This window comes from Paenibacillus albidus (genome assembly GCF_014644435.1).
GTDB lineage: Bacteria > Bacillota > Bacilli > Paenibacillales > Paenibacillaceae > Paenibacillus_AQ > Paenibacillus_AQ albidus.
Genome location: NZ_BMKR01000009.1, coordinates 1 through 230,686 on the forward strand (window position 1 = coordinate 1; position 230,686 = coordinate 230,686).

The 230,686-nt window shown below is 49.7% G+C and carries 215 protein-coding genes and 1 tRNA gene (1 of these 216 cut by a window edge); 27 read left to right on the forward strand and 189 right to left on the reverse strand.

The annotated features are described in order from the left end of the window. Positions 1-645 precede the first annotated feature (645 nt). The 4 genes from rhaD to IEY53_RS12350 all read right to left on the reverse strand — a co-directional run bounded on the left by rhaD (position 646) and on the right by IEY53_RS12350 (position 5,507). On the reverse strand, positions 646-1,488 hold the full coding sequence (gene rhaD, locus IEY53_RS12335; RefSeq protein WP_189025300.1) for a rhamnulose-1-phosphate aldolase: 843 nt from the start codon (positions 1,486-1,488) through the stop codon (positions 646-648). Positions 1,489-1,537: 49 nt separating this feature from the next. Continuing rightward, positions 1,538-2,794 (reverse strand): L-rhamnose isomerase, encoded by a 1,257-nt coding sequence (gene rhaA, locus IEY53_RS12340; protein WP_189025302.1) that lies wholly within the window; start codon positions 2,792-2,794, stop codon positions 1,538-1,540. Between the two features lie 65 nt (positions 2,795-2,859). Further along, positions 2,860-4,335, reverse strand: a complete 1,476-nt coding sequence (rhaB, locus tag IEY53_RS12345) for a rhamnulokinase (protein ID WP_189025304.1) — start codon at positions 4,333-4,335, stop codon at positions 2,860-2,862. Positions 4,336-4,355: 20 nt separating this feature from the next. After that, a complete protein-coding gene (locus IEY53_RS12350) occupies positions 4,356-5,507 on the reverse strand; it encodes an iron-containing alcohol dehydrogenase (RefSeq protein WP_189025305.1) in 1,152 nt (383 codons plus the stop codon). A gap of 325 nt (positions 5,508-5,832) precedes the next feature. Between IEY53_RS12350 and IEY53_RS12355 the strand changes: the two genes are divergently transcribed. Then, positions 5,833-6,588 carry a DeoR/GlpR family DNA-binding transcription regulator gene (locus IEY53_RS12355; RefSeq protein ID WP_189025306.1) on the forward strand — a complete coding sequence of 252 codons (756 nt, stop codon included), beginning with the start codon at positions 5,833-5,835 and terminating at the stop codon, positions 6,586-6,588. Positions 6,589-6,639: 51 nt separating this feature from the next. Here the strand turns inward: IEY53_RS12355 and IEY53_RS12360 are convergent, their stop codons facing one another. The 6 genes from IEY53_RS12360 to zwf form a co-directional block, all read right to left on the reverse strand. Beyond that, entirely contained in the window at positions 6,640-7,299 is a 660-nt protein-coding gene (locus IEY53_RS12360) for a class I SAM-dependent methyltransferase (RefSeq protein WP_189025307.1), read from the reverse strand. A 39-nt stretch (positions 7,300-7,338) separates the two neighbouring features. After that, positions 7,339-10,473, reverse strand: coding sequence for an efflux RND transporter permease subunit (locus tag IEY53_RS12365; RefSeq protein WP_189025308.1), 3,135 nt, complete (start codon positions 10,471-10,473; stop codon positions 7,339-7,341). Positions 10,474-10,539: 66 nt separating this feature from the next. After that, positions 10,540-11,916: a sensor histidine kinase gene (locus IEY53_RS12370; protein ID WP_189025309.1), complete on the reverse strand. Its 1,377-nt coding sequence runs from the start codon at positions 11,914-11,916 to the stop codon at positions 10,540-10,542. Further along, positions 11,909-12,592: a response regulator transcription factor gene (locus IEY53_RS12375; protein WP_189025310.1), complete on the reverse strand. Its 684-nt coding sequence runs from the start codon at positions 12,590-12,592 to the stop codon at positions 11,909-11,911. The genes IEY53_RS12370 and IEY53_RS12375 overlap by 8 nt, the downstream gene beginning before the upstream one ends. A gap of 139 nt (positions 12,593-12,731) precedes the next feature. Next, entirely contained in the window at positions 12,732-13,625 is an 894-nt protein-coding gene (gnd, locus tag IEY53_RS12380) for a phosphogluconate dehydrogenase (NAD(+)-dependent, decarboxylating) (RefSeq protein ID WP_189025311.1), read from the reverse strand. Positions 13,626-13,705: 80 nt separating this feature from the next. Continuing rightward, complete coding sequence (gene zwf, locus IEY53_RS12385) at positions 13,706-15,235, reverse strand: glucose-6-phosphate dehydrogenase (protein ID WP_189025312.1); 1,530 nt, start codon at positions 15,233-15,235, stop codon at positions 13,706-13,708. Positions 15,236-15,829: 594 nt separating this feature from the next. Here zwf and IEY53_RS12390 point away from each other — a divergent pair. Further along, a complete protein-coding gene (locus tag IEY53_RS12390; RefSeq protein WP_189025314.1) occupies positions 15,830-16,687 on the forward strand; it encodes an AraC family transcriptional regulator in 858 nt (285 codons plus the stop codon). Positions 16,688-16,764: 77 nt separating this feature from the next. Here the strand turns inward: IEY53_RS12390 and IEY53_RS12395 are convergent, their stop codons facing one another. From IEY53_RS12395 to IEY53_RS12405, 3 genes are read right to left on the reverse strand one after another with little or no spacing between them, the layout of a single operon-like run. Continuing rightward, positions 16,765-17,406: an acetyltransferase gene (locus IEY53_RS12395; protein WP_189025316.1), complete on the reverse strand. Its 642-nt coding sequence runs from the start codon at positions 17,404-17,406 to the stop codon at positions 16,765-16,767. After that, positions 17,403-18,542: a DegT/DnrJ/EryC1/StrS family aminotransferase gene (locus tag IEY53_RS12400; protein WP_189025317.1), complete on the reverse strand. Its 1,140-nt coding sequence runs from the start codon at positions 18,540-18,542 to the stop codon at positions 17,403-17,405. The genes IEY53_RS12395 and IEY53_RS12400 overlap by 4 nt, the downstream gene beginning before the upstream one ends. A gap of 33 nt (positions 18,543-18,575) precedes the next feature. Continuing rightward, positions 18,576-19,439, reverse strand: coding sequence for a glycosyltransferase family 2 protein (locus IEY53_RS12405; RefSeq protein WP_189025651.1), 864 nt, complete (start codon positions 19,437-19,439; stop codon positions 18,576-18,578). Between the two features lie 289 nt (positions 19,440-19,728). Here IEY53_RS12405 and IEY53_RS12410 point away from each other — a divergent pair, with 289 nt between their 5' ends. Next, positions 19,729-21,258: a glycosyltransferase gene (locus IEY53_RS12410; protein ID WP_189025319.1), complete on the forward strand. Its 1,530-nt coding sequence runs from the start codon at positions 19,729-19,731 to the stop codon at positions 21,256-21,258. Positions 21,259-21,685: 427 nt separating this feature from the next. Here IEY53_RS12410 and IEY53_RS35075 read toward each other — a convergent pair whose 3' ends face one another. The 7 genes from IEY53_RS35075 to IEY53_RS12435 form a co-directional block, all read right to left on the reverse strand. Continuing rightward, entirely contained in the window at positions 21,686-22,828 is a 1,143-nt protein-coding gene (locus IEY53_RS35075) for a hypothetical protein (protein WP_229696114.1), read from the reverse strand. A gap of 9 nt (positions 22,829-22,837) precedes the next feature. After that, positions 22,838-23,548 (reverse strand): hypothetical protein, encoded by a 711-nt coding sequence (locus IEY53_RS35080; RefSeq protein ID WP_229696115.1) that lies wholly within the window; start codon positions 23,546-23,548, stop codon positions 22,838-22,840. Between the two features lie 45 nt (positions 23,549-23,593). Then, complete coding sequence (locus tag IEY53_RS35085; RefSeq protein WP_229696116.1) at positions 23,594-24,133, reverse strand: hypothetical protein; 540 nt, start codon at positions 24,131-24,133, stop codon at positions 23,594-23,596. 18 nt (positions 24,134-24,151) lie between these two features. Further along, on the reverse strand, positions 24,152-25,186 hold the full coding sequence (locus IEY53_RS12420; protein WP_189025321.1) for a hypothetical protein: 1,035 nt from the start codon (positions 25,184-25,186) through the stop codon (positions 24,152-24,154). A gap of 39 nt (positions 25,187-25,225) precedes the next feature. After that, on the reverse strand, positions 25,226-28,774 hold the full coding sequence (locus IEY53_RS12425; RefSeq protein ID WP_229696117.1) for a hypothetical protein: 3,549 nt from the start codon (positions 28,772-28,774) through the stop codon (positions 25,226-25,228). Positions 28,775-29,226: 452 nt separating this feature from the next. Further along, a complete protein-coding gene (locus IEY53_RS12430; RefSeq protein WP_189025323.1) occupies positions 29,227-29,580 on the reverse strand; it encodes a hypothetical protein in 354 nt (117 codons plus the stop codon). A gap of 319 nt (positions 29,581-29,899) precedes the next feature. Beyond that, a complete protein-coding gene (locus tag IEY53_RS12435; protein ID WP_189025325.1) occupies positions 29,900-30,628 on the reverse strand; it encodes a glycosyltransferase family 2 protein in 729 nt (242 codons plus the stop codon). Positions 30,629-30,826: 198 nt separating this feature from the next. Here IEY53_RS12435 and IEY53_RS12440 point away from each other — a divergent pair, with 198 nt between their 5' ends. Both IEY53_RS12440 and IEY53_RS12445 read left to right on the forward strand, forming a co-directional pair. Further along, entirely contained in the window at positions 30,827-31,939 is a 1,113-nt protein-coding gene (locus IEY53_RS12440) for a glycoside hydrolase family 88 protein (protein ID WP_189025327.1), read from the forward strand. Positions 31,940-32,335: 396 nt separating this feature from the next. Further along, complete coding sequence (locus IEY53_RS12445) at positions 32,336-32,929, forward strand: TetR/AcrR family transcriptional regulator (RefSeq protein WP_229696118.1); 594 nt, start codon at positions 32,336-32,338, stop codon at positions 32,927-32,929. 71 nt (positions 32,930-33,000) lie between these two features. On the opposite strand, the gene IEY53_RS12450 is transcribed toward IEY53_RS12445, so the two are convergent. The 5 genes from IEY53_RS12450 to IEY53_RS12470 form a co-directional block, all read right to left on the reverse strand. Continuing rightward, positions 33,001-33,885, reverse strand: coding sequence for a carbohydrate ABC transporter permease (locus IEY53_RS12450; RefSeq protein WP_189025330.1), 885 nt, complete (start codon positions 33,883-33,885; stop codon positions 33,001-33,003). Between the two features lie 20 nt (positions 33,886-33,905). Next, entirely contained in the window at positions 33,906-34,796 is an 891-nt protein-coding gene (locus IEY53_RS12455) for an ABC transporter permease (RefSeq protein ID WP_189025655.1), read from the reverse strand. Between the two features lie 80 nt (positions 34,797-34,876). Next, on the reverse strand, positions 34,877-36,559 hold the full coding sequence (locus tag IEY53_RS12460) for an extracellular solute-binding protein (protein ID WP_189025332.1): 1,683 nt from the start codon (positions 36,557-36,559) through the stop codon (positions 34,877-34,879). Positions 36,560-36,709: 150 nt separating this feature from the next. Beyond that, positions 36,710-38,152 carry a response regulator transcription factor gene (locus tag IEY53_RS12465; RefSeq protein ID WP_189025334.1) on the reverse strand — a complete coding sequence of 481 codons (1,443 nt, stop codon included), beginning with the start codon at positions 38,150-38,152 and terminating at the stop codon, positions 36,710-36,712. Then, positions 38,145-39,890, reverse strand: coding sequence for a sensor histidine kinase (locus tag IEY53_RS12470; RefSeq protein WP_229696119.1), 1,746 nt, complete (start codon positions 39,888-39,890; stop codon positions 38,145-38,147). The genes IEY53_RS12465 and IEY53_RS12470 overlap by 8 nt, the downstream gene beginning before the upstream one ends. Before the next feature lie 186 nt (positions 39,891-40,076). On the opposite strand from IEY53_RS12470, the gene IEY53_RS12475 reads away from it, so the two are divergent. Next, a complete protein-coding gene (locus tag IEY53_RS12475) occupies positions 40,077-40,898 on the forward strand; it encodes a MerR family transcriptional regulator (protein ID WP_189025336.1) in 822 nt (273 codons plus the stop codon). Between the two features lie 530 nt (positions 40,899-41,428). Here IEY53_RS12475 and IEY53_RS12480 read toward each other — a convergent pair. Then, complete coding sequence (locus IEY53_RS12480) at positions 41,429-42,568, reverse strand: serine hydrolase domain-containing protein (protein WP_229696120.1); 1,140 nt, start codon at positions 42,566-42,568, stop codon at positions 41,429-41,431. Positions 42,569-42,738: 170 nt separating this feature from the next. Here IEY53_RS12480 and IEY53_RS12485 point away from each other — a divergent pair, with 170 nt between their 5' ends. Further along, entirely contained in the window at positions 42,739-43,200 is a 462-nt protein-coding gene (locus IEY53_RS12485) for an Lrp/AsnC family transcriptional regulator (protein ID WP_189025340.1), read from the forward strand. A gap of 13 nt (positions 43,201-43,213) precedes the next feature. Here the strand turns inward: IEY53_RS12485 and IEY53_RS12490 are convergent, their stop codons facing one another. From IEY53_RS12490 to IEY53_RS12525, 8 genes are all read right to left on the reverse strand, one after another. Continuing rightward, entirely contained in the window at positions 43,214-44,425 is a 1,212-nt protein-coding gene (locus IEY53_RS12490) for an MFS transporter (protein ID WP_229696121.1), read from the reverse strand. Between the two features lie 298 nt (positions 44,426-44,723). Further along, on the reverse strand, positions 44,724-46,718 hold the full coding sequence (locus IEY53_RS12495) for an FAD-binding protein (RefSeq protein WP_189025342.1): 1,995 nt from the start codon (positions 46,716-46,718) through the stop codon (positions 44,724-44,726). Between the two features lie 113 nt (positions 46,719-46,831). Beyond that, a complete protein-coding gene (locus IEY53_RS12500) occupies positions 46,832-47,647 on the reverse strand; it encodes a MerR family transcriptional regulator (RefSeq protein WP_189025343.1) in 816 nt (271 codons plus the stop codon). A gap of 99 nt (positions 47,648-47,746) precedes the next feature. Continuing rightward, positions 47,747-49,822 (reverse strand): HelD family protein, encoded by a 2,076-nt coding sequence (locus IEY53_RS12505; RefSeq protein ID WP_189025344.1) that lies wholly within the window; start codon positions 49,820-49,822, stop codon positions 47,747-47,749. A 193-nt stretch (positions 49,823-50,015) separates the two neighbouring features. Continuing rightward, entirely contained in the window at positions 50,016-50,765 is a 750-nt protein-coding gene (locus IEY53_RS12510; RefSeq protein WP_189025345.1) for a MerR family transcriptional regulator, read from the reverse strand. A 58-nt stretch (positions 50,766-50,823) separates the two neighbouring features. Then, complete coding sequence (locus tag IEY53_RS12515) at positions 50,824-51,684, reverse strand: sigma-70 family RNA polymerase sigma factor (RefSeq protein ID WP_189025346.1); 861 nt, start codon at positions 51,682-51,684, stop codon at positions 50,824-50,826. A 35-nt stretch (positions 51,685-51,719) separates the two neighbouring features. Continuing rightward, positions 51,720-52,907, reverse strand: a complete 1,188-nt coding sequence (locus IEY53_RS12520) for an NAD(P)/FAD-dependent oxidoreductase (protein WP_189025347.1) — start codon at positions 52,905-52,907, stop codon at positions 51,720-51,722. Positions 52,908-53,112: 205 nt separating this feature from the next. After that, positions 53,113-55,218, reverse strand: a complete 2,106-nt coding sequence (locus IEY53_RS12525) for a glycoside hydrolase family 52 protein (protein ID WP_189025348.1) — start codon at positions 55,216-55,218, stop codon at positions 53,113-53,115. Between the two features lie 173 nt (positions 55,219-55,391). On the opposite strand from IEY53_RS12525, the gene IEY53_RS12530 reads away from it, so the two are divergent. Together IEY53_RS12530 and IEY53_RS12535 are read left to right on the forward strand one after the other, a co-directional pair. Next, on the forward strand, positions 55,392-56,327 hold the full coding sequence (locus IEY53_RS12530) for an AraC family transcriptional regulator (protein WP_189025349.1): 936 nt from the start codon (positions 55,392-55,394) through the stop codon (positions 56,325-56,327). Between the two features lie 15 nt (positions 56,328-56,342). After that, positions 56,343-57,089 carry a YdcF family protein gene (locus IEY53_RS12535; RefSeq protein WP_194468914.1) on the forward strand — a complete coding sequence of 249 codons (747 nt, stop codon included), beginning with the start codon at positions 56,343-56,345 and terminating at the stop codon, positions 57,087-57,089. A gap of 56 nt (positions 57,090-57,145) precedes the next feature. Here IEY53_RS12535 and ybaK read toward each other — a convergent pair whose 3' ends face one another. From ybaK to IEY53_RS12555, 4 genes are all read right to left on the reverse strand, one after another. Continuing rightward, a complete protein-coding gene (ybaK, locus tag IEY53_RS12540; RefSeq protein WP_189025350.1) occupies positions 57,146-57,619 on the reverse strand; it encodes a Cys-tRNA(Pro) deacylase in 474 nt (157 codons plus the stop codon). Positions 57,620-57,713: 94 nt separating this feature from the next. Then, positions 57,714-57,965, reverse strand: a complete 252-nt coding sequence (locus tag IEY53_RS12545) for a YolD-like family protein (protein ID WP_189025352.1) — start codon at positions 57,963-57,965, stop codon at positions 57,714-57,716. Positions 57,966-58,068: 103 nt separating this feature from the next. Next, positions 58,069-59,445, reverse strand: a complete 1,377-nt coding sequence (gene fumC, locus IEY53_RS12550; RefSeq protein WP_189025354.1) for a class II fumarate hydratase — start codon at positions 59,443-59,445, stop codon at positions 58,069-58,071. 125 nt (positions 59,446-59,570) lie between these two features. Then, a complete protein-coding gene (locus IEY53_RS12555) occupies positions 59,571-60,095 on the reverse strand; it encodes a DUF1036 domain-containing protein (RefSeq protein WP_229696122.1) in 525 nt (174 codons plus the stop codon). A gap of 166 nt (positions 60,096-60,261) precedes the next feature. On the opposite strand from IEY53_RS12555, the gene IEY53_RS12560 reads away from it, so the two are divergent. Continuing rightward, complete coding sequence (locus tag IEY53_RS12560; RefSeq protein WP_189025355.1) at positions 60,262-61,320, forward strand: chymotrypsin family serine protease; 1,059 nt, start codon at positions 60,262-60,264, stop codon at positions 61,318-61,320. Positions 61,321-61,342: 22 nt separating this feature from the next. Here the strand turns inward: IEY53_RS12560 and IEY53_RS12565 are convergent, their stop codons facing one another. From IEY53_RS12565 to IEY53_RS12590, 6 genes are all read right to left on the reverse strand, one after another. After that, on the reverse strand, positions 61,343-62,959 hold the full coding sequence (locus IEY53_RS12565) for a response regulator (protein ID WP_189025357.1): 1,617 nt from the start codon (positions 62,957-62,959) through the stop codon (positions 61,343-61,345). Between the two features lie 32 nt (positions 62,960-62,991). After that, the gene (locus tag IEY53_RS12570) at positions 62,992-64,284 is read right to left on the reverse strand and encodes an ABC transporter substrate-binding protein (RefSeq protein WP_189025359.1); all 1,293 of its coding nucleotides are present in this window, start codon (positions 64,282-64,284) and stop codon (positions 62,992-62,994) included. 110 nt (positions 64,285-64,394) lie between these two features. Then, positions 64,395-66,167: a cache domain-containing sensor histidine kinase gene (locus tag IEY53_RS12575; protein ID WP_189025361.1), complete on the reverse strand. Its 1,773-nt coding sequence runs from the start codon at positions 66,165-66,167 to the stop codon at positions 64,395-64,397. Between the two features lie 80 nt (positions 66,168-66,247). Beyond that, positions 66,248-67,087, reverse strand: coding sequence for a carbohydrate ABC transporter permease (locus tag IEY53_RS12580; RefSeq protein WP_189025363.1), 840 nt, complete (start codon positions 67,085-67,087; stop codon positions 66,248-66,250). Further along, positions 67,084-68,019, reverse strand: a complete 936-nt coding sequence (locus IEY53_RS12585; protein WP_189025664.1) for a carbohydrate ABC transporter permease — start codon at positions 68,017-68,019, stop codon at positions 67,084-67,086. The genes IEY53_RS12580 and IEY53_RS12585 overlap by 4 nt, the downstream gene beginning before the upstream one ends. Before the next feature lie 222 nt (positions 68,020-68,241). Continuing rightward, the gene (locus IEY53_RS12590) at positions 68,242-69,918 is read right to left on the reverse strand and encodes a hypothetical protein (protein ID WP_189025365.1); all 1,677 of its coding nucleotides are present in this window, start codon (positions 69,916-69,918) and stop codon (positions 68,242-68,244) included. Positions 69,919-70,150: 232 nt separating this feature from the next. Here IEY53_RS12590 and kduI point away from each other — a divergent pair, with 232 nt between their 5' ends. Genes kduI through kduD form a run of 3 tightly spaced genes read left to right on the forward strand, consistent with a single transcriptional unit; the run spans position 70,151 to position 72,588 of the window. Beyond that, positions 70,151-70,984: a 5-dehydro-4-deoxy-D-glucuronate isomerase gene (gene kduI / locus IEY53_RS12595; RefSeq protein ID WP_189025367.1), complete on the forward strand. Its 834-nt coding sequence runs from the start codon at positions 70,151-70,153 to the stop codon at positions 70,982-70,984. A 33-nt stretch (positions 70,985-71,017) separates the two neighbouring features. Further along, positions 71,018-71,776 (forward strand): DeoR/GlpR family DNA-binding transcription regulator, encoded by a 759-nt coding sequence (locus IEY53_RS12600; protein ID WP_189025369.1) that lies wholly within the window; start codon positions 71,018-71,020, stop codon positions 71,774-71,776. A 53-nt stretch (positions 71,777-71,829) separates the two neighbouring features. Beyond that, positions 71,830-72,588, forward strand: coding sequence for a 2-dehydro-3-deoxy-D-gluconate 5-dehydrogenase KduD (gene kduD / locus IEY53_RS12605; RefSeq protein WP_189025371.1), 759 nt, complete (start codon positions 71,830-71,832; stop codon positions 72,586-72,588). 199 nt (positions 72,589-72,787) lie between these two features. Here kduD and IEY53_RS35735 read toward each other — a convergent pair whose 3' ends face one another. Further along, entirely contained in the window at positions 72,788-72,913 is a 126-nt protein-coding gene (locus IEY53_RS35735) for a hypothetical protein (RefSeq protein ID WP_268240771.1), read from the reverse strand. Between the two features lie 203 nt (positions 72,914-73,116). Beyond that, positions 73,117-73,662: a hypothetical protein gene (locus tag IEY53_RS12610; protein ID WP_189025373.1), complete on the reverse strand. Its 546-nt coding sequence runs from the start codon at positions 73,660-73,662 to the stop codon at positions 73,117-73,119. A 172-nt stretch (positions 73,663-73,834) separates the two neighbouring features. On the opposite strand from IEY53_RS12610, the gene IEY53_RS12615 reads away from it, so the two are divergent. After that, the gene (locus IEY53_RS12615; RefSeq protein WP_189025374.1) at positions 73,835-74,461 is read left to right on the forward strand and encodes an NUDIX hydrolase; all 627 of its coding nucleotides are present in this window, start codon (positions 73,835-73,837) and stop codon (positions 74,459-74,461) included. A gap of 82 nt (positions 74,462-74,543) precedes the next feature. Here the strand turns inward: IEY53_RS12615 and IEY53_RS12620 are convergent, their stop codons facing one another. Continuing rightward, positions 74,544-76,613, reverse strand: coding sequence for a beta-galactosidase (locus tag IEY53_RS12620; protein WP_189025376.1), 2,070 nt, complete (start codon positions 76,611-76,613; stop codon positions 74,544-74,546). 255 nt (positions 76,614-76,868) lie between these two features. On the opposite strand from IEY53_RS12620, the gene IEY53_RS12625 reads away from it, so the two are divergent. Then, a complete protein-coding gene (locus IEY53_RS12625; RefSeq protein ID WP_229696123.1) occupies positions 76,869-77,699 on the forward strand; it encodes a helix-turn-helix transcriptional regulator in 831 nt (276 codons plus the stop codon). 13 nt (positions 77,700-77,712) lie between these two features. Then, positions 77,713-78,585: a glycoside hydrolase family 43 protein gene (locus IEY53_RS12630; RefSeq protein ID WP_189025378.1), complete on the forward strand. Its 873-nt coding sequence runs from the start codon at positions 77,713-77,715 to the stop codon at positions 78,583-78,585. A gap of 24 nt (positions 78,586-78,609) precedes the next feature. On the opposite strand, the gene IEY53_RS12635 is transcribed toward IEY53_RS12630, so the two are convergent. Next, positions 78,610-80,349 carry an ABC transporter ATP-binding protein gene (locus IEY53_RS12635; protein WP_189025380.1) on the reverse strand — a complete coding sequence of 580 codons (1,740 nt, stop codon included), beginning with the start codon at positions 80,347-80,349 and terminating at the stop codon, positions 78,610-78,612. Next, on the reverse strand, positions 80,346-82,085 hold the full coding sequence (locus IEY53_RS12640) for an ABC transporter ATP-binding protein (RefSeq protein ID WP_189025382.1): 1,740 nt from the start codon (positions 82,083-82,085) through the stop codon (positions 80,346-80,348). The genes IEY53_RS12635 and IEY53_RS12640 overlap by 4 nt, the downstream gene beginning before the upstream one ends. A gap of 151 nt (positions 82,086-82,236) precedes the next feature. On the opposite strand from IEY53_RS12640, the gene IEY53_RS12645 reads away from it, so the two are divergent. After that, positions 82,237-83,106 carry a LysR family transcriptional regulator gene (locus IEY53_RS12645; RefSeq protein WP_189025384.1) on the forward strand — a complete coding sequence of 290 codons (870 nt, stop codon included), beginning with the start codon at positions 82,237-82,239 and terminating at the stop codon, positions 83,104-83,106. 155 nt (positions 83,107-83,261) lie between these two features. On the opposite strand, the gene htpG is transcribed toward IEY53_RS12645, so the two are convergent. Together htpG and IEY53_RS12655 are read right to left on the reverse strand one after the other, a co-directional pair. Beyond that, positions 83,262-85,142 (reverse strand): molecular chaperone HtpG, encoded by a 1,881-nt coding sequence (gene htpG, locus IEY53_RS12650; protein WP_189025386.1) that lies wholly within the window; start codon positions 85,140-85,142, stop codon positions 83,262-83,264. 204 nt (positions 85,143-85,346) lie between these two features. Continuing rightward, the gene (locus IEY53_RS12655; protein WP_189025388.1) at positions 85,347-86,240 is read right to left on the reverse strand and encodes a LysR family transcriptional regulator; all 894 of its coding nucleotides are present in this window, start codon (positions 86,238-86,240) and stop codon (positions 85,347-85,349) included. A 122-nt stretch (positions 86,241-86,362) separates the two neighbouring features. Between IEY53_RS12655 and dapA (IEY53_RS12660) the strand changes: the two genes are divergently transcribed. Next, positions 86,363-87,247, forward strand: coding sequence for a 4-hydroxy-tetrahydrodipicolinate synthase (dapA, locus tag IEY53_RS12660; protein WP_189025389.1), 885 nt, complete (start codon positions 86,363-86,365; stop codon positions 87,245-87,247). A 169-nt stretch (positions 87,248-87,416) separates the two neighbouring features. On the opposite strand, the gene IEY53_RS12665 is transcribed toward dapA (IEY53_RS12660), so the two are convergent. The 3 genes from IEY53_RS12665 to pduL form a co-directional block, all read right to left on the reverse strand. Further along, positions 87,417-88,754, reverse strand: a complete 1,338-nt coding sequence (locus tag IEY53_RS12665; protein ID WP_189025390.1) for a DEAD/DEAH box helicase — start codon at positions 88,752-88,754, stop codon at positions 87,417-87,419. Positions 88,755-88,938: 184 nt separating this feature from the next. Continuing rightward, positions 88,939-89,484, reverse strand: coding sequence for a GNAT family N-acetyltransferase (locus IEY53_RS12670; protein ID WP_189025391.1), 546 nt, complete (start codon positions 89,482-89,484; stop codon positions 88,939-88,941). 77 nt (positions 89,485-89,561) lie between these two features. After that, positions 89,562-90,134 carry a phosphate propanoyltransferase gene (pduL, locus tag IEY53_RS12675; RefSeq protein WP_189025392.1) on the reverse strand — a complete coding sequence of 191 codons (573 nt, stop codon included), beginning with the start codon at positions 90,132-90,134 and terminating at the stop codon, positions 89,562-89,564. A gap of 149 nt (positions 90,135-90,283) precedes the next feature. Here pduL and IEY53_RS36060 point away from each other — a divergent pair, with 149 nt between their 5' ends. After that, a complete protein-coding gene (locus IEY53_RS36060; protein ID WP_373293850.1) occupies positions 90,284-90,439 on the forward strand; it encodes a stalk domain-containing protein in 156 nt (51 codons plus the stop codon). A 25-nt stretch (positions 90,440-90,464) separates the two neighbouring features. Here the strand turns inward: IEY53_RS36060 and IEY53_RS12685 are convergent, their stop codons facing one another. The 17 genes from IEY53_RS12685 to sleB all read right to left on the reverse strand — a co-directional run bounded on the left by IEY53_RS12685 (position 90,465) and on the right by sleB (position 106,648). Further along, positions 90,465-91,430: a dipeptidase gene (locus IEY53_RS12685; RefSeq protein ID WP_189025394.1), complete on the reverse strand. Its 966-nt coding sequence runs from the start codon at positions 91,428-91,430 to the stop codon at positions 90,465-90,467. A gap of 228 nt (positions 91,431-91,658) precedes the next feature. Beyond that, entirely contained in the window at positions 91,659-91,919 is a 261-nt protein-coding gene (locus IEY53_RS12690; protein ID WP_019910496.1) for a stage V sporulation protein S, read from the reverse strand. 199 nt (positions 91,920-92,118) lie between these two features. Beyond that, positions 92,119-92,913, reverse strand: coding sequence for a TIGR00282 family metallophosphoesterase (locus IEY53_RS12695; RefSeq protein ID WP_189025667.1), 795 nt, complete (start codon positions 92,911-92,913; stop codon positions 92,119-92,121). 102 nt (positions 92,914-93,015) lie between these two features. Further along, the gene (gene rny / locus IEY53_RS12700) at positions 93,016-94,557 is read right to left on the reverse strand and encodes a ribonuclease Y (RefSeq protein ID WP_189025395.1); all 1,542 of its coding nucleotides are present in this window, start codon (positions 94,555-94,557) and stop codon (positions 93,016-93,018) included. Positions 94,558-94,865: 308 nt separating this feature from the next. Next, the gene (locus tag IEY53_RS12705) at positions 94,866-95,600 is read right to left on the reverse strand and encodes a regulatory protein RecX (protein ID WP_189025396.1); all 735 of its coding nucleotides are present in this window, start codon (positions 95,598-95,600) and stop codon (positions 94,866-94,868) included. 108 nt (positions 95,601-95,708) lie between these two features. Then, a complete protein-coding gene (recA, locus tag IEY53_RS12710; protein ID WP_189025397.1) occupies positions 95,709-96,773 on the reverse strand; it encodes a recombinase RecA in 1,065 nt (354 codons plus the stop codon). A 266-nt stretch (positions 96,774-97,039) separates the two neighbouring features. Then, positions 97,040-98,326, reverse strand: a complete 1,287-nt coding sequence (locus IEY53_RS12715) for a competence/damage-inducible protein A (RefSeq protein WP_189025399.1) — start codon at positions 98,324-98,326, stop codon at positions 97,040-97,042. 38 nt (positions 98,327-98,364) lie between these two features. After that, positions 98,365-98,952, reverse strand: a complete 588-nt coding sequence (gene pgsA / locus IEY53_RS12720; RefSeq protein WP_189025401.1) for a CDP-diacylglycerol--glycerol-3-phosphate 3-phosphatidyltransferase — start codon at positions 98,950-98,952, stop codon at positions 98,365-98,367. Between the two features lie 137 nt (positions 98,953-99,089). Continuing rightward, a complete protein-coding gene (locus tag IEY53_RS12725) occupies positions 99,090-99,581 on the reverse strand; it encodes a YajQ family cyclic di-GMP-binding protein (protein WP_189025402.1) in 492 nt (163 codons plus the stop codon). Between the two features lie 142 nt (positions 99,582-99,723). Next, positions 99,724-99,885 (reverse strand): hypothetical protein, encoded by a 162-nt coding sequence (locus IEY53_RS12730; protein ID WP_189025404.1) that lies wholly within the window; start codon positions 99,883-99,885, stop codon positions 99,724-99,726. Between the two features lie 80 nt (positions 99,886-99,965). After that, entirely contained in the window at positions 99,966-100,949 is a 984-nt protein-coding gene (locus tag IEY53_RS12735) for a RodZ domain-containing protein (protein WP_229696124.1), read from the reverse strand. A 3-nt stretch (positions 100,950-100,952) separates the two neighbouring features. Then, on the reverse strand, positions 100,953-101,720 hold the full coding sequence (locus IEY53_RS12740) for a DUF3388 domain-containing protein (RefSeq protein WP_189025406.1): 768 nt from the start codon (positions 101,718-101,720) through the stop codon (positions 100,953-100,955). A gap of 181 nt (positions 101,721-101,901) precedes the next feature. Continuing rightward, entirely contained in the window at positions 101,902-102,165 is a 264-nt protein-coding gene (locus tag IEY53_RS12745; RefSeq protein ID WP_189025408.1) for a DUF3243 domain-containing protein, read from the reverse strand. Positions 102,166-102,302: 137 nt separating this feature from the next. After that, positions 102,303-103,070 (reverse strand): elongation factor P 5-aminopentanone reductase, encoded by a 768-nt coding sequence (ymfI, locus tag IEY53_RS12750; protein WP_189025410.1) that lies wholly within the window; start codon positions 103,068-103,070, stop codon positions 102,303-102,305. Further along, positions 103,070-104,350 (reverse strand): EF-P 5-aminopentanol modification-associated protein YfmH, encoded by a 1,281-nt coding sequence (gene yfmH / locus IEY53_RS12755; RefSeq protein WP_189025411.1) that lies wholly within the window; start codon positions 104,348-104,350, stop codon positions 103,070-103,072. Before yfmH ends, ymfI begins: the two co-directional genes overlap by 1 nt. A 2-nt stretch (positions 104,351-104,352) precedes the next feature. Further along, positions 104,353-105,594 (reverse strand): EF-P 5-aminopentanol modification-associated protein YfmF, encoded by a 1,242-nt coding sequence (yfmF, locus tag IEY53_RS12760; protein WP_189025671.1) that lies wholly within the window; start codon positions 105,592-105,594, stop codon positions 104,353-104,355. Between the two features lie 190 nt (positions 105,595-105,784). Then, positions 105,785-106,648 (reverse strand): spore cortex-lytic enzyme, encoded by an 864-nt coding sequence (gene sleB / locus IEY53_RS12765; protein WP_189025413.1) that lies wholly within the window; start codon positions 106,646-106,648, stop codon positions 105,785-105,787. A gap of 172 nt (positions 106,649-106,820) precedes the next feature. Between sleB and IEY53_RS12770 the strand changes: the two genes are divergently transcribed. Further along, the gene (locus tag IEY53_RS12770; RefSeq protein WP_189025415.1) at positions 106,821-108,791 is read left to right on the forward strand and encodes an AraC family transcriptional regulator; all 1,971 of its coding nucleotides are present in this window, start codon (positions 106,821-106,823) and stop codon (positions 108,789-108,791) included. 81 nt (positions 108,792-108,872) lie between these two features. Here IEY53_RS12770 and IEY53_RS12775 read toward each other — a convergent pair whose 3' ends face one another. The 77 genes from IEY53_RS12775 to IEY53_RS13155 form a co-directional block, all read right to left on the reverse strand. Next, positions 108,873-111,512, reverse strand: coding sequence for an FtsK/SpoIIIE family DNA translocase (locus IEY53_RS12775; RefSeq protein WP_189025417.1), 2,640 nt, complete (start codon positions 111,510-111,512; stop codon positions 108,873-108,875). Positions 111,513-111,590: 78 nt separating this feature from the next. Further along, positions 111,591-111,803 (reverse strand): YlzJ-like family protein, encoded by a 213-nt coding sequence (locus tag IEY53_RS12780; RefSeq protein WP_189025419.1) that lies wholly within the window; start codon positions 111,801-111,803, stop codon positions 111,591-111,593. Further along, positions 111,800-112,582, reverse strand: a complete 783-nt coding sequence (locus IEY53_RS12785) for a ClpP family protease (protein WP_189025421.1) — start codon at positions 112,580-112,582, stop codon at positions 111,800-111,802. Before IEY53_RS12785 ends, IEY53_RS12780 begins: the two co-directional genes overlap by 4 nt. A gap of 213 nt (positions 112,583-112,795) precedes the next feature. Continuing rightward, positions 112,796-114,475 carry a ribonuclease J gene (locus IEY53_RS12790; protein WP_189025423.1) on the reverse strand — a complete coding sequence of 560 codons (1,680 nt, stop codon included), beginning with the start codon at positions 114,473-114,475 and terminating at the stop codon, positions 112,796-112,798. A gap of 680 nt (positions 114,476-115,155) precedes the next feature. Next, on the reverse strand, positions 115,156-116,040 hold the full coding sequence (gene dapA, locus IEY53_RS12795; RefSeq protein ID WP_189025425.1) for a 4-hydroxy-tetrahydrodipicolinate synthase: 885 nt from the start codon (positions 116,038-116,040) through the stop codon (positions 115,156-115,158). Between the two features lie 15 nt (positions 116,041-116,055). Then, positions 116,056-117,276, reverse strand: coding sequence for an aspartate kinase (gene dapG / locus IEY53_RS12800; RefSeq protein ID WP_189025427.1), 1,221 nt, complete (start codon positions 117,274-117,276; stop codon positions 116,056-116,058). Positions 117,277-117,476: 200 nt separating this feature from the next. Continuing rightward, positions 117,477-118,073: a dipicolinate synthase subunit B gene (locus IEY53_RS12805; protein WP_189025429.1), complete on the reverse strand. Its 597-nt coding sequence runs from the start codon at positions 118,071-118,073 to the stop codon at positions 117,477-117,479. Position 118,074: 1 nt separating this feature from the next. Then, complete coding sequence (gene dpsA, locus IEY53_RS12810) at positions 118,075-118,971, reverse strand: dipicolinate synthase subunit DpsA (protein WP_189025431.1); 897 nt, start codon at positions 118,969-118,971, stop codon at positions 118,075-118,077. A 175-nt stretch (positions 118,972-119,146) separates the two neighbouring features. Next, positions 119,147-119,593: a dUTP diphosphatase gene (gene dut, locus IEY53_RS12815; protein ID WP_189025433.1), complete on the reverse strand. Its 447-nt coding sequence runs from the start codon at positions 119,591-119,593 to the stop codon at positions 119,147-119,149. Then, complete coding sequence (locus tag IEY53_RS12820; protein WP_189025435.1) at positions 119,568-120,836, reverse strand: M16 family metallopeptidase; 1,269 nt, start codon at positions 120,834-120,836, stop codon at positions 119,568-119,570. The genes dut and IEY53_RS12820 overlap by 26 nt, the downstream gene beginning before the upstream one ends. Before the next feature lie 79 nt (positions 120,837-120,915). Beyond that, the gene (locus tag IEY53_RS12825; RefSeq protein ID WP_189025437.1) at positions 120,916-121,902 is read right to left on the reverse strand and encodes a polysaccharide deacetylase family protein; all 987 of its coding nucleotides are present in this window, start codon (positions 121,900-121,902) and stop codon (positions 120,916-120,918) included. A gap of 242 nt (positions 121,903-122,144) precedes the next feature. Next, positions 122,145-124,247: a polyribonucleotide nucleotidyltransferase gene (pnp, locus tag IEY53_RS12830; RefSeq protein WP_189025439.1), complete on the reverse strand. Its 2,103-nt coding sequence runs from the start codon at positions 124,245-124,247 to the stop codon at positions 122,145-122,147. Between the two features lie 267 nt (positions 124,248-124,514). Next, the gene (gene rpsO / locus IEY53_RS12835; protein WP_036656390.1) at positions 124,515-124,784 is read right to left on the reverse strand and encodes a 30S ribosomal protein S15; all 270 of its coding nucleotides are present in this window, start codon (positions 124,782-124,784) and stop codon (positions 124,515-124,517) included. A 151-nt stretch (positions 124,785-124,935) separates the two neighbouring features. Further along, positions 124,936-125,883, reverse strand: a complete 948-nt coding sequence (locus tag IEY53_RS12840; RefSeq protein WP_189025441.1) for a bifunctional riboflavin kinase/FAD synthetase — start codon at positions 125,881-125,883, stop codon at positions 124,936-124,938. Positions 125,884-125,922: 39 nt separating this feature from the next. Then, positions 125,923-126,837: a tRNA pseudouridine(55) synthase TruB gene (gene truB, locus IEY53_RS12845; RefSeq protein WP_189025443.1), complete on the reverse strand. Its 915-nt coding sequence runs from the start codon at positions 126,835-126,837 to the stop codon at positions 125,923-125,925. After that, positions 126,834-127,811 carry a DHH family phosphoesterase gene (locus tag IEY53_RS12850; RefSeq protein ID WP_189025445.1) on the reverse strand — a complete coding sequence of 326 codons (978 nt, stop codon included), beginning with the start codon at positions 127,809-127,811 and terminating at the stop codon, positions 126,834-126,836. Before IEY53_RS12850 ends, truB begins: the two co-directional genes overlap by 4 nt. Positions 127,812-127,843: 32 nt before the next feature. Next, a complete protein-coding gene (gene rbfA, locus IEY53_RS12855) occupies positions 127,844-128,191 on the reverse strand; it encodes a 30S ribosome-binding factor RbfA (RefSeq protein WP_189025447.1) in 348 nt (115 codons plus the stop codon). A gap of 18 nt (positions 128,192-128,209) precedes the next feature. Next, complete coding sequence (gene infB / locus IEY53_RS12860) at positions 128,210-130,885, reverse strand: translation initiation factor IF-2 (protein ID WP_189025449.1); 2,676 nt, start codon at positions 130,883-130,885, stop codon at positions 128,210-128,212. After that, positions 130,878-131,201, reverse strand: coding sequence for a YlxQ family RNA-binding protein (locus IEY53_RS12865; protein WP_189025450.1), 324 nt, complete (start codon positions 131,199-131,201; stop codon positions 130,878-130,880). The genes infB and IEY53_RS12865 overlap by 8 nt, the downstream gene beginning before the upstream one ends. After that, a complete protein-coding gene (rnpM, locus tag IEY53_RS12870; RefSeq protein WP_019910454.1) occupies positions 131,194-131,502 on the reverse strand; it encodes an RNase P modulator RnpM in 309 nt (102 codons plus the stop codon). The genes IEY53_RS12865 and rnpM overlap by 8 nt, the downstream gene beginning before the upstream one ends. Positions 131,503-131,529: 27 nt before the next feature. Continuing rightward, on the reverse strand, positions 131,530-132,627 hold the full coding sequence (gene nusA / locus IEY53_RS12875) for a transcription termination factor NusA (RefSeq protein WP_189025452.1): 1,098 nt from the start codon (positions 132,625-132,627) through the stop codon (positions 131,530-131,532). Positions 132,628-132,653: 26 nt separating this feature from the next. Then, positions 132,654-133,121 carry a ribosome maturation factor RimP gene (gene rimP / locus IEY53_RS12880; protein WP_020434082.1) on the reverse strand — a complete coding sequence of 156 codons (468 nt, stop codon included), beginning with the start codon at positions 133,119-133,121 and terminating at the stop codon, positions 132,654-132,656. A 185-nt stretch (positions 133,122-133,306) separates the two neighbouring features. Then, the gene (locus IEY53_RS12885; RefSeq protein WP_189025454.1) at positions 133,307-137,632 is read right to left on the reverse strand and encodes a PolC-type DNA polymerase III; all 4,326 of its coding nucleotides are present in this window, start codon (positions 137,630-137,632) and stop codon (positions 133,307-133,309) included. A gap of 208 nt (positions 137,633-137,840) precedes the next feature. Further along, positions 137,841-139,289 carry a proline--tRNA ligase gene (gene proS / locus IEY53_RS12890; protein WP_189025456.1) on the reverse strand — a complete coding sequence of 483 codons (1,449 nt, stop codon included), beginning with the start codon at positions 139,287-139,289 and terminating at the stop codon, positions 137,841-137,843. Positions 139,290-139,323: 34 nt separating this feature from the next. Then, positions 139,324-140,598 carry an RIP metalloprotease RseP gene (gene rseP, locus IEY53_RS12895; protein ID WP_189025458.1) on the reverse strand — a complete coding sequence of 425 codons (1,275 nt, stop codon included), beginning with the start codon at positions 140,596-140,598 and terminating at the stop codon, positions 139,324-139,326. Between the two features lie 146 nt (positions 140,599-140,744). After that, a complete protein-coding gene (locus IEY53_RS12900; RefSeq protein ID WP_189025460.1) occupies positions 140,745-141,884 on the reverse strand; it encodes a 1-deoxy-D-xylulose-5-phosphate reductoisomerase in 1,140 nt (379 codons plus the stop codon). A gap of 19 nt (positions 141,885-141,903) precedes the next feature. Continuing rightward, positions 141,904-142,707, reverse strand: a complete 804-nt coding sequence (locus tag IEY53_RS12905) for a phosphatidate cytidylyltransferase (RefSeq protein WP_189025462.1) — start codon at positions 142,705-142,707, stop codon at positions 141,904-141,906. A gap of 21 nt (positions 142,708-142,728) precedes the next feature. Further along, positions 142,729-143,496, reverse strand: a complete 768-nt coding sequence (uppS, locus tag IEY53_RS12910; RefSeq protein ID WP_189025464.1) for an undecaprenyl pyrophosphate synthase — start codon at positions 143,494-143,496, stop codon at positions 142,729-142,731. A gap of 87 nt (positions 143,497-143,583) precedes the next feature. Then, entirely contained in the window at positions 143,584-144,138 is a 555-nt protein-coding gene (gene frr / locus IEY53_RS12915) for a ribosome recycling factor (protein ID WP_189025466.1), read from the reverse strand. Continuing rightward, complete coding sequence (pyrH, locus tag IEY53_RS12920) at positions 144,139-144,867, reverse strand: UMP kinase (protein ID WP_025705355.1); 729 nt, start codon at positions 144,865-144,867, stop codon at positions 144,139-144,141. Between the two features lie 112 nt (positions 144,868-144,979). Then, positions 144,980-145,630 carry a translation elongation factor Ts gene (gene tsf, locus IEY53_RS12925; protein ID WP_189025468.1) on the reverse strand — a complete coding sequence of 217 codons (651 nt, stop codon included), beginning with the start codon at positions 145,628-145,630 and terminating at the stop codon, positions 144,980-144,982. A 127-nt stretch (positions 145,631-145,757) separates the two neighbouring features. After that, on the reverse strand, positions 145,758-146,459 hold the full coding sequence (gene rpsB / locus IEY53_RS12930) for a 30S ribosomal protein S2 (protein WP_036692565.1): 702 nt from the start codon (positions 146,457-146,459) through the stop codon (positions 145,758-145,760). Between the two features lie 196 nt (positions 146,460-146,655). Continuing rightward, the gene (locus IEY53_RS12935; protein ID WP_189025470.1) at positions 146,656-147,312 is read right to left on the reverse strand and encodes an endolytic transglycosylase MltG; all 657 of its coding nucleotides are present in this window, start codon (positions 147,310-147,312) and stop codon (positions 146,656-146,658) included. Further along, positions 147,309-147,887, reverse strand: a complete 579-nt coding sequence (locus IEY53_RS12940; protein WP_189025472.1) for a hypothetical protein — start codon at positions 147,885-147,887, stop codon at positions 147,309-147,311. Before IEY53_RS12940 ends, IEY53_RS12935 begins: the two co-directional genes overlap by 4 nt. Before the next feature lie 39 nt (positions 147,888-147,926). After that, positions 147,927-148,238: a hypothetical protein gene (locus IEY53_RS12945; RefSeq protein WP_189025474.1), complete on the reverse strand. Its 312-nt coding sequence runs from the start codon at positions 148,236-148,238 to the stop codon at positions 147,927-147,929. A 56-nt stretch (positions 148,239-148,294) separates the two neighbouring features. After that, a complete protein-coding gene (locus IEY53_RS12950) occupies positions 148,295-149,698 on the reverse strand; it encodes a flagellar assembly protein A (RefSeq protein WP_189025476.1) in 1,404 nt (467 codons plus the stop codon). Positions 149,699-149,722: 24 nt separating this feature from the next. Further along, positions 149,723-150,511: a FliA/WhiG family RNA polymerase sigma factor gene (locus IEY53_RS12955; RefSeq protein ID WP_189025478.1), complete on the reverse strand. Its 789-nt coding sequence runs from the start codon at positions 150,509-150,511 to the stop codon at positions 149,723-149,725. Between the two features lie 94 nt (positions 150,512-150,605). Next, positions 150,606-151,007 (reverse strand): hypothetical protein, encoded by a 402-nt coding sequence (locus IEY53_RS12960; protein ID WP_229696125.1) that lies wholly within the window; start codon positions 151,005-151,007, stop codon positions 150,606-150,608. A 17-nt stretch (positions 151,008-151,024) separates the two neighbouring features. Further along, a complete protein-coding gene (locus tag IEY53_RS12965; protein ID WP_189025673.1) occupies positions 151,025-151,522 on the reverse strand; it encodes a chemotaxis protein CheD in 498 nt (165 codons plus the stop codon). Next, on the reverse strand, positions 151,515-152,108 hold the full coding sequence (locus IEY53_RS12970) for a chemotaxis protein CheC (RefSeq protein WP_373293853.1): 594 nt from the start codon (positions 152,106-152,108) through the stop codon (positions 151,515-151,517). The genes IEY53_RS12965 and IEY53_RS12970 overlap by 8 nt, the downstream gene beginning before the upstream one ends. A 36-nt stretch (positions 152,109-152,144) precedes the next feature. Beyond that, complete coding sequence (locus IEY53_RS12975; protein ID WP_189025482.1) at positions 152,145-152,606, reverse strand: chemotaxis protein CheW; 462 nt, start codon at positions 152,604-152,606, stop codon at positions 152,145-152,147. Positions 152,607-152,633: 27 nt separating this feature from the next. Further along, positions 152,634-154,703: a chemotaxis protein CheA gene (locus tag IEY53_RS12980; RefSeq protein ID WP_189025484.1), complete on the reverse strand. Its 2,070-nt coding sequence runs from the start codon at positions 154,701-154,703 to the stop codon at positions 152,634-152,636. Positions 154,704-154,737: 34 nt separating this feature from the next. After that, positions 154,738-156,132 carry a protein-glutamate methylesterase/protein-glutamine glutaminase gene (locus IEY53_RS12985; protein WP_189025486.1) on the reverse strand — a complete coding sequence of 465 codons (1,395 nt, stop codon included), beginning with the start codon at positions 156,130-156,132 and terminating at the stop codon, positions 154,738-154,740. Between the two features lie 36 nt (positions 156,133-156,168). Further along, a complete protein-coding gene (locus tag IEY53_RS12990) occupies positions 156,169-157,050 on the reverse strand; it encodes a MinD/ParA family protein (RefSeq protein ID WP_189025674.1) in 882 nt (293 codons plus the stop codon). Then, the gene (flhF, locus tag IEY53_RS12995) at positions 157,047-158,417 is read right to left on the reverse strand and encodes a flagellar biosynthesis GTPase FlhF (protein ID WP_189025488.1); all 1,371 of its coding nucleotides are present in this window, start codon (positions 158,415-158,417) and stop codon (positions 157,047-157,049) included. The genes IEY53_RS12990 and flhF overlap by 4 nt, the downstream gene beginning before the upstream one ends. Next, entirely contained in the window at positions 158,414-160,447 is a 2,034-nt protein-coding gene (gene flhA / locus IEY53_RS13000; RefSeq protein WP_189025490.1) for a flagellar biosynthesis protein FlhA, read from the reverse strand. The genes flhF and flhA overlap by 4 nt, the downstream gene beginning before the upstream one ends. Positions 160,448-160,467: 20 nt before the next feature. Then, complete coding sequence (gene flhB / locus IEY53_RS13005) at positions 160,468-161,562, reverse strand: flagellar biosynthesis protein FlhB (RefSeq protein ID WP_189025492.1); 1,095 nt, start codon at positions 161,560-161,562, stop codon at positions 160,468-160,470. 24 nt (positions 161,563-161,586) lie between these two features. Next, positions 161,587-162,372 carry a flagellar biosynthetic protein FliR gene (gene fliR / locus IEY53_RS13010; RefSeq protein WP_189025494.1) on the reverse strand — a complete coding sequence of 262 codons (786 nt, stop codon included), beginning with the start codon at positions 162,370-162,372 and terminating at the stop codon, positions 161,587-161,589. Between the two features lie 6 nt (positions 162,373-162,378). Beyond that, positions 162,379-162,648 (reverse strand): flagellar biosynthesis protein FliQ, encoded by a 270-nt coding sequence (fliQ, locus tag IEY53_RS13015; protein ID WP_189025496.1) that lies wholly within the window; start codon positions 162,646-162,648, stop codon positions 162,379-162,381. A 23-nt stretch (positions 162,649-162,671) separates the two neighbouring features. Next, positions 162,672-163,433: a flagellar type III secretion system pore protein FliP gene (fliP, locus tag IEY53_RS13020; protein ID WP_189025498.1), complete on the reverse strand. Its 762-nt coding sequence runs from the start codon at positions 163,431-163,433 to the stop codon at positions 162,672-162,674. Beyond that, complete coding sequence (locus IEY53_RS13025; RefSeq protein ID WP_189025500.1) at positions 163,430-163,957, reverse strand: flagellar biosynthetic protein FliO; 528 nt, start codon at positions 163,955-163,957, stop codon at positions 163,430-163,432. The genes fliP and IEY53_RS13025 overlap by 4 nt, the downstream gene beginning before the upstream one ends. A gap of 9 nt (positions 163,958-163,966) precedes the next feature. Further along, positions 163,967-164,332 (reverse strand): response regulator, encoded by a 366-nt coding sequence (locus IEY53_RS13030; protein WP_039874260.1) that lies wholly within the window; start codon positions 164,330-164,332, stop codon positions 163,967-163,969. Positions 164,333-164,358: 26 nt separating this feature from the next. Further along, positions 164,359-165,660, reverse strand: coding sequence for a flagellar motor switch phosphatase FliY (gene fliY / locus IEY53_RS13035; protein ID WP_189025502.1), 1,302 nt, complete (start codon positions 165,658-165,660; stop codon positions 164,359-164,361). After that, complete coding sequence (fliM, locus tag IEY53_RS13040) at positions 165,650-166,648, reverse strand: flagellar motor switch protein FliM (protein WP_189025504.1); 999 nt, start codon at positions 166,646-166,648, stop codon at positions 165,650-165,652. The genes fliY and fliM overlap by 11 nt, the downstream gene beginning before the upstream one ends. A gap of 39 nt (positions 166,649-166,687) precedes the next feature. Beyond that, complete coding sequence (locus IEY53_RS13045) at positions 166,688-167,155, reverse strand: flagellar basal body-associated FliL family protein (RefSeq protein ID WP_189025506.1); 468 nt, start codon at positions 167,153-167,155, stop codon at positions 166,688-166,690. After that, complete coding sequence (locus tag IEY53_RS13050) at positions 167,152-167,376, reverse strand: flagellar FlbD family protein (RefSeq protein WP_189025508.1); 225 nt, start codon at positions 167,374-167,376, stop codon at positions 167,152-167,154. Before IEY53_RS13050 ends, IEY53_RS13045 begins: the two co-directional genes overlap by 4 nt. A 122-nt stretch (positions 167,377-167,498) precedes the next feature. Beyond that, complete coding sequence (flgG, locus tag IEY53_RS13055; RefSeq protein WP_189025509.1) at positions 167,499-168,317, reverse strand: flagellar basal body rod protein FlgG; 819 nt, start codon at positions 168,315-168,317, stop codon at positions 167,499-167,501. A 118-nt stretch (positions 168,318-168,435) separates the two neighbouring features. Then, positions 168,436-168,819: a TIGR02530 family flagellar biosynthesis protein gene (locus IEY53_RS13060; RefSeq protein ID WP_189025511.1), complete on the reverse strand. Its 384-nt coding sequence runs from the start codon at positions 168,817-168,819 to the stop codon at positions 168,436-168,438. Then, complete coding sequence (flgD, locus tag IEY53_RS13065) at positions 168,816-169,310, reverse strand: flagellar hook assembly protein FlgD (protein ID WP_189025513.1); 495 nt, start codon at positions 169,308-169,310, stop codon at positions 168,816-168,818. Before flgD ends, IEY53_RS13060 begins: the two co-directional genes overlap by 4 nt. Positions 169,311-169,330: 20 nt before the next feature. Next, positions 169,331-170,773, reverse strand: coding sequence for a flagellar hook-length control protein FliK (locus IEY53_RS13070; RefSeq protein ID WP_189025515.1), 1,443 nt, complete (start codon positions 170,771-170,773; stop codon positions 169,331-169,333). Positions 170,774-170,797: 24 nt separating this feature from the next. Next, positions 170,798-171,742 carry a MotE family protein gene (locus IEY53_RS13075; RefSeq protein WP_189025517.1) on the reverse strand — a complete coding sequence of 315 codons (945 nt, stop codon included), beginning with the start codon at positions 171,740-171,742 and terminating at the stop codon, positions 170,798-170,800. Between the two features lie 18 nt (positions 171,743-171,760). Further along, on the reverse strand, positions 171,761-172,204 hold the full coding sequence (gene fliJ / locus IEY53_RS13080) for a flagellar export protein FliJ (RefSeq protein ID WP_189025519.1): 444 nt from the start codon (positions 172,202-172,204) through the stop codon (positions 171,761-171,763). Between the two features lie 9 nt (positions 172,205-172,213). Further along, the gene (gene fliI, locus IEY53_RS13085; RefSeq protein ID WP_189025521.1) at positions 172,214-173,539 is read right to left on the reverse strand and encodes a flagellar protein export ATPase FliI; all 1,326 of its coding nucleotides are present in this window, start codon (positions 173,537-173,539) and stop codon (positions 172,214-172,216) included. Continuing rightward, positions 173,520-174,368: a FliH/SctL family protein gene (locus tag IEY53_RS13090; RefSeq protein WP_189025523.1), complete on the reverse strand. Its 849-nt coding sequence runs from the start codon at positions 174,366-174,368 to the stop codon at positions 173,520-173,522. Before IEY53_RS13090 ends, fliI begins: the two co-directional genes overlap by 20 nt. After that, positions 174,361-175,377: a flagellar motor switch protein FliG gene (gene fliG, locus IEY53_RS13095; RefSeq protein ID WP_189025525.1), complete on the reverse strand. Its 1,017-nt coding sequence runs from the start codon at positions 175,375-175,377 to the stop codon at positions 174,361-174,363. Before fliG ends, IEY53_RS13090 begins: the two co-directional genes overlap by 8 nt. 4 nt (positions 175,378-175,381) lie before the next feature. Next, positions 175,382-176,971 carry a flagellar basal-body MS-ring/collar protein FliF gene (fliF, locus tag IEY53_RS13100; RefSeq protein WP_189025527.1) on the reverse strand — a complete coding sequence of 530 codons (1,590 nt, stop codon included), beginning with the start codon at positions 176,969-176,971 and terminating at the stop codon, positions 175,382-175,384. 34 nt (positions 176,972-177,005) lie between these two features. Then, positions 177,006-177,317, reverse strand: coding sequence for a flagellar hook-basal body complex protein FliE (gene fliE, locus IEY53_RS13105; RefSeq protein ID WP_189025529.1), 312 nt, complete (start codon positions 177,315-177,317; stop codon positions 177,006-177,008). A 32-nt stretch (positions 177,318-177,349) separates the two neighbouring features. Then, the gene (flgC, locus tag IEY53_RS13110) at positions 177,350-177,796 is read right to left on the reverse strand and encodes a flagellar basal body rod protein FlgC (RefSeq protein WP_189025532.1); all 447 of its coding nucleotides are present in this window, start codon (positions 177,794-177,796) and stop codon (positions 177,350-177,352) included. Between the two features lie 6 nt (positions 177,797-177,802). Next, positions 177,803-178,210, reverse strand: a complete 408-nt coding sequence (gene flgB, locus IEY53_RS13115) for a flagellar basal body rod protein FlgB (RefSeq protein WP_189025534.1) — start codon at positions 178,208-178,210, stop codon at positions 177,803-177,805. Positions 178,211-178,586: 376 nt separating this feature from the next. Next, complete coding sequence (gene hslU / locus IEY53_RS13120; protein WP_189025536.1) at positions 178,587-179,990, reverse strand: ATP-dependent protease ATPase subunit HslU; 1,404 nt, start codon at positions 179,988-179,990, stop codon at positions 178,587-178,589. A gap of 37 nt (positions 179,991-180,027) precedes the next feature. After that, positions 180,028-180,570, reverse strand: coding sequence for an ATP-dependent protease subunit HslV (gene hslV, locus IEY53_RS13125; RefSeq protein ID WP_189025538.1), 543 nt, complete (start codon positions 180,568-180,570; stop codon positions 180,028-180,030). Between the two features lie 35 nt (positions 180,571-180,605). Beyond that, on the reverse strand, positions 180,606-181,976 hold the full coding sequence (gene trmFO, locus IEY53_RS13130) for an FADH(2)-oxidizing methylenetetrahydrofolate--tRNA-(uracil(54)-C(5))-methyltransferase TrmFO (protein WP_189025540.1): 1,371 nt from the start codon (positions 181,974-181,976) through the stop codon (positions 180,606-180,608). Positions 181,977-182,003: 27 nt separating this feature from the next. Next, a complete protein-coding gene (topA, locus tag IEY53_RS13135; RefSeq protein ID WP_189025542.1) occupies positions 182,004-184,103 on the reverse strand; it encodes a type I DNA topoisomerase in 2,100 nt (699 codons plus the stop codon). Positions 184,104-184,204: 101 nt separating this feature from the next. Continuing rightward, positions 184,205-185,323 (reverse strand): DNA-processing protein DprA, encoded by a 1,119-nt coding sequence (gene dprA, locus IEY53_RS13140; RefSeq protein ID WP_189025544.1) that lies wholly within the window; start codon positions 185,321-185,323, stop codon positions 184,205-184,207. A 236-nt stretch (positions 185,324-185,559) separates the two neighbouring features. Further along, a complete protein-coding gene (sucD, locus tag IEY53_RS13145; protein WP_189025546.1) occupies positions 185,560-186,489 on the reverse strand; it encodes a succinate--CoA ligase subunit alpha in 930 nt (309 codons plus the stop codon). Positions 186,490-186,549: 60 nt separating this feature from the next. Continuing rightward, positions 186,550-187,710 carry an ADP-forming succinate--CoA ligase subunit beta gene (sucC, locus tag IEY53_RS13150; RefSeq protein WP_189025548.1) on the reverse strand — a complete coding sequence of 387 codons (1,161 nt, stop codon included), beginning with the start codon at positions 187,708-187,710 and terminating at the stop codon, positions 186,550-186,552. A gap of 351 nt (positions 187,711-188,061) precedes the next feature. Next, on the reverse strand, positions 188,062-188,541 hold the full coding sequence (locus tag IEY53_RS13155) for a MarR family winged helix-turn-helix transcriptional regulator (protein WP_189025550.1): 480 nt from the start codon (positions 188,539-188,541) through the stop codon (positions 188,062-188,064). A gap of 147 nt (positions 188,542-188,688) precedes the next feature. Here IEY53_RS13155 and IEY53_RS13160 point away from each other — a divergent pair, with 147 nt between their 5' ends. Further along, positions 188,689-189,117 (forward strand): organic hydroperoxide resistance protein, encoded by a 429-nt coding sequence (locus tag IEY53_RS13160; protein ID WP_189025552.1) that lies wholly within the window; start codon positions 188,689-188,691, stop codon positions 189,115-189,117. Between the two features lie 68 nt (positions 189,118-189,185). Here IEY53_RS13160 and IEY53_RS13165 read toward each other — a convergent pair whose 3' ends face one another. The 11 genes from IEY53_RS13165 to IEY53_RS13215 all read right to left on the reverse strand — a co-directional run bounded on the left by IEY53_RS13165 (position 189,186) and on the right by IEY53_RS13215 (position 198,569). Next, a complete protein-coding gene (locus tag IEY53_RS13165) occupies positions 189,186-190,892 on the reverse strand; it encodes a YifB family Mg chelatase-like AAA ATPase (RefSeq protein WP_189025554.1) in 1,707 nt (568 codons plus the stop codon). 191 nt (positions 190,893-191,083) lie between these two features. Next, positions 191,084-191,593, reverse strand: coding sequence for a metallophosphoesterase (locus IEY53_RS13170; protein WP_189025556.1), 510 nt, complete (start codon positions 191,591-191,593; stop codon positions 191,084-191,086). A 66-nt stretch (positions 191,594-191,659) separates the two neighbouring features. Beyond that, positions 191,660-192,073: a hypothetical protein gene (locus IEY53_RS13175; protein ID WP_229696126.1), complete on the reverse strand. Its 414-nt coding sequence runs from the start codon at positions 192,071-192,073 to the stop codon at positions 191,660-191,662. Between the two features lie 186 nt (positions 192,074-192,259). Beyond that, positions 192,260-192,646 (reverse strand): YraN family protein, encoded by a 387-nt coding sequence (locus IEY53_RS13180; RefSeq protein WP_189025558.1) that lies wholly within the window; start codon positions 192,644-192,646, stop codon positions 192,260-192,262. Further along, positions 192,643-192,945, reverse strand: a complete 303-nt coding sequence (locus tag IEY53_RS13185; RefSeq protein WP_189025559.1) for an EscU/YscU/HrcU family type III secretion system export apparatus switch protein — start codon at positions 192,943-192,945, stop codon at positions 192,643-192,645. Before IEY53_RS13185 ends, IEY53_RS13180 begins: the two co-directional genes overlap by 4 nt. Next, a complete protein-coding gene (locus IEY53_RS13190; protein WP_189025560.1) occupies positions 192,942-195,122 on the reverse strand; it encodes a TP0910 N-terminal domain-containing protein in 2,181 nt (726 codons plus the stop codon). Before IEY53_RS13190 ends, IEY53_RS13185 begins: the two co-directional genes overlap by 4 nt. Positions 195,123-195,231: 109 nt before the next feature. After that, the gene (rnhB, locus tag IEY53_RS13195) at positions 195,232-195,858 is read right to left on the reverse strand and encodes a ribonuclease HII (protein WP_229696127.1); all 627 of its coding nucleotides are present in this window, start codon (positions 195,856-195,858) and stop codon (positions 195,232-195,234) included. A 206-nt stretch (positions 195,859-196,064) separates the two neighbouring features. After that, positions 196,065-196,925 carry a ribosome biogenesis GTPase YlqF gene (gene ylqF / locus IEY53_RS13200; protein WP_189025561.1) on the reverse strand — a complete coding sequence of 287 codons (861 nt, stop codon included), beginning with the start codon at positions 196,923-196,925 and terminating at the stop codon, positions 196,065-196,067. Between the two features lie 29 nt (positions 196,926-196,954). Then, positions 196,955-197,575, reverse strand: a complete 621-nt coding sequence (gene lepB / locus IEY53_RS13205; RefSeq protein ID WP_189025562.1) for a signal peptidase I — start codon at positions 197,573-197,575, stop codon at positions 196,955-196,957. Between the two features lie 216 nt (positions 197,576-197,791). After that, on the reverse strand, positions 197,792-198,136 hold the full coding sequence (gene rplS / locus IEY53_RS13210; protein ID WP_036688590.1) for a 50S ribosomal protein L19: 345 nt from the start codon (positions 198,134-198,136) through the stop codon (positions 197,792-197,794). A 148-nt stretch (positions 198,137-198,284) separates the two neighbouring features. Beyond that, positions 198,285-198,569, reverse strand: coding sequence for a hypothetical protein (locus tag IEY53_RS13215; RefSeq protein ID WP_189025563.1), 285 nt, complete (start codon positions 198,567-198,569; stop codon positions 198,285-198,287). 220 nt (positions 198,570-198,789) lie between these two features. Between IEY53_RS13215 and IEY53_RS13220 the strand changes: the two genes are divergently transcribed. Continuing rightward, positions 198,790-199,740 (forward strand): hypothetical protein, encoded by a 951-nt coding sequence (locus IEY53_RS13220; RefSeq protein ID WP_189025564.1) that lies wholly within the window; start codon positions 198,790-198,792, stop codon positions 199,738-199,740. A gap of 65 nt (positions 199,741-199,805) precedes the next feature. Here IEY53_RS13220 and IEY53_RS13225 read toward each other — a convergent pair whose 3' ends face one another. Continuing rightward, positions 199,806-200,039, reverse strand: coding sequence for a hypothetical protein (locus IEY53_RS13225; RefSeq protein WP_189025565.1), 234 nt, complete (start codon positions 200,037-200,039; stop codon positions 199,806-199,808). A 608-nt stretch (positions 200,040-200,647) separates the two neighbouring features. Here IEY53_RS13225 and IEY53_RS36065 point away from each other — a divergent pair. After that, positions 200,648-200,731: a putative holin-like toxin gene (locus IEY53_RS36065; protein ID WP_353953970.1), complete on the forward strand. Its 84-nt coding sequence runs from the start codon at positions 200,648-200,650 to the stop codon at positions 200,729-200,731. A 308-nt stretch (positions 200,732-201,039) separates the two neighbouring features. On the opposite strand, the gene IEY53_RS13230 is transcribed toward IEY53_RS36065, so the two are convergent. From IEY53_RS13230 to IEY53_RS13275, 10 genes are all read right to left on the reverse strand, one after another. Then, positions 201,040-201,113: transfer RNA gene (locus IEY53_RS13230), tRNA-Pro, on the reverse strand. Positions 201,114-201,515: 402 nt separating this feature from the next. After that, a complete protein-coding gene (locus tag IEY53_RS13235) occupies positions 201,516-201,656 on the reverse strand; it encodes a hypothetical protein (RefSeq protein ID WP_189025567.1) in 141 nt (46 codons plus the stop codon). Between the two features lie 252 nt (positions 201,657-201,908). Further along, on the reverse strand, positions 201,909-202,700 hold the full coding sequence (gene trmD, locus IEY53_RS13240; protein WP_189025677.1) for a tRNA (guanosine(37)-N1)-methyltransferase TrmD: 792 nt from the start codon (positions 202,698-202,700) through the stop codon (positions 201,909-201,911). Beyond that, the gene (gene rimM / locus IEY53_RS13245; RefSeq protein WP_308424219.1) at positions 202,700-203,224 is read right to left on the reverse strand and encodes a ribosome maturation factor RimM; all 525 of its coding nucleotides are present in this window, start codon (positions 203,222-203,224) and stop codon (positions 202,700-202,702) included. The genes trmD and rimM overlap by 1 nt, the downstream gene beginning before the upstream one ends. Positions 203,225-203,312: 88 nt before the next feature. Continuing rightward, the gene (locus tag IEY53_RS13250; RefSeq protein ID WP_189025571.1) at positions 203,313-203,543 is read right to left on the reverse strand and encodes a KH domain-containing protein; all 231 of its coding nucleotides are present in this window, start codon (positions 203,541-203,543) and stop codon (positions 203,313-203,315) included. A gap of 22 nt (positions 203,544-203,565) precedes the next feature. Continuing rightward, positions 203,566-203,838 (reverse strand): 30S ribosomal protein S16, encoded by a 273-nt coding sequence (rpsP, locus tag IEY53_RS13255; RefSeq protein WP_189025573.1) that lies wholly within the window; start codon positions 203,836-203,838, stop codon positions 203,566-203,568. A gap of 414 nt (positions 203,839-204,252) precedes the next feature. Then, complete coding sequence (ffh, locus tag IEY53_RS13260) at positions 204,253-205,638, reverse strand: signal recognition particle protein (RefSeq protein ID WP_189025575.1); 1,386 nt, start codon at positions 205,636-205,638, stop codon at positions 204,253-204,255. A 21-nt stretch (positions 205,639-205,659) separates the two neighbouring features. Beyond that, positions 205,660-206,016 carry a putative DNA-binding protein gene (locus tag IEY53_RS13265; RefSeq protein ID WP_189025577.1) on the reverse strand — a complete coding sequence of 119 codons (357 nt, stop codon included), beginning with the start codon at positions 206,014-206,016 and terminating at the stop codon, positions 205,660-205,662. A 117-nt stretch (positions 206,017-206,133) separates the two neighbouring features. After that, complete coding sequence (trhA, locus tag IEY53_RS13270) at positions 206,134-206,781, reverse strand: PAQR family membrane homeostasis protein TrhA (protein ID WP_189025579.1); 648 nt, start codon at positions 206,779-206,781, stop codon at positions 206,134-206,136. Positions 206,782-206,872: 91 nt separating this feature from the next. Further along, positions 206,873-208,390 (reverse strand): carboxypeptidase M32, encoded by a 1,518-nt coding sequence (locus IEY53_RS13275; protein ID WP_189025581.1) that lies wholly within the window; start codon positions 208,388-208,390, stop codon positions 206,873-206,875. A 126-nt stretch (positions 208,391-208,516) separates the two neighbouring features. Here IEY53_RS13275 and IEY53_RS13280 point away from each other — a divergent pair, with 126 nt between their 5' ends. The 4 genes from IEY53_RS13280 to IEY53_RS13295 all read left to right on the forward strand — a co-directional run bounded on the left by IEY53_RS13280 (position 208,517) and on the right by IEY53_RS13295 (position 210,302). Continuing rightward, on the forward strand, positions 208,517-208,882 hold the full coding sequence (locus IEY53_RS13280; RefSeq protein WP_189025583.1) for an iron-sulfur cluster biosynthesis family protein: 366 nt from the start codon (positions 208,517-208,519) through the stop codon (positions 208,880-208,882). 28 nt (positions 208,883-208,910) lie between these two features. After that, positions 208,911-209,477 (forward strand): beta-class carbonic anhydrase, encoded by a 567-nt coding sequence (locus IEY53_RS13285; protein WP_189025585.1) that lies wholly within the window; start codon positions 208,911-208,913, stop codon positions 209,475-209,477. A gap of 97 nt (positions 209,478-209,574) precedes the next feature. Further along, positions 209,575-210,015: a hypothetical protein gene (locus IEY53_RS13290; protein ID WP_189025587.1), complete on the forward strand. Its 441-nt coding sequence runs from the start codon at positions 209,575-209,577 to the stop codon at positions 210,013-210,015. Next, entirely contained in the window at positions 210,015-210,302 is a 288-nt protein-coding gene (locus IEY53_RS13295; protein WP_189025589.1) for a YxcD family protein, read from the forward strand. The genes IEY53_RS13290 and IEY53_RS13295 overlap by 1 nt, the downstream gene beginning before the upstream one ends. A gap of 76 nt (positions 210,303-210,378) precedes the next feature. Here IEY53_RS13295 and IEY53_RS13300 read toward each other — a convergent pair whose 3' ends face one another. The 19 genes from IEY53_RS13300 to IEY53_RS13390 form a co-directional block, all read right to left on the reverse strand. Beyond that, positions 210,379-210,540, reverse strand: a complete 162-nt coding sequence (locus IEY53_RS13300) for a hypothetical protein (protein ID WP_189025591.1) — start codon at positions 210,538-210,540, stop codon at positions 210,379-210,381. Next, on the reverse strand, positions 210,527-213,445 hold the full coding sequence (locus IEY53_RS13305) for a glycosyl hydrolase (protein WP_189025593.1): 2,919 nt from the start codon (positions 213,443-213,445) through the stop codon (positions 210,527-210,529). Before IEY53_RS13305 ends, IEY53_RS13300 begins: the two co-directional genes overlap by 14 nt. Then, positions 213,372-214,661: an S-layer homology domain-containing protein gene (locus IEY53_RS13310; protein ID WP_189025595.1), complete on the reverse strand. Its 1,290-nt coding sequence runs from the start codon at positions 214,659-214,661 to the stop codon at positions 213,372-213,374. Before IEY53_RS13310 ends, IEY53_RS13305 begins: the two co-directional genes overlap by 74 nt. A 363-nt stretch (positions 214,662-215,024) precedes the next feature. Further along, positions 215,025-215,372 (reverse strand): hypothetical protein, encoded by a 348-nt coding sequence (locus IEY53_RS13315; protein ID WP_189025597.1) that lies wholly within the window; start codon positions 215,370-215,372, stop codon positions 215,025-215,027. 72 nt (positions 215,373-215,444) lie between these two features. Next, positions 215,445-215,792 carry an Asp23/Gls24 family envelope stress response protein gene (locus tag IEY53_RS13320; RefSeq protein ID WP_189025599.1) on the reverse strand — a complete coding sequence of 116 codons (348 nt, stop codon included), beginning with the start codon at positions 215,790-215,792 and terminating at the stop codon, positions 215,445-215,447. A 45-nt stretch (positions 215,793-215,837) separates the two neighbouring features. Beyond that, a complete protein-coding gene (locus tag IEY53_RS13325; protein ID WP_189025601.1) occupies positions 215,838-216,923 on the reverse strand; it encodes an AI-2E family transporter in 1,086 nt (361 codons plus the stop codon). A 24-nt stretch (positions 216,924-216,947) separates the two neighbouring features. Further along, positions 216,948-218,288 carry a sensor histidine kinase gene (locus IEY53_RS13330; RefSeq protein ID WP_229696134.1) on the reverse strand — a complete coding sequence of 447 codons (1,341 nt, stop codon included), beginning with the start codon at positions 218,286-218,288 and terminating at the stop codon, positions 216,948-216,950. 55 nt (positions 218,289-218,343) lie between these two features. Further along, on the reverse strand, positions 218,344-219,045 hold the full coding sequence (locus tag IEY53_RS13335; RefSeq protein WP_189025605.1) for a response regulator transcription factor: 702 nt from the start codon (positions 219,043-219,045) through the stop codon (positions 218,344-218,346). A gap of 206 nt (positions 219,046-219,251) precedes the next feature. Then, positions 219,252-220,091 carry a DegV family protein gene (locus IEY53_RS13340; protein WP_189025607.1) on the reverse strand — a complete coding sequence of 280 codons (840 nt, stop codon included), beginning with the start codon at positions 220,089-220,091 and terminating at the stop codon, positions 219,252-219,254. Positions 220,092-220,481: 390 nt separating this feature from the next. After that, complete coding sequence (locus IEY53_RS13345) at positions 220,482-221,222, reverse strand: CPBP family intramembrane glutamic endopeptidase (protein WP_189025609.1); 741 nt, start codon at positions 221,220-221,222, stop codon at positions 220,482-220,484. 78 nt (positions 221,223-221,300) lie between these two features. Beyond that, the gene (locus IEY53_RS13350) at positions 221,301-222,068 is read right to left on the reverse strand and encodes an ABC transporter permease subunit (RefSeq protein WP_189025611.1); all 768 of its coding nucleotides are present in this window, start codon (positions 222,066-222,068) and stop codon (positions 221,301-221,303) included. Next, positions 222,065-222,850 carry an ABC transporter permease gene (locus tag IEY53_RS13355; RefSeq protein ID WP_189025613.1) on the reverse strand — a complete coding sequence of 262 codons (786 nt, stop codon included), beginning with the start codon at positions 222,848-222,850 and terminating at the stop codon, positions 222,065-222,067. Before IEY53_RS13355 ends, IEY53_RS13350 begins: the two co-directional genes overlap by 4 nt. Beyond that, positions 222,847-223,560: an ABC transporter ATP-binding protein gene (locus IEY53_RS13360; RefSeq protein WP_189025615.1), complete on the reverse strand. Its 714-nt coding sequence runs from the start codon at positions 223,558-223,560 to the stop codon at positions 222,847-222,849. Before IEY53_RS13360 ends, IEY53_RS13355 begins: the two co-directional genes overlap by 4 nt. 92 nt (positions 223,561-223,652) lie before the next feature. Beyond that, complete coding sequence (locus IEY53_RS13365; protein ID WP_189025617.1) at positions 223,653-224,660, reverse strand: sensor histidine kinase; 1,008 nt, start codon at positions 224,658-224,660, stop codon at positions 223,653-223,655. Then, entirely contained in the window at positions 224,657-225,334 is a 678-nt protein-coding gene (locus tag IEY53_RS13370; RefSeq protein ID WP_189025619.1) for a response regulator transcription factor, read from the reverse strand. The genes IEY53_RS13365 and IEY53_RS13370 overlap by 4 nt, the downstream gene beginning before the upstream one ends. Before the next feature lie 720 nt (positions 225,335-226,054). Further along, positions 226,055-228,049: a chemotaxis protein CheA gene (locus IEY53_RS13375; RefSeq protein WP_229696128.1), complete on the reverse strand. Its 1,995-nt coding sequence runs from the start codon at positions 228,047-228,049 to the stop codon at positions 226,055-226,057. Between the two features lie 17 nt (positions 228,050-228,066). Further along, on the reverse strand, positions 228,067-228,492 hold the full coding sequence (locus tag IEY53_RS13380) for a chemotaxis protein CheW (protein WP_189025621.1): 426 nt from the start codon (positions 228,490-228,492) through the stop codon (positions 228,067-228,069). Positions 228,493-228,515: 23 nt separating this feature from the next. Continuing rightward, entirely contained in the window at positions 228,516-230,105 is a 1,590-nt protein-coding gene (locus IEY53_RS13385; RefSeq protein WP_189025623.1) for a methyl-accepting chemotaxis protein, read from the reverse strand. Between the two features lie 326 nt (positions 230,106-230,431). Then, positions 230,432-230,686, reverse strand: partial view of an SDR family oxidoreductase gene (locus IEY53_RS13390; RefSeq protein ID WP_189025625.1) — the 3' portion only. Its footprint extends 612 nt past the window's final position; 255 of the gene's 867 nt are visible here — the last part of the coding sequence; its start codon lies beyond the right edge, outside the window; it ends in the stop codon at positions 230,432-230,434.

The window sequence follows — 230,686 nt, forward strand, 5'->3', positions numbered from 1 at the left end:
AGTGTATCTGAAGTGGGTTAAAGTGTCCAAGTGGATAAGGGGGCTAAATAGTTTTTGCCTCTCTTTGCGCCCAAAACCGCGCCGGGGCGCTCTATGAGAGGCATTTTTGCCTCTCTTTGCGCCCAAGCCGCGCTGGGGCGCTCTACAGGGGTATCCAAGAAGCCATGAAGTGGCTGCTTGGGACACCTCTCGTTCGTATTATTAGGTCAACCAGCGATTCCTGGTTGGCCTGTTCTCGTTAGTGTTCTACGATGGAAGCAGCCGTGACAGGACATCAGGAAGTAGTCGGCAGCCTGGAACGGTTAAAGTACCTGATTCAGGCCCTTGATCTGTTGAACGCCTTGGCTCTCTCCGGATGACGGGCCCCAAAAAGGCTTCCAGCGGTTTTGCCAATATAGCATGGAGCAAGTGACGCTTGAGGTAGGCTGACTTTCCCTTGCCCATAAGGTACTGAACAAAACGTCAAGCAGCGATTCTCCCATTACCCGGAGAATCGCTGCTTGGCTGATTTATTGTGTTTTTTAGACTGCCAAAGGACTACCTCAGACGTCGAAGATCTACTTTTGGGACACTCTGGGTTTTTTTATCTGATCAGAGCATCCCTGCGAGCGCCAGCATATATCCTACTCCCAAACAAATCCTCTGCTATACGTTCAGAATGCCCGCTTTAGGCGTTACCTTAAATGCATTGGCCAAGTCGGCCAGCTGCTGGTCGGTGATCTTTTGCTTGATTTCTTTGCCGGCCACCAGGTTATAGACCGTTGCGGCTTTTTCCACGGTTTCGATCAGGCCAAAGGTAGCGTCCATCGTGGAACCTGTGCCAAAGATACCATGATGCGGCCAGACCACAATCCGGTGATCCCTCATTTTCTTCGCCGTTTCGCGGCCGATCTCGCTGCTGCCCGGGACGATCCATGGAATGACACTGACGCCGTCAGGGAAGACCACAATGCACTCGGTGCACATTTCCCACAATGTTTTGGTAAATTTCAGTTCATCCAGATCATGGGTGAAGGTCATGGCAATGACATTAGTGGCATGCGTATGCAGAACGATCCGGTGCGACGGATCCACCTTCAGCCGTTCAATGTGGCTCATAAAGTGGGAGGCCAGCTCGCTTGTCGGAACGGCTCCATCCCGGAGTCCCCACAGTACCTCTACGCTGTCCCCGTCCGCACTGACCCGCAGAACACCCAGGTTGGCTTCGGGATCCTTAATCACATTGCGGAAAAATTTACCGGAACCGGTCACGATGAAATATTTGCCGGCTAATTCTTTGACCGGGAAAGTGAGATTGATGGTGCGCAGCGGCTCCAGCACGTTGATATATTTGGCCACCTCATCTTCTTCCAGCAGATAGCTGATATTGCCCCCGTTCAACTCATCCCAGCCTTGCATCCACATATGGTGGGTAATTTCCGACATTTCTTTGATAAAAGGAGCCTCCGTGCCCGCAATGTATCCTTTGGATGCCAATACTGTACTCATAGTCGTATCTCTCCTTTTGTGTATGTTGCTCCATATCCCTCGAATCCAGCTATCTTACAGCCAGTACTTCCTGTTCATAACGTTTCACGTCAGCCAGCCATTGCTCACGTACCGGCGTGTTCTGTGAAGCGCAGTAGTAATCCCATACGGCACCGAACGGATACGATTTGAATTCTTCCACCAGTGCCAGGCGGGATGTGTAATCTCCGGCCAGCTCAATACGTTTCAGTTCCTCTACCGGCTCCAGCATGGCCCGCAGCAACGCCTTGATCGTATTGCGTGTGCCAATCACCCAAGCTGCGATATGATTAATGCTGCCATCGAAGAAATCCAGGCCAATATTCGTGCGGGAGAGCAAATCTCCACGCACCAGTTCACGGGCGATCTCCAGGAGTTCATCGTCCATGGTGACAACATGGTCACTGTCCCAGCGAACCGGTCTGCTGACATGCAGCAACAGTTGCTCGCTGAACATCAGGATCGAGGACAATTTATTGGAAATGACTTCGGTCGGGTGAAAATGTCCGGCATCCAGGCAGATGGCCTTGCCCCGCGTTAAACCGTAGCCCATGTAGAACTCATGGGAACCTACAACATAACTCTCCGAGCCAATCCCGAACAATTTGCTCTCTACCGCATCAATGTTGTACTGCGGATCAATTTCCTCTTCAAAAATCTCATCCAGCGACTCCTTGAGCCGTGTTCTCGGGGCCAGACGATCCACAGGTGTGTCCTTGTATCCATCCGGCACCCAAAAGTTGGTTACACAAGTCTGGCCCAGCTCCCGGCCGAAATGCTCGGCGATCTTGCGGGATGCCTTGCAGTGCCTGATCCAGAACTTGCGGATGTCAGCGTCGGCATGACTCAAGGTGAAACCGTCAGCCGCTTTGGGATGGGAGAAGCAGGTGGGGTTGAAATCTAGCCCCAGCCCTTGTTCCTTGGCCCAATTCACCCAGGACTCGAAGTGGCGCGGCTGCAGTTCATCCAGATCGACCGCTTCATCGGTATCGGCGTAGATGGCATGCAGGTTCACCTTGTGCTTGCCGGGGATCAGAGCAAGCGCCTGCTCAAGGTCCTTGCGCAGCTCATCCGGCGTGCCGGCACGTCCGGGATAGCTGCCGGTCACCGCAATGCCTCCGCTTAATTCCTTGTCTTTGAACAAGAATCCTTTGACATCGTCGCCCTGCCAGCAATGCAGCGAAATTTTGATCTGGGCCAGTCGTTCCAGCACTTCATCTACATTGATGCCATGAACGGCATATAATTTTTGCGCTTCGTTATAGCTGTTAATGATAGATTGATCCATGTTACTTCCTCCTGGCATTCCGTGAGCATAGAGCACACTCTGAGATTTATATAGCAATTGGCATTTTATTTAGAGGTTCTCCCGGCTGCCGCCGAATGAAGCCCATTCCAGCGGTTCAGAATCTCATCCATCTGCGGATTGGGGCGCGGGGCATACGATTCGATCCCAAAAGACCGCTGGATCATGGCTCTGGCTTCCTCGATGTCCGCGATATTCCCTACACTTATCATCTGCACCACCAGATTGCCGAGGGCCGTCGACTCCGTAGGACCGGCCAGAACTTCCCTGCCGATCATATCGGCGGTCAATTGGCATAACAGTGCGTTATTGACACCGCCACCTACGATTTGCAGCACTTCTATTGGGCCAGCGGTCAACTCTTCAAGCTCAGCCAGATAGGTTCGATAGGATAAAGCCAGACTGTCAAAAATACAGCGGGCCAGCTCGCCCGGCGTTTCCGGCACCGGCTGTCCGGTCTCCGCGCAGGAGGTGCGGATCTCCTCAATCATGTGCTCCGGATTCAGGAAACGCGGATCATTGCAGGGAATCAGGCTGCGGAAACTCTCCGCCTGTCCGGCGAGTTCAGCCAGCTCCGCGAAGCTGTACCTTTCTCCATCCAGTCTGCGGACCTCCTGGATCAGCCAGAGTCCCATGATATTTTTGAGGAAACGGTAAGTGCCGTAAGCACCCCATTCATTGGTGTAATTAACGTGCATAGCCTTCGCGTCATGGATCGGCTGCCGAAGCTCCACGCCAAGCAATGACCACGTGCCGCTGCTGAGATAAGCCGATGAACGGCCGCTCTGTGCAGGAACGCCAAGTACGGCTGAAGCCGTATCATGGGTAGCTGCAACGATCAGCCTGCATTGCGGGAGATCATACTGCTCCATCAGCGTATCACTGATGAACCCAAGGTCTTCCCCTGGCTCAGCCAGCGCCGGGAACTGCTCCCTTGTCAGATGGAGCAAGTCGAGCAAATCCTCATCATAATCACGGGTCTGCAAATTCAGCAGCTGTGTAGTGGACGCATTGGTTATTTCGTTGAGCTTGCGTCCGGTCAGCCTATAGTACAAGTAATCGGGCACCAGAAGAATTTGATCGGCCTGTGCCAATTCTGCTGTATCGTGGGCGAATAACTGGTACAACGTATTGAAGGTTAGCTGCTGAATGCCCGTCTTCTCGTATACGGCGGCCGGAGAGATGAGTTTGCCAACCTCATCAATGACATGATCTGTCCGACGATCGCGGTAAGCGTACACCTCCTGCAGACGATTCCCCTGTTTATCGAGGAGTACATAATCCACTGCCCAAGTGTCAATGCCGAGCGTGCACATGGTAATTCCGTTTGCTTTGGCCTGTTGCAGGCCCGATATAATCTGATCAAACAAATAATCAATATCCCAAAAGCAGGAGCCGTCCCGCTCCGCAAATCCGTTGCTGAACCGGTGAATTTCCCTAAGAGAGATGATCCCGTCCTTGAAGGTTCCGAGCACAAGCCGTCCGCTGGAGGCGCCGATATCGACGGCGATATGATTGTTCATAGGGCATCTCCTTGAGTGATTTACAATATTTTGTGGAACAGGGCAATGACTTCTTCTTTGGTTGGAATAAACGGATTGCCCGGTGCGCAGGCATCCTTCATGGAGTTCTCGGCGAGAAGATCGAGATCCACCTCGTCTACACCCAATTCGGATAACTTTGCCGGTATACCAACTTCCTTGGATAATGCCTTAATGGATTGAATCACGAAATCCGCACATTCCTTGTCGCTTTTGCCTTCAACCTGAAAGCCGATCGCTTTGGCAATGGCTCTGAATTTCTCCGGCACGTGTTTGGCATTCTCTTCTTCCACAAAAGGCAGCAGCATCGCATTACATACACCATGCGGCAGATCATACACACCGCCGAGCTGGTGCGCCATCGCATGAACATATCCGAGTCCGGCATTATTAAACGCCAGTCCGCCGAGGAAGATCGCATACACCATTTGCTCGCGGGCCTCAATGTCGTGGCCATTCTTTACGGTACGTGCCAGGTTGTTAAAAATCAGCTCGACCGCCGCCAGTGCTGTAGCATCCGTAACCGGATAAGCACCCGGTGTGACCAAAGCTTCGATGGCATGTGTCAGCGCGTCCATGCCGGTTGCGGCGGTAAGATCGGCCGGTTTATCCACCATCAGTTCAGGATCATTCACAGAAATGGCAGCAAGGCTATTCTTGTCAACCATAACCATCTTGACTTTGCGTTCTTCATCGGTAATCACGTAGTTGATCGTGACTTCGGCTGAAGTTCCGGCAGTCGTATTTACGGCTACGATCGGCAGTGATTTATGCTTCGATTTGTGTACACCCTCATATTCCTTGATATGGCCTCCGTTGGTGGCAATGATGCCGATAGCCTTGGCCGTATCCTGCGGCGAACCGCCACCCATGGAGATTAAATAATCACAGCCATTCGCTTGAAGAAATCCCACGCCGTCATGGACATTTTTGCAGGTCGGATTCGGTTTGACTTCATCGTAGACGACATAGTCAATCCCCGCATTGTCCAGAACGGCCAGCAGCTTGCCGGCGAGTCCGCTCTTCATCAGAAATTTGTCTGTGACGACAAGTGCCTTCTTCAGCTTCAGCTCTTGAACATACGGCCCGATTTCCTGCAAACAGCCCTTGCCCATAATGTTGATTGACGGAACGTAATATACATGTGTACTCATGGATTGACCAGCCTCCCGATAATGGTTAATGGTATTCCTTGCAGCATCCCGGATGCAGCACCTCAGTCTGGCCCCTGAGTCAATCGCAACAGCCGGCTCTGGTGCCCTATATAGTACATGATCTTCGGAATGTATTCTTACACTCTCATCGTAGTCTCCGCAATCTTTGTTGTCAACAAATAAAAGTTTAATAATGTTGTTTTTATTTGTTTACTGTCTGTTTTGTGAAGATTATAATAAAATCAATGGATTATTTTCTTTGTTTATTGCCAAACACAGAACTCCCGGACTATATTTAGTAAATACAATCGGAAAGGTGATACCCATGCTGGCAGCCGAAAGACGCAAGAAAATAATTGATTTGGTGCATCAGGACAAGCGGGTTCTGGTCTCCGACCTCAGTCGGATGTTTGAGGTCACGGAAGAAACAATCCGCAGGGATTTGGAGAAGCTGGAGAAAGACGGCATACTAAGCCGCACTTACGGCGGGGCAATGCTAAACCGCCATACCAATGAGGACCTGCCTTTTGTGACACGCAATGCTCTGAATACAGATATCAAACGCAATATCGCCTTGAAAGCACTCGATCTCATCAATGACGGCGATACACTTATGGTTGACCCCAGCTCGACCGCCTTTGAATTTCTAAAGCTGCTGGGCAACAAAAACAACCTGACAATCATTACGAATTCCATCAATGCGCTGCATGAATTCGCCAACTCCGGGATGAACATTATCTCTTCAGGCGGATCGCTGCGTTACCGTTCTCTCTCACTGGTCGGTCCTGTGGCTCATGATACAGTCCAGCGTTATAATGTGGACACGGCTGTCATCAGCTGCAAGGGGATCGACATGGAGCGCGGGATCACGGATTCCAATGAGCCGGAATGCGAACTTAAGAAATACATGCTGCGCCAAGCGGACAAGGTTATTTTGCTTGCAGACCACACCAAATTCGACAAGACTGCATTCACGAAGCTGGTTGATCTGGACAGCATTGATTATCTGATTACGGACAAGAAGCCGTCTGAAGACTGGCAGAAACGTCTGGCCGAACGCAATATTGAAGTGCTGTATTAACACGAAGAAGGCCGTCTCCCCGGTAAATGCGGGAAACGGCCTTCTTTATGTTCAATACGTTCTACCTTTCAATAAATCTCCAGACGGCCCGGTTTCTAAGGACAATAGTCTGCCGGTTGGGCGAATTATCCTGGCCGGTTTCTTTCTGCAGATATAAACTACGGCAGGGGGAATATTCAGCGGTACGAACGCCAGGCTCAGGATATCAAAATGCCGCTTCAACTCGCGTTTCATAGCTTTCCCCATCCCGGGGAAATATTCGAAGGTAGCAAACCAGCCTTCCTCCTTCAAGGAGCTGGTGACCTGTTCCATAAACCGAACCCGTTCCACCATCGATAACTTATTCAGCGGCAATCCGTTAACAATACCGTCCAGCTTTTCCTGTCTGTCATTATGCAACGCAAGCCGCAGACGCATAAAATTGCTGTAACAACGATAACCGGGAAAACGCTGCTTCAACTGATGGCGAAAATCTGCATCCTTCTCAAACAGCATCACTTTCAGTTTTCCCGTTTTCTTAAGCTGGATATGACTTGTAATGGCCCCCGTACCTGCACCCAGCTCGGCAATGTTGTGCAGCTCGTCCCAAGGCAGCGGGTCAGTCAGCGCTTTGGCCAGCCGGCGGGAGCTGGGAGTTATACTTCCGAACTGCCGGGGCTCACGCAGAAATTTATACAGAAACAGCAACCTGTTCCAAACTCCATTAGGCATAGGCTCCTCCTCTATTTTGCAGTAGTTATGGAGGATAGCTTAGAACTGCTCAACCTCTTTTACTTTGCGGTTCTTCCAGACCATCTCATAGATGACCGGGACCACGATCAGGGTCAACAGTGTTGAGGTGAATAAACCGCCAATAACTGTAATTGCCAGACCACCGGAGATCAGGCTCGTTGAGGAACCGGACAAAGCCAGCGGCAGCAAGGCCAGCATGGTAGCCAGAGCAGTCATCAGAATCGGACGGAGACGGGTAGTGCTCGCTTCCACAACCGCTGTACGGATCTCCATGCCGGATTTGCGGTTTCTCTCGACCCGGTCCAGCAGTACAACCGCATTGGTTACCACGATACCGACCAGCATCAGCATGCCGATCATCGCGCTCATGGACAAGGCCTGGCCCGTGACCAGGAGTGCGCCCAGCGCCCCTACCGGGATAAAGATCAGAGAGGATAATATAATTAGCGGTGTGACCACACCCCCGAAGGTAAAAGTCATGACCAGAAACACGAGTCCTACCGCAACCGCCATCGCTATGCCGAGATTGGTAAAACCTTCCGAGATCATTGACAATCCCCCGTCAAAACTAAGTTCGACACCCTCAGGCAAGGCCAGACTCTGGATATCTTTAGTGACGGTTTGGGTAACAGCAGCCGTATCTCCGCTCTTAATGGTTCCGCTAACCTGGGCAAAGGTCTTACCGTCATTATGGTTAACGGTAATCAGTGCATCCCGCACGGTGATGTCGGCGACGTCGCTCAGGTTCCGCATGCCCCCACCCGCAGGCAACTGAATATTCTTCAGTTCCTCCAGAGTTGTGATCTGCTGGGCGTAGGAGAGAATCACCGAACTATCCTGCTCGTCCAGGGTGTAGGTACCTGCATTGACAGGCTTCAACTGTTCGGCTACCGCCTGCATAATGACAAAAGGGCTGACCTGCGTGTCAATTCCTGTTTGATTGAGCGTCAGCTCCCATTTCGGTGTGACTTCGTTCATATTATTGGTTATATCCTTGAGATCGGCACTTTGCTGCATCAGGGCCTCCACCTGCTTAGCCGCTTTAGACAGCTCTTCCACATTGCTTGAATATAGACTTACATCTATATTGTTGCCGGTAGGCAAGCCTTGCTGCTGACCCTCCGTGATATTGACTGTAGTGCCGGGAATTTCCGCGGAGACGAGATCCGAAAGGGCAGCTTGAGCCTTGTCAATAACTGCGGTCATGTCTGTACCATCTGCAAATTGAACGGCCACAGTTGCCTTGTTGGCAGAACCTCCCGAGCCCATTAGCGGGTTCCCCGATGCACCGCCGATCGAAACTTGGTAATTGTTCACGCCATCCAGTTCTTTCACATAACTCTCTATCTGCCGGCTGATCTTGTCGCTCTGCTCTATATCACTCCCTGCGGGAAGCTCCGCTGTGATCGAAGCAGTAGGCACGGAATCAGCCGGGAGAAAAGCAACCCCAAGCAGCGGAATGGTGCCCAGTGAGCCAGCCAGAAGCACTAACGAAAGTCCCAACACCAGCCATTTCCGCTTCAGTGCCACCAATATTGTTTTTTCGTAAAAGCCCGTTAATCTGCTCTGCTTCGTGTGCGGCTTCACATTCTTGAAGAAAGCAGCGCCAAGCACCGGAATGAGCATCACCGCCACCAGCAAGCTGGTAACAATTGAGATCACAACAGCCAAGGAGAACGGGCGGAAGAATTCGCCGATAATCCCGCTGACAAAAGCCAGGGGGGCAAATACAACCACCGTGGCGAGTGTCGAGGAGAACACCGGGCTGATCACTTCTTTAGTGGCTCTGTAGGCCAGTTCCTTGCCTCTAAGGGCATGGCCTTTTTCCTGCCTCCATCTGTAGATATTCTCGATCACAACGATACTGTCATCCACGATCCGTCCAATGGAAACGGCAATTCCCCCTAGCGTCATAATGTTCAGGGTATACCCCATTTGATTCATCACTGCCACCGTAGCGAAGATGGAAATAGGCAACGAAAGGATCGATATCACGGTCGCTCTTACATTGCGCAAGAAGAGGAAAATGATCAGGATACAAAACAGCGCTCCGTATAGTCCTTCCCGTACCAGTGAAGAGACTGACTCCTTGATCTCTTCCCCCTGGTTCATAATGACATGAAGTTCAACGTTGTCGTCTTTATACGAATCCAGCAGGCTCTGCACGGCATCCGCAACATCGGCTGTGTTGGCCTCCTGGTTCTTGACAACTTCCAGTACGAAGCTGGGTTCACCGTTGAACCGGGTGATCTCTTTCGCCTCGCTTACCTGCGTTATCGTAGCCAGATCCGAGAGTTTGGTGATGCTCCCTGCTCCCGGGACAGCGCTCTGTGCAGATGCCCCGGGCGTTCCGGGAGTGGATGAAACCGTTGGTATACCACCCGCTTTTCCCGCAGCGGCTCCCATAGCTCCCGCTGGACTGCCGAGCGTCAAATCCTTAATTTGCTGCAGCGTAGACGCAGATCCTGAAAGACGGATGGGTACAGCATCAGCAGCATTGTTGACCGTTCCAAGCGGAAGCGCATAGTTCAGGCTCTGCAAAGCACTTTGAATCGTGCTTAGCGAAATACCCAGACGGGCTGCCTTCTCCTTGTCGACAACGATGTGAAGCTCACTCTCGGCAGTTCCCTTCAATGCAACGGAGCTGACCCCCTCAAGCTTCTGCATAGCAGGAACAATTTCCTCCGTAAGCTTCCGGGTCAATGCCTTGGAATCATTATTTGCGGAGAAAACCGCCGCCTGGTAAATCGGAGTTGCCCCGGCTGACAAGCGCCGGAGGGAGATGTCCGCATTCTCAGGCAGCTTCACCTTCGCCAGCAGAGCTTCAATATCTGCGGACTCTTTATCCATGTCGGCGCCAAACGGAAATACGATGGATATACTCGCCATGTTCTCTGAAGTCGAACTGGTAAAGGACTCATAGCCATTGAAGCCTTTCAGGCTGTCTTCAATCGGCTTCGTAATCTCTGTCTCTATTTCCTCCGTGGAAGCTCCGGGGTTTACAGCCTGGATAAATACTGCCGGGAACTCAATATCCGGAAAGGTCTGTTGTTTAATCGCTGTAGCGGAGAATGCCCCATACCCCAGGATAAGTGTGAATAAAATAACAACGGCCACCGAATTCTTTAAACTAATTTTGCTTAAGAAACTCATTTCTTGCTCCCTCCTCTATCTGAACACAGTATAAAGCCCGAATTTGTCCCCAGTGTGAACTGAGGATTACAATTCGGGCTTCGATAAGACTAGAGGGAGCCAGACCGAGAGTGTCGTTCCCCTTCCAGGCAAACTGCTCACTTCGATATGGCCGTAATGCAGGTCAACAATACGTTTGACGATGGACAGGCCGATTCCGTTGCCGCCTATCTTATGGTCTCTAGACCGGTCTGCTTTATAGAATGGTTTGAAAATGTGCAGTAGCTCTTCTTCCTCAACTCCGACCCCAGTATCGGCAATGGTAACCACTACCTGATTGCCTTGTTCAGTCGCAGTTATGGCAATATGGCCGCCGCTGCCGGTGAATTTGATGCTGTTGATGATCAGGTTACTCCAGACTTGGCTAAGTCTGTCCTCATCAGCCACAATCTTTATAGGCAGCAGGTCAAGGTCAAGCTGCACGTTTTTGGCTGCCCATTGCGGCTCATGGGCAATTACAACCCGCCGCAGCTGCTCATCCAGCGAATAGCGGCTGGGATCCAGCCTGAAATGCTCATATTCCAGCGTGGACAGCTGCAGCAAATCTCCGCTCAGGCGGGACAGCCGGTCGCTTTCCTCTTCAATAATATCCAGCAGCCGCATTCTGGATTCCTCATCCATTTGCTTGTGCTTCAAAGCCTGTGTGAAGCCTTTGATCGACGTCAGCGGTGACTGGATTTCATGGGACACATCTGAGACGAACTGCTTGCGGATCGCCTCAAGTGCCCCTAATTCACGCGCCATCTCATTAAAGCTGCGGGTCAATTGCCCGATCTCATCCGTTCGTTTGGTCTGCAGGCTGACGGTGAAATCGCCTTTGGCCATCCTTCGGGTCGCCCGGTTTAGCCGGTGCAGTGGCCGCACTATAAAGGTCGCGGCGATAATAATCAGAATACTGCCGAAGCCAAGGATGAACAGCAGCTGGGACTTCAGGAATCCGGCAACCATGCCAAGCGATCCCTTGAGATCCGGGGTCATGAACATTGCTTTTGGCGATCCGTCCCCGGAAAAAGGCAAACCGATGCTGACCCCCCGTTCACGATCATGAAAGTCACTTCGGTATACGGCACCTTCCAGCACAGCCTCCAGATGGGCTGCATCCTTTTCGATCTGCCCGCTGGTTACCTCATTGCTCATGTAGAGCAGATTACCTCCGTTGTCATAAATGCGGATCGTGTAAAAAGGCAGGGATGATATCCCGTTCATCAATGCGTCCAGATGGTCACCGTCCGCCTGTTCGTACACCTGGATGATTTTTTTGCCGCTGGTAATCATACTGTCCTGCATCGCCGACTGAAGCTGCCCGACATACATCCGGTTGATCAGCAGCGAAGCGGCAATGATACTAAGAAGAACAGCGCTCAGGAAGATCACTACCACTTTGACATAAAGCGATTTAATCATGGAGGGTCTCCAGCCGGTAACCCATGCCACGAAGCGTCACAATCCTGAAATCGCCGCTATACTTCTGAAACCGCTCACGCAGGCGTTTGATATGCGTATCCACAGTTCGCTCATCTCCGTCGTATTCGTAACCCCAGATTTGACGGATTAGCATCTCCCTGGTAAAAATCAGGCCGGGGTTGCTCGCCAGCTTCCAGAGCAGCTCGAACTCCTTCAGCGGAAGGGTGGTTGAATCGCCGGAGTCGGAGTAGTGGACCAGATAGCTTTTTTTATCCAGAGCAATCCTGCCCAGTTGAATCGTATGGGAAGTTGAAATACCGTATCGTTTCAGCAGGGCCTTCACCCTCATCGTAAGTTCCATAGGATCAAACGGCTTAACCAGATAATCGTCGGTTCCCAGCCGGAAGCCTTTGATTTTGTCCTCGGTCTCACCTTTGGCCGTAATCATCAGCACCGGTTTATCACCGGCCTCACGCAGCCGACTGCATAGCTCCCAGCCATCCATTCCAGGCATCATAATATCGATAATCACCAGATCTACCGGATGATTCTCATAGTAGGACCAGGCGTCCAGGCCATTGCTTTTCTCAATAATATCCATACCCTCATCTTCCAGAAACAACCTTACTAGCTCACGGATATGCGCCTCATCATCCACCACCATAATCGCCGTCATTGCAGCTCACCTCTAGCCTTCCATAATCGCCCGTTCCGGCTCTTCATTGTATCCTGCTATTTTGAACGCCAAGTGAACGGAATATTACAATTGTACCATCGATACGGCTGCCGTATATGACATACTGCGAAAAGGCTGGTCAATTGGTCTCTACAGCATGTCCTCCGAATTCATTACGCAGGGCAGCAACCACTTTGCCGGTAAACGTGTCCGTCTCAAGCGAGCGGTAGCGCATCAACAACGCCATGGCGATGACCGGGGTGGCCGCCTGCAGATCAAAGGCGGTCTCCAGCGTCCATCTGCCCTCGCCGGAAGAATGCATCACGCCTTTGATCTCGTCCAGCTTGGCGTCCTTGGAGAAGGCATGCTCGATGAGTTCCATCAGCCAGGAGCGGATCACGGAACCGTTGTTCCAGACTCGCGCCACCTCTTCAAAGTTGAAGTCAAACTCGCTTTTCTCGAGGACCTCGAAGCCTTCCCCTATAGCCGCCATCATTCCGTATTCAATTCCGTTATGGACCATCTTTAAGAAATGTCCGCTGCCTGCTTTACCGGCATATAAATATCCCTTCTCCACAGCCGAAGCCAGGAACAAAGGCTCTACCACCGCCCAGGCTTCCGCATCGCCGCCAACCATATAACAGGCTCCATGGCGCGCGCCTTCCATCCCGCCTGAGGTTCCGGCATCCAGAAAATAGATGCCCTGCTGCTGCAGCTGTCCATGCCGGCGGATGGACTCTTTATAATGGGAGTTTCCGGCGTCGATGACGATATCTCCTTTGGAGAGCAGCGGCGTAATCTCGGAGAGGACGGAATCCACGACCTGATGCGGAACCATAATCCAAAGAATCCGCGGCGTTTCCAGCCTATTGATAAGCTCCGGCAGGCTGGCCGCTCCTTGCGCACCTTTGGCCTCCAGTTCCTCTGTCACTGCGGTATTAAGGTCAAAGGCAGCCACTTCATGGCCGTTCTCCAGCAGATTAAGCCCCAAGTTGAAGCCCATTTTACCCAGTCCGATTAATCCCACTTTCATATTGAACCCTCCTAAATTGATGTTGTTAATCCTGTTCAGATGAAGTCCCGGTTCATGGGACAAAAAACGGACAGGGGCCCTTAGGCTCCTGTCCGGATAATGGCTGGGGCGTCCGGTACAGATGGAGCCGCCTCATTTGTCTTGTCTTCCGAGTCCAGCCACCACTCAGTCCCACCCAGCAGTGCAGCGGACCCATCCGGTCCATGTGATCCGGATCGATATGCCTGCAGCGGCAGCAGACCTTCCTCACTGGCCTCCAGAATCGGTTGAACCCATTGCCAGGACAATTCAACTTCATCCCAATGTGCGAAGAAAGTGGCATCGCCGCGCAGGGCATCAAAAATCAGATTTTCATAAGCTTCCGGCACATCGCTGCTGCTGCCGGATTGGTAATTGGCGTGGACGGATGTAAGCTCGCCATGCTGCTGCGGATCTTTTGTGTTGAGCTGCAGCGTGATCGCTTCATCCGGGCTGATCTCGATAATCAGCAGATTCGGGGTATGATCCCCTTTATTTTTATTATGACTATCATTAAACGGTTCTTTGAATTCAATAACGATACGTGTGGATTTCTGCTTCATTCTTTTCCCGGTGCGGATGTAGATCGGAACTTCATTCCACAAAGGATCGTCGATCCACAGGCGGGCGGCGATGAAGGTCTCAGTCTGCGAAGACCGGTCTATCCCCGGTTCGGACGTATATCCGGCTACAGCCCTGCCTTCAACCTCACCCGGGGTATATTGTCCGCGAACCACGTTCAAGGCAACATCTTCCTTAATCAGGGGACGCAAGGATTTGACGACATGTTTCTTTTTGCTCCGCACCTCTTCGGGCGTGCTTCCTTTGGGGAGCTGCATAGCCGTCATCATGAGCAGCTGCAGCATATGATTCTGGAACATGTCCCGCAAGGCCCCGGACTTATCATAATAACCTGCACGCTCCTCTACCCCCACTGTCTCGCTGGCCGTAATCTGCACATTGGCAATATAACGGTTCTGCCAAAGGGCCCTCAGCACCGGGTTGGAGTATTTGAGCACCTCCAGATTCTGCACCATCGGTTTGCCGAGATAATGATCAATCCGAAAGATCTCTTCTTCTTTAAAAGCTTCCGTCAGGCTTGTATTCAGCGCCCTCGCCGACTTCAGATCCCGGCCAAACGGCTTCTCAATAATCAGACGTTTCCAGCCCAACGTATCCCCCAGTCCGCTTGCCTGAATATTCGCAGCAATCGGCTCAAAAAATTCGGGGCCAACGGATAAATAGAACATCCGGTTCTCCGGCAGGCCAAGCAACGCCTCCCGCTCCCGGACATGCTTCAGAAGCTTCGTATAGTCTTCAGGATGTCCTACGTCCAGCACACTGTATTCAAATCCCTGAAGAAAAGCCTGCAGCTGTAACGAATCCAGTGCTGCACGTCTCGAAAAGCTGTGTAATGATTGCAGGACCTGGGCACGAAAAGTCTCATTCGACAGCTCCCGGCGGCCTAAGCCAATGACGGAGAACGGAGTGGAAAACTTCCCATCCACATACAAATTATATAATGCCGGGTATATTTTTCGTTTCGCCAAATCCCCGGTTGCACCAAACAATACAAAGGTAGAAGCTTCCACTTTCATTCCTCCTGTTATTATCATTTATTTACAAGGTTACTTATAATCAGTGACCAACTTTATTAGACACATCATACGCCGTTAACATCAAATCGTCAATATCACTTCGACATTTACAAAAAGTTATTATTTTCACAAAGCAGACGTACTGAATCTTGCGTAACGATAATAGAGGTTCCCCTCAGCCGTTTATGGCTTTTGGAGAACCCCACCCGCACAGCCTCGAACGAACCTTGGGAACTGCTGTGGATACATGTGAATGGCAACTGATCTGCTCCTGACCGAACCGGAGAAAGCTCTCATCCATGCCTAAAAGCCCCGGTATATTACCGAGGCCGGAGGACTCCATGGGTCTGTGATATCGGTCGCTGTAATCAGGTAATTATGTAAATCCTTATAGACACTTTTACGGGACTTCATATCCGTAAACAGCAGGTAATACAGTCCATCGCAGTAAAACAATGCCAGGGGCCCAAATGGAGCCGGGGCTCCGTTCTTCCGTAAATCTTTTTTATAAAATTGTATCGCTTACATTCTGAATATAGTTATAATAAATAGAAGAAAATGTTTATATTTTGTCATGTTGGAGGGACTATGAAGCAATTGTTTGAACCTGTAAGATTCGCAGATCAGAAGACATTCATTTGGGATTACCAAATATACACCGATACTTATTACAAAGGTTATTACCACTGGCATCAATGCTGTGAGATCATGTTTGTGCATGGCGGCCAGGGAAACGTGGTCGTCAATCAGCAAATGTACGATATTCGCCGGGGGATGCTGTTTTTTTTCCAGCCCTATCAGCTGCACCGGATCTATTCGGAGGTTTCGCCGGCTTGTCCGTTTCAGCGCACGATCTTCTACATCGATCCGCAGGTTGCAGAGAATCTGCTGCAGGGTTTCGCCAAGCGCAAGGCTATGTTCACGGCTTTGTGGCAAGGCAAGGATACGCAATATGCCTTTGACCTGGGTGAGCGCTCCGGTATCCTGGAGTGGGCACTTATGAATTACGAACAATCCACTCAGGGGAATACGGAGGAAGACGCCGAGAGCCTTACCATGCTGCTGTTGCAGTTGCTGAACTGCATTGGCACCGGTGACCCGCTCCTGCTCCACACCGGCGAACACCGGAAGCTTCGCTATTCCGAGAAGATCATGGGCTGGATTGAAGAGCATTATCATGAAGAGGTGAATCTGGAACAGCTCGCGGAAGAGATCCATCTGTCCAAATCGTATGTATCCCGAATATTCCACCAGGAAACGGGAGGAAGACTGGTCGATTATCTGACGGCCCGGAGGATCAAGCAGGCCTGCCGCCTGCTCGGCACCACGGATATGTCAGTGGAGCAGATCGGCATAGCCGTCGGTTTTCCAAATGCCTCTTATTTCAATCAGCTTTTCAAACGTGTACTTGGCACCACGCCGCTTAAATACAGAAAGAGCAATTAACGACAGAGCGTCTGATGGGATCCTCACTCCCGGACTCGAGGAATAGAGAACACGGTACAATCAGGCCAACCCTCTGCTCAGCGAAGATCAAATCTTTTTTTTACAACTGCCGGGACACCGGCAGCCATGGTAAAGTCAGGGATATCTTCTTTGACAAAGGCTCCCCCACCGATCATAGACCAACAACCGATGTGACGTTTCTCACGCACCGAAGCTCCAATACCAATATAAGCTCCGTCATCGATAGTTACATTCCCCGCCAGATTCACACCAGGGGCTAGGGTCACATAATTACCGATAACCGCATCATGGCTGATGCTGACACTCCGATTGATAATTACGTGATCTCCGATCCTAATATTGTCAGACAGGACGGCTCCCTCAAAGATCATACTCCCCGCTCCAATGACATTTCTTCGGGACAAGCGAACTTGGGGGTGTATTAGCGGGGCAGCGACACGAAATCCTGATCGGATGGTATCATAAGCGAATCGCTTCTTTAACGTCGGGTCACCCACTCCCGCGCATAGGAGCTCTACCTCATGTTTTAACGCTTCAATATCAACCAGCGTTCCCAGGACAGGAACACCATCTACAGACTGGCCTTTCATCTCAGGCCGTTCGTCTAAAAATCCTACCACTTGAACTTCCAACTCTTCGCATAACCAGTTAATCTCTCTCGCATGTCCGCCCGCTCCCCAAATGACGATTTTTTTCATTCGGTGTTCTCTTTTCCCAAGCTCCCTAGAACTTTTACAATTCTTTGCACGATACGCTCATCCAATTCTTCCCACAAGGGTAAGCTGACAATATGGTTTGCAATATATTCGGTAACATGAAGAGTGGAATGGGGATGACCTTGAAACTGCTTCTGCTGATGGCAAGCCGGAGAAAAATAGGTTCTGGCTTCAATGGAATTAGAGGCTAATAATTCAATGACTTCCCGGTTACTATGGGAGCCCGGACTAAGGATGGATATAAATTGATGAACAACCGTCCCTTGCAGTTTTTGTATAGACCATCCTTGTTCTAATAAGCCTGCTTGGAGCAGTTCATGAAGATAAAATTCGTAGATAGTCTTTCTATTCTCCTGAACAGCCTTGAATTGATCGAGAGTGGCTAAGGCGATAGCGGCAGTATACTCGGGAATCTTACTGTTCAGGCCTTGCGTAACTGACTCCCTGCTGCTGGAGAAACCAAAATTCCCCGCCCGGCGAATTCGCTTAATGAGATCCTGATCCATACTATAGATTAGCCCACCCTCTCCAATACCGAAAGATTTGGTGGCATGAAAGCTGAAGACTACGGCACCTCCGAAGCCTTTACCAAAATGCGTGGCTTCCACCGGAGTTATAGTTCCAAAACTGGCCGCACCATCGATAACTACCGGAATTCCTTGCTGTATAAGCTCATTATAAAAGGATAAATCAATGGCTGTTCCAAACGTGGCATAAGGTACGATAACCGCGATTTGATCCCCCAGCAGCCTGACGGTATGTTCTAGCTGCTCTCTATTCATTTGCCAATTCTCCGGCTCTATGTCCAGGAAGTAGGGCTCAAGTCCGCACCACTCAGCAGCAAGTGGGGTGGCAGCAAAAGTAAAGCTTGGCATAACCGCATATTTGCCTTGGGGTCGCTTGCTTTGAGAAATCGCCAGCATCAACCCGATGGTAGCATTATGAACGGTGACTGCTGCACCGGTTCCATCAAACATTTGATTAATGACCCGCTTTTCAAACAGGTTATTCAGGGGACCATAATTGGAGTAAATCCGGGTCGCTTCTATTTTTTCAAGATAGGAAAGGAATTTTTCCTTTTTTACTAAATTAGGTCGTAAGAAGGGTATGTCAAACATGATCCAGCCTCCTTCGCACGTGTGTTGATTTTTTTAGTCTAATGTATTTAGGATCGTTTCAATTCGCTGGAGATCTGCCATAAAATATTGGCGGCCTTTTATCCGTTGTTGATAAGAATGGAGTGCCGTTTTAAACAAATCGTTAGTATCAAGGAATCCATCATCTCTGGAGGCAATCATAATATCTAACCATTCCGTGAACGCTGTTATACCAAGTGTTTGATTATTTTGATTAGGATGTATTCGGAAATAACTTAGTTCTTCCGGAATATAAACGGCTTTTCCCTTGGATAGCAAGTTCAGCCAAGCAGCTAAATCATTTAGAAGAGAATACTGCTTCCCTTTATATACTCCAAAGGGTTCGATAAGATCTGCTTTTTTAAATAACACGGTCGTTGGTTCACCAATCAAATTTAAACACCGGGTTAATGCAACATTTGCCAACATTTTTCCGTCCATGATCCTTGTTTCTTCGTATAGCTTTTTCGTCGCATAAAGCGATGGGGCAAAAGCACCTGATTCATTTATGGTTTGTCGATAAGAGGTAACCAGTTTGATGTTTTCGAAATTTTGAAAAAAATAGATCATTTTTACTATTTTCTCTTTATGGAAAACGTCATCATCCATCAAGTAATTTATATATTCCCCTGATGCCAAGTCGAAACATTTGTGCCAATTCCCAAGAAAAAGATTCTTCTCATTTTTGTGATATTGGATTTGGGGAAACGAATCTAAATAAAGATCAAGCATTTCTTGTACTTCATTAGTTGTGCTGTCATCACAGATAATGATTTCGATATTCGGGTAAGTTTGCTCCAATACACTGTCGATGGCGATTTTTAGTGTATGAGGCCGGTTATATGCAGGTATAACTATACTTACTAATGGGCATTCCAAGTTACTCCACCTTTCTTTTGTAGTCATCCTTGAAGTACTGACGAAGGTGCCTCAAAATATACAATAGAGGTCATGTTGAGGCCTTTAGCCAATCAAGCGTACCAAATACGCCAGGGCAGATGTTAAATCCGTTCTTTTTCTCACATACACATGCAAATACACATACATATATATATATTACTGGAACATAAAATGTTGATAAGAAAACGGAAAAATTTAATCCAAACATTAATGCACGAATGGGCACCTCTCTCTTGCCTGGTTTGAAACTAGTAAAAGGAGAATGATCATGTCATTGAATTTCACTCCACTATTGACAGCTTATCTATTTGTATCGAGCAACATTATAAAGGAAGATTTAAAGGAATTGATAGACAGGTTAGAAGAAATCCACATCACAGTGAACTTGTATGAACCCAATAATCCAATATTAGACAACAGCCTCCCGAAACCTCGAGTCTACGTTTCTTTGGGAGAGAAGTGGGGAGACTTCCCAACACTAATATCGTTGCCCAGTCACGAAAAAAAACGCTGGTTACACTTCCAATCCCCAAATGATATCCAACCCATTCATTTATTTTTCTGCTGGCTCAAAGCAACGGACCCGCTCCCAGAGAATAGGACTGTTCCTCCAACTCATTTTTCTTCCAAAACTCCGCTAGTCTCTGTGTTTACAGCCAGTTATAGGTCAAAAGAAAAAATACAACGGCCTTACCAATCCTTATTGAAGCAGACCTACAAAAATTGGGAATGGGTCATTGTTGATGACTCCGGTGATGAAGATGAGACATACAAGCAGGATTTACTTCCGCTAAATGACCACCGTGTACGGAGGTATCGCCAAGATTCCCGCAATGGGTATATAGGAGCCGTCAAGAGGTATGCAGCTGGTTTATGTACGGGGGAAATTTTAGTGGAAGTCGATCATGATGATGAGCTCACTCCTGAATGTTTAGAGAAAATCGTTAAGGCGTTCCAGCAAAACCCTGAATGCGGGTTTGTTTATGGGGATTGTGCAGAGGTTTATGTAGGGAGCAATAATGCGCATTGGTATGGTTGGGATTGTGGTTTTGGTTACAGTGTTTTTTATCGAGTCTGGCTGCATGAAATGAACAGATGGCAAAATGCACAAAAACATACAACCATTAATGGGAAAACCATTCGTCATTTGGTCGGTTTACCCAATCACCCCCGTGCGTGGACGAGGGACTGTTACCATCTAATTGGGGGCCATCGTGATGAACTATTGGTGGCGGATGATTACGATATGCTAGTCCGGACGTTTCTTTGTACTAAATTTGCCTATGTCCCTGATTTATTATATATCCAATATCGCAATGCAAATGGAGACAACACCACATTCCTGAGAAATAAGCAGATTCAGGTTCTTGTAAGAGAACTAAATAGAGGCTATTTTCAAAGAATTTCTATGAGGTTGAAGGAACTCGGTTTACCAGAACAACTTCCGTATAATCGGATATGGGAGACTCCTGCAAATGATCCTGCCCGGAAGTCTGCTAATGTTATTCAAGAAGATACTTCCCGATCCTCGATATTATTCCCTATCTCCTATTCCTGTCCTGAAAAAGAGAATACTCAATTATTACTGACTCTCCAAAAGGGCGTTGAAAACAACTATAGGGACATAGAGATTGTGGTTGTGGGTCGTGTTCCACAGGAAGTCGAAACCTATGCGTCCAAAGCTCCTATGGGAGCGATAAGATGGTGGCCCATGCAGCGGGATGATTCATTGGAAACTTGTATTCAATACGCAAAATTTATTGCTTCCTGTAAAGAGAAAGTGGTTGTATTGCCTTAAATCTCAACGAATAGCCAGAACACCAGCCTACCATTATTTGATAATACCTCTGTCAAAGTCTCTCCGAGTATTCCAAGAGGACTTCGACAAAGGTTTTTTTTATGCGGTTTGGTGGAACTCTAACTGCCTGAGACGTGTATTTGAAACCCTGGCTCGAATGAGCAGGGCTTCTGATACGTCTCTTTTTTCGTGTCCTTTCTTTAATCAATAATTAAACGTATGTTATTCAAGATATACGTATTGTTGGTGAAGAACTTCTCCTCCGTAACGGTTAATAAATGATATTGAGTCATTTTTACTCCGAGGCGACAAAAAAAGACCCAAAAGTTATAAATAACCTTTGGGTCATCTATATATCCCTTAACCTTCGGTCCTTAAAGTCCTAACTCGACTTAAGGACCTTGAACACTTTGTTCACCTTAAGGTCCTACGTCACCCTGAGGACCTTGGTCACCTTGAGGTCCTTGTACGCCTTGGTCACCTTGGTCGCCCTGAGGTCCTTGAATGCCTTGGTCACCCTGTGGTCCTTGAACACCTTGGTCACCCTGGTCGCCTTGAGGCCCTTGAACGCCTTGGTCACCTTGGTCTCCTTGAGGTCCTTGAACGCCTTGATCACCTTGAGGCCCTTGAACTCCTTGGTCACCCTGATCGCCTTGAGGTCCTTGTTCACCTTGATCGCCCTGAGGCCCTTGTTCACCCTGGTCACCTTGAGGTCCTTGAACTCCCTGGTCGCCCTGAGGTCCTTGAATGCCTTGGTCGCCTTGGTCGCCTTGATCGCCTTGAGGTCCTTGAACGCCCTGATCCCCTTGAGGTCCTTGGATACCCTGGTCTCCCTGAGGTCCTTGAACGCCTTGATCCCCTTGAGGTCCTTGAACACCCTGGTCTCCCTGAGGTCCTTGAACACCCTGGTCTCCCTGAGGTCCTTGAACTCCTTGGTCTCCCTGAGGTCCTTGAATGCCCTGGTCACCCTGTGGTCCTTGAACACCTTGGTCCCCTTGAGGTCCTTGAACTCCTTGGTCGCCTTGAGGTCCTTGAACGCCCTGATCTCCTTGAGGTCCTTGTTCACCTTGGTCGCCCTGAGGCCCTTGAACTCCTTGGTCGCCTTGAGGTCCTTGAACGCCTTGGTCACCCTGGTCGCCTTGAGGTCCTTGAACTCCTTGTTCCCCTTGAGGTCCTTGAACGCCCTGATCCCCTTGAGGCCCTTGAACGCCTTGGTCTCCCTGAGGCCCTTGAACACCCTGATCCCCTTGAGGCCCTTGAACGCCTTGGTCTCCCTGAGGCCCTTGAACACCCTGATCCCCTTGAGGCCCTTGAACGCCTTGGTCTCCCTGGTCACCTTGTGGTCCTTGAACTCCTTGGTCACCTTGAGGTCCTTGAATACCTTGATCACCCTGAGGTCCTTGAACGCCCTGATCCCCTTGAGGTCCTTGAACACCCTGATCACCTTGAGGTCCTTGAACACCTTGGTCACCTTGAGGTCCTTGAATGCCTTGGTCCCCTTGTGGTCCTTGAATACCTTGATCACCCTGAGGTCCTTGAACTCCCTGGTCACCTTGAGGTCCTTGAACACCCTGGTCTCCTAGAGGCCCTTGAACACCTTGGTCCCCTTGAGGTCCTTGAATACCTTGGTCACCCTGAGGTCCCTGATCGCCTTGAGGTCCTTGAACTCCTTGGTCCCCTTGAGGGCCTTGAACGCCTTGGTCACCCTGTGGTCCTTGAACCCCTTGGTCACCTTGAGGCCCTTGAACGCCTTGGTCGCCCTGAGGTCCTTGAACTCCTTGAACGCCCTGAGGTCCTTGATCACCTTGGTCGCCCTGAGGCCCTTGAACACCTTGGTCACCTTGAGGTCCTTGAATACCTTGGTCGCCCTGGTCACCCTGGTCGCCTTGAGGTCCTTGTTCACCTTGATCGCCCTGTGGTCCTTGAACCCCTTGGTCTCCCTGTGGTCCTTGAACCCCTTGGTCACCCTGTGGTCCTTGAATACCTTGGTCGCCTTGTGGTCCTTGAATACCTTGGTCGCCCTGGTCGCCTTGAGGTCCTTGTTCACCTTGATCGCCCTGTGGTCCTTGAACCCCTTGGTCACCCTGTGGTCCTTGAATACCTTGGTCACCCTGTGGTCCTTGAACTCCCTGGTCTCCCTGAGGTCCTTGAACTCCCTGGTCTCCCTGAGGTCCTTGAACTCCTTGGTCGCCCTGAGGCCCTTGAACACCCTGATCCCCTTGAGGTCCTTGAACACCCTGGTCTCCCTGAGGTCCTTGAATACCTTGATCACCTTGAGGCCCTTGTTCACCTTGATCGCCCTGTGGTCCTTGAACTCCTTGGTCGCCTTGAGGTCCTAGATCACCTTGGTCGCCTTGAGGCCCTTGAACACCCTGATCCCCTTGAGGTCCTTGAACTCCTTGGTCTCCTTGAGGTCCTTGATCACCCTGGTCGCCTTGAGGCCCTTGAACTCCTTGGTCTCCCTGAGGTCCTTGAACTCCTTGGTCTCCCTGAGGTCCTTGAACTCCTTGATCCCCTTGAGGTCCTTGAACTCCCTGGTCTCCCTGAGGTCCTTGAACTCCTTGGTCGCCTTGAGGTCCTTGAATGCCTTGGTCGCCCTGAGGTCCTTGGTCACCTTGAGGTCCTTGAACGCCTTGATCACCTTGAGGTCCTTGAACACCTTGGTCGCCTTGAGGCCCTTGAACACCTTGGTCTCCCTGAGGTCCTTGAACGCCTTGGTCTCCCTGATCTCCTTGGTCGCCTTGAGGCCCTTGAATGCCTTGGTCACCTTGTGGTCCTTGAACTCCTTGGTCGCCTTGAGGCCCTTGTTCACCTTGGTCGCCCTGAGGTCCTTGAACTCCTTGATTGCCCTGAGGTCCTTGAACGCCCTGATCACCTTGAGGCCCTTGAACGCCTAGGTCACCTTGTGGTCCTTGTTCACCTTGGTCGCCCTGAGGTCCTTGTTCACCTTGATCGCCCTGTGGTCCTTGAACTCCTTGGTCGCCTTGAGGTCCTTGAACTCCTTGGTCGCCTTGAGGTCCTTGAACTCCTTGGTCTCCTTGAGGTCCTTGATCACCCTGGTCACCCTGTGGTCCTTGAACTCCTTGGTCACCCTGATCGCCTTGAGGTCCTTGTTCACCTTGATCGCCCTGAGGCCCTTGTTCACCCTGGTCACCTTGAGGTCCTTGAATGCCTTGGTCGCCCTGTGGTCCTTGAATGCCCTGGTCTCCCTGTGGTCCTTGAATGCCTTGGTCGCCCTGAGGTCCTTGAACGCCCTGATCCCCTTGAGGTCCTTGAACACCTTGATCGCCTTGAGGTCCTTGAACGCCCTGGTCGCCCTGAGGTCCTTGAATACCTTGGTCGCCTTGAGGTCCTTGAACGCCTTGGTCCCCTTGAGGCCCTTGAACTCCTTGGTCTCCCTGAGGTCCTTGAACTCCTTGGTCTCCCTGAGGTCCTTGAACTCCTTGGTCTCCCTGATCTCCTTGGTCGCCTTGAGGCCCTTGAATGCCTTGGTCACCTTGAGGTCCTTGAACTCCTTGATCCCCTTGAGGTCCTTGAACACCCTGGTCTCCCTGAGGTCCTTGAACTCCTTGGTCGCCCTGAGGTCCTTGAACGCCCTGATCTCCTTGAGGTCCTTGAACTCCTTGGTCACCCTGAGGTCCTTGAACACCTTGAGGTCCTTGGACACCTTGGTCTCCCTGGTCACCCTGAGGCCCTTGAACGCCTTGGTCACCCTGAGGTCCTTGAACTCCTTGGTCGCCCTGTGGTCCTTGAATGCCTTGGTCACCTTGAGGTCCTTGAACTCCTTGATCGCCCTGTGGTCCTTGAACACCCTGGTCACCCTGTGGTCCTTGAATGCCTTGGTCACCTTGAGGTCCTTGAACGCCTTGATCCCCTTGAGGTCCTTGAACGCCTTGATCCCCTTGAGGTCCTTGGATACCCTGGTCACCCTGAGGACCTTGAACTCCTTGGTCGCCCTGAGGTCCTTCTACTCCCTGGTCACCCTGTGGTCCTTGAACACCCTGGTCACCCTGTGGTCCTTGAACACCCTGGTCACCTTGAGGCCCTTGAACGCCTTGGTCACCTTGAGGCCCTTGAACTCCTTGGTCACCCTGTGATCCTTCAACTCCCTGGTCACCCTGTGGTCCTTGAACACCCTGGTCACCTTGAGGCCCTTGAACTCCTTGGTCCCCTTGAGGTCCTTGAACGCCCTGATCTCCTTGAGGTCCTTGAATACCCTGGTCGCCTTGAGGTCCTTGAATACCCTGGTCGCCTTGAGGTCCTTGAATGCCTTGAGCACCCTGAGGTCCTTGAATGCCTTGGTCGCCTTGAGGTCCTTGAACACCCTGATCCCCTTGAGGTCCTTGAATACCTTGGTCACCTTGAGGCCCTTGAACTCCTTGGTCGCCCTGTGATCCTTGAACTCCTTGGTCGCCCTGTGATCCTTGAACACCTTGGTCACCCTGTGGTCCTTGAACACCTTGGTCTCCCTGTGGTCCTTGGACACCTTGGTCGCCCTGGTCGCCTTGAGGCCCTTGAACACCCTGGTCGCCTTGAGGTCCTTGAATGCCTTGATCCCCTTGAGGCCCTTGAACGCCCTGGTCACCTTGAGGTCCTTGAACGCCCTGGTCACCTTGAGGTCCTTGAACGCCTTGATCCCCTTGAGGTCCTTGAATACCTTGGTCACCTTGAGGCCCTTGAACTCCTTGGTCGCCCTGAGGTCCTTCAACACCCTGGTCACCCTGTGGTCCTTGAACACCCTGGTCACCCTGTGGTCCTTGAACACCCTGGTCACCTTGAGGCCCTTGAACTCCTTGGTCCCCTTGAGGTCCTTGAACGCCCTGATCTCCTTGAGGTCCTTGAATACCCTGGTCACCCTGTGGTCCTTGAATACCTTGATCCCCTTGAGGTCCTTGAACGCCTTGGTCGCCCTGAGGTCCTTGAACTCCCTGGTCACCTTGAGGTCCTTGAACTCCCTGGTCTCCCTGGTCACCTTGAGGTCCTTGAACGCCTTGGTCACCCTGGTCACCCTGGTCACCCTGGTCACCCTGGTCACCCTGGTCACCCTGGTCACCCTGGTCACCCTGGTCGCCTTGAGGTCCTTGAACACCTTGAACGCCCTGAGGTCCTTGATCACCTTGATCACCTTGGTCACCCTGAGGACCTTGAACACCTTGTTCGCCCTGATCACCTTGGTCGCCTTGAGGTCCTTGAATACCTTGATCCCCTTGAGGTCCTTGAATACCTTGATCCCCTTGAGGTCCTTGAACACCCTGATCCCCTTGAGGGCCTTGGATACCCTGATCCCCTTGAGGCCCTTGAATACCTTGATCACCCTGAGGTCCTTGAATACCTTGATCACCCTGAGGCCCTTGAATACCTTGATCACCCTGAGGTCCTTGAATACCTTGATCACCCTGAGGCCCTTGAATACCTTGATCACTCTGAGGCCCTTGAATACCTTGATCACCCTGAGGCCCTTGTTCACCCTGGTCACCTTGAGGTCCTTGAACTCCTTGATCGCCCTGAGGTCCTTGAATACCTTGATCACCTTGAGGCCCTTGAACGCCTTCGTCGCCTTGAGGTCCTTGAACACCCTGGTCGCCTTGAGGTCCTTGAACGCCTTGGTCCCCTTGAGGTCCTTGAACGCCTTGGTCACCCTGGTCGCCCTGTGGTCCTTGAACACCTTGGTCTCCCTGTGGTCCTTGAATACCTTGGTCGCCTTGAGGCCCTTGAACACCCTGATCGCCTTGAGGTCCTTGAACACCCTGGTCGCCTTGAGGTCCTTGAACACCCTGGTCACCTTGAGGTCCTTGAACACCCTGGTCTCCCTGAGGTCCTTGAACTCCTTGGTCGCCCTGAGGCCCTTGAACGCCTTGGTCACCCTGGTCGCCTTGAGGTCCTTGAACTCCTTGTTCCCCTTGAGGTCCTTGAACACCTTGGTCTCCCTGCGGTCCTTGAACGCCCTGATCCCCTTGAGGCCCTTGAACGCCTTGGTCTCCCTGAGGTCCTCGAACTCCTTGGTCTCCCTGAGGTCCTTGAACTCCTTGATCCCCTTGAGGTCCTTGAACACCCTGGTCTCCCTGAGGTCCTTGAACTCCTTGGTCGCCCTGTGGTCCTTGAACGCCCTGATCACCTTGAGGTCCTTGAACACCTTGGTCTCCCTGAGGTCCTTGGACACCTTGGTCTCCCTGGTCACCCTGGTCGCCTTGAGGCCCTTGAACACCCTGATCACCTTGAGGTCCTTGAACGCCCTGATCTCCTTGGTCACCCTGGTCGCCTTGAGGTCCTTGAATGCCCTGGTCACCCTGAGGTCCTTGAACGCCTTGAACGCCTTGGTCTCCCTGATCACCTTGGTCGCCTTGAGGTCCTTGAACGCCTTGATCACCTTGAGGTCCTTGTTCACCCTGGTCACCCTGTGGTCCTTGAATACCTTGATCACCTTGAGGTCCTTGAACGCCTTGGTCGCCCTGAGGTCCTTGAACTCCCTGGTCACCTTGAGGTCCTTGAACTCCCTGGTCTCCCTGGTCACCCTGAGGTCCTTGAACACCCTGATCCCCTTGAGGTCCTTGAACACCCTGATCCCCTTGAGGTCCTTGAACACCCTGATCCCCTTGAGGCCCTTGAACGCCTTGGTCTTGAGGCCCTTGAACGCCTTGGTCTCCCTGAGGTCCTTGAATACCTTGATCCCCCTGAGGTCCTTGAACGCCCTGATCACCTTGAGGTCCTTGAACTCCCTGGTCACCCTGAGGACCTTGAACACCCTGATCCCCTTGAGGCCCTTGAACGCCTTGGTCTCCCTGATCACCCTGGTCGCCTTGAGGGCCTTGAATACCCTGGTCACCCTGAGGTCCTTGAACTCCTTGGTCGCCCTGTGGTCCTTGAATGCCTTGGTCACCCTGAACTCCTTGAACACCCTGGTCACCTTGAGGCCCTTGAACGCCCTGATCACCTTGAGGTCCTTGGATACCCTGGTCTCCCTGAGGTCCTTGAACGCCTTGATCCCCTTGTGGTCCTTGTTCACCTTGGTTACCCTGAGGTCCTTGAACACCCTGGTCGCCTTGAGGCCCTTGAACTCCCTGATCACCTTGAGGTCCTTGGATACCCTGGTCTCCCTGAGGTCCTTGAACTCCTTGAACGCCCTGAGGTCCTTGATCACCTTGGTCACCTTGTGGTCCTTGAACTCCTTGAACGCCCTGAGGTCCTTGATCACCTTGGTCACCTTGTGGTCCTTGAATTCCCTGATCTCCCTGAGGCCCTTGGTCACCTTGAGGCCCTTGAACGCCTTGATCTCCCTGAGGTCCTTGGATACCCTGGTCACCTTGAGGCCCTTGAACGCCCTGATCACCTTGAGGTCCTTGGATACCCTGGTCTCCCTGAGGTCCTTGAACTCCTTCGTCGCCCTGAGGTCCTTGAATGCCCTGTGGTCCTTGAATACCTTGAACGCCTTGAGGTCCTTGTACGCCCTGATCACCTTCGTCGCCTTGAGGTCCTTGAGCACCTTGAGGCCCAGCTGCCTCTGTTCCCAAAAGTTCATCCGATACTAATCGATGGGCAGGTACCAATTGCCCCAATGCATCTTTGCCCCACACAGAAACTTGGATTTCATTTTCTGCTGCTCCGCTTGTGGTGAAGACAAATTCAAATGCAGTTAGATTTCCATAATAGTTCCTGGCTACATCCGCATTTGGCCCAACTTCAACCAATTCCTGTACGTATAATGTTCTGCTGCCATTTAAATTGTAACCCTCGACTAAAACGGTAGAAGAATTTACAGGATCTCTATTATCTATCAATACCGTGATCAGTTGTGTGGGTCTGACGCCATTCACAGGATCATTTGCAATAGGTCCAGTTGACAATACTGCCATGTAAGATACTCCCTCCTTTTTGAAGTGGTAGGGTTTTCTTCCTCAAGATTCCGTCCCTCTAGCTTATGACTCAACGATGTTAGATGATCACTGTATGTCTCTGCAGCTAAGTTGAGCTTTATGACCTTAGTTGCTCGTCAGCAACAATACGCTGAACGCCAATGATGGCCCCGCTTCCGCTTTTTCCCCACACCGAGATGTCAATACTTGCTTCAGCCTGAGCGCTTGTGGTAAAGACGAATTCATAGGCATCGAGGTTTGCTCCATAATTTTTCGTAACAACTGTATTGGGGGCTAAAAACACTTCTTCTAGTACATACAACGTTCTTAATCCGTTTAAAAAGAATCCCTGAATTAAATTAGTTGCAAAGTTGGCTGGATCTCGATTCAGCATTTTCACCGTGATCTGTTGGATCGATCTGACCCCGCCAACAGGACTATTTTCAATAGGTCCAGTTGATAATACCGCCATTAAGTGGATACCTCCTTTACTGGTTATTGACTGAAGCCATGAATCCAATGAAAATGATAGAACTAGAATAGGAGCCGGATTTTTCAAAGTTCCATGTATAATATTGCTAATTTGTTATATCTGATTGTTTGTTTGGCTATTAAAATTAAGATGCGTGGCCAATCGTTCACAAGACTGCTGCAAAATAAAAATGTGCTTGGTTGAAATGGATAACTGTGGCAGCCAAAAACCATAAAAAAAGACACCCAATGTAGCAGGGTGCCTCACTTATATGTTTTTAAATAAGCTTCCATCTTGATCGTAGGGTTAACGGTTCATGCTACAACACTCTTACAGATTTATTCTTTAAAGCCTCAAACTGTTCCGATTTTTGCTTCTCTTTCCATAAATAGTGAAATCCCCATCGATTATCGATATCCCCTTCGCGCAGCCCTTGTTGCAATGCTGAAAAACGCGAATTAACATAGTCAAATCCCAAATACTTATAATGTAATAGTAGAACTTCACTATGGGAGGGCTTAATTACATTCCCTACAGGTGAAGCAGTATGCCTGCCTGGGCTGAAATTTATTTCCTGAATCTCGGTGGGATTAAATATTTGTGGTTTGTCGTACGTAGGACTTCTTACACCATTCCTTATCGTTTCATGTAAAGATTGATGGCTATCCGGAAAAAAATCAGAAACCATTTCATATCCATTAGGGACAACCAATGTTATCCCTTTGGAAGTACATTCTTGTAAGTATATTCTAAGATTAGGGTGATAAAAATGTTCATCTACGTCACAGACAATAATCCAGTCTGCCTTTTCTCTGCTCTCTTTCCAAAATTGGTTAAATTTCTCTTGTGCTGATCTCACAAGGGAATTCCCTTCTATTACAAATCTATTCAAATTAACTTTGGGATGCGCCCTTAACATGGATACAGAATGATCAGTTGAGTCATTATCAAAAATATAGTATTGGTCGACTATATTATCATAATGCTTAAAAAAAAACGGAAGCATTTTTGCCTCATTCCAGCATAATGCATATAGATGTATGATCACGTGTTTGTCCCCTTTCAAACTGCAGCGCGCATGAATGGCTTGCTAGATAATATATGCAATTCATATTGATGAGGTGCCCCTTTTCGAGGAATTGAAAGCATGACAAAATATGAACATTTTCGCATATCATATTACAACTTTCCAGACTGGATTTCGCGCTATACTCAGGACACATTCAACAAATGGAGGTCATAGGGAATGAGTCTAGACACAGCTTACTGGCAGGAGATCCTGAACAGACTGGATGCAAAAGCAGAACAAATGGTGGCACAGATTGGAGACAAATGCCCCCACTTCGCCGGTGAAGACGGGAAGTTTGACGATATCGGCTCGGACTGGTGGACCACCGGCTTCTGGCCTGGACTGCTCTGGATCATGCATGAGATGACCGGTAAAGATCTCTATAAAAAAGCGGCCTGGCACTGGGATGGCACTCTGGAAGAATGGTTCGTCAAGCCCACAGTGGAGCTGCATCATGATGTAGGTTTTCAATTTCTGCCGACTGCCGTAATCAAACATACCTTAACCGGAGATGAGGATGGGCTTCGCCGGGGTATTGAAGCAGCTAATTTCCTGGCAGCCCGCTATAATCCGGTCGGCAAATTCATCCGGGCCTGGAATGAGGATAAATACGGCTGGGTTATCATCGACTGCATGCTTAATATCTCCCTGCTGTTCTGGGCCAGTAAGGTTACAGGTGATCCCCGCTACAAACATATTGCAGTCAGCCACGCGGAGACAACTATGCAGTACGGTATTCGCGAAGACGGTTCTACGAAGCACATTATTTCCTTCGATGCAGAGACGGGGGCTTATCTTGAGAATTTTGGGGGACAAGGCTATTCACCCGAATCCTGCTGGAGCCGGGGAGCAGCCTGGGGATTGTATGGCTTTGTGAATACTTACCGCCATACGGGTGACGAACGTTTCCTGAATACGGCCAAGCGGATTGCCCATTACTTCATTTCCGCCCTGCCGGAGGATCAGATTCCATATTGGGATTTCCGTCTGGAAGACGACAAACGTTTGTACAGAGACAGCTCGGCGGCCGCCATCGCCGCTTCCGGCCTGCTTGAATTGGCCGACATCGTTCCACTGGGCGAAAAAAACCTGTACGCACGCGCCGCCGAACGCATTTTGCGTTCCTTGACGGAGAATTACACCACCTGGGCTCAGCCGGAACATGAAGCAATTCTGTTGCATGGAACTGGCAGCGGAGATTCCTTTATAGATGTCTCGCTGATCTATGGAGATTACTATTATGTAGAAGCGGTTGCCAAATTAAACGGGTGGAAACACCGGATATTCTAAATGGATAGAACGCCCTTTCGGTTACCAAATGGGTAAACGGAAGGGCTTTTTCGTAATCAAATGAAATTATGGTTTGCGCGGGCGTGTCTTTTTGGCTAACAGAGGCTTCTTCTATGCCTATCACATGAAAGAAGTCCGTATCGGTGGAGCTAGGGCAAAGAGCGAAAAATTGGACTCCACGGCTGCGGTTCTCCCAACCAAAGCGCCTCCGTAAAGAACACCTTGATAATTGAATTTGACAAGCGCCCTGCTAATGGTTAGAATGCCTGATATAAGTCCAGCAACCTCGTTTCCTGTTGGCAACACTACAACCGAATGAAGGTGATTCCTATAAGCAACGAAAATAATCATAACCATCCGAAGCCCCCACTCTTAAAAACATACCAGGAAGCCCGCTTGCAAAATACGGAAAATCTCCGCAGGCTTGTGGTTGATGCTGCCGCTGCCATTTTGCAGGAAGAGGGTCCTGAAGCCGTAACCGTTCGCAAAGTATCACAGAAAATGGATTGTTCCACCAAAATCATTTACAGCTTGTTTGTCAATAAAGAAGGCTTGGCCCAGCAGTTGTATCTGGAGGGCTGCAAAATTCTTGCCGAAGCCTTTGAAAACGTACCGCAATCCGCCGATCCGCTGCAGCATTTGCTGCATTTGGGCGATGCCTTCTGGCAATTCGGACAGCAGCATGCCAGTTATTATAAGCTGATGTTCGGGGGCGCTTTTGCCGAATTCAAACCGGATGCCGAGAGCATGCAAGGGACAATGACCGCCATGCGTCAATTGCAGATCCTAATCAGCAGCGCACAGCACCAAGGCCTGATCTCTGAACAGGAAGATATTCAAACTATAGTGGGTACCATCTGGGCTTCGCTACATGGTGTCATTCACCTGTATATGGGCGGATTCCTCGGAGATGAGAAGTCAGCCAACGCCGTCTACAAGCAGACGATGGCTATGTTAGCCCGTTCGTTGTTTACGAAACATCACTCTTAACCATCGCTAACAAGCCTCCAGCCTTCATCTGGCTGAAGGCTTGTTAGTGCGTCGCCACGGCATGTTCTGCTTCACTCCTTCACCGACCCCAGCGTAATTCCGGTTATAAAAAACCGCTGCAAAAAGGGATAGACGATCAGCACCGGGATCATTGCAATAAAGATTTTGGCGGAGTTCAAAGTCCGGTTCGACAGCTCGCTCATCCGCTGAATCTGCTCGGCTGTCATGGTATTGGCATCCACCACCACAACCATTTGCTGAATATAGGTCTGCAGCGGATAATGATCCGCAGCGGACATCAGCACAAGTCCATTAAAAAATTCATTCCAGTGGTACACGATGCTGAATAAGGTCACTGTGGCAATGACCGGCCCCGCAAGCGGAACAAATATCTGCATCATCATCCGCCAAGGACCGGCACCGTCCACCAGAGCCGCCTCTTCCAGCTCTTTGGGCAAATTACGGAAGAAATTCACAACCAGAATTACACTGAATACCGGAACACTGCCGCCGAGCACAAGTGCCCAGATATTATTAATGAGCCCCAGCGATTTAACCGTCATATACCACGGGACCAGGCCCCCGTTAAACAACATCGTGAACACCAGAACCCACATGAGCACATTGCGGAAGGGGAGCTCCTTCGAACTTTTGGACAAAGGATAAGCCATCAACAGAATGATGACAAAGTTCAGCCCTGCTCCCAGGAATACCCGCTGGATAGAAATCCAGAACGAATTCAAGAACTTGCGGTCACCCATAATCTCCTTATAGGAGCTTAGATTAAAACCTACAGGCCACAGTCCCACCCTCCCCGAACCGGCAGCTGCATTATCGCTGAGCGAGACGGCCAGCGTATACCAGATGGGAAGTATGCAAAGAATTGCAATGCCGGCCAGAAGGACAATCAGGAACACATCAAATATTCTAGAGCCTGTTGTGTTGTCTTTAACCATGGCCCAAGCGCTCCCTTCTCTTAAAAGATGCGGTAATTGGCAAATTTCGAAGCCAAATAGTAGGAAACCGTGATCATGATAAAGCTGACCACAGACTTGAGCAGTCCCATGGCCGTAGCCAGGCTGAACTGCAAATCCACAAGGCCCGTACGGTAAACCCAGGTGTCAATAATATCACCGCTCGAATAGACAAGCGGGTTGTACAGATTAAAGATCTGTTCAAAGCCGGCATTCAGTACATTGCCGAGGCTAAGTACAGACAGCAGGACAATGGCCGATTGGATACCGGGAAGGGTAATATGGCGTATCCGCTGCATCCGCGAAGCACCGTCGATAGCGGCCGCCTCGTACAGCGCCGGGTTAATGCCGGTCAAAGCAGCCAGATAGATAATGGTATTGAAGCCGAATTCCTTCCAGATATCGCTGCCCACAACGAGTGCAGGAAATAAATCCGCCCGTCCAAAGAATAATATGGGCTTGATCTCAAAGACGGAGAGGATCTGGTTTACCGGTCCGGTATAACCAAACACATCAAGCAGAATCCCCGACAGAATCACCCATGAGATAAAATGAGGCAGATAGACGATGGTCTGAATCCATCTTTTCAGAAAGATAACCCTCAACTCATTCAGCAGTAAGGCGAAGACCAGCGGAATCAACAGGTTCCCGAGAATCTTCAAGACCGCAATAAACAGGGTGTTGAACAGAATGGTGCCACTGTCATTCAGCGAGAACATATATTTGAAGTTGTCCAGTCCAATCCATTCGGAATGCAAAATGCCTAAACCCGGATTATAGTCCTGAAACGCCATGACAATTCCGAACATTGGCACAATACTGAACAGAATCAACCAGATAAAACCAGGCAGAAGCATAAGATAATAGTGTTTGGCAAACCCCTTGTTGACCATAAGCCACTTCACTTCCTTTCTCAGCTATGGACAGAAAGCCGCTGATGATGCTCTGCGGCCCTCCCCCACGGCTGTGCTTTTTACTCCGCCAATTCTGCTACCTCGGCTAGAATCTCATCACCGCCTTGCCTTTTCCAATCCTCCACAAAGGTATCAAAAGACTCCAGCGGCGCGGCACCCATAATAATCTTGAGGAAGGTCTCCTTTTCCAGCTTGTCGAGCGTCGCCCATTTGCTCTCCATGGTTTTGGTCTGCGAATACGTTAAGCTGTACGTCTTCTTATAGGGCTCCATCAGCGGTGCAATGCCGACCAGCGTAGAATACATCCGTTTCCACGCGCCGATGTCGGCATCCGGGTCCCAATATTGGATATCCACTTTGTCATAGGGCTCCAGCTTCACCTTCTTAATGTTCTCGGCATCCGACTTGAGCAGCTTGTAGCCTGGCAGATCCATATCCTCTGCTGTTTTGGTACCGGCCAGTACCTCTTTCATCATGTTGTAGGTCACATACATCTCATCCATTGGTGCAAAAACTATACGCAGCGGGTAGTTGCCGATCCCTACACTGACATCAAATGACGATTCATCCCGCAGCAGCAAATTCTCCATCTTGATCGCAGCTTCAGGATATTTATAATCCTTGCGCACCACCAGATATTGGTTGGATGGCGTTCCCATATGCGCGGTGAATTCCCCGCTCTTGTCCAGCAGAGTGTACGCTTGCCAATTCGCCTCGGGATTGTTCTTGATCGCATCCGCCAAAGGACCGTATCCACCGGCCCACCACAATCCGAAGTAGATTCCTGAAGTGCCGTTTTTGATTAATTCCTGGGCATCCTTGCGGATACTCATCTCCTGATCGATCAGGCCTTTTGCGTACAGGTCCCGAAGCTTGCCTAACGCTTCTTTGGTCTCCGGCTCAATGGAGCCGTAGGTAGGCTTGCCGTCTTTGCCTTCCAGCCAGAAGCCCGGATAGGAATGATAAGCGCCAAATACCGGATCAAAGCCATAATTGTTATTGTTCGGCCGGATGAAATCAGCATTAAGCAGACCACCGGACTGCGGGCCGGTAATCCCGATCGTATCCGCTTTGCCGTTGCCATCCGGGTCCTGCTCCACAAAAGCTTTGGCCACCTTCTCCAGGTCCTCGACCGTTCTCGGCACTTCAAGCTTTAGCTTGTCGAGCCAGTCTTTGCGAATCCACATGATATGCTGCATATCCGATTCGGCGGTTACATTCGGCAAGGCATACATTTTGCCGTCAAAGGTCACGGCTTTCATCGCCAGTCCATCCGTAGAGTCGATGATGCTTTTCAGTGTAGGCGAAGCATATTGATTGTAAGCCTCCGTCAGATCGGCGAGCTGGTTGCTTTTTACCATTTGTCTTAATTGGGTATCGTTGACGACCAGCGCATCCGGCAGGTCATTCCCGGCAATGGACAGGTTTACTTTCTGGATATAATCCTTGCCAACACCCGCCTGCCAGACAATCTTCGTTTCAATATTCAGCTTTTCTTTAATATATCTGGTGTACGTATTGTTCTCGGGCGTGTCTCCGGAAGGTAAACTTTTGTCCGCAGCATCCACTTCCTTGCCGATCGTAATCGTGATGGTGTCGCTATACTTTCCGAACGGATCGTTTGGATCTTGGGATACAGCATTGCCTGAACCGGAGTTGGTACTGTTGCCGCTTCCGCATGCGGAGAGCAGCAGCATTGTACTTGCAAGTGCCATGCCTGCAGCTTGTCTCGCTTTCTTCATCTTCGCCCCTTCTTTCATCCGCTTAGATTATGGTGCCTCTATAAGGTAACACAGGACCTGAAGTTTACCGGATAGAAAGCGGTTTCAACAATAGGTAGAAAACTGACCTGGGATGGGGTCTACCCGTAACCTATAGCGGACCCGGACCGCTCATTTCTCCCCCTGTTTGGAAGACATTGTTCTACCCTCATGGGCCATGGCACGGAATTCGCTGGGCAGCATCCCGATATATTCCCGGAACGAACGGCTGAAATATTTCTCATCCTCGTAGCCTACATGCTCCGCAATCCACAGAATGGTCTTATTGGTGTACTGCAGGTAGTGCTGGGCTTGTGTCAGGCGTACCAGGCGCAGATACAAATTGAAATTCGTTCCGACAATCTCTTTGAAGCACTGGCTGAAATAACTGCGGCTCATATTCACTCTGCGTGCTAAATCTGTAGCCGTAATCTGCTGATCCAGTTCCTTATGGAGCATTACAATTGCCTTCATCACAGATTGTAGAACCTCCGGTGAGAAGCCGCTGCTCCCAAGGGTATTCCGGATTTGTCCACGGATCTGCCTAAACCACTCTTCTACTTCCAGCCAGGAGTCCAGTGGATCTTGAAGCTGCACAGCAATGGGACTGATCTTAAGAAACAGCTGATTCCACCGGTCCGCCAGCACATACAGCACCCCCATCAGCTTGCCTTGCGGCAGCCGGAGTTCCTTCAGCTCCTGGAGAAGCTTGTTCATCAGCGTATCCTGGTAAATCCAGTCGAGTGAAAGCCAGTCTGAGGTAAGGTCGCGGGCAGGAGGTTCGGGGGAATGCTGCTGGCTGTTACCCGCTTCCTCCAGCGTCTTCTCCAACATTTGGCGGCTGGGATCATAGTCGTAGAAAAGCTCCCCCTCCCTATATCTGCGAATCCGCTCATACGCTTCCTGAGGTGTCAGATGGATCATACCCTTCACCCGGATCAGCATCCAGTCCGTACGGGCCTCGATAAATTGCAGTAGCTTGTCCGGCCAAAGAGTAGAGTCCGAATAACGAACAGAATGGAAAAAGAACAAATTAATGCCCAGCTCTGTGAGAACAACTTCCTTCTCCGGCCATTCATTCCGAATCTCTTTTCCTGCGGATACCCGGTTTGTGGATACCAGCACATACCCGTGGTCCAGCTCAAAATTCTCATCCCGCCGCATGCCCGCCAGTTTCCCGGGGCTGTTCTCCTCCTGCTCCAGAATCCGCTTATGAATCCGTCCCAGCACCTCTTCAAACCGTTCCTTCTCCAGCTGCACCTTGGCAATATAATCAATAGCCCCAAGCCTCATGGCCTCCTGGATATATTCAAAATCCTGATGCAGCGTAAGCACCACGATATGCATATGGGGATACTGCCTCCGGACAATCCGCATCAGCTCATTTCCCGACATGACCGGCATGGACAAATCCGTAAGCAGGAGATCCACTTCATGCCGGGCGAGAAATTCCAGCGCTTTTTCCCCGTTGCTTGCTTCTCCAATGACTTCCATGTCAAAATCCTGCCAGGGCATGGCAGAGATCAGCCCTTTCCGGACCAGCTTATCGTCATCCACCACCACTACTTTAATCATGCTGATTTCCACCTCCAAAGGGTAAGCTGAGTCGAATCGTGGTGCCTTCGCCCTTGACACTCGTCACACTAAGCATGGCCTGCCCGCTATAATAGTTCTCAATCATCCGGTTCACATAATTCATCCCAATTCCCATTCCCACCTTGCCGCCGGCAGACTCAGGCGAATGCAGCAAACTGTGAATTTTCTCCGCTGACATCCCAGCACCATTATCCCTGATGTAAATATCAATCTTGTCGGTCAATCGAACGTCCACTTCGATGTAACCTTCATCATCCAGCCCGTGATACAGTGAATTCTCCACAAGCGGCTGTAAAATAAAACGCGGCACAGGAACCCGCAGTACCTCAGCATCCACATGAATATGAACGTCGAACATAAAATCATATCGGATCTGCTGAAGCAGCAAATACTGCTGCACCGCTTCAATCTCTTCCTGAATGGTCGAAGTCTGACCCAGCTTGCCCAGATTATAATGCAGCAGCTTGTTCAGGGACAACACCAGCCGGTCGATTTCATCCTGCCCATTCATGACGGCAAGCCAATGCACCGTATCAAGCGTATTCATCAGAAAATGCGGATTGATCTGATACAGCAGCTTTTCGACTTCCAGATCAGCCCGGCGTTTCTCCTTCAGCTCAACCTCCGCGAACAGCTCCCAGATCTGTGTCTTCATTTGCTTAAACTGAGCGACAAGGAAATCAAATTCCGGGATGTTCGTCTCTATAGCTGTGGTCTGCACTTTATTCTGAGCCATCCGTTTGATTTCTTTGCTGAACCCGTTCAAGGGGCGGTACACCATCTTCCACAGCAGCCAGGCCAGGAACAGGCTCATGCCCAGAAACAGCAGGGAGAACAGGCCGATCTGGACGAACCAGCGGTTCATTTCCTTGTTGTAGTCCGATTTCGCGGTCAGGGAAATAATGCTCCAGCCTTGATTGCTTACCTCACGGAACCAGTAATATCCATTCTGGGTGCCCGACATCTGTTTTTTGTCAAAATGGGGGAACAAGGTATCCACCTGAAAATCGGCTGCGTCACTATAGGCCACCCTCCCGTGGTTATCCAAAAATACATGTGAGGTGGTGCCGCCGATCTGATCATTATGAAGAATATTCTGGGTCAGCTTAAATCCCGTCTCAATATAAATGTAGACTTCCTCCTGATGGGGCAAATCCACCTTCCGCATAGCTGACAGCACAAATCCGTTATCAAAACGGTTATTGCTGACATGAGGTCCGTAATAGGAAATTTTGCTGTATTCGGCCAGAAGAGGCAGGGCTTGCGGAGAGAATGGGTCCTTGACACCAAAATTAGCCAGATCATAGCTATGATCGTCCTTGAAATAGTAGAGGGTGAGTCCAATGCTGGGGTTCGTAAACGTAATAAGGCCCAGTTCTTCCTTCAAATCACTGAGCAGCTTGGAGCGGTCAAAAGGCTTCTTGGCAGACAGCAGCTCATCCAGTCGGTTGCCGACAATCCCGCCGAAGGCAAGCTGCTGCGAGACATGATTGAGGTTATTGATCGAGCTCTCCAAAGAAAGCTCCACCTGCCTGAGATTGTTCTGAATGCCGGTCTGAATTTTATTCGTCAATATGGAGTAAATGGTAAAATAAGAAATAAGAATGATCGTAATGAACGGAATCAGAGTGCTGACCAAAAAAATGAATATGATCCTCCTTTTTAATGTCAGATAGTCATATAGATGCTGGCGCAATCGACTTTTTGTTGCCGTCATGATGTCACTCCCTTGTATACATCTTGTTATTCCTAGCCATTTTCTCTTAAGACACAAAGAATTCCTCCTTTTGCAGACAGAAAGTGCTGTGATTTAAAACGCTTGACTCTATCACAGTGTGAGGATTTATGATGACAGCAAGTTAAGATTTTTGCGCAAAAACTTAATGAAGGAGTGCACGTTACCATGTTCAAAATCGGAGATTTCTCCAAGCTGTCCGCGGTCAGTGTGCGAATGCTGCGTCATTATGACAAGCTGAAATTGCTGATACCAGAACATGTGGATGACCTTTCCGGTTATCGTTATTATTCTGCGGCCCAGCTCAGAACGATCAACAAGATTCAGAAGCTTAAGGAGATGGGCTTCTCACTCGGGATCATCAAGGAGATGCTGGAATCTGCTGCGGATGCCGAACGGCTCAGGGCTTACTTCACCCTGCGGGAAATCGAGGTCACCGAAGAGCTACACTTGCTTCAGAAGCAAAGCAGGCTGCTGGAAAGCTCGCTAGAACTATTAAGAGAGGATGTTATTTCTATGAATTATCATGTATCTGTCAAGGAAATCCCGGCACATCAGGTTGCCAGTGTACGTAAAGTTATTCCTGCCTATACCGAGGAGGGGAAGCTCTGGGGCTTGCTAGGGGCGGAAATTGCAGCACAGCAGATCAAAGTCGCAGATCCTGCCTACGTCACGGCAATATTTCATGATCCGGAGTATAAAGAAACCGCAGTGGATATTGAAGTGCAAACAGCGGTGACAGGGAATTACAGCAATACGGACGATGTCCTATTCAAAGGTTTCGATAAAGTGACGGTCGCCTCTGTAATGGTTAACGGGAACTACGATCAGATGCAGTCAGTTAAGGAAGCAGCAGCGCAGTGGGTGGAAGACAATCGTTATGAGTTAAGCGGACCGATGTTTATCATCTATCATGTCTCACCGGCTAAAGACCCGAACCCGGAGAATTGGGTGACAGAAGCCTGTTATCCGATTACCCGCAGAGCTTAAACCGGAAGGTTAACCCTTAGAACACAAATCAAGCCCGGCTTAGGCCGGGCTTGTCTGCGGATTACACCCTATTCACTTAAACGTTAAATCAGCTTCGCCAGTTGCACAACTCTCGCCCTTATAGCGTGTTTAGGACATGCATTGTTGACCGTGCGATTTGGCGTGGGTCCCTCTGCGGACATGATGCGATCCCTTCACGATCTATCCTCGGCTGATGCGGACAGGAAATCCGTTAATGGGGAGGATTTGTCTATTCAGCAGGATAAACGGACAGAGATTCCGCTAATTGTCCTATCTCCCCTCATTCCAGGCTCAATCGAACGATATAACGGCTCCTGAGTCCGAATCCCCCAGAAAAGCAGGCTTTTTCGCAAAATAGGGTCTTCTCTGTCCGCTTCACTCCGTTGATGGAGCCCGACCCTCCTGCACCGCCTATTTCATTTGAAGCTTCCAAGATATCCACTGGGCATTGCATCATTTCCTAAACAACAAATAAAGCGGCATCTCTGCCGCTTTATGATATATAAGCTTTATTCCTTCAGACCTTCATACACAGCTTCACACAGGTCAACCGTAAACTGGCCCGACATTCCTTCAAGTGCAGTATTGGTAAAGGCCACAACGCTTAATTTTTGAAGTGGATCAACGAACCACGAATGGCCATAAGTCCCGCCCATCCGCCAGGTTCCCGGGGACTCGCTGGTTCCGGCAGCTGCCGGATCTTTAAGTACGGTGAAGCCGAGGCCAAATCCCCGTCCCGGCCAATAAGCCATCGGAAGACTGCCAATCTGATTGGCGGCCATTTCGCGTACCATACTCTCCGGCAAAAGTGGTGTTCCACCCTTCCGCAAGATTTCTAGCAGCCGCATAAAGTCTCCCGCACTGCCTACCATGCCTGCCCCTCCAGAGGTATATTCCTTGTCGTCAAGGGCACGGATGGGAGCCAGCCTGAAGCCTGCGGTACCTTCCAAAAATGGAATATAATCAATATCCAGCAGCCGGCGGGGTTCAGGCTCATCATTTGCATAGGCAACCGCAAGACGCGAAGCGTCCACCGCCTTAAACCCGGTATCGTTCATGCCGAGCGGCTCGGTGACCAATGTACGCACCGCTTCGTTCAGCGGAACAGCCGCAGCTTTCTCAATGACTGCACCGAGCACATCCGTTGCAATGGAATATTTCCACTCTGTTCCAGGTGTGTATAAAAGCGGTGCAGAGGCCAATCGGCGCAGATTCTCTTCCAAGCTGATGCCGCTCATATCCATTCCGTCTGAAACTCCGGCCCGCTCATAGGAGTCATTCTCCTTCTGAAAAAAGCGATAGGTCAGTCCTGCCGTATGCGTCAACAATTGGCGGACGGTTATCTCCGCAGGAGCGCCATTGGATAGACGGGGGCTGAACTCAGGCAGCCAGCGGTCCACCCGGTCATCCAGCCCAAGGCGGCCTTGGGCTACCAGCACCAGTGCAGCGGTAGACACGATAGGTTTGGACACGGAGGCCAGCCGGAATATAGCATTCTCCTGCATAAGTTTTTGCTGTTCGCGGTCAGCATAACCGGCGGCACGGCTATACACCTGCTCTCCATTAAGGGACACCTGGACCACCGTTCCAACAATCCTTTTTTCAGAAAGTGTACGTTCTATAACTTGATCTATATGGGTTTTCAGCATTACTATCATCCTCTCCAGACTATATAAGTATTGTTAATTTACCGAGATAAGTGTATGATTTGAATCAATATATTGATTTCACATGGCATATTATATCTATAATGGCCCAAATGCTTATAAATGTACTTCATTTTACCCTAAGCACCTTACAATCAAAGGAGGATATATAATTGGATCATGTTGATAAGCAAATCCTGTTCCACCTTCAAAGCCAGGCAAGGCTCTCCATGACCGAACTGGGCAAAAGCGTAGGCCTCTCGCAGCCTGCCGTAACGGAAAGAGTCCGGCGGATGGAGGAGAACGGTGTGATTGAGGAATACCGTGCCATTATTGCTCCCGAAAAAGTCGGCAAGCAAGCGACAGCCTACATTCTGTTCTCCACGAGAGAATGCACAGCTTTTCTCGATTTCGTTCGTTCATCGCCACATGTTGCCGAATGCCACCGCATTAGCGGAGAGCATAATTATTTATTGAAAGTGATGACGGACTCTACACACTCGCTGGAAGAGTTCGGCAATCAGTGTGACAAATATGGAAACTATACGATTCTGATTGTCATGTCCTCCCCGATCGATCATAAATATCTCATTCCTTCCCTGGAGGAAGCACTCAGGTTTGGAGAAGTGGGATAAGCTGCGAGGCAGCTCATTGCCTGCGGGAAACAAATCCATGCTCCCGCGACCGCCATACTACGAGCAGCGCAAGGATTAGCAGCAGGAACACCGTCCAGGGAAATGAACGAACACCCAGCGTTTCGAGTAAAATAGCGCCTAGGAAGCCGCCACCGCCGATCGCCAGATTCCATGCCGTCACCAGCATCGATTGGGCCACATCAGCACTTTCACCGGCGGCTTGGGCCACTGCCGTCTGCAGCAAGGTAGCGGCTCCCCCGAACGTCAACCCCCATACCATAACCGCCAGATAGATGATCACCGGTTGACTCCCGGCTATTCCCAGGAAGACGGACGCCAAGGCGAACCCAAAGAGGCTGATTAACACCAGGGGACGCTGCATGCGGTCAATCCATACTCCGATGATCCATATCCCCACAACTGATGAGAGCCCAAAGATAAGCAGTACCAGATCGATCCGCCTTGCAAGCCCGGCTGTGACCAGAAATGGGGCAAGATAAGTATAGAGAACGTTATGGGCCAGCACCCAGGCCAGGACGACCAATAATACGGGCCTTACCCCCGGGATGCCCATCACTTGCTTAAGGGAGAGGCGTTTACCCTCTGGCTGACCGGGATAGTCCGGCATTTTCCAAAGAATCCAGACCAGCAGCAGCACGGCAAGCAGCGACATGATTGCAAAAACAGCACGCCAGCCCACAAGGACACCCAGAAATGTTCCGGCAGGGACACCAAATGCAAGAGCAAGCGGAGTGCCCACCATCGCGACCGCCATCGCCTGCCCTTTGCGATCATCCGGCACCATGCGCCGGGCATAGCCTGCAGTCATTCCCCACAGCACACCGGCAGAAACGCCTGCCAGGAACCGGACAATCAGTGTCAGCGTGTAGCTGGAAGACAGCGCAGTTGCGGTGTTGAACACAAGAAATCCGCTTATACATAACACCAGCAGCGGCCGTCTCCGCCACCCCCTGGTCGCTGTGGTCAAAGGAATCGCAGCGAGCAAGGAGCCCAGGGCATAAAGCGTGACAAGCTGCCCGGCAAAAGCCTCCGAGATTCCAAGCTCTCCGCTGATCTGGGGCAATAAGCCCGCGGGAATCGTCTCGGTGAGAATACAGATAAAACCTGCAACTGCCAGGGCTAAGAGTCCTGCCCATGGGAGACGGTTAGTAGCTGGAATGCGATCAGCCGCACTAGGTGTGGCAGAATCCAGATGCTTGTTCAAAGTAGCGCAGCCCCCTTTCATTTTCTTAAATCCCTTAAAGTGATCTACTAAGCGGGCGCCCGCTTGGTGAATATAAGTGTACAAAATAGAGCCCTCTTTTTACATAGAATATTCAAGGTAAATTCCATTCTTTTCAAACTGTATTACATTTAAAAATAACCGTTCACCTTTAATTTAAAAGTCAAACCATAAGAAGCCCTAAAATGCACCCGTTATCCCGCAGCTCCGGTTCATAAATAGGAGCTGCAGGACAGCGATGTGAAGATTAAGGCTTCTGCTTATCATGTAATAAATAATGTTATTTCTGCAACGCACCGCTTGCCGCCGCTTCGCCGCCAAGACGGCCGGAGGTGAAGGAGTAGCCGATGCCTACGCCATTTCCGACATAGGTATCATTGAACAATACGCCTTCGGATTCGAGTCCCACCGCATACAGACCCTGAATGGGCACGCGTTTCTCGTTCAGCACCTGGAACTTGGTATTCACAAGCAACCCGCCGACCGAACCCAAATTGTTAATCTCGGCGATAATGGCATAATAAGGACCGCTTTCACCCATAGGGACTAAATAATCCTTGGCTTTGCCGAACTCGGTATCGATGCCTGTTCTAGTTGCTTCCTGATATTTCCCGAAAGCATCGGCGAACACGGCGGCATCCATGCCGGCATTGTTCGCCAGCTCTTCAAGGGTGCTGCCTTTATAGCCATCCCCGTTCTTTACCATAGAATCAAGTACTTTGTCCGCGTTCTTCCAAGGGTTGTCCAGCTTGAACTGTTCAGCGAACGAAGCATAGAATTCCGGCGGCATTCCCGGCAGACCCGGAGCTTGTATCCCACTCATCCCTTTGGCCTTCAAAGCATCGATTTGCGATTGCGAAACGATCACCAAATGATAGGCTCCGTTGAACGCGCTGGTATTCGCGGCCGCTACGGCGGTAAGTGTAGCTGCCTCGTCTCTGAATCTGGCTCCGGAAGAACCGACATTCATCAAGGTGGGCAGATAGGTGAGCATAAGCGGGTAGCTGGCTTCAAAAGGCTGATACTCCGCTTTCAACTTGTCCGTTGCTCTTGCCAGGGTTTGGTGCAGCATTTGTCCGCCGAAATTATCGGGGACCTTAGCCCCGGCATCCCAGGACATCTTCAGACCTTCGCCAATATTCTGGCCAAGTCCGCCGTTGACTCCCTCAAAACCAAAAGCTTCTTTGACCATTTCCTTATTGGCGGCATAACCGCCAGTGGCCATGATAATACTTTTGCCGGAGATCTCCAGAGTAGTGCCGTCAGCTTTTTCGGCAACCACACCGGTAACCGCTCCGCTTGAGTCTGTCATCAGCTTTTTAGCGGTAGTTTCTGTAATGACCTGTCCCCCGCCTTTCTCCACCGATTCAGCCAGCATCGCCTTTAGTGCCGTTTGGCGGGTGTCATAGGCCGGAAGCATGTGCAGTTGTTCTCCGGCGAAGTTAATGAAGGTGGTTTTGTAGCCTTTTTGATTCAGCCAATCATAAGTAGCTCCCGACTTTGTCACGTACTGGCGGATCGCCGCTGCGTCCACTCTCCAGTGATTATTCACAATCCAGTCGGAAATCTCTTTCTCCACATTGACTTTGAGTCCACTGCTGACGGCGGCGGATGAATTATAGAACTTGCCCGCCCAGGACAAATTGCTCGCCCCGCCAATTGTGGCCGTTTTCTCGATAATAATAACCTTCGCCCCTTTGTCCGCTGCCGAAACGGCCGACGAGACACCGGATGCCCCCGCACCCACGACTATAACATCGGCGGACAGCTGCTCTGTTTTACCTTCACCGGCTTTGGCAACCTCCCTTGATTTGAAACCCGCGACATCGCCACCCGATTGCTTGACAGCATCCTCAACGGCGCTCAGGATAGCTGCGCTCGATTCCGAGGCACCGCTGACGGCATCAATGGCCAGGGTCTGTCCGGCAATGATTTGCTCTTTGATAGTTTGAATAGCCGCATCACCGATGCCTGCGGTTTCCGTCTGGCTGACAACCTGGATATCGGTGATTTTTTGCTTTTCATCCAGTGTGACTTCTACCTGGATTGTGCCGTCTTTGCCTTCGGCTTCCGCCTGATAGGTTCCCGCTTTAAAAGAAGCCGGTACCCCGCTCGAATCCGTTGCCGCTTGCTGCGTAGCTTCCGGCGGCGCAGATGGCTGCTCTGATGCGGCCGGTCCGGCCGAATCCTTGCCGCTGCATCCGCTGAGGAGTGAGAGAACCATGATCAGACACACCGCTAATATGGATATTTTATTCTGTGTTTGCTTGCGCATTGCTTTTCCCCCTGTTGTTTAGTCGATACGAACAGAGTGTAAACCTTGGTGCCGCACCAAGGTCAATGAATTATATGTGAATTATTTCTCAAGGCCCTCAGGAGAGCCCGCCTTTATCTTGGTTCAGCCGGGATGTTAATCTCCAGAAACGTTTGGTTCTCCCCATTCATCCTCTCCGTGAAAAGTATCTTGCCGTGGATATCGCCGACGATGGCGTAATCCTGTTGCTCCGCGTAATCCAGCATAAATTGAAAAGACTCTCTTTCGATATCCTCTTCATAGCTGCTGGCAATGACCGAGGATATACAGGTCGATGGCTGAAGGTATTCCATGCAGTCGTTAATGCAAACCCCAAGCTTTTGCTGATCCTCTTCAAGCAAGGCCAGTCCCCAGCTGTAATCAAGCCCTGCACATCCAAAGATATCCCTCGTATTCTCTATTCGGAACGAGTAGAACGTAAACGGCAGCAGCTCCATCCAGACCCCGGCCGTTTTTTTCAAACTATCCTTTTGCAGTAAATGATTTTTGTGTGTCTGCTGGATCCGGTACACCCCCGGCATCTGCCTGATTCGGCATTGGTAATACGATTCGCCGATCTCGGCCAGCTCTGTATGGATTTCATTCATCTTATTCAACAGTAAGGTGCTGCGTTTAATTTCCGCTTCCAGCTGCATCCGTGCGGCGGCGATGGACTCCACTACCCGTTCGGCCGGCGCGCCGTTGATCAGACCCGCAACGTCCTGAAGCGGAATTTGCATACTCCGGTACCATCTGCTCGACAGCAAATTTCTGGCGTCCAAATCATTAAAATAACGGTACTTATTATGATCGTCCTTCCTCGGCCGCACAATATCATGTTTTTCATATAACCGCAATGTATCTGCCGTCACACCCACAAGCGCTGCAAATTCGCCGATCGTATATTTCATGGAAAAGCCCCCCAGCTTCATCATCTATCCTTCTTATGCACAATGATAGAGGGTTTCCGCGGAAGGCTTTGTGGTGTTTATCACATCTAAGCGGTCTGACTACACTTCCTCATATCCTGGAGGCAGCAACGGAGAAACCTCTCCAAAGTAAGTGATCGTAAGTACATGCATGGCTCTTGTGCAGGCGATATATAACAAACTTCTATCCATTTCTGTCTTATAGTTCGAAGCATCGGTAAAAGGAATGAGAACCCGGTCGAATTCCAGGCCTTTGGCCATAGGAGCGGAAGTGACAATGATTCCTTCATGAAACTTATCGCTGCTATAATCAAGCAAAAAGAAGTCCTTATATCCCCCGCAAAGCTCGTGATACATCCTTTCCGCCTGATCTTGCGTCTTACAGACAATCCCTAAAGTCCGGTGCTCTGATTCCAGAAATCCCCTGATTAATGCGTTGATTTGATTAAGTTCGCTATCCGCTTCTTCAGCTCTAAAGATTTTGGGGGACGGACCGCTCCGTTCAAGCGGAATCAGCTTGCTGTTGCGATTTATTTTCTGGGCAAAATCGATAATTTCCATTGTCGAACGGTAACTCCGCAGTAATTCAACGGTGTGCGCGCTCGGGAATACTTTTCGGATCACCTGAAGGGACGATGAGGAGTACGGATTAACGGATTGGTTGCTGTCCCCGAGAATCGTCTTTTTGCACTTGAACAGGCGGGATAAAACTGCATACTGAATAGGGGTATAGTCCTGCATTTCATCCACCAATAGATGTTTCACAGCCTCATAACTTTTTGAGCCTTCGAGACGAATTTTTAAGTATACCATTGGAAAAACATCGGCAAACTCCAGGGTTTTCGTTTTTTTCAATTTAAACCATTCGGGTTTCCCGATATAATTGTAGAAATCCGTGTATAACAACAGCAGGTTTTGAGTTTTGAACATTTTTTTGATCAATGTTCTAATTTTAGTTGCAGTCTTGGCCGTTAATTTATCGCCGTGTATATCTTTCGTATTCCCCGTGATCTTCAAGGCTGTTTTCTCCAGCCTGAGTTTAATGGGGAGGTTGCCGGAAACCCGATAGGCGTTCCAGATCTCTGCTTGGTCTATTTTTACCTCATCGAGGACGATATCGACTGGCTGGAAATAGTTCTCCTGTATATATTCTATAAAATGATCCAATTCATATATAAAATCTACACTGGCTTTATATTCAATCCGTTCAATCAGACAGACATCTGTGGATGTCCCGAGCTCCGAGACCTGCTGATAAAAGGTTTGGCCATGGCATAGGCCAGCAAGTTCGCCGGCAGCAATGTCGTCGAAGCTGATTTCCGCTATATTTTCTTCCCCCAGTTCGGGCAAGACATTCGATATATAATCGGAAAACACTTTGTTCGGAGAGATAATCAGGATATTTTGCGAGGTTAAGGTTTCTTTATATCTGTACAATAAAAAAGCGACCCGGTGCAATGCGACGGAGGTTTTACCGGAACCGGCAACACCTTGAATGATCATTTCATGCGAGTGTTCATCCCTGATGATTACGTTTTGTTCCTTCTGTATGGTGGCTACGATATTCTTCATCTTCTCGTCGGAGGTAAGGCTAAGTTCCTTTTGCAGCACATCATCATTAATATTCATAGAGCTTTCAATCATATACTCCATGATGCTTTGTTTAATTCGGTACTGTCTTTTTAAACCAATCTCACCTTCAACTACTCCTTGGGGAGACGAATAGCGGGCCTTCCCTGTCTGATAGTCATAAAACATACTGGCCACAGGAGAACGCCAATCATAAATAACATTCTTTTGACTCCCCTCCATAGTGAAAGGATGCACCCCGATATAATAGGTCTCCGCTTCTGTTTGTTCATCCGCCACAAAATCTACTCTGCCGAAATAAGGGGCTGCAATCAGTTTTTGAATTCTGTTTAATTTCAGCACAGCTTTTTCACCGTGATCAATGGTCAATGAAATCTCCATCCGGTTCGCCGCCCGCTCCACAGGATCGAGCTCCGCCGTATTTGTCCAGACATATCGCTTGGATTCAATAATTTCATCCCTCGTTGAACTAATCTTGCTTTCCAGGTTCTGCAAGGACTGATGAAGTTTGGACACAACCTCCTCCAAATAGCGTTTTTCTTCCGCTTCACTACGATTAACGGTCACTCTATCCCTCTTTTCCCTATCTGTAATACTCTTAAGTATAGAAGGGATCCAAAAAAAATATAGACTTATACTTTCATTTGATTTATTATGTAATTATCGTGGGTCCAAAAATACCGTTACATAGTTAAAGAACGTCCCCTCCATTGTTCAACCTTGGAGACAGGACGTTCTTTTTTAGATTAACAAACTGCAGTTAAGTTTCTAATGCATACGCCTCTGCCGCAGCAGATAAATAATAGGCCAAACCGGTCTGCTGGCCCTCAAGCATTTGACGATGAAAATCGTCTCCAAGGAAAAAGCGGTTCTGCGCGGCGAACTCCGCAGCCGATATCGAATGTCCCTGTTTGTTCAGGAATACAAGGTGGCTGCGCAATAAACCGGTAACTTTCCCGTCATTATGCTTTACACCCGCCTGTAAAGCGGTGGCCATAGCCCTCATGAACGATGCCGCCTCTGCCGCCATATCATTCATATTCTGAAGATCCAGTTGCGCTGAATCCAGCAGATCGAACTGATACGTTTCTTTCAGATATTCGTTTTGCTCTTGCAGCGCCTCTTGCCACGCTTCCTCGCTTTCCAGTCCTTTGAACAGCTCCTGATCGTCCATGGTTTCCCCTTTCTCCGCACAGTCTATCGATTTACGCAAGGTTTCCAGAATCGTCTCCAGCCTTTGCTTGCGGAGCAGAATTAATTCCTGCTGCTGTGCCAGAATGGATGAACGCTCCGGCTCCTCTTCAAGCAGCTGCTTAATCTGCTCGAGCGTGAAGTCCAATTCCCTGTACAGCAGAATCTGCTGCAAGCGTTCCAGCTCCTTTGTACCGTACAGCCGGTAACCGGCCTCACTGACTTCACTTGGCGGCAGCAAGCCGATTTTGTGGTAGTGGTGCAGTGTTTTGACGGTTACTTTAGCTAAGGATGCTACCTCTTTTACTGTATATAACATTGCGCTCTCTCCTTTCTTAGCCAAGTGTAGAGGCTCCCCTTGGAGGAGAGTCAATACCCTAAAAAAGTCTGAGCTTATCCGGGTTGCGGACAAGATAGATGTTGCGGAGGGTATCGCCTTCGGTTTGAACCAGTGCAACAACTTCGATTCCGGCATCAGAACGAACCACTAAACCTTTTTGTCCATTGATATTCAGGATATCGAACAACATCGCTTTATCCTCCCGAAGCCCTTGTTGCATAATCCCGAGAAGAAAGCGGGAAACAAGCTCCCTTGACGCAACAGGATGGACGGCAGCGAACGCTTTTCCGCCTCCATCGGAGATCAGCAGCACATCTTTGGCCAGCAGCTCGACAACGGAATCTACCTTATTTTGTCTAAGGGCTTCCATGAATTGACGCACCCACTCTTCGCTGGCAGTTTGCAGTTGGACAGGCTGATCTTCCTCCAGGCCCATCTTCCCTTTAGCCCGGCTGAACAACTTGCGGCAATTCACCTCGCTTTTGCGGGTGATTCCGGCAATGTCGGCATATTCGAAACCTATTGCCTCACGGAGCACAAACACCGCTCTTTCGAGGGGGGACAACCTTTCCAGCAGCACCAGCATGCCGTAATACAATGACTCTTCACGTACAAGGGAGTCAAAAGGCGTATCCTGAGCCGTCGGGACCGGCTCCGGCAGCCATTCGCCAAAGTATAACTCCCGCTGTTTGCGGGCCGACTGGTGCAGGTCCCGATACCGGTTGACCACCATTTTGCACAAGTAGGCCTTTGGCACCTCGGACAACCCGTGCGGCTTGACGTCGCACACCTTCAGGAATACATCCTGTACAATGTCCTCTGCATCCGCAGCCGATCCGGTTAACTGGTAAGCGATGGTAAACAGTAATTTTTTATACTGAATAAACAACTCCTGCATCACGGCACTCCCATCTTTGCTAATCCCAGATTTCGTTATTTGATTATTAAACTGGCCATTTCCCAGCTGTATTGTCTGATCCTCCAGCCGAGTTTGCCCGTCATTATAATATCAAGCCCCCATTTATGCGTCCAGACCATCCCCTGTTTTGGACCCAGTCCAAAGCAAAAAAAGTCAATATACCCTTTATGCTCCGGTGCGCGGCGGCCTTGAAAATCTGCCCATAGGATTTTGCCCAATCTTGCCGCCTGGGCGATGGCTTCCTTGCAGGTTTTGCCGTCCACCCGGCCGCTGGACGGATCCACAATCCGGGCACAGTCCCCAATGCTGTATACCCCTTGCATCCCTTGAACCCGGTAGCAGGCATCCGTAATTACATAACCTTGCGGATCGACCGGCAGGCCGATGTCATGCAGCCGTGGATTGGGCAGCAGACCAAGCGTCCAGATGCATAAGCCTGCAGGCCGTTTCTCCCCGCTGGAGAGAGTGAGAGTCCCCGACTTCTCCTGTACGACACGGCTTCCATGCACGACCTTTACTCCTTTGTCCTCTAGAGAACTTTCAAGCTTCTCCCCCACTTTGGACGGCCCATCCGGGAACAGCCTGTGATTCGAGTTGTACAACATAATCCGGACTGTTTGCGGATCCAGCCCAAACTGCCGGGCATCTTCACGAACATAATGGGCCAGTTCCGCAGCAGTTTCTATGCCGCTGATTCCGGCTCCGGCAATGGCAATGGTCATGAGCCGATCCCGCTCCTCCGCACCTGTCTCCAGAACGGCCAGCTTCAGATTCCTCTGCCAGGCCTCCCGTATGGCCATTGCCCCCTCCGGTGTTGCCAGTGGCATCCCCCCCTGATTCGCTTCGGGTTGTCTGACCACACTGCCTGCCGCTACAACTAGCCGGTCATAACTCAACACACCCTTTTTCCCCGTGGAATCCAGATACAGCAATTGCTTTGTTCCGGCTTCAATTTGGGTTGCATTGGCCTGGAGCAGCTCCACGCCTTCGGGATACAGTTGGGTCAGAGGGATCATGATATTCTCGCCCGTTGCTGCTGGCCTGAACAGTAATACTTTGCGCAAGTGATACGTGTTTCTGTCCACCAACACGATCCGGGGAGGCGGCCCCTCCGCTTCTGCCTTAAACGTGCTGAGAATCTCCTTTACCGCATGAATACCTGCATAACCGGCACCCAAGACCACATAAGTCATTGCTTTCATCTTCTTCACTCCTTGGTCGTTTGCACATAAAACGATTAACCGGCTTTTTTGTGACAGGTAAACGTCCGGAGGGATAAGAAATAATTCATTATTGTCCTCAGAATCGGTAGAATCATTTAACGCAAAGCAGCGGCGCTCCAATTAACGGGAGCGCCGCTGCTAATGCAGAACTATTCTGATTTCCAAGATAAAGCTTAAGGATCGCCTACTCCTCCAGCCACAGGATTGCCGTGACACCGCGCGGATAATATTTGCTGCCGGCAATCTCGCCGGAGATGATCTGGTCGCTCCAGCTCCAGATGGAGAGCTCGGGATGCGTGAGCCAGTCCACGTGAGTCCGGTCGGCTTCGCGCCCGCGTTTATCCCATTCATGGCCCAGAATGTGCCTGGAAATGAACTGGCAGAGGTAGATTTTGCTCAGCCAGCTGTTATTGCTTGTGGAGGAAATCTTCCAGCCGCCGTCTTCAAACAGACAGACGCCTTTACGCAGCACGGCATGCAAATGTTTGTCAAGCACAGCGAGATAGGCAGAGAAGCGGCCGTTCGGGTCCAGCGCGTCCTTGCAGCCGGTATAATACGGAAAGACAAGTCCCTCTATCGCCGGAATAATCTTGGAATCATTGCCTTCGCCGATCACTGCGGGAATGTAGCCATCTTCGGTTACGCTGGACACGATGGTGGCTGCGCAGCGGTCTGCCTGCTCTCCGGCAACTGCGGCAAGCTCTGCGCGGCCGTACGCCCCGAAGATTTTTTCCATCGCCAGATAGGAAGCCCAGCATTTACCCGCCAAATAAATATTGTTCCGCGCCTGGCCAAGAGAGACATCCAGACTGTCGTAGGTAGTGATTTCTGCACCGCCCATCGTACGCGAGCTGTCCAGTCCCATTACTCCGTTCCGCAGGTTCGGGTCCGGGTGATCCCGGTTCAGCATACTCTGCAGGCAGCTCTCCAGAACCTCCAGGTTCCGTTCCATCCAGGTCCGGTCGCCGGTATGCTCTACATAAACGGCCGCACACAGCACCCAGTTCACCAGCTGCTCATGGGTCATATGCGAGAAGCAGCCGTCCAGACCGTACAGCTCATAGGAAGAATAACCGGGCCGGGATACCGCATTTGCTACTCCCATATCATGTGTGAAGCTGATACCGCCGGGGTATTCGGTCCGATCACCCGGAAAACGCACGGTGTCCTCATAGCTGAATCTCGACACAAACATATCCAGCTCATTGCGGACGGTCCAGGGATTCAGGCGCAGCTCATAAAACAGCTGGTCTACGGTCAGATCAAAGGTATTCATCATCCGGTATTCGCCTTCGTTGACAACCCAGAACGGTTTATTCCGGTAATCAAGCAGCTGTGTAGACCCGTAATAGCTGCGGATGGCATGAGCCAGCATAAAGGACTGGTCCTCGGAGAGCGTTTGACCGGCAAACCGCTCACTTGCCCGTTCCGCTTCTTGTTTGAGCACATCAAATCTGGAAAAAGCATATTCCGCCACCGATTCCACATTGTTGAAATAACGCGTGTAGTAGTAAGCGGCATCAATCCCGGTAGTGACCGGTCCACTGCGATGGAAACATACGGCTAACCGGAAGGTCTTGCGGACACCCGGCGGCACTTCCATTACCAAAGCTCCCACACGTCCCAGTCCAAAACACCAGTTCTCTTCCAGCTCCGCCTGCAGAATATCCTCCATGGTGAAATGCAGCGCCGCCTTTGCCGTTCCCTCTTCTGCGGCAATCGCCAGAAAGCGGCCTTGCCCAATACCGGTCAGCTCTGCCGGTTCGTCCAGTCTTCTCATCGCACTGTAGGGGTCCGTTCCCTGAAATCCGAAGAAGGCGCGCCGTACACCCGCCGCTGCGGTATTATCCACTTCGATTTCCACCAGCAAAGCCGGCAGCAGCACATCCTTTAATTCCTGCTCATCCGCAGTGTCCGGGTCAGGAACCGAACGTACCGGCGACAGGATACGGAACGAAAGATCTCCAGCACTCCAGCAGTCGGTGGACACGCCGAAATCTCTCGTGACCTCCTCCTTCGGAAAAGGAAACAGCAGCGCTGGCTTGTCCGGATTCGGGTCTGGATTCTCCATGTCGTAACGTTTGCTTTCATCGTCTCCGACCGACTCATGAAAGGGCAACGTATCAAAGCCCTGTCCATCTTTCCGCTCCAGTCCAATAAAGATATTTTGTCTGGGCGGTCTCCCCATCTCCAGATCAAAACCTCCGCTTGCACCCGGAAATCCCAAGGTGAAGCTGGCAAAAGCGCCAATCGGTGAATGATGCGCATTAAACCATTGATTACGAGGCATAAAAATGCACTCCCTCCAGCAGTTATCCCGGACATCCCCGGGTCTCCTCTATATGTTAACTCCGCATGCAGCGGCCACAACAGGGTGGAAGCCCTCTATTATTTGGGCAAATCGAACATGGACAGGAGCCTATGCTATAATGAAGCCATATTCTATGAAAAAAGGGGATGCCCGTGAAGCCGCTTGATCCTGCAATCCATAATTCCATCGACGGCCGGATGTCACCGGACCTCCAGGCTGCTTTTCATATCTTTGCCGCCCATTGGCGCAAAGTAAATGCGGCTTGGCGGTATCCGCTCCATAAGCATCCCATGTTCGAGATTAATGTGGTGCTGCAAGGGGAGCAGCATATGACCGTCGGCGGCCGGCCTTATGTGCAGCGGAGCGGTGATATCCTGTTCATCCGGCCCGGCGTCCAGCATGATAGTTTGGGATCAGCCGCCGGGCAAGAGATGACGTATTTTTGCCTGCATTTTGATATCGATGATTTGACCCTGCGGCGCGCGCTGCTGGCTGCGGATTCGGTGAGTCTCAGCGGCAACACGCCTGAACTTCGCGCTATCCGCAGTGCGCTGGACGGCATCATCAGCTCCACGATTTTGTCCTTGCCGGAGGATTCTCACCGGAACCGGCTGATCACTCTGCATGCCTCCCTTCAGCTGCTCGCTGCACTTAGCGGATGGGTGCTGGCGGAAATGACGGAATCCCCGCTGAAGTCGAAACCGGATGTTACGGAGAACGCCGTGGCACTGGCCCATGCCATTGAAGAGCTGCTGCAGCAATCCGTCTCCACCGCCGCTGCGACAGGTGACAGAGGCGGCGGCATTGAAGACATCGCCGCACAGCTTGGATACAGTTCAACGCATTGCAACCGTATCTTCCGCCAAATTTACGAAATGTCACCGCGGCAGTATCTTTCCGGTCTGATTATCCGCCGCGCCAAGCTGCTTCTTATGGATAACAGCCTGTCAGTGGACAGCATTGCCCACCAGCTCGGCTATCGCGACGTTTCGCATTTCAGCAAACAATTCAAGCGCTGGACCGGCCTGCCGCCGATGGGCTACCGGCGTTTGAGCCATGAAAGTAAGCCTTCCACTGAATCTATGTAAAGGCGGTAGATTGTATTGATCTATATAATTAAATTCCTGTACAGCTTCGTGCTTCCTCCGGGACTTTTCCTGCTGCTGCTAGCCGGGATGGTCATCTGGCTCTGGAACAAAAGCCGCAGACCGGCCCAGATTTTGCTGGGGATTACACTGCTGCTCTATCTCTCGATGACCCCGCTGGTCAGCGATGCATTAATCGGCAGCCTGGAACGGAAATATGCACAGCCGGAAGCTGTGCAGGGGGATATTATTGTTGTGCTGGGCGGCGGGGCTTCCTCCGGCACGCCGGATCTGGACGGCGAAGGTAACCTGTTCGGCTCGGCCGCCAACCGGCTGCTTACGGCTGCCCGGCTGCATCGTGAAACCGGGCTGCCCATTCTCTTCTCCGGCGGACAGGTTTTTACCGACAGCGGCAATGAAGCCGATATTGCCAAGCGGCAGCTGACCGGACTTGGCATTCCGGCAAACGACATCCTGGCGGAGAACAAATCACTGAATACCGAGCAGAATGCTGTCTATACGGCAGCTCTCCTGGAGGAGCACGGATATACCCGCCCGGTGCTGGTCACCTCCGGTTTTCACATGGCGCGGGCCCTGACACAATTTGACAAGGCCGGGCTCAGCCCCCAGCCATACCCTACAGATTATATAGCCAGCCGCCCATCAAGGCTGTATGCCGGCAAGCTTACCCCATCCGCCGGAGCCCTTTCTAACACCAGTCTGGCGCTCAAAGAATATTTAGGACTGCTGGCGGCCCGATTCTGAGCCTCAAGCGCCGCAGGCGGATGCGCCCTTATGGCCTGCCGATGCTCAGAATGCTTTTATTTGACCAGCTCCGTGAACTTCGCAGCTGTGACATCGGCGAGCTGCCCGGGTTCGAGCTCCATTTGCAGGCCAATCTTCCCGGCGCTGACGGCCATGAGCGCCAGTCCTTCTGCGCTGCTGTCAATGAACGTCGGGAACAGCTTTTTCATCCCGACCGGCGAGCACCCTCCGCGGATATAACCGGTCCAGCGCTGCAGCTCCTTTACAGGCAGCATTTCGATCTTCTTCTCTCCGGCGGCTTTGGCTGCCTTCTTCAGATCCAGCTCCTCCGCAACCGGAATAACAAATACGTAAAGATTGCTGCCGCTGTGGGAGACCAGTGTTTTGAACACACTTGCTGCATCGCGGCCGATCTTCTCTGCAACGGCAACACCGTGAATTTGGCCATCCTCGTTGTCATAGGCTACTATTTCATATTTTATTTTTTTGGCGTCCAGCATCCGCATAGCATTGGTTTTGGTTATCTGCATCTCTCTTCGACCTTTCTCATTCAGTAACTTGTATAGCTATACAGAGATAAAACCCCCAATTTCCGAATGAAATTGAGGGTCTGCCCGCTTCAGATTAATCTCTGGGATAATTCACCTGCATAATGTCCATAAAAGGGACCTTGGTAATTTCTCCATTATAGCTCATATGCACTTTCCCGGTACGTGAATCCATTTCCACAATCTGCCCGCGAACCTGCGCTTCTTTTCCCCAGACCGTAAGTAAAATTTCGGAATCCTCCTGCTTCGCTTCAACCAGTTGGTTACCCAGCTCTTCCAGAACAAATTCATCTCTTGTGGGGCGTTTGGCCACCTTTGCTTTTGCCACGTGAATCCTCCATAAGCCTATTCGGCGTAAGGTACAACTATTAATAGATGCTCTATTCTATTATACCATGCCATAGACTGGCTGCTCCACATAAAGCGCAGGTTTAGACCATATTCTCCGGGCGGACCATGCTGTCAAACTGCTCTTCCGTCAACAGATTGAGGCGGACTGCCGCTTCCTTCAGCGTAATTCCCTCCTTGTGGGCCAGCTTGGCGATTTGGGCCGCTTGTTCATAGCCGATATGCGGATTCAGGGCAGTTACCAGCATCAGTGAATGTTGGAGATTGCGCTCGATCACAGTTATGTTCGCTTCAATTCCTCTGGCACAATGCTCTTCGAAGGAAAGCAGACTATCGGCGAGCAACCGGCAGGATTGCAGGAAGCTGTAGATAATGACCGGTTTGAATACATTCAGCTGAAAATTGCCCTGACTGGCCGCCATGCTGATCGTCACATCATTGCCGAAGACCTGGCAGACCACCATCGTCATCGCTTCGCTTTGGGTCGGATTCACTTTGCCCGGCATGATCGAGCTGCCCGGTTCATTCGCCGGTATCGTAATTTCGCCGATTCCAGAGCGCGGACCGCTGGCCAGCCAGCGAACATCATTGGCGATCTTCATCAGATCTCCCGCCAAGGCCTTGAGTGCGCCGTGTACATGAACCAGCTGATCATGGCTGGTCAGGGCATGAAAGGCATTGGCCGCAGAAGTGAAGCTGCCGGAAAGCTCCCGTCCGATGGCTTCAGCAGTTAAGGTACCAAAATCCGGATGCGCATTGATGCCTGTCCCAACTGCGGTTCCGCCGATTGCCAGCTCCAGCAGCGATGCGGAGCTGACCGTAATAAAGCGTTCACATTTTACCAGCATGGCCTCCCAGGCACTGATCTCCTGACCCAAAGTGATCGGTGTAGCATCCTGCAGGTGGGTTCGTCCAATCTTGATCAACCCGGCATATTCTTTCGATTTGCCGCCCAGCGTTGCCGCCAGCTGCGATAGCGCGGGAATCACCTGCCCATGCACCGCCAGATAAGCCGCAATATGCATCGCTGTAGGGAAGGTGTCATTGGAGCTTTGGCTTTTATTCACATCGTCATTGGGATGAATCATGTCCTCACTGCCTTTGGAGCGCAGAATTTCATTCCCCCGTCTGGCAATGACTTCATTGACGTTCATGTTGGTCTGCGTTCCGCTTCCCGTCTGCCAGACGGAGAGTGGGAAATGTTCATCCCAGCGTCCGGCGCGAATCTCATCAGCCGCCTGCATAATTGCTTCTTTCTTCAGCCCGTCCAGCAAACCGAGCCCGGCATTGACCTGGGCCGCGGATTTCTTGATCAGCGCCAGGGCATAAATCAGCTCATGCGGCATTTTCTCGCTGCCGATCTTGAAGTTATGCAGACTGCGCTGGGTTTGCGCACCCCAATATTTATCCTCCGGCACTTGCACACTGCCCAAGGTATCCTTTTCTGTCCTGAAGTTCATGCTTTCACCTCTTTTTAGATCATTATAATGAAAAGTTACTGATAAACTCAACAAAGGGCTGTCCCTCGGGCCATTTTCATGGCCCTGCGGAACAGCCCTTCAAGCACATATTAGCTTCTTCTGATTTAGCTTCTTCTGATTTTTCTCGGCAGACTGACGCGTCTTTGCGATACCGCTCTTCCTTTTGCCATCTTGCCGGCTCTTTTCGGAACTCTGCGCAGGAGAGGTCTTCCCGCTTTGCGGCTGGTAGGCAATTCCGTACGGAGATGGCTCAATCCGGATTGTCTTTGGCTGCTGCTTGTGATTAATACGACGGTGTAGTTGGCGATAGTGGACCCGACTTGAATTCTACGCATTCCGAGATTTCTGCAGGTGGTACAGCCAGTGTTCCAGCACCAATGGAAGGCCTGAGTAGGGAGCTGGGTGAAGTATGCACCCGGCCAGGTGCGTCCGAAGCTGCTCTCTGCATAATAAAAGAAGGTATTGCCTCCTGCAAATCCGCTCCATACTTCCCTGGTCTGTCCAGGTTCAATGCGGTACCAGCCGATTTTAGCGTAATTGACAGGACTGCAATTGAAATTGGGGTATGCATAGGCTACAAACACTGTCGCATTAGTGCTATTGCGAAAATTAAGACCCATTGTCGTCATTCCCTTCCTCACATATTTTTCTTACGGTGTATATTATGTGAAGAAGGAAAGAGAGGTTTGGACCATTGCGGCTTATGAAACAATAGGGCATTTTTGCTTTCAGAAGTTCCTCTTTTGCATATAGGTAATATACTATTGTAATTCAAATGAGGATAGGTGATGGAAGATGGCAACATTTGCCGAGGCCCTTGCGGTGAAGAAACGCATCGCTGATGAGATGCTCAAGAACCCCAAGGTTCAAGGAATTGGGGTCGGGTATCATGATCCCAAAAAGCGTAAAAAAGGAGCAGCCGTAGTTCTATATGCGAATGCAGTTAGCACGAAAGCACTGGGCCTCACCCCGAAATTCGCCTCAACATCAAAGGGCAAGACACTGGAAGTACCGATCCGTGTGGTGCAGACCAAAAAAATCCGCTGCAATGCCAATTACCGCGGCCGGATTCGTCCGGTCATTGCCGGCTACAGTATCGGTACACAAAGACTGTCGGGAACTGCAGGACTCATCGTCGCCAGTGCCCCTTCCGGCAATCAAAGATACATCTTAAGCAATAATCATGTGCTCACGAGTCCGATTAACACGGCGAACCGTGCAGAAACCCTGCAGCCTGGCGGTGCAGACGGAGGACAGCCGGGAACCGACCGGGTCGGGCATTTATCGCGGTTCGTCCGTTTAAGAAGGAATGGCTCCAACCTTGTGGATGCGGCTTTGTCACGCCCTGTCCGCAACAGCATCCTGAGTCCAAGGTATGCAACCGTAGGCCGTGTTCCCGGTCATGTCACTTCCTACCGGGTAGGCGAGCGGTTTAAAAAAGTGGGTCGGACAACGGGGTTGACGTTCGGAAGGGTGGATTCGGTCAATACGGATGTTCAGGTTAATTATGGGAGTTTAGGCGTGCTCACCTTCCGCAATCAAACCGTTATTCTGGGGGACACTCCGGTTTCACTTCCGGGCGATTCCGGCTCGGTATGGTTAAGACGTGCGGATAATTTTGCGGCTGCCGTAAATTTTGCCGGTACCCAGGATGGCCGGACTTCCATTTCCTTTCCGGTTGATTGGGCGCTAAGCGCACTTAGGGTTAGAGTAGCGCAACCGGCGTCACAGCGGACAAAGCAGGCCACAGACGTCAAATCCAGTCCCCGCAGTTCAGCATATACCCGCAGACTGACAGCAAAGGAGCTTGCCGGAATTAAGGTAATCCGTTCATCCGGAAAACCCAAAAAATAACCCGCCACTTGATTCAGGACCATTACCGGATTAATTCGGTTGGATTCATACCCGTATATTTTTTGAACAGCGTACTGAAGTAAGGAACATTCTTATAGCCGACTTGCTCTGCCACCTCATAGACCAGCATATGCCGTTCTATCAGCAGCTCCTTTGATTTCTCAATACGCACCCGGGTCAAATAGGTATTGAAGGTATCCCCTGTCATCTTCTTGAAGATGATCGCCAAATGATTGCGGGAAAGATAGACCTTGTCCGCCAATTCTCCGAGTGTAATTTCATTCATATAATTCTCATGAATATATTGAGTGATGAAGTCAACAGCCTGCCGGTGTTTGCTGCTTCCCAGCCACTGGCGGCTGCTGCAGATCATTTCAATCTTGGCCGTCAACCATTCAGCCAACTGCTGCGGTGTGATAAGACCCGCCATTTCTTGCGCCAATTGTCCATTTTCTATAGTGTTATCAAGTAACATCCCCACCTCGTAGAGACTATAAGCGAAGATTCCCCATAACTCGCCCGCCAGCAGCTGCAAATAATCCGGTGCCACACCTTCAAGTCTCTCCAGCTTCTCTTTGAATTCAGCAATAATCTGCCTGGCCTGTGCTTCCTGGGAGGTTTTGAGGGCAGAAGCCAGCTCGTGGTAAAACTTAACCGGACGCATAACAGCACTGTTACTACGGTGCTTTTTTCCGTCTCTAAATACATACAAGGAGTACCCGCCGACAATATGGTTCTGCTTCAGCTCAATCGCCTGAAATGCTTCTTCCATGGAGTCCGGTATGTTCTGCCATTGTTCTTTGCTTGCACCGATGCCAACCCGTATTACCAGCCTTATATAGCGGCGGACACAGTCGATCAGCTGCATACCCAGCATCTCGAGCTGCTTGTTCAGAGTATCAGAGTCAAGCGGCAGCGACGGATGGAGGACAAGCGCCGAACGTCCGCCGTGCAGCTCGGAATACTCACAATATGGGAAAATCGACCCGGCAACCTCGCAGACAATATTGCCCAGCGCAAACTTGAACAGATGCCAGTCCGACACATTCAGCTCACAGGCCCTAATTTCGCGAACCAGTTCCAGACCGACCACAATATGGCCGGTCTCCGCCCAGAACAGGTAAGGCTCTGGCAGCTCCGTACTGAGATAAGCATTTTTTAACGTACCTGTAATCGCAGCTTTGATCCACTCTTTCTCGACGAACGGCTGGTAAAGCTCCAACTTCTGCTGCAGCTCTTCATTCCGATTTCTTTGCAGTACCTCCTCCGAAAGCTCATGCAGGGCTTTTCCCAGGATGGCCTTTAGGGTAGGCATACTGACCGGCTTGGAAATATAATCGCAGACATTTAAACGTAAAGCCTGCCGCGCGTATTCAAAATCCGCATATCCGCTCAAAATAATGATTTTCCCGCAAAAGCCTGTATCCCGGAGACGTTCTATCATGTCAAGACCGTTCATTACCGGCATATATATATCCGTAATGACAATATCAGGTTGAGTGCTGCGGATCATCTCCAGCCCGTCCATTCCATTCATGGCTTCACCGACCCATCCGGCATCAAGCTCTTCCCAGGGAATAGCGCGCTTCATTCCTTGCAGCACCTGCCGGTCGTCGTCAATGATAGCAATTGTCCACATCAGCATGCCCTCCACTTTCTTTTGCCTATACCTTATTTCTCGTATTCTTGAGCCGCTGTCTTCAAATGCTCATAGGCCTCTTCCGGCGTAGCTTCACCGAAGCTGAGTTCATCGCGTGCCAGCAACCAGTCCTTGTCAATGTAATTGGTCCAACCCGGAGCACCTGGACTAAAGGTTTGGCCGTCTTTTTGCGTGGCTGTCAGCAGCTCCATTCCGATTTTATCATTGGCTGACAGCTCTGGCTCGATCGCCGCCGCAATTTCGGTGTTGACCGGCATCCCGCGTTTGGTGCCCAGAATCTTGGCGGCTTCGGGATCATTAACGAACCAGTCCACGAATTTGGCTGCTTCCTCCGCATGTTTGGAAGACTTGGCGACGCTGAAGTACATCGATGGTTTCAGCCAGCCTCCGGCCTCCACACCCCGGGGCATCGTAACGAGTGCATATGCGTTCTCCTTTAGACTGTCCCAGGCTCCGTAGTTATTGGAAAAGGCCAGCCGGAATATAATTTTACCTGTCACCATCAGATCCATGGACGGATCAAATTCCTTGTCCGAAGTATTGACATCGGCCGGGGGAACAAGTCCTTCCGCTCGAAGCTCAGCAAATTGATGGCCCCATTCCAGGAAAGTGGCCTGGTCAATGTTAAATTTACCTTCATTTGATACAACCTGGCCTTTGCCTTTGCTGTATTGGAATGCACTGTATGCAAAATAATCCCCGGCATAATCCTTTGTAAAGTATTGCCCTTCCGGAAGCTTGCCCTTCACCTCTTTGGCGAGCGCGAAGAACTCATCCCAGGTCCAGCCGTTCGCAGGCGATGGGGCCCCAAGCTTCTCAAGCGCTGTCTTGTCATAGATCATTCCATAGGCTACCGAGCCCAGAGGAACCGCATATTGGGTATCTCCGTTTTGGCCGGCGGCAAGCAGTTTCCCATCGATTTTGCTGACATCCACAGCAGACAGTTCCGCAAGCTGGCCGCGGCCGATCCAGTCTGATACCCAGCCCGGGTCCAGTTGTACCACATCCGGTGCATTATCGGCCGCTGCTTGGGTAGACAGCTTATCGAGGTACCCGTCCATGCCTGAATATTCCGGTTCAAAAGTCACCTGCGGATTCTGCTTCGTATACAAATCGAGTGCGGCAAGGGTAGCTTCGTGGCGTTCCTGGGCCCCCCACCACATAATGCGCAGTTTAATCTTACCTTCTGCACCCGAGCTGCTGTCCTCCTTTGCCCCACTGTTGTTCTCCGCATTACCGCATGCCGACAGCAGCAGCATGGAAACGGCCAGCACCATCATCAGAAAGCGTTTGCAATTCATCATTATCTTCTCCCCCTCTGGAATGCTCACTTATTGATTACCTTTCCATCATAACAACACGCCTCCTTGGCTTGTAGAAGAGAGATGCACGATTTGTTTTGATATCGTCCGATTTAAGGCTGTTGGCCGGAATTTCCGCTGGAATCCGCAGGGTTATAGGGTTGATCAAGACAAGGCAGCGTAATCTCCACAGTGGTCCCGCCTTCCGGCCGTTCCTGAAGCACAAAATCGTAAGGAGAGCCAAAGTAAGCTTCCAACCGATCCCGTACATTACGTAATCCGTAACCGCCCGTGCGGCGGCTCTGGTTCAATAGGGGCCCGCCGGTTGCCTGCAGTCCCACGCCATTATCAGTGATCCTTATCTTCAACCTTTCCTGCACACACCGGATCCTAATCTCTACATGACCGCTGACACGCCCATTAAAACCGTGCATGACCGAATTTTCCACGAAGGGCTGCAAGATGATTTTGGGCAGATAATAACCGCGCAGCTCCGGCAGTACATCAATAAAGAAAGTGAATCCTGTCTGCCAGCGAAGCTGCTGAATTTCCAGATAACTTTCGATATGGGTTATTTCTTCTTCAATACTGATAAAGCTGGCTCCATTCGACAGCCCGATCCGGAACATCCGGCCCATCAGTTCCAGAATCCGGCTCATTTCATCATGTCCGGCGGCAATGGCCATCCAATTCATTTGATCCAGTGTATTGTACAGAAAATGAGGATTAATATTGGCTTGAAGTGCGGAAATTTCGGCTTTCCGCTGCTGATCGTACCGTTCGCGCAGCGACTGGTACAACTCGTCAATACGTTCGTTCTGTTTGCGGTATCCGGCAAAAAGAGCGCCGAATTCATTGCTGTAGTCCATCGGCAGCTCATTGACTTTGCCGCCGACAGCATAGGAACCCATAGTGCTAACAAGCTGTTTGATGGGTTTCGTAAACTGCCTGCTAAGCCAATGGGTCAAGACCAGTGTCAGCAGAACGGCACCCACGCCGATGAAGCCAATTGCAAGAGCCAGCTTTACGCTCCCTGAAGTAATATCTGACCAAGGAGTGATTTCCAGAAGCACCCAGCCGAAACTGGTCAGCTCAGAATAGACATACAGGGATTTGGACAGACGGATTCCTTTGTCCGCGCGGGCGCCAGATAAATGTTCTTTCTTGAGCTGCAGCCATTTGGACAAATGCTCCTGATCCGGTACTTCGCTGGTCGTCAGCAGGTATTGACCGGTCCCGTCCAGTACCATCCGGTTCACGCCGGGACTGCTTCCTTCCAGCATTTCCTTGATCGTATCGGATTTAATATGAATGACCAGAATGCCCAGATATTTATCATTATATACAATTTTGCGGGCAAAACTGAGAACTGGAATCTCCCCTTGCTGTCCTCTAATCCGGTGCTCTCTGGACCAGGCAAAATCGCTCTGGCTGAGCGCCCCGGACCACACTTCTTCAGAGGTATCCTCCAGTGCGCGGAACTGGATGTAGTTATATAACACACCATCCTCGATCGGATTGTTCATATACAGATCAATTTCCTGAATCAGTGGCATGGAATAGGTGAGGTTGGCCAGCACCTGCTTAACGTTCCGGGATTCAAGAACCCGGTTCAGGCCTGTTGCTTTACCCGACATAAAAGTATTCAGATCGTTATCCCGCGAGGTAGAGAGGGATATCTGCTCAATAGTGGACAATCTGGAAGTTATTTCGTTATTGACCTTGTCCAAAAACTGCTGCTGATAATAGGTACTCATCCGGACCATTTCCGCCGATGAAATCCGGTAGCTGGTCCAGACAGTAAAGGCGAGAACGACGATCATCAGCCCTGCAAAGCTGCGGAAGAACAGGTTATCCAGGCTGTATTTTTTAAACGGATTACTCATAAAGCAGCCTCCCACAGATTGAAAAATGACAAAAAACGGCTGTACGTCTTCATCGACGGTACCCGTTTCTCGTCATCATCTTATCCTTTAATGCCGGTTGTCGCAATGCCTTCTACAAAATACTTCTGCAAGAACATAAACACAAGAGTTGCCGGCAGGATCGACACCAGCGACATGGCCAGCAGCTGTCCCCACTGCATTCCCGCCTGTGAATCGTTAATCATCCGCAGCGCAAGTCCGACCGTATATTTGTCCACGGAGTTAATGTACAGTAAATGCCCGAGGAAATCATCCCAGTTCCACAAAAAGCAGAAGATCATAACAGTGACGATAGCCGGCTTGGTCAGCGGCATCACAATCCGCCAGTAAATACCGAACCAGGAGCAGCCGTCGATTTTGGCGGATTCATCCAATTCCTTGGGAAGCCCCCGGATGAACTGCACCAGCAGGAATACGAAAAAGGTTCCACCGGCACCCGTAGCCAACATATGGGGGACAATAAACGGCAGATAGGTGTTCACCCAGCCCATCTGATGAAACATGGCATACTGCGGAATGATGAGCACCTGTCCGGGCAACATCAGGGTCAGCATCAGCAGGGAGAACCAGAACTTTTTGAGCGGAAAATCCAGCCGGCCGAAGCCAAACGCCACCAGTGTAGTTGAGACTAACGTTGCCAGCAGTACAGCTGCCTCCAGACCGAACGTATTAAGATAGAAATCCGTAAAGCTGCGCCCGGGTATGGCCGTCCAGCCGCTGGTGAAATTGCTCCACACCGGGTCGGCGGGAAAAATATTCGGCGAGCTCATTTCGCTGTTCGATTTCAATGAAGCGCCAATCCACCATATGACCGGATATACCATCACCAGACTGAACAGAATCATGAACCCGTGCCTTATTGCCGGTTTCCATAGTTTCATTTTCTTCCTCCTCCCGTATCCGATTCATAAAACACCCAATATTTTGAGGTTCCGGCAATAAGCAGCGAAATAATAACGATGATCACCAGCATCACCCAAGCAAGCGCCGAAGCGTAACCGAGATGGTAACGGCTGAAGGCCTGCTCGTACAAATAGAGCGCATACACATTAGTGGAGTTCATAGGACCGCCGTTTGTGATGACGTAAGCGGAAGTGAACATCTGGAACGCATTGATTACGCCCATAATCAGGTTGAAATAAAGCGTTGGTGAAAGCATCGGCAAGGTGATCTTGAAGAACTGGAACCACCTGTTAGCTCCGTCTACAGAAGAAGCCTCATACAGATCAGCCGGAATCTGCTTCAGACCGGCCAGAAAAATGACCATCGATGAGCCGAACTGCCACACAGTCAGCAGAATCAAAGAACTCAGCGCCGTGTTCGGGTTGGTAATCCAGCTGCTGCCCTCCAGGCCAAACGAGGCCAGAATTTTGTTGAAGAAACCGTCGATCCCAAAAATATTGCGCCACAGCAGGGAAACCGCAATGCTCCCCCCAATCAGCGACGGAAAATAAATGGCCGTCCGGTAAGCTGAAATGCCTTTGACCGCTTTATTCAGGATAACAGCTACCAACAAGGCGGCGATCAGCTTCAAAGGCACGGAAGCCGCTACGTACATAAACGTAACCTGCACTGACTTTACGAACTTGGCATCGGCGGTGAATATCTTGCTGTAGTTATGCAGACCAGTCCATGAGACCGGCTGCATTAAGGTATAGTCGGTAAATGAATAATATAATGACAGCAGCATGGGATAGGCGGTCAACCAGAAAAATCCGATTAGCCATGGAGCAATAAACAAATAACCGGCAACCGGAGCATCCCATCTTTTCAGATAGGCTGTGCGTCCACCCGGTCCTGCGGTTGTTTTCATCGTCTTGATGGCGGAACTGTGGTTCAATGCGCTCACCTCTTTTTTTAGTCTCGGCTGACATCCTTGCTCGTTAAGTATAAAGTAAGGATTCCAAGGACTAAATGAGAGAGAACATCGATTTCTTTTAAAAAAACACGGGATTTAATTAAAAAAGAACTGCCCCGAAGCCAATCTTGCATGGCGTTTGGAGCAGCCCTGTGGTCCATAATTAACGACTAACGCTTAGACCCTGTAATCATTCAGTGAAATTTCTTTACCGTCAAGCAGCGCCCTTGCCTGTGCCGCCTCTTGCCCGGAACTGTGCAATTGCAGATCTTCACCGCTGGTAAGAGTAATATATGTGGCACTCAATGAAGCGCCGGTATGAAATACGGGAGGCCGTGAGGACATCAGTTCCGCAAACTGCTCCAGTCGATGCATCCCCTGTGACACGGCCTGCTTTACGCTGACCGCCTCTACGACGACTCCGCCCGGCATGCCATCCACAGTCACTTCAATATAGTCCGGCCGCTCTGTAAGCTGATACGCATGGGGCAAATAGACGGCAAAATAAACCTCACCCGTCTGGCCAAAAAGACAACGTTCCCGGTTCAGCCATTCCCCTTTCGGAAGCACACCATAGATCCGGTCCACTTCCCCTGTAGGAACCGGGAATACAGCCATAACCACATTTTGATGGTACAACACTTCCATGTACGGGCTTTGGTGACGGGGATCACCTTCCCTGTAGCCGTGGCCGGGATGGAAGAAATACAACCGGTTGGCCCCTGCCCTGCCGCTTAACGGCAGGGTGTACGCCCAGCGCAGCTGCTCATTGTCAAACTCCTCGACCCGTTCCCACAGGCCTCCGGCAGCATACTCTTCCGTAATATAGGCATAGGAATGCAGTTTCGGCTGCGGTACGCCCGGCACCACCTTTGCGGTCATTTTTTTGATTTCTACCGGTGTCCGTCGGTTCAGTGCAGCGCTTCTTGCCTGCTCCGGCGCTTCATAGAACAGAAATCCGGCGTATTCCGTACGCGGCATATCCTCCGTGAGTTCAAAATCGCCAAACTGCACAAAATCATGCAGCAGATTCCTGTCCTGTGGGATATCATGCGGCCAGCCCCGGGAATGCGCTCCCACCCAGGCTCCCTGAAGATAGCTTTCAGCCCGCTGTTCCCAAAGATAATCCAGCATGGCAGACAGCTCGCCGCGTTGCTCTGTATCCTCAAGAGGCGTCAGCTCAAACGCACAGGTGAAGGCCTGAACCCAATGCCAGAACCAGGGCAGGCTACCGTACTCCGGCATGCCTGCGGAGCGTATGTAAGCAAGTGTATCCCGCAGACTCCCTCGCCCATCCTCGATTAGCTCCTCATCTTCAAACATCCGCCCAAAAATCAGTTTGGCCGCCGTATACTTCGCCTCGTGGTGCCCAAAGGTAATGACCGGCTTGCGGAAAAACCCGCTGCGGTAAATATGTCCCATGGCCGTATGGAAGGCCAGCCGCAGACCCCCGCTCATGAGCTTGCCGTATTTGCGGCAGAAATAAGCCATCAGACCGCCCATGATCTCGACTGGCAGCTCATGGGGTTTTGCTGCGCGCGGTTCCGGATCCAGCCCAAGCGGCCAGTGGCCGTAGAGCTCGGTTCCGGGCTGCCGGTTCTGGAGCAACACGGTCTCCAGAAGCACCGCTTCCGCCTTCAGACGGGCGCCCTCCCGGTCAAAAGGAAGCTCCGCCACCGGGTCCACTGCAGCAGCGAATAAATAGGAAGCATAATAAAAGTTGTTGCGCACATCATCATGAAACCACAGGCCGCTTGCCAGTAAAGGCCGGCGTTCCGCTGCCAGCGCTACCGCATAAATAATGGCCTGCTGCCTTTCCTTATAAGGACTTGGAACCTGCTGTACATTCGCCATAACCATCTTCCCTTCAATGTTCTATTCATTATTTGTTCATGAAGGTATCCCTAATAAAAGCCGCTTTCCAGCTCTATTGTGCACACTTTTGGTTCAGATGGCAATCTTTTAAATGAATAAATAAACTAAAATAAACGTACTAAAAAAGATTATCTCTTGCCAAATGAACATAAATGGATTAAATTGTACCTATACGAACCTAAATATGATCACGAAGGAGATTGAACATTCAATGGAAAGACGTTTTGCATCCCATCCCAACGAAGTGAAGCAATTTGATACCGAGCGCCTGCGTAAGGAATTCCACATCCCTGTTATTTTTGCTCCGGATGAATTGAAGCTTGTGCTGACCCATGAGGACCGCATGATTGTGGGCGGTGCCCATCCTGTGAGCAAAGAGGTTGTGCTTACCACTGACCTGAAGGAGCTGGGAGTCACTTACTTCTTGGAACGCCGTGAGCTGGGTGTGATCAATGTCGGAGGCAAAGGGACCGTTGTCGTGGACGGCACTGAATACGAAGTTGATACCAAAGAATGCCTCTACGTCGGCCAAGGCTCCAAGGATGTCGTATTCAAAAGCGCGGATGCTGCCAAACCTGCCAAGTTCTACTTGAACTCTGCACCGGCCCATCAGTCCTACCCGACCACCAAAACCACGCTCGCCGAGTCTGAATCCGGCGCAATGGGCGGCTTGGAGAACTCCAATGAACGTACCATTCACCGCTTCATTCATACCAATGGTGTGCAAAGCGCCCAGCTCGTAATGGGTATGACTCAACTGAAACCGGGCAGCATGTGGAATACCATGCCTTCCCATACTCACCCGCGCAGGATGGAAGCCTACTTCTATTTTGATCTTCCGGACGATTCAATTGTGTTCCACCTGATGGGCGAGCCGACCGAAACCCGCCACATCGTGATGCATAACGAACAGGCCGTCATTTCTCCAAGCTGGTCGATTCACAGCGGCGTAGGTACTCATAACTACACCTTTATCTGGAGCATGGCCGGTGACAACAAAAGATATGATGATATGGACCCCGTCTCCATGAAAGAATTACAATAGAACTAAACATTTTCAGAAAGCTGAGGCAGACGGATGAACCCCATAAGACGGCACGAGATGATCATGGAAGTGATGCTGAACCAAAAAGATGTAACGGTGAATGAACTGAGCGACAAGCTCCAGGTCACCGGAAAAACAATCCGCGAGGATTTGAGCAAGCTGGAGGAGCAGGGACTTATTGTACGCGTCCACGGCGGAGCAGTGCTGGCGCAAAGCGACCAGTTCGGCATACTCCCTTCCAATGACCCGCTGGAGAAGTATTCCGAGGAGAAGACGGAGATTGCCCAACGTGCGCTGGCCCATATTGAGGAGAACGATATTATCGCCCTTGACGGTGGCAGCACGACCCTTGAAATCGCCCGGCTGCTGGAGAATATGCCGCTTACGGTGATCACCAACGATGTATACATCATCAGCGAGCTGGTTCCCAAAGATCGTATCCGTCTGGTTGTTCCCGGAGGCTACCGCGTCCGCAATATGCTGGCGGGCCCGGAAGCTGTCTCCTATGTACAGCAACTGAATATACAAAAAGCATTTCTTTCGGCGACAGCCGTGCATATCGAGCATGGTCTCTCCATCTATACCGGAGATCTGATCGAATTCAAGCAAGCATTGGTATCCACTGCCCGTAAGGTGTTCGCTGTCTGCGACCACCACAAATTCGGACATACGGCACTACGAACATTCGCTTCACTTCAGGAAGTGGATGTGATTCTGACGGATAAAGGGCTACCGGCCGAAACGGTAGAGTTGTTCCGCAGTGCTGGGGTTGCGATTGAATGCGGGGGTTAACGTTAGCAAGTCCACTTACACATTCTAATATTTTTAAAGGAGCGTAATTTAATATGTCTTCATCCCTTTTTAGTCTGGCAGGCAAAACAGCAATTGTAACCGGTGCAGCACAAGGCCTTGGACAAGGCATCGCTTTGGCCTTCGCAGAAGCAGGCGCGGATGTAGTATCCGTATCCCTGAACACAAGTGAGGAGACGGTTACTGCGGCCAAAGCCTTTGGGGTTAATGCCGTCAGCATCGAATCCGATCTTAGCGATCACTCTCAGCTGCAAAGTGTATTTGACCAATCGCTTGAACTGAACGGCCATGTAGATATCCTGGTGAACTGCGCAGGCATGATCCGCCGCACACCAGCCAAAGACCACAGCGAAAAAGACTGGTTCGACGTTCTCAACCTCAACCTGAATACTGTCTTCCTGCTGTCTCAAATTGCCGGCCGCCACTTCCTGGACAGAGGAACAGGCAAAATTATCAACATCTGCTCCATGCTCTCCTATCAAGGCGGTATTAATGTTCCAGGCTACACTGCAAGCAAACACGGTGTTGCCGGCATCACCAAAGCCTTGGCCAATGAATGGGCCGGCTCCGGCTTGAACATTAACGCCATCGCTCCTGGTTACATGGCTACGGAGAATACTGCTCCGATCCGTGCCGATCAAAGCCGTTCCGACTCTATTCTGGACCGTATCCCCGCAGGTCGTTGGGGTACTCCGGATGATCTTAAAGGACCGGCAGTCTTCCTGGCTTCCGCTGCTTCCGATTACCTGAACGGCCACATCCTGGCTGTTGACGGCGGATGGCTCGCGAGATAATACGTATTCACTCTTATATAGTGCAAAGGGATGCCTCAATAGAGGCATCCCTTTGTTTAGGTTCTGGGTACAAGTGAGCATGAGCGCTCAAGTGGACGCTCTGTACCGGGACCGTTTCTTCGGTCGCTGTACTCGCAAAAAACTCTCCAAATCAATGCCTACTATCTGCGGGCCCAACAACCCGCACCCGCGGGCCAAATCAAAGGTAAAATGCTTTCCACTTGGCCTGATCCGCACCCACTACCCAAACCAAAGGCAAAAATGCCTTCCACTTGGCCTGATCCGCACCCCAGTCGTCCTGTTTGTAGCTTACGTTTAACTGCAAACCTCCACTGTGAGTCCAATGTACAAACTTTGACTGCATTTTGTACATTGGAATTGGGATTTACAAGGCTATTTTTGGATTTGACTGCATTTTGTACATCAGGGAAAGCGAAAATAGCTCATTCTCTGAATTTCTAATGCACAAAATACACCATAACGCTGATTTGAGCCATCAAAAAGCGATTCTGCTGCACAAAATACATTTTATATACTAGCCGGGTCAAATGGCTCAGCCTCTAACTGCACGAACTCCTGCGGATGCGTGCGGATATAAGAGGCGATGTTTTGCAAGCTGACGGACGCAATCTCAGTGAAACGGGCAAACAAACTATTTACTGTAATGCGGAGCGCTTCGTCACGTTCCATATCGCTTAAAGACGCACTGCTCCACTCTTTTCCGAGCAGGGTATTTCTGGCCGCCAAAGCCTCTTGGGTCTCTTCAAGCATTCCAATCATGTTAGCATCGCCAAAAAAGCGTAAGCCCTCCATGACTCCGCTCCAGTAGCCGGGTAAATCCATCATGTAAGAGATCCAGGCATAATACTCTGCTGGCGAAGGTTTAGCATGATCATACATGACTCTGAACATACAAAGCGCCTTCTGACCCGGTGTCAGGTGTGAAATTACTTCGGTTTTGATCTCTGGAGATTTGCCGCGAATTCTCTGAAATGTGGGCTCCATACAAGCAGCCCCGAGCCGTTCATCAGTTAATCCTTTCCAATCCGTCTGATTCATGTGTACCAATGTCATTAAATTCCTCCTCTGAGGTCGCCCTCAGCCAGAATATACCAAACATTCCCTTTGAAGTCTATACGATTATGAAATCCCAACGTTCTGACAGCTCTCCTGAATTTCTGACTTATGATAGGCTTAATCTATCTCTCTTCGATCACCTATACAGGATACACAAAGGAGCTTATGCATGACTGACGAAATACTGACCATATTTGATGAAAAAGGCAATATTGCCGGGACCGCCCCCCGTGATGAAGTACATCGTCTGGGGCTGTGGCACGAGACTTTTCATTTCTGGCTGATCAGCCTGGAACAAGGAATTCCGTATATTTATCTTCAACTACGGAGCGAACAGAAAAAAGATTACTCAGGATTGCTGGATATTACGGCTGCCGGGCATTTACTGGCTGGAGAAACTGTGGAGGATGGCGTACGCGAGGTACAGGAAGAGCTTGGACTAGTAATCGCGTTCGATAAGCTGATTCCGCTTGGAACAATTCCTTACGAGATGACCCAGGAGGGAATCATAGATAAGGAACGGGCCCATGTTTTTGTATACCAGCAGTCTGTTGCTTGGGACGATTTTGCACTGCAGGAGGAAGAAGTAGCAGTTATGGTCCGGGCGGAACTGCATGACTTCCACGCCTTGTGGACAGGAATCAGCAATGAAATTGAGATTCAAGGCTTCCGGGTTAGCGGCTCAGGCGAGCGTATACAGATCAAGCAAACCGTTAACCGCGGGCTTTTTGTCCCGCATGAAATCGATTATTACGAGCGCGTCCTCACAGGAATTCAGGCGATCTTCCGCGAATAGTTTAAGCCTTCCAGTATAGTCAAAAAGACAGGACCCTTATCTCTAGGGCCCTGTCTTGTTCAAATATCTGTTAATTCCGTGTCTATACCTTGCGTTTCAGCATAACGAGTCCGTTCACCTCAAGATTGAGTACCTCCGGAGCCGCAGTGCCGGTTTCCAAATCCGTATATTCCTGATTGTCCAGAACTACTGTTTGTTCTCTGCCGCTGAAGTTCTGTACGAAGATATATTCCTGTTCGCCATCGGTCCGAAGCTGGGCGGTTACACCGGTAGGCAGCTCACAGTCCAATGTGCGGCGGATGCCTGCTTTGTCAGCTATGGCTGCATACAGATCCACGTAAAAACCTTGGTCTTTTACCCGTGTTGCCAAATGGTACGCCTTTCCTTCACCCAGACGGTGCAGCGTTAGTGCCGGCCGGCCCGCATAGAAGTCACTGCGGTAATGTCCCAGCGCCTCTGCCCCTTCCAGGTGAATCAGCTCTGCAATTTCGTGCGCGTCATATTCGCCGGTCAGCTTGAGGAAATTGCCGTCCTGCATCACCACACCATTCAGATCACGGCTGTGCAGGCCTTCGGTCTCCTCTGCCCAGATGCCAAGTGTTCTGCGCAGCGGACCCGGGAACCCGCCCAGATGGCAAAGATCCGTTTCGCCAACAACGCCTGACCAATAAGTCGCCAGGAAGGTTCCGCCCTGCTCGACGTATTTCTCGATTCTTTTGCCGTTCTCTTCCGTGATCAGGTACTGCATCGGGGCAATGACCAGCTTGTACGCGGACAATTCATCCCCTGAGCCGATGACATCCACAGGGATCCCCAGCTCCCAGAGGCCACGATAATGCTCAACCACCGTTTCCTCATAACGGAGACCCGAATTGCGGATACCCTGCGCGTCCTTGATTGCCCAGCGGTTGTCCCAATCGAAGATAATCGCCGTCTCCACTGGTGTAGTCGTCCCCACCACATCGGTTAGCCCGGCCAGCGTTCTGCCAACTTCCGCCACATCACGGAAGACACGAGTCTCCCCGTGACCGCTGTGGTCCAGCACAGCCCCGTGGAATTTCTCGCTGGAGCCGCGGCTTTTGCGCCACTGAAAATACTGCACAGAATCCGAGCCATGCGCGATCGCCTGCAACGAAGACAGCTTGTGCATACCCGGGCGTTTCAGCTTGCTTACACTCTGCCAGTTGGTCAGGGATGGCGTGCTCTCCATCAAGAGATACGGCTTATGCTTGAATGTCCGATACATGTCATGGTGAAAAGCAGTCCAGGCTGCCAGACGAGCATCGTCATCGTCCTCGGTGTAATGCCAATCCGGATAGGCATCCCAGGAGATGACATCCAGAATCTTGGCCAGCTCACGGTAATCCACACCGTCAATATTGTGCATGTTGGTGGTTATCGGCAGCTCCGGGTTATAGCTGCGGACGGAGTCAATCTCATGTTGGCAGAAATCAATCGTCCGTTCACTGACGAACCGGCGCCAGTCCAGATTGAGGCCATGAACCTGCGTCTCGCCATGGGGAGCCGGGGATTCTATCTGCTCCCATGAAGTATAGGTGTGGCTCCAGAACGTCGCCCACCAGGCATGGTTCAGTTCATCGAGGTTATGGTCATACTTCACTTTCAACCAGTCTCTGAAGGCGGTCTGACACAACTCACAATGGCATTCTCCGCCGAACTCATTGGAGATATGCCAGCCGATCACCGCAGGATGGTGGGCATAACGCTCCGCCAGCTTGCTGTTGATGAGAGCTGTTTTTTCCCGGTAGACCGGAGAAGTGTAGCAATGATTATGACGTACCCCATGCAGGTTGCGTACACGGTTGCGCTCTACGCGCAGCACTTCGGGATATTTTGCCGACATCCAGGCCGGACGGGAACCGCTTGGTGTAGCGAGGAAAGCGTAAATGCCGTTCGCTTCAAAAGAATCCAGCAGATTGTCGAGCCAACCGAACTGAAACACACCTTCTTCAGGCTCCAGCGATACCCAGGAAAAAATACCTACGGACATCACATTGCTGCCCGAAAGCTTCATCAGGCGAATATCTTCCTGTAGCACTTCCGGATATCTGAGCCATTGTTCGGGATTATAATCAGCACCATGCAGCATCACAGGCGCTTTGCTGCTGATTGGAGGTAACTTCTTGTTCATTTTGTATAATCATCCTTTTCATTCGGTGTCCATGAAGGAGTGGGACTAATCTCTGATGGAATTATTACAGATCTCTTGTCCATCTCATGAACTATCCTTTATACTAATCATCATAAAGGAAAACCCCAAACATCCAGTAGGATTATTTTAGCGATTGAATAGTACAAAATGAATATGAGGTGAATAACGATCCTTCCCTTTTCCTTGATAGAACTGCCGCGCGCCCCTGGTGCATTTCCCCTGTACCCCTATTCCGTGGGCAGACACATCCAGTACCATCATGTGCGGCAGTCCGGATTCCCTGTACATCAAGTATTTTTGATCCGCAGCGGCAGCGGGTTGTTCCGCGATCTGGAGAGTGGTGCGGAGACTATTCTGGAGCCGGGAATGGCTTTTGCTTTCCCGCCCGACCGGGGTCATGAATATTACCCGCGCTCCCACGAACCTTGGCATGTTGGATTCATCGGCTTTCACGGAAGCGCTGCGTTGCAAATGCTGGAGGAACTCGGCCTGCTTCCCTCCACCCCGTTCCGTCCGGAACGCTTTAGCGATTGCTGGGACGAGATTGGGGGAATCTGGCATACCGTCAACCAGCAGAATACCAGCCGCCTGGCTGAATCAGCCATGCAGGAGCTGTCCGTAACGACGTATCGGCTGCTTTTGATGCTGCGCCAATCAGATGCTTCTCCCGGAACCGTCAGCCGGCTGGAAACGGAGACCGTCCGCAACGAAGCGCTGAATAAAGCAGTTGGCCTCATCAATGAGCATTTCACAGAACCGCTGCTGATCTCCAATCTTGCCGGGGCTGTCGGCTATTCCGTACAGCATTTCCAGCGTCTCTTCGTACAGGAGTATGGTGTTACTCCGCATAAATATTTGCAGAATCTGCGTTTGCAGCGGGCTTTGCAGATGATCACGGAAGATTCGTCGGTAGCCGTACAGGATATTGCCCTCAATCTCGGGATGGAAACGAACTATTTTATCCGTGTCTTCCGCAATACCTACGGCTGCACCCCCGGAGTAATGAAGACCAGACTGCACGGAGAAGGCGAAAAGGTGCCTTCTGGGGCTCCATTTACGAATTAGGAGGAATTTATGAATGACAACATTATCCGAGATTAACTTTAGAGATCCTTTTATCCTTGCGTCAGCCCAGACCCAATTGTATTACCTCTTCGGGACCGCAGGCCAAACTGCCTGGAGCGGAACGCCAGAGGGGTTCGATGTCTATACCAGCCCGGATCTGGTGGAATGGTCGGGACCGTTCCCTGCTTTTCGTCCGGAACCCGGCTTTTGGGCCGATCATCACTTCTGGGCACCCGAGGTCCATGCTTATAAAGACAAATATTACATGTTCGCTTCCTTCAAAAGCGAGGGTATTCCCCGCGGAACACAAATCCTGGTCGCGGATGAACCCCAAGGACTTTACCATCCGAACAGTTCCGGTCCGGTGACCCCTGCAGGGTGGGAGTGCCTGGACGGGACCCTGTATGTAGATCAGGAGGGTCAGCCCTGGATGGTCTTTTGCCGGGAATGGCTTGAAGTGACCGATGGTGAAATGTATGCCGTCCGGCTGAATGAAGAACTGAGCGCAGCCGCAGGCGAACCCGTTCTGCTCTTCCGTGCTTCGGAAGCCCCCTGGTCGGTCGGCGGTACAGAGGGACAATATGTGACGGATGGCCCCTTCCTGCACCCGGGTCAAGGCGGTGAGCTGCTGATGCTCTGGTCCAGCGGCGGAGCAAGCGGCTATGCAATGGGCCTCGCCCGTTCAGCAAGCGGAAGCATCTGCGGCCCGTGGACCCAGGATGCCGAGCCGCTCTACGCCAAAGATGGCGGACACGGCATGCTGTTCCGCGACTTTGCCGGCAGACTGCTGCTGACGATTCATACCCCTAACCGCAACCCTGAGGAGCGCCCTGTGCTGCTGGAAGTGCAAGAGTCTTCCAGACAGCTGAATATTGGAGAATTGTAACGGGGGACCTCCTCTTCTACGACATTACACCGCAGCAAACTGGCTGCTGTACAAACCGGCATAATAACCGCCGCTAGCCAGCAGCTCGTCATGTGTGCCTTTCTCCACAATGTCACCATCCTTCATATAAAGGATGATATCCGACTCGCGGATGGTGGACAGACGGTGGGCGATGATGAAGTTTGTACGGCCGGCAATCATGGTCAGAAAAGCCTGCTGGATGCGTATTTCCGTCAGAGTATCGATACTGCTCGTCGCTTCGTCCAGGATCAGCATCGGCGGATCAACGAGCATAACACGGGCAATCGTCAGCAGCTGCTTCTGGCCTTGGGAGAGATTATCGCCAGAGCCGCGGACCACGGTATCATATCCGTCCGGCAGCCTTTTGATGAAGCTATGCGCATTGGCTGCCTTGGCCGCGGCAATAATGTCTTCTTCGCTGGCATCCGGCTTGCCATAGGCGATATTGTCGCGGATCGTACCGCCGTATAGCCATGTCTCCTGCAGTACCATCCCGAAATTGCGCCGCAGGCTGTCGCGGGTGAAGTGATTGATATTTACACCGTCTATCTTAATCGAGCCGCCATCGACATCATAGAACCGCATCAGCAGATTTACGAGCGTTGTTTTGCCCGCACCGGTCTGGCCGACGATGGCGACCCGCGTGCCCGGTTTCACTTCGAGACTGAAATCAGAAATTAGCGGACGCTCCAGGTTATAAGCAAAGCTTACGCGCTCAAATGTAATCCATCCGCGGGCTGTTGCCAGCAAGGCGGCATTAGAGTCCTCCGGCCGTTCCGGCTGCAAATCCAGAATACGGAAGATCCGCTGTGCCGAAGCCGTCGCAGATTGCAGCTGCGTAATCACTCCGGTGATTTCGTTGAACGGCTTGGCGAACAGATTGGAAAAGATCAAAAAGCTGGACAGGTCGCCTACCGTCAGATGATCCATAATCACCAGCGTGCTGCCGATAACCGCAATCACAGAGAAGGTGATGTTGTTAACCAGACGGGTAGTTGGTCCGGGCAGGGAACCGAAAAATTGGGATTTGACGCCTGTCTGATACAATGTTTCATTACGCTCCCTGAAATGCTGCAGGGAGCGTTCTTCATATAGACAGGTCTGAACCACTTTCTGGCCGCCTATGATTTCCTCGACATATCCGTTAAGCTCACCCATTATCTTCGCCTGCTCCCGGAACAATTGCTGGGAACGGATCGTAATGAACCGGGCCACCCCATACGAGGCCGGTGCTGACAACAGAACCACAAGGGTCATCAGCGGACTAATATAGAGCATCAGCACCAAGGCCCCGCCGACAGTAACGATACCCGTCAGCAAGGTGGAGAAGCCTTGCAGAAGCCCATCGGAGATGGCATCCATATCGTTGACAAAACGGCTGATGCTGTCACCCTGTGCATGATTGTCATGAAACCGCAGCGGCAGCACATTCAGCTGATCAAACAGCTCTCCCCGCAGATCATACACGACTTGGCAAGCCACCCGGTTCGTATATTGGGTCAGTAACCAGCCAAAGAACCCTCCAACCACGCAGACTGCCGCAAGAGCTCCCAGCAGACCAGTCAATGCGTCAAAGTCCACCCGACCGGTCCCAACCATTGAATCGACCGCACGGCCGATCAGCAGCGGGCTGGCCAGACTGGCGAGGACGCTTAATATAGCGCAAATGGCGGCACAAATGGCGGTCAGGCGATAGGGTTTGGTATATCCCATCAGTCTTGTCCATGTCTCTCTGGTGTTCATTGCAATGCCTCCTCACGGGCTAGCTGGGACAGGCAGATTTCCTGGTAAGGGGCACAGCTGTCCAGCAGTTGCTGATGTGTTCCGATACCGGCAATTTGTCCTTCCGCAAATACAATAATACGATCTGCTTGGCGGACTGTACTTACCCGCTGGGAGACGAGCAATACTGTCATATCCTCGCTGCTGTTCTCCTTTAATGCCCTGCGCAGGGCGGCATCGGTGGCATAATCAAGCGCACTTGCGGAATCGTCCAGGATAAGAATCTGCGGCTTAGCCACTACTGCACGGGCGATCGTCAGACGCTGCTTTTGTCCGCCGGACAAGCTGAGTCCCCCCCTCGAGACGGGAGTGTCCAGACCTTCGGGCAGCTTTGTGATAAACTCCTCCGCCTGCGCGATGGAGACCGCCCGCATCATTTCCTCTTCCGTGGCCTTCTCCTTACCCCAGCGGATGTTGTCGGCAATTGTGCCGGTGAAGAGTTGCGCTTGCTGCGGGACGATTCCAATCTTCTCCCGCAGCTGCCGGAGGGGATAGTCTTGGACATTCACACCATCCACCTTGACGTTGCCCTGGAGAGGGTCATAATACCGGGAAATGAGGTTGACAAATGTTGACTTGCCGGAGCCGGTACTGCCGATCAGACCTACAGTCTCCCCCCGCCTGATCTCCACCGAAATATCCTCCAGCGCCAGATCACCGGTACTGCTGTATCCAAAAAATACATGATCGAACACAATGGCCGGTAATCTCTTATCCGGCTGACGTACCGACACCTTTCCTCCATCCATAACTGACGACGATACTGCCAGCACTTCATTGATCCGCCTGGCCGAAGAAGAAGCTTTGGTAAAAATAATCACCAAATTGGAGACCACAATCAGCGCCAGCAATATTTGGGTGATGTAGTTGATAAAGGCAATAATTTCGCCTTGCGAAAGTCTGCCTTCATCAATATGGATTCCGCCGACCCACAGAATGGTGAGGATTGCCGCATTGATAACAAGGGTCGTGAGCGGACCGAGCCAGGCCGAGATCCGGCCAACCCGAATTGCAGTTCCGGTCAGATCCTCCGAGGCTTCATTGAAGCGTTGTCTCTCGGCCCGGCTTTTGGCGAATGCACGGATCACCCGGATACCCGACAGATTCTCGCTGAGCACAAGTGCAAGTTGGTCCAGCTTCTGCTGATACTTGTGGTAGAGGGGTGAAGTCCGCGAGATGATATAATACAGGATGATCCCAACTACCGGAGTTGCGGCAAGCAGGATTAATGACAGCCGGAAATCGAGGAGCATGGCCATCACGATGGCCCCGATACAAATAAACGGTGCGCGTATCACAAGCCTGATTAACATCGCCACAGCAAGCTGGAGCTGGTTGACATCATTGGTGATCCGGTTGATCAGCGAAGGGGCCCCTATGGCATCCAGCTCAGCGTAGGATAATGAGGAAATATGGCTGAACATGGTGTTACGCAGTGTGGTTCCAAACCCCTGAGAGGCCCGGGCCGCATAATATTGGCAGATCAGGGAGCAGCCAAACCCCAATCCGGCCATCAGGACCATCAGTCCGCCCATGCGTAATATGTACTCTGAATCATGCCGGGCAATTCCGTCGTTGATCATTAAGACAACGATCGTAGGCAACAGCAGCTCCAGAACCGCTTCCAGCAGTTTAAAAAGGGGACCCAGTATCGCTTCTTTACGATACGGCTTGAGAAACAGGAAAATTCTGAACAAGGGCTTCACATCCAACCTGATGAAATTTAAACATTTGAAATATTGATAAGGCCAGTTATGATTATGGCATACCTTCTTTCATATTAATAATATTGGTTTTGTATCCCTGCGATACATTTCACCTATGTCACACCCAACTGGAGGATTAACCATGGATATCAGACAGCTTAAATATTTCCTGGCCATTGCCGAGGAAGGGCAGATTACTTCGGCGGCACGGAAGCTGCAAATGGCCCAGCCCCCGCTGAGCCAGCAGCTGAAGCAGCTGGAAGAAGAGCTTGGCGTAAAGCTGGTTGAACGCGGTCCCCGTAGTGTCCAGCTTACCGAAGCGGGGATCATTCTCCAGAACCGGGCACAGCAAATCCTGCAACTGACCGATTCCACCGCCAGAGAAATGAATGATTTGGCCAAAGGCATAAACGGCACGCTTACCATCGGAACAGTTTCCTCTTCCGGAGCAACTTTGCTTCAGGAGCGGCTTGTGGAATTTCACCGCAATTATTCCGGTGTGAGATTTAATATTCACGAAGGCAATACCTTCAGAGTCATTGACCTGCTGAATAAAGGCCTGATTGAAATCGGTATTGTCCGCACCCCCTTTAATACAGCTAATCTGGGATACGTCTACACCGAAGCTGAACCGATGATTGCCGTCATGACAGCGGAGCAAGACTGGAGCTGCGGCTTGGATACCCTTGAAATCAGCAGTCTGAGAGACAGACCGCTGATCATTTACCGCCGCTTTGAGCAATTGATCCGTGAAGCATGCCTGGATCACGGCTTCGAGCCGAATGTCTTTTGCATGAATGAAGACGCGCGGACAACACTCCTGTGGGCGAACGCCGGACTTGGCATAGGGATCGTTCCCAAGTCTGCTTTTGAGCTTGCGAACAACGCCAGCTTACGCTATAAGGAAATTAACAACGAGAAGCTGCAGACACGAATCGCCGCCATCTGGATGAAAGACCGATATGTATCTTCGCTGGCCTCCAAATTTATCGAGAGCTTCACGATTAGATAGCCGGGCTGCCCCCCTCACTGCCGGGCAATCCATGTGTTGTCGTGTTGTCGTGTTGTCGTGTGTCCTGGCCGGAAACAGCAAATAACCCGTCCTGGCCAAGCCAGTGACGGGTTACTGTTACTCTTTATAGGAATTACCGGGAGCACGCAAGCGTACTACACCATAATTTTGCAAATATCGTTGGTGAAATCGACAGGGTCTCCCACCGGCAGTCCTTCAATCAACAGCGCCTGGTTGTACAGCAGGTTTGTGTAGAGGCTCAGTTTCTCCTGGTCAGTTCCGGAGGCTTTTTTCAAGGATTGGAAGACATCATGATTGATGTTGATCTCCAGCACTTTGTCCGCCTGCACTTCCTGCCCGTTCGGCATGGATTTGAGGATTTTCTCCATCTCAATGGTCAGCTCGCCTTCTGTGGACAGGCAGACCGGATGGGTCTTCAGCCGCTTGGACGCTTTGACGTCCTTCACTTTGCCGGCCAGGATACCTTTCATAGCTTCAAAAAGCTCCTTATTCTCGCTTTCCTCCGCATCCGAAGGCTTGTCCTTATCGTCCGCTTCAATGCCCAGGTCACCACTGGATACAGATTTAAATTCCTTTTCCTTGTAGCTTTGGATCATCTTGATCGCAAACTCGTCAATATCGTCGGTCAGGTATAGAATCTCATAACCTTTGTCAGCTACCATTTCAGTCTGCGGCAGCTTCTCAATCCGCTCAATGGACTCACCTGAAGCGTAATAGATGTACTTTTGGTCCTCAGGCATTCTGGAGATGTATTCATCCAAAGTCACCAGCTTCTTCTCAAAGGAAGAAGAGAACAGCAGCAGATCCTGCAAAGTGTCCTTGTGCATGCCATAGTCATTGTAGACACCAAACTTCAGCTGGCGGCCAAAAGCGCCATAGAACTTCTCATAGTTCTCTCTCTCATCCTTGAGCAGCGCTTGCAGCGAGCTTTTGATTTTGTTCTTGATGTTCTTGGCAATCAGCGTCAGCTGGCGGTCATGCTGCAGCAGCTCGCGCGAAATGTTGAGCGACAGATCCTCGGAATCTACCATCCCTTTGACGAAGCTGAAATAATCCGGCAGCAGATCGCCGCATTTGTCCATAATCAGCACGCCGTTCGAGTAGAGCTCCAGCCCTTTTTCGAATTCTTTGGTGTAATAGTCAAAAGGTGTACTTTCCGGGATAAACAGAATCGCATTGTACACAACTGCACCGTCGGCACTGATATGGATGTGCTTCAGCGGTTTGTCGAAGCCATAACGTTTCTCGGCATAGAAGTTGTTGTAGTCTTCTTCTGTGAGTTCATTTTTATTTTTGCGCCAGATCGGCACCATGCTGTTCACAGTTTGTTCTTCGGACACTTCCTCGAACTCATTCTCGCTGCCTTCCTTGGGCTGACTCTTGGTCACGTTCATCTTGATCGGGAAGCGGATGAAATCGGAATATTTCTTAATGATCGACTTCAAGCGATACTCTTCCAGGAATTCATCGTAGTTGTCTTCTTCGGTATTAGCCTTGATTGTCAAAATAATCTCGGTACCTACCGTATCTTTCTCTGCAGGCTCAATCGTATAACCGTCCGCACCTTTGGATTCCCATTTGTAGGCAACGTCACTGCCCAGTGCTCTGCTGATCACAGTGACATCATCCGCGACCATAAACGCCGAATAGAAACCGACCCCGAATTGCCCGATGATGTTGTGCCCGTCTTTGGCCTCATTCTCTTCTTTAAAAGCGAGGGAACCGCTCTTCGCAATCACACCCAGGTTGTTCTCCAGATCTTCCTGCGACATTCCGATCCCGGTATCGGCAATGGTCAGCGTTCTGCTGGCCTTGTCGGCAGTCACTTTAATGAAATAATCCTCTTTATTGAACACCAGGCCTTCGTCGGACAATGTTTTGTAATAGATTTTATCGATGGCATCGCTGGCATTTGAAATTAATTCACGCAGAAAAATTTCCCGCTGGGTATAAATTGAGTTGATCATCATTTCCAGCAATCTTTTGGATTCGGCTTTAAACTCTTTTTTGGCCATGAATGAATAGATCTCCTTTCAGAATATACATCTTAGTTACTGCGCCTGTCAGCGCCTCAACATTAGCACTCAACTCTCTTGAGTGCTAATTCCTCTTTTTATATAACACATTTTCAATTTTAATGTCAATATCCTCCTCCACATTCGGCTGGGAAAAATAACCCCAAACCTCCTCAAATCCCTTATGGCACCTGCGCTGACGGCTTATACAGCCGTTTCCTCCTGCGCGTCTGCCAACAGCATTTGAATCAGAAACTGCAGAGGCTGTGACTTCCATTTCTTGGGATGCAGCAGGAGCTGCAGATCAAAATGAATCTCGGGATGGATAAAGGGCAGCTCGGCCAAATCCCCCCGCTTAATCTCTTCCTGAGCCACAATCCGCGGGAGAAGCGCGAGGCCCAGACCGTTCATCACACAGCGTTTGATCGCCTCCAGATTGGACAGCTCAAAGCCAATCCGGAACAGGATACCATGATCCTTTAACAAATTCTCAAACAGACTCCGGTAAATACAACTTTCTTCGGAAACGATAAATTCGCAGCTGTTCAAGTCCTGCAGCTTTACCGTGTCCAGACGGGCCAGCGGATGATTCGCAGGGGCGATTAACACCAGCGGCTCATTGCGGATAATCGTCCGGCTCAGCTGCGAGTCCGTCGTGTTGCGGTCCAGAAGGAGCCCGATATCCACTTCGCCGTCTTTGATTTTGGTGACCAGATTGGCTTCCTGCTCCGTTTGCAGGTGAATGTTCAGCCCGGGGAACCGGGTCCTCAGCTGCTGCAGAAACGGCGGCAAATAAAAGGCCGCGAGGGAATCAATGGTACCTATCGTCAAAGTCCCTCCGATCTGCTGGGCTATCGTCTCTTTGGAACGGTCATACAAATCCAGCATTTCCACAAACAGCTTCAGCAGCTCCTCCCCCGGAGGGGTGAGGCGCAGCTGCCGCCCATGTCTTTCGATTAAAGGCACGCCGTACTCCTTCTCAATCTTTTGTATCTGCATCGTCACGCTCGATTGTGCATATCCCAGTTCCTCTGCCGCCCGGGTAAAACTTTGCCGTTTGGCCACTTCACGGAACGTACGTAAATAAGTCAGATCCATTTTTCTTCACCCTAACATCAATAATATTGATGAGACATATCATTTATTATAGCTAACACCGATGGAACTTTCCATGCTAAAGTATGATCAAAGCAATTAAATTGTGTTGGAGGCCGATACTCATGCTTACAGAACAACAGATTTATGGAATCTACGTCCCCGTGGTTACCCCGTTCAATACTGCCGGTGAAATCGATCTGGATTCGTATCAGCATTATGTGAACAACATCATTAAGAACAGCATTCAAGGACTGGTCGTTAATGGAACCACAGGCGAGTCGCCTACTGTAACTGTCAATGAGCTGCAGCTCCTCGTTAATGCATCCCGTGAACTTCTGAAATCAACCTCTATCCCTCTCATCGTCGGCACAGGAACCAATGACACAGCCTCCACCGTTGCCCGGACCCAGCTTGCCGGAGAACTTGGAGCAGATGCCGTTCTGGTTGTCGTCCCTTATTATAGCCGCCCTTCGCAAGAAGGCATCATCGCGCATTTCCGCAAGGCTGCGGAAGTTGGCGTTCCTGTTATGGCTTATGACATTCCCGGCCGCACCGGCATCGGTATGACTGTTGACACCGCGCGGACTATTCTGGAGATGGAGAATGTTGTAGGTCTCAAAGACTGCTCCGGTTCGCCGCATTTGGTCACTGAGCTGCGCCGGCATGGCTCCAAACCGGTGCTTTGCGGCGATGATCTGAATTTCTTCCAGATGCTGGGCTCCGGTGCAGCCGGCGGCATGCTCGCTTCGGCCAATGTGCAGACAGCAGACTTCCTCAAAATCTATGAATATTACGCTGCCGGCCAATTGGAGCTCTCCAAAGCAGCCTTTGATGAGCTGGTTCCGCTCATGACCTTGTTATTTAAAGAATCGAATCCCGCGCCAATTAAATGGCTGCTCAGCCTGAACGGTGAAATCGCCTCGGATACGCTGCGGCTACCGCTAATGTCCATCAGCACAGGGCTACAGGAAGAATTAAGCGCCCATCTGGCCGAAATGCATGTGTAGTGCTGAATAAACAATAATAATCACAAAGACCGCCTGAAGGCAGCTTATGCTGCACCAGGCGGTCTTTGCTCTTTCATCGCCAAAGGGCATTGACGACACGAGCCTCTCTGCTCAGACTCCAAAAAACCGCCGGAAGAGAATCCCGGCGGCTTCGAATGCTTATAGAGTTTTAATGGGTTTGGGAGGTTTGTTTGACGGGCTGCTTGCTTCTGTTCGATTTCTTGAACCACTCGGACTTCGGTTTTGGCTTTGGATTCGTTTTGGGCTTGTTGCCTTCAGGTCTGCCTCCTGGTCTGTTCGCCTGCCGGCCCGCCGGTCTTTGACCCGCCGGCTTCGCAGCGCGTTCTTCCTGGAATGCCGGTGGGGTATGGCGCATTGGGTAAGCGTGATCCTTCACTTCAGGAATCGTCTTTCCGATCAGCTTTTGAATATCCTTCAGGTAGGGGAGCTCGTCCGCTTCACAGAAGGAAATCGCCGTTCCGCTTAGTCCGGCCCGTCCGGTACGGCCAATCCGGTGAACATAAGTTTCCGGAATGTTCGGAAGATTGAAGTTGATGACATGGGACAGCTCATCAATATCTATCCCTCTGGCGGCGATATCCGTGGCTACCAGCACCCGGGTCGCTCCGCTTTTGAAATTCTTGAGTGCGTTCTGCCGGTCATTTTGCGATTTGTTGCCATGAATTGCCTGAGCGGTAATATTCACTTTGGCAAGATCGCGGGTAACCCGGTCAGCGCCGCGTTTGGTGCGGGTGAACACCAGCGCCGAGACAATCGATTTGTCCTGCAGAATTTTGTTCAGCTGATTTTGCTTGTTGCCTGTCTCCAGCAGATATATAGACTGCTCGATGCGGTCAGCCGTGGAGGATACCGGCGTTATTTCCACTTTAACCGGATTGACCAGCAGGGATTTGACCATCTTGGAGATTTCCGGCGGCATGGTGGCCGAGAAGAACAACGTCTGTCTCTTGGCCGGCATTTTGGTGATAATCTTCTTCACATCATGGATAAAGCCCATATCCAGCATCCGGTCAGCTTCATCCAGCACCAGGATCTGCACGTATTGAAGATCAATACGCTTCTGGTTAATCAAGTCCAGCAAACGCCCTGGAGTCGCGATCATAATATCCGTACCTTGGTTAAGCGCCCGCTCCTGCACCTTTTGCGAGACACCGCCCACTATTGCTGTACAGCGCAGCTGCGTGAATTGGCTGTAGGCCTGAATATTGTCGGAGATCTGGATTGCCAGCTCTCTCGTCGGTGTCAGGATCAGGGAACGAATCCGGCGCAAGCTTCCCGGCTTGACCTGCTGCTCGCTGAGCAGCTGAATAATCGGCACCGAAAAAGCAGCCGTCTTGCCTGTCCCGGTCTGTGCACAGCCGAGTAAATCCCGTCCCGCCAACACAGCCGGAATCGACTGCTCCTGAATCGGAGTAGGCGAGGTGTAGTTCTCTTTCGTCAAAGCCTTTAGAATCGCTGGTGTAATATTTAAATCATTAAATGTCATGGGATCTCCTTTAGTTCAAACACATATATTTTAATCACGTAATCTTATTACCTCTAAGCTAAAACTTTGCAGAGACCGTCCATTTACGTCATAACACATAATGATACCACAGATGGATATAAAAACAGAAGCTTTATCTTAAATAACCAACTTCCGATCAGACCCTTGCTTTATCTGAGCGTTCCTATAGGTTGAATCTTGCCATGATGATTGTATTGTGATATTTGCCGTCCGAGAGAATTTTGTCATGTTTTAAGATTCCCTCCTGTTCAAAACCCAGCTTCGTATAGAGCGCAATGGCATTTTCATTGCTCTCTAATACGTTCAGAGTCATTTTGTGGATCCCGGTGGCGTCCGCCCATGAAACCGATTCCTGCAGCAGATGTTTCCCGATGCCGTACCCCCAGTAATCACGTTTTACACCTACGCCAAACTCTACTTTGTGAGCGAATCTCTTCAGGGAATTCCCTTCACATCTGGAGAACCCGACGATTCTTTTATTCACTTCTGCAACTAAAAACAGGTTCCTCCTGCTTTCAGTATCTGTTCCAATGATCTCTTCAAAACCTGCCCCGTCTATAAAAGCCTCTCCCGGTTCCCGGTCCAAATGTTCGGACTCCCCATCGATCTGCAGCCTTAGCTCAGACAGTTGCCGCGCATCTTTAGGGTGTGCTGACCTGATTGTATAACTCATCCCGTTCTTCCGGTATTCCCGGCTGTTGATAATCATCTTGCCGCTCCTTTCCGGGCAGATTAAAAAAGAGCGAGGGAATACTCCCCCGCCCTTCACCCAGCTATAAATTAAGACTAGTCTACAATTTCAGCAGTATCGCCATTGTTGGCACCTGCGGCATTGGCTTCGTCAGTGTCAATATGCATGTCGAGTGTAAAGCTGTCCGCTACACGTGCAATCACGTTCTCCAGAACGAGACCGCGGTCACCACCCAGACGAACCTTCAGCAGTTGCTTGTCGGCGATGCCCCAAGCTGCGGCTTCGGAAGTGTGGAAGTGGATGTGGCGTGCAGCAATAATTACGCCTGTTTCCAGTTCAACTTCGCCTGCGGGTCCTTTCAGTGTAATGCCTGGAGTCCCTTCAATATTTCCGGATTCACGGACAGGGGCTTTCACACCCAGCGCAAACGAATCGGTACGGGAAATTTCCAGTTGGGAAGCCGGACGGGCAGGTCCAAGAATTCTAACCTTGTCGAACTTGCCTTTGCTGCCAATAACAGCCACTTGTTCATTGGCTGCGAATTGACCGGGTTGGGAGAGCGGTTTGAACTCCGTCAGTTGATATCCTGGGCCAAACAGCGCCTCCACATGCTCTTGCGTAAGGTGAATATGCCGGGCCGACACACCTACGGTTACAGTCTTGCTCATTTTAAGTCACTCCTTGTATTTTCTCTAGTATCTGTACAAGCCACTGAACATTATACAACTTAATTTCTAAAGTGTCTGTAACATATTAGTGTATATTACCCGTTCCCTTTTCATTGATAACTTCAAGATCTCCTTTGAAGTCTGTTGATGTGCCTGCCATAAGTTACAATGGACGCACTATGATCCCTATAAGCATGTTGTCTCAAGTAGGCGTAGGCTATGCTTGGGATCAGAAAAAGAAAACAGTAGACATCTTTTTACAGTATGCGGCTGGAACTACAATACCTCCATCACCGAGTCTCTGAAATAATAAAGACAAAGCACAGAAGGCTAGGGGTTCACTGACTCAGAGGGCAGATTTGCCCTTAAAAACGTTAGGGCATTGTCATACATCCAGCCCTTAACCAGCTCTTCCGGATAATGGCGCAGCAGCAGGTTCCCGAACTCCGGATAGCGGCCTGGATGTTCCAGGCCCTCCACCCATGTGTCGATTCCGTCAAAATCGGAACCGAACATGATCTGCTTGGCAGCCCCAAGACTGCACATATGCTCAATATGCTTCAGCAGATCCTCAGCACGGGCCTTGCCCCCATCACATACAAACCAAGGAAAAAAGTTCAGCCCGACCCGACCGTCCATCGCAATCAGCGCCCCAATCTGGGCATCACTTAAATTTCGCGGATGTCCGCAAATAGCCGCAGCGTTGGAATGGGAAGCGATAAATGGCCGCACACTCAGCTCCGCCAGTTCCCAAAACCCTGCCTGTGACAAATGGGACACATCCAGCAGCATTCCGCTGCGGTTGCACCATTCCACCAGCTGTCGGCCTTTTTCCGTGAAGCCTCCGTTTCGCTGCTCCAGCACACCGTCAGCTGCCCAGTTGGCATAATTCCAGGTAACACCCAGCATACGGACACCAAGCTCAAAGCATAGCTGGGCATAGAACAGATTGCCCTCCAGACCGTCTACACCCTCCAGAGAGAGCATTGCCCAGGTCGTAGCTGTATTTACCGGAGACTCACTCTCTTCCTTCCAGCGCAGCCACTGCAAGCCTCCTGGGCCTACGATCTTTTGACGGAACAGATCTATTTGTCCAAGCACACTCTCAAAGCTGGGCCTCCCCCGGGCTGCCGATAGATAAATAGCGAAACATTGCAGCGCCACACCTCCGGCATCCATTCGCTCTGCCGTACAATCCAGACGCGAATCATTAGTGAAATTGATATCCGGGTACGCCTGCATTTTGCTCAGAACATCACAATGAAAATCTGCAACCCGCAGCTTCTCTTCCCTCATCCGGCTTCGCCCCACTTTCGATTTCTGTGCTAAGTATTGTTACAAAGCAAAAAACCTGTTCACTAGAACGTATCTTCAAACCGAATCGAAGGAGAACAGAGGGCAGGAAAGGAGAGAAAGCGGAGCCAAGCTCCCTTATTCTCCCTGCTTGGCGCCTCTCATCCCTCCCCATTCCGGGGGTTTGAATACACGGCCTAAGTAAACAGGTCACATCAGTAATACAATCTATTATCTGGGTTCGACAATCAGTTTGATTGCCGTCCGGTCTTCTCCATCAATTACAATGTCGGTAAATGCAGGAATGCAGATCAGATCCACGCCGCTTGGTGCGACAAATCCCCGGGCGATGGCAACAGCTTTGACGGCTTGGTTCAGTGCTCCAGCTCCAATAGCTTGCAATTCTGCCGATCCACGTTCACGGAGAACACCTGCTAGTGCGCCGGCGACGGAATTTGGATTGGATTTAGCTGATACTTTTAATACATCCATAGTAAGTACCTCCCCTGGGAAAAATAATGGTGTTCCTCCACTACTGTAGATGTTATTCGCGAGAGAAGAAATAATTCCTTCTTTTTGCAGACCACTTCTTCCAAAATCGGTGCAAAAGATACTCTTCTTCGATATAAAAAATATCACACTTTACCCATATTCAGCATAATTTTCCGGCATTCTACTTCTTATTCAAGGATTAGCTCATGACCCATTCGTCTTCACGCAGACGTATCTTCTCCAAACGTATGGCCGCACCCGTGTCCTCATTCAGTTCTGCGAATAAACCGTTCAGCTGCCATTTCCCTTCGTCGACTACAAAACGGGCAGGAAGCTGCGTAGTGAACTTGTACAGGACCGCATCCTTTTCCATACCCAGAATTCCTTCTCTTGAACCAACCATACCCGCGTCGGTCAGGTAGGCTGTACCCCCCGGCAGGATGACATCGTCATTGCTTTGAACATGGGTATGCGTGCCGACTACGATTGAAGCATGTCCGTCCATGAAATAACCCATGGCAATTTTCTCTGAGGTGGCTTCCGCATGAAAGTCTACCAGGATACACTTGTGCTTTCTCCGCAGCTCTTCGACAATCTCTTCACCGGTGCGGAATGGACAATCGATCGCAGGTAAAAAAGTACGCCCCTGCAAGTTGACGATCGCCAGCTCTTTGCCGTTCCCTTTGACCACAGTATAACCCCGGCCCGGGGTTCCCGGCGGGAAATTGGCCGGACGGATAATCCGCGGCTCGTCATCGATAAATTCAAAAATATCCTTGTTGTCCCAGGTATGATTGCCCATGGTTATGCCGTGAACGCCCCAATTGAAGAATTCATTGGCTATAGCTGATGTAATTCCTCTGCCGGCAGCCGAGTTCTCCCCATTCACTATAATAATATGCGGCTGGTATTTGCTTTTTAAAGACGGCAGCATTTCACGCAGTGCCTTTCGGCCCGTGTTGCCTACGATATCACCAATAAATAAGACTTTTATGTTCTTCTCCTCCTAATCTTCAAACACATGAACTGTTCCTTATATTCTAAACACTATTGCTTAAAGAAAAAAGGCCCCGCTGAGGGGCCCCTTCCTTAATGCCTATTTAGCGTACTCAACCGCACGTGTCTCACGAATAACCGTAACCTTGATATGTCCCGGATAATCCAGTTCATTCTCGATCATCTTCGTAATATCGCGAGCCAGACGGAAAGCTTCGGCATCATCGATCTTCTCAGGCTGTACCATCACGCGGACCTCGCGTCCAGCTTGAATGGCATACGATTTCTCGACGCCTTCGAAGGATTCGGAGATTTCCTCCAGCTTTTCCAGACGTTTGATATACGTTTCCAGTGTTTCGCGGCGTGCACCGGGTCTTGCAGCTGACAAGGCATCAGCGGCTCCCACCAGCATCGCGATAACCGAGGTCGCTTCGCAGTCTCCATGGTGAGACGCGATACTGTTGATAACGACCGGATGTTCTTTGTATTTCTTCGCCAGTTCGGCGCCGATCTCAACGTGCGAACCTTCCACTTCATGGTCCAGCGCCTTGCCGATATCATGAAGCAGTCCCGCACGTTTTGCAAGCACGATGTCTTCCCCAAGCTCACCGGCCATCAGTCCAGTCAAATAAGCAACCTCCATGGAGTGCTTTAATACATTTTGACCGTAGCTCGTACGGAATTTCAGACGGCCCAGAATTTTAATCAGATCCGGATGCAATCCGTGAACACCCACCTCAAAGGTAGCCTGTTCTCCGTATTCGCGGATCCGTTCGTCCACTTCTTTGCGGGATTTCTCCACCATTTCTTCGATGCGGGCCGGATGGATACGTCCATCGGCAACCAGCTTCTCAAGTGCCGTACGGGCCACTTCCCGGCGGATGGGATCAAAGCCCGACAAGATCACTGCTTCCGGTGTATCATCAATAATGAGGTCAATACCGGTGAGAGTCTCCAGGGCCCGGATATTACGGCCTTCGCGACCGATAATCCGTCCTTTCATCTCTTCATTCGGCAGTGTAACAACCGATACAGTTGTCTCCGCCACATGATCAGCTGCGCAGCGTTGAATGGCCAGGGTAATAATCTCGCGGGATTTCTTATCCGCTTCCTCTTTGGCCTGCTGTTCAATTTCCTTGATCATCTGAGCGGTTTCGTGGCGAACTTCCTGCTCCACATTGCTAAGAATGATACTTCTTGCATCTTCGATACTCAAATTGGAGATACGCTCCAATTCCGTCACTTGATTTTTGTAAATCACATCAATTTGCTGTTGGGTTTCATCAATCCGTTTCTCTTTGTTAGCTACTTGTTCTTCTTTTCGTTCAAGCGATTCCATTTTTTTATCCAGCGATTCTTCCTTTTGCAGCAAACGTCGCTCTTGGCGTTGGATTTCATTCCGACGTTCACGAGTTTCTTTCTCAGCCTCAGTACGGATTCTATGAACTTCGTCCTTAGCTTCCAATACCGTTTCCTTCTTCAGCGCTTCTGCCTCTTTTCTCGCATTCTCAACGATTACGACGGCTTCCTTCTCGGCGCTTGAAATTTTAGCTTCTGCAATGGATTTACGAATAAAATAACCGAACCCAAAGAATAATGCAGCTACAACGAGAACGATAATGACCCAGATCCATGATTGCATCTGTTCACCTCCTCGTTGGTTCCTCTCCAAGGGTTGCCCTCGGGAATTGTGCAGTTGTTCAATTATCCGTTCATCACCATACAAAAAACCGGTAACCTCACCGATTGCCATACCGCACATGCTGCACATGCACACTGCCCGCCTTATCCGGCGATTACATTTCATATGAGTTGTACGCGAACCGCAGGTAAGAGTCGCCTTTTTGGGAAGGAAAAAGGTTTCTTACTTTTTGCCGATTCATGTTATATTTTATTATTTATAAAAACACCTTGTCAAGAGAGTCGATATGCAGCCTAAAGTCAAGAGAATCAGTCAGGATCGTAAAAGTCCTCTTCCTCACCCTCATAATCCTCTTCCTGACGCAACGTATTCAGCACTTGGCGGACCATTTCGCCCGAATAACCACGCCGCATCAAAAAGGCCCCGGTCTTCCTTCTTTTGTCGGTAGCATCTCCGCGGATCATGTTCCATTTCTTCCGGCCCGTCTGGAGGGCGCTCTCCAATTCCTGTTCCGGCGTGATTTCCTCCAGTGCTTCAGAAATAATGGTTTTGTCTATTCCTTTTTCGCGCAGCTCCTGCCGGATCCACATCTTACCCTTGCGCTGATTCATGATACGTTGTTCCGTCCATTGCTTGGCATACAAAGGGTCATCTATCAAACGTTCCTCTTGCAGCCGCTGAATCACTTCCGCAATTATAGTCTCCCCTATTTCCTTCTGCCGTAAACGGCGTGTAAGCTCCATGGCAGTCCGCGGCTTGCGTTCCAGGTAGCGTAGTCCCTCTACATACCCCCGCTGGCGTTCGTCTGCAACAACAATTTCCTCCAAGTCCGCTTTGGTGAAGGATCTGCCGCTGATCATCCGGTATTTAATCATGACATCTTCATGTACAGTCAAGTTATACGTTCCGAAATGTATAATATAACGGTGATCGGACTTTTTCTGGCGTTCCACCCGGGTGATCTCCAGAAGTTCACCTTCAGGAAAAGCGGCAAGCGCCTGCTCTTCCTGTTCTTCCGGTTCAGGATTCAATTGTATTACCATCGTTTATCGTCACCTCTATACTGACATCATTATGAAAAGACACCCTGCTATAATCATTCACAGGGCGCCCGGTACTACTTCTTATTCATATGGATTCATTACTTTAAATTATTCAATTTCCAGCAGCAGCTTTTCTTCTTCTTCCTTCTCCGCTTCGACCTCAGAATTCGATGGAGCGGCTACAAGGGTAGACAGATTGCTTGCTTCACGAATCTTATTCTCAATGATTAGGGCGATATCCTGGTGTTCCTTCAGGAACTGTTTGGAATTCTCGCGACCTTGGCCCAAACGTTCACCTTCATAGGAATACCATGCCCCACTCTTGTTCACGATGTCCATTTCCGTACCGATATCCACCAGACTTCCTTCTCTGGAAATCCCTTCACCGTACATGATATCTACATCTGCTTGTTTGAATGGAGGGGCTACCTTGTTCTTCACCACTTTAATCTTGGTGCGGTTACCCACCACATCGTTGCCCATTTTGATACTTTCTACACGGCGCACATCCAGACGCACAGAAGAGTAGAATTTCAAAGCACGGCCACCCGGAGTTGTTTCGGGATTCCCGAACATCACACCAATCTTCTCACGAAGCTGGTTGATGAAGATCGCAATGGTGTTGGATTTGTTAATCGCACCGGACAACTTCCGCAAAGCCTGTGACATTAGACGGGCTTGCAGACCCACGTGGGAATCTCCCATATCGCCTTCAATTTCCGCTTTCGGCACCAAGGCAGCTACGGAGTCGACAACAATAATATCTACGGCTCCACTGCGAACGAGCGCTTCTGCAATTTCCAAGGCCTGCTCACCGGTATCCGGTTGGGAGAGCAGCAGTTCATCAATATTGACGCCCAGATTGTTGGCATATTTAGGATCGAGGGCATGCTCCGCATCGATAAATGCAGCTTGTCCGCCAAGCCTTTGTACTTCTGCAATAGCATGAAGAGCTACTGTTGTTTTACCGGAGGATTCCGGTCCATACACTTCAATAATACGTCCTTTGGGAAGTCCGCCAATACCAAGCGCAATATCAAGTGCCAAAGATCCACTAGGGACAACCTCCACTTGCATATGCGTGGATTCTCCCAACTTCATAACAGAACCTTTACCAAATTGTTTCTCTATTTGACGAAGCGCCATCTCCAGCGCTGCACGACGATCTGACAATCAGACCACTTCCTTCACTGTTTATATTATATATAATAACGTGTTTTGAAGGTCTTGCCAAGCTTTTTTTCGAACATACATTCGTTTTTTTTGACTTAGCGGTTAAGTCTCCCTTTTATTGTAAACCTCCTTCTCTTCTATATTTATCCTTAAACACGTTGCTCCCGAACTTAACGCAAGTGGAACAACAAAAAACCGCGGCTGAGAAATTCTCTATGGCCACGGTTCTTCCGTATATTTCAATTATACCTCTTTTGGCAGCGCCATTACAAGTTCGAGCCTTCCAGCGGGGTTTCCACCTTGCGCTCCTCAAGTCTGCGCCACAGACGGTATAACAGTGCTTTGACCGTACGGAGGCGGATGTTCTCACGGGTACCTTTGAGGTTAAGTTCATACACCGCTGTCTTGCGGCCCCGCTCCGCCAAGCCAATGAATACAAGTCCAACCGGTTTGCGTTCGGAATATCCCGGACCGGCAACACCTGTTACGGATAACCCAAAGTCGCTGTCGGCAATCATCCGGACCTGCTCAGCCAGTACCTCGGCCACTTCCCGGCTTACTGCGCCAGGAGCATCCTTACCGTCAAGGTAAGCGCTTGGCACATTCAGCAGCTTTTTCTTGATATCATTCGAATAACAAACAATCCCCCCGGCGAACATCGAGGCACTTCCCGGTATACTTGTGATGCTCTCCATCAAGAGACCGCCGGTACAACTCTCGGCTGCACTTACGGTCAAACCTGCATCGGCCATCCAGTCCACTATAAGCTGCTCCAGCGGCACATCAATATTTGCATACATATGCTCGGGAAGGATGCTCTTAATCTGCTGCTCCAGCACATCCAGTTTCTGCATTGCATCCCGCTCAGTGGGCGCTTTCGTAGAGATGCGGACTGTAACCTCCCCTTCTTTCGCATACGGGGCAATCGTAGGATCACTCTGGCTCAGGATCAGTTCAATCAGCTTGTCTTCAAGCAAGGATTCGCCGATCCCGGCAAACTTGAGCATCTTGGAATAAATCGGCATCTCATCCGTCAGCGCATGCTGCAGCAGCCAGGGTTTGGCCTTCTCCATGAACATAGGCTTCATCTCACGCGGCGGGCCCGGCAATACAATGTAATATTTATCTTCCTGGGCAATCGCAAGCCCCACAGCCAGACCGATTTCATTGGAAAGCGGGGTAGCACCTTCGATAAGAAGCGCCTGTTTGCGGTTGTTCTCCGTCATCACAGCCTTGCGCTCGTCAAAAAAGCGCTGCACATGATCCATAGCCATCCGGTCGATATGTAGGGTGCGGCCAAGAGAGGCGGCCAAGGCTTCTTTGGTCAGATCATCTTCGGTCGGACCGATGCCGCCTGTGAATAGAATGACATCCGCGCGGCTGCAGGCAATCTCAACAGCTTGCTGCAGGCGGCTGGTGTTATCCCCTACAACGGTTTGAAAATAGACATCAATGCCGAGTGCGGCAAGTTCCTGAGATAAAAACTGGGCATTGCTGTTCACTATTTGGCCAAGCAAAAGCTCTGTACCTACTGCAATAATTTCCGCTTTCATGCTGTCTTTCGCCTCCTGACTAAATAATCTATGACGACTTATGCGTTGTTCAGCTGCAACAGCTCTTTATTCTTGACGAAATAATCAATGCCTGAATAAATCGTAATCAGCGCAGCAGCCCAAATGGCAATATCATCAACAGGAATGCTGACGAACTGAAACGGGAAATTATTCAGCAGCAGCAGCGAAATCGCAACAATTTGCACAACGGTCTTGATCTTGCCCCATTTACTGGCGGCCATGACCTTGCCTTCAAGCAAGGCGACCTGCCGCAGCCCGGTAACGGCAAACTCACGGCTGATGATGACAATTGCAATCCAGGAATCACAACGGCCAAGCTCTACAAGCGAAATCAGCACGGCCGAAACCAGCAGCTTGTCCGCAAGCGGGTCGAGCAGCTTGCCCAGATTGGTGACCATGTTATATTTGCGGGCGATATAGCCGTCAATTCCGTCTGTACTGGCGGCAAGAAGGAAGATCACTGCAGCAATTAAATGGTTAAAGGACAACTGGAACGAACCCCACTGGATCGGCTGCGGGTAGAAGCTGAAATTCCCCAGCAGGAAAAACATCATAATCGGGATAAGACAAATTCTGGCAAGCGTAATGCGATTGGGCAAATTCACTAAAGTTCCTCCCCTGTCAATCATACTATCCGTAATACCACTTTTTTCTTAGGCAAGTATAGTATAGCCATAATTATGTGTCAAAAAAGCACCCCGCAAAAGTAGGTGCCAAAAGCACTGCGGGGTACGTAATCTCTTTACTTTAAATTGTTAAACTGCAAATCGAGCGGTAAATCGGCTTTGCGCAAAATCTGGATAATTTGTTGCAAATCATCCCGGCTTTTGCCGGTGACCCGGATTTGATCCCCCTGGATCTGACTCTTCACCTTAAGCTTTGAGTCGCGGATCAGGATATTGATCTTCTTCGCGTTCTCCTGATCTATGCCCTGCTTGAACCCAAGCCGCTGCCGGACCGTTCCCAGGGAGGCCGGCTCGATTTTGCCGAAGTCCAGATTCTTCAGTGTAATTCCCCGCTTAACCATCTTGGTCTGCAGAATATCAATCACCGCATTCAGCTTGTATTCATCCTCCGACGCAATGATAAGCGCATCCTTTTCCATCTTCAGGCTGCTTTTGCTGTTTTTGAAATCAAACCTGTTGTCGATCTCTTTCTCTGTTTGATGGATCGCATTGGTCAATTCCTGCATATCCATTTTGGAAACAATATCAAATGAACTTTCCGAACTCATTACCCCACGTCCTTTGCCTACATTTATTCTGCTTATTATTATATGAGAAAGGGACGCTCAAGTCTAATAGTGGAAGTGAAAGCTGTCATTACAGACAAAACACGCCTCCCGGTTCACTCTTCCGGGAGACGTTATTACCAATTTATCTGCTGCGGACAGGGTTCCGGAACATATCCAGGATACCTAGCACAATATGGGCTAATCCAAAACCGAGGATTCCAAAGCCCCAGGCATTCGGTGTCAGATAATAACCCAAAAGACTAACAAGAACGCCCAATCCTGTTACAATCCAGCTGACGGTCATGAGTAATACACCTCACTTTGGCGTAAGAACTTTAAATCAGTCCTAGGTTCTCCTTATAGCCAAAATCTATGCATAACCGTCTATTCGGCATTGCCTTCATTCCCGCTGTTCTCCGTTGAATTACCGTCCTCTTCAACAAGCTCCACCAGAAAACGGGAGGATGATTTGCCGTCAGAGAGGGTTACTCCATTTACCGTAATTACAGTTGCCGGGGAATAACCGGATTTAATATACATGCCATTGCTGTCCAGCGTGTAGCTCATGCTGTCACCGGCCGCAGTAGTCCCAAAAGCGAGTTTCTCGCCTTTGGAATTTTCGCCTTTGTATACTTCCAGCCAGCTCTCGCCGCTGGCTACGATTTTGACCTCCACCGCACTGCCTGCCGGTGCAGCAACTTTATAGATTGTTGTTTTGCCTGATTTACCGTCCTGTGTCACCGTAATATCCTGCGGCAATGGCGACGGTGTTGGTGCAGGCGTCGCAGTCGCAGTAGGTGCTGTTGTCGGATCAGTGGCTTCACCCGAATCCCCGGCTCCCGGAGAAGCTGTCGGCGCACTCACTCCCCCGCCAGGTGCCGGCTTGGCCGTCTGTGCAGTCTTTGGGTCCTGCTCAGCATTCGTTAAATTTGTGTTGTCCACCGTAGCAGAATCAGACTTGTTCAGCCCTGAAGCGTACATATAGATCACAACAATTATGAGTATAGGAAAGGTCCACATCAGCACAGTCGGAAGCCATTTGGCATTCCGTTCCGCCTCAGGTCTGCGGCTGCGCTTCTGGATCACGGTCTCCATGGTAGTTGATTCTACGGGAGCTGCCGGTACGTTGCCATGCTCTTCCATTAATTCGTCGGGATTAACTCCAACGGCCTCGGCATAGGTTTTGATAAAAGCCCGGACATAAAAGCTGCCGGGAAGAACCTTATAGTCCCCCGCTTCAATGGCTTCTAAATATTTTTTGCGAATTTTCGTTACTTCCTGGACATCATCAAGACTCATCCCTTTTTGCAGACGTGCCTCCTTCAAATGCCGGCCCAGTTCCGACATACCATCACCCTCCATATTCATAGTTTATAAATCATCACTGTAGCTGCCGGTGAACGACTCATACAGTATCTCTTCATTCGGATTGTTGCGCAGCTCGATAATAATATCAAAATCATCAAAGCTGTATTCCGATTCCCGCACAAAAATATCGGGATGCTCTATCACCTTGGTGCTAGGCATGCTCATAACATTCTGCAGCAGGTTGTAATGCTTCTCATTGGATCGGATCGTGCTGACAATCCCGTCAATAATGAACACATTGTGCGGGTTCAGCTCATCCTCGGCAAGCTGGCTGCGCACTGTCTGACGCAGCAGTGTAGAGGAGACAAAGGTCCACCGCTTCATTGCACAGACACTTCCGGCAATAATGGACTCCGTCTTGCCCACCCGCGGCATCCCCCGCAGGCCGATTACCTGACTGCCTTCCCTTTTGAACAATTCGCCCAGGAAATCCACCAGCAGTCCGAGCTCATCCCTTGTAAAACGGAACGTCTTGCGGTCATCCGAATCCCTGTCAATATATCGTCCATGCCTTACAGCCAGTTTGTCCACGAGTCTGGGAGAACGCAGCGCCGTGACTGTAATATTGTCAACTTTCTTGAGCATTTCGCCCATCAGCATGATCTTCTCATCATCATTCGTCTCCAGGAGCATTCCGCGCGTCTTGCCTTCGACGCCGTTTATTGTCAGGATGTTGACTTCAAGCATCCCGAGCATAGAAGCGATATCACCGAGCAGACCGGGTCTGTTCTTATGTATCTTATACTCCATATACCATTGTTTATATTCCACTGTTACACCTCATAGGTTCCTTTTCCCTAAACTTTGCCAGCTATCAAAAAAAGCCCTGTTTCGACAAAGTTAATTTAATGCACGGGTCATGTTAATGATATATAAAATAAAAATGAAAGGCAAGGTCAGTACTGTAATAATTGCAGAAAAGCTCCCGCAAGGGGAGCTCATTCCGCATGGCTTATGCGTTTTTCTTCGCCAGCCTGACCATGAGTGTGGCAATGGTATGCTTCTCAGCATCGTCGCCGACATCCCACAGCTCTTTGATCGCCCGGTTGGAGGAGTTGGCAGGATCAACTTTGTTATCGAGGAACTCCCCGATTTCAAAAGCGAGCTTGGAGATCGTCTCTTCGCTCATCCCCATTTTCTCGGCCTGCACAACACGTTCTCCCAGAAACTTCTTCCAGGTGTCAAAATTTTTGATTACCGTATTGTCTGTTGACATCTTAAATCCTCCTTCATGTTTACGGTCAGCCGCCCATCAAGACGTCCGCCGCCTTACGTGAGATTTAAAAGCAACAGTACTAATATGTCACAGGCCCGGTCGTTTTATGCTGGAGCAATTCTCCAGCTTAAGCCACTTTAGGTAATCCAGCCGCCGTTCGGACTGATAATCTGGCCGGTAATATACCCGGATTCGGGCAGCGCCAAAAAATAAACCAGCGAGGAAATTTCATCAGGAGTAGCCAGACGCCCGGCAGGAATTTCTTCCTCCAGCATCCGCATTTCATCCTCCTGCAAATTGGCCAGCATAGCCGTATGGACGGCTCCGGGGGCTACCGCATTGACCGTTACTCCGGAGGGAGCCAGTTCTTTAGCCAGTGCCTTCGTAAAAGCGTTCACCCCGCCTTTGCTCGCCGAATATGCCACCTCGCAGGAAGCCCCGGAAATTCCCCATACCGAAGAAACATTTACGATACGGCCATAACGCTGTGTCACCATATACGGCATGAAAATCTGGCTGCACAAAAAGGTTCCTTTGAGATTCACCGCCATAATCTCGTCCCATTCCTCTTCGCTGACATCGGCCAGCATTCCATAATGCGATTTCCCCGCATTGTTGACCAGAATATCCGGCTGCATCCCGCTGCTCTCCAGTCTCTCGGCCATTCGCACAAGCTGGCTGCGGTCTTTCATATCGGCAGTCACCGTCATTACCTTGGCCCCGTACGCCATACAGCGACGGGCTACATCATTTGCAGCTTCATGTGAATTCATGTAGTGAATTACAATATTCATACCTACGGAAGCAAAACGTTCGGCGATCGCTCCGCCGATCCCCCCGCTGCCTCCGGTGACCAGGACGGTCATATCCTGAATCGGCTTATTGCCCTCTCCCGAAACCGCCATCAGGGACTAACCACCAGCGAGACCGCCAGCTGCTCCCAATCCACATGATCGCGCAGCCGCTGATTGGTTTCTGCAAGCGTCAGCGATTCATAGACCGGCAGCACTTCAAACAAGTCCCCGCCCCCGAACTGGTAGCGTGTGAACTCATGTGCGATATTCTCCGGTGAATTCAGCATGCGCAAATAGCCGCCGATTTTCTTTTTGCGGGCCCGTTCAAAATCCTTCTCGGCGAACCCCGACTTCAGCACAAGATCAATTTCCTCCCTGATCCGCTTCAGCAGTAAGTCCGGATCCTTTGTATCCCCTCCAATAGCTGAGAAAGCATACTGCGGAGAACTGTTGAATTCATGGCCAAAGCTGTCCGAGATGAGCTCCTCGTCATAGAGCTTCTGATACAACGCTGTACTGCTGCCCAGCAGAAGATCCAGCATCAGCTTGGTTGTCAAATCGCGGCGGCCGGCCGCCTCACCGGTCAGACCGCTTGCTTTCTCCTTGAAGCCGAACAGACATTTCGGCATGGATACGGCCAGTCTGCTCTCCAGACGTTTCTTGGCCACTGCCTCCGGCTCAGCTTCAAAAATACGCTTAATCTCTCCTTGTTTGCCGTAAGACTTGCTGTTCTGGTTGCTGCGGATCAAAGCGAAGACCTTTTCGGGCTCCACACCGCCTACAACGAACAGCAGCATATTACTGGGATGATAAAAGGAGTTGTAGCAAGTGTAAAGCGTCTCCTTGGTAATCGTTGCGATGGACTCAATCGTACCGGCAATATCAATGTGCACCGGATGTTTGGAATACATCGCCTCAATCAACCCGAAATATACGCGCCAATCCGGATTGTCCGCATACATATTGATTTCCTGCCCGATGATTCCTTTCTCCTTCTCCACATTCTCATCTGTGAAATAAGGGTGCTGCACAAAATCAACAAGCGTGGAAAGGTTGGTCTCAATATTCTCTGTAGCCGAAAACAGGTAAACCGTCTGATCGAAGCTCGTAAAAGCATTCGCCGACGCCCCATTTGAGGCAAACGTGGCAAAAATGTCGCCTTCGGGCTCTTCAAACATTTTGTGCTCCAAAAAATGGGCAATCCCATCGGGGACGGTTGTCTCTTCTGCGCCCTCCACATGAAAGTGGTTATCCACTGAACCGTATTTCGTGGCAAAGGTAGCATAGGTTTTGAGGAACCCGGGCTTCGGCAGTACATAAACTTGAAGGCCGTTATCCATTACCTCGTGATATAGGGTTTCTTGGAGCCTGTCATAATGAATTTGTTCCAATGCTATTCCTCCTTCTGCCCTGTCAGGAAATAAATCGTATCCAGGTGAAACGTTTCAGCAGCAGCCTTCACATCTTCGGCTCCGGTTCCTTCCACCTGATCCAGCAGCTCCAGCGCCGTCCGCTCTTTGCCGGACAACTGGCGGTTGAAATCAAATGAAATCAGCTCAAACGCGGAATCCTGAATTTCGGAGAGCAGATTACGGATCATGGCCTTGGTCTGGCTCAGCTCCAGATCACTGATATTTCCGGCTTTCAGTTCATCCAGCTGCTTGCGGATAATATCTACCGCCTTGCCGTAATTCTGGCTCTCAATCCCCGACTGAATCGTCCCAATTCCCTTATGTCCGTCATAGCGGGAAGAGGCATAATAAGCCAGACTTTCCTTTTCGCGCACATTGACAAAAAGCTTGGAATGAGGGTAGCCGCCTAAAATACCGTTATACATCAGGGCCGAAGCATAATTATCGTCCTTGTACGTTATAGAGGTGCGCAGACCCATGTTCAGTTTGCCCTGATTGACATCAAGCTTCTCTTCTACGGTCCGCACCCCGCTCACGGTAACAGGTGTAAACCTGGAGGAATACTGGCCCGTCTCGGACGAATTACGGCCGAAATGACGCTTCACCAGCTGTTCGACTTCCTCCGGTGTAGTATCACCGACCACATACAAATCCAGAATCGCTCCATTCAACCAGTCCTGATAGGATTTATAAAGATTGTCCGGTGTAATTCCATCCAGATCAGAACGCTGACCCAGAGGATGAAGACGAAACGGTTCGTCTTCGCACATGACCTCAATACAGCGTTCAGCGGCATAGCGGATCTTGTCGTTGACAATCGCTTCAAGCTTCTTGCGGACCGTTTCCCGCTCCGTTGCCACATAGGATGAACGGAAGCTCCCATTCTCCAGCGCAGGCCGGGTCAATACCTCACCCAAAAAGGCGAAGGATTCCCCCAGCAGACTTTCCTTGCTTTGGACAAAGGAATCATTGATCGTATCCATCCGAAACTGGACGATCTGATAATCGCCTCTTTTATATACATCAAAACCGAATCCGGCTCCGTATAGTTCCTCCAGACGCTCACGAAACTGGGTAGTCTCCGGATAGGCTGCCGTTCCTCTTCGGAGTACGAACGGAACGAGCGCTGTAGAGGTCACGGTCCCCTCTTCGAGCGGAACACCGGCATACAGTGAGATCGCAAAAGTCTTGAACGCCTTCGTGGGCAGAACATGAATACGCATGCCTGCGGTGCTACCATGCTGGAATACATTATTAGTCAATTCCAAAACTCCTTTACGGCGTGGATAAATACATGCAGCTACTTAAAGTACTTTCCATTCTATACCATTCCAAAGTAAGGAAGCAACCGGAAGCCCGCTCCCGGTTGCTCTTTTCAGAAAAGACTTGAACTTTGGTTCCGGTATTGATCTTTTACATACAGAAGATATGCTCACCGATCTTCTTCACTTGCGGCCGGCTCCAGATCCATTTAGAAGTGGCCGTAACCGGGTTGAAATAATAAAGGCAGCCGCCTGAAGGGTCCCATCCGTTCAATGCCTGCTGAACTGCCTTGCGGGCCTGCTCATTCGGCTCCAGATAAATTTGTCCGTCGGCCACTGCCGTGAAAGCGCCCGGCTGAAAAATAACACCGGATGGCGTATTCGGGAAGCTTGGTGATTTGACCCGGTTTAAGATGACAGCCGCTACAGCCACCTGTCCTTCAAACGGCTCGCCTCTGGATTCGCCATACACGGCATTGGCCATGATTTTAAGATCATTTTCCGACAGTCCCATTGTATTCCCGGATGAAAGCTCTGCCGTATTTTGTTTGCCGCCTGTTTTTGGATTGGCGTTATTTTTATTTTTGGCGGTATTGCCCGGACCTTGAATAGGCTGCGTCGGCTTCCAATTTTTGGTCGCATTATAGAGCTTCAGCTTGGTTTTGGGACCTACGACGCCGTCTGCTTTCATGCCGAATTTCCATTGAAACCACTTTACTGATTTTAGCGTCGATGCTCCGAACTGACTGTCTGTTTTCCCTGCGTAGTAACCCAGAAACTTTAACCGCCCCTGCAATTCGTAAACATCCTGTCCGGAAGCTCCATATTTCACAGGGTTTGTACTAAACACAGGCAGTGCCTCTTCTTCCAGAAGGGGGTTCACTTGTGCGGCGGATAAGGCAATAGGGTGTTTAGTCTGCGCTGTGCTGCGTTCCTGAAAAAGAGTTCCTGCAAACGGCGCGGCTGCAAGAGCCAGCGTCATAACGGCAAATATCCACAGCTTCTGTTTCTTCATAGGGGTTCGCTCTACCTTTCTCTTGTAAGTTCTGCATGGATGGCTAAAGTTAGTATGACGACTGTCTGTGTTTCCTATGCATGCAAAGCTTCAAGGAGAGGATTCTCATTTCCAATGAGAACAATTATCAATTATAATTGGGCAAAAGAAACCTCAGGAGTTGACTGCAATTATGAAATTACAAGACCATATTTTACTCTGGAATCATGCTTCCATTCAAATATTGGATATCCGCCATACTTCTCTCACGACAGGTGAATATTCACCCTCCTACAGACTTCCTGCCAGCGGGTTTTTATTTACAACCCGCGGCCGTGCCCGGGTAATGCTTGATGGCATCCCTTACGATTCCAGTGGATTTCATGTCCTGCATGGAGGCAAAGGAATGAGTCTCGAGCTGCGGCCGGAACAGGATGAGGCGCTGGAATTTTATTTGATTTTGTACAAGGCGTTCCTCTCTCTTCCCAAACACAAGGATCTGATCAAAAGGCACGACAATCCTTTTCATATCCAATATGGACTTGTTCCCGTGAACCCGGCCTTTTTGTTTAAACAAACAGAGATGATGTATACTGCATGGCGCAGCAAAGGTGAACTGCAGCAGCTGCAGATCAAAAGCCTGTTTTATCCTTGGATTTATGAAGTATTGCGGCAGTTGGATGCTCAGGGCATCAAGCAAGTAAAACCGAATTTAATAAATCAGGCTGTCCGCTATATGCACGATTATTATAATGAGCCAATCACGCTGGAGCAGCTGTCAGAAGCACTGGATAGCAGCCCGCGAACCATAACCCGATTATTCAAAAGACATCTGAACACCAGCCCAACCCAGTATCTAATAGGCCTGCGCATGGAAAAGGCGAAGGCCCTGCTGCTTCATACAGAGGCCACTCTTCAGGAAATCGCTGTGAGCATAGGTTATCCTGATGCTTATTATTTTGGACGCATGTTCAAAAAACATTCGGGAACCTCGCCTGTCCGTTACAAAAATGAAGCCAGAATACTATCTGAATGGCCGGAAATGCCATCTTCTATTGCCGGATTTGACATTGTTCCCGCAGAACTTCTTCGTTATATTGACTGTGATAATCATTATCAATATACATACAAAGGAGAATCATTTATGTACAGAAGTACCAAGCCCTCTCTACTGCTCACCCTTATGTTATGTTTCACCATCATGTTAAGCGCCTGCTCTACAGGAGCCGCCAATATGAACACAGCCGGCAGTAGCCCATCCGCCCCGGCCGTTTCACCTTCCGCAGCAGTGAATGCAGCAGCAGTAACGGACAACGCAACAGCAGATGCTGAGATCCGGACAATCTCCACCGTAAAAGGAGAGATAGAAGTCCCGGCCAATCCGCAGCGTGTGGTTGTGTTATATTTACTCGGTGATGTGCTTGCGTTGGGCATAAAGCCCATTGGCGTATCCGATGTATACGAAGGGGCCGCATTCGAGGAGGAGCTGAAGGATGTCCAGAAGCTTGGTGCCTGGTTCGAAGCCAGCCCTGAAGCAGTTCTAGCGCTGAACCCGGATCTGATTATCGTCGCCTCTGAAGAAACCTATGAGACTCTGCACCAGATCGCGCCTACCGTGCTGGTACCGTATGGGGAAATGTCAGCAGAGGAACGCGTATCCTTCATCGGCCAGATTGTAGGCAAGGAACAGGAAGCCGATAAACTGTTCGCTGATTTTCACGCTAAAGTGGAAGAGAGCAAACAAAAGCTGCAGAATGCAGGAATCTACAACAAAACCGTATCCATCATGGAAGGCGGGAAAGACCGCAGCATGGTCGTGGTCAACAGCAAGCAGTTTGGTCGGGGTTCGCAGGTCATTTATGAATATCTGGGTATGAAGGCCCCGGAAATTGTACAGCAAAAAATTGAAGTCTCCACGGGTGCGGATGCACCAGAATCCGTATCCTTTGAGGTCCTGGCCGACTATAGCGGAGATTACATCTTCCGCTCCTCGTATACAGGAATGGCAGACCTCAGCGCCGATCCTTTATGGACCGGTATTCCTGCTGTACAGGAAGGCCACTTAATTAACCTGGATTTTGGCCTCTCCTATTACAGTGACATTTATTCCATGGATGCCCAGCTTGATTATATTGTGGACAGCCTGCTGGCAACCGTGAAGTAACTCTATAAACACTAATGTCCAAAAAGGGCTCTTCTCCATGCAGGTTGTCCTGCTGGAAAAGAGCCCTTCGGCTTACTTTGGTTACGAGCTCATTCGATTATGCTGATACTGTTCCAGAGAGATTAGCACCTCACGCGGCTTGCTGCCCTCGTAAGGGCCGATCACTCCCCGTGCCTCCATGGAATCAATCAGTCGTGCCGCACGGGTATAACCGACACGCATGCGGCGCTGAAGCAATGATACGGATGCCTGCTTGGCTTCTAATACAATTTGAACGGCCTGTTCATATAATTCATCCTGAGGTTCCTGATTATCGGCAGCGGTATCGTCCACTTCGGGAACAAGTGTCTCGTCATAATTCGCTTCCCCCTGGCTGCTGACATATTGTACAATCGTCTCCACTTCCTGATCGCTCATAAAAGCGCCTTGCACCCGGATTGGTTTCGAAGCACCCATCGGCATAAACAGCATATCTCCCCGGCCCAGGAGCTTCTCTGCTCCGGCCATATCGAGGATTGTCCGGGAATCGACCTGTGAGGAGACCCCAAAGGCAATCCGTGACGGAATATTGGCTTTGATGACCCCTGTGATCACATCTACAGAAGGACGCTGGGTGGCAATAATTAAGTGAATGCCTGCCGCCCGGGCCATCTGGGCCAACCGGCAGATCGCATCCTCCACATCCCCCGCTGCCACCATCATCAGGTCGGCAAGCTCGTCCACAATAACTACAATGAACGGCAACACGGCAGCCGGATTATCCTTCATCAGGTTGTTGTAGCCTTCCATATTCCGCGTGCCTGATTTGGAGAAGAGCTCATATCTTTTCTCCATTTCCACGACAATCTTCTTCAAGGCCAAGCTCGCCCGCTTGGGATCCGTAACCACCGGGGCCAGCAAATGAGGAATGCCGTTATATATATTCAGTTCGACCATCTTCGGATCGACCATCAGAAACTTGACTTCATTCGGCTTGGCTTTGTATAGAATACTGGTAATAATGCCGTTAATACAGACAGATTTGCCTGATCCGGTTGCCCCCGCTACCAATAGATGGGGCATCTTCGCCAAGTTGCCAATAATGGTCTGCCCGGAGATGTCGCGGCCAAAAGCGATGGACAGCCTGGACTCGGAGTCCGTGAAAGTTGTCGTTTCCATAACTTCCCGCATCGTCACGATAGATACCTCCGAATTCGGCACTTCAATACCGATGGCCGATTTGCCGGGAATCGGCGCTTCCATCCGGATATCCTTCGCGGCCAGCGCCAGGGCAATATCATCAGTCAAGTTTACAATCCGGCTGACCTTCACACCGATATCCGGCTGAATTTCATACCGGGTTACTGCCGGTCCCCTTACAACCTCAAGCACCTTGGCCCGTACTCCAAAGCTCTCCAGTGTAGCCTCCAGCTTCCTGGCCGTCTGCATATAATCATTCTGGTCGCCAGCTTTGCCTCCATTGTTAGGTTTGGCCAACAGACGGAATGAAGGAAGCTTGTACGGCTTGGGTGGGGGCGGAGGAGGCGGAACGACCACCCCCTCAGGAGACTCACCTAGCAATCCCTCAAGCTCCAGGCTGACCGGTTCACCTTCTTGTGCAGGGGGATCCACCGATGCAGAAGTAGCCTGTACATTCGCTATTGCTGCTTCAGGAGCTTTAAGCCCCCCGCCGCGTGCAGCCGGCGAGAACTCGCTCCATTCCTCTCTGTCCTCATCGTTCAGCCCTTCCGAGCGGATATGCTCGAAGAAATCGCGGATAATCGGAGTAACCGGCTCCAGCTCCTCCTCGAAATCGCCTTCCAGATCGTCGAGCGGAGGATAATCCCTTGAGGCGTTCAGGCCCGAAATAATGGGTCCAGACGCATTTCCTGCCACAAAGGGTTCATCATCATCCTTATACTCTTCATCAGCCTCTTCCGTCCGTATACCCGAAGTCCAGTCTGAAATCCGCTTGAAAAAGAGCGGCTGCTTGCGTTTCGGCAACTGCTGCACTTCTTCCTCGTCGTCCTCCTGTATAACTTGCCTGCGGGAGGTGGCTTTAACCGCTTTTGCCGGTCTGGAATTCACCGGAACAGCCTGCGGACGGTTCGCCGCTCTGAGGCGGATTTCGTCCAGCAGCTTCATGGCCCGCACACGCAGCAGCCCGAAGAGTTCTATATAGGAAAGATTGGTAACCAGCATGAAACTGATTGCAATCATCACGATCATCATCAGCTTAGCCCCGAGGCTTCCGAACAACCACAGCAGCGCAGCATATTCTATCCCGCCGATGTATCCTCCGCTAATATCCTTGCCGAGCATGTACACAGTACTATTGCTCGAACCTGGAGAAAGAGCACCGGATAGATCGTTATGTATTTGTTCCAGCACATTGCCCGGATGCAGCAAAGACAAAGGCCCAAGCTTCTGTTCCATCGAAGATATAGTGCTCATTAGACACAACGAAAGAAAGAGCAGCACCAGGCCCGTATGACGAGTGCTCCAGGAAGACGGCCATTTGCGGTGAATCATAACCATCAAACCATAAAAAATACCGATTAACGGCAAAACAAAATAAAAACGACCCAGAAGATACCCTGCCATGCTTGAGAGTGAACGTCCTACAGCCGCTTCCCCGGACAAAGCAATGACAGAGATCGTAATCAGCAGAATCCCGTAAATTTCATATTTTAAAACACTGCCAAGCAGCACTTTTTTCTTTTTCTTTCTTCGTTTAGCCACACCAGCCACCCCCGGAACAACATTATACCATATAATGGCGTGGCGTACCTATGTTCTCTTTTGTCAGAAAATACATCATTATGTTAAAGAAATAATAGCACCCGGCGAAAGCGCCGGGTCCAGATAACGGTTCAGGGGACAGTGGAGCAGCCTGACTATACGGGCTTGCCCCTGCTCCAGCGGCTCAACCTGCATCAGCATCCCCTGATAAGTGACTTCCCGGGTCACTGTAGCGGCCCGGATTGCCCCTTCCCAGACCTGCTCCATCGGCGTTACGGTATACAGGATCATTGTGTTAACCCCCCTTGCAGGGTTAAGTCTGTAGCCCCGGTGCGTTCTTGTGCGGTAATCATGCCGTTTAACCTGGCCAAAGCTGCACCGATTCCCCCTACCTCATCCATTAGTCCATATTTGACCGCATCGGCTCCGCCTACGGCAGTTCCGATATCACGGTTCAGTTCCCCGGTCTGGAACATCAGGTCTTTAAATTGCTTTTCTGTAATCCGGGAATGGGAAGTGACGAACTTCACTACGCGTTCCTGCATTTTCTCCATGTATTCAAAGGTCTGCGGCACTCCGATGACCAGGCCGTTCATCCGGATGGGATGAATGGTCATTGTCGCACTCTCCGCAATGATTGAATAGCTCGAAGATACCGCAATCGGCACCCCGATACTATGGCCTCCGCCAATAACGACAGTCACCGTTGGTTTGGACAGGGAGGCAATGATCTCCGCAATCGCCAGACCCGCTTCCACGTCTCCGCCAACCGTATTCAGCACAATCAGCAAACCCTTGATATTCTTGTTCTGCTCGGCAGCCACCAGTTGGGGAATGATGTGCTCATATTTCGTTGTTTTGTTGTGTGGCGGCAGTACAAAATGACCTTCAATTTGCCCGATAATCGTCATGCAAAAGATTTCCGGCTCACTACTGGGAACCACAGTTTGCCCCAGTTCTTTAATAGCCCCTATCGTGCCCGGAGGCATTACTTCACTGATTTCGGGTCTGCCTTCACCGGGACTCACTTCTTTATTGTTGCCTGGGGTCGTTCTTTCTGTATAATCCATTGATCGCAGCTCTCCCTTTCCGCTTGCAGCTTCTTTTGCTGCAGCCATGCTAACTTTGCTTAGTATGACATTTCAGCGCTGCGCATTATGCAAGGGAAGCCATAAAAGTATATTTACTGCACACAAAAAGCCTCTCTCACCCGGAAACCGTCCAATATTCCCGGGGAGAAGAGGCTTAATGCCTGACACTATATTTTAAGGAGAGGTTTCTCCTCAGACTTCCATAATAATTGGCAAGATCATCGGTCTGCGGCGTGTCTGCTCATAGAGGAAACGGCCGAGTGAATCTTTGACACTTGTCTTAAGTGAAGCCCATTCGTTGACTTTCTCACTCATGAGACGCTGCAGTGTGCTGGAAACAATTCGGTTAGCCTCATCCAGAAGTCCTTCGGACTCCCGTACGTACACAAATCCGCGGGAAATAATATCAGGGCCGGAGACAATCGCTCCATTCTGCTTGCTTAAGGTAACAACCACCACCAGAATACCATCCTGTGACAGCAGCTTGCGATCACGCAGCACAATGTTGCCTACATCGCCTACACCCAATCCGTCAATCAGCACGTTACCGGCTGTAACTTTACCGGCTTTACGGGCAGCACCGCTCTGGATTTCAACAATTTCACCAATTTCTGTGATGAAGATGTTGCTTGGATCAACGCCAACCGATTCTGCGAGCAACGCATGTTTGCGCTGCATCCGGAATTCACCGTGAATCGGAATGAAGTATTTTGGCTTCATCAGATTCAGCATGAGCTTCAGCTCTTCCTGGCTGCCGTGACCTGATACGTGAACGCCGGAATTGGAGCCGCTGTAAATAACATTGGCGCCCAAGCGGAACAATTCATCGATCGTGCGTCCAACATATTTCTCGTTCCCCGGAACCGGAGTTGCCGCGATAATAACAGTATCTCCTGGCATAATGTCAACCTTGCGGTGGCTCGAACGAGCCATCCGTGTCAATGCGGACATCGGCTCGCCTTGACTTCCTGTGCAGAGGACAACGACGCGGTTACCGGCCATTCTGTTCATTTCTTCAGGCTCAATCAGCATGCCGTCCGGTACGTTCAGATACCCGAGTTCGGAAGCGATGGTTACTACGTTCACCATACTGCGTCCAATTACGGTGATCTTGCGTCCAGTGGATTCTGCAGCATTTACCACCTGCTGAATCCGGTGCACGTTGGAAGCGAATGTCGCTACGACAACACGTTGCTCTGCTTTGCGGAAGATATCTTCCAGAACGATGCCGACATTCTTCTCCGAAGGAGTGAAACCCGGTTTCTCAGCGTTGGTGCTGTCCGACATCAGGGCCAATACACCCTTTTGGCCAATTTCAGCCATGCGGTGCAGATTGGCAAACTGACCGTTGACCGGCGTGTGGTCAAATTTGAAGTCTCCGGTATGCACTACATTGCCTTCCGGTGTTTCAATGCATACACCGACAGAATCCGGAATACTGTGATTGGTTCTGAAGAAGGTCACTGTCAATGAGTTACCGAGCTGAATTTCTGAATCTTCGTTAATCAGAATTCGTTTGGTTTCTCCCAGCAGATTCGCTTCTTTCAGTTTGTTCTCCACCAGTCCGAGCGTAAGTCTGGTTCCGTACACCGGCACATTCAAATTCTTCAGTACATAAGACAGACCACCAATGTGATCCTCGTGTCCGTGTGTAAGTACAATTCCTCTTACTTTGTCACGGTTCTCTGTCAAATACGAGATATCAGGAATTACAATGTCAATCCCGAGCATATCCTCTTCCGGGAACTTCAAACCGGCATCTACGACTACAATGTCGGACCCGTATTGAACGACATACATGTTTTTCCCGATTTCTCCGACTCCGCCCAAAGCGAAAATCGTCAATTTATCGTTGTTGTTTTTTTTGGACAAATGAATCTAACCCTCCTATGATGTTGGACGTCATACTTTTATTTTGTAAAAACAATACTTCATTATTTCAGCGGCGCTGAACACATTCTTCAAACAGCTGATAGTTTCCGGCAGTCAACAAGGAAATTCCGAAAGTCTGTAAAATGGGCAATGCGAAAGCTCCCGATTCCGGGCAGTAAAGTTCTCTTGAAGCGGACAAACGCCGTCAAATTTCACCGCCGCGCCCCTCGCGCGAAGCCCCGGGCACCGTATCACAGACTCATCCAGGGACCTATCCTGTCTCACAATGTACTACATTGACGGAAGATTACCGCATATTTAATTTTAACCGCACTCAGTCACTTAACAACATTATACATGATTTTTTTGTCAAAAGACAAGTCATGGCAATCTTTATCGTTATTCTTTCCTTATTTTAACCTAAAAAATCACATCAGAAGAAACAGCTTCGGGTGAAGACCCTACGGGTCCGGAGGGTTTTTCCGATCACTGTTAAAGCCCGATTTCTTTATCAAAAGGATTAGCAGATTGAGTCTCTTTTAGAGAACGCAAAATAGCGATTCTCCAAATAAAGGAGAATCGCTGCTTTGCTGAACTTTTCGTTATCCAAACAGATAAAGGCACTGGAAGAGCATATACTGCTTGGGAATTTCTTTTATTTAACTTATATCGCAAAGTAATTACGCGTGCGGCTCCAGCAGCTTTGTGATGAAATCAGCCTCTGCAGCTGTAGGCGCGATTAAAGGCAGTCTGACCGAACCTACAGGGACACCTCGCAGTCCAAGCGCATATTTCACTGCCGAAGGATTCGGCAGTGGCTCCGGACATTCGAACAAGCCCTTGAATACCGGGAACAGCTTGCGGTGAATCTCTGCGGCCCGTGTCACATGACCGGCATTAAAGGCAGCGATCATCTCGGACATCTGGCTACCCACTATATGGCTCGCCACACTGATAATGCCGTATCCGCCAACCGCAAGCGCGGGCAGACCGGCGGAATCATCTCCTGTATACACGCGAAAATCAGCCGGACACCCCGCCGCAATCTGCGTGATATGATCCACGGAAGCACATTCCTTGGTAGCGGTTATATTCGGAATTTCTGCCAGCCGGAGTGTAGTGGCTACTGACATGCATACCCCGGTACGGCCGGGAACATTGTACAAAATAACCGGAAGAGTGGTTGATGAAGCAATAGCTGCAAAATGCTGATACAGCCCCTCCTGATTAGGCTTATTGTAATAAGGAACGACGAGCAGGACACCGTCCACGCCGATTTTTTCGGCTTCCCCAGTCAAATGAACCGAATGCCGGGTGTTATTGCTGCCCGTACCGGCAATGACCTTGCAGCGGCCTGCTGCCTTTTCCAGGACAAAAGAAAACAGCTTGAGCTTCTCCTCATCACTAAGTGTCGGGGATTCGCCGGTTGTTCCGCAAACGACCAGAGCTTCAGATTTCTGTTCTGTAATCAAATATTCAACAAGCTGAGAAGTGACTTCCCAGTTGATTTCTCCATCCCCGTCAAACGGGGTTACCATGGCTGTGATCAGTTTCCCGAAATCCACTTGAATTCCTCCTTGTCAGCGGTGTAATTCAAACTCGGTATGCAATGCACGGAGCGATTGCACCATATCTTCTTTTTTCACTAATACCCAAATGGTGGTATTGGAGTCGGCCGATTGCAGAATCTGGATATTCTGTGTGCTGAGCGCTTCTACGATCCGGGCCATAATTCCAGGCACGCCATTGATTCCGCCGCCAATCACGGAGACCTTGGCACAGCCGGACAAGCTTTTTGGACGAAGCCCCATCTCCTGCAGAGCGGCAATTGCCTTCTCGGATTTATCATCCATAACCGTATAGAGGGCTTCGGTTGGTGTCACATTGATAAAATCTACGCTGATGCCGTTGTTGGCCATGCCTTTAAAAATTTGCAGCTGTACACCCGTGCCGTTCCCGTCCGGGCATTCAACAGAAATTTGTGTAATATTGCTGACATAGGCGATTCCCGTAACGAACCGATCCACAATCCCGGCCTGCACATCGTTGAAGCCTTCGGGATTCGTAACCAGTGTGCCCTCCAATTCGGAAAATGTGGAACGTACGCGTACCGGAATTTGGGCCTGCATGGCAATTTCCACAGCACGGGGATGAATGACTTTGGCTCCCTGGTGGGCCATATTGCAGATTTCGGTGTAACTGACATAAGTAAGGGGTCTCGCATCCTCCACAATCCGCGGATCGGCAGTAAGTATCCCGTTAACATCGGTGTAAATGTCGACCATATCCGCACGCAGTGCCGCCCCCAGGGCCGTAGCCGAGGTATCGCTTCCCCCGCGGCCAAGAGTCGTGAAATCACCGGCTTCGGTTTGACCCTGAAACCCGGTTACAATCACCACTTTTTGCTCCCGCAGTTCGCGGAGCACGCGTTCGGGACGCACATCCAGAATTCTTGCATTCCCATAGCTGCTATCCGTCAGGAATCCAGCCTGTGCACCCGTTAATACGGTGGCCGGGATTCCTTCCTGCTCCAGCAGTCCGCAGAGTGTTGTGGCGGAGATAATCTCACCGCAGCACATTAGCAGATCCTTCTCACGGTCTGCCAGGGCGTCGCCGTTCTGAACGGCCAAATCGAGCAGTGTATCGGTCGCATAGGGTTCCCCTCTGCGGCCCATGGCTGAAACTACGATCACCAGGCTATAACCGCTGCCCAGCTCTCTTTTGACGTGGCGGATGACATGTTCCCTAGCCTGAGGCGTGGAAAGTGAAGTTCCGCCAAATTTTTGCACCAAAATACCCATGTATAATTCCTCCATTACTATCCCAACAAATACAATTATATTAGCGCATTGCGATGACTTGCAGCAAGGAACGTTTTCTCACAAGCTCCAACGTTCAAGTCTATTTCACACAAATAAATAGTTGAACCGCCCTCAATCAGGAGGACGGCATGACTATTCTTAAGCTGACCCAGGCAGGCCCGGGTCAGTTCTTGTATGTGCTATGCGGAATGAAACCGCTGGATTATCATGGGCTGCAGCTGACTGCCTTGAAGCGCCGCGTAGCATGCTTCGGGGATCAGCTCCATGCGTGCCACAAGCGAGTTCGGCTTATTCTCCGGATTATCCTGGCCAAAGGGAACAAAATAAATATGCTTTGCTACCAGCAGCTTTGCAATGTTCGCGGCATTCAGGCCCAGGCCGTCATTGGTCGAAATGGCCAGCACCAAGGGACGGCCATTGCGCATCTGCGATTTTGCCGCCATGAGTACTGGACTATCCGTCATGGCATTTGCCAATTTGCTTGTGGTGTTGCCCGTGCAGGGCGCAATCGTCAGCACATCCAGCAGCTTTGAAGGTCCCAGCGGTTCTGCTTCAACAATTGTAGAAATAATATCATTCCCTGTTATATCTTTCAACTGTTTCAACCAATTTTCCGATGTGCCAAAACGGGTATCCGTTGCCAGCACCGACCCGGAAACAATGGGGACCACGTTTGCACCGCTATCCATAAATCGCTGAATCTGCGGCATAACTTCAGCAAACGTGCAGTGAGAGCCGGTAATCGCATAGCCGACTGTTTTTCCGTGGAAGTCCATATTATTCATCTCCCCTGATTATAATCTCCTCCGACAGTGACTGTATCAGCGCATTGGCCATGATAATTCCCGCAGTCTTCGGAGCCACCATACCGGGAAGGCCCGGCGCCAGCATCGCTTTGATCCCCCGCTTCTCGGCATAGCGGAAATCGCAGCCTCCCGGCGCAGAAGCCAGGTCGATCACAACGCAATGCTTGGGAATCCGCGAGAGCACCTGCGCCGTAATAATCATGCTGGGAATGGTATTGAAGATGAGATCTACGTCAGGCGCATGCTGCACCAGTTCTCCGGTCATAAACGGCTTCCAGCCCATTTCCTCCGCACGGGCAAAATGCTCCTGCTTGCGTACACCCACCTTCACTTTTGCCCCCAGCCCCTGCAGGCTTCTTGCCATAGTAAAACCGGTTCTGCCCATTCCCAGCACCATAGCCGTGGAGCCGTGAATGGTGAAATCGGTTTGCTGGATCGCCATAACCAACGCTCCCTCAGCTGTAGGGATCGAGTTATAAATCGCCACATCGTCCCGGCTCAGCAGTTCGGTGAGCTTGAGTGAATGCTTGGCGCACAAGCTGCGCAAATAGCTTTTGGCCATTCCGGTATAGACTGAGCAGTGAGACGGCAAAGCAGCCAGGTGCTCCTCCAGTAATTGCAGCCCCTGTGATGAGAATACCGCGCTTATCTTTCCTACATCATCACAACCGACCGTAGGCAGCACAAGGACATCTGCATCGTTAAGCAGTTCCACCGACATTTGTTCCAGGCTAACCCCTGGGCAGGGGGATTCCCATTTGTCGAACCCGGCAGCGCTTACCGTCGCATCCATTTCCACACATTTCCGTATCACTTCAAGCTGTCTTGCGTCCCCGCCCAGGAACACGATCCTGACGCCAGTAAGCATAGGGATGACGCTCCTTTCAACACTCTAGACTATAGAGCATCTTATGCTGGGCATTCGGGATGGGTGAAGCGCGGAGCTGAAATCGCCGGTTCGCGCGCAAAAAAAGCTTGCAGACCGGGCACCCTGCTGGGCTCAGTTTCTGCAAGCTTTGTGTCAAGATCCTATGGGCAGCGGCCTATTTCCCCGTGTGGCCGAAGCCTCCGGCACCGCGCTGTGTTTCGGACAACTCCTCTACCTGCTCAAGAGTAACTGCCGGTACAGCCTGAAATACCATTTGGGCAATACGCTCATTGCGGGCGATGGCAAAGGGTTCTTGCCCAAGGTTAATCAGCAGCACCTTGATCTCCCCGCGGTAGTCCGCATCGATCGTCCCCGGTGTATTCAGACAGGTAATGCCGTGCTTCAGTGCAAGTCCGCTGCGCGGGCGAATCTGTGCCTCCAGGCCATCCGGCATCGCCAGTGAGATCCCCGTTGGAATCAATGCGCGCGCGCCCGGCTCCAGAACAACTTCTTCCGCAACTGCTGCGTACAGGTCATAACCTGAAGCCTGCTCGGACATTTTGCGGGGCAAAAGTACATCTTCATTCCCAGGCAGTTTATGAATTTGAACGTAATAAGACAAGATCATCTCTCCTAACATTGGCAATAGCTTTATCTGAAGAGCCTACCATGGCCATGGCCAGGGGCTCAGCGAACATAAGGTCTAGCACACGGTTAATATCATCCATCGTTACATCCTGGATTCTCGCGATCATATCGTCCAGCGTGTTATGTCTTCCAAGCATCAGCTCATTTTTACCGATGCGGTTCATTCGGCTGCTGGTGCTTTCCAGGCTGAGAATCAGGCTGCCCTTCAATTGTTCCTTGCCTTTGCGAAGCTCCTCTTCACTCAGTCCCTTGACCGCCAGCTCCTGCAGCATCTCTTTGGTCAGCTCCATGACCTCTTTAGTCTGCTTTGGTGCAGTCCCCGCATAAACAGTGAACAGCCCGCTGTCTGCCTGAGAACTGTGATATGAATAAACGGAATAAGCCAACCCGCGTTTTTCACGGATTTCCTGGAACAAGCGCGAGCTCATCCCCCCGCCGATTGCGTTGTTAAGCAGGGCCATCGCATATTGCAGCGGGTCCCCTGTCTTCACGCCCGGAAGCGAGAGGCAGATATGATTCTGCTCTGTTTTTTTACGGTGAAACAGCAGATCTCCTTTAAATTCCGGCGGCGTCAGCGGCATTTCAGAACCATGATTGGCAAACGAACCAAAATGCTGCTCCAGCAGGTCAATCAATCCGTCATCTATATTCCCGGCAACGCTGATTACTGTATTCTCAATCGTGTATTGCTCGTTCATATAAGAGCGTAGATCATCCGGAGTCATGCCCTTCAGCCGTTCCTTCAGACCGAGAATGGAATAAGCCAGCGGATGCTCCCCGTATGCCGCCGCACACATGAGGTCATGCACCAGATCATCCGGAGTATCCTCGCACATGGAGATTTCTTCAAGGATTACATTTTTCTCTTTGGCCAGCTCTCCGGCATCCAGCTGAGAGCTAAAAAACATATCGGCGAGCACATCCACCGCAATCGGCAAATGCTCATCGAGCACTTTGGCATAATAACACGTGTATTCCTTGGACGTGAATGCATTGACATTGCCGCCAATCGCATCGAACTGCTCGGCAATATCCTTGGCGCTATACCGGTCCGTCCCCTTGAAAAGCATATGCTCAACAAAATGCGAAATCCCGTTGTTCAGCAAATTCTCATTGCGTGAGCCGGTCTTCACCCAGATGCCGAAGGAAATGGAACGTCCCCCCGGGATTTTGTCCAGTACTACCCGCAAACCGTTCTTCAATACTATTTTTTCCAATATGATTATCCTCCTGGCAAAAGCCTGTATCTATCTTCGTTACTGCCGCGTGCCTTTTATCCTACCAGAAACAGGAGGCTCACTCAACATCTGAAGGCATCACACGCTCTGCTGACAGCGTTTGGCTGACGGTACCCAGGTGTAACCCTTTTTGCTTGATGCCCTTAATCATGCCCTCCAGGGCTTGTGAGGAGGAAGCTGTCGGATGCATCAGGACAAGGGTGCCTGGCTCTGCCATAGTTGTTATTTTGGCGATAATGGATGCCGGCGAAGGATTCCGCCAATCTACCGTGTCTACGGTCCACAACACCGTTCTCAGCCCCAGACTTGCAGCGATCTCAACAGTCTGCTGGTCAAAATCGCCAGAAGGCGGCGCGAACCAGGTATTGGTCACACCGAGTGATTGTTCGAGCAGCGTTTTGGTCTTCTCAATCTCCGCAGTTGCCCGTGCGCGGCTGAGTGTGCTCATATTCGGATGCGTGTACGCATGATTCTCCATCTCATGTCCCCGCTTCAGCATTTCTTTGGCGAGTTCCGGATTTTTGGCTAACCAGCTGCCGTCCAAAAAGAACGTGACCTTCACATTCTCCTTGTCCAAAATATCGAGCATCGGCACAATATATGAATTGCCCCAGGCCACATTAATCATCAAGGAAACCATCGGTTTGGCGGGATTCCCGCGATAGATCGGCTGCGGTCCCAGATCATCAAGTGAAATCCGGGGTTTCGTCTGGCGGTACACATATTTCACAGAGGTATTTGGTGCCTGCAGCAGCGCATTGCGGTATGTAGTCTCTACGTCTACTTCCAGCCCGTTATACCCCGGAATTGCCTTCCACACACGGTCAACCACTGCATCTACCGGAGACACCTTTAATTCGGCAGCGGCGTTCTCTATCTTCCCACGGAGGGCATCAGAGTGTTGATCCGGTACATTTGCCCACACAGACATTACCTGCTGCGGCTTGACTTGGGCCAGCATGTCCTTTACGGGATCCAAGCTGCTCCCGATTCCTATAACAATCGCTATAACGGCCAGCACTACTGCCACTTTTTCGGTCTTCATGACAAATTCCTCCCTGGACAAAACGGTTTCCTGTACCGCCATTGCAGCAGGTGCAAGACGCTTTGTCCCAACCTATGAAAGATGAGAGGAAATTATGCATGAAGCTCTAGGAGCGGCATCCGGAGCGATCACAGACTCCAACCGGATTCAGGCACTTCCCGACGGTAAAAAAGAGCCAGAACGTTATACGCCTCTGCCTCTCTTTAATCTCATGCAATTTTATCGGCCGTATGCAACAAAGCTTAGGCTTTAGCTCCGGCTTCCGAAGTCAATACCGCTTTACGAGACAGGTTCACGCGGCCCTGCTGATCGATTTCGGTAACTTTTACGGTGATGGTATCTCCGATGGCTACAACATCCTCCACCTTTGCCACACGCTCCGTAGACAACTGGGAGATGTGTACCAAACCGTCCTTGCCCGGAATTAATTCGACAAATGCGCCAAATTTCTCGATCCGCCGCACTGTGCCCACATAAATTTCGCCGACTTGAACTTCGCGCACAATACCTTCGATGATTGTACGGGCTTTTTGAATCATCTCTTCGTCGGAAGAACCGATGAAGACCCGGCCATCTTGTTCGATATCAATTTTCACGCCGGTTTCTTCGATGATTTTGTTGATAATCTTACCACCGGCACCGATAACATCGCGGATTTTGTCCGGATTGATATTGATGATGATGATCTTGGGCGCATATTTGGACAAATTCGGTCTCGGCTCGGAAATGGCCTCATTCATTTTGCCCAAGATGAACATCCGTCCTTCTTTGGCCTGCTGCAGGGCATCTTGAAGAATGTTGCGGTCGATGCCGTCAATTTTGATATCCATCTGGATCGCGGTTACACCTTCTGCTGTACCTGCTACCTTGAAGTCCATATCGCCCAGGTGATCTTCCATTCCTTGAATGTCCGTCAGGATAGAGACATGTTCTCCGTCTTTGATCAGACCCATTGCAACGCCGGCTACAGGGGCTTTAATCGGCACACCCGCATCCATCATTGCCAGTATGCTGGCACAAATGCTGGCCTGGGAAGTGGAGCCGTTGGATTCGATCGCTTCGGAAACCAGGCGAATGGTGTACGGGAATTCAGTTTCGCTAGGAATGACTTTGGACAACGCGCGTTCACCAAGTGCTCCATGGCCGATCTCGCGGCGTCCCGGTGCTCTTAGAGGACGGGCTTCCCCTACGCTGAACGGAGGGAAGTTGTAATGGTGCATGAAGCGTTTCGTTTCGGCCAGATCAATCCCGTCCAGAATCTGCACGTCTCCAAGTGCGCCAAGTGTACATACGCTAAGAATTTGCGTTTGGCCGCGGGTGAACAGACCGGAACCGTGTGTACGCGGCAGCAGGCTTGTATCACATTCAATCGGACGGATTTCATCCAGCTTACGTCCATCCGGACGAATCTTGTCATGGGTAATCAGACGTCTGACTTCATCTTTTACTATATCATGCAGCACTTCCTTGACATCTTTGAGAAGTTCAGGTGTTTCTATGTATTTCTCTGCGAAATACGCCACCGCTTCATCGTTGACAACATCAATTGCTTCCTGACGTGCATGCTTCTCGGCAATTTTGACGGCTTCCACCAGGCGGCTTTCGGCAAAGGCCCGAACCTCCGAATTTACATCCGCGTTCACTGCGTGAAGCTTCACAGCCATTTTTTCTTTACCGGCCAATTTGACCAGTTCTTCAATGGTTGCAACGATTTTGCGTACTTCCTCATGTCCGAACATAATCGCTTCAAGCATAACCGACTCCGGCACTTCATTCGCTTCTGCCTCAACCATCATAATCGCATCTTTGGTTCCTGCTACCACAACATAAATATCGCTGTCCGCTTGCTGGGCAATATCCGGATTAATGATGAATTCGCCATTGATCCGTCCTACGGCTACTCCGCCGATCGGCCCGTTGAAAGGCACATCAGAAATACTGAGTGCTGCGGAAGTACCGATCATGGCAGCAATCTCCGGTGCACAGTCCTGATCCACACTCATGACAAGGTTCAGCACCTGCACATCATTACGGAAACCTTCCGGAAACAGCGGGCGAATCGGACGGTCCGTCAGGCGGCTTGACAGAATCGCTTTCTCACTCGGTCTGCCTTCCCGTTTGATAAAACCGCCGGGGATTTTGCCCACCGCGTACAATCTTTCCTCATAGTTAACTGTAAGCGGAAAGAAATCCAGATCCTTCGGTTCCTTCGAAGCAGTAACCGTACACAATACAGAAGTATCACCATAACGCACCATCACGGCTGCGTTCGCTTGCTTGGCCAACCGGCCCGTTTCCAGCACAAGGCGTCTGCCGCCCAGCTGCATTTCCACACGTTGTTCCATAAAGTCCCTCCTTGAATAGTAGTAGACCCGCTGTTCTACACAGCAGGTTTAGGCGATAGTCTAAACAAAACACACAACCTCTGTCTCTAAAGCCAGAAGGCCGCACTATATGCAACTAAAGAAAAGCATCAAATGATGCTTTGTATGAAAAGCTTCTTGTGAAAGTATCCCCTTATTTTCAAAAAGCAACCCGGCTGTCCCGCTGTCGCTCGTAAGAAGGACATACGGTATACAACCAGGCTGCTTTAAGGGTAATCTTATGGAAAATTAACGACGCAATCCCAGTCTTTCGATCAGGGCGCTGTAACGTCTGATGTCTTTGTTCTTCAAATACGCCAGCAGTTTACGACGTTGTCCAACCATCTTGAGCAGTCCGCGACGAGAGTGATGATCCTTCTTGTGCGTACGCAAGTGGTCAGTCAAATTAACGATGTTCTCCGTAAGGATAGCAACTTGCACCTCTGGGGATCCAGTATCGGATTCATGAGTTTTGTGCTCGTCAATCAATTGATGTTTACGTTCTTGAGTCAATGCCATCCTGTTCACCTCCTTCATTATAATCGCCAGTAGCCTCGTCGCCGTCGGTGAGAACGAGCAACCAAGCTAAGGTTATGATGCTGATATTTCCAGCAACGTTAATCAGTATAGCATCTTCGGGGATAAAAGTAAACGGCTTGTCAGACGCCCTTTATGAATTAGTGCCCAGAAGCTTTTTGGCCGTTTCCGCATCATCGCCAATTTGGGCAATCAGGGCCTGTATGGATTCAAATTTGCGCTCGGGACGAATGTAAGCCACAAGTTCAACTTTAAGCTCCTTGTCATACAAATCCCCCTCAAAGTCGAATACATGCACCTCAAAGCTGGGGGCAATCATTCCTTCATGAAAGGTAGGCTTAACGCCAACATTCATTACGCCAAACAGCAATGTATTGTTAAAAAATACTCTGACTGCATATACACCTTTGGCGGGAACGACAAAATGTTCTTCAAGCTGAAGGTTTGCCGTGGGAAAACCAATGGTCCGTCCCCGCTTCTCTCCATGCCCTACCGTACCGCGCAGATGATAGCAGCGGCCAAACCAGTCGTTGGCGGTTGCCAGCTCTCCATTTTGCAGACTTTTACGAATGCCCGAGCTGCTCACCTTCACTCCATCAATCAGGAAGGGAGGAACGGTCTCCACATTCATAACGCCTTGCCCCAGTGCCCGGAGCATGTCTGCATCGCCTTCGCCCTGATAACCAAAGCGGAAATCAAATCCGACGACAGCCGTTACAACCTGCAGCGGCAACAGCATTACGGAGACGAAATTTTGCGGACTCACTCTGGAAAGCTGCTCATTAAATTCAACAATATACAAAATATCAACACCCATACCGGCGAGCAGCTCCTGCTTGTCTGGCTGAGGCGTCAAATATCCTTCATAATCACCTTTGCCCATCACATCCTTCGGATGGGGATGAAAGGTCATCACTGCAGCCGGTACGCCTTCTTTGCGGGCCAGCGCTACAGCAGAAGTAATAACACTGGCATGTCCACGGTGCAGGCCGTCGAACTGGCCCAGAGCAACCACTTGCGGCTGTGCCCATTCTGCCGCTGTCTCCGGCGGCACGGGATAGGTTAACGTTACGGTTCTCACCCTGTTTTCCACCTACAATTCACTTGGGTTAGTTATGGACTACACTTGCGCAAACACTTTGACCGGGGTAATTGCCCCGGATTCATCCCGGGCATATATGCCCAGAAATTCATCCTGAGCATCGTACAACCGGAAATGACCGCTTTCCTTCACTTCAGGCGCCACATAACGCAAGGACAAGCGCTGGCCCTGCAATGCAGCTTTCCGCTTGTCATCCATTACCGTATGCCGTGGCAGATGGGTAATCGCCGCATCGGCAGCAATGAGATGAGCCTCAAGCGTTCCGGCTTCCTTGTGCTCAGCGATCTCTTCAAGCGTTAGACAGTGGCTGGCTGTAATTCCCGCCGACATGGTCCGGGTTAGTTCAACCATCACACCCGGCAGTCCCAAAGCACGGCCTATATCCACACAAAGTGTGCGGATATAGGTCCCTTTGGAACAAAGCACCCGGAAGGTAATATCAGGGTAAGCGCCACTCCACTTCATCTCTGTCATTTCAATTTCATAAATTTCAACTTCACGGCTTTTGCGTTCTACGGTTTTGCCTTCTCTGGCGAGTTCATATAGACGTTTGCCATCCACCTTCACCGCAGAGTACATGGGAGGCACCTGGGAGATTACCCCTTTGAATGTAGCCAGGACAGCCCGGATCTCGTCTTCTGTCACATGAACCTCGTCTACCGTCTGCGTAATGGTACCGGTGAGGTCCTCCGTATCACTGGATAATCCCAGCCTGAGGGTAGCCACATATTCCTTGGGCAATTCCTGAATGTATTCAACTACCCGGGTGGCCCGCCCCAGACAAAGCGGCAGGACGCCTGTAACCTGTGGATCAAGAGTCCCTGTATGTCCTATCCGCTTCATGCCCAAAATACGACGGGCTTTGGCAACCACATCATGGGAAGTGAACCCTGCCGGCTTATAAACAGCCAGAACTCCTGTGTACTCACTCATAGATGACGTCTTACCTCCTCCAGCACCAGTGGAATGACCTGTTCCAGCGTCTGTTCGATACGGGCACCCGCTGCGCGGGTATGACCGCCTCCGCCGAAGGTCTGGGCCAGAGCGGCTACATCTACTCTGCCTGCGGAACGCAGGCTGACTTTAACCGCATGTTCATGAATGACTTTGAACAAAATCCCCACTTCCACCCCTTGAATATTGCGCGGATAGTTGACGATTCCCTCCAAGTCTTCATTGGCGGCACTGCAGTTTGCCATATCCTCCGGTGTCACATAAACATAGGCAATATCGCCTTCAGGGGACAGCTGCAAGGTATTTAATGCCCGGTTCAGCACTTTTACCTGAGCGAGTGTCATTTCTTCAAGCAGCGTTTCCGCTAGCTCCGGACCGTTCACCCCAAGGGCCAGCAGCTCGGATACGGCTGCCATAACTTTGGGTGAAGTATTGGTATAGCGAAATCCGCCGGTATCGGTCAGAAGCCCTGTGTAAATGGCAGTGGCTATATCCACATCCCACTCAACATCAAACGTTTGGAGCAGATCGAACAGAATTTCTGCCGTAGCCGCAGCATCCGGCTTAATCAGGTTCACAAAACCGTAGCCGTTATTTGTTGGATGATGATCTATGTTCAGAATAAGCGCATCCTCAGCAAAATACTGCTGGGTCAGACCTACCCGCTGGAAATCGGCACAATCGACACAGATGACATTTTTGAAAGTCCCAGACATTTCAGTGTCCGCCATGTTGACAATTTCGTCCGAGTGCCATAAGTATTCCATCCGTTTGGGGATGGGGCCTTCATTAAGCATCGAATATTTTTTGCCCAGACATGAGAGAAGCCAGCCCACCGCGAGGGTGGAGCTGACTGCATCTCCGTCCGGCTGAACATGCGACACTACAAGGTAATCGTCGTGTTCCAGCAGAAACTTACGGGTCTGCTGGAGACTTTGTTCATAGCTCTGCATTCGCCGTCTCCTTTTAAAAAAAGCTTACCTGCCTATTCATTCTTTCCGAGTTCACCCAGCAGCTTCTCAATATGGCTGCCGTATGCTACGGATTCGTCAAACTTGAAGATCAGCTCCGGCGTATGCCGGAGGCGGATCGCCTTGCCAAGCTCGGAACGGAGAAAGCCATTGGCTTTCTCGATAGCCTTTAGCGAGTCCGTTTTCTGCTCTTCATCCCCGAAGACGCTAAGGTATACTTTAGCCTGTGACAAATCGTTGGTCACATCTACACCGGTTACCGTAACAAAGCCAATGCGGGGGTCCTTCAGTTCCTTTTGGATAAGCTGGCTCAGCTCTTTCTTAATCTGTTCACCAACACGTCCAGCTCTTATCTTAGACATTCCAATTCACCTCTTTGCTTAGCGCTCAACAGTTTCCATAATGAACGCCTCGATAATGTCGCCCTCTTGGAGCTCATTATAGCGTTCCAAAGTTATGCCGCATTCATAACCTTGCGCGACTTCTTTAGCTTCGTCTTTAAAGCGTTTCAAGGTGTCAATTTTACCCTCGAATACAACGATGCCGCTGCGGATCAAGCGCATTTCAGCATTTCTGGTAATTTTGCCGGAAGTAACCATACAACCTGCAACGGTACCCACTTTGCTGATTTTGAAGACACTGCGCACTTCGGCGTGGCCGATAATGCTTTCTTTATAGATGGGATCAAGCATCCCTTTCATGGCACTTTCAATTTCCTCAATAACATTATAGATAATGTTATGCAGGCGAACATCCACTTTTTCCTGCTCAGCTGCTGCTTTGGTCTGCGCATCGGGACGAACGTTAAAGCCGATCACGATCGCATTGGAGGCTGCCGCAAGCGTAATATCGGATTCCGTAATGGCACCGGCACCGCTGTGAATAATCTTCACGCGCACACCTTCCACTTCGATCTTGGCCAAAGAGCCTTTAAGCGCTTCGACGGATCCCTGTACATCGGCTTTGATAATCACGTTCAGGTCTTTGATCTCGCCATCCTTGATATGCTGGAACAGATCATCCAGAGTAACACGGGTATTAACGTTAAGCTCGGATTGACGCTGGGAAGTCGAACGTCTGTCCGCAATGGCACGGGCTTTACGTTCGTCTTCGAAGGCCATAAACGGATCTCCGGCTTGCGGAACCTCAGTCAGACCGGTAATTTCTACCGGAGTAGACGGACCTGCTTCTTTAATCTTGCGTCCCTTATCATTCACCATGGCGCGTACACGTCCGAAGCAGTTACCTGCTACGAATGCATCCCCGACTTTCAGGGTACCATTCTGTACGAGAATACGTGCAACAGGTCCACGGTTCTTGTCAAGTTCAGCTTCAATGACTGTACCGCGCGCCCGTTTGTCAGGATTCGCCTTGTACTCATTCACTTCAGCTACGAGCAGGATCATTTCCAGCAATTCTTCCAGATTGATGCGCTGTTTGGCAGACAGATTCACGAAAATGGTGTCGCCGCCCCACTCTTCCGGTACCAGCTCATAATTGGTAAGCTCCTGCTTCACTCTATCCGGATCTGCACCCGGCTTGTCGATTTTGTTGACCGCTACGATAATCGGAAGTCCTGCAGCCTTGGCATGGTTGATGGCTTCAACCGTTTGCGGCATTACACCGTCATCAGCAGCAACGACGATAATTGTCATATCCGTAACCTGTGCTCCACGGGCACGCATAGCTGTAAAAGCTTCGTGGCCCGGTGTATCCAGGAAAGTGATTTTCTTGTGGTTAATCTCAACTTGGTATGCACCGATATGCTGTGTAATTCCGCCGGCTTCGCCGCCGGTCACATTCGTGGAACGAATGGCATCCAGCAATGTCGTTTTACCATGGTCAACGTGACCCATGATTGTAACTACCGGAGGACGATCCTGCAATTCCTCTTCGGTGTCATTTTCTTCTACAGTCTCAAAGCTGTCCTCATCCACCGGAATTTTCACTTCGACTTCCACGCCGAATTCACCGGAGAGCAACAAAATGGTATCAATATCCAGCTCCTGGTTAATGGTAGCCATAACACCCATGGAGATCAGCTTCTTGATCACTTCCGAAGCATCCTTATGGAGCAGCTTCGCAGTTTCACCAACAGTCATGCTGCCACGCACGATGATTTTCTTAGGGGTGTTGTCAATTTTCTCCCGGCGTTCCATGGATTGATTCTTGCCGCGGTTGTTTTTCCCGCCGCGGCCACGATAGTTGCCGCCTTTGCCGTCATCAAACCGTCTTTGGCCGGTATTGGGTCTTCCGCCTGTTGTATTCTTCTTTGGACCACCGCCACGGGAGAAATCGCCTCCGCCTTGTGGACGGTTATCGCCTGTGCGCGGTGCTCCGCCTTGGCCTTGCGGGCGGCTGCCTGTAGCCGTACCTTGCGGACGGTTGCCGCCAGTAGTGCTGCCTTGCGGACGGTTGCCGCCGGTGGAGCTGCCTTGCGGACGGCTGCCGCCGGTGGAGCTGCCTTGCGGACGGCTGCCGCCAGTAGTGCTGCCTTGCGGACGGTTGCCGCCTGTGGAGCTGCCTTGCGGACGGTTGCCGCCTGTGGAGCTGCCTTGCGGACGGCTGCCGCCTGTGGAGCTGCCTTGTGGGCGATTGCCGCCTGTGGAGCTGCCTTGCGGACGGCTGCCGCCTGTGGAGCTGCCTTGCGGGCGGGAATTTTGTGTGGTGCCTGTTTGTGTTCTGCGGGAATCTTGTCCGCTTTGGGGCCTTGGGGACGTCGTCGATTGGTTGTTGTTTTGGTTACTGTTCATACCTACCTGCTTTTCCGGTTGATTTTTGTTGGCATTCTGAGCACTTTGGGCATCGGCTGTTACCGCACCGGTAGTGACCGGACGGCTGCTGGTGCCGCTATCCCGCTTGGCTGCAGCGTTTGATTTGATGTCCTTGAAGAACTGTTCCACTTTGTTCACGGAGCTGTTCTCCATGACACTCATATGGTTATTCACAGGAACATCCAAACGCTTCAGAATTGTAATAATTTCTTTACTGCTCATATTCAGTGATTTAGCGTATTCGTAAACACGCAGTTTATCTTTATTGTCTTCTTTAGTCAATAACTCCACCTCCGACAGTATCTCCAAGCACTCTGGAGATCATTTCCGCGAATCCTTTATCCGTAACGGCCAGCACAACGCGCTGGTCCTTACCAATACTTGCACCGAGTTCATCCCGGTGAAATGCGATTACCAGTGGAATATCGTAGGTTCCGCATTTATCGCGAAATTTTTTTTGGGTATTATCTGAAGCGTCACCTGCCAGAACGACCAGCCTCGCTTCTGAAGACCGCACTGCCTTGAGTACAGCCTCGTCACCGGTGACAATCTTGCCTGCTCTCATGGCAAGCCCTAAATAAGAAAGTGCCTTACTCATTGTCCTCACTATCCTTTGCTGCCAAAAACTGCTCCTCCACGGATGCAAAATCCCGGGCAAGCTGGGCATAGATTTCAGGACTCACTTGACATTTCAGTGCACGGTCAAGCGCTTTATTCTTCTGTGCCAGCTTGAAGCATTCCAGCTTTCCGCAAATATATGCACCGCGCCCCGACTTTTTGCCGGTCAGGTCAATCAGTACTTCGCCTTCCGGCGTTCTGACGACCCGTATCAGTTCTTTCTTCGGCATCATTTCCTGGCTGGCTACACATTTGCGGAGAGGTACTTTCCTTTGTTTCATCTTACACGCCTCCCGCCTGACGGTTAATTAATCAATGGAGACGGAATCCTGATGCATTTCATCATTGGAGGTTCTCGGTCTGCCGTACTCCTGCTCGGCCTGGCTTTCGCTCTTGATATCAATTTTCCAGCCGGTCAGCTTGGCGGCCAGACGGGCATTTTGCCCTTTTATGCCGATAGCCAGTGACAGCTGATAATCAGGAACGATGACCCGGGCCATTTTTTCCGCTTCAAAGACTTGAACTTCAAGCACTTTGGAAGGGCTAAGTGCATTGGCCACATATTCCTGCACCAGATCGGAATAGCGGACGATATCAATCTTCTCGCCGCGCAGCTCGGTAACGATAGTCTGAACACGCGTACCGCGGGGACCTACACACGAACCCACCGGATCAACTTCAGGATTGCGGGAAAATACAGCAATTTTAGAGCGGAAGCCGGCCTCGCGGGCCACGGAACGAATCTCTACCACACCGTCAAAAATCTCCGGAACCTCAAGCTCGAACAAACGCTTCAGCAATCCGGGATGACTGCGGGACAGCATAATCTGCGGCCCTTTGGTGGTGTTCTCGACTTTGGTGATATAAGCCTTGATGCGCTCGCTTTGCTTAAACTTCTCGCCTGGCATAAGTTCACTGAGCGGCAGAACCGCTTCAATCTTGCCAAGGTCGATGTAAATGTTGCGCATGTCCTGACGTTGTACAAGGCCGGTAACAATATCCTCTTCCTTGTCGATAAAAGCGTTATAAATGAGTCCACGCTCTGCTTCGCGAATGCGCTGTGTGACCACCTGCTTGGCGGTTTGGGCGGCAATCCGCCCAAAATCGCGGGGCGTTACCTCAAGCTCGGCGATATCCTCCAGCTGAAAGTGCGGGTTAATCTCCCGGGCAGCCGGCAGGGAAATTTCTGTTCTGGTATCCAGAACTTCCTCTACCACCAGCTTGCGGGCAAATACTTTGATCAGACCCGTATTGCGGTTCATGTCCACACGCACATTCTGCGCAGCATTGAAATTGCGTTTATAGCTGGAGATCAGTGCAGCTTCAATGGCTTCAAACAGCACATCCTTGCTGATGCCCTTCTCTCTCTCCAGTTCATTCATAGCTTCAATAAAATCCATACTCATGAAATTCCGGTCCCCCTTTCAAGACATTAAAAAATAATGGCCAATCTCGCACTGGCGACTTTGGCATACGGTACAACATGTTCTTTTTTGCCCGCGGAGATGAGCAGCTCCTCATTCTCGAACGAGAGCAAACGGCCTTCAAATTCTTTGAGTCCCTGAATCGGCTCATAAACCGTTACATATACGTCCTTCCCCACCGCCTTGGCCACATCCGCAGCTTTCTTGAGCGGACGCTCCGCTCCGGGCGACGAAACCTCAAGGAAATAAGCTTCAGGAATCGGATCGTTCTCATCCAGCTTCTGGCTGAAGTATTCGCTGATCGTTCCGCAGTCATCAATATCGATGCCGCCTTCTTTATCTACGAATATGCGCAGAAACCAGTTGGAGCCCTCTTTCACGTATTCAACGTCCACCAGTTCGAAACCATTGTCCTCAAGATAGGGTCCGAGCATCTGCTCTACCGTTTGTTTAATTTTGGATTTGGGTGTGCTCAAAAGATAATAACCTCCACGAACTTGTCTTTTGCTATATACCAAAGATAAAGAGTGGGTTTCCCCACTCTTTACACAACGGACTTATCTCATTATTACCAAAAAAATTATACCATAGTGCGTGGGCACTGACAAGTGCCGGCCCTTGACTGCCCCTTTCAGAGGCGGGTCTCATACGAGAAAAACACCTAAAACAGCGACAGCTGATTGCTCTCCGGCAGCCCGCGGAAACAGCCCATTCCGTTCAGCAGCTCGATCACCGTCTTACTCGCTTTGGACTTCTGCTGGAAATCCTCGATGGAGAGAAACTCTCCGGCATCCTTGGCAGCCGCTATATTATAGGCGGCATTTTCTCCGATTCCCGCAAGCGCCGAGAACGGAGGAATCAAGCTGTTCTCCTCCACTGTGAACCGGGTAGCATCCGAGCGGTACAGGTCAATATTCTTGAACGTGAAACCGCGTGCCGTCATTTCCAGGGCCATTTCCAGTACAGGAAGCATCGCTTTTTCCTTGGGCAGGGCCTGGAATGCTTTTTGCTCAATCTCCACGATCTGGCGTCCGATGGCTTCATACCCCTTACAGCAGAGATCTATGTCAAAATCAGCCGCACGCACAGAGAAATATGTCGCATAATATTCAATCGGGTGATACAGCTTGAAGTAGGCGGTCCGCACTGCAGATATAACATATGCGGCGGCATGCGCCTTCGGAAACATGTACTGAATTTTCAGACAGGAATCAATGTACCATTGCGGGACCTTGCATTTCTTCATTTCCTCGATCCATTCGGGCGGCAGGCCTTTCCCCTTCCGGACACTTTCGGTAATTTTGAAGGCAAGACTTGCATCCATACCCGCTTTATAGATCAGGAAAAGCATGATATCGTCCCGGCAGCCGATAACGGTCTTGATGTTGCAAGTGTTGTTCTTAATCAGCTCCTGGGCATTGCCGAGCCAAACGCCGGTACCATGGGACAGTCCCGAAATCTGCAGCAAGTCGGCAAAACTTGAGGGTTTGGCTTCAACCAGCATCTGGCGTACGAACTTTGTTCCCATTTCCGGCACCCCGTAAGTGGCAACCGGCGTCCGAATCTGATCCGGACGGACTCCCAGTGCGTCTGTCGAGTTAAACATGCTCATTACTTTCGGGTCGTTCATGGGAATGGTTGTGGGATCAACTCCGGTCAAGTCTTGCAGCATCCGCATCATAGTCGGATCATCGTGACCCAGAATATCAAGCTTCAACAGGTTGGCATCAAAGGCATGATAATCAAAATGCGTCGTCTTCCACTCTGCATTGACATCATCGGCCGGGAACTGCACCGGTGTTATATCCTCTACTTCCATATAGTCCGGTACAACAACGATCCCGCCGGGATGCTGGCCGGTACTGCGCTTAACGCCTGTGCAGCCAGCCGCAAGCCGGCCCACCTCGGCACCGCGCCAGCGCTTTTGGTGATGCTCTTCATATTTTTTGGTGAATCCGAAGGCCGTCTTCTCCGCAACAGTACCGATTGTACCGGCACGAAAGACGCTTTTCTCACCAAACATGGTCTTCGTAAAATTATGGGCCTGGGGCTGATATTCCCCCGAAAAGTTCAAATCGATATCGGGAACTTTATCGCCTTTAAAACCAAGGAAGGTCTCAAACGGAATGTCTTGGCCTTCCCCTTTCATTTGTTCACCGCAATTCGGACAGTTCTTATCCGGAAGGTCAAATCCGCTTGGCACACTGCCATCCAGGAACCATTCGCTGTGACGGCATTCCGGGTTACGGCAAATGTAATGCGCCGGCAGCGGATTAACCTCGGATATGCCCAGAAAGGTAGCGACAACCGAAGATCCGACGGAACCCCGTGATCCAACGAGATAGCCGTCCTTGTTGGACTTTTTAACGAGACGTTCAGAGATCAGATAGTTGGCAGAGAAGCCATACTTGATAATAGGCGCCAATTCCTTCTCCAGGCGGGCCACGACCACTTCAGGCAGCTCTTCGCCATAGATCGACTTGGCTGTATTGTAGCAGGTCTCCCGGATCTCCTCATCGGCTCCTTCGATAATAGGTGTGAACAGCTTGTCCGGGAACAACTCGATCTCTTCAAACCGTTCGGCCAGCTCCACCGTATTGGTAATTACAACTTCCTTGGCTTTTTCGGCGCCCAGAAATTCAAATTCGGCAAGCATCTCATCTGTGGTGCGAAAATGGGCATCGGGTTTGCGCTGGTCCTTCAGCGGGCTGAAGCCTGTAATCCCATTAATCGTAATGTCCCGGTACAACTTGTCCCGCGGTTCGAGATAATGCACATTACCTGTAGCAATCACCGGCTTGTTGAGCTGCTCGCCAATTTCACAAACCTTGCGCAGCGAGGCGCGCAGCTCCTCGGGACTGGCCACAAAACCTTTGTCCACCAGATGCATATACATCGTGATCGGCTGGATTTCCAGCACATCGTAGAACTCGGCGACTTCCATCGCTTCCTCAGTAGTTTTGTTCAATACTGCCTCGAAAAATTCTCCCCGCTCGCAGCCCGATATTACCAGCAGCCCATCGCGCAGCTCAACCAGCTTGGATTTTGGAATGCAGGGTACCCGTTTGAAATATTCCGTATGCGACATCGAGATCAGCTTGTAGAGATTTTTTTTGCCTGTTTGATTCAAGGCATAAATGCAGCAATGGAATGGCCGGACATTGGACAGATCATTGCCAACGTAATCGTTCAAACGGTCCAGCATGGTAATCCCTTTGAGCTTGACCGCATCCGCCAGCAGTCCATTCAAGATCCCGCCAAGCGCAATCGTATCATCAACTGCCCGGTGATGGCTTTCGAGCAATACTTTATATTTGTCCGCCAGCGTGTTCAGCCGGTGATTCTTCATCGTAGGGTGCAGCAGCCGCGCAAGCTCCAGCGTATCCAGTGAAGGGTTCGACAGCTGCGGAAGGCCGTATTTGGTTAGCGAAGCCTGAATGAAGCCCATATCAAATCTGGCATTATGGGCGACCAGAATGCTGTCTCCAATGAATTTCACGAATTCATGCAGTACCGGCTCCAGATCGGGCGCATCCTTGACCATTTCATCCGTGATATTGGTCAGCTGCTGGATATGGTAAGGAATTTTCTCATGCGGATTAACAAAAGTGGTATAACGGTCAAGCTCCTTGCCTTCGCACATCTTGATCGCCGCAAGCTCCGTAATATTATTGCGGGTGATGGATAACCCCGTGGTCTCGATATCGAAGACTACATAAGTTGCAGTCTTCAAATCAAGCGGCTGGGGATTGTCCACAATATTTACAGAGTCATTTACGACATTGGCCTCTACCCCATAAAGCATCTTAATCTTGTGCTTATGGGAGGCGTGACCGGCATCGGGGTAACATTGCACACCCCCATGATCGGTGACGGCAATCGCCGGATGCCCCCATTTGGCGGCCGTTTTGACATAGGCATCAATTGGCGTTACCGCATCCATGGTGCTCATCGTAGTGTGCAGATGGAATTCTACGCGTTTCTTCGGAGCGGTATCCTTGCGGCTCGGCGGCGCCCCTACCTCCGTCAAATCCGAAGGGATCATCACCAGCTCGGGAATCTGCATGAAACGGTCATACTCCACCTTGCCCCGCGCTCTTACCCATTTCCCATTCGCCAACTGACCCATAATCCGCAGATCCTCTTTGGTTTTGGCAAACATTTTCATCTGCAGGGAATCGGTAAAGTCAGTGATGCAGAATGTGAACAGTGTGTTGCCGTTACGCAGCTCCTTGCTGTCCAGTCCAAAGATGGTCCCTTGAATGGTGATCTTCTTCTCTTCATCCTGAATCTCGATAATAGGGACGGCCTGTTCCTTGATCTCATAGCCCACCTGCAGCTTGATAACCTCGTTCGGATCCCCCTCCTCTTCAGGCTCATCCGGTTCGCTGGCCGTCATCATCATTTCTACCAGCTCCCTCTGCTCCTGCTGCAGCTTTTGCTGGAATTCTTCATACGCATCGGCTTTGCTCTCGTTCTCGGCAATTTGCAGCTTCACCTTCAGCGAAAGGCCAAAATAACGCTCATAAAAACGGATGATTGCGCCCTCGATCCCTTTCTTCTTGGCGAGCTCAAGCGACATGGTATCATTCACATAGAGCAGCAGCGTGTTGTCCTGGAGCTCCTGACTGGAGCGGGTGAGCCAACCGTTGACGGAGGGAATTTCCCGCTGCACCCATTCCAGAAACAGTCCCCAGTATTCTTGTACAAGCTCCGCTCTGTTTACTTTCTCATCATATAGGAACAAGAAGCTTACTTTGGCAATATGCTGCAGCTTCTCTCGCATTCTCAAACAAAAGGTCCGGTAGGTCTGTGCCGGTACCAGTGAATCTTTAACAAGAACAATATGCCAGTCCCGGTTGCCGCGACTGATCTCCACACGTTCGATATACCCGTCCAAAAAATAGGGATCAATAATGGCGGGCGGTATTTCCCCCTGCTTCATCAGCAGCTCGAACCTTTTTCTTCTTTCCATAGTCTGTTCCATGCCTTCTCCCCCATCTTGCTAGGCAATAAGAGGAACTCCTACGCGGAGTCTCTCGAAGATGTTGCCAAATTCTTTTGTGACACATATGCCGTTAATATTATAATAAAAAACTTCCGGCTAAGAAAGCATTGGGTTAGGACGGCCCGCCGACTTCCTCTTTGCCAGAAGTTAGTTTGGATACTAGGTTGGCTGTTACAATACCTCGAAATTAATAGGCTTTAGCAAAAACAACCGTATGCTGAGCCGGTTTACCGCAGCAGATGCAGGTCGTTTTGGTTTCGGCAGGGTTGAACGGAATATTCCGGCTGCCGGCACCTGTCTCTTCCTTGACCTTGGATTCGCATTCTTCGGAACCGCACCAGCCTGCCAAGGCAAACCCGCGCTTGTCCTCCATCGAGGCTTTCATTTCCTCCAGGCTGTCGACTGAATAGAAATGATCCTCCCGGAATTTCAGCGCCCGTTCATACATCTCATTGTGCACCTGTTCCAGCATAGCCTTAACTTCTCCAACAAGGTTCTCCTGCTGCACAATTTTCTTCTCTCCGGAAATCCGTGAGACCAGGACACAAACGCCATTCTCCATATCGCGTGGGCCCAACTCCAGACGAATCGGAACGCCGCGCATTTCATACTCGTTAAACTTCCAACCTGGCGTTACGTCTGCCCGATCATCCACACGTACCCGAACGCCGGCATTCTTCAGATCTTTGAATAGCTCGTCTGTCCGTCCAATTACAGCTTCACGTGTCTTAGGCGGGCCGATTGGCACCATAATGACCTGGGTTGGAGCTACTTTGGGCGGCAAAGCCAGACCGCGGTCATCCCCGTGCACCATAATCAAGGAGCCGATGAGGCGTGTAGTCGAACCCCAGGACGTAGTGTGCACGTATTCCAGTGCATTGTCGCGGCTTAAATACTGAATTTCAAAAGCTTCAGCGAACTTTGTTCCCAGATAATGCGAGGTAGCCGCCTGTACTGCACGCCCATCCTTCATCATGGCTTCAATGGAATACGTATCAACGGCACCGGCAAAACGCTCAGAAGGCGTCTTTTGGCCGGTAACGACCGGAATCGCCAGATAAGACTCGACAAAATCGCGGTAGTTCTCAAGCATCCGCATGGTTTCTTCCCGGGCTTCCTGTTCATTCTCATGGGCCGTATGGCCTTCCTGCCAAAGGAATTCGGTTGTCCGAATAAAGGGAAGGGTACGCTTCTCCCAACGGACCACGTTGGCCCACTGGTTGATCAATACCGGAAGATCGCGGTAGGATTGTATCCATTTGGAATACATATGACCGAACATCGTCTCCGAGGTTGGCCGGACCGCCAGACGTTCTTCAAGCACATCACCACCCGCTTCAGTCACCCATGGCAGCTCGGGATTAAATCCCTCAATATGATCTTTCTCTTTCTGAAAAAAGCTCTCCGGGATGAACACTGGAAAATAAGCGTTGCGGTGTCCGGTTTCCTTAAGGCGGCGATTCATTTCCTCCTGGATATGCTCCCATATTTCATAGCCCTCAGGCTTGAAAACGATACAACCCCGTACAGGAGAATAATCCATCAGGTCCGCTTTCTTAATAACATCAATGTACCAGCGTGAGAAATCCTCGCTCTGGGGGGTAATCTCCGTAACGAATTGTTTATCTTTTGCCATTGTGTTGAATTCCTCCCGTTAATAAAAAAGAAAATTATCCGGTAATCAAACGCAAGATATCATTATAAGTCACAACCAGCATCAGCAAAAAGATCAGGGCAAAGCCAACAAAGTGGACCATGCCTTCACGGCTCGGATCGACAGGTTTGCCGCGCAGCGCTTCTACCCCGAGGAAAGCCAGACGGCTTCCATCCAGGGCTGGAACCGGCAGCAGATTAAAGATTCCGAGATACAGGCTTAGAATAGCGGCCCAATAGGTCAAATATTCAATCCCTTGCTTGGCAATTTGCCCGGTCATATGGAACGTCCGAACAGGACCGCCGATGTCATCCATATTAAATTGATTAATGAGCTGCTTGAAACTGATAAAAATAGTCTTTGTCCAATTGCCCATCTCCTTGCCGGCCCCCGTAAAGGTCTCGCCTATGCCAGCCTTGCGGCTCTGGAGCTCCGAGGTGATTCCCACTTTCCCGCCTTCTTCGCCTTCCATGGAGCGGGGAATCAGGGTCACATTAATCGTCTGGTCGCCGCGCTGGAGGACCCACTTCATCTCTTTGCCCTTTGAAGCGGCTATCAAGGCGACCATTCCTTTATAATCCGCACCAATCTGTTCACCGTTAATGGACTCTACAATATCGCCTTTTTGCAGTCCGGCCTCCTCTGCAGGCATTCCCTTGGAGACCTCACCAATCTTGACATAGGTAGGATTCTCAATGGGAATACCGACCATTTGCAAATGAATGGCAAAGAGGACAAAAGCCAGCAAAAAGTTCATGACCGGACCAGCCACGATCGCGAGGGACCGCTGTCCAACCGTTTTGCTGCCAAACTGACGGTTCTTAGGCGCTATTTGCGTCTGCTGCGAACCACTAATCATCATCGCCTGCGGGTGAACCTCATAAGTAGTCACTTCTCCGTCCACATCCAGCCGAATCTGCAGAGCATTCTCCAGGTCCGTATGCTGGGCCTCGCCGCGAATCACATTTCTCCGCGTATCGAGCGCATCCAGATAAATATTCTTGACTTTGTTGTCCTGGCCGAGCCGGATCGCAATCGTCTGTCCCGGACCAATCTCAATCATTTCCGGATCTTCACCAGCCATACGTGCATAACCGCCAAAGGGCAGTAAACGAAGTGTGAACTGGGTTTCACCATGTTTATAAGAAAACAGTTTCGGACCGAAACCGATCGCAAATTCTCTTACCAGAATACCGGCGCGTTTGGCAAAATAATAATGTCCCCATTCATGTACGGTCACAAGGACAAAAAACATAAGCACCGTTAAGAAAACGACCTGAACCATTTCCAAGCGTAACAACCCCCTTTTGGTGTGAAACGGAAAGTATGTCCTCTTAATTTATCATTATTCTCCGATGCGGCACAAGAGAATCAACTGTTCAGGCATATTTTTAGAGCAAGGCGCTTATTTCCGGCTTCAAGAGGAAAACCAAGGGTTTATAACGTGGCAGCAAGTTCGCGGGTAGTTTGGTCACAATGCTCGATTTGCTCCAAATTCGGATAGGCCACAATCTCCAGACGCTGCAAAACTTCGGAAATGATCTCTTCAATGTGCAGAAAAGCAATTTCGCCCCGCAGGAACCGCGCAACTGCAATCTCATTCGCAGCGTTATAGGCGGTTGTTGCCGTGCCGCCCGCTCTGCCGCATTCAAAAGCTAAACGAAGCGCCGGGAAACGGTCAAAGTCCATCTCCTTAAAGGTCAACTTACCGATTTCCGAGAGGGATAGACGTTTGGCCGGCGATTCCCAGCGATCCGGATAAGTCAGGGCATATTGAATGGGAACACGCATATCGGGCGTTCCGAGTTGGGCTACAATGCTGCTGTCCCGGAATTCAACATAGGAATGAATAATACTCTCGGGATGAAGAAGCACATGGACTTGTTCATAGGAGAGGTCAAACAGCCAACGCGCCTCAATGACCTCCAGTCCCTTATTGACCATAGTAGCAGAATCTATAGTGATTTTGGCACCCATGCTCCAATTTGGATGGCGCAGTGCCTGCTCCACCGTCACATTTTCCAGCTCTTGGCGGGTATAATCCCGGAAAGAGCCTCCGGAGGCCGTCAGCGTAATCGAAGCCACGTCTTTGGGGTTTTCCCCGTTCAGGCACTGAAATATAGCGGAATGCTCACTGTCTACCGGCAGCAGCTTCACACCTTTGCGAGCGGCCAGTTCCGTGACCAGATGCCCTGCAGTGACCAGCGTCTCCTTATTGGCCAGTCCGATATGCTTGCCGGCTTCAAGGGCAGCCAGCGTAGACTGCAAGCCCACACTGCCTACCAGGGCGGTTACCACCGTATCCGCCTCACCTCCGGCAGCTACCTCTGTCAGCCCTTCTTTGCCGCTGTAAAGCTTAACGCCTTCAGGCAAGCTGCTTTTGATTTCTTCGGCGAGCTCCTTCGTTGCTACAGAGACACGGCGCGGATTGAACTTGCGAACCTGCTCCAGCAGCAGCTTCGTATTGCTGCCCGCAGCCAGCCCCTCCACTTCAAACGCCTCCGGATGCATGGCCACCACATCCAATGTTTGCGTACCGATGGAGCCTGTTGAGCCAAGTATACTTATTTTTTTCAAGCTTGTACCTCTCCCCTCGTTAATAGTAAGGCATCAGCATTACAATATGTACGAACGGAAATACGACGATCCAGCTGTCACAGCGATCCAGAATACCGCCATGCCCCGGCAAAAGAGAGCCGGAATCCTTAATGCCGTAAACCCGTTTATAGGCAGATTGTACAAGATCTCCGAGCTGGCCCACAACGGCACAGGAAAGTCCGATAAGCAGCGCTCGCCCGATGGTCAGCAGATCAGGAACACAAATAGCATAGATTAGAGCAATCACGAGAGAGATCAGAACTCCCCCTGCTGCACCCTCCACCGTTTTGTTGGGACTGATTGCAGGCCATAGCTTGTGTTTCCCTAAGCTTTTGCCCACAAAATAAGCTCCGGCATCACTGCCCCAAATGCAGGACAGGAGAAGAAAAGTCCAGAATAAACCCTGTCCGTCCATGGAGGAACGGGTCACGGCCATATAGGAAAATCCCGTTCCTATGTATACGATACCAGTAAAGAGCAGCGCTGTTATTCGAATATCCAGTTTATTCTTAGTAAACACTGTAACCAGCAGGAACAGGAGCAGCAGCAGCCAAATCCCTTGTTCCCAGGCCAACGGGGCATTCAACCCAAGAAGGTCCCAAGGTACCATAAAGAGCAGCACAGCGGCATACCCGGTGAGAGCAGTGCCGCCAAACGCAGAGGTGCCTGTCATTTTTATGAACTCATAGTACCCGATAAGAGCCATTGCCATGAGCAAAAGCTGATAAGGCCAGCCTCCCAAAAAGCACAAACCCAAAAATATAACTCCAGCCACAATGCCGGTAATCAAGCGCTGCTTCAAAGGTCTCCATCTCCCATCAGGCTACTTCAATCCACCATAACGGCGTGTGCGGCGCTGATATTCAGCCACTGCCTCCAGCAAATGCTCCTTGCCAAACTCCGGCCAGTACACATCTGTAAACCACAGCTCACTGTATGCAAGCTGCCATAACATAAAATTACTAAGTCTCATTTCACCGCTGGTGCGGATGAGCAGGTCAGGATCAGGCATTCCTCCAGAGAGCAGCCGGTCATTGATGAGGTCTGTCGTAATGTCCTCCGGCGAGAGTGCACCTGTCTGAATCTCCTGACCCAGACTGCGCATGCAATCTTCTATTTCCTTGCGTCCTCCATAATTGAGGGCAAAATTCAGTATAAGTCCAGTATTCCCATCAGTCCGGGCTACAGCCTCTTCCATAGCTCTACGGGTATAAGAAGGCAACCCATCCGTATCCCCCATTACACGTACCTGGACGTTCTTGGCAATGAGCTCATCGAGTTCAATCGCCAGGAACTCCTCCGGCAAACGCATCAGGAACTCTACTTCTTCCTTGGGCCGTTTCCAGTTTTCCGTCGAGAACGCGTACATCGTTAAATACTTCACACCAAGCTCATCAGCAGCTATAGTGGCACGCTTTACCGCCTTCATTCCATTCTGGTGGCCGACAATGCGCGGCAGTCCGCGCCGTTTGGCCCAGCGCCCGTTTCCGTCCATAATAACAGCCACATGCTGGGGAATGTTATCCGGTGAAATCTCGACTGGTCGCTGCCCGTCTTTACGGCTCAGCCATGCTTGAACCCGTTTGATCATTTCCGTTTCCTCCAAGCTCTTATCAGAAAGAGACAAACCCCACCAATGACGGAGGGGCTTTTAGTCTCATGAATATCTTAAGTAACTTTATACTTCCATAATCTCTTTTTCTTTGGACAAAAGCACTTTGTCGACTTCGGCTATGAATTTATCCGTAGACTTCTGGATATCTTCCTGATGTCCACGGGACTCATCCTCCGAAATACCGTTTTTCTCCATCTTTTTAATATCGTCATTGGCATCACGACGAATGTTGCGGATGGCTACCTTAGCTTCTTCCCCGAACTTTTTGGTGAATTTCACAAGTTCACCACGGCGCTCTTCAGTCAGCGGAGGAATGGAAAGACGGATAATCGTTCCATCGTTGGCAGGTGTCAGCCCCAGATCGGACTTCATGATAGCCCGTTCGATGTCAGACAATGAAGTTTTATCCCATGGCTGAATAATCAATGTCCGGGAATCCGGAGTGCTGATGTTAGCCAATTGGTTGATCGGGGTAGGTGCCCCGTAATATTCAACCTGAATGCGATCAAGCAGCGCTGTTGAAGCACGGCCCGCACGCAAAGTCGACAAATCCCGTTTCAGTGACAAAATCGCTTTTTCCATACGCTCTTCAGCACTTTTCTTAATAGCTTGCGGCATTTAATCTACACTCCCTTTGACAATCGTCCCGATCTTCTCACCGAGGACGACACGTTTGATATTACCTTGTTCCGTAATGGCAAACACAATGAGCGGTATATTATTATCCATGCATAGTGAGGAGGCCGTGGAATCCATGACGCCAAGATTCTTATTCAGCACTTCCATATAAGTAAGTTGTTCATATTTCTCAGCAGTGCTGTCTTTGAAAGGATCCGCAGAATACACGCCATCCACTTTGTTCTTCGCCATCAGAATAACTTCTGCTTCGATTTCGGCAGCCCGAAGTGCAGCAGTGGTATCCGTGGAGAAGAACGGATTGCCCGTACCCGCTGCAAAAATAACCACGCGGCCTTTCTCCAGATGCCGTATCGCACGGCGGCGGATATAAGGCTCGGCAATTTGCTGCATTGAAATCGATGTTTGAACCCGTGTCGGCACGTCAATTTGCTCCAAAGCATCCTGCAATGCGAGCGAATTCATCACCGTCGCCAGCATGCCCATGTAATCCGCAGTGGCACGGTCAATACCGCTTGCACTACCTGCAATCCCGCGCCAAATGTTGCCTCCGCCGCAGACAATGGCAACCTGAACCCCAAGCTCCACGACTTCCTTTACTTGTTCGGCGATGGAAATAATCGTGTCGGCATCAATACCATATCCGTTTTGTCCTGCCAATGACTCTCCGCTAACTTTAAGGACTACTCTCTTAAATACCGGCTGTTCCAATTGTATACCCTCACTTTCTTACAAAAGACGGAACACTACGTGTACGTGTTCCGCTCTTTTGATGCTCGCCTATATTCAGTTCAAACCATGTCAGTGTATTCCTGAAATCTTATTATTGATTAACTTGTGCCATTACTTCTTCTACGAAGTTATCGACTTTTTTCTCAAGACCTTCACCCAGTTCAAAACGGGCAAAACGGCGGATGGAGATATTTTCTCCGATTGTGCTGATCTTTTCGTTAAGCAGTTGGGAGATGGTTTTGTCAGGGTCTTTCACGAAGGATTGCTCAAGCAAGCAGTACTCTTCGTAGAATTTGCTGATGCGGCCTTCAACCATTTTTTCAACGATTTTCTCAGGCTTGCCTTCGTTCAGGGCTTGGGCCTTCAAAATTTCTTTTTCTTTCTCTACTTCTTCTTGCGGCACTTCTTCACGGCGTACATAACGAGGGTTGGCTGCTGCAATTTGCATAGCAATATCACGCGCAAAGTCTTTGAAGGAATCTGTTTTGCCGACGAAGTCAGTTTCACAGTTGATTTCCACAAGAACTCCGATGCGGCCTCCAGCGTGGATGTAGGATTCCACTACGCCTTCAGTAGCAATACGTCCAGCTTTGTTTGCAGCTGCAGACAAGCCTTTTTCACGCAAGAGCTCAGCAGCCTTTGTGATATCGCCGTTAGCTTCTTCAAGCGCTTTTTTACAATCCAGCATCCCTGCGCCTGTTCTTTCACGAAGTTCTTTTACTGCCTTTGCATCTACTGCCATTGTTTATTCCCTCCAAGTAAATTGTCGTTTTCTTACATTATTGAAACCCTTTATCCTAAAAAAAGGGCAGTGAGAGGTTATCCACCTGCCAACCACCCTTTTCATTTAAGTTCTTGTATAATACTGCTTAAGCAGTTGTTGTGTCTTCGCCTTGATGAGCTTCGACAACAGCATCAGCCATTTTACCAGTCAACAGTTTTACAGCGCGAATCGCGTCGTCGTTACCTGGAATTACATAGTCAATTTCATCCGGATCACAGTTAGTATCAACAATTGCAACGATTGGAATACCCAATTTGCGAGCTTCCGCAACAGCGATGCGCTCTTTACGCGGGTCGATGATGAACAGCGCGCTTGGCAGACCTTTCATGTTCTTGATACCGCCCAGGAATTTCTCAAGACGATCTTTCTCTTTGCGGAGAAGGATTACTTCTTTCTTAGGCAGAACTGCGAAGGTACCGTCTTCTTCCCAAGCTTCCAATTTCTTCAGGCGATCAATACGCTTTTGGATAGTTTGGAAGTTAGTCAGTGTACCACCCAGCCAACGTTGGTTAATGAAGAACATACCCGAACGTTCAGCTTCTTCTTTCACGGAATCTTGAGCTTGTTTTTTTGTTCCTACGAACAGGATTGTGCCGTTGTCGCCAGCGACGCTTTTCACAAAATTGTAAGCCTCTTCTACCTTCTTGACCGTTTTTTGCAGGTCAATAATGTAAATTCCGTTTCTTTCAGTGAAGATATAACGATCCATTTTTGGATTCCAACGACGAGTCTGATGACCGAAGTGTACCCCAGCTTCGAGAAGCTGCTTCATGGAGATTACTGCCATCTTCACACACCTCCTAGTTTTGGTTTATTGTGTGTCTCCTCCGCCATGTGTCATCTTCCGGCAAGACTTTCTTCAGAAGAAAGCACCTCTTGTCGAAATCAACCGGCGTGTGTTTTAACACCGTCAATTAATATACCACAATTTAATTGTGGTTGCAACGCTTCATTTCTCAAAAAAAAAGCAGCTGCGGCGGCAGCTACTTCTTGACCGATATTATTTTATCAATAATGGAGTTCAGACTCTCACCTTTTTCGAAACTGTAGTTGCCATATTGAATGATGGTATTAATCTTCCGTGAATAAGCCGCTTTCAAAAAAGCCGCTTTGTCCGCAATGGCTCCGGATTGCTCCAGCAGGTCAGCCGTATCAGCCAAGTTACTGCCGCTTGGGATAGTTACACGGACGATATTGGGAGCTGGAACCCCCTGCGTCTTAGGTGCGGCAGGCGCAGAGGGAGACGCCGCTGCAGGCTTCTCTGCGCTGCCCTTGGCAGGTGCGGAAGGTTTAGCCGGAGCTGACGGTTCGGCAGCGGTCGTTGCGGCAGCCGGAGGTTTCGGCGTGGTGACGGGAGACGGAGCTGTGGTGACAGCAGGACCAGGTGATGTTGTTGCTGTCTGGTTCTTTCCTGTCTGGCCGGGTGCTGTTTCTTCAGGGACGTTGCTGCCCGTCTCTGAAGTGGTCGTAAGTACAGTCCCCGCCTCGTCCGTAACGGTAAGGTTCAGCTGTTTGGCCCCCGCCAGAATCTGCTCCTGAGTGAGCGGAGCAGCCCCGCCGGATATCATAAGCTGAAGCAGCAAAGCCCCAACGATCAGACCACATCCTGCCCCCAGGATAAAGGAGCGATTCTTTCTCATACGGTCTCCTCCTGTTTGGCTAGCTGCAGTATCAACTGCACCTCTCCCCGCTGGAGTCCGGCGGTCTTGGCAATGGAATCGATCGATTTCCCCTGCTCGTGCAGTTCAAACAGGCGCGGATAACGCAGCTTGATGGAACTGACCGGCCTTAAGACAGGCTCGGAAGAATCTGCTTCTGGAGGAACCGGAGCGCTATTCTGCGCCGCCTGTACGGCTGAACGGCTAACTGCCTGCTCGTAAGAAGCTGCTAGCTCCGCTACTTTCTTTTCTTCTGCCAATAAACGGGCTTCAAGCTGGTGTGAATGATTCTTCAATTCAAGCAGCTCAGTGCCAAGTCCTGTCATCTGCTCCTGGATGGTGTTCATATTGGATTGTGCCTGCTGCTTCATGCTGCTGACCAGCTGTACCAGCTCATCATTCTCACGTTCCATATCCGCCATGTACAGCTCAAGTGCTGCCTCGGTTTCTTTCAGTTTTTGATTTCCAGCCTTTTCTTCCCGTGCGCGTGCCGGCAGCATCAAGGCATACACAATAGCGACGGCACCTACCAGCACAATATACAGCCATGGTTGCAAATGCGTTATCTCCTTTTACACAGTATCAAAATTCCTGCTTCACAGGCTCAGATCAATACGGCGCCCTTTAAAAGGGTGCTCCGCATCACGAATGCCCTCGGGCTTGTGGCGTCTTTCCGAAGCGTTGTCGCTCCCCCCGTGTTCACCGCGTCCGCCATCATCACGCAGTGCGGCCTCGGAGGGATCATCGACCTCTGTACTTCGCTGAGCCAGTTCCTGGCTTTGTTTGACGTTCTGCCCGGCCAGCTGCTGCTGATCCAGTGCAGGGCGCTGTTGAAGTTCGTTATGAATTTTCCCCGCTTCCATTGTACGGGGGACGGCGATCTGCAATTCCACAGAGTTCAAGCTCATAGGCTACCCTCTCTTCTCACAAATAATGACGGGTCGCTGTGACACAGCCCGCCTGATTAATTGTACGGAGTTAAAGATATATCGCCTTCATTGTAGCTGAATACGACCCGTTCGGTGGCATCTTTTACAAAACGAGTGTATCTGCCAATCATAATCTTCGAACCACCGTAGATCGTCTTGATAATTTCTACTCTCGCTCTTCCCGTATCCTCAAGCATCTTTTCAATTTCCAGCACCCTTGATTTGATTCTCGCTTCTTCACGCTGCTGTGACTGCTTCGTAGCATTCAGCTTGACGCGAAGGGCCACTTTGTCAGGTGAAAGTTGGCCGCTGTTAGCCAGTTGATTGAGTAAATACAAGGCTTTGGTAGTCTTGTCCTCATTTTCCAGCAATTGTTTAAGCTCTTGCCGCAGTTCATTAATCTCGTTTCTCAGTTCAGGAAGAACACCAACTTCAATCGAGGTTGCGGTGGACATTGAATTCCCGATGGTTCGGGCAACTACTCGGTCCCCTGCCTGAATACTGCCTCCGACGATCAATCCCTTGGTGCCGTTGCAGAGCACATCCTGCCCGGCTCTTATATTGGAATGCATAATGCTTTGAGAGACGATAACATCTTCACCGGCCACTACGTTTCCGTCTTGTATGAAGGACACTTTAACATTTTTCCCAGCGATAACATGGCCTTTATTGTAGCCGATAATACCTCCGGTGATTTCGATGGAACCGCCTGCAATTAACTCGGCACCTTCAATTCCGCCTACAACCCGAATATCGCCTGCCGATTTCACGGTAAAGCCGGTGAGCACATTTCCTCTAATAACCACCGTCCCTACAAAATCTATATTTCCCGTACTGTAATCGACGTCTCCGTTGACCTCATACACCGGAAATACATTGATTTTGCCCTTGTCGGTAAGGGTGACCAATCCGTCGATCGCAGCATACATGGACGTCTCCGAATTATCCACCACAACGTTTTTACCCACCTTGAAATGTGCGGTTTTTCCAGGCTTGAAGACAAGCTCCTCACCGGTTACTGTTTTGCCAGATTTTCCAGGCTGCGGAGGAATGATGGTCGCAATCAACTGGCCTTTGCGGACATTGTGCAGTCTGACCAGATCCTTGTAGTCCACTTTGCCGTCGGCTTTTTCCAGCGGTTTGCGGTCTTCCTCCAGATCTACAGTCAGCACGACCCGACCATCGGTACCGTTTACAGCAGGTTCACCCATAGCAATTGGAACACGGTTAAAAAAATATTCCTCCGGATTGCTGCTGATACGACGGACGATATCCCGCTGAATACCATAACGAACCTCATTGCTGTGTAAAAAAGCTTCCAAGTCTTCAATCGAACAGGTGAATTCTTCATCTTTTTTGGAAAACTGTAGGTATGCAGTTCCCTTGTCTGCCGAAAATGTGATGTTCAAGTATTGATTCAAAGCATAATGTCCAATCATTTTATGCCTCCCTTGTCCGCCCGGTTAATCGTTTTGCATAAGGAGATCCCGGTTTTTCTCCAATGTTCCTCTAAGCCTTAATATAGCTTTGGAATGAAGCTGCGAAATCCGAGAAGGGGAAAGTGACATCACCTCTGCGATTTCGCTGAGAGATAAATCTTCATAATATAATAGGGACACTACGGTCCGTTCTTTCACCGTTAATTTCTCGATACCTTTGGTGAGAGTATCTCGCAAATAAAATTCATTGACCTTGCGGTCCGGATTCTTGGCTTTATCATCAACCAGGATGGACATTCGGGTCTCTGATTCTTCTTCCCGGATCGGATCTTCCAGTGAGCAAAGCGACATTACTGCCACATCCTGCAGCATATTCTGAAACTCCGGCTCACTGATATTCAGATAACGGCTCATTTCCTCGTCACTGACAGACCGTAAATATTTCTGTTCTAATTGCTGGTAAGCATCCTCTATCCTTTTTGCCTTTTCACGCACTGACCTGGGAACCCAGTCACTCTGCCGCAATGAATCAAGAATGGCACCACGGACCCGCCAAGAGGCATAGGTCTGAAACTGCAAGCCGCGTTTGTAGTCAAATTTCTCAATGGCATCAATCAAACCCATAACACCGTTGCTGGCCAAATCATCTTTGGACACATTTTTGGGCAACCCCACAGCCAAACGACTGGAAACGTAATCTACAATATGGAGATAACTCTCTATCAGCCTCTTTTTGGCTTCGGGATCACCTTGTTCTTTCCACCGTTCCCAGAGTTCATCCGTTTCCGATTGAGCAGCTTTACGCTCGTTCAATAGCTTTCACCCTTCCCAAAGTTTAGTCAGCGGGCCTACTGCTGCGAAACGTTCAGAGGGAGCAGGATAACCTGTTCCGCCACTAGGCACTCGCTTATTCTTCTTTCAGGTGACGAACGGCCTTGGCCAATTCTTCAGGATCCTTCATTGAAACCAGCTTGGGCGGCTGAAGCGGCGTAAATCCCTCACTGTTCCTTTCTTCAGGCGCCGGTTTCGGTTTCAGGAGATTTCTTAGTTCATCATCCTCATCAGGGGTACTGATATCCAGCTTTACACCAAGTGCTTCCCCACCCTCTTCGGGGTTATCATCCACGGCTTCCGGGGAAGCCGATGATTTAGTAATAAAACCCAATACCCATCTCAAGAGGAAAGCAAGCACAAACCAGACAACAAATCCAAATAACCCGCGTATGATACTGGTTTGAAGTAAATTATTCCCATAGGTTGTAATAAAGGTGAAGAAGAAGCCGACCAATCCGAATATTAAATTTATCAATAGGTTTCCTGTCATAATTATAATTCCTTATTGCCTTTTTGCACACTGCGGATAAACAATATTCCGCTGGCACAGGCGATTTCTATCGTACGGCCATAATTGCCGCCTGTATCTTCCGCAATCAATGGAATATTTAAAGATTCAAGAGCAAGCTTGCAGGATTCCACATTACGAGGCCCGATCCTCATTGTATCGTTCCCCCCGGCAAAAGCGAACATTTGAGAGCCTCCGGCCATTTTGGCCACGATCCGGCTGCGGACCGCTCCAAGCGCAAGCAATCGGGTCAAAAGCTCCGGTACCGCGGTATCTGCAAACTTCGCTATATTAAGTTGTCCATCACGGGCGATCTCGGATGACGGCAGCATGACATGGGCCATGCCTGCAAGCTTTTTTCCCGGATCAAACAACGTTAATCCCACACAGGAACCCAGACCTGTAGTACGGATCATACTGTGCTCGCTCCCCACGTTGAGGTCTGCCATTCCTACCTTGATAATGCTCTGCTCTTCAATCATTTTCAAACGGCACTCCTAGTGATTGGAAGATTTTCGGGAATGATTCCGGATCGGGTATGAGAAAGAACTGCCCTTCAATTTCGTTCTTCCCTTCCATAAACGTCGTATCAATCAGCAATGCATCATCCCCCATCTGACCAAACTGCAGCAGCCCGTAGCTCAGAATCGCGCCTGCCATATCCATAGCCAGTGCCGGAACAGTCGGATACATCGAGAGGGAGGTGAAATCTGCCAATGAAGACAAATAGGAACCTGCCAGGATATTGCCGATTTCGCTTAATGCGGAAAGCTCCATTTCGCTGAGCTCACTGTTGCCCGACAATTCAATACCCGCGACACGGCCCAGCAAGCTCATTGCCGCCTCCGGAGTGAGGATGAAGAACAGGTTACCGGGCGCTTCACCTTCCACCCGCAGGAATACCGCGTATACGAATTCCTCGGCACCCCCAACTTTTTCCGTAATTTCTTCAAAAGAAAGCAATTGTACTTTGGGAACCGCCATGTCAATTGGTTTGTTCAGCAATTGCGACAACGCTGTGGCTGCGTTGCCGGCGCCAATATTCCCCACTTCCTTGAGAACGTCCATTTTGAAATCCTTGAAATTCTTGAATAGTTCCACAGGTTAGCCCTCTAGGCTTTCTAATTGAATGATCTCGCCCTTGTTCAGCACTTCCGACAAGTTAAGCATAATCAGCAGACGGTCTTCTCCGATCTTGGCCACTCCATCTAAGTATTTAGCTCTGATTCCCCCAACAACATCCGGTGGCGTATCAATAGAATCCCTATTCAAATCAATGACATCATTCGCAGAGTCAACGATGAACCCCACTTCCATTTCATTGACATTTACGATAATGATGCGGGTCTGATCGGTATGTTCCGCCTCATCAATGCCAAAACGTCCGCGCAGATCAATTACAGGGATAACAACCCCCCGAAGATTGATGACCCCTTTGATAAAAGCGTAGGTTTTGGGTACGCGGGTAATCGGCATCATACGCTCAATCGTTTGTACCTTATCTACCTCAATCCCGTATTCCTCTGCGCCTAATTTGAACACTATCACTTTAATATCTTCAGCCATGGAATGAACCTCCCTGTTCTATCCTAGTTATTTAATAAAAGCGTTCGGATCAATAATGAGTGCAACCTGTCCGTCGCCGAGAATGGTTGCCCCGGATATTCCCTGAACCTCAGGCAAATATTTGCCCAAATTCTTGATGACGATTTCGTTCTGGCCAATAAAATCCTGAACCGCCAAAGCAACCAGCCGTTCGCCCTTGCGGACCACGACAATTTCCGTCTCTTCTTCCGTGCTTTCATCGTAATCGGGAACGGAGAACAGCTTACTCAGTGAGAGCAGCGGAATATGTGCGTTGCGGAACTCGATCATCTTATTGCCATGAATTGTCCGGATTTGATTTTGTTTCACAATTCCTGTCTCCACAATGGAGGACAATGGAATCGCATATTTTTCCGAACCGATCCGAACCAGCATAGCGGCGATAATAGACAACGTAAGCGGAAGCTGTACCGAGAAATTAGTGCCTTTGCCCGGTGTGGAGTAGATGGTAACGTTCCCGCCAAGAGAAGTTATTTTCGCTTTTACGACATCCAGCCCTACCCCGCGGCCGGATACATCAGAGATGACTTCTGCAGTACTGAACCCGGGTGCGAACAACAATTGATGAGCTTCTTCATCGGACATCCCGGCCGCCTGCTCGGAGGTAATCACGCCTTTTTTGACCGCTGACTGCAGTACCTTCTCTGAATTAATACCTACCCCGTCTTCCTCAATCTCGATAAAGACATGGTTCCCGCTGTGAAAAGCCCGCAAATACACCGTGCCCATCTCCGGTTTGCCGGCGGCAATCCGGTCTGGAATCGATTCAATACCATGGTCAACTGCGTTGCGCAGCAAATGCACCAGAGGATCTCCGATTTCATCAATAACGGTACGGTCCATTTCAGTTTCAGCACCGGTAACTACCAGATCGACTTTTTTGTCCAGTGATTTGGCGAGGTCGCGAATCATCCGCGGGAAGCGGTTGAATACAGTATCTACAGGAACCATCCGCAGCTTCATTACGATATTCTGCAGATCCCCGCTGACCCGGCTCATGTGTTCAACGGTCTCCGTAAGATCCCCGTTCTGCACCTCGGAAGCAAGCTGCTCAAGGCGGACCCGGTCAATAAGCAATTCGCTGAACAGATTCATCAGTACATCAAGCCGCTCAATATCCACACGAATGGTTCTTGAAGGCGCCCCGCCGGTTCTCGCTGGAGCTGCACTTGCTTTGGGGGCCTCGGCCGGAGCAGCAGCCTTTGCGGCAACAGAAACCGCGGAAGCTGCTGCCTCCGGAGCCTCTGGAGGCGCTTCAGCAGTCGCAGCAACCGTATCCTGGCCCAATTGCTTCAGCGATTCCTGATCAAGGGCAACTGCAGAAACCTTCTCGATCTCCGACAAATTCATAATCATTGCCTGTATTTCGGAAGCTTCCTTTTGGGTTATGTAGTAGAGGGAGAACCCGTAATCGAATTTCTCCTGTTCTATGTCCTGCACCGAAGGGAAGGATTTCACTACTTCACCGGAACGCTCCAGAAGGTCAAATACCATGTATGCACGAACAGCTTTCAGTTGACAATCCTTGCGGATTGCAACGTCCACATACATGACTTGATGGCCTTCCAGAATGGACTGCTCCAGTACGGAGAATTGAAATTCGTCCAATAAGATGGGAGCATCGCCCGCAGCAACAGGAGCTTCACTGGCCGCTGCAGCTGTACCTGCAGATGGAACCTCACCGCGAACAATAGCCTGGAGAGCAGATACAATAGCGGATACATCCGCTTTCCCGTCGCCGCCGGCCGTGATATCCTGAACCATGGATTCAAGGGCATCCAGACTTTTGAATAAGGTGTCAAAAATAAAATCCTGCATCCGCAGCTTATTGTTGCGGACCAAATCCAGAACATTTTCCATTTGATGTGTAAGTGAAGCCAAATCTTCAAAGCCCATCGTAGCCGCCATACCCTTTAAGGTATGCGCTGACCGGAAAATGACCTGAACGATACTAATATCCTCAGGATTTGCTTCCAGCCCCATCATACTTTCGTTCAATGATTGCAGATGATCATTTGACTCATCAATAAACATGGATAAATATTGATTCATGTCCACTAACGAGCACCTCCCCTTCGAGTTCGCTTTTCCGTTATTTAACGGCTTGTACCAGCCTTGGAGCAATTTCTTGCAGCGGCAGAACATATCTGACGCACTGCAATTCCACCGCAGAACGCGGCATCCCGTATACCACACAGGTCTCTTCGCTCTCGGCAAAGGTGGATGTAACTCCTGAGTCATATAGAGCCTTCATCATTCTGGCACCGTCGCTGCCCATTCCGGTCATGAGCACTGCATGACGTTCGAGCGTTGTCAGAGCCAGCAGGGATTCAAATAAAACATCCACAGAAGGCCGATGACCATTACGCGCATCTTCCTTCGTGAGAACCACTGCATATTCGCCGCCAGGCGCCGGAGCCACTTTCATGTGATAACCTCCCGGAGCGATGTAAGCCGCTCCCTTCCGCAAGATCATTCCTTGCTCCGCTTCCGTAACTTCAAGCGGACTGAACGTATTCAGCCGCTGCGCCAAGGATTTGGTGAAATTGGGCGGCATATGCTGCACAATCACAACCGGTGCCGGAAAATCAGCCGGTATGTTCTCAAGCAATGATTTAAGTGCCCGCGGACCCCCTGTTGAGCAGCCAACGGCAACCAGCTTGCGGAGTGCTTTGGTGCCGGACTTTACATCTGGCGGTAATGCTGGTGGCCCGGCAGGGTTTTGGCCCGAAGGCTCCGGCAGATGCTGCGCAGCTGGAAAAGTAGTCATTCGCTGTACTTTGGACCGGTTGTCCATCCGGTCCGCCACAGGGGTAGGCGGCTTCACCTTTTTGGTTAGTGAACCGCTACCTTCGGCTGGCTCTGACCGCGCAGCTCTGGCTGTTTCATTTGTGAGAGTAGATTTTGGCGCTGGAACACGCTGGCCTGCCTGATTGCCCGGCAGACCCCCGGCTGTCTTCTTCGGTAGCTCAGGAATCTTCCTAACGGGCGGTGCAGCTGGTTTGACAGCCGCAGCAGGCGGCGGTGCAGCTTCCACAGATGGCTGTGGGGTTTTATCCGAGAAGGCTCTGGCTTCACGCTGTCTGCGGGCCAGCATGGCTTCACGCATTTGCTCTTTAAGTGACTGTCCAACAAGCGTGATATCCTGGGAATTGGAGATCGACGGTTTGCGGATAAAGTCAAAGGCACCCCATTCGAGAGCCTTAATGGTTTCCTTCATGCCTTCTTCATTAATCCCCGACAGCATAATGACCGGCAAGGGCTGTGAGGCCATTATTATTTTCAGCGCTTCCAGGCCATTCATTTCCGGCATTTCCACATCCATAGTCACCAAATCCGGGCGAAGCTCGTTCACTTTCTCTATTGCCTCACGTCCGTTAGCGGCCGTTGCCGTTACCTGAAAGTCAGCGTCTTTTTCTACCAAATCGGAAATGATCTTGCGCATAAATGCAGAATCATCAACAACCAAAACTTTATATGGCTTCATATCATTTCCACCTCTGTTCTCAAAATTTAAGAACAATTATTTGTTTCGCTTCAACCATTTATTGATAAAGCCTTTAATCCCCTGTTTCTTTTCCAGCTGCCGCGAGCCGCTGTCCAGATAATGCATAGCCAGACGCTGCACGTCTTTTGAAGCCGTGCTGTTCGGGTACGCCAGTGAAAACGGAGTTTGTTTTTTTACAGCCTGTACCACATGGGCATCGCTGCTTATATAACCCAAAAAGGGTATATCCAATTGTAAAAACCGGGTGGCAGCCATCCGAATTTTGTCGCTGGTGAGAGAGGCTTCCCTTTCATCACCTGCCTGGTTAACAATCAGTCTAAAAGGCACCTCGGGATGGGAGTTATGCACGACCTTCATTAAAGCATAGGCATCCGTAATTGCGGTGGGCTCGGGTGTTGTGACCACAAAGCATTCATCCGCCGAGGTTATAAATTTCAACGTTTCTTTGGAGATGCCTGCTCCTGTATCAAAGAGAATGAAATCCATCGTATCCGCAATTTGTCCAATTTGAGCCGTAAAATAATTCAAGTCTGCTTCCGATAGTGAAAACAGCTCATCCATTCCTGAACCGCCGGCGATAAAAGGCAGCGAACCCGGGCCTATATGAATAACCTGGTCGATATCCGCTTCTCTTTTTAACAAGTGGTACAGATTATATCGGGCGGAAACTCCCATAAGCACATCAATATTGGCCATACCGATATCGGCATCGAACAATAGTACTTTTTTGCCCATCGACTTCAGGGTAAGTGCAAAATTCAGCGTAAAGTTTGATTTGCCTACGCCTCCCTTGCCGCTGCATACGGTAATGATACGGGCAGAGCCTTCGCCTCCGGGAGTGCGTTTCGGGTCTTGGCTGGAAACAAGCTGTCTAAGCGATTGAGCCTGATCCATCAGGACCCTCCTGTTCCCAGAAGCAGCCCGGTCAGCTGTTCTTTGGAGGCCATCTTTAAATCATCCGGAACATTCTGGCCGTCAGTCAGATAAGATAAGGTAAGCGGGAAATCATTTAGAACATTAAACAGCGGACCGTAACTTCCGGTCTCATCCAGCTTGGTAAAAATCACCTTATCCAGCTGGTACCTGCCGAAATGCTCCGCTATCATCTTCATGTCACGGCTTTTTGAGGTTAGGCTGAGCACCAGATAGGTTTCACTGCGAAGCTCCTTGGACAGCAGACTCTGCAATTCCGCCACCAGCATTTCATTCCGGAAATTTCTTCCGGCTGTATCCATAAGTACCAGGTCACAGCTGTCCAGACGGAACAGCGCACGCTGCAAATCTCCAGGAGATTGCACAACCTCAAGCGGAATATTCAGGATTGCCGCATACGTGCGGAGCTGCTCCACTGCCGAAATCCGGTAGGTGTCGGAGGTAATCAAGCCAACTTTGCGTCCGTGCTTGAACAGCTGTTCCGCTGCCAGCTTGGCGATAGTTGTGGTCTTGCCGACCCCGGTAGGTCCGGCAATATAGACAATCTGGGTATCTTGCGCAATACCCTGTCCTATCCGGCCGGCCAGAAAACCTTCTACCTGCTCCAGAAGGCTATCCAAGAACTGATCCGTTCCCCAAGCCCGTCCTTCATCACTCCAACGCTCAAAAATAGTACCGATCCACTCTTCTACCAGTATCGTATCCAACTCTTGCTCCATCAAACGATCTTTAAATTGCTGAAGCACTTCCGGCAGGTCTCTTGCCCCTGTAGAATGTCTGGCGATACGCTCCATCCATTGCTTCATATCCCTGATCTCTCGCAAAACATCACTTTCAGCTGCGGGAGGAGGAACGGATTCAGACCCAAGCGTTTCGTACCTCTCGGCGATGGAGACTACGCTTTCTTTTGTCAAGGGCGGCAGATTGAGCTCTGCTTTCTCTCTTCCTTCAGGAGGAGCTTCACTCTGAGCAGGCGCTGCCCCTTGCAGCATCCCCGAATCCGTCAGCGCTGCTGCAATCTCAGCAAAAGAACGGGTATCAGCAGGTTTCTCCGGGGCTGGAGAAGCGGCGGCTGCAGCCTTTTGATATGCCTGTGGAACCGCACTGCGCGGAATGCTAAAGGACGGTGCAGTCCTCTTCTCCGCTTCAGCCGGCTTCTGCTCTTTTTCGACCGCAGCAACAACTTCGATTTTTTTCTTTTGGAACATACCCATGAATCCGCCGACTTTAACTTCTTTGGTGCTTAAAATGACTGCGTCGCTTCCAAGCTCGCTGCGGATGGAATGCATGGCGTCCGGCATCGTATCGACAACGTAACGCTTCACTCTCATAGATTCACCACTCCAACGCTTTGAATTTCAATATTCGGTTCCAGTTCACTGTAGGACAACACCGGTATATCCTGCATGGTCCGCTCAATGACTTGGCGCAGATACATGCGGATGGTTGGTGAAGTCAGCAGAATGGGCTGCTGCCCGGACTGCAGCAAACGGTTAATCTGCTCGGTGAGCCGTTGGTATACTGTCTGCGTAGACACCGGATCAAGCGCCAGATAACTTCCTTGCTCCGATTGTTGTACACTTTCAGAGATTTTCTTTTCCAGTGAAGGACCCACAGTAATAACCCGCAGCGTCTCTCCGGCTTGCGAGAATTGCTGGGTAATCTGTCTGGACAAGGATTGCCTTACATATTCGGTAAGAATGTCGGGATCTTTGGTGTAGGTTCCATAATCGGCAAGCGTTTCGAATATAGTGACCAGATCCCGGATGGATATTTTCTCCCGCAGCAGCTTGCCGAGCACTTTTTGAACATCTCCGACCGCCAGTACGGAAGGGATCAGTTCGTCGACCAGAACAGGGTAATTCTCCCGAAGATTGTCGATAAGCATCTTGGTTTCCTGACGTCCCAGCAATTCATGTCCATACCGTTTGATCAATTCGGTCAAATGTGTAGCTACAACAGAAGGCGGATCGACAACGGTATAGCCCGATAACTCAGCCCGTTCCTTAACAGATTCATCAATCCACAAGGCAGGAAGTCCAAAAGATGGTTCCACAGTCTCAATTCCGTTGATGGAATCATCATCATAGCCGGGACTCATGGCCAGGTAGTGATTAAGTAATAATTCACCACCGCCGACGTTATTCCCTTTAATTTTGATGACATATTCATTCGGTTTTAGTTGAATATTGTCGCGAATTCGGATAACAGGGACAACAAGTCCCATCTCCAGGGCACATTGGCGCCGGATCATGATGATGCGGTCCAGTAAATCGCCACCCTGACCCGTATCTGCGAGTGGAATAAGACCGTAACCGAATTCAAATTCGATGGGATCAACCGACAACAGATTGATGACACTTTCCGGACTGCGCACCTCTTCAATCTGTTTCTCTTCTACAAGCTGTTCCTCGGCAATCTGCTTGCGGTTCATGTTTTGTCCCATACTGTAGGCGGCATAGGCCAGCAGACCTGCCAGAGGAAGTGTAGTAATCGCATGAATCGGTGTGAAAAGTCCCAGCATCGCTACAGTAGCTGCAACAATGTATAACAGCTTGGGATACGACATTAACTGCCCTGTCAAATCCTCTGCAAGGTTCCCTTCAGAGGAAGCCCGGGTAACGATCAGACCTGCAGCTGTAGAGATAAGCAGAGCAGGAATTTGGCTGACCAGACCATCCCCGATGGTTAGAATCGAATAGGTAGAAAGTGCATCCGCAAACTCCATGCTGTGAACTACCATACCGATAATAAACCCACCGATCAGGTTAATCAGCAGGATGATGATACTGGCAATGGCATCCCCCTTTACAAACTTACTGGCACCATCCATTGCTCCAAAAAAGTCCGCTTCCCGCTCCACGCTGCGGCGGCGCTCCCGGGCCTGCTGCTCGTTGATCATGCCCGCATTCAAATCAGCATCAATACTCATCTGCTTACCGGGCATTGCGTCTAGAGTAAATCTCGCTCCCACTTCCGCTACCCGCTCCGAGCCCTTGGTGATAACAATAAACTGGACCACGACCAGAATCAGAAAGACGATAAAGCCGATCGCGATTTCCCCGCCGGCTACCCAGCTTCCGAAAGTGGCAACTACCGAACCCGCTTCCCCGTCTGAAAGAATCAGTTTGGTGGTAGAGATGTTCAACGCCAATCGAAACAAGGTCGTAATCAATAACAGTGACGGAAATATCGAGAACTGCAGTGCATCCTTTGTATTCATAGCCACCAGAATAATTGTCAACGCCAAAGCAATGTTAACAACGAGCAAAATATCCAACAGCCATGACGGGATAGGCAGAATCATCATAAGCACAATACCGATGATACCGATTAATACTGTTAAATCTTTAGCTTTCAAATGTCCCGAACCTCCCCGTCTTATCTCCTCTTACCTTTGAGCTTATATACATATGCCAGCACCTCGGCGACAGCCTGGAACAGATCAGCCGGTACCACATCGCCGATTTCTGCCCTTTGAAACAGCGCCCGTGCCAGCGGTTTGTTTTCCATAGTTATAACGCCATGCTCTTTAGCAAGCGCTCTGATTCGGAGGGCTACATGGTCTTGACCCTTCGCGATAATTTCAGGCGCATCCATTTTAGAGCCGTCATATTTCAGCGCGACCGCAAAGTGAGTCGGGTTCGTGATAATAACGTCTGCATTAGGAACTTCCTGCATCATTCTCTGCATAGCCATTCTGCGCTGGCGTTCTCTGATCTTGCCTTTAATTAGAGGGTCACCCTCCATTTTTTTATACTCGTCTTTAATGTCTTGCTTTGACATTTTCAAGCTCTTCTCATGCTCATATTTCTGATAATAATAATCAAATATTGCCAGTATAATTAATGCGACAGCAATTTTCATCCCTAGACTCATGGTTAAATCGGCAGCAAACTGATAAACCCCTTCAACACTGGAATGAGATAAGGAAGAAAAACTTTTCCTCTCTCCCCAAAGTGTCGAATAAACCAGATAACCGATTAGAAGCAATTTGAAGATAGATTTCAAAAACTCTACAAATGACCTCATAGAAAAAATATTTTTCAAACCTTTAATTGGATCGAGTTTACTGAACTTGGGCATCAGTCCCTCTCCGGTAGTCATAAAACCAACTTGAAACACATTGATGATCACCGCAATAACAAAAGTAATCGCAAATAAAGGAACTAGCAAAATCAAGATTTGTAGGCCATACTGGCTAAAAAGCTGCATTACATTCTCAGATGTGACTTCCATCATCATGCGATTCTGAAATACGTCCATATAAAGTACAATAAATCGTTCCTTCATATATCCACCGAACATCATCAAACTAAGCATCGCCGACAACAGCACCGTAGCTCCTGACAATTCGGCACTTTTAGCCACTTGACCCTTTTTACGTGCCTCCTGTCGCTTTTTAGGAGTGGCTTTTTCTGTTTTTTCACCTGCAAAATGTTGTAGGTCGAGCCTGTAACGCTTCGCTTGTAGCATAATACGCACTCCCTTGCAGGGCACCTATGGACTATTGCCGATGAGCTTCAGTAAATGGTGCATGGATTCAAACATAATATCAAAAAGGTTCTGGAACAGCACAGCCATACCTGGCATAAGCACTAACAGTAACGCGAGCCCCACCACAATCTTTAGTGGGACACCGATAACAAAAACATTATACTGGGGTGCCGTTCGGGCCAGGAATGCCAGTCCGATATCTGTCAGGAATAGGGCGGTCACCAGAGGGGCAGCCAACTGAAAGGCGAGAACAAGCGATTGTGCAAATGTGCGGGCCAAAAACTCTGAAAGGCTTCCGTCTATCATTTTGAGAAACATATCATTATTAATGGGGATCCACTTGTAACTGCTCACAATAGCATCTAGCAGATGATGATGACCATTCATACTCAGAAAAAGAAGCAAGGCAATCATATATTTAAAGTTGCCAAGTATAGGTGAAGAAGCTCCGGTCATAGGATCAATTACATTCGCCATCCCAAACCCGATTTGAATATCAATGAAGGAACCCGCTCCCTGGATGACCATCATCATGAGAAAAGCGATAAATCCAAGCAATAAACCGATAAGAACCTCTCTGACTATCAGCAAAACATAACTGAGATCCTGAGGAACCGTATATCCTGCACCTTCCGCACTGAAAACTATTAAAGACACAAAAAAAGATATACCTATTTTAAAAGTGTTCGGCACTCCTTTTGAAGAAAAAACAGGAACGACAACAAAAAAGGCTGTAATTCGACAAAAAATTAACAGAAAGACGGGGAAACTTTGCAATAAGTTATCCATGTTCATCTAACCGATGTAAAGATGCAGATTCCCCAATATTTGGCTCGTGAAGTCAACCAACTTCGTGATGATCCAGGGGCCAAAAATGAGTAAAGCCAGCATAACTGCAACGATTTTCGGTATAAATGCCAAAGTTTGCTCTTGAATTTGTGTCGTTGCCTGAAAAATACTGATAATCAGTCCTACCACCAGACCAAGAATCAGCATGGGAGCACTGGTTTCCAGTGTTATATATACGGCTTGGCCTGCAAGGCCGATAATAAACTCCGTATTCATCCCTTATGCCTCCTCTAATGAAATCAGGTGCTAAAACTAAGTAACAATGATTTAATGACCAAGTACCAGCCGTCCACCAGTACAAAGAGCATTATTTTGAAAGGCAAAGATATCATTACCGGCGGGAGCATCATCATCCCCATTGCCATAAGGGTACTTGCCACTACAATATCAATTACCAAAAATGGAATGAAAATGAGAAAACCCATTTGAAATGCAGTTTTTAATTCACTAACAGCAAATGCGGGCACGAGTACAGTCAGGGGAATATCCTTAAAAGTTGCAGGCTTTGCATCTCCTGTGTAACCTGTATAATTCATAAACAATAATAGTTCTTTGGTATGCGTATGCTTGAACATAAATTCCTTCATTGGTAAGGCTGCTTTGTCAAGTGCTTCGGACTGGCTGATAGTTCCCTTCATATAAGGCTGAAGTGCCGTCTCGTTCACAGTTGCAAGCGTAGGCGACATAATAAAGAGAGTCATAAACAGCGCAAGTCCTACCAGAACCTGATTCGGAGGCATGGATGCCGTACCGAGTGAGGTTCTTATAAAACCCAAGACGATCACAATCCGGGTGAAGCTGGTCATCAATACCATAAATGCAGGGGCGATGCTCAGCACCGTAACAAGAAGCAAGATGGAAACGGAACTGGTCCCCCCGCTGGTCCCCTCTTCGCCTATCTGAATATTAATATTCGGTATAGGCTCGGCATGAATCGGGTGAATCGTCAAAGCACTGATAAACCCGAATATCAGAAAAGCAAAAATCAGCTTTTTTTTCATAAATCCCTCGACTCATTCCTGGCGGTATCTTCCCGGAGCAGCTCATCAATTTTCTCTTTACGCTCAGGGGCTTGGGCAAGCTTGTTCTGCAATGTTTCGTAAAAGGAAGTATTCTCGCTAAGTTCGATTTCCTGAGAGGGTACCTCCCCGCGCAGCTTGGCTCTAATCTTGGAAACAAGCGGAACGAGGAAGTTATTCCGGCTGGAAGTCTGTTCTTCGAACGCCGCAATAATCAGGGCAACCTCATCCGGATCGGTCACTTTGTCGAGAAGGGATATATTCTCTCCCACCCCGACTAAATACAGGCTGCTGCCGAGTTCAATCACCTGAAGCGATTTGTTGGGCCCGAGGCCCATCGCCCCAAGCGTACGAATGGAGCGCCCGCTCATCAGGGTCTGGTTGCGGCGGCCGAGAAAACGGATCAGCAGCACGATCAGCACAACGATCACAGCAAGGACAATAATAACGTTCATTAAGTTCAGCAGGGTGTTGTTGCTTCCGAACGGTTCGGAATTGCCTGACATGTTTTCCCTCTATACGCCCAGTGTTTTGTTAATTGCTTCAACTACACGATCCGCCTGGAAAGGCTTCACGATAAAGTCTTTCGCGCCTGCTTGAATCGCATCGATAACCATAGCCTGCTGGCCCATGGCTGAACACATGATGACTTTAGCGTTGGCGTCCACTTTTTTGATTTCTTTCAAGGCGGCGATTCCGTCCATTTCAGGCATGGTTATATCCATCGTGATCAGGTCCGGACGCAGCTCCTTAAATTTCTCAATAGCCTGAGAACCATCTTGAGCTTCACCTACCACTTCAAATCCGTTCTTCGACAAAATGTCCCGGATCATCATTCTCATAAATGCTGCATCGTCCACGATTAGAATTCGGTTAGCCATTTTTACAAAATCCTCCCTAAGTATGCTTATTGTAATTTTTGAATTCGGTCCCACTGGCTGACGATATCTGTAACGCGAACTCCGAAGTTTTCGTCGATAACTACGACTTCCCCTTTGGCAATAAGCTTGTTGTTCACCAAAATGTCTACGGGCTCACCGGCCAGCTTGTCCAGCTCAATAATCGAACCTTGGGACATTTCCAGTATATCTTTAATCTGCTTCTGGGTCCTTCCTAATTCTACGGTGACTCTCAGTGGAATGTCCATCAATAAATTTAAATTATTTTCATCAATATTACCAAAACTGCCATTACTTAAATTGGCAAATTGTACGGGCTGCACATTCACATTCCGGTTAGGCACGGAGTTAGGCGGTGGAGCTTGTCCGTATGGCATTCCCTGCGGTGGCATGCCATACGGTGGCATCCCGTAACCAGGCATTCCTGCAGGCGGATAATAGTACCCTCCTTCCGGCATTCCCGGATACGGAGGCATCGGTTGCCCTTGCGGCGGATATCCCGGAGGCTGATCCCCTGCGGGCTGCTGAGGTGCCTGCTGAGCTGGCGGCGCTTGTGGCGCAGGTGTTTGGGCAGGCGTCGGAGTTGGCGCCTCTACAGTCCCTACAGCGGCCTCCTGATCGCTTGCACTTACATCTCCAAGAAGCATGGTTACCATGTCTTTGGCAAATTGCACCGGCAAAAGCTGCATAATCGTTGAATCGATTAAATCTCCAATTTTGAGACGGAAAGAAATCTGAATCAGTGTCTCATCATCCGGCAGGCTGCCTACCCCTTCTCCACTGGACATATTGAGAATATCAATGCCCGGAGGAGAGATATTGACAAACCGGTTAAAAATGGTCGACATAGAGGTTGCAGAGGAACCCATCATTTGATTCATCGCTTCCTGAACGGCACTGATATGTATTTCATTCAGTTCCTCGTCCTTCGGATCCCCTTCACCGCCCAGCATTAAATCGGCAATGACCTGCGCATCCCTGATTCTGATCACAAGGGAATTGATTCCTTGAAACCCGTCCACATATTGCACATGAACAGCTACATGCGGTTTGGGAAACGCCTCTTCAAACTGCCCCCGCGTAATGATAGATACCTGCGGTGTAGTAATATCCACCTTTTTTCCCAGCAAGGTCGAGAGTGCAGTCGCTGCACTTCCGAAGGTTATATTGCCGATTTCCCCCAGCGCATCCTGCTCAAATGGAGTCAGGTAATCATCAACCGACTTCTCCGAAGGAGCCAGGGAGCCCTCAGCGGATTGTTTAAGAAGGGCGTCGATTTCTTCCTGGGATAAATAATCTTTACTCGTCAAATTCTTCAACTCCTTCACTGACAATCTCGTCTATTTGTACAGCCACCCGATCCTTGATCATACCCGGGCTTCCGATGAACTTCAGCTTATCCCCGACCTTAATGGATAGACCTGACTCCACTGTTTTATTCAGCGAAATCACGTCGCCTACACTTAGTCCCAAAAATTCAGCTATGGACAGCCTGGATTCCCCAAGCTCGGCCACCACTGGCAGCTTTGCCTTATGCACATTTGCCCTGATGGCTTCAAGTTCTCCTTCGTCCCGAGTTTTCTTTTCGGAAACAAACCACTGGTGAACTGACAGCCTGGACATAATAGGTTCGAGAACCACATGCGGGATACAGAGATTGATCATTCCCGTGGTATCGCCAATCTTGGTGCTTAAGGAGATAAGGGCAATGGTCTCATTTGGGGACACGATCTGCATAAATTGCGGATTGGTCTCCAGTGCCTCCATACGCGGTTCAATATCCAGTACCATTTTCCACGCCTCTTGAAGGCTTTCAAAACATCTGCTAAAGATACGCTCCATAATTGTCGTTTCAATTTCGGTTAATGCGTTGATTTTTGAAGGAGCAGTCCCGAACCCACCCAGCAGCCTGTCCAGCATGGCAAACGCGATATTGGGGTGAACCTCCATGACCATACGGCCTTCCAGGGGCTCCGCTTCAAAAATATTAAGAATCGTCATTTTGGGGATGGAGCGTATAAACTCATCATAAGGGAGCTGCTCCACCTGAACGACATTGATCTGCACAAAGGTACGTAATTGGGCTGAAAAGTACGTAGTAAGATAGCGGGCAAAGTTGTCATGAATCCGTGTAAGACTGCGGATATGATCTTTGGAGAAACGCACAGCCCGTTTGAAGTCATAAGCGCGAACTTTTTTCTGAGTTTCTTCTTTTTTTAGTTCATCAGCATCCATTTCTCCGGATGAAAGTGCAGCAAGCAGTGCATCAATTTCGTTTTGTGAAAGTACATCAACCAATTCTTTTCACCCCCCCATCAAAGAATATTCTTAGCTGATCTATATGGTGGCCAAGACAAATTCAGTCAGCTCGATCTGGGTCAATTTTCCTTCGGTCAAGGTCTTATTAATGATATTAATAAGCTTGCTGCTGAACTGATCCTTACCTTTGGAACCGTTAAGTTCTTCCGGCTTGGTATCTGCGAGGGTCTTGATCAAAATCGGCTTGATTTTAAAATCTTTGATTTTCTCAAATTCTTCTTTGGCTTTTACGGAATCCAACTGGAACGCGAAATCTATTGAAGCGATATAATCGGGATCGGCAAGATTAGTTTTGATATCCAAGATCTCTGCTGTCAGTTCGACGATTTCGTCGGCCGTAAGATGCTTGGCTTCTACGTTCTGCACAGCTTGATTCACTTCGCTTGTATCGCCTGGGAAGATTTTGTCCATTAATAGAAATGCGGCTACTACAATGAGTGTAATTGCCAGCAAAATCGTAATGAGCCACGGCAGCATCTTTTTCATGATAGCTCCTCCATCGATTGGACTTTTATGGTGGCAGCATATGTGCCAATGTCCCTGTTGTAATTGCGGATTTTCGTAATAACCTCATCGGCTTTTTCCAGCACGATCAATCTTTTGCCCGTTACCAGTGTAATGTAAGTATCAGGACTTTCCTCGACCATTTCCACCAGCAGGGCATTCAGCCACATGGGTGTACCGTTTAATCTTGTTACCGAAATCATAACAGGCCTCCTAACAAAAAATAGGGGGAGGAGAACCTCCCCCAAGACTCCATAATAATGCGTTCTCGGAAGTTCCGAAAAACGTTTATTATCCAGCAAACTTATATATTATGGTTCAAGGCTTAACGCTTGAGGTTAACAACTTCTTGAAGGATTTCATCGGAAGTTGTAATAATCCGGGAATTCGCCTGGAATCCGCGTTGGGATACGATCATCTCCGTAAATTCGCCTGTAAGATCCACATTGGACATTTCAAGCTGTCCGGCTACGATTGCTCCGGTGCCTGCTTCTGTGTTGTTCGCGGTAGTCGGCACAAGCTCACCGTCAGCATTCGCATTCAAGGTCATGCGGAACAGATTGCCGCCGATTTTTTCCAGACCCTGTGGATTGGTGATCTTGGCTACACCGATGAGAACCCCTGGCTCGGTTGTGCCATCTGCCATAGTCTGTATAATCGTTCCGTCCGATGAGATAGAGAATGCTGTAACCTCTTCCGCCAACTGGATGTTCTCGCCTTCAGAGCTCAGAACATGCATTCCATCGGAAGTCAGGAGATTACGTGCCGCATCCACATGGAAGTCGCCGGCACGTGTCAGGAATGGCGTTTCCTGATCTTCGGAGAGCCGCACAAGGAAGTATCCGTCACCGTCAATCCGCAGATCGGTAGGGTTATTGGTTGTCATCGCACTGCCTGCCAAGTGAAGAGTATCAATGGAGCCAATGCTGACCCCCAGCCCGATTTGCTTGGCATTCACCCCGCCTTGACCGTCATCATTAGGTGCTGTCACCCCGGATACGGTCTGGCTCATGATATCCTTGAACATTACCCGGCCGGATTTGAAGCCGATTGTATTAACGTTGGCAATGTTATTACCGATCACATCCAGCTTGGTTTGAAAACCGCGCATACCTGAAACTCCCGAGTACATGGATCTTAACATTATTGTTGTCCTCCCAGATTATGAAATCTATTGTTTATTTGATACAACTTGAAGATTGAGGATTGGACCGCGTCAGTCGGTCGGCGGTCACCCCGGCTCTCCGTTAGGACCGGCCGGATCAAGAAATAATAACAGCACTGTCTATTTGCGTGAATACATTATCTTTCATGGATTTCCCATCCATAGCGGTTACAACCGTACGATTGGGTATACTCACAATCAAAGCCATGTCATGCATTAAGATTAAAGATTCCTTACTTCCTTTAGCTGCTGCTTTGTCCACAGCCGAAGATATCTGATCCAATTGGCTGCTGCCCAGCTCAATGCCTCTTTGCTCCAGCCGTTTGGCGGCATGGGTGCTGAACTTGAGCATATTTTTATGCAGCAGGCTTTCAAAGGAGGCTTCGGGCACATTCGAGCCCTTCGCAGCTGCCGGGCGCTTGAGTACCGATGGGTGAACGGACGATGGATATAATTGGCCTATGGTCAGCCTCTCATTCATGATGTTGCACCGCTCTCTCCCTGTTCCTCTGAGGTTACAGGCTCTCCGTTTGCTTTATTGTCCACGGCAGCATCCTGAATCTGTGTGATGTCCGTTAAGGCAATCCGTTCACTGCCTACAACTGCATACTGAATGCCACTGTTTATCACAATAGAGCCAACTGTACCTGACTTCGGCAGCTTGGTAGCAACATCTGTCCAGGTCACATCCTTGCCGATCAGTCCGGATACAGCACCAAGGGATTGATTCATTGCCGTGAGTTGGGTAGATATATTCATCAGCTGCTCTACTGAAGAGAACTGGGCCATTTGGGCGATAAATTCTTTATCCTCCATAGGCTGCATGGGGTCCTGATTCTGCAGCTGTGTAATCAGGATCTTCAGGAACTGGTCTTTCCCCAAAGTTGAGTTTCCGGTTGTTTTGCTGGTGGAGTTATCCTTCACCTCATAATTCCATTGGTCGCTGCTAGATACTGGAATCGTATTCGTCATATCATTCACCTCACTTGTTGTTAAGCTCTCGCAGAAAAGGATCCGCCTTGATTAGAAGCCTCCTGCTGTGCGTTTGTTACCCATTCCTTCCATTCACCACTTAGCTCTGCGGTAAGTACTGCCTCACTTGCTTCCTCGCCACGCTCTTTGGAACGTCTGTCCTGCTTTTGTCCCCCAGCACCCGGCTGTCGTCCTTCCTGGCCAAACTGGGATTGCAGAGGCGTATTGTTCTGTGTCACTTCCAATTTTTCAACCTGCAGACCTTGAGATTGCAAAGCAGCTCTTAGCTGATTCATTTGCTGCTCAAGCAAGTCTTTGGCTCCGGCATGCTCGGTCAGGAATTGAGCTACTAAGTGGCCATTTTGCATTGTAATCTTCACATCTACTTGCCCAAGATTCTCTGGGAACAAAGTGATAATCGCTTCAGCAACCCCGCCCTTTTTAACAATTTCCAGCTTACCAGTTATAAAACTGTTCATCTCATTGGCAAATTGTTGAACAGGAACAGGTACTTGCCGAACTTCTGCTTTTAATGGAGCAGTGATTCCCTCACGCATGATTAATTGACCTGCAGTTACCACTTCTTGTTCATCCGAACCAGAGCCGATTTGAGGCGTAACCTCATCTTGAACAGCAGTTCCCTTAACCATCTCAACCGTGGCGGCTGTTTTATTACTCAAAGGTGCAGTAACTTCCGTATCCGTCAGGGCTTTCTCAGTAGAAGCATTTGCCGATACAGCTAGTTCATTTTTTGAAGCAGCCAAGTCAGTTCGTACATTTAAGGAATTCACCATTTTGGGCTTTTCCTCAACGTTCTCTTCACTCGAGGTAACTTGGACTACAGACATATTCGTGGAATCGGTCCCATTGGCATTTTTCGCCTTGTTTCTACTCTCTGCCACCGCCGGCTTCTGTTCCAGGAATGCCGGGAAATTATTCAGCACAGCAATTCCCTTGGCTGTAAGCTCCTCATTACCTTCGGAAGCAGCTTTCTGAACGAGGGTTACGAGACTGTTTAGTTCATCTTGTACAGCAAAGCGAATAGTTTCCGGATTCTGAGCAATAAAGGACAGACCTTCAGTTGCTTGTCCCCCACTTGTCAACAACAGTGATGATACTTCCAGCAGCCAGCTTTGCAATGCTTCAAGCATAACGGGATCACTGCTGATTTTGTCATCGAGCAGCTCGATATCTTGGGTCAGATCTTTAAGGAGATCGGCTTTGGAAGCCTCTTTGCCCTCTTCCCCTTCACTCGCAGTCTGAACTTGACTCAGCAGACCTTGCAACAAGGATGCCAGATTTCCCATTAAAGGGGCGGCAGCTGCCTTACCGGTGTCTGCACCCATAATCTGCACTAGCGTCTGGGCAAAAGGAATTCCAGTCACCGCACCGGTGGTCGTACCAGTAGCCCCGGTAGTTGGCAACGCATTTGCATTTGAAAGTGTTTGTACAATTAAACTCATCTATTTTTCACCTCCTCTCAAAATCTATTTACCACCCATTAAACGATTGACAATTTTTGCTGTTTGAGCCGGGTCATTTTGAGTCATTTCCCCCAATATAGAGGAACGCACCGTGTCACTGACCGTATTCATGATGGTAATCACCTTATCCGGACTAATCTTGTACATTTCCCCAAGCAAGGAAGCTGCATTGGCTGCCGGCATGGACGTGAAGGTTTGGTTCAACTTTTCCTTATCCAGATTGGCGCTTGTCGCAGCCGCTGCGGTTGTTGTTGTCCCCGCATCTTTTTTCAACCGGGATTGAAGGGCTGCAATAGCCATATCGGTAGAAGTGGTGTTTTCCTTTAGCTTTATTGACACTTCAGCAGCTTTTTTGGTGTCCATTTTTTCCAGAATGGCCATTTTACTTGCATTACTCATTACACTAAAAATTTGAACCATTTCCTCGGTGGTTAAATTCTCCATTATAGGCGCTGCTTTGGAAGCTTTCATTCCGCCATATAGCTTGGCCAAATCCTTAACCTGCTTCTGGTAGTCGTCTTCTGTTTCTGCCGGAACGGCTTCCTCGGCGGCTTTGGCTTCTTCCTTCATATCTTCGACAGTCGTCTGCAGTGCCTGAACCTCAGCATCTTTGGCTGCCTTCTCTTCAGTTACTTTCTTAAGACTTGTTTCCTTCTCCGCCAATTGAGCCTTTAGCTCTTTAATCGTTGTCTCAGAGCTTGCTTCCTGCTTTTCCTCTTGGTCCTTGGGATCGGCAGCCGGATCACCGGGCGGGTCGGGGACCCATTTCTCGACAATAGGGATCTTGTTCGCAACCTGAAGCACATTATTGCGAATGTCCATATTAAAAAGGGTTAGCAGGACTCCAAGCAGCACAAGCGTAAATATGATCGGAATCATTAAAAATAAAAACCGTTCCAATTTCCCCGTTGACTCTTCCTTTTCAAATTCCACATCATTATTAGCCACTAGCGGAAACCTCCCGTGTTAGAGGGATTTCATCGCGAAGCGGACGGTAGCTATCTCATCCAGTTCGTTTTGTTCCCGTAAAATCATATTTTGCTGAAACAGGTTTAAGGCTTTATCTTTTGCTTTCAGCCAAACCTTTTCATCGAGCATTTTTGTGTTGAGATGATCCTGCTTTTTCTGGACCTCTCTATGTGCCAGATTAATATCCTGAAGTTTGCGTGTTATGCATTTATCCAGATAATCAACATACTCCTGCATTTCACGAATCTTCGACATCGGTGTTTTTTGTTCAGTCGCATTCTGTAAGGAGGTGATCATCGCACTCCGTTGAACAGTCAAATCTTCAAGGCTTCTTTCCTGTGCCTGCAATTCTCCAAGGGCAGTTGAGAGCATCCATTCAGCCTGTGTTTTTTCGTTGCCCTTCAAATCTACCACTTTTTGAAAAGTATAATGAAATCTCACGATACAGAATCAACTCCTAGAGAACTGATTAATTAATGCTTGTTGGACTTCAGCCAGCGTCACTTTCTCATTCACTTTTTGCTTGGTGAACTCCCAAATACTGTCGATATAATGGATGGACTCATCAATATGGGCATTGGAACCTCTTTGATAGGCCCCGATATTAATTAAATCTTCCGAATCCTTGTAGACGGCCATGAGCCGTTTCACATTTTCGGCAGCCTCAATCTGGTCCTCTGGAGCAATATCCTTCATAACACGGCTAATACTGGCAAGGACATCGATGGCTGGAAAATGGCCTTTATTGGCGATGCTCCGATTCAGTACGATATGTCCATCCAGAATCCCCCGGACCGCATCTGCAATGGGTTCATTCATATCGTCACCGTCAACGAGCACTGTATAAAAAGCGGTAATGGAGCCGGTCGGACCGGTTCCGGCCCGTTCCAGAAGTTTGGGCAAACTTGCGAAAACGGAAGGGGTATACCCTCTCATTGCAGGCGGTTCACCTACTGCAAGTCCCACTTCCCGCTGAGCCATGGCATACCGTGTAACCGAGTCCATCATCAGCATGACGTTAAGTCCCCGATCCCGGAAATACTCAGCGATTGTTGTTGCAATCAGCGCCCCTTTGATACGTATCAGAGCTGGTTGATCCGAGGTAGCCACTATGACAACAGAACGCTGCAGGCCCTCAGGGCCAAGATCTCTTTCAATAAAATCAAGGACCTCTCTGCCCCGTTCTCCAATCAGTGCAATGACGTTTACGTCAGCAGCAGTATTTCGGGCGATCATTCCCATGAGTGTGCTTTTTCCGACGCCCGAACCTGCAAAGATTCCTACACGCTGGCCTTTGCCTATAGTCAGGAGTCCATCTATCGCTCTTACACCAATACTGATCGGTTCATGTACCCGCGGACGTTTTAACGGATTGGACGGGATATTAAAGGTTGAACTGTGCGGCATCCGGGCCGGGATCAGGGAACCGTCAAGCGGTTGACCCAAACCATCCAATATTTTCCCCAGCAGCTCGGATCCGACCTGTACGCTCAGCGGTTTGCCTGTCCCTACGACATCACAGCCGGGACCTATCGCCTGTAATTCTCCAAGCGGCATAAGCAGTACTTTGTTATCGCGAAATCCAACAACCTCTGCCTGAAGAGGTTTGTTGCCTTTCGTTGGATAGATGTAACAGACATCGCCGATACTCGCATCAGGTCCTTCCGACTCAACCATCAGACCAATAACCTGGGTGACTTTACCGTTGATTCTTACCGGATCGAAATTCCGCAACTGTTCTCTGTAACGTCTGCTATCAAGCATCCTCTTCTCCATTTCTGTGCTCCTCGGTGTCCAATGCGATCCTAACCAGCTCTTTTTTGATTTCAGCAAGCTGGGTATCGATGCGGGCATCTATGCTTCCAAAGGAAGAGCGGATTACACAACCGAGGTCCCTTACCGTCGAGTCCGGTAAAATTTGCAGCTCGGCCTGCGAATCCACCGCAAGTGCAAGTTCTTCACGTGCCGCATTGACAAAGGTGAACTGGGCGGGTGATACGCATAAGGATATCAATCCCTGCTCGCGTTTACGGGCCAGATTCTTACGGATTAACTCCATCGCAAACTGGGGCTCAACGGTCAATTGCCTGTCCACAATCTTCTCGGCAATATCACAGCTTAACTCGACCAGAAAGGGCTCCGCTTCCTGAATAATAACCTCTCTTGCTTTATAAGCCTCTTGTAATACCGTTCTTGCTTCTTCCATCATCTCGGAGATTTTTTGCCTCATTTCAATTTCAGCCTGCGAGACGCCTTCCTGATACCCTTCCTGAAACGCCTCGGATTTGACAGCTTCGACCAGATGCTCATCCTGCTCCCGGCGTTGCCGCCACCATTCTTCCGCTTCTGCCCGTGCTGACTCCACAATCGTCTCCGCTTCCAGCGAGGCATTCCTAACTTGCTCTTCCGCAAATTCCTGTGCATCCTTGAGCATCTGCTTACGGGTTTCTTCCGCAGCTTCACGGGCGTGATCCTGAACATGGATTTCTCCCACAGCTTCCTCTGAAGCAGAATTCTCAGTGAGCCCGGCATAATACCGGGCCTGCTCCAGCCTTTTCAGAACATCCACCGGAACATATTGGGAGTGTTTGATCAGCTTAGACAATGATGTCATCTCCTCCACCACGGGCGATGATTATTTCACCAGACTCTTCCAGTCTGCGGATCGTACCCACAATGCGGGTCTGTGCTTCCTCTACATCACGCAGCCGCACAGGGCCCATGTATTCCATTTCTTCCCGGAATGTCTCTGCCATCCGTTTGGACATGTTGCGGAAAATAACATCCCGCACTTCTTCGCTTGCCACCTTGAGAGCAAGCTGCAGATCGGCATTGTCAATATCGCGGATAATACGCTGAATGGAACGATTGTCCACATTGACGATATCTTCAAATACAAACATCCGTTTCTTGATTTCTTCGGCAAGCTCCGGATCTTGAATTTCCAAGGAATCGAGAATGGTTCTTTCGGTTCCGCGGTCTACACCGTTCAGGATCTGTACAATGGACTCGATACCGCCCGCATTTGTATAATCCTGAGTCACAGTAGCAGAAAGCTTTTGTTCCAGAACCCGCTCAATCTGAGTGATAACCTCAGGTGAGGTGCTATCCATGATTGCGATTCTTCTAGCTACTTCCGCCTGTTTCTCCTGCGGTAATGAAGAGAGAATCACTGCTGCTTGTTCAAACTGCAGATAAGATAAGACCAGAGCAATGGTTTGAACATTTTCATTTTGGATAAAGTTTAATATCTGATTCGGATCCGCTTTACGCGCAAAGTCAAAAGGTCTAACCTGCAAGGTAGCAGTCAAGCGGTTGATAACTTCAAGCGCTTTGGTCGAGCCAAGTGCTTTTTCCAATATTTCTTTGGCGTAATTGATGCCGCCTTGCGATATATATTCCTGAGCGAGACAAATCTGATGAAACTCCGCCATGATGGAGTCCTTCTCAACGCTGTCCACTTTGCGGACATTCGCGATTTCAAGCGTTAGCTGCTCGATTTCTTCGTCTCTCAGATGTTTGAAAATTTGTGCCGATACCTCGGGCCCTAGTGTGATAAGCAGAATTGCTGCTTTTTGGCGACCACTAAGTACCACCTGACTAGCTTTTGCCATTACCTCACCTCTGTTCGTCTGCAAGCCATGTACGCAGCAGATTTACGAATTCATCCGGCTTCTTCTTGGCCAGATTCTCAAGCTGCTTGCGGACTTGACTGTCGTTCGTCACGCTTTCCAGGTTAATGGAAGGAAACTCAGTCGGAACCTGCAATGGAATATCTTCTTCATCTTCCTCGTCCACAGCCTTTTTGCGGCTCCGGTAGATAAGGTATCCAACTCCGGCTCCCACCAGCAACGCAGCCGCTCCAATGGCCCAAATCATCCATGTTGCAAGACCACCAGGTGCGTTATCAGATGCTTCACTGCCAAATTGCTGTGAGTAAACCGAAACTTTTTTCGCCAAATCAGCGTCTGTATAATTAATACCTGAATCGGCAAGAGATGCACGTACGATATTCACCAAAATGTTCTCAATCGCATCCGTTGTTGCATCATTTAAAGAATTTTCTCCGGAAGGTGGTTCAACCGCAACATTAATGGTTAAATCTTTTACAGAATACGGGCTGGCTATAATATCCCTAGTTATACGATTCACTTCGTAGTTCCTCGTCTCCGATGATTCCTCCGAAGTAGAAGTGCCTGAATCAGTATTTGAAGGATAACCCGTCACATCTTGTGAGCCCGTACCGGCAACCCCACCAGCAGTGCTTCCTTGACCCGAATAGGTATTGCTGATGATTTGAGAACTGATTTCGATCCCTTTCATGTTCTCTTCATCAACCGGCGTTACGAGATCTTCCTTCCGATTCTCTTTGTCAAAATTCAACTTAGAAAATACCAGCACGTCGACCTTGTCCGGACCGGTAAGAGTGCTGAGGAATTGTTTCACGTCCTTTTTGACGTCTTCCTCGAACTTTTTCTGTAGAGCGAAGTTCTCTTCAACCTGATTGGATACGCCTGCTTGACCACCTTTGGCAGTAGGCATTAGCTCAATCTCGTTGTTGGCGATAGTAATGTTATCGATGGGCAGATTGGGCACTGCCGTCTTCACCAGGTTAAAGTAACCGTCTATATTCTCTTGAGAAGGTCTGAATCCCGGTTCAAAAGAGAGCACCACGGATGCGGAGGCCTGTTCCTGATCGGCCTGAGAAGCAAAAACAGTTTCTTTAGGCAAATTGATAAGCACTTTTGCCTCTTTAATCCCTTGCATGCGGCTCATGAGTTGCTCGACTTCACCATTCAAAGCATTGTTGTATTTGACGTCAAACTCACTGTCTGTTGTACCTATCATCGACGAGTTCTCGTTAAATACTTTATACCCGATGGAACCACCTTGAACCAGCCCCTGGGAACCGATGTCCACCTTAATCCGTGCGGCTTCAGTGCTTGGAACCGAAATACTTTTTCCATCCGGGCTCAATTTGTAGGGGATGCCTGAGGTATCCAGATGAGTCATTACTGCAGCAGAATCTGTGCTGTCCAAATCCTGAAATGCGACTTCATATTCTGTTTTGGAAAGCTGTACGGTCAATACCGATATAATGATGATAATTATAGCCAGCGTGGAGAAGAATAGAATCTTCTGTCGGCCGCTGAATCTGTTCCAATACTGGAGGATTTTCTCCTTGTACTGGGCCAATCTTTCATTCACAGTGTCACCCCATCCGAAACTAAGCTAGGAATAATTAGATCTGAGTTCTCATAATTTCTTGATAGGCTTCGATTACCTTGTTCCGGACTTGTGTAGTCAGCTGCAAACTCAGCAACGCCTGTTGGGAAGAAATCATCGCTTCATCAATATTTACTTCTCCCAGGATGAACTTGTTAGTCATATCCTTCGCCTGCTGTTCCTGGGCAGTCACTTGATTCAATGCATTCTCCAGGTAAGAACCGAAGCTCTGCATCGAATCTGCCGGAGTGGACCCGGGCTGTTCGCCTGGCGTTTTTAACCCGAGGGGCTGTACTGCTTGTGCTCCAATAGTCAAATTCTGTATCAACTTGTTACCTCCCAGATGTTAGATACTTGCTTCTAGCGGCCGATCTCCAATGCTTTGCTTACCATAGCCTTCGTTGCATTCAGCATTGTGACATTGGCATCATAGGAGCGGGATGCTGACAGCATATCAACCATTTCTTTAGTGACATCCACATTTGGCATATATACATATCCGCTTTCATCCGCATCGGGATGGCTCGGATTGTAGACAGGTCTCAGCGGAGATGAATCCTCTATGATGGATTGGACCTTAACCCCTTCACTGCTGCCATTCATTTTGGAGTGTAGTATATTCGAGAACTTGTCGTTCTCTGTCGCCTCTAGCACAACAAGCTTGCGTTTGTAGGGCACTGCCTTGCCGTCGACTACCGAAGCCCTTGTTGTTTCTGCATTGGCGATGTTGGATGAAATCACATCCATCCGCAGCCGCTGGGCTGTTAAAGCGGAGGCGCTTATACCAAAGCTGCTTCCAAAGTTCATTGCTTCTTATCTCCCTTCAATCACAGTTCGCATCATTGAAATCTGACTATTCAATTGTCCTACATAAGAGTTGTATCTGAGCTGATTTTCGGCACTTAACGACATTTCCCGGTCAATATCCACGTTGTTGTCGTTGTTGTTCATAGAAGTTGTTTCATCAGTATTGACCACTGCGGTTGGCACAACAGAACTTTGCCCAAATTGAAAATGACGCGTATCCGTTACTTTAGCGCCAAGCTGCGATTCCAATCCATTCTCCTGCTGCTGAAGAATACTCTCAAATGAAACATAGGAGCGTTTGAAATTGGGTGTATCTTGGTTGGCAACATTATTCGCCAGAACGCTTTGTCGTTTATTGGCAGCTTCAATGCCTCCCTGCAATCGTTGAAAACTGACACTATTCAGCAATCCCACGGAAATCCTCCTTCCAAAGCGATCTTAATGATTAAAATTCCACATAACCTTCCACAATTCCTTCTAGATTCGACAAGAAAAGCTAAAAATCATACTATATCTGCGAATATAGGTCGAAAGTTGTCAGCGGATAAATCCAATGTCAATCTCACATACATTGATTCTCTTAGAATTTGTATATTATTACAATAAGAAATAAGCCCTATCTTTTCAGAAAAGAGAGGGCTTAAAGCATGGTATTTCTATTTTTTTACATTCTTTTTCCAAAATATTCTCTTTAAAAACAATTTCTGCTTTTTTATTCCTATCTTTCGGCAGCAAACGATACATTTCTAATTCTAACTACCTAAATTAGAACTATACTGAAGTAGGTCCTTTAGAGAATATACTGACTTAAGTCACGGTCTTGGGCAATTCCGGATAATTTCTCGCGGACATACTCCGGAGTGATAACCATTGTATCCAAAGTTAATTCGGGAGCTTCAAAAGATAGATCTTCCAGAAGCTTCTCCAAAATCGTATGCAGACGCCGCGCCCCAATATTCTCCATATTCTGATTAACCGAAGCTGCTATTTTGGCGATCTCGTGAATGGCTTCCTTCTGGAACTGCACCTCAATATTCTCGGTCTGCAGCAAATTGACATATTGTTTGGTTAGAGCATTCTCCGGTTCAGTCAAAATAGATACAAAATCCTCAAAAGTAAGACTGCTCAGTTCTACACGGATCGGAAAGCGCCCCTGCAGCTCGGGAATGAGATCTGAAGGCTTGGCGACATGGAAAGCCCCAGCGGCCATAAACAGGACGTAGTCCGTCTTTACAGGGCCATATTTCGTCATCACTGTAGAGCCTTCAACAATAGGCAGGATATCGCGTTGAACGCCCTCACGGGAGACATCCGGTCCTGAACCCTTGCCCTGGCTGGCCACTTTATCAATCTCATCAATGAAAATAATGCCTGACTGCTCGGCGCGTGCTACGGACTCCTGGATCACATCGTCCATATCAATCAGCTTGGCTGCTTCGTCTTGAATCAGCACCTTGCGTGCTTCCCGTATGGGCAGCTTACGTTTCTTGGTCCGCTTAGGCAGCAGGCTCCCGAACATTTCCTGCATGTTCATGCCCATCTGGTCGTTGCCCTGGCCTGCAAACATATCCAGCATGTTAGGTGCAGTGTCTTCCACGTCGATTTCAATGACGTCATCTTCCAGCTGTCCCGCCAACAGCTTGAACTTAATCCCCCGACGGCGTTCACTCAAGCTTCCGTCCTGCTCCGTATCTTCCTTTGTCTCTTCCTGACCTGCGCCATTTCCGCCAAAGATCATCTCAAAGGGATTCCGTTGGGATTTGCCTTTGGAGGAGGAAGGCGCCAGGATGGAGACAATCCGCTCATTAGCCAATTCCTCGGCGCGGTCCTTGACCTTCTCAGTGCGTTCGAGCTTGACCATGCGTATGGCTGTCTCCACCAGATCGCGGACCATGGATTCCACATCCCGCCCCACATAACCGACCTCGGTAAATTTGGTAGCCTCCACTTTAATAAAAGGAGCGTTGACAAGCTTAGCCAACCGCCGGGCAATTTCGGTCTTCCCGACGCCTGTTGGGCCAATCATCAAAATGTTCTTCGGAACCACTTCATCGCGCAGTTCCTCGGCCAGCAGGCTGCGCCGGTAGCGGTTGCGGAGAGCGACTGCAACCGACTTCTTGGCCTGCTTCTGACCTACAATATACTTATCCAGTTCAGCTACAATTTGGCGGGGCGTAAGCGATTGATTCACCATCGTGTATTCCTCCATCTCTTCTTGTGGCAACTATTGCCTATAATTGTTCAACAATAATATTGGAATTCGTATACACACAGATTTCAGACGCAATCTGCAAAGCTTCTCTGGCAATATCCGCCGCACTCATGCTTGCAGCATGGCGTTTCAGCGCACGGCCGGAAGCCAGGGCAAAGTTGCCGCCGGAGCCAATGGCAAGCACATCGTCATCGGGTTCGATAATTTCACCGTTACCGGAGATCAGCAGCATGCCTTCTTTATCCATAACGATCATCAACGCTTCGAGCTTGCGCAGGATCCGGTCCTGCCGCCAGTCTTTGGCAAGCTCAACAGCGGCCCGCTGCAGATTACCGTGATGCTCCTCAAGCTTGCCTTCGAACTTCTCAAACAACGTGATCGCATCCGCTACCGAACCGGCAAATCCGGCGATAACCTGTCCTCTGTACAAGCGGCGAACCTTTTTGGCTGTCGTCTTCATGATGACACTTTCTCCAAAAGTAACCTGGCCGTCCCCGGCTATCGCCGCCTGGCCATTATGTCTTACAGCACATATTGTAGTCGCATGAAAGCTTGGAACCATAATTGCAGTGCCTCCTTTGTATAAAAAATGCAGTTTTACTCTTGATTCTCGCCTGACTCTTCCTTAACCTCCGGCTCTGCATAAGCAAGCCCTGTGCGAGCCGCAAACCCGGCAATGCTCTCCAGTGCACGGTGGGCCAGAAGCTCATTTTTTTCTTTTTTGCTCCGGAATCTTTTCTCCGCTTTGGGCAGCAGGCCGAAATTCGCATTCATCGGCTGAAAATGCTCCGGGTCGGCAGAGGTAATGTATGCAGGCATACTTCCCAGTACACTATCCTCGGGAAAAATCAGTCCCTCTTGACCGAGCGCGGCTCTCGCAGCGTTAATCCCGGCAATAAGGCCCGAAGCCGCAGATTCCACATAACCCTCCACACCGGTCATCTGACCGGCAAAGAACAGCCTTTCGCGCCCTTTCATTTGATAAGTAGGCTGCAAGAGCTTAGGAGAATTGATAAAGGTATTGCGGTGCATGACACCATAACGCACGTATTCAGCATTTTCCAGACCCGGAATTAACGAAAACACCCGCTTTTGCTCCCCCCATTTCAAATGGGTCTGAAAGCCGACCAGATTATAGAGAGTCCCGGCAGCGTTATCCTGGCGAAGCTGTACTACGGCATAGGGGAGCTTGCCGGTATGAGGATTCACCAGACCAACCGGTTTCATCGGCCCGAACAGTGCGGTCTGCTTGCCGCGCTTCATCATAATTTCGATGGGCATACAGCCTTCAAAATAAATCTCTTTCTCAAAATCTTTAAGCGCAGCTGTCTCTGCAGAAATCAGCGCGTCATAAAAAACATCAAATTCTTCTTCCGTCATCGGACAATTCAAATAGGCCGCTTCTCCCTTGTCGTACCGGGAAGCCAGATATACCTTGTTCATGTCGATGGAATCCTTCTCGACGATAGGTGCTGCGGCATCGTAGAAGTAAAAATATTCTTCGCCAAGCAGCGCTTTAATCTCTGACGACAAGGACGGTGAGGTGAGCGGGCCTGTCGCAATGACCACGATCCCTTCCTCCGGTATATGTGTCAATTCTTCATTTATAACTTCCACAAGGGGATGATTATGCAGTGTACCTGTGATCTCTCCGGAGAATCCATCTCGGTCTACGGCAAGTGCACCCCCGGCCGGAACTGCGTTGCGGTCGGCTGCTCCCAGCACCAGCGAATTCAGGCGGCGCATTTCTTCCTTCAAGACACCAACCGCATTGCCCAAACCATTGGCACGCAAGGAATTGCTGCATACCAGCTCGGCAAACTGATCCGTATGATGTGCCGGTGTTTTTACGACAGGTCTCATTTCATATAATCTGACCGGAACACCATGAGAGGCGATTTGCCATGCCGCCTCGCTCCCTGCAAGTCCTGCACCTATTACTGTTACTTTCGCTGTATTATCCGTCACGTTCTTATTTCCTCCTGCTTAAGACTGTTATTCTGCCAGTTCATCTTCATTTTCCAGAACGGCTTCGGTATGATCGCATGCCGTACATTGCAGCTTCGTTCCCTGTTTATTGCGTTTTTCGATCATCCAGGCTCCACATGAAGGACATGGCTTAGTGGAGGGTCTATCCCAGGAAACAAAATCACAGCCCGGGTATTGATCGCAGCCGTAGAAGACACGTCCTTTTTTGCTTCGGCGTTCTACGACCTTGCCTTCGTGGCATTTCGGACAGCTGACGCCAATATCCTTCACAATGGGCTTGGTGTTCCGGCATTCCGGGAATCCGGAGCAGGCCAAAAATTTACCGAAACGGCCCAGCTTGTATACCAGATGTTTGCCGCACTTCTCGCAGAGCTCATCAGAGACCTCATCTTCAATCTCGATCTCTTTCATTTCCTCTTCGGCAAACACCAGCCTTTTCTCAAAAGACCCGTAAAATTCGGCCAGAACCTTCACCCAATTCTGTTCGCCTTCCTCCACATGGTCAAGATCCCCTTCCATGTTCGCGGTGAATTCCACATTGAGGATTTCGGGGAAAAATTGCTCCATCTGCTCGATGACCAGCTCGCCCAGCTCAGTAGGCATGAACTTCTTTTCTTCAATCGCCACATAACCGCGTTTCTGAATGGTTTCCAGGGTTGGTGCATACGTACTTGGACGCCCTATCCCCAGCTCTTCCAGCGTCTTAACCAGCCGGGCTTCCGTGTAACGCGGAGGCGGCTGTGTAAAGTGCTGCTTCGGTTCGATTTCCTGTTTATTTAAATCATCTCCCGCTTGAAGAGGCGGCAAATACTTGTCTTCATCCGTGGTTCCATCATCGTTCCCTTCCACATACACCTTCATAAAACCGGGAAACGAAACCTTCGAGCCTACAGCCCTAAAGATGGCCGTGCCGGCAGTGATATCCACCGAAAGCGTATCCAGCAGCGCAGAGGACATCTGGCTTGAAACAAAACGTTCCCAGATCAATTTGTACAGACGAAATTGATCCCGGCTCATAAACTCCTTAACCTTGTCGGGCTCCCGCAAGGCTGAAGTAGGGCGGATCGCTTCATGGGCGTCCTGTGCGCCCGCTGCTTTTTTGGAGTATTGCCGCGGCGTCTCGGGTACGAACTTCTCGCCGTATTTAGCAGCAATCAATTCCTTGGCTTCATCCTGTGCTGTGGTCGAGATCCGGGTGGAGTCTGTACGCATATAGGTGATCAAACCTACGGTCCCCTCTTTACCCAGCTCCACGCCTTCATACAGCTGCTGCGCAACGGACATCGTCTTAGCGGCACGGAACCCCAGCTTGCGGGCTGCTTCCTGCTGCAGGGAGCTTGTGGTGAACGGGGCGGAAGGATGACGTTGTCTTTCCTTTTCCTTGACTTCTTTGACTTTGAAATCAGCGTTTTTGATAGCTTCCAGGACTTCCTGAACATCGCTCTCCTGATTCAACTCCTTCTTTACGCCGTCAAGCTTATGAAACTTGGCTTCAAAAGAGGAATCCTTAATGCCGAGCCTCGCGGTTATGCTCCAATATTCGGTAGGCACAAATGCGGAAATTTCATTCTCCCGGTCCATAATAATCTTGACCGCAACCGATTGCACCCGTCCGGCAGACAAGCCTTTTTTGACTTTCTTCCATAATAGGGGGCTGATCTTATAGCCTACCAGCCGATCCAGGATACGTCTTGCCTGCTGGGCGTTCACAAGATCCATATTAATTTTGCGCGGTGTCTTAAAAGCATCCTTTACCGCTTGTTTGGTAATCTCATTAAAAACAACCCTGCATTCCTGGGTCTGATCCAAATCCAGCGCATGGGCCAGATGCCAGGCAATAGCTTCTCCTTCGCGATCCGGGTCAGCCGCCAGATAGACTTTTTTCACTTTTTTGCTGGCATCCTTCAGTTCCTTCAGGATGGAGCCTTTACCGCGAATGGTGATATATTTCGGGTTGAATTCATTTTCCACTTCGACGCCAATCTGGCTTTTCGGCAAATCCCGAATATGGCCCATCGAAGCCTTTACGATATATTTACTGCCTAAATATTTGCCAATTGTCTTCGCTTTTGCCGGCGACTCGACAATAACTAATGCATCCGCCATAGGTTCTTCCTCCTAAAAGTTTGGCAACCATATGCTTCTGGAAAGCTTGTCACGAACAAAACCTGTCCCAGAGCACACACTTGACACTGCTCTCTTCTATATTAAATAACTTTATAAATAGCACCGGGTAATTGTGTTACCACTTTTTTTATGATTAAAGATAACAGAACTGAATGCAAATGTCCAAAATCCCATTCTGCCCGTACAAGAAGCTCATCCAGCGTAAATGGCCCTTGATGCAGTATATGGTATAGTCGAGACTCCTCACTTGTCAATTTCTTTTCGGTGTACCCCTCGCCGGCCGGGGCTGCCAAAGACCCCTCAATCCCATGCTCCGCCTGGTTTTTTGGCAATAAAGAAATATATTCTTCCATAACGTCGGCTCCGCAGGTAATCAGCTTAGCTCCCTGTTTGATCAGATCCAGCGCTCCCCGGCTTTTGGGTGAGGTCACCGGTCCAGGTACAGCAAATATATCCCTGCCCGCCTCCAGAGCCGCATCCGCAGTAATGAGCGATCCGCTGCGCACGTCCGCCTCCACAACCACCGTACCGAGTGTAAGACCGGCAATGATACGGTTGCGCTGCGGGAACAGTCCGGGATGGCTTTTGGTGCCCAAAGGATATTCGGTAATTACCAATCCCTCCTTGGCAATCAGGCGTTCAAGTTCCCTGTTCTCAGCCGGATAAACCTGATCCAATCCAGTAGCTACAACAGCTATCGTTTTCCCCCGTTTCGACAACGCCGCTTCATGGCAGACACTGTCGATTCCCCGGGCCAGTCCGCTTACCACCGTGAACCCTGCGCTACTAAGCTCTTCTGCCAACATTGCTCCTACCTTCCGTCCGTATGCAGTCGGCACACGTGTTCCAACCATAGCGATGGCTGGCCCCGACAGCAAGTCCAGGTTTCCCCGGTAATAGAGCACCCAGGGAGGCTGCGCGGTCTCCTTCAACAGCTCAGGATAATCCGCATCGAGTACAGTAAGCATCGCCACACCGTTACTTTTCATCTGATCGCGCCGTGCTGCAATCCATTCCACAGAATAATTGGCAGCCAGCTGGTTCGACACCTTAGCCGTAAAACCGAAAGCTTCCCATTCCTCCAACCGGCAGGATAATGCATTTTCTCTCAAAAAGCCGGCTTTGCAAACCTTGTCGATGCTTTTCCAGCCAATGCCTTCGGTTTCATGTAAGCCGAATAACAGGTCACGCTTATCCATATGTATAATCTCCTTTTATGCGGAAGGTCCCGCCTTCCCGATTTTGTACCGCCATAATTCAAGAGCACCACCCTCCGAACGACTCCAAACAGCTGCATAAAAACGCAAAAAAGCAGCCTTTTATCCCTTGGTCAGGAATAGAAAGGCTGCTTACCTTTACTAATGGAGGGCGCACGAAAGAAATCCAAATGATGGAGTCTTTCGTAGCAATATGTTAGTTAGAGATTAGGATTTAATCAGTGCGTGGTGCAGGCATTCAGCATGCCGCGTTCTTCAAGTACACTCACGAGTGTAGAGCCCATTTCGGCAGGGGTTGGAGCCACCTTGATCCCGCAGGCTTCCAATACCTTTATCTTCTCGCTGGCCGTACCCTTGCCTCCGGAGATTATTGCACCGGCGTGACCCATCCGTTTGCCTGGAGGTGCAGTTGCCCCACCAATAAAGCCGACTACCGGTTTGGTCATGTTCTCACGTATCCACTCAGCCGCTTCTTCCTCTGCCGTCCCACCGATTTCACCAATCATAATGACCGCTTTGGTATTCGGGTCTTCATTGAAAAGCTTCAAAATATCAATGAATTCGGAGCCTTTAACAGGGTCTCCTCCGATACCTACAGCCGAAGATTGTCCAATACCACGGGTGGTCAGCTGGTGCACCGCCTCATAGGTGAGGGTCCCGCTGCGGGAGACAACACCCACGTAACCAGGCATATGAATATAACCCGGCATAATCCCGATTTTACATTCTCCAGGAGTAATAACTCCCGGGCAGTTCGGCCCGATTAATACAGTAGAACGCCCTTCCATATAACGGGAGACTTTGACCATATCCAGCACCGGAATGCCTTCTGTGATACAAATCACCAGCTCAAGCCCGGCATCCACAGCTTCCATAATTGAATCTGCGGCAAAAGCCGGCGGTACATAGATTACACTTGCGGTGGCGCCTGTTGCCGCCTTGGCTGCCACTACGGTGTCAAATACCGGAAGACTGACTTCACTGCCGTTCTCCAGCGTGATATTGACAGACGTCCCCCCTTTACCCGGAGTCACACCCCCGACCATCTGTGTGCCGTAATCCAGGGCTCCTTTGGTATGGAACAGCCCCGTGGAACCGGTAATTCCCTGTGTAATGACTTTTGTATTTTTATCTACAAGAATGCTCATGCTTAAGTCACATCCCAACTTATATTGTCAAATACGTGAACTGGCACCTTCGCTTCGTTATTACTGTACAAGGGAAACAATCTTGCGGGCTCCATCCGCCATCGAATCGGCAGGTACGATGTTGAGTCCCGACCCGGCCAAAATCTCCTTGCCCAGACTTACATTGGTTCCTTCCAGCCTTACAACCAGCGGTTTGGTCAAGCCGAGTTGTCTCGCCGCTTCCACTACCCCGTTGGCAATAACGTCACAACGCATGATACCGCCAAATATATTGACGAATATACCGCTTACTTTGGCATCCGACAAAATAATCTTAAAAGCTTCCGTGACCTTCTCCGTAGTTGCACCGCCCCCTACGTCCAGGAAGTTGGCGGGTTCGCCGCCATAGTATTTAATAATGTCCATCGTAGCCATTGCCAGACCGGCACCATTCACCATACAGCCAATATTGCCGTCAAGAGCGATATAGCTGAGGTCATATTTGGAGGCCTCGATCTCCTTCTCATCCTCTTCCTCCAGATCACGGAGCTCCAGAATATCCTTATGGCGGAACAAGGCATTGGAGTCAAAGTTCAGCTTGGCATCCAAAGCCATGACATTTCCGTCTGCAGTAACGACCAGCGGATTAATCTCCGCAATGGAACAGTCTTTATCTACAAAAGCAGAATACAGCGCTTGCATGAACTTCACAGTTTTCCCAACAAGTTCGCTTGGAATAGCGATGCTGTAAGCAAGTTTGCGGGCCTGGAAGGTCTGCAAGCCCACAGCCGGATCAATAATTTCTTTAAAAATCTTCTCCGGATGTGTTTCTGCGACTTCCTCAATCTCCGTTCCGCCTTCTTCGGAGGCCATCATGACGATCCGTCCGGAAGTGCGGTCCACAACCAAACCGATGTAGTACTCCTTCACAATCTGACAACCTTCTTCAATCAGCAGGCGTTGTACCAGCTTGCCTTCCGGTCCGGTCTGATGGGTAATCAGTGTCTTCCCGAGAATTTCACCTGCAAAACTGCGCACTTCATCAATATTCTTGGCTACCTTAACCCCTCCGGCTTTACCGCGTCCGCCCGCATGAATCTGAGCTTTGACAACAACTACCGGTGTGCTCAGCGACTCTGCGGCTTCCACCGCTTCCTCCACTGTATAAGCTACTTTGCCGTTCGGTACGGATACACCGTACTTCTTAAGTACTTCTTTTCCCTGATACTCGTGGATATTCATTCCGGAAGCCTCCTAAAGTGTTGCGGTGACATCTGCAGGCAGCCTGCCGTCCTTCCGCTTTCCGTTTTGATTGCCGCAAGTCGGGTCCGAGGTCCCGGTTCATAGAGCGATACCGGAACAAGCAGAAACGGCACAACCGTCTTTCTGTCGAAGACGGCCTCGCGTTTCTACGAGAGACATAGGGGCATTATAAGACACAAGCTCATAACTGCCGATATGCCAATAAAGGAAACCCAGATTAGTGTAACATGTTTTTAAAACGCTTTCCTTAAAAACTTTCAATATATATACATACATTTTCGCTCGATTTCATGCCGGAATGCGAACGATCACATTGACTCTTCTTTTTTGTTACTTTTTGGAAGCTGAAATATTGGCCTCATGGATGCGGCCCAACAGCCCCTTGAACTGGCCCAGCAAATCTACGAATTCATCGCTGGAGAGCATCGTTCCTTCAGCCATTTTGGCAGGAATACAAGCAGCCTCACTTTGCAGCGCCGCCCCTTTCTCCGTTAAAGAGATCAGTACCTTGCGTTCATCCTGCAGCGAACGCTCCCGCAGGATCCACCCCGCAGCCTGCAGCCGTTTCAGCAGGGGCGTCAGTGTGCCCGAATCCAGGAATAGCGCTTCGCCTAGTTCTTTAACCGTACACTGCTTCTTCTCCCATAAGACAAGCATCACCAAATACTGCGAATAAGTCAGCCCGATCTTGTCCAAGTGGGGTTGGTACAGTTTGGTGAACTCGCGTGAACACGCATAAATGGTGAAACAAAGCTGGTTCTCCAGCAGCAGCTCAGGAGTTGTGTTTGTGTTTTTATTTGTATTTTGCATTTCCTATTCACCCGCCTTTATGCCTTCATTTTATCATAATTCACCCTCAAGATCATGTTAATAGCAAAAAATAGTTTGACTTTTATTATTATTGTGTTAAATTATATTGTGTGCAATACATTATAACATGAACGGGAGCGATAACTTATGATGACCATCCAGCAAAAAATGTATGAAACTACTGTGAAAGCTGTTGGCGGAAGAAACGGTTACGTCGAATCGGAAAGCCCTGTACTGAACCTGACAGTCAGCACTCCGCGTGAAATGGGCGGAGCCGGCGGTGAAGGTACAAATCCCGAGCAGCTGTTTGCAGCAGGATACTCCGCTTGTTTTGACGGAGCATTAAATATGGTTGCCCGGCTTGGCAAAGTTAAAATCGAAGGCAGTGAGGTGACCGCTACTGTAAGCTTCGGCAAAGTAGAAGACGGAGGCTTCGGGATAGCCGTCAAGCTTGATGTTCTCGTGAAAGGTGTCGACCACGAAACTGCAGCAAAGCTTGTCGAGGCCGCACATGGAGCATGCCCTTACTCCCGCGCCACTCGCGGAAATATCGTCGTAGAGCTCAATGTGCTGTAATTTAACCCCAAGCCATCCGGAGCAATCAGCGGATGGCTTTTTATTTTGCGCAAATACGCAAAAACACCTTATTCCTCATGGATAATCTGCCGGTCCAAATTCCGGTATTGCACCGCTTCGGCAAGGTGGGCAGAAGAAATATCCTCTGCCCCTTCCAAATCCGCAATGGTTCGTGAGAGCTTGATAATCCGGTCATGTGCACGCATGCTAAGCCCCAAACTTTCAAGGATTTGCTGGAGCAGTTCCGCGTCCTTTTTGCCGAGACAGGCATACCGGCGGAGCGCCGCACCGGAGAGCTCACTGTTCCAGGCAATCGGCAGATCCTTGTAACGCATGCTCTGAATCGCTTGAGCAGCGGCGACCTCGTGACGCATTTGAGCCGAGGACAGGACCGGACTGTTCCGTTCCCATTCCTTGGGCCGGGGCACATCCACCTGAAGATCAATCCGGTCCAGAAGCGGGCCGGAAATCCGGGCTCTGTACTGGGCAATGCGCGCCGGGCTGCAGGTGCATCGTTGCTGAAGGCTGCCGCTTCCCAGGAATCCGCAGCTGCACGGATTCATTGACGCAGCCAACATAAATTGGGCAGGAAACGTAAAAGCCGCCCGGGCCCTGCTGATGGTCACCAGCCCATCCTCAAGAGGCTGCCGCAGCACTTCCAGCACATTACGCGAGAATTCAGGCAGCTCGTCCAAAAATAAAATACCGCGATGGGCCAGGCTGACTTCACCCGGCCGTGGAATTCCGCCGCCTCCAATCAGGCCTGCCCCGGAAATTGTATGATGCGGGGAACGAAAGGGACGTGCGCGCAGCAGGCCGCTGTGCGCATCCTTCAGCTTGCCGGCCGCGCTGAATATTTTGGTTACTTCGAGCGCCTCACTGTCGGACAGCTCGGGAAGAATGCCGGGCAAACGCTTGATTAACATCGTTTTGCCCGTCCCGGGTGGACCTACCAGAATAATGTTATGCATTCCTGCTGCCGCAATGGTCAAAGCCCGCTTGACATGCTGCTGGCCCAGCACATCACTGTAGTCCTCCGCTGCCGTGTTTGCAGCCGGCAGTGAGCTCCCATGATAAGCAGACACGGGTACATACTTTAGATGATCAAGCACCAGCACCCTGACTGGCGGACGTTCTCTGGAGGAAGCTGCCAGGCTGGTGGATATCTGGAAAGGAAGCGGAGTCCGGGTAAGCTCCGTACCGGAGTCCGCAGCCTGAACACCGGTTTTCGCTCTCCGCTGTACCCCGGCAGAGCTCCACTCTTCGTTTGACCCGCTGCAATCAGGCAGTTCCTGCAAATGTCCGGCGGCATATACGGTAATTCCTGTGATCAGCGCTGCTTCCGCTGCATTTTCCTTCGGAAGAAGGACAGCCCGAAAACCTGCTTTACGGGCGGCTTCCACCATTGGCAGCACACCAGTCACCGGCCGCAAGCTGCCGTCCAGGGCGAGCTCTCCAATTAACAGCAGTTCACTGGCCGCCGGCATAACCAACTGACCGCTAGTCGTTAGAATACCCAGCGCAATGGCAAGGTCAAAAGCCGAGCCTTCCTTGCGTAAATCCGCAGGGGCCAGATTGATTGTAATCCGCTGTTGCGGATAGCTGAACCCGCAATTCTTGACTGCCGCCCTTACCCGTTCCACCGCTTCGCGGATTGCCGAATCCGGCAACCCGATAATATTGGTTTGGGGCAGACCGTTTGCCAAATCAATCTCGACTCCGATCATTACGCCCTCAATTCCGTATAAACATGCGCTATGCATTTTCCCGTACATAACAAAAAAACACCTCTTCTCCTGAAATGAACCCATTTACGGGTATATTCATCCAAGAAAAAAGGTGCTTCCTCATTTTCTAACGCTAGCTTACCAAAAATGGACTTTGAAATCCGCCTTTTCAGAATAAAAGGTTCCAATTCCCTACTCTTACATAGTTATGTAAGGTTTAAAGCTCCAGATCACACCGATTATCCTTCCTCGCTGACTACCACCGAATCCCTGATCTGCTCAAAGGTAAGCGGGGTATAATTCCAATGCTCCACACAAATATTAAAGTAATTCTTCCCTTCGTATTTCTGACCATGGATATGACCGTGCACATTTACGTAAGGCATATGTTTGTTCATATACATCGGCTCGTGGGAAAGAAAGAAAAAATCCTTGTAAATTAGCGGATGCTCACTGACTTCATCAAACCCGGCGTCCAGCCACCAGCTTCTGCTTCGCCCACGATCATGGTTGCCGAGAATCAGCGTCTTGTAACCATTCAGCCTGGAGACGATCGTTTGGGTCGCTTCCTTGCCCAGAAACGAGAAGTCGCCCAGATGGAACACCTTATCCGCTTTGCCCACCACTGCGTTCCAGCTCTCAATCATGGACTCATTCATCTGCTCCACATCCGTAAAGGGGCGGGATTCAAAATCAATAATCAGCTTGTGTCCAAAATGATGGTCAGAGGTAAAAAAAACGTTAGACATATTCTCTCCTTTCTCATCAAAATAATAATTTCTGCTACTCGGGTTGCACTCCCCTGGCTTAGTCTCTTATTTCTCCATATCCCGTCTGTGCCAACGTTCGTTCACTTCTAGTTGGATCAGCTCAGCCAAAGGAGGCAGCCCCTCATTCTCTATCAGCCAGCTGCGCATTTCCTTAATTGCCTCCACCTGTCCGTTGCCCTTATCACGCCATGTCAGCAGTTCAATGACTCTAATAATAAGCGCCAAAAGACTGCTGTTGCTGTTCTGCGTCTTTTCAGCACGGATTTTTTGAAATAACGCCTCGTTTTCCCAATCAATGAGGATCTCCTCAGCAATCGCAGGACGCATTACGGTGAAAGTCTTCTCACATTGCTCGCAGCATACAACCGATAAAGACTCTCCGCCAAATTCAACTTGGATTTTTTGTTGACAATGTTGGCAAGTAAAACTCACTTGTATCTCCAGCGGTTGATTATTCACTCGGACAGCCCTCCTCAGGGTGCAATAAAAACTCACACTTATGTTTACCCATTTCTTTTCAGAAATGACCCACAGTGTGCAAGCTTTGGAAAATCTTCTTTGTTACAAGAAGCGAACTCATAGTTTTTCTAAAGAAAGAGGGCTGATATAAATAATAAATAATCACTTGATTTACTCATAATATCCTCAAAAAGCTTCACAGATATGACGCAGTGACGCTACCTGCAAATCCTCATGCAGCAGAACGGAAATGACATCAAAGGACACCTTGCGCTCTTCCAGCTTATGGCGGTACAGGTATACCTGTGCCGTGCTGCGGACCTGCCGGATTTTGCGCCAATTGACGGATTCTTCCGGCGTTCCCTGCAGCAAGGAGCCGCTGCGGCTTCTCACCTCAACAAAAACCAATGTCTGTCCCAGCTCGCTTATAATGTCAAGCTCCCCGCTGCGGCAGCGCCAATTACGCTCCAATACCCGATAGCCTTGCGAGGTTAAATATTGTACGGCTGCATTTTCGGCAGCAGCTCCTTTTTCCTTGCGGGTATGCCGTTCCCCGGAAAAGGAGCCATTCATGTAAGGCCACGCTCTTTGACGGTCCGGTCACTCTGGTACACAAAGCTCAGAATCTCAGCCACCAGCTGATAGAGCTCCGGAGGTATTTGCTGGTCCAGGTCCAGCTTGGACAGCACTTCCACCAGCGCAGCATCCTCCTGAACCGCCACCCCGTTCTCCTTGGCCTTCTGCAGAATCATGTCCGCAACAGCGCCTTGGCCCTTGGCAATAACTAGCGGAGCATCCTGCTGACCAGGGGTGTATTTAAGCGCAACCGCTTTTTTCAGATTCTGCTGAATTTCATTGTCCGGCTCCTTCATATGCGGTAATCTACTCCTTTATAGGCATCCGGAACATATTCCGCCAGTCTGGAGACCGGGTTCCCGGCGGCATCGGCTGCCAGTGTTTTCTCCGGCAGCGGTTCTGTCCTTAAAGACAACAGCTGATAGCCGATCGACTCTACCGCAGCCCGGATGTCCTCACGCCCCTGCTCCATAAGCTCCAGCACAGCCGGTTGATCATTATGCATTTTCAGGCTGACAATACGGTCTACTACCTGGACATCCACCAGCGTCTGACCCAGCTGCTTCATGTCCAGGTCGAACCAGAGACGGCAATTCGCGGCATCCAGCTCGCCTTTGCGCCCCCGCCGCGACTGTATATGGACAGAAGCTGTCTCCTGTCCATCCCGGCCCTGGAGCGGCAGGAACAACGTCACCTGCGCGAATGGCGCGGTGCGGTCGGTGTTCAGCAGCAGCTGCTGACCCGTCAGCTGCTGAACCAGTGAGCCGGCGGCCTCCTTGACCGCCGGCGGCACCTCGCTGCTGCCGATAACCTGCAGCAGCACGCCCTTGAGCGTCTCGGCGGCGTTAGTCCCGCCGCCGGACGCCGGCCCCGCTGCCGCCGCCGTGCCGGCGCTGCCTCGCACAGCCTGCTGCTCGTGCTCCGCACCGAGCAGCTTCAGCACACCGGCCACCCACGGCTCCGCCTGGGGGGTGGCCGGTGTGCCCGTTTGCGGCGGCTGCACCGGCGCCGCAAACAAGGTCTCCCCGCGCGGCGCAGCTGCCGCCGGCGCGGGCTCTTGCCCCGCCGCACCTGCGAGCGGGGCGGGGGTTCCCAGCGGCGGTGCAGCCGCTGGGGGGTTCAGCTGCGGCTGCGCAGCACGCAGCTCGGAGAGCACGCCCTGCAGCTTCGCCAGCAGGGCGGCCCCGCCGGCAGCGGCTGGAGCGGCTGCCGCTTTACCGGCGGCGGGCTCGCCTGCGCCCGCGGCTCCTGCAGGCAGCGTGTCCGGTCCCTCCGGACTGACGCTTCCGGCAGAGCCGGTTCCACCATTTGCAGCCGCTCCCGGGGAAACGTTGCGGGGAGCCGCTGCCTCGGCAGGACTCACAGGCTTGGATGAGGCAGCTGACACTTCACTGCTCTCCGTTCCCGGTACGGCTGCGGTTACAGCGGCTGCACTGCTCTTAAGAGGCGCCGCTTCGCTCTCGGAAGCCGCTACCGCTGGTAGAGCAGACACTTCCGGATTCCCCGGATTAGGAACAACCGCATTTCCGGTTACGGTCTGGGCTGCCGTTTGATGAAGACTGGCAGAATTATTCTGGCCCGTTCCTTGCACATTCCCTGCACTTCCGGCAGTTCCCGTTCCCACTGCTTGCTGCGGGACTCTGCCTGCAGTCTCATCTGTTGTCATGTTCTGCCCGGCTGCCGGGATCGCTGTCTTGGCCGCTGCCGGCGCCGAAGCTGTATCCGGGCCAGTTCTACCAGCATTCGGTGCAGCTGCTTCACCGGTTGCTGTACTTGTTGCTGCACCCGCCGCAGCTGCACTACCAGTTGCCGTAGCAGGTAAAGAACCAGGCTTATTCGCTGCCGCAGCGTCTTTGCCTCCTTCTTTTCCCGCTTCTTGACCTGCCCAAAGATGAAGCTGCTCCTCCAGATTCGCCAGAAGCTGATGCAGCTGCGGCCCAAAAACCGCCTGCTGCAAGCCCTTTACTGTTTCCGCCGTAACTGGAAGCCCCCGCTTCACTGAAAGGACAGCCGCTTCCAGCCATTCTGAAGCCGGTACAGCCGCAGGCTTGGCATTCATCACTGTATCCAGCTTCGCTGCCAGCTCTTTGCTCAGCGGCAATCCAGCGGACTGCATGGCCTGTATAATCTCCCGTCCGGCCTTGGAACCACTTAAACCCAGTGACTCCAAAGCCTCTCCCATGTTTTGCGGAGAGACCAGTGCCGCTTCGCCGAGGGAGACCGGCTTTAATACCGGCAGACCTCCCTCTCCGGGAGCCTCTACCTGCAAATTCAGCGTTTGTCCCGGCTGAAGTGGAGTAGCAAGCTCTGCACGGACCGGTGTGCCTTGAATCTGTACAACCGCTTCGTTCCCTGAATCCGATACACTTAGAACAACGCCTCTTACGACCTGGCCTTCTTTCAACTCCAGCGACTTGGCCTCGCCGGGTTTGCTGTCACCGAGCAGCCCGCGAATCAATGATCCGATATTCATACCGTTCCTCCTCCCTCCAACCCTTTCTTCATATATCGGCAGACCGCGAATTTTTTAAGAGAAGTTAGAGCTTCTCAAAGCTTATTTTTTCATAAAAAAAGAATGACACCTAGAACAACGTCTGTTGCTCGGCAAGTATCTTGCCAATGAAGCTGCGCCGGTGCATCGGCGTTGGTCCCAGCAGGGTAATCTGTTCCCGGTGCAGCTTCGTTGCGTAGCCTTTATGTATGGCAATGCCATAATCCGGATATAATTCTTCCCACAATCCTTCACAGAGCCGGTCGCGAGTCACCTTGGCCACGATAGAGGCGGCCGCAATGGACTGACTGTTTGCGTCTCCTTTGATAATGGCCCGCTGCGGCAGCGGCAAATCCACTTTCTCGGCATCGATCAGCATATAATCAGGAGTATGATTCAGAGCTTCGACTGCTTTTTTCATCGCCAGCCTGGAAGCCTGCTTGATATTGATTTCATCTATGACTAGAGAATCCACATGCCCTACACCAACTGCCACAGCCTGCTCCATGATGATCTCAAACAGTGCATCCCGCTTTTTGGCCGTCAGTTTTTTAGAATCATCCACACCTTCTATGATAAGCCCCTCCGGCAGAATCACCGCAGCTGCCACTACATCCCCGAACAGACAACCCCGGCCTACCTCATCCACACCGGCGATACGGCCATAAGATTGTTCCCAGCCCTCTTTTTCATATAAAAGCAAATCTATTGTGCTCACACTCTCCACCACCATCTGCAAATTCACATTAAAATTCTGTACAAGTCAGCTTACCACACACAAGCCGAAATGGTCATCCCTCTTTATATTTATTCAGCCAAGGCACTTGATCATTCGCCCTTATAGCATCCACAAAAAAAAGAGCCATCCCCTGATTACGGATGGCTCTTCCATACCCTAAATATTTCACAGTGCCTTAATTAAGATTAAGGCATCTCCAATGTAAAACGTCCCAGCTTGCCTGCCCGCAGCTCGTGCAGCAACGCCCGTGAGGCTTTCTCCAAATCCACACGGCCGCCGCTGATCAGACATCCGCGTTTGCGGCCAATCGCCTCAAGCACCGCTACGATCTCATCCGGATTCTCCAAATCTTCAGGCAGCTTCTCAATACCGAAGCGTTCCTTGAATCGGGAGCCATAATCCTTCACCAGATATTTCACAGCATAAAAAGCGATATCTTCAACGTTCAGAATCTCTTCTTTGATCGCACCGGTTACCGCCAGACGATAGCCTACTTCCTGATCCTCGAACTTCGGCCACAGGATTCCCGGAGTATCAAGTAACTCCAGATTACCGCCTGTCTTAATCCATTGCTGCCCTTTGGTTACCCCCGGACGGTCACCGACTGCGGCAATTGCCCGTCCGGCCATGCGGTTAATCAGCGTGGACTTTCCGACGTTGGGAATGCCGACGATCAGGGCACGCATTGCCCGCGGGTTCATTCCCCTGGCAATTTGCCGATCAATCTTCTCCTTCAGCAGCAGCTTGACCTGCTCCGGAATTTCTTTAACCCCTGTACCTGTGGAGGCATCTGCCGGATGGGCAACATGCCCTTGCTCCTTGAAATAAGCGAGCCATTTCCGCGTGGCCTCCGGATCAGCCAGATCCGCTTTATTCAGTAGAATCAGCCTTGGCTTATCCCGCAAAATATCGTCAATCATCGGATTACGACTGGAAAGCGGCAGACGGGAATCAAGCAATTCTATTGCTACATCAATCAGCTTCAGCTTTTCCTCGATTTGCCGTCTCGCCTTCGTCATATGACCAGGAAACCATTGAATGGCCATTGCCGTCACCTCCTTTGACTTCCGTCACCTTAATGGTTAATTAATGTAATGTCCTTCAGCGGCCAGAAAATCAGATCTGCACGGCCTACAATATCATCCAGTGGCACATAACCAATCATCCGGCTATCTGTACTGTCCGAGCGGTTATCACCCATCACAAACACATGCCCTTCAGGCACAGTTGCATCGGCAAAATCCTCGTTGGGAAAATTCTTATTATTGTAGAGCGAATTGTTGTTGTGGGCTTGATCGATAGCACCCTGGATATACGTCTCGCTCACAGGCTCGCCATTGACCGTAACGACATCACCTTCCACTTTAACCGTATCTCCCGCAACCCCGATCACGCGTTTGATGAAATCCCGGCCTTCTGAAGGCACATGAAAAACAATGACTTCACCGCGCTGAGGGGATCTGATATCATACAATATCTCATTGACTATAACCCGCTCGCCAGTATGGAAATTGGGCTGCATGGAAGGCCCATCCACAATAAACGGCTTGAACAAAAGCCAGCGAATCAGTATGACCAGCACCAAAGCAATGGCGATGGCCTTAATCCATTCCAGCACTTCATTCTTCGGCTTACGCGGGCTTTCGCCACCCGTCTCCACCTTCTCCGCTTGTCCTTGCTGCAAATCCTGCTGCATAGTTCACCTTCCTTTCTTTATGTATTTCCATTTTTCTGCACTTCTTTACTATACACCACAAAAAAACTCCTGCCAAAAATCCTCCACAGATACTCCTACAGGAGGCCTTTTCGGAGAAGCCTGTCCCCAGCGCTATATATGTCTCAACCCTTGTATTCACTCTTAGGAATAAAACGAAAGGGGCTTGAACTCAAGCCCCTTCCCTTTGTCACTATTCTAGCGACGGATTTCTTTAATTCTTGCAGCTTTACCGCGCAGTTCACGAAGATAATAAAGCTTAGCACGACGAACTTTACCGCGACGAGCCACTTCGATTTTTTCAAGTTTAGGCGAGTTGATTGGGAATGTTCTCTCCACACCAACACCGTAAGAAATTTTACGAACCGTAAAAGTCTCACTGATTCCACCGCCGCGACGTTTGATTACAACGCCTTCGAACAACTGGATACGCTCACGAGTTCCCTCGATAACTTTTACATGCACCTTCAAAGTGTCTCCCGGGCGAAAACTCGGGATATCTTTACGAAGTTGCTCTTGTGTAATAGCTTGTAGGATATTCATTAGGGACTTCCTCCTTCCGTACAGGTGTTCTTGCCTCTTCCAGAGAGATCTTTGCTCTCTTTCATTATCCGCAGCGGACCACCGTATTCCACACAACAGAAATAATAATATCATATTACCATAACTAATACAACCTATATTTCACAATTTACAACGGCAGCATATCCCTCTTTTTGGCCTTGCTCTGACAGTCCTTGCAAAGCCCGATCACGGTCCCGTTATCCTCGGCATAAAAGACCAGTTTGCCATTCCTCTTCTTGCATGCGGAGCACTGCTGTTCACCGGAGCTTTGCTTTCGTTTGCGATGCCGCTCCATCGAGACTACATTACTGCTGCCCTCCCGCTTGCTGCCGCCCGTTTGTCTCCGATTGCGAATGATTATATACAGAGCTACCAATACCAACAAAATAATAACCGCTAATATCATTCTCACCTGGGCTTCATTCACCCCCCGGATATCTTTCACTCAGTTTAGCACACTTGTAAATTGAATTGTAGTCAGAGCTTTCCCTGGTCTTTAGTCCAGTATTCCAACCCGCCTGCAGCCTGTTATTCGAAATTTTTCCGTAGTATATAATGGAACAGAAGATGTACATATCGTGAGTACAAACCTAAGAATCATGCAGCAGCATAATAAAAGGAGGATTTATGTAATGAAAAGGAATTACAAGTCGGTGACCATCACGGCAGCTACGCTGGTGTTTATGGCACTTTTATCAGGATGCACAGAATTGCCGGGTAAGGCGGAGCAAACCAAAACTGCGGAGCAGAATTTCACGGAGACCTTTGCCGAGGATTTGGGGACAGCAATCAAAGAGGGGGTTGGAGAAGCTGCTGCCATCACCGAGCAAAGTGTTCAGAACGCCGTGACACAGGTTGTCGATGAAGTCACAGCCGATAGTATCCGCAAGGAGCTTACAGCCTCCCGGGAAATCGGTTCCGCCACTGTCCTGAGCATGAATAATGCCGTCGGAGAGGTGAAGGTTCAATCCGGCTCTGCCGATACAATTAATGTCACCGCTACTATTGTGTCACATAACCGGTCGGCTAACGAATCCGATCGCCAACAAATACTCGACAACGCCGAGATTTCCATTGAGATTAACGGAGATCAAGTGGAGCTCTCTACCCACGCCAAGGACAACCCGGACAAAGATCTGTGGACTTGGGCACAGAAGAAATACGGCTTCTCGGATTTCAGCATCAATTATGTGGTAGAAGTGCCTTCTTTTATCGACAGTTATGAAATTCAAAATAATGTCGGGCAAATTCATATGAGTGGTTTAAAAGGGAACTACAACGTGGCCAGCGATGTTGGAGCAATTCATATCGAAAAGGCTGTGCTTTCCGGCAAATCCACTATTGAGTCAGACACCGGCAGCATTCAACTCGATATTGCGGATCTTATAAGCGGCAGCAGTCTAACTAGCACGAGCCAGGTAGGCAGCATTACCGCTGCTCTGCCCGATGATTTACAATACAGTCTGGAGACCTCAAGTGAGCTGGGACAAATCACGGGAGCCGATAAAGGCACAAGCGATGTCAATGGCGGCGGCCCGCTGATCACCCTGAGCACACAAATTGGTGCAATTAGAGTTCAGTAATAACTTGAGCAACAAACAAACGGAGCACCCATTATAAGGGCGCTCCGTTTGCGCTGGCTTGTGGATCAGATCAGGGCGATGGCCAGTAATGTAAACAGGCTTAAGGTTAGAATCTGATTGCCGTAAGGATTGGCATAGGGATAAAAAGCCGAAGTCTGAACCCGCCCTCTCCCCTCTGTCTTCAAATAGACATGATGTCTATCCACATCAACAATAACACCCTCATGCTGTCTTCCATCCACCGTTAGAATCCGCACCTTCTTGTCTTTACAGCGCAAACAATTATAATATGCCTCCACCCTGCTACTCCCCCTCACTCGTTATGCCACAGTCTATGAGGAGAGCGATGTGCCGGTAACGGCTAAGTTACACTTGACAGTGCCGCAGGGCGACCAAATATTCTGTTCTGTCAGGCATTATTGGGTTCCATACAGGTTATATATAGTTATGAAACCTATTACTGTAAGCTAAAGCAACGTCCATTCCCGCGTGAGAATAACTTTTAAGGAGGCTCGTCTGATGGTTAGAAGCAATAGCCGGGTTGTAAATTAAGGTGTGCTGCGCATCACGGTATCTATTATATTGTCATCCTTAATTTTTACCGTCCATAATTATTTTTGGGCCGTCATTCTGCTTGCAATAGCCGCATTTTATGCTCTTTGTACAGGTATTTACAGACTCACTCGCAAGTCCTAACACTCTCTTGTTTCCATATAAAAAGCCACCCCTTGAATGCTGAAAGGCATCAGGAGTGGCTCTTTATATTTATAAATCCATTCAACCCACGATCGATAAATCAGTGTAAATAAATGCCACTCGTTTACAAAATATGATATAATCACTAAAGCAATAGAATAGGCTTACAAGGGCGGTCGGCTACCTCTCGATAGAAGGGAGGGATGCCCATATGACAGTTAAAGACACATTAACGCTAATGATTTCATTCGCGACTTTGGTTGTTCTTATACTATCATTCCACAACAAAAAGTAGACCGCCCTCGGCAAAGGTAACTGGTCTACTTTTTGTCCATTATTTTTCTGTCGCAGCCTACCGCCCTTAAAAGCGGCTATTGCCCTGGAGTCGTGTTACACGCACGACTCCTTTGACTATAGTATACAGTATATGACTTAGAATATAAAACCCATTTATAATTTTTTTTATTAAATCCAACCCGTTCTCTTCCTCAACCTGTATAGCCCATTTTTTGTGCAGTCCTTTTCAATTGACAGCTATTCTACAAAATTATATCCCAAATTTCAGCCACAAAGTGACTAAAACCATTGATACCTAAATTAATATCGGAGTAACAGGATTTGAACCTGCGACCTCACCCACCCCAAGGGTGCGCGCTACCAGGCTGCGCCATACCCCGACAAACATTCTCTTCCTTATATATACCGCAGAAGTATCTTTATTTCAAGTCAAAAATTTTACTTTTCTTTTATAATTTAATCGCTATTTTACAAAAGCTATGCTATACTCTTGCCACAAGGAAAGGAGGTGCGTTCACATCAATCATGACATGCTGAACGTATCCCTTACCCGGACCATTGGCTAATGAATTTGCCTTTGGTGGCGCGGGATACGGAGCAAGGTTTTAGAACAGCGCCACGGGTAGAAAGACCGTCTTCGGACGGTCTTTTTTATTTGCCGTTCTGTTCACCTGTATCTTCCAGCAAAAGATAAGACCCTTAAAGTGTGAATGGTTCATTCACCTGTCTTTAAGGGTCTTATCTACAGCTATAGAATTTTTTAATGTGGACGATTCCCGGTTTTATTTGGCTATGGACGATTCGCCATAGGATTTACGATTGGTATAGAAGTCAATAATATCATTTACGGTGCGGAGCGGCTCCGCTTTCTTAGGGTTCGCGTCCACGTCCTGCTTGAATTCTTCATGCGTGTTCGTAGTCACTTCAGTTCATTCCTTTCAATTGTTATGCTCATTACATCTCAGTTGCATCTGTTATTGCGCCACCTCTATCTATTACCCTATTTTCAGGGAGATTACGCACATTTGATCGTATCTAAATATGAATTTTTTGTGTCTATTCACAAGAAACTATTGATTTTTCGTTTACATTAATAATCACAACAAAAAACGCCTCCTCAACGTAAGATACGCTAAAAAGACGTGTCATATTCCATTTTATAGAAAATAAGCAAATTACTGTGGATCATTCTCTTTTAAACGCTTCAGCGCCTGCAGATCTTTGGGGCTAAGCTCTGCTGTCTCCAACAGATCCGCCCGGCGCTCCAGTGTGCGCTTCAGCGCTTGTTCCCGGCGCCACACTTCAATGTTGGCATGATGGCCGCTTAGCAGAATGTCCGGCACCTTCCAGCCGCGAAACTCCGCAGGGCGTGTATAATGCGGGTATTCCAGTAATCCGGTGCTAAAGGAGTCAGAGACAGCTGAAGTTTCATTACCCAATGCCCCCGGCTGAAGCCGAACCACAGAGTCAATCACGGTCAATGCCGGCAGTTCTCCACCGGTCAGGACATAATCCCCCATGGACAACTCGTCGGTCACCAGATGCTCTCTAATCCGTTCATCATACCCCTCATAGTGCCCGCATATAAAAATAAGATGCTCTTCCCGGGCCAGTTCCTCTGCGATCCGCTGATTATACGGTTTACCTTGCGGGCACATCAGAATGATACGCGGCTTCACCCCAGATGCGGCTTGTCCGGTAGCCAGAGACTCTTGATCTCCCAGTGGCCCCGCCGATTCCTTCAGCACATGCTCCACCGCAGCAAATATCGGGTCCGGTTTCAACACCATCCCCCCGCCCCCGCCGTAAGGGGTGTCGTCCACACTGTTGTGTTTGTTGCCGGAGAAGTCGCGAAAGTTGACTGCGTTCAGAGAAACGATTCCTTTTTCGCATGCCTTGCCCAGAATACTTGTGCCAAATACGCTCTCGCACATTTCAGGGAACAGCGTCAGCACATCGATGCGCATCATGGCAGCAGCCCTTCCATCAGATGAACCTTAATTTTTTTGGCTTTGGTGTCTACATCCAGCACAACCTCATTAATGACCGGAATAAGGATATCCGGGCCTGTGGCAGGTTTTACCACCCAGACGTCGTTCGCTCCCGGCTGCAATATTTCTTTAATGGTACCCAGAGGCTGTTCCGGGTTCTCCTCAGTAAAGACCTCACAACCCACAATATGATGGAAATAATATTCGTTCTCCGGCAATTCCACCAAATCATCGCTTGGCACTTTAAGCAGGCTTCCCTTATACTTCTCGATTTGATTGATATTTGTATATCCCTGAAGCTTCACGATATACATACCCTTATGTTCCCGGGAGGAGTCTACAATGACCTCGAATTTCGGGGCTCCGTCCGCAGGAATGACCATCAGCTTTTTACCGGGAGCAAAACGCACCTCAGGAAAATCGGTATGCGACAATACTTTGATCTCCCCGCGGATTCCATGGGTATTCACCAGCTTGCCTACTGTCAGCTCTTCCATCACAATCATCCTCCTTCACAATCTTCTTCCTATATATTTCAACAAAAAGGAGCCGGGATATACTATCCCTAGCCCCTCAATGAACGCATTATTAAGATAAAATATCTACGGTCACGCGTTTATCGCTCTTGACTGCTGCAGATGTGACTACTGTACGAAGCGCTTTGGCGATCCGCCCCTGCTTGCCGATGACTTTCCCTACATCCTCCGGATGCACAGAAAGTTCATAAACCGTCAGGTGATCCTTCTCCACGGTCCGTACCGCCACATCTTCTGGATGATCCACTAAAGCCTTAGCAATAACTGCAACTAATTCTTCCATAGAGGACCCTCGCAATCAGTCATTATTTCTGAAGCTTCAGCTCATGGAACTTCTTCATCACGCCAGCTTTGGAAAGCAAGTTGCGGACGGTATCCGATGCTTGCGCACCTGTTTGAAGCCATTTAAGAGCTTTTTCTTCATCGATCTTTACTACTGCCGGTGTTTCAATCGGATTATAATAACCGATTTCCTCGATAAAACGACCGTCACGAGGGGACCGGGAATCGGAAACCACTACACGGTAGAAAGGCGCTTTATGTGCACCCATTCTTTTCAGACGAATACGTACTGCCACGAAATTCACCTCCTTAAAAAAGTATCGATCCCTCCCAAACCCTCCCTTAGCCAAGGGAGGGCCCCAAAGGGCTCTGCCCTCTGGACACCCGCCAAGTGCAATTGGCGTGGGTGTTCAGACTAGCGGGACTTGGGATGTTCTGGATTATGAGCGCTTATCGTCCCTTGCGGGACACGCTTAACTGCTGCGGTATCTATACAAGACCAGAGATGATCTGACGTTGTACTGTCGACCATCTTTAAGACCAAAAGCTAAATACCAGAGATGATCTGACGTTATACTGTCGATCATCTTTAAGACCAAAAGCCAAAGACCGGAAGATGATCTGACGTTATACTGTCGATCATCTTTAAGACCAATAGCCAAAGACCGGAAGATGATCTGACGTTGTACTGTCGATCATCGTTTCCCCTTTTAGCGGAAAGGGAACTTCATCCCTTTGCCGCCAAGGCCCTTAAGCTGCTTCATCGCATTCTTGGCGCCTTTACCTCCGCCGCCGCCCATCATGCCGGAGAATTGCTTCATCATGCGGCGCATCTCATCGAATTGCTTGATGAGACGGTTAACCTCAGCGACTGAGGTACCACTGCCGAGGGCAATACGCTTGCGGCGGTTGTGGTTAATGATCTCGGGCTGCCGCTTCTCATTTTTGGTCATGGAATGCACAATCGCTTCGACACGGCCCATCTGCTTGTCATCGACCTTCAGATCCTTCATGCCTTTGGCCTTGTTCATGCCAGGAAGCATATCGAGAATCTGATCGATCGGACCAAGCTTCTTCACCTGATCCATTTGTTCCAGGAAATCGTCGAACGTAAATTCTGCGTTGCGCATCTTGCGTTCCATTTCCTTGGCTTTGTCGGCATCAATGTTCATCTGGGCCTTCTCGATCAGCGACAACATGTCGCCCATGCCCAGAATCCGTGAAGCCATCCGCTCCGGATGGAAAGGCTCAAGCGCATCGATCTTCTCGCCCAATGCAGCGAACTTGATCGGGCAGCCGGTGACAGCCTTGACGGACAACGCGGCACCACCACGAGTGTCACCATCAAGCTTGGTAAGTACAACGCCGGTAAGCTCAAGCTGCTTGTTGAAGCTGTCGGCCACATTGACGGCATCTTGACCAGTCATTGCATCGACTACCAGCAATACCTCATCAGGAGTAACCACACTGTGGATCTGTTTCAGCTCTTCCATCAGCTCTTCATCAATATGCAGCCGGCCTGCGGTATCGATAAGCACATAATCCAAACCGTTGTCCTTCGCGTGCTGGACACCTTGTCTGGCGATTTCCACCGGACTTACCTGATCCCCCAGCGAGAACACCGGCACTTTAATCTGTTCACCGAGTACCTGCAGCTGCTTGATGGCAGCCGGGCGATAAATATCGGCCGCTACCAGGAGCGGGCGATGATTGCCCTTCTGCAGCAGCTTAGCCAGCTTGCCTGAAGTGGTGGTCTTACCAGCCCCCTGCAGACCGGTCATCATGATGACCGTCGGAGGCTTGTTCGACTTGGCCAGCTTTGCCTGGCTTCCGCCCATCAGCTCGGTCAATTCCTTATTTACGATATCGATAATGACCATGCCGGGAGTGAAGCTGTCCATCACTTCTTTGCCCACGGACTTCTCTTTCACCTTGGACACGAAGTCCTTGACTACTTTGAAGTTAACGTCAGCTTCCAGAAGGGCCAGCCGCACTTCGCGCATGGCTTCGTTAACATCATCTTCCGATACCTTGCCCTTGCCGCGCAGCTTGCTGAATACATTCTGCAATCTACCGGTTAATCCTTCAAACGCCATATGCAGTTTCCTCCCTTCATGCTACTCTAACCTCTGCAAACGATCCACAAGGTCCATGAACCGCTGTTTATATTGCTCAGGCAGCATCCCATCATCCGGCAGTCTGCGCAATTCTTCCAAATATCGATTCCGGTCTTCATGCTTCGCAAGCAAACCAAGCTTCTCTTCATAATTCTCCAGGACTTGTTCTGCCCGCTTAATATGCTCATATACGGCCTGGCGGCTGATTTCAAATTCAGCAGCAATTTCTCCCAGGGAGAAATCATCATGGAAATAATATTTAAGGAACGTCTGCTGCTTATCGGTAAGCAGCCGTTCATAGAAAGCAAACAATAGATTAATCCGATTCGTCTTCTCGAGCCTATTCTCCTGACTCATTAAGGGCACTCCCTTTCGTCAAGGAAAAACACTTTACAGCTTCACAACGTCCCTTATGATACCTAAAACAAAGAAAGATGTCAAGCCTTTTTACTTGTCATCTTAATCTTTGTTAAATCATTGGATAGGGAGTACATAGATCAGTACAGCAAAGAAGTGAACTGCGGTGCCGGCCAGGACAAAAAGATGCCATATTGCATGGTGGTAAGGGAAAGCCCTCCATACATAAAAAACAGTACCCAGCGTATACAGCAATCCGCCGATCAGCAGCATCGTCATTCCTCCGCCATCCATTACAGCAGAGAGCGGTTTCCAGGCGATTACGACCATCCAGCCCATGGCGATATAGAAAACTGTGGACATGTACAGAAACTTTTTGACAAAAAACGCCTTGAAAAAGATACCGAACACCGCCACTCCCCAGGCAATGCCAAACAAGGTCCAGCCCAAGGTTCCCCGGATAGCTACGAGCATTAGGGGCGTGTAAGTACCTGCAATAAACAAATAGATGGAGGAATGATCCAGAAATTCAAAGAAATCCTTCGCCTTTCCCTCTCTGAGACTATGCACGAGCGTGGAGTTGAGATACAGAATCAGCATCGTGGCTCCATAGATCGAGAAGCTTACCACATGCCAAGCCGTGCCGTTCTGACTGGCATACATCACAAGCAGCACAAGCGCAGCTACACTCAGTACAGCTCCGATTCCATGTGTAACCGCATTGGCTACCTCTTCCTTACGACTGTAAGTATGTGTATTCGCCATATCCTATCCTTCCGTATTGCCTTTTCTTTCATTATATCCTGTTCATGCGTTCTCTTCCACTCAGCGGACGTTGTTCATCCTGAAGCTTAACCTACAATTTATATAGTTCTGTATATTTTGCTTCCAGGTAATCCGCCAGATAATCCGGGTTCAGCGGTTCCCCGGTCACCTGCTCGATGATCTGCGAAGGCGTAAGGCTTTGGCCGTGACGGTAAATTTTGTCCGTTAGCCATTCCTTGATCGGAAGAAGGTTCCCAGCGGCGATGAGATTCTCAAGTTCAGGCAACTCCTTACGCAGTGTATTCAGAATTTGGGCCGCATACATGTTCCCCAGGGAATAGGAGGCAAAATAGCCGAAGTCTCCGCCGGACCAATGCACATCCTGAAGCACCCCAAGCCCGTCTGATGGCGGTGTGATCCCCAAATACTCCTGATACTTGGCATTCCACACCTGAGGCAGCTCCTTGACGGTCAATCCTTCATTAAAAATCAGCTTCTCGATCTCATACCGTACAATAATATGTAGATTATAGGTCAATTCATCGGCCTCAATGCGGATAAACGAATTGGCTACACTATTAATCGCCCGGTAGAAGTCCTCGACCTGCACATCTGCAAGCTGCACCGGAAAATGCTGCTGAAGATCGCCATAATAACGTTCCCAGAAGGCACGGCTGCGCCCGATCATATTCTCCCAGAGCCGGGACTGGGATTCATGGATTCCCATGGATGCCCCTTGCGCCAGCGGGGTGCCGACAAGCTTTTTGTCGATATTCTGTTCATACAGCGCGTGTCCCCCTTCGTGCAGGGAACTGAATACGGAGCTGGTTACGTTATCCAGCAGGTAATTGGTAGTGATGCGTACATCACCGGGATTCAGTCCCGTAGCAAAAGGATGCACACTTTCATCCAGACGCCCTGCCTCAAAGTCGTATCCCATCTGTTCCAGGATGAACAAGCCGAATTTCTCCTGCTGCTCCTTTTCAAAGATCTGGTTCAAAAAACCGGTATCCGGCTTGTTGGGCGAAGCGGCAATGGCTTCAACCAGCGGAACCAGGCGGCTGCGCAGACGGCTGAAGACCTCATCCACCTTTTCTACCGTCAGATCCGGCTCATACATATCCAGCAGCGTATCATATCTGGTGCCTTTGACGCCCCAATAATCAATGAACTCCTGTTTGAAGGCTACGATTTTGCTTAGAAACGGCTCGAATGAGGCAAAATCGCTTTTCTCCTTCGCTTCCTCCCACATCGTTTCGGAATGGGCCGCGAGGACAGCGTACTCCTCATATCTTTTGGACGGAATGCTCTTGCTGCGTTCGTATTCCTTACGGCAATCCTTTACGATTTTGTTCTGAACCTCCGACAATTGGCTGCCGACATCCGGACGGCTGAAATATTCGGTGAACGCCCCCATCTCAGATGAGGTCTCCAGTCTGAACAATTCCCCGCTGAGCATGCCGATGGTCCCCGACCGGACCTCTGCTCCCTTGCGCGGCGCACCGGTGCGCAGATCCCAATGCAGCAGCCCAATCGCCTCGCCGTAACCGCTGATTTTGGACAATAATTCGCTGAATTTCTCCCATTCTTCCCGTACATGCTGTTCCATCGTAGAACACCTGCTTTCTTTGTTTTGCCAACTCCTCTTGATGATACTTTTTTAAATCCGTATAATCAACTTCAGAGCATTGTCTCTTGAATTTGAAGTAAATCAGTTAAAGGAGCGTGAACAGGCATGAATATTCAAGTCACCCCTCTCGCCGTCAGGAAATTATCAGAAAGGCTTGGAGATCAGCTGGGAATTTTCAAGCTCTTTTATGATACGGAAGGCTGCGGCTGCGACGGAATCAATGTGCTGCTGATCGTTGATCAGGCGGAGCATGGCGATACTCCGGTTGAGACGGGCTCCGTGCCGATGGTGGTCAGCCGCCAGCAAGAGATCTTTTATGAAGAAACCATGCGTCTGGATGCAGACGAACGAATGTCCTCCTTCAAGCTGGACAGCCATTCACAGATATATGGCAAGAACATTCTCGTCAGAGACGTCAGGAGCGGGAGCGTTATCCCGGCAGAAACAGCCGTTTGCAGCGTTCTGAATTAATCGATAATTTGAAGGAGGAAACCTATTCATGAGTCAAGTATCGGAAATTATGAAATTCAATCAAAGTTTTGTGGAGCAAAAGGAATACGAAGCCTATTTAACCAGCCGCTACCCGGACAAAAAAATGTTGATCATTACCTGTATGGATACGCGTTTGGTTGAGCTTCTGCCCAAAGCGATGAACTTCAAGAACGGCGATGTCAAAATCATTAAAAATGCCGGTGCTGTCATCTCCCAGCCATTTGGCAGTGTTATGCGGAGTGTGATGGTCGCACTGTATGCGCTGGATGCGGACGAAGTCATTGTAGTAGGACATCATGACTGCGGCATGGCTTCCTTGAACTCCGATAAAATGATACAGTCGATCAAAGACCGCGGCGTTTCGGAAGAAGTCCTGTCGACGCTGGAGAATTCCGGGATTAAGCTGACCAAGTGGCTGCGCGGCTTTGATAATATCACCGAAGGTGTAATCCGCTCTGTCGAGCTGATCAAACGCCATCCCCTATTACCTCCCAACGTACCGGTTCACGGTATGGTCATTGACCCCTCGACCGGAGCCCTTGAGTTAGTGGCAGACGGATACAAGGTGCAATAGAACTAAATATTAAAATTTGGATATTCAAAAAATGAAACCTCCTAGCGTGTGCATGCGTATTACCGGGCATAAACCACTAGGAGGGTATTTGACTTAAATGAAACCAATGAAACGTGTATTGATGATTGTCATGGCCTTCACCCTTTTCTTTGCGGTAACGGCACCCGATTTCGCCGATGCCCGGCGCGGCGGATTCAAGTCCGGAACGCGCAGCTTTACGACTACACCCAAAAAAGCAACAACCAATAATAATGTGAAACAAAGCGATAGCACCAAAGGTACTGCCGGATCCACAGCTGGAACCGTGAATTCCAAACGCGGATTCTTCAGCGGCGGCAGTCTCCTCAAAGGCATGATGATCGGCGGACTCGCCGGCCTGTTGTTCGGCAGTATGTTCGCCGGCATGGGTGCCCTGGGAAGCTTCCTCGGTTTTGTTGTCAATATGCTGGCTATTTATCTGGTAGTTGTCCTCGCCATGTCGTTCTTCCGCCGCAGAAAAGAACGCCGCAGACTAGAAGAACAGCATAACCGTTACTAATGCCAGCTACCATTCTTAGCATGGATGAGATCATCAATGCGATCTGCCTGCATATGGCTGAGCGCAAAGCGGTGCGCGTGGCCGATGTCCAGGTAGAGCTTAGCTGGGAGGAAGACACTGGCTATACTGCAGAGGTCTGGATTCAAGGCCGCAGCCAGTATCTGGTAGAGTCGAACATGATCGAAGCTGTGTTACGGTACGTTCACAGCGAGTATGGCATCCGCGCTTACCGTGAGGATGTAAGGCTTGAGCTTGATGAGGAAATTACGGCCATTGTCAATACGTAAGGAATCAAAGACCACCCAAGAGAAGCAGTCTCTTGGGTGGTCTTTTTGACTTTTGCCCGTTATTTACTATGCTGCCTTATTCGTCTGCCGACACCCTAACATTATCCAAATAGAGGGTTGCCGTACCACTTCCGCCGGGTACAGGAACTACTTTGAATCCAATAGCTTTAATGTCACTAACCGAAGCGAGTTGCTCCAGTGATAAAGACACGGCAGTGAAGCCATTAGCAGAATCCAAATAGGTCCTTATCCTGCCAAGTCCATCCGGAACCTGTCTTGACGTACAGGTATACATTTGCTGCTCCAGAAGAAAGTTTCAGTTCGGCAGAGAGTGTCTTTAATCCGCTCAGGTTCAACTCTGCATACTTGGCCACTTCAAATGAGGTTAGAGCCAAATTAAACCCGGTCTCCACCGCCTGTACCCCCTCCGCGTACGCATCAGAGGTCAGAGAGAGGCTTGTTGCCTCAGCAAAATTCTGCTCCACATTCCATCCCATCGTATCACTTTCGAATCCATACAGCGTACCCGGTTCCACTGCTTCACCAGGAGGAGTAGTGCCGCCTTCAGCTCCATCCGGGATATCGCCCGGTGACCAGGCGACCGCCTGAATCTGATCGATATAGAGTGTGCTGCTGAACGGATGATCTTTGGAGTACGAATCTCCGCTGAGCGCATTGACGTAGATGGAGAAGGCTTGCACGTTCTTGGCATTGACCGCATCCAGCTTTTTGCCGGTATTGGCACTATCCCAAGGTGCGGTTGTGAAATCTTTGAACGGAATCTCCACCCAGCGGGGGATCGTATCTTCCAAGGACGGATAATACTCAAAAGATATATCGTTCGCTTTGATCTGCACAACCATTTTTTTGCCGCTGGCATCCGGTACAAGCCAGAACTTGATCTTGCCTGTGCCCGACCAATCCCGGCTGCCCAGGTTCTTGGTTATTCCGGTGTAGCCTTGCCCCGCCAAAGTATAATCCAATTTTAAAGCGTATTGCCCGTTTTGGGCATGCTCTGTATTAAGCTCGATTGTATTGGTATCTCCGTTCGGGCTGTACGAGGCGCGCAGCAGATCGTCGCTGCTTTTGTAGCTCTCAAAATCATCTACCCATGCCGGGTCGTTGCTTTCCCCTGTATAGGCATTAATCAATTGAATGTTGTCCACATAAATGGGACCGTCATATTGCAGCCCGCTGCCGATAATGGCAAATGACAATCCGGTGGCCGCTTCAATTTGCGCTGAGCTGCTCAAATCGATAACAGCCGAATATTTGCCATAGACAGCACCGTTCACTGAAATCCGTTCAAGGTCAGCCAGCTTGGCCGCGTCCGCTGTTACAGATTTATCGGAGCTTGGCGGCAGCTCTACCGCTGCACGAAGATTCGCACTTTCGTCCTTGGCTCCTGCTGCCAGCGGAACCCATACATCGAACGACACCCGGTTAACCCATTGTAAGTTCACACTCTCTGCAATACCTGGCAGACCTGCTTTCAATTCCTGCCAGCTGTCTGTGTAGACCAGATCTGACACACCGATCGCGAGCTTGCCATCCCCCTCCAGAGAGATATGGGAGAAATCAGAACCAATCGTCACGGGATATGCACCATGGGATTGTATACCGGCGATATCCTGATCAAATGTGAATTGCTTCAAAATAATCTCGGGAACGCCGAAGTAGATTTTAACCGTTTCTTCCTGTACGGATTGGTCAGCTGCGTAGACTCTGACGGTAAGCTCTGTACTCTTGCCGTTCAAATCTGCTGTAGGCTGCCACTCGGCTGCATAGAATCCTTGATCATTCAATGTCATCTCATGCTCTCCGGCAGAACCAGCGGTGACGAAAACCACCTTGGACGGCTGCTGATCCAACACTTTGGCCCGCACAGTCGTCGTATTCGTCCGAATGGTCTCTTGGCCTGTCGGTGATACGATGTGCATCGATGGCTTTTTGGCAGCCGCAATAACCTCTTGATTGTACACATTCGTCAAATCCTGGCTGAAGTATGTGTATGGATCATCATAATATTGCTCAAAATCCGGCAGCAGCTCATGATCTCCATGTTGCACCGACCCCCTATAAGGGACAAAAATCGATTCATAATTAAAGTTAGCCCAAGTCAGCATATAAGCCATTCGTTTCGCATCCGGGTCGGATTGCAGCGCAGCAATCAGTTTGGTGAAGAAGGCCTTGTCGGCTGTCTCCGTCGGCTTCACATTCGAATAACCGAATTCGGTGAACGCCGCTACTTTCCCGCGGGCATCCGCCAGCTTGGAGATCAGCCTGGCATCATCCACAACCGTGTTGAACCATCCCTGATTATTGCCGTCATAGTAAGTATCGAATCCCAGAATGTCCACATAGTCGTCGCCGGGATATGTTTTGAGGAACGTTTCCTCCAGACTGTTAAACGGACTTCCCGGTGAGAATGCATACAGGAAGTTGTGCACGCCTTTGACATCGCGCAGATATTCTTCGGTGTAACGGTAGATTTCAATGTACTGCTCCTTGGTTGTATATGGCGCTCCCCACCAGAACCAGCCGCCATTCTGTTCATGGAATGGTCTGAAGATAACCGGAATGAAGTTGCCGTCATCATCTTTCAGATGCAGCGCGAAATCGGCAATTTTGTCGAGGAACAAGTTGAACTCCTCATGCTTGTCACCACCCGGAAGAATATGCGAGACCACATTGCCGCTGGTATCATAGAAGTCTTTGCCTGTAACAAAGTTAGGCATATGCGAGCTGAGTGCCAGCACGCCGCCGCTTTCATAGGCTTGCTTCATAGCCGCAACCAGATTGTCACGATTCTGCTCTGGCGTATTGGTCATCAGACCGGGTTTCTCGAACCCTTCCAGACTCAGCGTATCCCAGCCGAACATAGCCGGATGATCACCTACCACGCTGTACGTATCCGAAGTGACGTTCCCTACAGGGGCGGACAATGCCTCATCCGTAGCATGCTGGTGCCCGAACAGAACATGTTTGCCGCGAATGTCCTGCAGATAAGCAAACAACGAACGAGTAGCCGGCGTTGCATCCGCATCCGCCAACGTTACGACACGGATGTTAGCGCCCGGCTCTTCGGTTGGAGCTGCTGTTGGCACCGGAGTTGGTGTCACGCCGGATGATCCGCCGCTCACCGGAGCGGTGGTGGCAATTGGCGCTGCCGCAAGCTGCTGCTCCGCCGATTACAACCGTGGTGCCGGGAGCAAGCAGCTTACCGTTCAATGTAACACCGCTGGCTTGCACAATCAGACTGCCAATATCTCCGGCACCGGTAATCGAAGTATTGGCAGCGCTCTCATTAATCACAAGACTGTTGATCTTCGCTCCTGAAGCAAGCTTAATCTCCGCCTTATGATTAAGCACGACTTGTTCCATGATTGTGCCTTCAGCCAATTCCAACAGACCGTCACTGTTCAGAGTCACTTTAGCAATCCTGGTTGTCCCTGTAAGATGGAGACGTACGCGCCCCTCTTTGCGGTCTACCGTCACTTCATTCAGCATCGATTGGTTCAGATTCACGGAATTTTCTCCGCCGCCGGAGACAAAGGTATGACCCTTAACAGTCACACCGTCCAATGTTGCTTCACCGCTTCCAATGCCTGCCGTCAAATAGAGGTTGCCGCTCAATGCAGCCTCTTTGAGTAGAACACCGGATGTATTGATAATGGAGTTACCGGCAATATTCCCGCCAGCAAACTCTCCGCTTACAGAGAAGTAACCGCTCACCAAGCGGTCAACAAGGGTTATTGCTTCAGCGCGGGTGATCTTGCCTGCCGGCAGAAACGCTCCGGATTCATACCCGCTGATGACACCGGACAACGCACTCACGGCCTCCCGCGCATCACTGCTGAGAGCTGCCGAATCTTTAAAAGTGACAGAACTGCCGTTTGCCGGTTTTAAGCTGAACACACGTGCCAGCAATGTGACAGCATCTTGCCGGGTAATTTCGGCAGACGCCTTGGCTTCGTTATTCGGAAACCCTTCATAATATCCCGCCGCTTTGGCCACAGAAAGTGCACTGCGATACCAAGCATCCGTTGGAACATCAGAAAAGTGGGTATCTGCCTGTGCCGTAAATCCGAATACTTTGTTCAGCACATTCACGAACTCGGCACGGGTAATGCTGCGGTCCGGCTGGAATGTACCGTCCTCATAGCCGTTAATGATCCCATTGCCCGTCCATCTGTCGATACTCGCTTCGGCCCAGTGTCCGGCTTTACTTTGCTGCGCCGCAGCCGCGTGAACGGAACTGCCGGATATACCGGTGGTTTGAGCAAATGCTGGAGACATCGATGTGATCATTAAGATTACGGCCAAAGACAAAACTAGCCAATGACGAAACTTCTTCATAATTAACCTCCCTGGAATATGATCGGTATGGCCTACTCCCGGTCCAGTGTCAGGCACACCGGATTTCCGGTAGTATTTTGTTATATTTTTGTTATCACCTCCAATTCAATATAAAGATACAGCACACCCATTTAACTTGCGTCCCAAAATATTGTAAGCGTTTCACTAACTGATTTTAGCAAGTTTTCAGACGGAATAATAGGTTTTGTATTTACTTTTATCTAATTTATTTTGTATTTTGTTATTATTTTGTTATCTAATACCTTGATTGGTGAATATCAAGACAAAAAAAAGAACATGTCCGGGTTGGATCGCACAGCGACCCTCCTGCGGAACATGTTCTAATTGGTTTCGGCACAAGATTCAGATGAGCGAAATGGCCAGCAGTTCAAACAGGACCAGCGGCAGAATCGCGTTGCCACCATACGGAACTCCCGGATAATACGGGCTTGGATAAACTCCCGGATAAGGATTGAAGAACCCGCGCGACATCTCAGGGGCCGTCACATCCAAATAGACATGCCTGCCATCCATTCCCGCAAGTACTCCCTCATGCATTTGGCCATCAAGCGTCTGTACACAGACATGATGATTCAAGTAAGGCTTGCAGCACTGATGCAGCGACTCACGGACACCGTGCAGGTGCTGGACCGCAGCCGGGTCGGCTTGGTAGATCACGTCCGAATGCTGCGCATTATTGGTTATTGACATTTGATGTTTGACCTCCGTAAATGGATTTGCTCCATTCTATGCAGAAGCCCAGCGGCAGGTGCCTAGACGTTCCTAGGGGATGGCAATCTTTTCAACCTTCACGTTTACGGCCGCAAGCGTAAGTCCCATCATGCCCTCAACCGCATCCCGCACATTTTGCTGCAACGTATAACATACCTCTTGAATGATGCAGCCGTAGTGCACAATAATCCGCAGATTAATCGCCACATCCGCTTCCGTCACTTCTACAGACATTCCCTTGGGAACGTTTTTCCCGCCGAGCCGCTTCGCCCAACCCTTGGAGATGCTGCTTCCCGACATCCCCGCAATGCCTGGCGTATCCATTACTACATGGCCTATAATGGTCGAAACAGCATCATCCGAAATATGAACCTGCCCATTTTGATTTGCTTCCTCCATTACAACAACCTCCTTCATCTTTGCTCTTTGTTAATCGAAGAGAAGTTAAAGGCTCTCCTCTGGCCAGTGATGCCTGATAAACAGCTCATACACATTCGCGGCTACTATTTTGATTATCATATATATCGGGATAATAAGCAAAATCCCCAGAATGCCTGCCAGATCCCCGCCAACCAGGACCAATATGATCGTTGTCAGCGGATGAATATCCAGCTTTTTGCCAAACACATAAGGAGCAATGACATTATCCTGAATTTGCTGGGCTGCAAGCACCACGATAATCGCCCATAGCCCGGTAGACGGGGATTCGATCACCCCGATAATAAAGATCGGCACAGCGGACAGAATCGCTCCGATAAAAGGAACAAAGTTCATCACAACTGCGATCAAGGTCAACAACAGCGCATAGGGGAGGCCGATCAGCAGAAATCCCAAATACATCAGCACACCCAGAGCGAGGTTCACCAGCACCCGTCCAACGATGAAGCTGCTGAGCGCATAATCGATATCCGCCATCATACGCGTTCCTGCTTCACGGAATTTCCGCGGCATAAAGCTGACAATCTTGCGGCCGAACTTTCCGCCTTCCTTCAGCATGTAGAACAAAATAATCGGGAAGGTAAATAGAATCACCGCAAAATTGGACACAAACGAAAATAACCCCGATACATAATTGGATACCAGCGTGAATCCCTTGTTCAGATACTCGGTGATCTGTGAGGAAGGACTAATCCCCTCCGGCAAAAAAGAGGACAACAGCTCGCTGTTTTCCAGCTTTTGAAGCTGCTCACTCATCGCTTCAAAGAGGCTTGGCGCATTATTAACAAGCGTAATGAGCTGCGTGCGCAGTGAAGGCCCGACGCCGAAGCTGAAGCTCAGCAAAAGAATGGCAATGCCCAGATAGACGAGCAGAATAGCCAAGGTCCGGTTCAGTTTGCGTTTCTCCATCCAATCTATCAGCGGCCGGAGCAGATAATAAAAGAAGCCGGCCAGCATCAAGGGGATAATAATTACACTAAACAGCGAGACTAACGGTGTAAAAATAAAATCAACCAGCGTTCCAACATAAACGATAGCCAGTACCAGCAGAACCGCGGCACAAATCCGGATAAACAAATTTAATTTCGCCATACCGTCCCCCTTTTCTAATGTGCTCTATTTCTGAATTTGTATGGTGAATACAGTCGATTCCGGGTCCCGCCGCTCCAGGTGCAGCGTACCGCCCATTTTTTCCGTGTTTTTCATGGCAATGGATAATCCGAGTCCGGTTCCTCCACTGCCCGTCCGCGCCTGGTCTCCACGCACAAACGGATCAAAGATCGTAGACCACAGCTCTTGCGGAATGCCTACACCTGTATCGGCAATCTCAATTACAATATGCTGCTCCAGCGGAATCACCTCTACCCGCAGCCGGGTCCCGGGAGGGTTATAGATCAAGGCGTTGGATAACAGATTATGGACTACACTTGACAGCAGCTCCGGATCATACCGGGCATAAACCCCCTCATCGGGAATATGAAAATGCAGCACAAACTGCTTTTGCTCAATCTCCCCGTACATGTCGGCCATCAGCTCACGCAGAAATTCTCCCAGCTCCCGCTGCTTCAAATGCAGCACGAAATCCGGCGAATCCATCTTGAGCAGTTCCAGCATGTTCTGAATCAGCCTGGTGACCTGCGATGATTTATTGTAAATATAACTTAAAAAACGCTTCTGGCGCTCCTCATCCCCTCCCCGGCCTTCATAAAGCGCTTGTGCGTAGCCTTGGATACTTGTAATCGGGGTCTTCAGGTCATGGGACAAATCCACAATCAACCGCTGCTTGCTCTCTTCTACCAGGCGTTTCTCTTCGGTAGTCTTCTCGATCACATCCGCCATATAGTTGAAGGTCTCGCCGATCTGAGCAAATTCTTTCTCCGCATACAGCGAGATCCGTGTATTATAATTCCCTTCAATCATCTGCTTAAGGCCGAGCGTAATGATGCGCAGAGGTTTGCGGATACGCCGTGCGACCCAATAGCTGTACACAAAGATCAGCAGCAGCACCAGCCCAACGGCCAGAAACACATAAAAGGACAAAGGGTGATTCAGATAGGAGACTAACGGACCGCTGTTGATGGAGATCTCGATCGCTTCCCGGGGAATTTTCAGGAGCAGCCATCTTTCGCTGCCGCCCCCCTGAAAAGCAGCCAATGAATAGTAATACGTCTGATCCTCACGGTTCTCCAGCCCCTTGAACAGGTCTTCGTTCGCATACTGGGTGACCAGATCCTTTTTTTCGCCCACTACTTTGATTACTTTGCGTTCAGCATCCAGCACTTCCAGCCAGCCGCCGCTTTGCAGTAGCCGCTCGCTCTCGATCCCCTCACCGGGACTGCTCAGATAGGCATTGGCATCGGCCTTTAGCTCAGGATCGGCGATCCGCTTCTCTCCAAAGATATGCGTCACATCCAGGCTAACGAACAGGTAAACCCCAAGCACAAGGAATAACAGCATCAAGTTGAAGAGAAGAAAATCCAGGGTCAGCGACTGCTGGAGAGGGCGGTTATCTCTACTTTTCCATAGGCGCTTCAAATTTATATCCCAACCCTCTGATCGTTTTCAAATACTCCGGTTTCTTGGAATCCTGTTCGATCTTCTCGCGGATATTGCTGATATGTACCATAATGCTGTTATCTTCATACACGTAAAAATCCTCCCACACCGCTTCATAAATCTTCTTGCGGGTGAACACACGTCCCGGCTGCTCCATCAGGAGCTCCACAATTTTGTATTCGGTAGAAGTCAAGGTGACCGGTTCACCCGAACGATACAGCAGGCAGCTGGCCCGGTCCAGCGTAAGTTCGCCCAGCTTCAGCTGTTCACTTTTGGCCTCAACTGCCGGAGCGTCGAATTGATGCACCCGCCGCAGCAGCGCACCCACCCGGGCGGCAATTTCCAGCGGATTGAACGGTTTGGCGATATAATCATCCGCTCCAAGCTCCAGCCCCAGAATTTTGTCGTGATGCTGGCTTTTGGCCGAAAGAAAAAGGACCGGGAACTGATACTCCTGGCGGATCTTTTTCAGCAATTGCAGTCCGTCCATGCCCGGCATCATAATATCGAGAATCGCGAGATCAATCTTGTGATTCTGAATCAACAGGAGTGCCTCGGGACCGCTATTCGCTTCGAGGAGGGTATACTCCTTCTCCAGATAGAGCTGCAGCAGTTCCACAATCTCCGTCTCATCGTCGGCAATCAGAATCGTATACACACTTACATCCCCCTCCGTCTCGATTCCCTTATTCTTAAATGTTTAGGTTCAATCTATATGGGCTTTCCCAACTATAGCTTAACAATCTAAATGTTGTCTTAACCCAATCTAAAGATTAACTAAATTTATCGGTATGAAAAAAAACGTACACGGGAAGCAGGGCTCCCGTCTACGATTGAGTAATTTTTATCACAAAGTAAATCAACTTAAAAAGCGACACCGATCCCGCCTTCGCCGGCGTAGGTTCCCATAACCGGACCCATACTGGAGAAAAGAACTTCCTTGAAGGGATGTTTCTCCAGAATACGCGCTTTGATCTCCAGGGCCAGCTTCTCGCAGTTGCTGTGGACAATGGCGATCACCGCTTTTTCGTAATCATGCTGTTTCTCTTCCAGGTGAGACAGCAGCTTCGTCAGCGCCTTAGGTAAACCCCGCGTCTTCTCCACCACTTCCACCGTACCCTCGTCGCTGATCTTCAGCAGCAATTTAATATTCAGCACGGAAGCTACGGCACCTGACAGACGGTTCAGCCGGCCGCCCTTAATCACATTCTCCAGGGTATCGAGCGTAAAATAAGCATCTACTTCCCTGCTGTATTGAGTGACTTTCTCCTTAAGCTCCAGCAGACTGGTGCTGGTACGCGACCACTTGGCCGCCATAGCCACTATCAGGGACAGCCCTCCGGAGAAATGCTTGGAATCTACGATCTCAATCGCATTCGGATGCCCTTCCTCCTCATACATTTCCTTGGAAATTATAGCCGTCTGATACGTACTGCTGATGTTGGAGGACATGCTTATGACCAGAATATCCGTACCCGGCTCCACTTCCTTGAACTTTTGCAGAAATTCCAGGGGGCTTGGGCTGGCCGTGGTCGGCAGCTCCTTGGATTCACGCATTTTATGGTAAAACGTCTGCGTATCGGTATCCTCCGGCATCCGCTCATGATTAAAATGGACGGGAAGATGGACAATCGAGACGTCATAATTCTCAATGTATTCACGGGGCAGATCGGAACCGCTATCGGTTATAATTTTGATGGTCATCGTAAGGCTCTCCTTTCAGTTCACTACTATTATAGACAGCCTTACGGGCGATCAATAGTCTAATTTATAACTTGTCAAAAGAAGACTTTTGTGCTTATCCCACAGCAAACCTGCAATTTCCGTAAAAAATGCTCCAACAGCGTTGTCCAATGACATTAAAGTGCCCACATAAATGACATTAATCTCCCTACAATGTGTCTCTTCCTACTTTATCACTGTATAATAAAAAGTTGATCTCTAACAAAGAATAGATCAACTTTTTTTGCAGATTGTAGGCGAATACCTCCAATAATCAATATAAGTCTTTAAGTAAGCTAACAGGCATCAAAGATATAATTGCTAAACAGGAGTATGGTCCTGAGTTAACAGCGCTTAAACAGTTGATACCCGCTAGTAGAAGAGTAACACTAACAAATTATACAAAGAATGAATAATAATTACTGACCAAAGAGAATTACTTTTCTTATATACAAACCCAAATATAATACCCAACACAAAAACTGTTAATATGGAACTTAGAATATAAGGGAATTCAAACAGACCTTTATAAAACCAAATAGGAAAATGAATCGATACAAAGAGTAAAGCTGTAATTGTATTTGCTATCCAGAATCTAAAAGAATCCATAAGTTTTCTTAATAAAAAACCTCTAAAGACAATTTCCTCAGTTATACCAACCAATAGAATAGTATTAAGCCATCCGTTAAATCCTATTTGAAAATCGATATTATTTTTTAAAACGATAAGATTTATTACAAAATAGAATATTATCAAGGCTAAGGATACCCAACCTGTCCATTTTAGACCTTTTCTAAAGTTATGATGTAACTGTAAATAGGAAAGTGGTTTACTTTTTTCCATAATTTTAACTAATAAAATAACAGGAATGACCCAAATAACTATTTTAATAGTGGCTGATGTTATAGCTCTTGGAACGGGGTCCATCAAATCTAAATATTGAACCAACCATAATTCTCTGATACACCATAGGTCATAAAATAATATGAAATATACCCAAATATAATTTTTATTTACTTTTAATTCTATCCGAAACTCCCCCTTTCCTTCTTCAACAATCCTACCTTCGATGATACCTTCGAAGTTGGGGATTTCTATCTGTTTTAAAGACAATTCATCAATTGTTTTGACTCCTAACTCGAAAGTTCTTCGCTTTCGCTCTTCATAAATCGGTTTAAGCCCATCCTAAACTTAGGCATCTCGTTTACGGTAAAATACAATAGCTACTGTAATAAAGATCAGTGTCCATAACATTGAAAAACCTGTCCCTTGCATTGGTGTAAGGACATTTATTTCATCAGAGGAGGGCGGCATATACATATAATATCCTGCCGTATCCGGAAAATAATTTAAATAATTTTTAATACTAGGTAGAAAAACTCTCGTCAATGGACTGACAATGAAATAATAACCAAGTAGTACCACTAAAGCAGGAGTGGTTCGTCTTAATAAAGCACCTATAGCTGCACTGAGAAGTGTGGTTAATGTTAGATAGCCTGTTGCACCTACTAATGTTTGTATCATTGTGTCTATTTCATTCACTACTGCTGTGTCTCTCATCATAAAAAAAGTATATAGTACACCTGATGTAGCAATAATAAACGCCGCAGGAATGGTTATAATTGCCAATGCCAAATGCTTTGTGGATAATTGAAACCCACGCCAAGGTATCGTAGTTAAAGTAGTTCGAATCTGTCCACCAGTATACTCCGAACAAGTAGCTAAGATACCAAGTATAATGAACCCTGCTTGAAGATATCCCATAGAAGCAAGTCCTATATTCAGTACACTTTGCGTTCCTGCTGCCCCTTGTAGACCAACAGAAGTAAATGCTGCGGCTAAAACTAAATTAAGAATGAACGTCCACATAAGAGCGAGCCATATCAATGGTAATGTAACTAATTTACCCAGTTCAGCACCAAGGATTTGTGTTATCTTTCTACTAGATGAGACACTCATGATGCAACGTCCCTCCTATGGAATACAATAGCTGCTACCATTAAAAGAACAACTACCCAGGCAAACATGACTAAACCGCCTGTAAGCGGGGTGTAAAATCTGTCGAATATACTGCCTGTGATAGGGGTATGAGATCTGTCGCTCGTAAACATGAACATTTCAATGCCAGCCCTGTCTGGTAAGTAAAACGCCAACTTGGTAACCTTAGCAAGCAGGACACTGAATGATACAATGGATGAATTTATCATGAGCACAGCAAGCGGTAGGATACCATTTTTTGTTAGAAAAGTAAAGCCAAATGCTAACAGAGCAGTGAATGACCAGTAACAAATTGCACCCGTAAGTCTGGACCATTCAAATGCAGGGGCATATTCACCAAGAATAAGATGCGTTGTTGACACAGTTGTCATAATAGCAACAATACAAAGCAGTATGCTGATCACTGTCACAGCACCTGCTTTTGCCAGCAAAAAATGAAGTCGGGATGAAACAACAGTTAAACTTGTTGTAATCTGTTGTCCTCCACTAGATTCACTGCTCTCTGTCAAATACTCACTGCTTACAGCAAGCACACCAAGGATGATAACACCTTGCACACCAAAACCTAATCCAATATAGCCAACTTCCGATAGCCGTGTGCTAACTCCAGCTATAATCTCATCTTTTTGCGCTATGCTGTCCAAGGCAGCAATGACCGCTGGGGCAAATGCTCCAATGAGAAAGGCAAGCCAAATGCCCGGCAGGGACAACAGTTTGGATAGTTCTGCGTTGAACGCTCTCATACAGTATCACCTGCATGTTCAGATGTCAGGGCAAAAAAGGCTTCCTCCAGCGTGAAATGGTTACCTGTCACTTCTTCAAGAGTTCCATCTGCAACGACTTTTCCATGATTAATAATCACTACATCATCAACCGTCTCTGCAAGCTCTCCCATTAGATGACTTGAAAGTAACACCGTGTTACCAGACGCAGCACGTTCACGTAAAAATGTCCGAATCCAGCGGATGCCTTCCGGGTCGAGCCCGTTTACAGGTTCATCTAATACCAGTATTTCGGGATCGCCAAGCAGTGCAGCTGCCATCCCAAGTCTTTTCCCCATACCAAGAGAATAACTTCCGACTCTTTTGCCAGCCGCATTCGTAAGACCCACTAATTCCAGAACTTCCTCGACACGTGAGCGGGGCAATCCTACGGCACGAGCCATCCAGCGTAAATGTGCCCGTCCTGTCCGCATACGATGAGCACCAGATCCATCAAGTGCGGTTCCTACTGTTAATAGAGGGTTATGTAGTTCTGCGAATGGCTTTCCATTAATCAGTGCACTCCCTGAGGTGGCACGATCTAATCCAAGCAGGATTCGGAGTGTAGAGCTTTTACCTGCCCCGTTTGGACCTAAAAACCCGGTTACTCTGCCTGGTCTGGCTTTAAAACTGATACCTGATAAGATTTCTTGAGTTCCGCGATGTTTGACTAAGTTATTAATTGTGAGCAACCATAACACTTCCTTTCTGTTATGGCTCTAATTATAAAGAAGCAAAGTTACATCCCGGATATCAGCCTGTTTAATTCTGGGTTACTTTCAGGTTAAGCTCTGCCAATAGCTACGATTGTGCCATTTTCATGGGATGTAAAGTCAGCTTTCAGCTTCATTTTTTGTAGCATATAATTTGAAGCCGCTAAACCAATCCCCGCCCCGCGCTCATAGGAGGAGTTATCCATACCTGGACCTCTGTCTGTAACAATGATTTGTTCTTTTGCTGCATCAACCGCAATCTTTGCATATTTCCCCTCTGCTGCATGGCGAAGAATATTCTGAAATAAATTATCCAGAACCCGTGTTATCCATTTAGGGTCTACTTCCCAATAAAAAGTTTCCTCTGCCGGTAAATCAACTTCGATCTGAATTTCTTTTTCTTCAAATACAGGATACCACGCAGCAACAGATGCCCTTACTAAACGTCCAATATCTGTTGAAGCGGGCCTATATGGATGTTTCCCGGATGTAAGCAATGTATAGGAAAGTAAATCATCCATCAGATCTCCGACTCTTGTAATCGTATGGTTCATCTCTGTTAATGAGCTTTGTCCTTCTAAACTTACTGATTCTTTATTTAATCTAATTATATGTCCTCTCAGGATGGTAAGCGGCGTTCGTAAGTCGTGAGATAAATTCGCAATGAGCCGATTCCGTAATAATTTCTCTTCATATTCCCGCTTACGGCTGTCTTCAAGCTGCTGAATCATCCAATTAAAAGAACTTCCTAACTGATCTATTTCATCCATACGATCCGTGCGGACAGATATGGGTTTGGGAAATGAGTTATGATCAGTTGGAGATGACATGACTTCCTGTAAGCGGGTAAGACGTTTGCGAAGTCTCAGGAAGAACACCCAGGACATTACAACAAAAGCGATAATAATAAAACCAAACAAAAGCAGTGTAACGTAAAATAGCTTTAACGTATTGAGTTTTGCTCCATGGATAGAAGAGCCAAAGAACGCAGAGAAGAAAATAAGCATAATTAGAGGAGAAAAGATAAATAGAAAATGTCCTTTTAGAAAACGACGAAATAATGATCTGGTCTGTTTCATAGCTTTACCCGGTAACCTATTCCCTTTAACGTTTCAATAATCTCCGGGGAATCCGGGTTACGTTCCAGCTTTTGACGCAGTCGACGGATATGTACCATTAATGTTTTGTCACCAGTGATATAAGTTTCTTCCCAAATGGCTTCATAGATTTGTTCTTTTGGCAAAACTTTATTAGGGTGGCGTAAGAAGTACATTAAGATTTGATGTTGTTTCCCTGTCAATATGATTTCTTCTCCTGTGCGTTTGTCAAATACCATCTGGGCTTCCGGATCGACTTCAATATGATTGCCCAATGAAATGCGTTCGGAATATGATCCTCCAGTTCGACGGATTAATACTTCTAATCTTGCAACTAATTCATCCGTATGGAAGGGCTTCGTGACATAGTCATCTGCAAATTGCAAACCGTCTACCTTGTCATCTATCGATGTGCGGGCAGATAACAGCAAAATAGGAACAGCAGGAGCGGCCTTTTTCAATCGTTTTCCTACAGTAAATCCGTCCAAACCGGGTAACATGATATCCAAAATAACGATTTCATGCTGATTTACTTCTTTTTCGGCTCCTTCACCAGAAAGCAGCCACTGAACTGAAAATCCTCGCTGTTCCAATTCTTCTTTTACCCAACTGCCTATTTTCTCGCTATCTTCAATGTATAATACGTTTCTTTTCAAGTAACATCCCTCTCTCTACACTGAGTTCACTATTAGACAGATTAACACAATCTAAAAAATAGTAGCACGTTTATTTCTATACTCGATTTGATGGCCTTGAGTCCCTTATAGAACAAGAACTTCTCTCTTCGTCGAATCTTCTTTTCTAAGTCCGACCCGCTGTGCAGCCAGGCAAATAACCAAGAGCTTCAATAGCGGCTTCACCGTTTATTCTAATAACAACCTGATACTGATTGAGCCGGTCGTTTTACACTCCCGTAAGAACATTACAGAAATCCGCGAGTTCTTTCGAGAACAGTATAGATGAAAGTAAGAAAATCCCATAGTACAAATGCGTACCAGGATTTCCTCTTTGACATCCCTTTGTAGGAGCTACGGACACTTCACATCTTTAAAAGTACACACAGCACCGAAGCCGGCGTGAAAATAACATTTGGCAGGCGTATAATGCATGTTCTTTTATCAAAAAAACAACTTTGTGTAATTTAAGGTCCGATGTATCAGCATAAAAATTTGTTTAGATGATCATGAAATCGGCAATAGTAACATGTTCTTGTCCCGAGCAAAGGACAAGAACTTGATCCCATAAAACAGAAAACCCGCGCTGGGCGCGGGTTCTAAAGGGACTATGTTCTTGTCCACCGACAGTAGCAGCCAACAAATTCAGCTGTGGAGCATCTCATGGGCATGATTAGGGCGCTCACATTAAGTCGCTTCCCTCTAATGGCTTACCAAATAGGAAGCATCCAGAATCACAGCTACCCGGCCATTGCCCAGAATGGTCGCCCCGGACAGATGATTCATCGTACCAAGGAAAGTGCCCAACGTCTTGATGACGACCTCCTGATTGCCGATAATCTCATCCACCGCAAAGGCGGCGATTTTGTCGACAGAACGCACAATAACCAGCGGAAGCGTCTTTGCACTGCGCTCCGCCCGCGGATAATGCAGCTTGTCGTGCAGCCAGGAGAACGGAACCATCCGCCCGTGATTAATGATGGCGTGTTCTCCCTGAATGGTCTGAATCTCTTCCGGGGTTATCCGGACGATTTCGGCAACATTATACATAGGAATAATCAGCACCCTGCCGGAGACTTTAACCAGCAGTCCTTTGATAATGGCCAAGGTAAGCGGGAGCCGGATGGTAAAACGTGTCCCCCTGCCTGGTTCTGTATCAATCTCAATGATCCCGTTCAGACGCCCGATCTGGCTGCGGACAATGTCCATCCCTACCCCGCGTCCGGAGACATCGCTCACCTGGGAAGCTGTCGAGAAGCCCGGTTCAAAAATCAGATGGACCGCTTCCTGTGCCGTCAGCCGCGCCGCCTGATCCACCGTTATGATCCCTTTGCCGCGGGCAGAAGCTTTGATCTTATCGGCATCGATCCCCTGACCATCGTCCTCAAAGCGGATCACCACATGATTCTCTTCGTGAAAGGAGGTCAAGGTAATCCGCCCTTTCGCCGGTTTCCCACTAGCCGCCCGCACCTCCGGGCTTTCAATGCCATGGTCGGCGCTGTTGCGGATCAGGTGAATCAGCGGATCGCTCAGCTCCTCGATGATCATCCGGTCCAGCTCGGTTTCCCCGCCCTGCACCACCAGCTCCAGCTCTTTGCCCAGCTTCTGCGAAAGGTCCCTGACCAGACGCGGAAAGCGGCTGAATAATTGGTCAATCGGCAGCATACGTGTCTTCATTACGCCTTCCTGCAGCTCTTTGATAACCCTGCCCATATGATCGGATACGCCGCTGATGTTTTGCAGGGCCATGGCCGGGTCTCTCCGCAAGCCGGCCGCATTCATATCCGCCAAAGACGTCTGATCGATCAGCAGCTCTCCCACAAGATTCATCAGATGATCCAGACGTTCTACGCTGACCCGCACGGTAGGCTGGTTGGCCTTGACCTGTCCATCAGCCGGTGCACCCGGCTGCGGAGGACTAGCCGCTTCGGGCAATGGCGTTTGCCCTGCTGCCTCCACGGACGAATCCAGCCGGAAGAGAGAGATCTCCAGAGTCTCAATATCCGAGTCACCCTCTAGCTGTGAATATATCGCTTCTTTCTCCTTCAATGTAGCAATAACTACCACAAACCTGCTGTAGCGTTCATCCTCATCCGGTGCAGACGAAGCGGCTGGAGCAAGTGCATCCGCAATAATCGTTCCGCATAAATCTTCTATCCGCTGATGCAGGATGTGATATCTTGCCGCTTTCATCAGGCAGTCCGGCTTCAGCACAACGCGGATGGCCAGCAGCTGTTGGCCGCCCGCAGCAGCTTCTTCAGCCTTCAAGGTCTCTGCCACACTTAATTCCGGCAGCTTGACCGGCTCCTGAACGGCAGGTTTGTTAATAAGCGCCTGTATGTCCGTTACAATGGCCCTGCAATCTGCAAACGTTTCTCCGCTAATATATTGGCCACGCAGCAGCTTCATGGCATCAAGCGCCTTGAACAGCGTGTCAATCAGCAGGGAGCTGATCTCCGGCTTTTTCTCCCTCACCCATTCCAGTGCATATTCGACCTCATGGGTCAGATCGCTCATCTCGCGGAAGCCCATGGTTGAGGATGATCCTTTGATCGTGTGTGCTGCACGGAACAGGGTCTGGATCTGCTCCGGAGAAGGCGCACGCTCCAGGGCCAGCAGAGATTGGTCCATCCTCTCCAGCTGGTCATTCAGTTCTTCTATGAAAATATCACGGTAGGCTGATAAGTCCATCGTCATTCCTGTCCTCCTCCTTCCTACCCGCTGAGTAATTCCTCAAGCTTCAAGATTCCGATCAGTTGCTCTCCGCGCATGCCAATCCCAAGGAAAATCCCCTCTCTGCCCCGGCCATGCCCCCCTGAAGGGGGATGGATCTCATCATAGGTCGTCACTTTGTTTACTTTATCAACGATCATTCCAATAAACTCTTCCCGGTAGCGAACGACAATAATCCGGGTCGCCTTGGTGTATGGCTCGTCCGCCATGCCCAGCAGATTGCGCAGACTCATGACGCATACCACTTTGCCGCGGAGATTCACGACACCTTTCACTTCATTCCGGCTGAACGGAATATCCGTAATGCTGAGCATTTTTATAATTTCATGAATCTCTTCAATGCGGATGGCACAGGTCTCGGCACCCACGGTAAATTCAATATATTGCTCCTTCTGAAGCGCGGTCATGGTTTCACCTTCAGTCTATGGGATTAATGGGTTTTGAATGCGGCTGCCGAACGGGCAAGCTCTTCTGCCAGCTGTGCAAGGGATTGGCAGGTTGCGGCCGTCTCTTCGGAAGCCGCTGCCGATTCCTCACTCGAAGCAGAGATCGACTCCACAGAGTTCATGACCTCGGCTGCCTGTGCAGCCTCTTCCTCACAGGCCGCTGCAATCTCATTTACTTTTAAGGAAGAGTTGTTCACCATGCGGATAATATCCTCAAATGCCTCACCCGTCATCGAAGATTGCTCGACGCTTTGCGCCACGGCCCGGACACTCTGCTTGGTATTCTCCTGCATGGCCTTGATAATGGCGGTAATTTCCTTCGTAGCCTCGCTGCTTCGTTCGGCAAGCTTGCGGACCTCATCGGCCACCACGGCAAATCCCCGGCCCTGTTCACCCGCACGTGCCGCTTCAATGGCAGCATTCAAAGCCAGCAGATTGGTCTGTTCGGCAATATCGTCAATCACTTCAATGATATCTCCGATTTTGCGGGAATCGTCCTCGAGCTGATCCATCTTTTCGCTGACAGCCTGCATCCCTTTTAGGGAGGTCTCCACTACATGTCCGCCTTCACGCGCCGTTTTGACGGTATCGTTGGACAGCTCTGCCGCTTCCTCTGCACTGGCAGCTACAGAATTAATAGCCAGAGACAACTCTTTGAACAGCTCGGAAATATTCGCAGCCTCGGCGGACTGATTGGTACTGGTGCTGGCAATCTCCTGAGTGCTGGCTGAAATTTCCTCGGAGGAGGCAGCAACACTCTGGGAGTTCATAACGATGCCGTTGAGTAGTTCCTTCAAATTGTCCACCATACGGTTCAGTGCCGCAGCTAATTGTCCCACTTCGTCGGTCGAGGTGACATTTGATTTCTGCGTAAGATTCCCGGCAGCTACCTCGGAGGCCAATCCGAGCATTTGCAACAGCGGTCTGGAGATGGATCTTGCAATGAGATATCCAATCAGAACACTGAACAGAACAGCACCAATCACGATGATGATTGTAATCAGCAGTGAGGAGGAGTAAGCAGCTTGCGACTCTGCGTTCGCCTCTTCCGCCAGCTCTACATTGAACGATATCAAATCCGCCATATACCGGGTTACCATTTCACCTTGTGCCGTTAATTCTGTTTTGGCGAACTGGTTGAACGCAGTAGGATCATCCCGTTCTGCCAAAGGAAGCGCCTTATCGAAAAGATCAAGGTATTTCTTGTATTCTGTATCAAAGGATCTGAGCAGATCCTGCTCTTTTTGAGAAGTAGCCAGCGGGCGGAAGTTATTAACTTCTTTAACAATACTCTCGCGCCCTGCGGCAATGTTTTCTTTCAGCTTCTCAAGCTCTGTGATATTCGTTTCCGTACTCATGTCGCGCAAAAACACTCTAATTCTCTGATAATTGATTTGAGCGGAAGAAAGCTCCCTGACGGAGATCAGATTGTTGCCGTAAATTCCTTTGATGTTGCCATTCATAGCCCGCAGTGTTGAGATCGAGAAGACCCCAAGCCCGGCCAGAATGAGTGACACAATCAGAAATGCAGAAATGATTTTTGTTGCTGTCTTCAAATTGCCATACCATTTCATAAATACTCCCCCTAATGAAGCGAATCTTGTGTCAAATAGCCACTTATATTGCTCTCCCCTGCCGCTATATGACAACTTACGATTTATTTCGACATTTTTCATGAAAATGTGAATAGATCATGTCCAGGAATCATAAAAAATCTCATGAAAACAAATTTACGTAGTTTTTATTTCACTTTCAGTATGGAATCCAAGGACTATTGAACCGATGTTGATGCGGGTATTTTCATATAAATGCAAAAATAGCCCAATCGCATCTTCTGCAATTAGGCCATTCTTTTTAAAAATAAGGTCACTTGAAAGCTGTCCCTATCGTCCGCCTTATGTTAGGCTTTCAGCTGGTTCAGCATGTCACTTACCCCTTGCTCCAGCGGAGTAAGCGGACGATTCAGCAGCTTCTCGAAGTCGCCGCTTTCATTATCGAGTGCCCCTTCACGGATCGCTTGCTGGATTCCAACTACGATTGGAAGCGCCGCTTCAGGCACGCCTGCTCCAGCCATAACCTCCGAATAGGTCTTGTCGTCCACCTGCTGTACAGCAACTTCCTTGCCCAGAACCCGGCCTACAATCGCCGCCAGCTC

Bases quoted from the DNA above. Each gene is read 5' to 3' on its own strand.
- rhaD (WP_189025300.1), bottom strand. From the start codon at position 1,488: ATGAGTACAGTATTGGCATCCAAAGGATACATTGCGGGCACGGAGGCT.
- rhaA (WP_189025302.1), bottom strand. From the start codon at position 2,794: ATGGATCAATCTATCATTAACAGCTATAACGAAGCGCAAAAATTATAT.
- rhaB (WP_189025304.1), bottom strand. From the start codon at position 4,335: ATGAACAATCATATCGCCGTCGATATCGGCGCCTCCAGCGGACGGCTT.
- IEY53_RS12350 (WP_189025305.1), bottom strand. From the start codon at position 5,507: ATGAGTACACATGTATATTACGTTCCGTCAATCAACATTATGGGCAAG.
- IEY53_RS12355 (WP_189025306.1), top strand. From the start codon at position 5,833: ATGCTGGCAGCCGAAAGACGCAAGAAAATAATTGATTTGGTGCATCAG.
- IEY53_RS12360 (WP_189025307.1), bottom strand. From the start codon at position 7,299: ATGCCTAATGGAGTTTGGAACAGGTTGCTGTTTCTGTATAAATTTCTG.
- IEY53_RS12365 (WP_189025308.1), bottom strand. From the start codon at position 10,473: ATGAGTTTCTTAAGCAAAATTAGTTTAAAGAATTCGGTGGCCGTTGTT.
- IEY53_RS12370 (WP_189025309.1), bottom strand. From the start codon at position 11,916: ATGATTAAATCGCTTTATGTCAAAGTGGTAGTGATCTTCCTGAGCGCT.
- IEY53_RS12375 (WP_189025310.1), bottom strand. From the start codon at position 12,592: ATGACGGCGATTATGGTGGTGGATGATGAGGCGCATATCCGTGAGCTA.
- gnd (WP_189025311.1), bottom strand. From the start codon at position 13,625: ATGAAAGTGGGATTAATCGGACTGGGTAAAATGGGCTTCAACTTGGGG.
- IEY53_RS12390 (WP_189025314.1), top strand. From the start codon at position 15,830: ATGAAGCAATTGTTTGAACCTGTAAGATTCGCAGATCAGAAGACATTC.
- IEY53_RS12395 (WP_189025316.1), bottom strand. From the start codon at position 17,406: ATGAAAAAAATCGTCATTTGGGGAGCGGGCGGACATGCGAGAGAGATT.
- IEY53_RS12400 (WP_189025317.1), bottom strand. From the start codon at position 18,542: ATGTTTGACATACCCTTCTTACGACCTAATTTAGTAAAAAAGGAAAAA.
- IEY53_RS12410 (WP_189025319.1), top strand. From the start codon at position 19,729: ATGTCATTGAATTTCACTCCACTATTGACAGCTTATCTATTTGTATCG.
- IEY53_RS12425 (WP_229696117.1), bottom strand. From the start codon at position 28,774: ATGAACTTTTGGGAACAGAGGCAGCTGGGCCTCAAGGTGCTCAAGGAC.
- IEY53_RS12430 (WP_189025323.1), bottom strand. From the start codon at position 29,580: ATGGCGGTATTATCAACTGGACCTATTGAAAATAGTCCTGTTGGCGGG.
- IEY53_RS12440 (WP_189025327.1), top strand. From the start codon at position 30,827: ATGAGTCTAGACACAGCTTACTGGCAGGAGATCCTGAACAGACTGGAT.
- IEY53_RS12450 (WP_189025330.1), bottom strand. From the start codon at position 33,885: ATGGTTAAAGACAACACAACAGGCTCTAGAATATTTGATGTGTTCCTG.
- IEY53_RS12455 (WP_189025655.1), bottom strand. From the start codon at position 34,796: ATGGTCAACAAGGGGTTTGCCAAACACTATTATCTTATGCTTCTGCCT.
- IEY53_RS12460 (WP_189025332.1), bottom strand. From the start codon at position 36,559: ATGAAGAAAGCGAGACAAGCTGCAGGCATGGCACTTGCAAGTACAATG.
- IEY53_RS12465 (WP_189025334.1), bottom strand. From the start codon at position 38,152: ATGATTAAAGTAGTGGTGGTGGATGACGATAAGCTGGTCCGGAAAGGG.
- IEY53_RS12470 (WP_229696119.1), bottom strand. From the start codon at position 39,890: ATGACGGCAACAAAAAGTCGATTGCGCCAGCATCTATATGACTATCTG.
- IEY53_RS12475 (WP_189025336.1), top strand. From the start codon at position 40,077: ATGTTCAAAATCGGAGATTTCTCCAAGCTGTCCGCGGTCAGTGTGCGA.
- IEY53_RS12480 (WP_229696120.1), bottom strand. From the start codon at position 42,568: ATGCTGAAAACCCATATAGATCAAGTTATAGAACGTACACTTTCTGAA.
- IEY53_RS12495 (WP_189025342.1), bottom strand. From the start codon at position 46,718: ATGCGCAAGCAAACACAGAATAAAATATCCATATTAGCGGTGTGTCTG.
- IEY53_RS12500 (WP_189025343.1), bottom strand. From the start codon at position 47,647: ATGAAATATACGATCGGCGAATTTGCAGCGCTTGTGGGTGTGACGGCA.
- IEY53_RS12510 (WP_189025345.1), bottom strand. From the start codon at position 50,765: ATGTTATATACAGTAAAAGAGGTAGCATCCTTAGCTAAAGTAACCGTC.
- IEY53_RS12515 (WP_189025346.1), bottom strand. From the start codon at position 51,684: ATGCAGGAGTTGTTTATTCAGTATAAAAAATTACTGTTTACCATCGCT.
- IEY53_RS12520 (WP_189025347.1), bottom strand. From the start codon at position 52,907: ATGAAAGCAATGACTTATGTGGTCTTGGGTGCCGGTTATGCAGGTATT.
- IEY53_RS12525 (WP_189025348.1), bottom strand. From the start codon at position 55,218: ATGCCTCGTAATCAATGGTTTAATGCGCATCATTCACCGATTGGCGCT.
- ybaK (WP_189025350.1), bottom strand. From the start codon at position 57,619: ATGCAGATAACCAAAACCAATGCTATGCGGATGCTGGACGCCAAAAAA.
- fumC (WP_189025354.1), bottom strand. From the start codon at position 59,445: ATGAACTTCAGGACAGAAAAGGATACCTTGGGCAGTGTGCAAGTGCCG.
- IEY53_RS12555 (WP_229696122.1), bottom strand. From the start codon at position 60,095: ATGACGACAATGGGTCTTAATTTTCGCAATAGCACTAATGCGACAGTG.
- IEY53_RS12560 (WP_189025355.1), top strand. From the start codon at position 60,262: ATGGCAACATTTGCCGAGGCCCTTGCGGTGAAGAAACGCATCGCTGAT.
- IEY53_RS12565 (WP_189025357.1), bottom strand. From the start codon at position 62,959: ATGTGGACAATTGCTATCATTGACGACGACCGGCAGGTGCTGCAAGGA.
- IEY53_RS12570 (WP_189025359.1), bottom strand. From the start codon at position 64,284: ATGATGAATTGCAAACGCTTTCTGATGATGGTGCTGGCCGTTTCCATG.
- IEY53_RS12575 (WP_189025361.1), bottom strand. From the start codon at position 66,167: ATGAGTAATCCGTTTAAAAAATACAGCCTGGATAACCTGTTCTTCCGC.
- IEY53_RS12580 (WP_189025363.1), bottom strand. From the start codon at position 67,087: ATGAAACTATGGAAACCGGCAATAAGGCACGGGTTCATGATTCTGTTC.
- IEY53_RS12585 (WP_189025664.1), bottom strand. From the start codon at position 68,019: ATGAAAACAACCGCAGGACCGGGTGGACGCACAGCCTATCTGAAAAGA.
- IEY53_RS12590 (WP_189025365.1), bottom strand. From the start codon at position 69,918: ATGGCGAATGTACAGCAGGTTCCAAGTCCTTATAAGGAAAGGCAGCAG.
- kduI (WP_189025367.1), top strand. From the start codon at position 70,151: ATGGAAAGACGTTTTGCATCCCATCCCAACGAAGTGAAGCAATTTGAT.
- IEY53_RS12600 (WP_189025369.1), top strand. From the start codon at position 71,018: ATGAACCCCATAAGACGGCACGAGATGATCATGGAAGTGATGCTGAAC.
- kduD (WP_189025371.1), top strand. From the start codon at position 71,830: ATGTCTTCATCCCTTTTTAGTCTGGCAGGCAAAACAGCAATTGTAACC.
- IEY53_RS12610 (WP_189025373.1), bottom strand. From the start codon at position 73,662: ATGACATTGGTACACATGAATCAGACGGATTGGAAAGGATTAACTGAT.
- IEY53_RS12615 (WP_189025374.1), top strand. From the start codon at position 73,835: ATGACTGACGAAATACTGACCATATTTGATGAAAAAGGCAATATTGCC.
- IEY53_RS12620 (WP_189025376.1), bottom strand. From the start codon at position 76,613: ATGAACAAGAAGTTACCTCCAATCAGCAGCAAAGCGCCTGTGATGCTG.
- IEY53_RS12630 (WP_189025378.1), top strand. From the start codon at position 77,713: ATGACAACATTATCCGAGATTAACTTTAGAGATCCTTTTATCCTTGCG.
- IEY53_RS12635 (WP_189025380.1), bottom strand. From the start codon at position 80,349: ATGAACACCAGAGAGACATGGACAAGACTGATGGGATATACCAAACCC.
- IEY53_RS12645 (WP_189025384.1), top strand. From the start codon at position 82,237: ATGGATATCAGACAGCTTAAATATTTCCTGGCCATTGCCGAGGAAGGG.
- htpG (WP_189025386.1), bottom strand. From the start codon at position 85,142: ATGGCCAAAAAAGAGTTTAAAGCCGAATCCAAAAGATTGCTGGAAATG.
- IEY53_RS12655 (WP_189025388.1), bottom strand. From the start codon at position 86,240: ATGGATCTGACTTATTTACGTACGTTCCGTGAAGTGGCCAAACGGCAA.
- dapA (WP_189025389.1), top strand. From the start codon at position 86,363: ATGCTTACAGAACAACAGATTTATGGAATCTACGTCCCCGTGGTTACC.
- IEY53_RS12665 (WP_189025390.1), bottom strand. From the start codon at position 88,754: ATGACATTTAATGATTTAAATATTACACCAGCGATTCTAAAGGCTTTG.
- IEY53_RS12670 (WP_189025391.1), bottom strand. From the start codon at position 89,484: ATGATTATCAACAGCCGGGAATACCGGAAGAACGGGATGAGTTATACA.
- pduL (WP_189025392.1), bottom strand. From the start codon at position 90,134: ATGAGCAAGACTGTAACCGTAGGTGTGTCGGCCCGGCATATTCACCTT.
- IEY53_RS12685 (WP_189025394.1), bottom strand. From the start codon at position 91,430: ATGAGGGAAGAGAAGCTGCGGGTTGCAGATTTTCATTGTGATGTTCTG.
- IEY53_RS12690 (WP_019910496.1), bottom strand. From the start codon at position 91,919: ATGGATGTATTAAAAGTATCAGCTAAATCCAATCCAAATTCCGTCGCC.
- rny (WP_189025395.1), bottom strand. From the start codon at position 94,557: ATGCAATCATGGATCTGGGTCATTATCGTTCTCGTTGTAGCTGCATTA.
- IEY53_RS12705 (WP_189025396.1), bottom strand. From the start codon at position 95,600: ATGGTAATACAATTGAATCCTGAACCGGAAGAACAGGAAGAGCAGGCG.
- IEY53_RS12715 (WP_189025399.1), bottom strand. From the start codon at position 98,326: ATGAAAGCGGAAATTATTGCAGTAGGTACAGAGCTTTTGCTTGGCCAA.
- IEY53_RS12725 (WP_189025402.1), bottom strand. From the start codon at position 99,581: ATGAGTTCGGAAAGTTCATTTGATATTGTTTCCAAAATGGATATGCAG.
- IEY53_RS12730 (WP_189025404.1), bottom strand. From the start codon at position 99,885: ATGACCGTCAGCTGGATTGTAACAGGATTGGGCGTTCTTGTTAGTCTT.
- IEY53_RS12735 (WP_229696124.1), bottom strand. From the start codon at position 100,949: ATGAATATGGAGGGTGATGGTATGTCGGAACTGGGCCGGCATTTGAAG.
- IEY53_RS12745 (WP_189025408.1), bottom strand. From the start codon at position 102,165: ATGTCAACAGACAATACGGTAATCAAAAATTTTGACACCTGGAAGAAG.
- ymfI (WP_189025410.1), bottom strand. From the start codon at position 103,070: ATGGCGGTTTCGGGAGAGGGCAATAAGCCGATTCAGGATATGACCGTC.
- yfmF (WP_189025671.1), bottom strand. From the start codon at position 105,594: ATGCGTATTCATGTTCTGCCCACGAAGGCGTTCAAGACTTTTGCGATC.
- sleB (WP_189025413.1), bottom strand. From the start codon at position 106,648: ATGAAGAAACAGAAGCTGTGGATATTTGCCGTTATGACGCTGGCTCTT.
- IEY53_RS12770 (WP_189025415.1), top strand. From the start codon at position 106,821: ATGAAATTACAAGACCATATTTTACTCTGGAATCATGCTTCCATTCAA.
- IEY53_RS12780 (WP_189025419.1), bottom strand. From the start codon at position 111,803: ATGATCCTGTATACCGTAACGCCGATGGAGCAGGTCTGGGAAGGGGCA.
- IEY53_RS12785 (WP_189025421.1), bottom strand. From the start codon at position 112,582: ATGGATTATACAGAAAGAACGACCCCAGGCAACAATAAAGAAGTGAGT.
- dapG (WP_189025427.1), bottom strand. From the start codon at position 117,276: ATGGGTATTTTGGTGCAAAAATTTGGCGGAACTTCACTTTCCACGCCT.
- IEY53_RS12805 (WP_189025429.1), bottom strand. From the start codon at position 118,073: ATGGACTTCCACGGAAAAACAGTCGGCTATGCGATTACCGGCTCTCAC.
- dpsA (WP_189025431.1), bottom strand. From the start codon at position 118,971: ATGCTTACTGGCGTCAGGATCGTGTTCCTGGGCGGGGACGCAAGACAG.
- IEY53_RS12825 (WP_189025437.1), bottom strand. From the start codon at position 121,902: ATGAAGACCGAAAAAGTGGCAGTAGTGCTGGCCGTTATAGCGATTGTT.
- pnp (WP_189025439.1), bottom strand. From the start codon at position 124,247: ATGGAACAACGTGTGGAAATGCAGCTGGGCGGCAGACGCCTTGTGCTG.
- rpsO (WP_036656390.1), bottom strand. From the start codon at position 124,784: ATGGCATTGACTCAAGAACGTAAACATCAATTGATTGACGAGCACAAA.
- truB (WP_189025443.1), bottom strand. From the start codon at position 126,837: ATGAGTGAGTACACAGGAGTTCTGGCTGTTTATAAGCCGGCAGGGTTC.
- IEY53_RS12850 (WP_189025445.1), bottom strand. From the start codon at position 127,811: ATGCAGAGCTATGAACAAAGTCTCCAGCAGACCCGTAAGTTTCTGCTG.
- rbfA (WP_189025447.1), bottom strand. From the start codon at position 128,191: ATGTCTAAGATAAGAGCTGGACGTGTTGGTGAACAGATTAAGAAAGAG.
- IEY53_RS12865 (WP_189025450.1), bottom strand. From the start codon at position 131,201: ATGAGTAAGGCACTTTCTTATTTAGGGCTTGCCATGAGAGCAGGCAAG.
- rnpM (WP_019910454.1), bottom strand. From the start codon at position 131,502: ATGAAACAAAGGAAAGTACCTCTCCGCAAATGTGTAGCCAGCCAGGAA.
- nusA (WP_189025452.1), bottom strand. From the start codon at position 132,627: ATGAGTATGGATTTTATTGAAGCTATGAATGAACTGGAGAGAGAGAAG.
- IEY53_RS12885 (WP_189025454.1), bottom strand. From the start codon at position 137,632: ATGGAACAGACTATGGAAAGAAGAAAAAGGTTCGAGCTGCTGATGAAG.
- proS (WP_189025456.1), bottom strand. From the start codon at position 139,289: ATGGCAAAAGATAAACAATTCGTTACGGAGATTACCCCCCAGAGCGAG.
- uppS (WP_189025464.1), bottom strand. From the start codon at position 143,496: ATGATCAAACGGGTTCAAGCATGGCTGAGCCGTAAAGACGGGCAGCGA.
- frr (WP_189025466.1), bottom strand. From the start codon at position 144,138: ATGCCGCAAGCTATTAAGAAAAGTGCTGAAGAGCGTATGGAAAAAGCG.
- tsf (WP_189025468.1), bottom strand. From the start codon at position 145,630: ATGGCAGTAGATGCAAAGGCAGTAAAAGAACTTCGTGAAAGAACAGGC.
- rpsB (WP_036692565.1), bottom strand. From the start codon at position 146,459: ATGGCAGTAATCTCCATGAAGCAGCTTCTCGAAGCTGGGGTACACTTC.
- IEY53_RS12935 (WP_189025470.1), bottom strand. From the start codon at position 147,312: ATGAGAAAGAATCGCTCCTTTATCCTGGGGGCAGGATGTGGTCTGATC.
- IEY53_RS12945 (WP_189025474.1), bottom strand. From the start codon at position 148,238: ATGAGCTTGAACTCTGTGGAATTGCAGATCGCCGTCCCCCGTACAATG.
- IEY53_RS12950 (WP_189025476.1), bottom strand. From the start codon at position 149,698: ATGATTGGACATTATGCTTTGAATCAATACTTGAACATCACATTTTCG.
- IEY53_RS12965 (WP_189025673.1), bottom strand. From the start codon at position 151,522: ATGATTGAAGAGCAGAGCATTATCAAGGTAGGAATGGCAGACCTCAAC.
- IEY53_RS12970 (WP_373293853.1), bottom strand. From the start codon at position 152,108: ATGGACGTTCTCAAGGAAGTGGGGAATATTGGCGCCGGCAACGCAGCC.
- IEY53_RS12975 (WP_189025482.1), bottom strand. From the start codon at position 152,606: ATGGCTGAAGATATTAAAGTGATAGTGTTCAAATTAGGCGCAGAGGAA.
- IEY53_RS12985 (WP_189025486.1), bottom strand. From the start codon at position 156,132: ATGAAGCCATATAAAGTTTTGGTTGTTGATGATTCTGCATTTATGCGC.
- flhF (WP_189025488.1), bottom strand. From the start codon at position 158,417: ATGAGAGTGAAGCGTTACGTTGTCGATACGATGCCGGACGCCATGCAT.
- flhB (WP_189025492.1), bottom strand. From the start codon at position 161,562: ATGCTACAAGCGAAGCGTTACAGGCTCGACCTACAACATTTTGCAGGT.
- fliR (WP_189025494.1), bottom strand. From the start codon at position 162,372: ATGGATAACTTATTGCAAAGTTTCCCCGTCTTTCTGTTAATTTTTTGT.
- fliQ (WP_189025496.1), bottom strand. From the start codon at position 162,648: ATGAATACGGAGTTTATTATCGGCCTTGCAGGCCAAGCCGTATATATA.
- fliP (WP_189025498.1), bottom strand. From the start codon at position 163,433: ATGAAAAAAAAGCTGATTTTTGCTTTTCTGATATTCGGGTTTATCAGT.
- IEY53_RS13025 (WP_189025500.1), bottom strand. From the start codon at position 163,957: ATGTCAGGCAATTCCGAACCGTTCGGAAGCAACAACACCCTGCTGAAC.
- IEY53_RS13030 (WP_039874260.1), bottom strand. From the start codon at position 164,332: ATGGCTAACCGAATTCTAATCGTGGACGATGCAGCATTTATGAGAATG.
- IEY53_RS13045 (WP_189025506.1), bottom strand. From the start codon at position 167,155: ATGAAAAAGATGCTGCCGTGGCTCATTACGATTTTGCTGGCAATTACA.
- IEY53_RS13050 (WP_189025508.1), bottom strand. From the start codon at position 167,376: ATGATTTCGGTAACAAGATTAAACGGTACACCCATGTGGCTGAATGCC.
- flgG (WP_189025509.1), bottom strand. From the start codon at position 168,317: ATGTTAAGATCCATGTACTCGGGAGTTTCAGGTATGCGCGGTTTTCAA.
- IEY53_RS13060 (WP_189025511.1), bottom strand. From the start codon at position 168,819: ATGAATGAGAGGCTGACCATAGGCCAATTATATCCATCGTCCGTTCAC.
- flgD (WP_189025513.1), bottom strand. From the start codon at position 169,310: ATGACGAATACGATTCCAGTATCTAGCAGCGACCAATGGAATTATGAG.
- IEY53_RS13070 (WP_189025515.1), bottom strand. From the start codon at position 170,773: ATGAGTTTAATTGTACAAACACTTTCAAATGCAAATGCGTTGCCAACT.
- fliI (WP_189025521.1), bottom strand. From the start codon at position 173,539: ATGGAGAAGAGGATGCTTGATAGCAGACGTTACAGAGAACAGTTGCGG.
- fliG (WP_189025525.1), bottom strand. From the start codon at position 175,377: ATGGCAAAAGCTAGTCAGGTGGTACTTAGTGGTCGCCAAAAAGCAGCA.
- flgC (WP_189025532.1), bottom strand. From the start codon at position 177,796: ATGAACTTTGGAAGCAGCTTTGGTATAAGCGCCTCCGCTTTAACAGCC.
- hslU (WP_189025536.1), bottom strand. From the start codon at position 179,990: ATGGTGAATCAATCGCTTACGCCCCGCCAAATTGTAGCTGAACTGGAT.
- hslV (WP_189025538.1), bottom strand. From the start codon at position 180,570: ATGGTTCCAAGCTTTCATGCGACTACAATATGTGCTGTAAGACATAAT.
- topA (WP_189025542.1), bottom strand. From the start codon at position 184,103: ATGGCGGATGCATTAGTTATTGTCGAGTCGCCGGCAAAAGCGAAGACA.
- dprA (WP_189025544.1), bottom strand. From the start codon at position 185,323: ATGGATAAGCGTGACCTGTTATTCGGCTTACATGAAACCGAAGGCATT.
- sucD (WP_189025546.1), bottom strand. From the start codon at position 186,489: ATGAGCATTCTTGTAGATAAAAATACAAAAGTCATTACACAGGGAATT.
- sucC (WP_189025548.1), bottom strand. From the start codon at position 187,710: ATGAATATCCACGAGTATCAGGGAAAAGAAGTACTTAAGAAGTACGGT.
- IEY53_RS13155 (WP_189025550.1), bottom strand. From the start codon at position 188,541: ATGCAAAATACAAATAAAAACACAAACACAACTCCTGAGCTGCTGCTG.
- IEY53_RS13160 (WP_189025552.1), top strand. From the start codon at position 188,689: ATGATGACCATCCAGCAAAAAATGTATGAAACTACTGTGAAAGCTGTT.
- IEY53_RS13165 (WP_189025554.1), bottom strand. From the start codon at position 190,892: ATGTACGGGAAAATGCATAGCGCATGTTTATACGGAATTGAGGGCGTA.
- IEY53_RS13170 (WP_189025556.1), bottom strand. From the start codon at position 191,593: ATGTCTAACGTTTTTTTTACCTCTGACCATCATTTTGGACACAAGCTG.
- IEY53_RS13180 (WP_189025558.1), bottom strand. From the start codon at position 192,646: ATGAATGGCTCCTTTTCCGGGGAACGGCATACCCGCAAGGAAAAAGGA.
- IEY53_RS13185 (WP_189025559.1), bottom strand. From the start codon at position 192,945: ATGAAGGAGCCGGACAATGAAATTCAGCAGAATCTGAAAAAAGCGGTT.
- IEY53_RS13190 (WP_189025560.1), bottom strand. From the start codon at position 195,122: ATGAATATCGGATCATTGATTCGCGGGCTGCTCGGTGACAGCAAACCC.
- ylqF (WP_189025561.1), bottom strand. From the start codon at position 196,925: ATGGCCATTCAATGGTTTCCTGGTCATATGACGAAGGCGAGACGGCAA.
- lepB (WP_189025562.1), bottom strand. From the start codon at position 197,575: ATGCAGCAGGATTTGCAGCAAGGACAAGCGGAGAAGGTGGAGACGGGT.
- rplS (WP_036688590.1), bottom strand. From the start codon at position 198,136: ATGAATATCCTACAAGCTATTACACAAGAGCAACTTCGTAAAGATATC.
- IEY53_RS13220 (WP_189025564.1), top strand. From the start codon at position 198,790: ATGAAAAGGAATTACAAGTCGGTGACCATCACGGCAGCTACGCTGGTG.
- IEY53_RS36065 (WP_353953970.1), top strand. From the start codon at position 200,648: ATGACAGTTAAAGACACATTAACGCTAATGATTTCATTCGCGACTTTG.
- trmD (WP_189025677.1), bottom strand. From the start codon at position 202,700: ATGCGCATCGATGTGCTGACGCTGTTCCCTGAAATGTGCGAGAGCGTA.
- IEY53_RS13250 (WP_189025571.1), bottom strand. From the start codon at position 203,543: ATGGAAGAATTAGTTGCAGTTATTGCTAAGGCTTTAGTGGATCATCCA.
- ffh (WP_189025575.1), bottom strand. From the start codon at position 205,638: ATGGCGTTTGAAGGATTAACCGGTAGATTGCAGAATGTATTCAGCAAG.
- IEY53_RS13265 (WP_189025577.1), bottom strand. From the start codon at position 206,016: ATGAGTCAGGAGAATAGGCTCGAGAAGACGAATCGGATTAATCTATTG.
- trhA (WP_189025579.1), bottom strand. From the start codon at position 206,781: ATGGCGAATACACATACTTACAGTCGTAAGGAAGAGGTAGCCAATGCG.
- IEY53_RS13275 (WP_189025581.1), bottom strand. From the start codon at position 208,390: ATGGAACAGCATGTACGGGAAGAATGGGAGAAATTCAGCGAATTATTG.
- IEY53_RS13280 (WP_189025583.1), top strand. From the start codon at position 208,517: ATGAATATTCAAGTCACCCCTCTCGCCGTCAGGAAATTATCAGAAAGG.
- IEY53_RS13285 (WP_189025585.1), top strand. From the start codon at position 208,911: ATGAGTCAAGTATCGGAAATTATGAAATTCAATCAAAGTTTTGTGGAG.
- IEY53_RS13290 (WP_189025587.1), top strand. From the start codon at position 209,575: ATGAAACCAATGAAACGTGTATTGATGATTGTCATGGCCTTCACCCTT.
- IEY53_RS13295 (WP_189025589.1), top strand. From the start codon at position 210,015: ATGCCAGCTACCATTCTTAGCATGGATGAGATCATCAATGCGATCTGC.
- IEY53_RS13310 (WP_189025595.1), bottom strand. From the start codon at position 214,661: ATGAAGAAGTTTCGTCATTGGCTAGTTTTGTCTTTGGCCGTAATCTTA.
- IEY53_RS13315 (WP_189025597.1), bottom strand. From the start codon at position 215,372: ATGTCAATAACCAATAATGCGCAGCATTCGGACGTGATCTACCAAGCC.
- IEY53_RS13320 (WP_189025599.1), bottom strand. From the start codon at position 215,792: ATGGAGGAAGCAAATCAAAATGGGCAGGTTCATATTTCGGATGATGCT.
- IEY53_RS13325 (WP_189025601.1), bottom strand. From the start codon at position 216,923: ATGGCGAAATTAAATTTGTTTATCCGGATTTGTGCCGCGGTTCTGCTG.
- IEY53_RS13330 (WP_229696134.1), bottom strand. From the start codon at position 218,288: ATGCTGTTATTCCTTGTGCTTGGGGTTTACCTGTTCGTTAGCCTGGAT.
- IEY53_RS13340 (WP_189025607.1), bottom strand. From the start codon at position 220,091: ATGACCATCAAAATTATAACCGATAGCGGTTCCGATCTGCCCCGTGAA.
- IEY53_RS13350 (WP_189025611.1), bottom strand. From the start codon at position 222,068: ATGAGTGTCTCATCTAGTAGAAAGATAACACAAATCCTTGGTGCTGAA.
- IEY53_RS13355 (WP_189025613.1), bottom strand. From the start codon at position 222,850: ATGAGAGCGTTCAACGCAGAACTATCCAAACTGTTGTCCCTGCCGGGC.
- IEY53_RS13365 (WP_189025617.1), bottom strand. From the start codon at position 224,660: ATGAAACAGACCAGATCATTATTTCGTCGTTTTCTAAAAGGACATTTT.
- IEY53_RS13375 (WP_229696128.1), bottom strand. From the start codon at position 228,049: ATGACGATGGACTTATCAGCCTACCGTGATATTTTCATAGAAGAACTG.
- IEY53_RS13380 (WP_189025621.1), bottom strand. From the start codon at position 228,492: ATGACCGCGCTTCAGAAGGAGCAATATATTGAATTTACCGTGGGTGCC.
- IEY53_RS13385 (WP_189025623.1), bottom strand. From the start codon at position 230,105: ATGAAATGGTATGGCAATTTGAAGACAGCAACAAAAATCATTTCTGCA.